Genomic DNA, 183,133 nt, shown 5'->3' with positions numbered 1-183,133 from the left:
CTGAGCTACCGCTTCATCGCTTTGGTAAAGGATTAACCACCAACATCAAAAGCCAACCAAGAGGGAATCCCCATGGCTATCTACATGAACTTCAATAACAAAGCCACCAAAGGCAACGTCACCGCCAAAGGTTACGAAGACTGGATCGAAGTTGACAGCTTCAACTTTGGTGTTGGCCGTGGTATCACCATGGAAGCTGGTGCTACCTCCAACCGTGAAGCCTCTCGCCCCAGCCTGAGCGAAGTCACTTTCACCAAGCGTATTGACGCTTCTTCCGGTGGTTTGTTCAAGTCTTCTGTCACTGGCGACGAAGGTGTGCCCGTAGAGATTCATGTTGTACAGACCGGCGCCAACTCTGTAGAAAAGTACGCGGTTTACAAGCTGACTGACGTAATCATCTCCTCTTACAGCATTGGTGCTTCTGCCGGCGGTGCTCCTCAGGAGTCCGTATCTCTGAGCTTTGCCAAAATCGAAGCCGAACTCGACCACGCTGATAAGACTAACAAGAACCCGAAGAACATGAAGGTTGGATACGACCTCACCACAGCGACTCCGCTGTAATTGGTTCGACTCTTTTCGGGTTGAACGGTGGCCTGCAGAGTACCTGCGGGCTACCGCCCTCCAGTTCTTTAGCTGAGTGCTTATACGAGCACTGACCTAAAGAACTGCAGATTTCTAAAATCTCATTTCTTATTTGGCACCGTAGGGATAGTTGGGGCTGCCCATGGCTACACTCAATCAAGATAAAAGAATGATTACGGTCGACAGCCCAGTCGGCTCGGATGCTTTGATCGCAACGACCTTACAAGGCGAGGAGCATGTCTCCAAGCTATTCCGCTATGAAGTACAACTTCTTTCTGATGATCACGCTATTGAGCAAAAAGATCTTGTCGGCAAACCAGTAACTGTTTCGATTCACCACTCTGAGACACCACGCCACATTAACGGCTATGTTACCCAGTTCTCCCTTCACGATGTAAACGCCGAAGGCGTGCGTAGTTATAGCGCAATTCTTCAACCTGGCCTGTGGTTCACGAGCCTCGGAGGCTCCAACAGAGTTTTCGAAAAGAAGTCCGCCAAGCAAATTCTCGAAGAAGTGCTCGGTGAATACAGCAAGGTTATCAAACTGACCTTAAAGCTAAATGCCGAATACATCACCCGTGAATACTGTGTACAGTTTGATGAAAGCGACTTTGAATTTATCAATCGCTTAATGGCTGAAGAGGGTATTTCCTACTACTTCAAGCACTCTGAAGGGCAGCATGAGCTTGTACTCTGCGATGATCCTCAAGATTTTTACGACTGTGAAAGTGAAAAAATTGAGTATGACGGAGGCGGTAGCCATCCCACAAAAAACACAGTGAGTAGCTGGAGAAGAAACTTCAACTACCATGGCGGCGGTTTTGAGCTCAAAGATTACAGTGAATTTACTGCTACCAAAGACAATAAGCAGCAAGTTAAAACCACCAGTAAGCTGAATGATGTTTCTAACTACATGCGCGGCTTATATGGCCTGAACCATTTCCAGACTGATGGTGAACACAAACACAAATTTACTGATAGCTACCATAAAGCACTGGCAGAACGTGCTATGGAAGCACAGGAAGCGCTATTTGATGTCAGCCATGGACGTAGTGACTGCCCCTCCTTTACTGCCGGCGGACGTTTTAATTTTGACCACAGCCTGTCGTCAGAAAAGGGGAAGTATCTTATTACGTCTGTGCATGTTTCAGCTGCAGACGGTAACAGTAACGAAACCCACTTCCACAATACCTTCAGCTGTATTCCTTCTGCGGTAATGCCACGCCCACAGCCGAATGTTTCTGCAAAGAAAATACACTCACCACAAGTGGCACGTGTATTGGAAGTAAAAGCAACCGCATCCGACAGTTCTCAGGACCCCTACACCCAACTGAAAGTGAAGTTCCCCTGGAACTCACAACAAAATAGTTGCTGGGTCAGAGTGATGCAGTCTTTTGCCGGAAAAAACTGGGGGGCAAACTTTGTACCCAGGGTAAACCAGGAAGTGGTTGTTACCTACATTAATGGCGACCCGGATAGACCATTGATTACCGGTGCAGTATATAACGGCGATAATCCAGGCCCCAATTACACCGCCACCCAAAGTGGCTGGAAAACCGAGTATGAGGGCAGCACCTTTAACGAGTTGCGCTTTGATGACAAAGGTGGCAACGAAGAAATCTATATGGAAGCCGGTAAGGATCACAACTTTGTTATCCATAATGACCAAACTGGCAAAATAGAAAACAAGCAAACTCTGGAAGTTAAACAGGATCGTAGCATTACCGTAACTGATGGTAGCGAAGTGGTCACCATTGCCAAAGGTGACCAAAAATTGAATGTGGATAAAGGAAACCAGACTGTCACGATTGGTTCAGGCAATCACACACTCAAGATTAGCAAAGGATCGCAAACCACAGATGCTATGGGGGCTATCAAAATATCCTCAAAAGCTTCAATTGAATTAAAGGTTGGGGGCAGTAGTATTAAGCTAACCCCAGCGGGAATCACCATCAAAGGTACAATGCTTTCCTGTAAGGGAGATGCTACAGCTGAAGTTAAAGGCGGCGGCATGCTCACCCTGAAAGGCGGCGTGACTATGATCAACTGATGGGGATTAACTAAGAATGACTGACCTGATCAAAGTACAAGCACTTACCGCAGCGGAACTGCTAAAAAATTTTGAGGTGAGTGAAGAAGCGGAAGAGCACCTGGTGCCCGATACTGCGCCCGAGGTCAGCATTAACCAACTGGTTGACGCGGGTCTTTATCCCGATGCGATCAAACTATTGGCACATGGGCTCCCCAAACGGGAAGCTGTTTGGTGGGCCTGTCTCGCAGCTCGGGATATTCAAAGCCCAGAAACTGATGAAGACAATGTAAATGCATTAGTCGCTGCGGAAAGCTGGGCCAAAAAGCCCAGCGAAGAGACTCGGTTAAAGTGCAAAACCCTGGGCGATAAAACCAAGCACAAAACCCCAGCGAGCTGGGCTGCTACAGCAGCGAGTTGGTGCCATGGAAGTCTGGCGGCGGAAGGTGAGCCTGTGGTTGAGCCGCCAGAACATCTTTATGCACACGCCGTCGCTGGTAGTGTCACTCTCGCTGCAGTTTTATCTGATCCAGTGGATCCCGGCAAAAGATTCGCAAGATACATGAATCAAGGGTTGGATCTGGCACGTGGCGGTAATGGCAGGATAGAGGACTAAATATGGGCAAGCCTGCTTCACGTATTACGGATATGCATGTCTGTCCGATGGTGACAGGTACTGTACCTCACGTCGGCGGGCCGATCCTCAGCCCAGGTGCTCCAACGGTCATTATCGGCGGAATGCCCTCAGCTACGGTTGGCAGTGCCTGTACCTGTGTAGGACCGCCCGATACCGTAGCTATGGGTAGTACTACCGTATTGCTACAAAAGAAGCCTGCTGCCCGCATGGGAGATACAACTGGCCATGGAGGCAAGATCGTAATCGGATGTCCGACAGTTTTGATTGGCGGTTAAGCTTCACGTCATCATTGCTTATCATGGTGTATATATTATGAACCGATTAAACCGTCGACCAAGAGCAAGCAGGGGTGGAAGAAATCCGAAAGAATTATTTATGGGGCAGTGAGATGATCTACTCGCTGCGTGAATGAATTGAAGTTATTAATTAAAAATAAAGGATTGTAGGTAAATAATTATGACAAATTTAATCAGTCGCAGCACCAAGTATGAGGTGAAATTTAATGTGTGGGTCAATGATAGTGAACTGCCCCAGTTTAAAACGAAAGTGAAAACAACATGTGGAAGTTGGCTGGATGACGCGCAGGAAATTTTCGATGTGGCGATACCAACGTGCACCACAGCCCTTGTTCAACCTGATAATGTTTCAGATAGATTTCGTAATTTACTTTCCTACTACTTCGGTCTTCCCTCAGATTGTTCACAAGAAAGATACAGGGCTTGTTTAAATGCGATACTTAGCCGGTTAATGAGAACTAAGTCGGGTCTGTTTAGTGGGGTGGATCTTGCGGATAGGGAACAGATGCCTTACTTGGCAAAAGCTTTGACTTATGCCTCGTGGGCAACGTGTAAGGGAGACCCCACGGAACATTATGCGGGTTTTGTGTGGGAGGACTTTTTAGAAAGTTGGCCCAAAGCTGCCAAACAAGCATATAAGATAAGGAAAACGAAATGGGATCAGAAAAACGGCTGGGTGTCGACTTTATTGGGAGGGCAACTCAATGGGGGGGGGTATGAGAAACCTCTCTATTACCCCATTCACTTGAATTTCAATAAAATTTGGCCAAAAGGTAGGCAATACTGCGTTATCACTCTGATACACGAGGCAACACATAGATTCGCGGAAACAGTGGATCATGCGTACTTCAAGGATGATGGAAGCATTTTGGGGAAATTAGATGAAGCCATCAGGAGCTGTAGTATATTGAAGAACATTTATCTGGAAGAGCTGAAAAATGATAACAATAAAGAAGCTAAAGCAAATGCGCGTGTTGTAGATCAGGCATTAAATCAACTTCGTGGACAAAATCCGGCGGCTAAAACCATGCAACAAATTGGCGAGATGGAAGCGGTTAACAATGCAGACTCGCTGGCATGGTTTGCACATGACGTAGCACTACTTACCTTGGAAATAACTTGAAAGGAAGTATTATGGGTAAGCGAAGTATATCCCCAAGCCTGCTAAGCGAATAAAGAGAAATCCGGGAGGCAGTTCACTAATTGCAAATTGTTGAGGAATTTCATTTCCTAAATTAGGTGTCTCAGTGAACTGTACCTGGTACTCCAAGCGAACCCTAGAAAGGGCGACGGGTTGTTACCAATCGAAAGCATCGATCACGATAAGCTTCCATAACTAAGCTGCTTTCCTCGCGTTATGATCGAATAGCTTTTAATCTATGTTTATCACGATGTGGGGCTAGATGTTGAGAAGAGGGCGGGCCTACAGAAGCAAAGTATTTTTGGGGCGTCAGGCAATGATGTCTTTATCTTTGTCGGTGAGATACAAAACCTCTTCCCATCTGGCCGCGAGAAGCTCAACCCAGAATGGAAGCGCTGCATCAAGCACCGTCACAACGGCCTCGATGTTATCCTCATGGGCCAACCGCCGCGACTATCACAACATGTGGCGCCGGCGCGTTAATGGGGCGATTATCTTCGTCAAGCAATCCGCTGTTGGCCGCGATCATTATTAGGGCTCGACTTGTTGCAGTTGTCTGGGGGAAGATCAAGTGATAGCGCGCGTCGACGATCAATACATCATTGTTCAAAATACTATTTTTCTATTAATTGCAATCTATTGATGCATAATTTATTTTCAAATTCGCCTCGTTCTCCCTGAAACTGCACGCTTTTTATCATCGGCGTGAACATATTCTTTATCAGTAGTACACAGTTTCCCATGTCCTAGGTCTACCGATAGGTCTTTAAGATCTCTATTTTCTGCATCCATTGAGGCACCAGTATGACGAAGCCAATGAGTCGACGTGGCCAGGAGAACTTTCGCATCATCCTCAAAACCATCTCGCGTCATCTCTTCACTAGCTAAATCAAATACCTCTTGAGTAAGTATCGCAATTGTTCGTGCCCGTAATCCTGGATAAAGACATCTGATGACTGAATGCTCAGGTAGTGAACAGTAATTCAATGGAGCTGCCGCAAATCGGTAGCTGAAAACTGTACATCTCCCTATGGATTTCAGTTTTCCGACTTGGTATAGATATTATTAGAGCACTATACATTATCAACTGGTTAGCAATCAGGAAACTGTTTAGTCTGCTAGCTGCTATCTCTGAATGTGGTTGATACACAGAGGCAAGGCTGAATGATTATAAGTTATCAATGAGCTAGTGATTTGAAATCCGTGAGCCTAACCAAAATTAAATAGAGTGAAAGGGCCCCACCCCGAAGGGTGGGAAATAGCTTAATGAGCTTGATGTTCTAAAGCGTTTAGGAAAGTTGCAATATCATCTACTTGTTGTGTGCTTAATTTCTGCCCCAATTGGTACCAAGCCATATCGTAAATTGCTTGCTCAATGGTTTCTACACGCCCGTCGTGGAAGTAAGGAGCGCTTCTGCTTACATCGCGTAGCATTGGAACTTTAAACATCATTTTATCTTTTTCAAGGCCTGTAACTTTATAACGACCTAAATCTTCTTGGTGTGGATATTGGTTGACTAGCCCCATCTTCTGGTACATGTTTCCACCCAAGGTTGCACCATTGTGGCATGTTGAACAACCAGTGTTGATAAAGGTTTGTAAGCCCTTTAACTCACTTTTTGTCATGGCCTGATCATCGCCACTCATAAAATCATCAAAACGATCATTCGTAATCAGGGTGCGCTCAAATGCAGCTATGGCCTGAGCAATATTGTCGTAAGAGATAGCATTTTCTTTACCAAAGGCGTGTTTGAAACTTTCTTGATATTCGGCAATTTTTGAAATCTTTGTCTCAACAGCCTCTTCTGAAGGCATCCCCATCTCTACAGGGTTTAAAATTGGACCTTTGGCCTGTTCCTTCAGGTCCTCTGCGCGACCATCCCAAAATTGAGCCATCTGGAATCCTGAGTTCCAGACCGTTGGAGAGTTTCGATCACCCTTGGTACCAGGTAAAGCTCCCGGTGATGTCGTTTCATTGTCAACGCCCGAACCGTTGTAGTTCCCTACTTGATGGCAGCTGTTACAGGATTGGCTATCATTGACTGAAAGCCGTTTGTCCATGAACAGTGTTTTTCCAAGCTCAACCATAGCTGGGGTGTCATTCTCACTGCCTGGCATAGTTTCTGAGAGAGTGCCGAACATAATTTTTGATTGTTGACGTAATTGATTTATATCAACTTCGGCCGTGGCCGTTGTTGATAGCAAGCTTGCTCCCGCTATCAAGCCGCAAATGATTGAAAGCTTTAGATCTCTTTTCAAAAAAATTTTCTTAATCACTTTGGTATCTCTCCCACTTCTCAAAAAACAATGAAAACTAACCTACTTTTAATCAAAGTTAGGCGGTGCCACTATATAGGGTAGCTCGTTCAGCTGATACCATGATTTAGCAAAAAATTTGTTGATTTTTAGAATATCCAGAATTGTTCACAAAATATTTTTCAAATATTATTCAGAACTTGACCTATACATTGAGTGCACTGGATTTGACGAGATTGAAGTCTTGCTATTTACCTTTAATATTGCAGGGCAATTTCTGAGGTGGCAAGGAAGTGTAGGGTTGAGGGGATACTTATCGGTACCTCCAAAGAGAAATGATTCGCATTTCTGCTAGCCGGTTGGTGGTGTGATATTTTCTCGAACGATAAATGACTCCTTAACTACCTGCGAATGGGCTACAGGGTTTATCGCAACAGTGGACGATAATATCGAGCAAGCGAAAAAAATAGTTCTCCGGAACAGTCCTAACTTAATCATTGTGTACTTTCTCCATAACCAGTAATTGGTCGGCGAGCAGATCCACTGCTTGCTAATCGCTGTTGGCCTTCGTAAGCGGGGCATAAACCCCACTACTCATAAAAGTATGTAATTTGTGTACCGCTTACGTAACAATTACATTTATTCTCGGCAACATATAGAAGAGTATTACTTTTTGTAAGTTATACGAAGTTAAAATAACTGCTCAAAAGATAAGTAGGATACTGAATAATTTTTGGATTTAATGTATGTGGTGATATCTTAAGGGGGGTGTAAAGTAACTGTTATCATTCTATACACGAGACACATAGCCTTTGATGCGGTGACTGTTGTTATAGGTTTTCACGGTGGGTAAATTTTCCGTTAAGAAGAGTCCCAACAACTTTGGCTTCTTCTATCAAGTTGTCCGGTTCAATATCCCTTAGACTCTTTTCGAAAATTGCCATATCTGCATACTTTCCTACTTCTATCGAGCCTATTTTGTCTTCCATGCGCATCTGCCAGGCTGGTGCTACCGTATAGGCATGTAATGCTTGATCAATAGTCAAAGTAGGGCGCCATGGGGGGAATGCTGTTGAACCTTCAATAGATGGCTCTTTGTTAGTCATAGACTGTTGCATCAAATAGATGGGATAAGCACGATCAATGGGGGCTGCTGGTGTATCGCCAGATAAAGAGACATTGTCATACTTATTTGCCAGCTCTTGGTAAGGGCTAAGGGCCTCTTCAATATAATCCCGTGGCATATATTGATAGATCACCTTGCCTTTTAGCCCCGCGTCAAGTTCATTAACAAACATTGGAGTGGCATTAGTGGGAATGTTATTTTTTACGACTTTCTCTCGTGTTTCTAAATCCATCATAGAGATATGGTCAAGGCGATTACGTGCATCTGGGTAGTGTTTTTTTGCTTCTATGATAATTTCCGTAAGTCGTTTGATAAGACGGGCGCCGTCGGCATGTGTAATGACATCCAACCCATTCTTATTGGCTCTGTTTATAACCTCAAAAATTCGATCAGGGGTGACACCATACTTACCCCATGTAGGTGCATCATCTTTGTTCTCCGGTAAGTAGGGAACGAGTTGAGTGGCTCCGCGTTGATTCCAAGCTAGCTCAGGATGAATTTTAACCTTATCAACACGCACCATATCATCGTTATAGAGTGACTTCATTTCTAAAGTAAAATCAACAAATTCCTGAGGATCTGCATCTGGAAGTTTAAACATTGGCATCACGTTAAGACGCATCTGGGCTTCACCGCGATCTGCTCGCCGTTTCAAAATAGCCATGATTTCACGCATGTCTTCCATTGATAGTTCTGAACTGACAGCTGCCGCAGGTGTTACCAATCCAGGGACCATGGCTGTGGTGACTCCCTGCTTGGCAAGGAAACCTTGTAGTTTATCTATAGATTCAGGAACCATTTTTTCGGGTTGCCAGGCCCCAATTTTGATAAATGCATCGAAGAAAATGACCTCAATTCCCAAGCCGGTGATATTATTTTCTTTATCTCGCTCCCAAAACATTACACCGGGCTGAATGTCCGGGGTATTGTTATCAATCCCGGCTGCTCTAAGTGCTAGTGTGTTTAGTCCAGCATCGTGAACAGCATTTCCAATAGCAATGGTTGGCCGGCCAAGGTTCCATTTATCGAGATCCTTAGCCCTTGGCCCCCTGGCACCTATATTCGCTGGCATCCACCCAAATCCAATGAGAGGACCCTTTTCGTTGGGGTTTTCTTCGACATAATCTTTCAATATCCGACCAATGTCATCTACTGAGCGGGCGGCACTTAAGTCTACTCCCATAGTGGTCCATGCAGAAGCAACAACGTGACTGTGAGACTCAATAAAGCCAGGAGTGACATACTTTCCATTGAGGGCGACTACATCCGTCTTATCACCAATGTATTTTTTGGCGCCTTTATCATTCCCTACATAAATAATTTTCCCATTAAGTATGGCGACTGCTGTTGCTTTAGGCTGATTGGGGTTCATTGTCTCTATTATACCTCCAGTTAAGACCCGATCAGCTTTCTCTGAGTCGGTTGTGAAGGAGGATAGTAAAACAACACAAAGTGTTAGGCTTAGCAGGTAAAGTATATTCATGATAAATATGTGATTGATGTGGTCAGAGATGAATTCTAATTTTTTTAGATTATCTTCAGTTGTTTTATAATAGGGTAAAAGTCTATTTTTGCCTTAGAAAACCGCTGAATAATTCCGAACCAATATGCTTTTGGATTAACTTTGAACGGCCCAATTTCCAACGAGACAAAGACAGCAATCTTTAGGGTGTCAATACTATTAAGAACACGTAGATTGTTTTACGTAATCTGTGAAGCCCTGGACGTAGACATTCCCCAGGATGAAGAGCTTATCTATATCGATACCCAGGGCAACGACAAAGCAAAACAACACCTCGCGCGCTGGTTCCACTGGACCCCCTTCGATGCGCTGCTTGTCCTGGACGAATGTCAAACCATCTACAGGGAAGGGCGGGGCGGTTTTAATCCCGACTCTGTGACCATCCACCCTAGCGATAATGTTCCGCCGGTTACCTGGACCGACTCCGACGGCAACACCAAACACATCGAGCGCCCCAGTACTTTATGGGAAGCCTTCGAACGTCACCGGCACTTTAACTGGGATGTGTTCTTGGTCTCGCCAAACATCGGCAAGATCCATAAGGAGCTGCGCCTCAATACTGAGTTTGCATTCCGTCACCGCAACATGACTGGCGTTTTGCCCTGGAAGTTCAGGCCCTGATGGAAGGAGATAAAGCATGACCCAGAGAACAACGGCAAAGCCGTTTCTCACCTCATCCAGGCGAAGGAATACAGAGCAAACCCCAAAATCTGGAAGTGCTACAAGTCCACAGAAACCGGGGATCACCGGGAATCTGCGGTTGCATTTAAAGCGCTTAAGAGCCCAAAGCTCCTCTTTATGCTCGCAGTCTGCCTACTTAGCTTCATGTACTTTGGAGCTTCTGTGGTCGATCTGCTTGAAGATCGCCAAGCCAGTAAAGAGCCTGTTCAAGTTCCTGTGGCGCAAAGTCCTGCGCCGAATCCTGATGTTCCTAGCGGTGATGGTGTGCGCAATGTTCCTAGTTCGGGGGCTCTTGTTCATAACGGTGCAATCGTCCGTCTAGCGCATCAGCTTCAGTTCGAATTAACCCGTATCACTGGCCACACAACGCGCGGCGAGCACGATGATTATCTCTTTGAAGCTACCGACGGGAGTGACGATTACACCGTGACATCGCAAGAGCTTCGAGAGCTTGGTTTTACCGTGCAGCCCATTAACAGCTGCATGGTTCGCATCATCGTTGGCACAGAGTCTTTGATTGTTCTGTGTCGCAAGGTAGAGCCCGAACCCATCACAGATCCCTTCGCGTATCCGCCACAACCTGAACAGCTATTGGCAGGAGGCTAGCGCATGAGCGTAGCGAGAGCCCGCAGCGAGCGAAGAGCTAGCCGGATGACAATAGCTGCTCGTGAGGCTTTGTAGTACATGCGCAGGGATAGGCATAGACAGGCAATGGAGACTTTGCGACGGATGTGCAGGAGCTGGAATCTTGGTTGATAACCCAGCGCCGTTTGATCTGCACTTAACCATTTTTGCTAACGAGGTTCAGCCGCTCCGCGACTTCCTCGCGAGCATAAACACTGACCTGGTTAACCTAACAACCAGGGACTTAAAACAGACAGAGAGCATCATGGGAGCACTACAGGAAATCATCGGAGAGCTTGACCAGATCACGGCTCGGTACGAACACCGCGATCAATCGTTCGGAAAACAGGGTCAGACTTGGTTATCGGAAATAGCTGCCAAGAAAAAATTGAAAACATGAGGGGGATCAATGGGTTGCGTTAATTCCGATATTTGTGAATATCGGAATATTTATATTTGAGTGTTTTCCACGTATAATTGGCCGCATTCCAACAACAATTTAAAGCTTCTATGTCTGCCACCAACCAGCCGCCTGCGCCAATCATCGACAACCTCAGCAATCTTGAGAATCCATTTCGCTACACGAGCTTTTCATCGAGCCAGTATATTAGCAAGCAGATTCCCGGCGCTGACACTGATCTGGAATTCGCGCTGAAGTTTCTCTACAGCTATAACGGCAGCCAAGCAACATTTAACAGTTACCGCCGAGAGATCGAACGATTGCTGCAATGGGCGTGGCGCGTAGAGGAAATTTCGATTATGACGCTGAAGCGTGAACACATTGAGGATTTTGTACAGTTTTGCATTGAACCGCCGATTGCTTGGATCGGTACTAAGAATGTAGCAAGGTTTAAAACCAGAAATGGTCAGCGCTTTGTGAATGCAGACTGGCGACCATTTGTGGTCAATGTTTCCAAGGTTGAGTTTCGAGCTGGCAAAACGCCTTCACCCAAAGACTTTCGTCCGTCCCAGGCTGCTATCAAGTGTATTTTTACCGCATTATCATCCTTGTTTGATTTCCTTTATCAGGAAGGCTTGGTCCCAGCCAACCCCGTAGCTCTCATCCGACAGAAAAGTAAGTTTGTGCGGCGCCAACAGCAAAACCAAGTCGTACGACGTATCAGTAATCTGCAATGGGATTATGTACTGGAAACGGCCGAAGTCATGGCTGAAATGTCACCTGGTGACCATGAACGTACATTGTTTATTATGAACGCCCTATTCGCCATGTACCTGCGAATCTCGGAATTGGTTGCCGATGAAAGGTCTGCACCTGTTATGGGCGATTTCAAGAAAGATCGCGACGGAAACTGGTGGTTCCATGTCACAGGTAAAGGTAACAAAGGGCGAGCAATCACTGTTTGCGATCAAATGTTGAATGCACTGAAACGCTATAGAATCCACTTACAACTGCCTGCTTTGCCGAGTATCAACGAGCAAACACCCTTGTTACAAAAGTCCCGCGGCAAGGGACCTGTTACCAGCACCCGACAAGTACGGATCATCGTACAGAGCTGTTTTGATGCTGCCTACCAGAGGATGGTTGAAGAAGGTTTGGGAGAAGACGCTGAGGACTTAAAAGCGGCAACAGTGCACTGGTTAAGGCATACCGGCATCTCAGAGGATGTAAAATACCGGCCCCGTGAGCATGTCCGTGATGACGCTGGCCACGCCAGTATGGCCACCACTGATCGGTATATTGATTCAGATATGCGTGAGCGGCACGAGAGTGGACGAACTAAACGAGTAAAGGAAGTGCGGTAGTAATACCGCCGCCCTACTCTACCGGCAAGCTTCCATTTTAAATGACAGTCTTAATTATCGTAACCCAAAGTTGATCTGACATTTGGTAGTTTTCAGAAGGTGTTCTGTCAGTTCAAGGTCAAGTAATGTGATTTATTCGGCAGAAGGCGTCAAGCCAATCAGTAGTAATTAGTTTAGCTTTAGGCGATAGTATCGAATTCACACCTTTCCAGCTATTAGCTACTAATACAAGCTCCTGCTATCTACAGACGGTATATCGCCAAACATTCCTTGTTCGGCGCTCCAACCACCCGCTACCAATAATAGGGTTTTGTCAGAAAATTTCTACATCTGCATTATCACTAACTAAGTGATCAGTATATTAACCATACTCTTTTTCCAAAATGGAGCAAGTTAAATAGCTGGTGTGCGGTTGAGTTGCTGAATACTGGCAAGCAGTCCAGCGGCATGAATCCCGCGGCCTCGTGCAGCATTGGCCGCATTAGGGTCAGCTCGAGGTGGAGCGTAAGTCAAATTGGTCCACCCGTATAAACGGATTACGGAAGCAACTTTTTGCATAATGGCATTTCTCAAGCAGAGTTCGAGCTCTCCATTGGAAAATCCGATGCCCATATTCAAGGATCGAGATGTCCCTGAAAAATCCGCGTTTGGCTTACCGTTGAACCTAATAGTGAAACCACAAAAATCATCTTCCGACGATGCTAAGCGATTGTTTTGAGCCATAATGACACGAGCTAACTGTTGATGGCTCGTATTACCGCTACCTCTTCCTCCATGTACAATTGGAGCGACATTATGAGTGCCGACGAATTGAGGAAAAATATCATGCTTTATAGGTGTTCTCGTGTTGTAGTGCGGGTTAGTCCCGGCTGCGCCACATAAATCAATGATTCCAGTTGTGATTTCCATCACACCCGTATATGCGTAATTCAACTGTACAATCGCTAAATTACTGAGTGCAGACGGGCTTAACCTAACTGAGAACGGGTAACTTCTCAAATAGCCTCTTGCCATAAGGCGAAAACTCCTAAGATACAAAGCAGTAGTCAACTAATAGCAGCCCAAAACTGCTATCACACACAACCTTGTAAGACAATCCTTGTGGTACTCCATTTTGTAAGTACCGTTATTATTCAATTGCAATCCATTTTTATTCAAATCCATTGCAATGAGGCGATCGTACCGCCATGAAAAAAAAAGTCAATGCGATTGTAACTTTTTGCTTTGATGGAAGTCACATATCACAAACCTTTGATACTAGAAACGTCCTCATTGTCTATAATTTACTCTATCTATTCTGTTGATGACGCTCTAGGGCGTTTAGCTATTACTAACATGTGTGAGATAGCCCTGAAGCAGAATTCACACTTCTGCCATGCTGTTGAGAAAATTTGTCTCAAACTTATACGACAGTTACCATAAAAAACAAAAACAAAAACAAAAACAAAAACAGATATAGAGCTAAATTCGTGCAAAAGAAAAAGTAATTGTAAATATATTAGTTATCGCAATGTATAGTGTCGCTAAGAGATCAACACCTGCTGTCAAGTTAGGTCATTCGGCTTTTCATGATTAAGAAAGATAATTGCTGGAACAATGCAAAATGCAAGTAAATTTTTGTTTACTTTTTGTGAGCAAAGTCAGTGGTAAGTAATATGTGGAATCTAAGTAAATCTAAGGTAAGTAATGGGTATCACTTTACTATTAATAATAATCGAGAGGCTGTTACATTTTATGAGGCGCTGAAGTACCTTCGGGATAACGCGAAATTTAGGAACTTTTTAATCTCTTCGCTTCAGGCGATTCCATATCAGGCGTATAGATGGGAGACACCAGGATTTACCAAGAAATCACTGCAAGGAATATTTGAGTTTGTCGTTTTAGATGCGCCATCTTTAGATCAAACACCCAACTCAAGCCCTTTCGAGGCATATATTCGTGATACTTCAAAGTCCGTTGTTTGGTTTCAAAATCTTGGCAAAGATGCCACTATTGTAGTGCCTTCAAATCAAGAAACCGCTGTAAATTATTGTCATTTAGCCTCCTTTACCAATACAGCACCCAGTAGGCAGCAGCATGAACTTTGGAGTACAGTTGGTGGCTTAGGTCTAAAGCTAGCTTCGAATAATCCTGTTTGGTTAAGCACAGCGGGCGGAGGTGTTGCATGGTTACACATTCGTTTCGATAGTAGGCCAAAATATTATCATTATACAGAGTTCAGAAAGCCGCCCAATAAATAGATTAGTTTAGCCTAAACCTGACGCATATCCTTGAAACGCCACAGGTTGAACATTATTAGATTGAGTGCGCTTAGCACTTAACTTCATAATTCGCGTTTTCGCTTTTGGCGTATAGCGACACTTAGTTAGCAATTACTGCGAATGCCGGTTTCATCGCTGCAGTAAACTTCTGCGTTTCTGTTACATACATTCTTTGCATAGAGCAAATACTCAGTTTGCTCAATTCTCTAATCTGCCAACGTAAATAAAATAACGTCAGATATGCAAGAAGCTGTGATCCAGCAATCAGCATCAATCGTAAATATAAAATAATTATCTTTTGCGCTATCCCCTTGAGAAAACAACATTAATTTGAACAAAAACAGGAAGCAACAGCAGACAAGGCCGGAAAATAAACAAGTCACTATATTATTCACAAAACTCAACATACTCTCTTACCAGGAGCAAAAATGATAATAATAAAGTCATACCACAAAAATATATCCAAAAAGAACTTAGAGAAAAATAATACCCCCTCAAAAAATAAAAACTTCCCCACTGAAAAGAACTCCAATGAAGACCGCAAATCAAGCAGGCAACAAAAGCCTAATAAAAGTGACAACCCGACACCAGAATAGCTATACACCTCCTACTATTTGCACCTTAAGCTATTAATTAAAATTCTGGCACGGACTAAAATTATGGCATATCGCCGCTCAAAAAATAGAATATTCTTAATCGGCAGGGTAACAATTGACTTTGAGAAGATCGCCTCAAAAAAAACTGCAATAGCATTCAATGTCACTACCAGTGAAACTTGGTCTGACCGCCAATCCGGAAAAGCACAAGAAAAGACAGAAACACATCACTGTATTGCGTATGGAAACAAGGCTGAATATCTGCTTAATTATGGGCGCAAAGGCTCGCTGATTGATCTAGAAGGAAAGCTGCAGCATCGAATGAGAAAAGATCAGCAAGGCAACGATCGTACTACTGCGGAAATTGTAATTAAGGATGTGCAAATTATTGATGATTGGAAAATTGAGAACTGTTAGTTAAATTTAACCCCTTATAACCTTCTTGATAGAGCATGCAGATATCATTCCCTTGAGTAGTTCCGGCATCAGTATGAAAAGTAGTTTCAATAAAATGACCACCCTACTCTACTGTACATCCAGGTTTTATTATAAGTCACTATAAATTTCGCCCCTTCATTAAAGCACCAAAACAGGAATATGAGAAAAACTTATGGGCAGTGGTTACTTCGCATGCTTATACTACTGAGTACATCTACTGTACTTGAGTAAGACCAATTTAGGTACTAGCCCCTTGGCACCCCACATCTTAGTTGCGACAGTCATGCCTCTACTAATTAGGTTAAATTAGATAAACCATTTGCACGAGCCCCTCGAAGTCATTTTCTCAACACAGAAGCCCACAAATATTACGAAATAGTTAACGCTATATTTCATGAGACTGTAGAAACAACTTTTAAGAGCTTCGTGAGATCAGTTTCTCACTATACGCCATCTCTGTTTGACCCGATCAACAACAAGGTCTTACATTGCTGAACGAATTTTGAAGTTCGAACAGCCAGCATCCATTATTTCTTTTAGTCAATAATAATTTAATATGCGGCATCACATGAAACTTATAGGACCCCCTAAATTATATGATTAATTTTTAACGAAATATGTTCTTCCTCCAAAGAGTTACTTCTATTTGGTCAAAAAAAATAATATAGGACTTGATCATGAAGCTCAAAAAAATAGGTGTATGTATCGCACTTATGTTTGTTCTAATCTTACCAGCATACGCCCATGCAGGATTGTGGGACAAATTTACAACCTGGGTTGTTGATACTTGGGACACTGTTGAAGTGAGAGTTGAAGAGGTTATTGAGGATATAGTTACAACGGTAGAGGATGGTGTAACGGCAGCAATTGGTTTCTTTGTAGATACCGGTGAGTGGATATACGATGGACTAACGACCGTGGTTGAAGGTTCACTTAATTTCTTCTACGGCGTTGCCGATGGTACAGTCACGGCATTAAATTACTTCGGCCTGAATCTCGATATATCGGACTGGTTCACCACGGGGGGGCAGAATTCCGAGGACGGTGCGCGGCAGTGGAGCCTTACAGACTATGATACTTCCTCGCATCCTGCATATTTAAATGCCTTCCGTGATCGGCAGGTAGCTTATATCGAACGCGTTCTTGATTCAGCCAAAGCCGAACCTAATAACGATCATTATGTACTCAGGGCTTATTTTGATTTACCACTGGATAAAGAGGCTCTGGCTCGGGGGCTGACCGATCTTTTTACACCAGGAAAGCACGCTTACAAAAACCCTGATATGCGCCTGATAGAATATATTAGGCTATTGGCGGAGAGTGATGAGTACGATGATATTATCCTGAGTGAAATTATCAAACTACCTTATTGGCAGGATGAAGATACTGAAGGAAAGCGAGTTTACACTTCTGAAAACCACGTACTTATGTGGCTATCTTCCAGCTGGTTACTATCTGAAATGGAAGGTTGGGATATAGGTGGTGGGCCCGAAAAACTAAGGGAGCGTCTCGTACGTTATCTGGAGGTTAAAAAGCAGTTTGGAGTATATGAGTCCACTTCAAATGTCTATAGCCCATTTTCCCTGACAGCATTATTAAATTTATACGACTATGCCCAGGATACAGAGATTAAAATCCTGGCTGGACAGGTTGCCCTTATTTTTCTTAATGATATCGCTATGGTCACCAACGATCTTGGTGCTGCTATAGCCGTCGATTCCAGGACCTATGAGGGTGTTCACCAAGATCTTAACTTCTTGAATAATAAGTTCGCACGATATACCGCTTTGATTACTGGCAAAGGTCCACAAGATTTTACGGGTAGTACCCATATGGATATTTTTGCCATGACTACACTTGATGTAAGCAGTGTTGCCTATAATCGCCTTGAAAAACTGAATGGTGAGATTAACATAAGCTATTCTTCAGGCCATCCTATCTCTGAAGTTGATACCGTATGGGCTGGGTTGGACCTCCAAGATAAGTTGATTTTCTCTCAATCTGCCGGCGCCTATGCCCATCCAGAACTCATTGATGAGATGCTGGAATATTACCTGAATCCACTTGCCGGTCTGAACTTCTTTTTGGAAGATTTGATTGTGGAGTCTAACCTGGCAGATGACGTAGTCGACATGTCAGGTGTTCTTCTTACTGAAACCAGTGCACCTTTCACCACAAGCTCAGTTATTTCAGAAAAAACCATGGATCTGTATCGCCATGGCAATGTGCAATTATCCTCATACCAGGATTTCCATGCGGGGAATGCAGGTTGGCAGCAGCTGCCCTGGATAGCAACAACCGGTACCCTACCGGTTTATACTCGGTCAGGTGCGGAATACGGAGGCTGGAAGGCTGGTGGCCAGGAGCAAATGAACACGCACTTACCCTATATAAAGCAAAATGAGAATGTAGCCCTGGTTTTGTATAAACCTGCGATGGAGCTGCGCTTTATGGATGGTGTTAACAGAGCAACGGACTTTTTACCTGTAGATGACTTTCTAACTGCACCAGTAAATTTGCATTGGCCAACGGAGCAATTCGATGAAACAACCAGTTTCCAGAACTGGCTGTTTGCACGTGAGGGTGATGGTTATGTGGCTGTTTATCGTCACTGCCTGGATACCAAAACCTTTATTCGTAATGAGGAGGTTGTAGAAATTTACAGCTGTAGTGCTGATGAACAAGTCTGGGCAACAGTTGTTGGTAATACCCAGACTCACGAAAGCTTTAGTAATTTCATTTTCACTGTTTCGCAAGCCAAGATCAAAAGCAAATGGTACTGGAGCTGGGCAGAGACCCGCCATGTATGGGAGACAACTTTAGAGGTCGATGGAAAGACCTTAAGTTTTGGCTGGGAAGCAAACGTAGATGATTTGACTGATAGAGAAATGTGGGAACTGGCCAGTGCTAATAACACATCTACTATCGAAATGGCTTCGGTGAGTGGATTCCAGGTCAATAATGTAACAGACACAGAAACTAATACGGGTCATGGTAACTGCGAGAGTTCATACGATGTGCTTTTACATCAAAATGTAAGCTTTAACGGTTTTGATCCAACAATATTACGTATGGCAGAGGCCGATAACGGTGAATGCTATCTGATTAACGTAGAAGACCAGTCACAAGATATGGAATTGATCCATGAAGGTGAAAAGGTCGATGTAGTGCGTTTTACTAACCGGCGCTTTGTTGGTGGTGAGGCTGATAAGGCTAACGGAATAAATCACGAATGGACCACTATAGAGTTGGACTTCAGTTATGAAAACCCTGTGGTGTTTGCTTCAGTCATTGGTATTGCCGGCACTGACCCGATAACAACTGAGATTCGCAATATCACTTCAACCAGCTTCGATGTGCGTGTTGCAGAGTTTGCCTGGAACGACGGCATCCATACATCGGAAGTGGTGCATTATGTGGTGATGGAGGCTGGTAGTTACTCAATTGCCAATGGATTGAAGCTTCATATTGGCGCTGTTGCACTGGAAGATAATTTGAGTGGCTCCCCGGACTTTGAAACTGTCGGGGTCGACTTACAGGATTACTTACTGATCAGCCAAGTACAAGGTAGTGACAGGGATGAAACACTAAGCACACGTGTCAGAAATAAGAAAACTGGCACATTTGAAATGAGCCTGATGGTACAGGAGGCAAACAGTAATAAAGAGGAAACTATAAAGGCAGTTGTAGGTTATATGGCTGTCGGAAAGCCCCCAGTTAAATCCTTAAAAGTGGCACTTAAAGGAGCCCATGGGAAGTATCTTGGCGCGGCAGGTAATGGAGGTAATGGAAAAACAGCCAACGCCAATGCCTCAGTAATTGGTAGCCATGAGACTATTGTCCTTACAGGAAATAGCCTGCAACAGGGTTGCCTGATTGACGGGGATGAAGTGTGGCTGCAAAGCACCGATGGTTATTATTACAGTGCCCAACAAAGTGGTGCTTTAGATGTCGATAGAACCGCTCGGTACAGCTGGGAAACATTTAAGTTGATCAATCACTCAGACAATTCGGGCTGTTTACAAAATGGTGACGTAATTTCCTTATACAACCCGGAACATGGTAACTATATCGTTGCGGAATCAGATGGCCGGGCTAATGCGAATCGGAAAGCATTAGGTTCCTGGGAGAAATTTGTTGTTTACGACCTAAACGGTAACTAACAAGCACCAAGCGGGCACCCACACCCACTCTTACTGGGTTTGGGTGCCCTAATCTTGGGGGATTATGCATCTAGAAAATTATTTGGTGGGCTTTTCAAGCTCCAAATTTTGGCTCCGGGAGCCCCTGAACACCAAGGCCATGAATAGCAAAAATACTACCTGGCTGCGGGTGGCGGGCCAGCTCCTCAGGAGTTACAAATGATTGCTGTGAAGTAACGTAGAGCGTTTCATAATTGTCGCCACCGAATGTGACACAGGTGGGACTCCGGATCGGTAGGTCAATCTCACGGTCAAGGCGGCCCTTAGGGTCAATCCTTAAAATCTTACCGCCAAGATTCAAAGCAAACCAATAGTACCCTTCAGCATCGACTGTTGCGCCATCTACAATCGCGGGCTTGCGATCTTCAACTGAAAAGAATGGCCTTCGATTGCTGATATGGCCCTCATCCATATCCAAGTCAAATACATAGACCATACCACCAATGGTATCGCCGAAGTACATACGAGTATCCTCCGGATCGAAGGCAATCCCATTGGAACATACAAAGGAAAAGTCCTTAGCAACCTTGCGCACGCTAAAATCAGGCTCAAGACAATATAAATGAGAGACTTTACCTTTCAATTGCGTATCCATACTACCGCACCAAAAACGCCCTCTTCGGTCAATTTTTCCATCATTTAACCGGTTTTGGGGTAAATTCGGTTCCGGATCAACAACTGTCTCAAACTCTCCTGTTTCGAGGTCAATGGTGCAAAACCCAGTATTGGCAGCACCAACTAACCCTCTTCCCTTACGGAAACCAAAGGACCCTACCTGCTCCGGCATTTCCCAGGTCTTTCTTTCACCAGTAGAGATGTTTAGCCGCCGAATCGATGGCCGCCGAGGCCCAGCCAAATCAACCGAAGGGCCGACATGATCCGCCCAGTAGATAGAAGTATCTTCTGCATGCCAGATGGGTGTTTCTCCCAATCCATCGTTACACTCCCAAAGGCATTCAATCTCCATTGTCAGAACCCTTCTTAATAGTTTCAGTAAATCTTAGACTTGAAATTTGGATGGAATAGGAACATCAATATCCTCAGTATGTAGCAATGCGGCCTCTATTCCAGCATGGACACCAAGTGCTGAGGTCTCTCTGGACATGCTGGGTGTACCAAGGTTTTCGGGCAAAGCTGCTACTTGAGGTAATTGCGGAAGGTGAATCCACCCTGCGCGTATATCCAACTGATTGCTGGCAATAAAGTGCAAAACGCCATACATCAAGTGATTACAGCAAAAAGTGGCGGCATTATCCGAAATATCTGTAGGCACTCCAGCTTCACGCATTGCCCTAACCATAGCTCTAAGAGGAAGATTACTACGATAGGCTACCGGTCCATTGGCAACCGTAGGTGCGCCCTGCATCTCTACGCCACGATTGTCCTTCAGGTTATATCGAGTAGAATCGTTAAAATTTTGAGCAATTCGCTCTACAGTAACCATCGATCGCCCACCATATTCACCCATCATGATCACTATTTGTGGACGGAGCTCATCTATAGCGCTAGTTACTACGTCAATACACTCAAAGAAGCTACTAGGAACCAGGATTCCAAATACATCTGAATTCCCAATACGGGTACCATCCAAAACACGCATTACCGACTCTGCAGGATTTATTGGCGTATGCCCGAATGGTTCAAAGCCGGTCACTAAAACCTTTTTCATGACAATACTCTTTGAGTAGTTTGAAATTGGCCTTCAGAAATGTGTTGTCTGATTCTATTTCTCAAGAATAGAAACTATTAAGGCCGCAGGCTTAAAAGAACGGCCTTGCTGATATGTTTGATTGGCACAATATGCCAATTAAGATGCTGTTTTGAACCATAGATCTTTAAAAAGACAGCAGAAGCGTTTTCAGGTAGACATGAACTGGGGCCCCATTAACTAAAGCCCTATCTGTAGGCTTATACCTGGGCATGTCGTCCAATGCCTGGCGACACGCGCCCTCACTGAAGGTGGGTGTATTTAACACCCACCTTCATATCACACCCCCTGTAATGCGCCACCAGCAAGTGTGATACGGTGCATCAGGCGGAACTGGCCTGGATAATCATTTTCCGCGGAATGCCAGGTAGAGCGGTTATCCCAGAATGCAATCGACCCAGGCTCCCAATTAAACCGACAGGTAAATCCATTGGTAAGCACATGGGCGAACAGGTAGTTAAGGAGTGGCCTGCTCTCCTCCGGGGTCCACCCCTCAAAGCAAAGGGTGAACCCTGGATTGACGTAGAGAATCTTGCGCCCAGTATCAGGGTGTTGTATCACTACCGGATGTATTGCCTCGCCCACATCATCAACGCCGCCAAGTTGCGAAGCAAGGTCTGTCGACTGGTAGTAACCGTCTTCACCATAAACATGCACATTAGAATGCACGGCTCTTAGTGTTTCCAGCGTCTTCTTAAGACCGTCGGACAAACTTTCATAAGCTTTTTGCAGATTAGCGAAGTGAGTATCGCCGCCGGTTTTGGGTAGCTCCCTGGCTACAAGGATGGAACCTAAGGCGGGTTTTTGATCATAAGAATGGTCTGTGTGCCAACCGCCGCCAATATTAGTCTCCTGATCTTTTTCCTTGCGTACTTCAGCAATGCCAGGGTATTCCTGTGTGTGTGTGAAAAACTTATTAATAACAATTTCACCCCAGCGGTGGGCGAAGGTTAGATGATCATCGGGGGAAAGGGACTGGTTACGAAAAAACAACACACCATGGTCGGCGAAGGCCCGGCGTAGATCACCAAGCTCGGCATCGGATAAATTGGCCAGCTGTACGCCTTCCACGAGTGCACCACAGCCTTTTGAATACTGGGAGATGTTCATGATAGGAATCGCTTTTTTTAGATGTCACCCGCATAATAAATTATTCAGCAAGATGATCAACCCGATATAATGAACTTCAGGCGTTCCTTAAAATAATATCAATTCATCTACAGATTCAATCATTAGCCTGTTTCAAATAGTTGCTTATGTTTTCTGACCCTTTAAGGTTGATATTAACGCCATCCTATGTACATATTTGACATATGACTACCAAGATTCCATTGTCATTTTCATCTAAATACGTGATCATTTTTGGTATAAACATTCAAATTTACAGAGTTAACCTATGATTTAGCATTGTATTTCGAGCAGTGTGAGCTTCCTATATTAAAAATTAAATAATAACTACTAAAATAAAAGCCAAAGAATAAAGATATTTACATAAATTAACAAAGTTTAAAGCTACTGAGATGAAGTGAGCAAAGACTTAAAGATTCATTTCTCCAGGATGCATATAGATACTGGCATAGGATTGGAAAAAGCTGCCCAATTCCAGCAGGTAAACTATTTTATTCAAACAAATTCTATCGAGTATCCTATTGTTATTGCTTGGGGTTTTACTCACTGATTGATAATGATGGTTGGACACAAGGTTGCAATTAGAGGGTCGTCCGTGCCTATCTATAAACACTGTGGTCTATAAGTAATCTAACGATACAAGTTACTTTTGCGAAAATCCGCAAAAGTGTGCCATTTACTGCCTGAGAGTTCAAATTTCCATCATGTTGCCGCTAAAAAATAAGCGCATTCTCTCCTTCGAAACCTGGGGAGCAGGTTCCTTCCATGGCACTCTGTTAGCCATGCTGGGCGCCGAAGTAATTAATATTGAGGATCCCAAACAAAGCGGGAACCCCTTAAGAAGAATGGGCACATTATTCCTTGATGAGAGTCAGGAAGATAATGAATCTGGCGAGTCTACTTTGCACAATAAGAAGAGCCTGGCCCTGGATATCAGGTCGGCAGAGGGGAAAAAGGTCTTTCTCAGTCTTGTTGAGAAATCAGATGCAGTAATCGATAACTTCCGCGGTTCCCTGCCGGAAGAATTAGGAGTTATTTATAGGAAGTTAAAAGTCGTCAACCAGAGAATCGTTTGTACACATCTTTCAGGGTATGGCCGGGACAATGAAAGGAAAAGTTGGCCTGGCTATGACTTCCTTATGCAGGCTGAAACAGGCTGGATGTCTGTAACCGGCGAGCCGGGATCAATACCTACCAAAGTTGGTGTATCTGTTGTTGATTTATTAGGCAGCGTGTATGCCGCCCTGTGTACAGTCTCAGGACTGCTGCGTACCGAAATTACAGGAAAAGGTGGCGACTTTGATACTAACTTGTTCGATGTTGCACTGAACTGCTTGTGCTATCAAGGCCTATGGTTTCTCAATGAGGGGATAGTTCCAGGAAAGCAGCCTCGCTCCGCACACGCATCACAAGCACCGTGCCAATTGGTAAAAACCGCCGATGGCTGGTTCTATGTAGCTTGTTTAACACAGAAGTTCTGGGAGATTCTGTGCCAAGAACTGGGGGATGATTCTCTTAAGCACGATGCACGTTTTCTAACCAACGAGAGTAGAATGAAGCACCGGGAGGAGCTAACGGCATCGCTTGACAATCATTTCCAGAAGAAAACAAATGCTAACTGGGCTGCCCAGATGGAAGGTAAGGTTCCCTGCGCACCCGTTTATGATATTGCACAAGCCCTGGACAACCCCTACGTCCGCAACAACGATAAAACTCTCTCCGTTCCCTACTCCCGTAGTACAGATCGCAAAAGTATTGAGTTCCTCTGTGCGCCTTTTTCTATACCGGGTACGCCCTCGGTGGAATTCCAGACAGCACCTCTTTATGGTGAGAATACACGAGACATTTTAATTGAAGCTGGAATAACAGAGAAAGAAATCAACAATCTCCAAAAAGCTGGAGTTATCTTTTGCCAATAAAGTAAATTCACAACAACATCGAATCTATATCAACTTGACCACTTTTACAATTAGGAGACCTGTTCCGCATATCCTTGATTACCTTAAGCACAGTTCATGTAAAAATTATTTTAAATGGTTGGCTATTTCAGGCAGTATTCCTTTCAGGTGCAGTCAAAATCAAGATTGATTTTTTAGAGCAAACTTTATTAAATACGGAAAAGATTAACTAAAATTTTTTCAACTTATACTCTGACCCGGAAGGCAATCACAATGGATATAGAAGTACTTGAAAACCCAGCACAAGAATTAATCGACTTTCTGGATAAAAAACTTGATGAATTCAACTGGAGAAACTGGGAAGTTAAAGAAAGGCTTCCCCTTGCTGTTCAGATTAGAAATGCCTCTGGTGAAGTGATAGCCGGAGCAGCCGCAAGGTCATTCGGTGATTGGCTATTACTAGACACTTTGTGGGTATCTGAAGAGCTAAGGGGGCAAAATATTGGTAGCCAACTATTGAGCAAAATTGAGATATCCGGTAAACAACGTGGTTGTAAAAAATGCTTACTAGATACTTTGAACTTCCAGGCCATGCCATTCTATAAAAATCAGGGCTATGAAGTTAAGTGGGTTCAAGAGGGATACCCTAAAGAAGGATGTAAGTACTTTATGGTCAAGGAGCTGTAGTCTGAGCAAATAAAGAGGGCTGGCATAGTGCCATCCCAGATTCACTCAAACTTGAACACAAGGATAAGTATCAAGGAGCGGTCGCCCTATTGACTGTCATTGACGGAAAATTAATCAAATGATCCCTATCTTCAGATGGAGACATCTAATTGAGATAACTTCACTGAAAGTTTCAGCTGTTTAGGCTAATTTATCTTGTGAATTTGGGCACCTACTGACAAAAAGGATAGCCTGATGCAAATTAAAGCGCCTACAACATCAGATGCCCCAATGTGGGACCTCTTAATGGGTAATTACACCTTTGCCTGCCTGATGGTCTCAGCTCAGCTTGATATAACTGGGCTTATTGACGGTGGCTTTGATACCTGCGAGAAGCTGAGCAACAAACTGCAATTAAGCCGTAAAGGAATCTACCTGTTTATCTTGCTGCTTCAACACTTAGGGTATATCAATGTTACACGCAATCAATTAAAAAATACGGAACTCGCCAAGCAGTATCTGGATAGGAATAGCCAGTACTACTGGGGAGAAGTTCTCCTGGATCCGTTCAATATTTATAATGTAAACCATCTTAATAAAAAGATTCTCACCAGCCTGAAACATGAATACGAGCTTGAATGCAGGGGTCGCTCTGTAACAGATATGTGGCGACATGATGAAATGGATGGTGATTCAGCGGCGGCTTTCACCCACCTGATGCACGCACAAGGTTTTGCCTCAGCTGTTTCAGCGGTTCAGAATGGTGCCTTTAGCAATATTCAAACCTTACTCGATGCTGGTGCTGGGTCAGGCACTATCGCATTGGCATTTTGTGATGCATATCCGGAACGCAATGCTCTTCTTTTTGATCTTGCTCCTGTCTGTATGACAGCCAAAGAATATGTAGACAAGTTTGCTAAGAAGAAGCAGATAAGCATAGTAGAGGGAGATTTCTTCAAGCAAGATTGGCCAACTGGTTGCGATGGGGTCTGTTTTAGCAATGTGCTGCACGATTGGAAACCAGACACCAGCATAGAGCTATTGAGTAAGGCTTACGCGGCCTTGCCAAAAGGCGGTAGTGTCCTTATTCATGACATGCTCTTTAATATAACCAAACTTACTCCAGTTTTATTTAGTTTTCATCTTTTCATGAATCATGGAGCGCAACTCTTCTCTTTAGAGGAACTATTCCAGTTACTTAATCAAGCAGGATTTGAGAACCCTCAATGTCATAAAGCACTTGGGTATTTTGCCGTAGTCTCAGCTATAAGGCCGTAACTTAAACAATGGGAGAGATTCTAATGTCCATTGGGCATTTAGACTGGCAAGAAGTCTTATCACAGGCTCAAAAACTTTCCCGGCTTGGCGCTTTGACTGTGCCTGATTCCGCCTCAAAAATTGAAGACCTTCACATCAGCGGCCCCGAAGAAATTCTCCAGGTATCAAAAGCGAATGCAATTACGGCCGGCGCAATCTTGATGTCTAGTGGAGGTACGACCGGAAAACCCAAACTTACTTACACTCCCTATCACCAAGCTACTGCGAGACTCCTAAGGGAATGGAGACCTCTTGGGCCAGACAGCGTAGTACTAAACCTCTTCAATCCCGGCCGCTTGTGGGGAGCCCACTATTTTATCCAGACCCTTGCCGAGAAAAGCCAGTCAGTAAGCGCACCCACGGGCCCATTTATCCCATCGGAACTCACAGCCTGGTTAGAAGTATTACAAGATGTTGGCGTAAATACACTAGCTGGCGCACCTACAGGCCTCGCCGACTTCGCCCAGGGGCTAAAAAACTCAGGCGGTAATCTCCCTATCCATACGATCATTTGGATGGCTGAACCCTGGACGAAAGCCAAATACGATACTGTACAAAGCGTGTTTCCAAACGCTGGCTTCTGGTGTGATTACGGCTCCGTGGAAACCAATAGTATTGCAATAAACACGCCAAAATGTGACTTGGAAAAGTATCATTTGCTTGAAGGACAGCTCATTGAGCCGAGCGAGCATGGTGCATTACTCACCCGGATAGGTAACGACTGGACGGTGCCATTAATACGCTATCGCTTAGGAGATTTAATACAGCAAACCACTTGTCGGTGTGGCCGCCCAAGAGCGTTACTGGTTGAGGGGCGTGCAGACGATGATGTGAGCCTATGTAGTGCACTATTAAGTGTTGGGCAAATACTTGATATCGCTACAAGGGAGCATGACGTGGAGGAGGCCCAGCTGGTTCTCACCCAAAATGGGGAAACACGTAAATCTGCAAGCGAGCTTACATTGATATTTACCGGCAGCGCCGATCCCGAAGTGATTCGTAATCGAGTGTTGACAAGGATTCACAACCTGGCATCGGTTGCACAGCAATACCCTGGAGCCTTTATCGTAAAGCAAGTTGAAAGGCTGAGGAGAGTCAAAAGGACTAACAAAGTGCCTCCCATCGTTCATATAAGTGATAGCAATAAATAGACCTCTCTGGTTTTAGTGCTCAATGTAGGGGGGTGAGTGCTGTGTTTAATTGATAAGGAGCTACCCTTAATGTAAAAGGAAAATGACCATGTCACTATCAAGCCTCCTTATACCCACATATATACAAATGTTACAGGCTTTATCGAGCTGGCTGGATAAGGCCTGTAAGCAGCTCCCTGAAAAAGAGGCTCAAGAGTTGCTGTCTGCCAGACTCACACCGGATATGTACCCTCTTTCATCCCAAATACGCTTTGCGTGCCTGCAAGCTCAAGAGGCCCAATTTCGCTTGAGAAGAGAGCTTTTTCCCGACCATTTAGACCACTTAGCACGCGAAGGTCAGAACGCAGGGGCTCAACCAGGTTCTATTTCAGAAGCTTGCACGCGAATCAACGAAGCACTAACAGTTCTGCGCAGTCTTGAACCCGGTGCGCTTGATATGTGTACTGATCAAATGATCGAATTAGAGCTTCCAAATGGAATGACTTTCGATATGACAGGCGAGCAATATGCGAGAGATTGGGCCCTTCCCCAATTCTATTTTCATCTTAATACAGCATATGCCATTTTAAGGGCGCAGAAGATTGATCTTGGAAAAGCGGACTATGTCCAGCATGCATTTACTTATCTTAGGATCTACCATCCTGAACACGATTAATATACAACTATTCAAGCATTTATCAGAAACTCCTGTATACCTCACACTTTTTCACAAAAGAATTGCTTAACTTACAGACCAAAATTAAACATCCAAATCGTCAATAGGAAAATATAAAATAGTATAACAATGAAATTTAGAATTAATTTAAATATACTATTCGCCGCCATCATATTATGCCCGGCCCTTATTGCCTGCTCTCAGAGAATTGCCAGCCTTATAGAAAACTCAGAGAGCTTTCCTTTTACTGAAATAATCACCACAGAGAAAATTGAAAATTTAGGTTTCAATAAGGAGAGGTATTGCCCAGCAAAAAAAGATGTTTGCATCAGCTATTATTATGGACCACCTTTAAACAAACAAAAACTTCAATACTCTGTCAAGTTTGAGGCAGATGGCAATGAAAGTATTGTAAACCTTAATTTAAATAGGGATTCTTTAGAAAAGACATTTTCTGGCACTGTATTTTTATTACATGGGTTTCGTGCTTCCAAAGAGTTCATGCTGAATTCAGCACTATATTTTCGCTTTCTTGGATTCCAGGTTGTTGTCCCAGATCTTCTCGGCCATGGTGACTCAAGTGGTAACAAAAAATATGGAGTTGATGATAGTAAGTATATTAACTCCCTTTTCGATAAACTGATCGAAGAAGGAGTAATCAAGGATGAAGATATATATATTGTCGGGAGTTCAATGGGTGCATTAACAGCTGCATACATCTCTAATATGAGAGTAGATATCAGTGGGGCTATTTTATTAGCGCCCATGCTCCAATTTGATCAAGCCTTATATAATTACGCGAGGGTTAGTCACCCATTGCTTAGCAGAATTATCCCAGAGAAAGACATTCGTAAAAGTGCTACCTTAGCTCTGAAAAAATCGAATATTGACCTGGATCAAACAAACATATTACCTCTTATAAAGTCCTCAAAGGTCCCTGTGCTTTTAATATCCTCAGATTCAGATCGTATTTCTCCTTACAGCAACTATAAGGGCCTAAATAAAAAAAATCTCGAGTTAATCCAAGTTCACAATAGGAATCACTTGAGTATGACTACAATAGGACAGAACGAGCATAATGCAGTTATCAAGTGGCTCAATACAAATAGCGCATATTAACTTTAGGGCCAGCATACTTTCTAAAGTCATTGAATCAACAATTGCCCCATTGAAATTTTTATCGGGAGCATAAGAATTGTACTTTAATGCAATGGATATTGGATCTCCTTAGCCATACCCCACATTTTGTAGTCTGTCGGCATTTTGGAAAGATAATTCAGTGTGCGGTAGATAAGGCTTTTTTCCATCTGATCTACTCCCAAAGATTTGCTCCACCCTTCCGCCGCCAGCCGGTAACTCATAACGATCAAGAGGAACTTTTGTTCGTTGGATAGGCCACTACCATGTCCGTTTATGAGTAAGTGCATTGATACAAGATCATAATCGAGGTCAAATTTGGATTCATTAACTTGAATATTGATTTGCGCAGAGCGCCCAGACACAGAAGTTCCGCGAGCCACTATCTGCATATTATCAAGATAAAAGGATACATAGGCATTGTTGGCTTCGGAGTTGTTTACATATCGCCCTCGTAGGGCCAATTCCCTGATCTGCCTTCTGGATATTTCACCCCTCAACCAAAGATCAGTCATTTTCGCGATTGGACTGTAGTTTTGTGGTTCGGTCACAAAGTCTTCAGATAGGGCGGGCAGTGAAAAGAGAAATGCGACAAGACAAGTTAAGATCCATCTTCCAGCCATTGTTACTACCACAAAATCAAGGCCTTGCCACATGATCAATAAGCGAGTTATCAATCATAGGTAAGTATAATCAAGAATGAAAAACCCAAGTGTCTCAATGCGGGAAGCTAGAAGCCCTGACCGGCGTTTGAAGAGTACCTAATTTTTCGCACTGCAAATCCTTTTTCCTTCATATCGTTTTGAGATTGGCTTTAACCAGTCGATATCGGCTCCTTGGGCTTTTTACAGCCCAATCGAAAGCAGTCTAAGAGGGACCTCTACAAAATTGACGAGAGTCATTACAGCTCCTTGAGCCCTCGGCAGAACCATTTACCCTAACGGGATGCGCACTACCGTTTCCTTTACTTAGTGTCATAGGCCCTAGAGTTACAAAATGGGCTCGATTATCTCGCCTTTGTCGAACAGACTGTCCTTGTTGTATGATTTATAGGTAATGAAGAGCTACCCATCCACATTCCGCGCCAAGCTAGTTGCAATGGCGGCCCTGCTCCTGCTGATGTTCCAGGTGCAGACCGTGCTCGCTTGCGAAATGATGGATAGCCCGGAGCCGGCAGCAGAATGCTGTTGTGACCACTTGGCCAAAGGCTCTCAATCAGATGAAGATTGCTGCGAGTATGATGCCCAGGTCTCCCTCAAGACCTCATTAGATGACCATGAAGTCGCTCTCACAGCCGCCTTCCTGCACCTTGAGTTACCCCAGTTAGCACCTCCGCCATCCTATCGGTGGCCCCAGATTTTGGCTCCGCCAGCGGAATCACCTGACTTCGAACCCCTTTCTTCTCATGCCTCTCCAGGTAATCGTACCTGGCTTGAAACTCTGCGCTTGCGTATCTGATCACTCCCTCTCTCTGATGTGCGGAATATCCCGCAGCCTCATTGTTGCTGACGGGCTTCAGAAAGATTGTTCCAGGAGTGAACCCTTTGATTTCCCAACAAGCCATTGCTACCCCCAGTAGCAAAGAAATGGTCGGTGCCTTTGGCGCCCAAATACTCATCACTTCCTTTTCTGGAGGTGTGTTATGAGCCGCTCAAAAATGCTGGGCTTAGTTGCTTTCGCTGTATTTCTGGCGGTCGGTACCGCTTTCTATTGGAAGAAAACAGCCGGATTGGTTGTATCCGACAGTGTGGAGTTTATTCCTGCTGGCCCTTTCCGGATTGCGGTATCCGTGGACCCACTGCAGCCTCGCGCTGGCAAGAACCAGATTCGTATTGAAGTGAGAGATATGGAAAACCGGCCAGTTGCAGGCGCCGAAGTCCGCGCAGTGGCTGAGATGCCTGCCATGGGTGCCATGCCGGCAATGCGTGCTCAAGCCGAAGTCTATGAAACCAGCCCCGGGGTATTCTCAGGGGAGATAGAGCTTGCCATGGTAGGCTCTTGGCCCATGGTGGTTGATGTGGCAACTGGCCACGATCGCCATGTAGACCTGGCCTTTGACATGAGCACCAACCGCAAAGGCTTGCGCTTAAAGTCAGCACCGGAAGCCTCCGATACTGCTTACTACACATGTGCCATGCATCCTTCTGTCCGCGCTGCAGAGCCCGGTACCTGCCCCATCTGCGGTATGGACCTGCAGCCAGTTAGCCACGATGAACTCGAAAGTGGCAGCATCGTGGTAGATAGGGGTCGGCGCCAAGCTATTGGCATCAAAACCGGTATCGTCGAACGACAGCCTTTCGCCCTACCCATCCACCTGCACGGCCAGGTGACCTATGACGAAACCCGTTTGCGGGATATCAGCCTGCGCTTCGACGGCTGGATTGGTGAGTTGGATGCGGATTTTGAAGGCAAGCAGGTTGAGCGTGGCGAAGTACTGTTCTCTGTTTACAGCCCGGAGCTACTTGCCGTCCAGGATGAATATCTGAAAGCGCGCCGCCGTGGCGATGCCTTGGAGAAAGCGGCGCGAAGGCGCCTGCTTCTGTGGGGACTATCAGAAGAGCAAATCGACTGGCTGGTTGAACAGCAAAAAGCTCAGGACTATATCCCGATCTTTGCACCTGCCGGTGGTGTCATTATTGAGAGGAACATCGTTGCGGGTTCTGCATTCAAAAAGGGGGACAACCTCCTTCGTATTGCCGACCTCAGCCAGGTTTGGATCGAAGCCCACGCCTACGAAGATCAACTGCCGCTGATAGAAAAAGGGATGCCGGCCAAGGTGCGTCTAACCAACGTCTACCATGAAGAAATCCCAGCCACTCTCACCCAGATTGACCCTTTCCTGAATCACAGCAACCGCAGTGCACGGTTACGTGTGACCCTGCCCAATACCAACGGTGAACTTCGGCCAGGGCTGTTTGCGGACATCATGTTGAGTGCCGAGCTGGGAAATCTCCTGGTGGTACCCAGGGATTCAGTGCTGATTTCCGGTAAGAAGCGTATCGTCTTTCGGGACCTGGGCCAGGGCCGTCTGGAGCCCGTACAGGTACGCACTGGTTACGGTGACAGCGAACGCATTGTGATTCGTTCTGGCCTCCAGGCTGGGGATAAAATTGTCACCTCTGGAGTATTCCTGATCGCGGCAGAAAGCCGCCTCAAATCAGGGGTACAACAATGGTAAATTCCGAACCCAAAGGGCTGATTGCCCGAATTATTGGGGCCTGTGCCGGTAAGCCCGGGATCACTCTGATGCTTGTTGCTATCGCCGCCCTGGCCGGATATCGAGCGCTAACCAGTGTCCCCCTGGATGCTATTCCGGACCTGTCCGACGCCCAGGTGATTGTGATGACAGACTGGCCAGGTCGCAGCCCGGATCTGGTGGAGGATCAAATCACCTACCCGCTTTCCACCGCAATGCTGGGGCTGCCCAAAGTCAAATATGTGCGGGGCCAGAGCTTTTTTGGTCTCAGCTTTGTCTACGCCATCTTTGAAGACGGCACCGATATTTACTGGGCCCGTTCACGGGTTCTGGAGTATCTCAACCAGGTAGCCGACCAACTCCCAGAAGATGTTCAGCCTACTCTAGGCCCCGATGCCACTGGAGTCGGCTGGGTGTTCCAGTACGCACTGGTTGATCGAAGCGGTAACAACGACCTGCAAGAGCTGCGCGCGCTGCAGGATTTCAAATTGCGCTATTGGCTCACTTCTGTCGAGGGCGTTGCCGAGGTCGCCTCCATTGGCGGCTACGAAAAGGAGTACCAGGTCCAAATCGACCCCCATCGCTTGCAGATGTTCAAGGTCCCACTTGGCAAAGTGGTCGAGGCTATTCGCCGCAGTAACAACGATACCGGAGGGCGGGTACTGGAGATCGCAGGCCACGAACACATGGTGCGAGGGCGCGGCTATATCCGCAGCATCGATGATCTCAAAGAGGTAGTGATCGGGGTCAATGCGGCAAAGATTCCGGTAACCTTGGATCAGGTAGCGGATATTACCCTGGGGCCCGCAATGCAGCGCGGCATTGCCGAACTGGACGGCGAGGGCCAGACCGTAGGTGCCATCGTAGTGATGCGCTACGGTGAAAATGCCCTAAAGGTTATTGAGAGAGTTAAAGAGCGTATCGAGCAAATCCGTGCAGGCCTACCAGAAGGCGTTGAGCTGGTAGTGACCTACGATCGCTCACAATTGATTAATAGCGCGATCGACAATCTCAAAAACACCTTGATTGAAGAGATGCTAGTGGTCGCCGCCGTGATCGCTATTTTCCTGCTCCACGCCCGCTCCGCATTGGTAGCTGTAATCACTCTACCGATTGCTGTTTTACTGGCCTTTATTCCACTGTCCCTACAAGGGCTTACCGCCAACATTATGTCTCTGGGAGGTATTGCCGTAGCCATCGGTGCCATGGTGGATGCGGCAGTGGTAATGGTGGATAACATCCACAAAAAGCTGGCAACCGATGGCGATAAGGAGTTGTCTCCGGGCGAGAAAAGAACGCTAATCGTTCGGGCAATGCAGGAAGTCGGACCGAGTATTTTCTTCTCCCTGATTATTATTACGGTTTCTTTCCTGCCGGTATTCGCACTGGAAGCTACCGAGGGCCGATTATTCAAACCCCTCGCCTATACCAAAACCTACAGCATGGCTTTCGCCGCCCTATTGGCAATCACCTTGATTCCAGCCCTCGCTGTACTGCTAATGCGCGGGAAAATTCGCACCAGGGAAAACCCAATTTCCCGCGCCTTAGTTCATACACTGCAGCCAGTGATTCACTTCTGCGTACGGCAACGCAAAGTTGTAGCCACTCTCGCAGTATTAGCTCTGGTTTCCGTGACCTACCCCATCAGCAAGTTGAGCGGTGAATTTATGCCACCGCTCAATGAAGGCAGTATCCTGTATATGCCTACCGCGCTACCCGGAATGTCCGTTACCGAAGCGGGAAAAGTTTTGCAGCAAATGGATGAAGAACTGAAAACCTTTCCGGAAGTCGAGCGTGTCTTTGGCAAAATTGGCCGCTCCAATAGTGCTACTGACTCTGCACCACTATCCATGGTGGAGACAGTGATTACCCTAAAACCCAAGAATGAATGGCGCCCCGGTATGACCTGGGACCAGCTGCTGGCGGAAATGGATGAAAAGCTGCGCTACCCCGGTATGCCCAATATTTGGTGGATGCCAATCCAAACCCGTACTGAAATGCTCGCCACAGGGATTCGCAGCCAGCTGGGGATTAAAGTCTTTGGAGATAACCTGGAGGAAATTGAGCAGACTGCTTTGGCCATCGAAGAGGCTTTGCGCAGCGACCAGCGCACCGCAGAACAAACCCGAAGCGTCTTCGCCGAGCGTCTAACCGGCGGTTACTTCCTGGACTTTGATATCGATCGCGCACGGGCTTCCCGCCACGGCTTGAATGTACAGGATATCGAAGATGTGATCGCCGCAGCAGCGGGCGGCCTGGCCGCAACCCAGACCATCGAAGGCCGCGAACGTTACGATGTATTAGTGCGCTATGCCCGCGACTACCGGGATACTCCTGAACAGCTGGAACAAATCCTGGTCCCCGCCTCTGATGGTTCCCAAGTGCCCCTGAACCAGCTGGCTGATCTGGACTTCCGCACCGGCCCGCCCATGATCCGCAATGAGGATGGGCAGTTGGTGGGCTTGGTATTTGTCGACCTGAAAAGCGATATCGGCGTTGCAGATTATGTCAATCGCGCAAAGCAGGTTGTCGCCGACCAGGTTAATCTGATTCCCGGGCAACGTATCGCCTGGGCCGGCCAATACCAATACCTGGAGCGCGCCAAGTCCCGCCTGCAATGGTTGTTACCCCTGACTTTGTTGGCTGTATGCTTCCTTTTATACCTGCATCGCGGCCGGCTGTCCGACACCCTGTTTGTGCTCACCGCCATGCCAATGGCACTGATCGGCGCCTTCTGGCTGCTGTACCTGCTCGACTACAAACTGAGCGTTGCTGTATGGGTCGGCATGATTGCCATGGCTGGTCTCGCCGCTGAGATGGGGTTATTAATGCTGCACTACTTATCTGCCGCCGGAAATAACTCTGAGCGCGGCAATACTGCGACTGTTGCCCAAGCAGCAGCCGGACGTATTCGCCCGATGCTAATGACCAGCCTGACACTGTTAATTTCATTGATACCAGTGATGATTTCCGATGGCACCGGCGCAGACGTTATGAAACGGATTGCAGCGCCCATGGTGGGCGGCACCATAACCACACTGCTATTTGTGCTGTTAGTAATGCCCGGAGTGTTCTACCAATGGAAGGCTCGCGAAGGTAAGCAAAGCCGACGCTAGTAAATTGGGGGACCGGATTTATGCGGTGCCCCAAAACTCCTCTCGTAGGAAGGTAATCTGGATGTGAGTTCCTTAGGCTGGAAAAAGGTGATTCATAGGTTTCCCCGGGGTTAACTGTTAAAATTCCTTACAAAATTTGTATTGCCCAGACTGTAAAATTGCAGCGACAACAAATGCTAAGAAAGTGAAATTCACTTTACTGGCTGCTTGTGTAATGCGCCTATTTGACATTTAACGACTCCAGGATTTACCTTGACCACACCTTTTTCCGACCTCCCCCTAAACCCCGCCCTGCTGAAAAACCTGGCGTCACTCAACTACAAATCCATGACCGAGGTTCAGGCCAAGACGCTCCCGATCATGCTGGATGGCAAAGATGTTATCGCCCAGGCAAAAACCGGTTCCGGAAAAACTGCTGCTTTCGGTTTGGGGGTGCTGCAACGGCTCAATGTCGGCCGGTTTCGGGTTCAATCGCTGATCCTGTGTCCGACACGTGAGCTGGCAGACCAGGTTGCCCATGAACTGCGCCGACTGGCGAGGGCAATTCACAACATTAAGATTCTCACTCTCTGCGGCGGCATGCCTTTCGGCCCACAGATTGGCTCCCTCACACATGGTGCCCATATCATCGTTGGTACTCCGGGGCGTATCGAAGAGCACTTGCGCAAGGGAACACTCTCCTTAGAGCATGTCGATACGCTGGTCTTTGACGAGGCTGACCGGATGCTCGATATGGGATTTCAGGAAGTTATCGATACTATTCTGGCGCAGGTGCCTACTGGACGGCAGTCGTTACTATTCAGCGCCACCTATCCCGATGAAATCGAACGGCTCAGCGCGCGTGTGATGCAAAAACCAGTGATGGTTAAAGTTGATTCTGCGCACAGTGATGAGGTAATCGAGCAACGTTTTTACCGAACTGAGAGTTTCGACGATCGGCTGGAGATGACCCGCCGTATTCTACTGAATGATCGGCCAATCAATACTCTGGTTTTCTGTAATACCAAACGTGAAACCGATGAGGTGGCCGATAACCTGAAACAGGCAGGTTTTAATGTCCTTGCCCTCCATGGTGATATGGAACAGCGCCAACGTAACGAAACGCTGATTCGTTTCGCCAATGGCAGCGCCTCAATCCTAGTAGCTACCGATGTGGCGGCACGCGGCCTGGATATCGACAAGCTGGATGCCGTTATCAACTTTCATATCGCCAAAGATCCGGAAGTGCACACCCACCGCATCGGACGAACCGGCCGTGCCGGTGAGCGCGGTTGCGCTTACTCCTTTTTTGCGGAGAAGGAGGGCCACAAACTGCTACGCATGGATCTGACACAGGATCCGCTATCCGACCCAGATACACCACCACCAGCCAGCATATTGAGTGAACCTCCTTTCCAGGCACCGATGGCTACCCTGCAGATCGATGGCGGCAAGAAACAGAAAGTTCGCCCCGGCGATATCCTGGGTGCGCTGACCGGCGGCGATCGTCCGATAAATGGAAAAGATGTTGGCAAGATAAACGTGCTGGATCAGACGGCTTATATTGCGATTAAACGCAATGTGGCAACACAAGCACTAAAGAAAATTGAAAACGGAAAGCTGAAGGGGCGTAAATTCCGGGTGCGGCGTATTCGAGGATAATTCATTTAATATAATTGAATGAGGTACTATCTAACTATTGTACCTGCTCTCCAATTGTACCTACTCTCCAAAAGCTGAGTGTGTCTGTTTGAGTAGAGATGATTGCAGTGGAGGGTCACTCGCAATAAAGGTGGCCCTACCTGGGCCACTAATGATAAAAATAATCACAAGAGTGTTTTGATCAATTAAGAGTAACTTTGATGAAAAACTTTATCACCTGGTAGTATCGCTGTCATAAACTTATAACTGTTTCTTGACAGATAGCGTGCATCCTCTTTTATAAGGCTCATAAACTCCTTATGACCATCTCGAGTGCGACCGACTAAGCAACCCGCACTTGAGGTACCTAAATCATGTTTAGGTAAATCATAACCCCAGTGTTGATTGATTCCAAAGTTACCAGTATAGATTCTATCGTTTGTTCGTTTAAAATCTTTATTAAGATCACGATAAACAGGTACTGGCCTTTCTTGAACTAATGCCTCATGCTGTGATGGCCTGTACTTTCTCGGATGCTTGCCAATCATCCAGGACTTATATTGACCAAAAGCAATCCGTGCTGCACCACGAGGATCCATCAGTTTCTTAATTGTCCAATGTACGCCTGGTTCAGTGGTCCCTTCCCAGCTAGTTACTTTTGGCTCACCATCACCATTAACAGTAAAAACAATACGTAGATCATTAAACTCGTTCGGTCTATCATCGTTCAGTGACCCGTCAGGATTTACACCTTCAAGATAAACTATATTGGTACAATCTGGATGACGACAAATCCAATATCCTTTGTCATTCATATAGGAAATAACATTATCAAACCAGCCATTAGTCGGCTTTATATCCGGAAGTGGATTTTTAGGATTGACCAACATTTTAGCTATTTCAGGTGTAAAGCCTTCATGGAGAGAAAGTAGGTTATCTTGGCAAAACTCATCTAAAGCCCAGCCTGATACGCTTCCCCACAACCCATCTGCTGGTGGGTCAAGATAACCTAAATCAGAAAGTGCTTCTTGTATTTCTTGTGCCAGACCCCTGTCTCCTCCTAGAGAATACATAGGGACAGCTGAACCTCTAAACTTCTCTAGTCTCCTATTAGAGGCTGAAGCAATAAATGGGCCTCCAGTGCCAGTAGAAGCCCTAAACTTTTCTGGCTGAATCTTTTTATCCATATAATCATTCAGCCAATTCCGATATGCAAGGGCTACGTTCCCTCTCGCCTTTCTAACAAGATCCGCAGCTCTGCGTCTACCAACTTGGGCATTAAATTTTCTAATCGAAGAACTATTATCTTGCATAAGAAATTTAAGGGCTCCAGTTGGACCCTCATGATGAGCTAAATACATCAGACGGGCCTTCTCATCATCGCTGAGAGTTTGAGGAGTTAGCCCTTTCCTATCCAAGGCTTTAAGGTTTGATAGTCCATACTCAGCTGCAGAAACAATTGAAAGCTCTGGATCAAATCGTAATTTCAATAAAGGATTTCTTTTGCCAGAAGCTACAGCATTAAGGGTTGTTATATACCCCTTATCTTTTCCAACTTTATTTAATAAAGTCCCTTCTTTCCTTGCATGCTCTATCCAAGTTGAAGAGAGGAATTGTGTAAGGCCTGCGGCATTGCTACGAGGATTAAACGCGTTACGGTTCCACTGACCTATATTCGAACCCTTTGTTATCTTGGTAGCCTCAGCATCAACAAGTGCAGCGAGAGATGACGCATCAATCCCAGTAATTTCTTGTGCTTTGATTAAATACCTTCGATATACTTCGTTAACTCCTAAGCTCAAATCTTCAATAATATTCAGCCCATCATCCTCTGACAGCTCTAATATTTTCTCAGTAGAATCAATCCATCCAGTATAATGCTTAGCACCAGCCGAAACCTGAATTTTTTGCCAGTTCGCTCGGGTTATATTCACTTCGATTGAACCTGTCACGACTTCAAATTTTTCGGAAAAAGGTTCTGGATATAATTTAACCGTTTTCCCAACAATTTCTTCGATACTACTTGCCAATATCCAACCAACCTGTATGGAACCATCAGCTTGAGAGGCTTCAACCCTTACCCAACCATTCAGCGGCTTCTGCGAAATTATTCTTTCACCTGGAGAAATAGTGCCAACTGAGGTGGATTCAGGATCAGGGTCTGGGAGCAATTTAACTAATTCACGAACAGTGTATAGGCTCATAATAAACTCGACTATTCATAGGTCATGCTGGGATAATTTTTTCATTCGAACTCAGACTAAATTTTGCATCTAAGGTGGAGACTGTCCAACTCTGGTTAACGTGGGAGGGCGATATTCAGGAACAGATTCCCAGCGTCGCCACACTGAAGGATCTACAGTTACATTAATAGCTTTGAGACCCTTTTTATTTCTAGAAAATTCTCGATGGAACCGGCCGTCCCCACCTAAATAAGTTCGCTTAACAAGTGCGTAGGCTCCTTTTAGGAAGTTCTGATATGAATCTTTTGGAGGTGTTCTCCATGCATCTTCACTTACCTGATACGGATTCAATTGAAGGCCAGCTTTCATGGCCTTTTGTTGCATCCAATAAAGCGGGATTTCCGACAAAGAGTCATAGACATAACCTCCGCCGACATTTGCATGAGCACCAATAAACCATCGTTGCTCCACCTCAGTTTGCCTTTCCTTTTTCTTACCCGATTCACCACTCCATAGCGACGTATCATATGTAGACCGATGTTCATCTAAGGCAACAGCGTGATAAGCATATTTTATATTTCCAGACAACTCCGTATCGTGCCAAGCGTATTTACCACTCTCAGACAAAGCAGAAAAACCAGGCACTCCTAACGCGCCTACTGTATCCCAAACCCCAAGGAAATAGATATCGACTTCATGACTAAACTTATTTCTAAATCTCTTACTCTCTTCATGATCTGGATGGTATCGTTTGTCCCTATAAAATTTCTCTGCATGAACAATCAACTGAGGTGCAGAATTATGCAAAAGTCCACATTTTCGTATCATACCAGCCAAGCTTCTTGCCGTATAAGCTCCTCTGCTAAAGCCAAAAATCCATATTTCATCTCCTTCCGTGAAATTCTTTATTAGCCATTCATACCCTTGAATTAAATTCTCGCTCAACCCCCAGCCAGTTACGCCTCCCAATAAACGGGAAAAGGTGGAAGTGCCTACTCCAGGATCATAAAAACACAACTGACGTCTTTCATTATCAAAGTCATGAATACTTTTCAATATTCGGAAAACGTTTGTCTCATCAACAGGATCATTCCAAGTACCATCGAATAGAAGTATGAGTCGTTTTGTAGTCAATTTTTTAATCCTGGCTCTTGATGACACATCTATGGACATTGATACAACTAATTATTTGCCTGACGTAAAAATTATTGTCTCGGTTGAAATGCCATAATGAAATATGTTTGAGAGCAATATAGCTCACCGTTCCCCCAAGGTGCTGCTGTAGCTACTGAATTGATGTAATTTATAATGTCTTTATATCGGGATCGCAGATAAAAGGGAGCCTGATGCCAATAACCTATATTCCGCACGATTACCCTATTGTAGTGGTCAAGTAAATTTGGCCACCGCCTTTTGAGCATCTCGAAATTTTTCTTCTGCCACATTTGACAGCAAGCTGCAATTGTGTAGATCTGGTCGTACCTGGCTGTAATAACTGATAATGTAATCGTTGATAGGCTATTTTGCTTCGGGGAAATTCTGGCAGCCAATCTTCGGTCCCCAGCCAGCAGTTGTCACGATGGCTCAGGCTCAGAGTTATACGGTACCTGAACCCCACGGCTGGTATATTGACAGCCTTGATCTGAGTGAAACATTACTTCTTCTGATTCTCCTCGTGATTCATAGGCCATCGTTAGCGCTTTCTTTACCAGCTCCGTATCCGGAGCCAGTGGCAATGCCCAGCCAGCCGGCTTTCGTGAGCAAAGCCAAAACTACCGCCAGGTAGGCCCAGCAGGTTCCTGTGCGGGTACCATATATATACCCCAAGTGGGTTCGTTTTCTGAATATCAAAATCTCGGTCCGGTAGGTTTAAGATATCAGCATGTGGCCGTTCCGCTTTTTTGTATACGTTTGAGGGTGGCTGAACGCTTTCCAGACCCAGTAACTTCATCCAGCGACTTGCAGGTTAGCCGCTTTGTGGAGTTCCGCCTTAGTTTCTATCTTCGCAGTAGAGCCGGCCCCGCTAAGCCGTTACTAACTGTAATGGTCTAACCCTGCAGGCGTGTTACTGGCGGAGTTTTCTAACCCAAGACCTTATAGTAGACTTGCTGACACCCACGGCCTCACATGCGGCCTTCAGTGTGAAACCCTGGTCAACTGCGAGCTGCACTACTTACAGCTTGAACTCTGGGTTAAATATACTTTTTGAGCCGGTCATTTATTCATCTGATCTTCGTTGGATGTGATAATATCACTCAAAGTCAGGTGGCCAAATTCACTGTTCTACCGCATGTTTAAGTTGCTAATGGTTGTGGTACTGTGGAAACACAAGTACCCTCAAAGGCCTGGGCTTAAAGCCTGCCCCTCTACTACCCTAGTGGCGCAGGAGTTGTATGAGAGGAATGACCTTGATTGGCGACGAGGCCCATTGCCAAGTTTTCAGATGACTTATCCGGGAACTTTGTCCATGAGTTTTCTTATTCAGTGTACCCACTGGTTTTCATTACTGGGTTGCCTTTATTTAAGCCTACGCCTGTTTCGCGACCTCGCAGATCTTAGCCAGTGGATTGTGCAAACTCCTCGTAAAGCGACAATGTGGACCTTCTATCGGAGGCACAAGATTGCTACTGCCGCAGGGATATTATGGTTGGTATCAGCACTGACGCTATGGTTTTCTGGCGCTGGCTCTGTTGTCATTTTCTGGATCATCAGTGCCCTGTCTGCTTTCGCCTTCTACTCTGGGTATATCAACCCCTCTATTATGATGCGCGCGCAACAACATAATGCGCGCTATTTTTCCATAGCTGAGGCCCAAGAGAGCCTATCCCCGGATACCAGCCTGATAGTAATTGACGCTAACGGCGAAGCTAGAGGTCACCCTGATGATCACATTCTTCGGCCACATGTGGCCGGTACAAAGGAAGGGCTAGCTGGTGAAAATGTGGTAATGACCTATTGTGGCCTGACCAATATGGGAATTGCCTACACACCCGAAATTGATGGGGAAGCCCTGGATTTAGGTGTTATGACCCAGATCGAGAATAACTTGGTGATGTGGGATAAAAAGACCGGGCAGCCAATTCAGCAGTTTTGGGGCACCCGTGAAGATGCAGGCCCTAAAGGGCCGAGGATGCCCGAATGGCCCAGCTATCGGATGCCGTTGTGGGCTTTTGAGAAAGCGTTTCCCAATGGGAAAATATTTCTGAACCCGATACCAAATTTTACCGACAACCCATTTTTAGCCATCTTCGATCGCCTGATGCATATGATCTTCACTCACGCAATCTCAGATCAAGCTAAAAAAGAGGAACCTGCGTTCCCTACCATTAAGAAATTTGATAATAGGTTGCCGAATAAAACTAAAATTTACGGTGTTAATATCGGCGAAGACTATGTAGCTTATACAAAAGATTTCATTAAGGATCATGGTGGACTATTAAACGTAGAAATCGGTGGCCGGGATATTGTTATCGTTTACCATTCAGACCTCGATAGCGTTGGTGCATATTATAATGACATTGGTAGCCAGATCTCTAATGTACAGTTCGGCGGAGAGAGTAACGTGGGGAAGTTAGAACGCGTTGAAACGATGAAATCTGAAGCTTACTGGGTTGTCTGGCAAAATTTCTTCCCTGAAACAGATGTAAATCGCATACCCACTCAAAAAGCCAGCTCCTGATAACAGTTAAACAAGAAGCGATATCCTCAAGCAACATCGGTCTAACATACTACCAGGCTTACTATTTTTAACACATGGTTACATCTGACTCCTGCAGTTTGGATTCCACAAAACTCAAAAAAATATCAATTTTCTTAGAACCCTTACGTTTCACTTTGTACAGGGCTCCTACCGTTTTATCTTTTCTTTCCAGTTCAGGGAGTAACTCTATTAATCTGCCTCTTTGAATATCTTTCTTACAGAAATAAGAGGGTAAAATAGCTATACCATTACCATTCAATGCCGCAGAGCGGGTATGGTAAGTTTCATTCGAAATTAAGTTGCCTTTGAATTGGTAATATTTCCCATCAATCAACCATCCATCCTCAAGGCCATTTAGCCTCGTCAGCAACATGTTATGTTGACTGAGTTCGCCTATTGAATACGGGCACCCATTTTTCGCTAAATATTCGGGTGATGCCACGAATACAGGATATATATTGAGTAGTGGCAGAGAAAAAAACTGACTATCTGGTAATGATTCAGATACGCGAAAGGCTATATCAATATCATCCTCAATCATATCCATGAGAAAGGGAGTAAAAATTAACTCGAGACTAAAGTCAGGGTACTCTTTTTGGAAATCATTGCAGATCTTGCTAAACACAGTTTTCCCTATGGTTTCAGGGAAAGTAATGCGTAACTTACCACGATCAAGACTACCAATCTCAGCGACCTGATCTTCCAGGTCAGTAAATGCACTGAGTATCTTCTGGCCGCTCTGGTATACAAGCCTGCCTGCTTCTGTAAGAGAAAGTGCTCTGGTAGTTCGGTTCAACAACACCTGGCCCAACACTTTCTCTAACTGTACCAATGTCTTGCTCACAGTTGGCGCTGATAATCCCAAGTGGCTAGCAGCTTTACTTAGGGAGCCATGATCCACTACGGCACAAAAGACACTAATCAAGTGGTACTTATCATATTCCCGCCGCACCGACTGTTTCCTTAAAGCTAATTATTACTTTCTGCTGATGATCTTTATCGAAACCTGCCAAATAGTAAACTCTAAACCCATACCAATCCACTCCGGAGATAAATCGATGAACAACTTAACTTGTCACTGTGGGGCCATCCATTACAAACTTTTCAATAGCTCAATCTCTCCAAAGACAGGTCGTGGAATAAGCTTTGTTGAGGCTTCAAATCCAGCAATGATTGAAGATCCATCAAAGCGGCTCACTACTTACTCTTTTGAGTCTGGGCCAGTAAAAGAATATGTTTTTTGTAATCAATGTGGTGCAGCTATTTATCAAATAGACAATAGAGGACTGGTTCAACACGCCATACATAGTCATCAAAATCACCTAGCAGACTATAATGGAATTCTGAATTTTGGCTTTTAATGAGCCATGCCAATGGCTCAATCTTCAAACCAATCTTTATCGTACAAAAAATAGTCGCCAGCGGTAACGTAGCAATATGTCACTCTAACAAGCAACCACCAATAGCAGAAGTCTAATTACTGTTAACAACTATAGATAATACCCGGTGCACTATGTATTTTGGGAATCCGTGGATTATTTGAGTGTTAAGTAAGGATGTCTGCGGTTAAACCTTATCAAATGGTTGCTTACCCAGTTCTTCAACAATATGGTTGATAAAACTGGTAATTCGTAATGAAAGCGCGGTGTTACGGTAATAAACTGCATTAATGGATTGTTTGACTTCTAAGGTTTGATCTGAGAATAGCTGCACCAATCGCCCAGCATGACGATCCCTCTGAGTCATAAAATCAGATAAGCAAACGATCCCTGCACCTGAGAGGGCTAAGTGCCGTAAAGTTTCCCCACTAGATGAAGCCATCGTTGGCTTAATCTGCAGTTTATCTCCGCTTCGTTCATAAAGCGGCCATTTGTTTAGGGATTCAGGCTTTGTGAAACCAAGTAATACGTGTTGGCCAAGTTCTTCTGCACTCTCTGGAGTACCATGCTGTTGTAAATAGCCAGGGCTAGCAAGTATTCGGACTTTGCTAGTCCCTATTGGGCGGGCATGTAATGTTGAGTCCTGAAGTTTCCCAATACGAAATGCCACATCAGTTCGCTTCTCTATCAAATCAGTTATTCCCTCATTACTGTTTAGCTCCAGCTCTATCTGGGGAAATTTAGCACGGAAGCTATTTATCAATGGTGCTATTACATGCAGCATAAATGGTGTGGCAGCGTCTATACGCAGAAGACCTGAGGGTTGCTTTTGACGAGCCGCCATTTGCTCCTCAGCCTCCTCCACTGAGATGAGAATATCCCATGCATATTTAAGGAAAGCCTGCCCTTCTTCAGTGAGTTTCAAACGCCGTGTAGTGCGCTGAAGCAATGTCGCTTCCAGTTTACTCTCCAAGCGGGCGAGTGCACGGCTTACCCCAGATACAGTCTGCTCTAGCCTTTCGGCAGCCGAAGTGATCGAAGCCGTATCTACCACAGTGGTAAATACCTGTAATTCTTGAAGGGTGATCTTCATTGTTGACTCCAAATCAATAGTCTATTGCTTATAGACGGCTTTTTCATCAAAAGCAACTAGAGCAGACTAGCCCCTCAAGCCACTGCCGTTGACTGCTGTCGCACAAGTGCTAGTAATCAGAAGCGCTTTACAGATTGCATGGTTAAGCGGAGTAGCAGGTTAGTCTGGGACTCTTAACAGGCTGGCCAATTAGTCAAAACCTTCAAAATTTATGAATTTGATCGATGGGAGTTCAAAGTGAAATTGAGAAATCTTTTACCCAGTAAACTCGGTTTTGGTACTGCACCTCTTGGCAATATGTTTCGCCAGATTCCGGATTCTGAGGCTTTGGCAACTGTAGAGACAGCCTGGGATTGCGGCATCAGATACTTTGACAATGCCCCTTTCTATGGGGCCGGACTCGCCGAGATTCGCATGGGTGAGGCGCTATCTGGATTCCCACGCGAAGACTATGTAATCAGCACCAAAGTTGGCCGCTTGATATTGGATGAAGTTGAAGATAGTGGCGGCAGAGAACTTGGAGATAAGCGTGATATTTTCAAGTATGGCCGCCCCAATAAGATAGTTAATGACTATTCATACGATGCAACAATGCGCTCGATAGAAGATAGCCTCAAGCGCTTAAAAACCGATCATATTGAGATTGCATGGGTTCACGATGTAGCCCAGGATTTCTATGGTGACGAATGGCTTGGCATATTTGAAAGCGCGAGAAAAGGTGCTTTCAGGGCTCTTGATAAACTGCGTGATGAAGGCGTACTTCAAGCCTGGGGCCTGGGAGTAAACCGAGTGGAGCCGATTGAGATACTTCTTGATCTTGAGGAACCTCGCCCCGATGGCTTCTTACTAGCTGGCCGCTACAGCCTGTTGGATCATTCTCGAGCTCTTCAGAGAGTTATACCCCAGGTTATAGAACGCGACCTCAGTATCGTGGCCGGAGGTCCTTATAGTTCAGGAGCCTTGGTTGGGGGACCAAATTTTGAGTACGCGCCAGCACCAAAGCACATAGTTCAGAAAGTTTCTAAAATCAAAGCAATTGGTGATAGGTATGGAGTCAGCACTAAGGCTATTGGATTGCAGTTTGTTCTGGCTAATCCGGCTATAGCTGCAGTTATACCAGGTGCGAGTAAACCTAGCAGGATCAAAGAGGATGTTGAGGCTCTCGAAACCAATATTCCAGAGACACTATGGCAAGAACTACGTCAAGAAAAACTTGTCGATGAATCTGCTCCTCTACCAACTTGAGAATAAGGATTAGCATAAATAGCTAAGCGAGAAGAGGCGCGTGTGGCAACTGATAGGATGACTCATCTTATAGCCTGACTGCATCTCGTATCACTATGTTGGATTAATTCAGACTTGAGCTGGCGGACCATCACATGAAAAATGATAACTGTCAGATCAAGTCTGAAGCACTAAAACCAAACCAACACAAACACCACATAATGTAACAATTACAATCTCAGTTTGATTTACACTGATAACTTTATATTTAAATTAATATTAAGCAGTCCAGTTGAAGTACTGATTTTAACCTGACCTATTCTTAAAAAAATAGAGTTAGATATACTCTCAACGAGCCCTGTCAGTCTTTCCAAGATTATTATCAATTGAAGCGTGAAGAATTGTTCATACATGAATCTTGTGCTAAGAATCATTTTGTTTTCCTAGCTGATTAATAAGGAATTTAGCACGTTCCACTGTTTCAACTAATTTTGGGGGTACAGCATTGTCTTCCCAGTCCTGCATAAAGACCACAGACATTCCACTATTGAGATCACTAAACCCATACTGCCCATAGGAACCCGCAGTGTAGATGACATTGTATTCTGGTAAATACCAGGCTTGAGAACCATATGCCACAGGCGTTCCCAGTGCATTAGCAAGCGACTTGCCACTTTCTGATTTTCCAAGAAGGTCTTTGTCAAGATTCTTTACAGAATCATAGAAACTCTTTGGAGCCTTGCCCTGGGCGATCCACTGATGAAAAAGTGCATAGTCGCGCAGGGTGGTACTGATACCATAGGAAGGACTAGCAGTTCCATCAACCGTTAAGGCAATGGAGCCAGAACTATTTGCTCCAAAGTCATTAAAGAGATCCGAAAGAAGCTTGTTGAATGGGTGCCCTGAAACTTCCTCTGCTAGTATGGCCAGTAAATCGGTATTTTTATCATTGTAAGTATATACCTCACCCGGTTTATTCTGGACCTTAGCGTTCCTGATAGCATTACGATGTCCCGTTGGTTTGCCTGGCTTTAGTCCTTGTTCGATCTCAAATAAGAAGGCTTCACCTCCGGGCACATGATAATCCGTAGCGGGCAGCAGGCCGGAGGTCATATCAAGTACTTCTTGGACTTTGGCTTTGCCAATTTTTGAACCGGCAAAATCAGGTAGATAGCTTTCAATCGACTGATTAGGGTCGATCTTACCTTCATCAATCAGCTTTGAAATAATGACCCCTGCGTAAGTTTTAGAAGAAGACTGCAAAAGCTGAGTTTGATTGTGATCTAGCCCATTATCATAAAACTCTCCAATAATTTGATTATCCTTCATAATCAGGAAACCTTTGGTTTGCGTCGCAGTTAGAGACTCAACGAAAGGCCATCCCTTACGAATATCCAAACTTATATTAAAGGGCTCTTTAACGACTTCCAGCTTGGCGGGTTTTTCTGCCTCCATGATATGTACTGTACCGAAAATACCATACTCATCCCAATGCATGGACGTATATCTATAGTAAGGCCAACTTTGCATATTATTCTGATTGATTTCAGAAAGATCGAATGGACGATAAAAATCATTGAGTGTTACCTCGGTTTTGGCAAATGAGGGAGAAACATAACCGACTACCAAGATCAGGGCTGCACTCCAGGCTATAAAATATATTCCACTGCGCCTTCTTGATTTTAGGTTTTTTGGCATAGAGATATTTCCAATTTTGTTTAAGTAAATACAGTTTCGAGAACTACAGCTACTGCAATTACTGTGAATTTCCTATATGTTTCTTCAAATACAATAAAACTGTTCTGTATAGGGTGCAGACCAAAGAAATAATCAAATCGATCAAAGAGTCTTTTAGTCATGAAGAGAAAAACGCACTCAAAAGCAACGTATTTATCGAAGCACAAAGGCACTCAGGGAATGTTTTTAAAACGAGAAACCCAGTTATATACAATCTTCAAAATTCAGAATCGCAAAGTTAATAGGTTTGAGCCCTCTTAAGGCGTTCGCACCACCATCAAGCGCTCTTCTGTCATATCGGCGATTGCCCAACGTACACCTTCACGGCCGAGGCCTGAGTCCTTTACCCCGCCATAAGGCATGTTGTCCACACGCCAGCTGGGCACATCACCAATAACAACGCCCCCTACTTCCAAGGTATCCCAGGCCTTCTGTGCTCGATATAAGTCTTTGGTGAAGATCCCCGCCTGCAAACCAAAGGCACTATCGTTGACTCGTTCAAGGACCTCATCGAAATCATCAAAGGGCTCCAGTACTGCTACAGGGCCAAAGGCTTCCTGTTGGACTATTGAGCATTCGTGAGGCACACCTTCCAATAGAGTTGGATCGAGCATGGCGCCATCACGGCTACCGCCACACAGAAGTGTGGCTCCGTCATTAATTGCTTCTTCAACCCATCCGTGCAGTCTCTTTGCCTCCCCCTCGGAGATCATCGGACCAATAAAAGTCCCTTCGTCTTTCGGATCCCCCTTCTTAAGCTTTTGCGTCTTCTCCACTAAGCGCTGTTTCAGCTCTTCATACAGGCTTTTATGCCCATAGATACGCTGTACGCCAATACAACTCTGCCCAGATTGATAGAAGGCACCAAAGATCAGACGCTGCAAAGCGTCATCTAAGTCTGTATTTTCATCGATAACACAAGCGGCATTGCCACCCAGTTCCAATACCACCTTCTTACGCCCTGCCCTGGCCTTTAGGTCCCAGCCCACAGCGGGCGAACCTGTAAAACTGAGCAGCTTGAAGCGGTCATCCACGGTAAAGAGGTCTGCACCTTCCCGGTGGCAGGGCAGCACAGAAAAAGCCCCTTTGGGCAGGTCGGTCTCGGCCAGGATTTCTGCGATTATCAGTGCGCCTATCGGTGTTCGGCTCGCCGGTTTCAATACAAAGGGGCAACCCGAGGCAATGGCCGGTGCCACCTTATGGGCCGCCAGATTGAGTGGGAAGTTAAAAGGAGAGATAAAGGAGCACGCGCCCACCGGTACACGTTTGACAAAACCACGGTAGCCCCTGGTGTTCTTGGAAATCTCCAGATTGATAATCTCACCATTGATGCGCACAGATTCTTCGGCGGCAACCCGAAAAGTGTCGATCAAGCGCGTAACTTCTCCGCGGGAGTCATGAATTGGCTTGCCAGCCTCAATGCACAATGACTCCGCCAGTTCCTCGAAACGCTCATGAAAGCGCTGAACACAGTGATTAAGTACCTCCTGGCGGCGATAGGGAGCTAGCTTTGCCATAGGCTTCTCAGCTAGAAGCGCCCAATCGATCGCACTGTCTATAGTTCTCGCATCCGCCATAGCTACACGGGTTGCCACCTCACCTGAATACTTATCGGTGACCTCTAGATCCTCATTGGCGAATACGGCTTCATTAGCTAGATAGTAAGGGTATGCCTTTTGCAGCACGATCATTTCCTTTTAAGCGGTGGCTTTGGATTGGCAGGCATTCTGAGTGCCGGCGATAAGCTTCCCGAGTGTATAGGTTACGGCCGACCATTAATCAACCAAGATATGCTTATCAGTGAGATAGCAAGTTAAGGTTAGAAGCGACAAAAGAAAGGCAATTGCAGGGGGACTAATGAGAAGTAAATATCAATGAATCACCACTCTTCTAAAGAGTGGTGATTCTGGAAAGAAGCTTTAGAGAGAAAGAGTTACTTTTCAGTCAACCACATTCCCACAGGCTCATAATTGAACTCTTTGTAAATTTTCTTTGTGGCAGCCGGGTTGTCAGACTTTTTATCAATGTCATAAACAGTCCAGTTCAGCTCACTGTGGTTGAACTCAATCACCGCATAGCCATAGATGTTACTGACGAAGTCCTTGATATGTGGGTTGTTTAGCTGCACTCCACCGTTTAGCAAGGAGGTAAACACACTACCTACATCAATGCCCTTCTCCACCGTATCGTTCATGTTTGGCGAGGAGATGGAGGGAGTCATCAACTCAACACCCACTAGGTTATCGTAATTCCAGTTATTAATATTATTGAAGTTCACTTTCAGATAAGACGTAATACTGGAATGCAGATCGCCAGTCAGCACAACAAAGTTATCGATGCTGCTGTCTTTGATGCTGGAGAGAATTTTCTCGCGCTCCCACTGATACCCATCCCAGGCATCGTAATTGGCAAACACCAGGGGACGACCCAATGCAGTACCGGCAAGTTGCGCCAGCAAGGTCTGGTTGCCCCAAACTTTCCAGCGTGCAGATGAATTCACTATGCCATCAATAAGCCAATCGCGCTGTGTCTTGCCAAGCATGGTTTGGGATTCATTTTCATAGTCGGTGCACCAGTAGTTTTCCCAGGCGGTGCCATCTTTACAAGGCTCCTTGGTTCGGTAAGTACGGCTGTCGGTCATATAGAGATCGACCAGATCACCAAACTGGAAAGAGCGGTAAATCTGCAGGTAATCAAAAGCGTGGCTGGCTGCCTCATTCACTTTTACCCGCGCAGGCACATACTCAATCCAGGCCTGTTGGGCATCGCGGCGAAGTTGGCGCAACTGATCCGGGTTATTATTCCCGGTTTGGTATGGGTGAGATGGTACGCCCAGGGTATCGCGGTCGTAGTCCCAGTAGGCATTATCCGCAGTTTCGTGATCATCCCAGGTGATGATGAACGAGTGCATTTCCATTGCGCGCTGCAGGTTCTTGTCTTTACGGTATTCCTTATAGATATGGCGGTAATCTTCCAGGTTCATCGCCACTGATCCACCGGAAGGCAAGGCTAAGGAGTGAACAATAGAATCTTCGAAGCCTTCATACTCCGCATACTCATAGATAAAGTCACCCAGGTGCAACACGCAGTGGACATCCTCATCCGCCAGGTGGCTGTAGGCGTTGTAATAACCGGTGGTGTAATCCTGGCAGGTCACCACTGCCATCTTGATACTTTCCAGGCTGCCAGTTGGCAACGTGTGGCAACGACCAGTACGGCTGCAAAGGTTGCCGTACTTAAAGCGGTAGTAGTATCTCTGGTTGGGTGATAAGTAACCTTCCAGGTCAATATTCACCGTGTAATCACGATCGGCGGTGATGTCATCGGCACTGACCTCAGCACTTAGAATCGGCTGGGTAAAGCCTTCATCTAATGCCACATCAATATAGAGAGTTTGGCCAGATATGTACGCTGCCGGATTGATATGAGTCCAAAGTACAACACCAGTTTGGCTAGGATCTCCAGAGGCAACGGATAGATCAAAGACAAGGCCGTCATTATCAATTTCAGAGTTGAATGGGCTACTACCGAGATTAAAACGCGCATAGGTTTCACTGCTGCTGGCAGCCAAAGAACGAACGGTAAACGGTGTTAACAGTGCAAGCCCCATAGCTTGGACAAACGTACGACGAGAGACAGTCATAAACCCCACTTCCTGTTAGTTATGAGTTGCAAAATGTGAAAGGGGGCGGATTCTATAGAAGAACGTACCAACAAAGAAGATTTGACGGCCTATAAAGTCCGGGCAAACGGATTATTGAAGATAAAAATAATAAAATGACAGTAATGTCAATTTGTTTGCCTTAATTGAAAATCGCTTACAGATACTAAACCTCTGAAACAGTCACTAACATTAGTTATGCGGTAACGACAGGTATTCCCAGAAAGGAAACAAGTACTTTAATCCGTGGAGAAAACAAATAGTTTTCTTAAAAAACACCAGGAAAATCGATCAATATTATTAGATTTGAGTTACTTCCTTGAAGAGTATGCTCATAAATTTTAAGCGTGTTATCACTCAGAAGGCCGTATCTCCAAAGCCAATCAAATGCTTTCTATCGACATAAGGAAACAGTTTCAAGCCGCTGTATTACTGATGTTTTCTCTATTGAGCTCAAGCCTGGGAGCTAGAAAAAAGAGTCAATTTAGCCCGCAATTTTTAGAGGGAAATAAAATTAACTCTAAACGACAGCGCAACAAATATAGGCGCGGAAATTATCTTATTGGATTTTATTAAGATTGTTTTAATGTCAAAGCTCCGTAGAATTGGTAGAGATTTATCGGTATTTGGGTCGCAATTAAGTTGAGCTGTATAAGTCAACACTCAAGAGATCCAAGAGTTTTTTAAAAGCCCAATCCCTCAAAGGAGAATGGTAGCGTGACATAAGAGTAAGTAAAAGGCGCTGACCCAAGGTGCGGACACACCAGGGGCCAGCTAACCAAATTGATAACCAAACTATCAAAATGGCTCAATGGATAATACGCTAGAAACCCGCTCGTCTTCAATAAAGTCGAGTAGATTCAGCAGCTTGGAGTGTGTCCTCAAGCTCTGGGAGCGTTGCGCCCGCCTTTTCTTCTTCTACGCCTACCGTTCTCGTGCACCTCCTCTCATTTCCTTCAGACGTTACTTCCCAATCTTTCCCACCGCAGAAAGACCACCCCTTGTTTAAGTATCAATAGGAAATGAGCATGTTGATTTTAAAGCGCCGCACTGGAGAAAACTTAAGGATTGGAACGAATGTCTCGGTCACAGTCTTGGAAGTTAAGGGGAATCAAGTAAAGATAGGAATAAACGCCCCAAAATCCCTGCCTGTTCATCGTGAAGAGATTTATAGGCGCATTAAAAAGGGACAGGAGACGGACTACTGAATATGCCAAAAGGGTAGCCCTTTCAGCTGGGTCACCATTTGGAGTTAGTCGATTGGAGTGGTCGACACTTTGACCCCAGGAAGCGAGGGTGTATTGCCGAAAACACACCTCCTATCCTCGAACGGCTGGGTATTTCACCCAAACACTGACTCTATCTCAACCGAAATTTTGAAAGCCGCTTTAAAGGCTTGGTGAGATCAGTGGAAGCAGTACTACAAGCCTGTACCCGGCTTAATAAATGCTGGGTACACGGCATCGGCGATTGCCGGCGTTTCCTTTCTGCCACGCCCTGCTGATTCTGCCCCCCTTCCTAGCTACCTGCATTCCTCTTGGTTTTTACCTCAAACCCCAATTTTCAATTCCAAAACCTAATTCTTGCCCCTTTCATTACGTCTTAGTATCAATCTAAGAAGAAATAGCCGCCAAGGTGGCATCTGCGCCTCAGCTAGCACCTTCCCCCTCAATTTATGGGTTTTCTGAATTTAATTTATGAGAGTCCTGAATTTACCATCTCCAAAACCATTTTAATCTTCCCTTCTCCATCTCTTAATAAATAAACCTAACGCATATAGCCAATAGAGAATCAAGACAATTAACGGTATCCAGCCAAGTCCTCCCAAATCGCGCTTAAAGAAGTAAGCGGAATAAATTATCAACCCTCAAAAACTCGTTAAGAAAAGTCCATTTTTAAATAAATCCCGAATAAAACAAAACATAGCTTTGCTCACCAAAAGGCTGGCCCTCCCTCCTGATGAGAAATAACCACCCGCTCGCTATTTTTACCGTAACAGAAATACTAACATTGGCCGTCCCACTTTCAGAATGAAAAGCATTAACCGCATCTGCGGTCACGATTGTAGTTATCGTGTCGCCTATTTGGGGAACATAAGAAATTTTAGCATCCAAAAAAATCTCCTTAAAGCTATCTATAGTTATCCTGAATTTACCAGCTTTGTTGAGCTAGAAAAAAAAATCGCCAAGGCAGTAGGTAATAGTACCGAAAAAGCCACATACTTTACAAAAACCTTGTTTTTATCACCTAACTCAACAGAGGCCGCCCTTAAACTCTCTTGGATATCATTTCTTAAAAAACGTATACACACAAAGTTAAACAGCATTACAGTAAACACTATCACTATTGCAGGAGCAGTCCAACTCGAATATATACTAGCTACGTTTATTTCAAATAACATAGACATGAGCGCTGGTATACACGAAATATTTAGACTCAATAAAAATGACATAAAGCAAATAGCGTTTACTTTATTATGCTCATCGTGTGGACTCTTTTTAGCGATTGATATATAGCACGCCAAAAATAAATCGATGTATATTTTCTTTAAAAAAATCATGGAAACCTAACAGTTACCGGAGGTTGAGCACATTGCATCAGTTAGAGGCTTACTTAAAGACTCAATACCGACTATTGTATCAAAAATAAAGTAACTAGCACCGCCAATCCACCCTGGAGGACTACCCATAAACGCAATAGTTCCAATAGCTGTATCAGCAAAAGCTTTCCCTACTCCAGGAATATCGCCACTGATACCCACATTGACATCACCCCGAGGCCAGTCGTACCTTAACTTTCCATTTTCCCTAGCGCAATCAACGAGTTAACAACCATTTTTCCCGGCGCCATTAGCTCTTCAACATTTTTTTGCCCTGACGCGGGTTTTACCTTAGCCGGATGTTTTTCCTGAGGCAACGGCCCCTTCTGTTTAGGCGCACCAGCGCCTGACCGCCGACAGGCGGCTAAAGCCGAGGGGCGCTTGCCCCTCTTCAAGCTACTGGAGACTTTTGATGATCAAGACAAGGACACGGTGATTCGGGTGATTCGGGTGATTCGGGTGATTCGGGTGATTCGGGTGATTCGGGTGATTCGGGTGATTGATGCGATTATCGCTCTCAGCGTCAGGGGGAACATGCTATGCGGCCATTAGAGCGCTAACCATTAACAGCTAGCGCCCACTACTGGGTTAGCCACGATATTTACTTGATAATTCCATGCCACTTTTGTGAGGATTGAGAATAACCCAAAACAGAGCTTTAACAATGCCGCCTTTAGCAATAAATGGAATTTTGCATTTTCGACCGTTCACAGTGGTTTCAACAAATGAAAAGCAAAGCCCAAAGTACACAAAGTCATCGAAGAAACGAACCGAACTACTTGGGAAGGAATTCCCATTAATAATAAAGACATCTTTATTCAGGTCAAGATAAATAGACCTTGAAAAAACAAGAAAATAATAATAGGGCAAAAAAATAGCAACTAGAATCATCAATGGAATCATGAAATATGTGGGCGATGAAAAGTCCCGAATAAAAGCTTCTTTATTAACCACAATAGATAACGCAAAATCTTTGAAAATAAAGACAAAGACCAAAAAAGATACTATTGCAACAAAAGATAAAACTCCGAGAGATGCACAAAAATAGTGCAACTTCACATGGTTTCTTTTATCAATTCTAATCATTGTTCACCATGAAAGAAATTCGACCGTCTCAACCTCACCATAATGGACACCCCCTCCAACGCCTGCATCTAGCGAAAATGTCATGTTCGACAAGGTTTGTAAAAAGCTACCATTTGGATTAGTAGTGTTTATTTCCGGGATCTTAAAGGTTCCCGACCCTTTAAACCCTACATTCACCTGATAACCTTTGCCAAAAAAGTTATGAGCATTAGCATTCCCTATTTCAAGTCCTGCTCCTAAATCAACCCCACCCAAATCCCCTCTACTTACCGTATAAAAGATTGAAGTCTTATCTGAAAAACCATCCCCATCTAGATCACTAAATGCAATACCTAGATCAAACACAAAGTTGGTTTCCGGAATAATAGGTATCTGGCCGAAAAATAATGAAAAGCCCGGTTGAACTAAGTCAATTGTGAAATTCGCAAATGATGTTCTATTCCTCCTAATAGAATTCATCAATCCCTTTTGCGCAAAGACATCACCCCGAGGCCAGTCGTACCTTAACTTTCCATTTTCCCTAGCGCAATCAGCGAGTTAACAACCATTTTTCTCGGCGCCGCCGGCTCTTCACCCTTTTTTTGCCCCGACGCGGGTTTTACCTTAGCCGGATGTTTTTCCAGAGGCAACGGTCCCTTCTGTTTGGCGCAGGCGCGCCAGCGCCTGGCCGCCGACAGGCGGCTAACGCCGAGGGGCGTTTGCCCCTCCTGGTGGCTGGCTAGAACGGTGGTGCCGCTTCTTCGATGGCTTCGATCAGGTGCCGGCATTCCTGTTGCAGCAGCTTCACGTAGTACTGCCATTCGGTATCAAGCCGCTCCCAGGCTTCGATAACACTCCAGCCTTGCGGCAAGTATTCCATACGCTCCAGCACGAACGCAGCGGCGATCTGTTCGCCGGTGCTGGCTCCGGTGGTGCCGGTTTTGAGCAGACTGTTGGCGGTGTTAAGGATTTTGTCGAGCGGATACGACAGTTGGTTTATTTGTTCTTGGATCTCTTTTTGCGATGGCATGGCTTAGACAGCGGCCGCTAAGGGAAGATGGTGGCTGGCGGCTTGCTTGCGCTTTTTCTGCAAGCGGGGTGACAGACGGGAGCTTGCCTTTGCAGCCACCTTTTTTCCTGTGCAGTGCGCAAGCGCTGCCCGGAGCCACGTTGTTTGTGGCGGAGGTGGAACGGACGCTGGATATTTTCCGCTGGCAGGGGGCGAGCCTGGCGCTTTGGCTTGCTGCCGTTTTTCGCAAGCCATGTGACAGGCGGTTGAGTGCCTTGGTGTCGGGTCTTGGTTTGTACCACAGGCCACGTATCTTGCCCCAAGCCCTTCCCTGCTTTCGTCCGTAAAAATTTCTACGTAGAAACTGTTTTCGTAAAGCCTACCACGCTATTCGTCATCGGCTTCGCACTCGCTTTCCAGTGCGTCCAACAATGCAGCCCTTTCGTTTTCTATTGGCAGGCAGTCGGCTCGCTGCTTTTTTTGCGCTCGCTTGGCCGGGTGAGTTACTGCGTAAATCTGTTTCAGTTTAACGATCGAGACATGGGTATATATCTCGGTGGTTTGCAGGTGTGCGTGGCCAAGCATTTGCTGGATAAAACGGATGTCGGCGCCGTTGTCCAGCATCAGGGTGGCGACGGTGTGGCGGAACAGGTGGCAGGAGCCGGTTTTGCCGATGTCGGCTTGCTTGATGTACTTGCTCACCAGGCGGCTGAGGCGGTCGGGGGTTAACGGAAGTCCGTTTGCTTCGATAAAGATTTGCTGGCTGTCCGGTTCCACCACAAAGCCGGGGCGGATGTCTTCGAGGTAGTGTTGCAGCCATTCGATGGCCCTTTCGCCAATCTGGACGAAGCGGTCTTTTTTGCCTTTGCCCTGCCGCACAGCCAGTACACCCTGGCTGGCATTGAGGTCGGCTTTTTGCAGGTTGACGCATTCCATACGGCGGATGCCGGTGCTGTAGAGCACTTCCAGGATAGTTCTGTCTCTGAGCCCTTCCGGGGTTGTGGTGTTTGGTTGGGCGAGGATGGTTTCGGCTTCTTCGGCGCTTAAGGTGGCCTTGGGTAGGCGCCGTTCCATCTTCGGCAGCTCCAGTTCACTGGCGGGGTTGTAGAGTAAATAATTTTGCCGGGTGGCCCATTTAAAGAAGCCGCGGATGGGGATCAGCCGGGCGGCTTGGTTTCTGGCGCTGTAAGGTTTGCCGCTGCGGTCTCTGGAGTGGTGCAGGTGGCGGCGGTAGCGCTCCAGGATTGGTTTGGTCACTTCGTTAGCGCGGCTGATGCCCCGCTCTTCGCACCAGTTGGCGAACTGATCCAGTGCGGTGATTTGCTGGCCCACAGTGCGCGGGGAGTAGTGCATCACTTGCAGGTGTTCCAGATACAGGCGGCTAAGGAAGCGGAGGCTTTTATTGTCCATTACGATCAGGCGAGTACGACAGATTCAGAAGTATTTTTTTCAGTGAGAGAAGTGCTTTTTGGGTTTTTCGGGCCACTTCTTCGTAAAGCCTTGTCAGCATTGGGCTGTGGCGTTTTTTCGCTACCTGACTGCCCCCTGACTAGGCCCTGACTGCACCCTGACTGATTTTCCTTTTGCTCTGACCAAGTTTCTTTTTGCCCTGACCGATTGCTGTCATAGGTAAGTTTTTCTACATCGATCAAGCCCATTAAGTGCAGCTCTGTTCCGTTACCATCGAACAACAGCTCGTAGTCATAACGCCCGCCGCGACCTTGATGCACCAACAGGTAGTCCATTTCCACCAACCTGGCGACGTGGACCTTTAAGGCGGTATCACTCCATTGCACATACTCCCGAACATCCCGGCGGCTAAAGCGATAGTCCTTTTGTTCCAGGCTTTGCTGTTTACACGCTTTGGTGACCATCTGTTGGATCAGCTTCAACAGCTTGCGCGTTTGTGGCGGTAATTCGTCGAGGGTGCGGCCCAGCATTTCATGGGCCAGCCGGTTGGCGATCTCGATATCACCGAGTTGCACTTCCAGGTATTCAATGGTCTTGCCATTGCTGTTCACCGTTTTCACTTCACGCTGGTACTGATGCAACAGGGCAATACTGTCGATCAGGGTCAGGTATTTTTCGTGGTCTCTGCGGGTGCGGGTTTTGTCGTCGAGGAAGGTGAGTTGATCGGCGTAGGGATTGATCACGGCCAGGGGTTTGAGTAGCCGTTGAGCGTTGCGGTGTAGTTTTACCAGGTATTCTTTTTCCAGGCTGGCGGTGAGGCCGGCCAGGGTGCGGCGCTGGCGTTGGGCGGCGTGGATTAACTGGGTTTGTTCCCTCGATTCGTTCACCGTGAGTACCACACAGCGGTTTAACAGCTCTTCGTCGATATCGATGGCGGTGGTGGTTAAGAACAACATCACCGGGCCTTCCACTTTGTATTCACGGGTTACCAGGTTGCCGGTGCTGTCGTCTTTGCCGGTGCTGGCGATGGTGATCTGCCCTTCGCTCTGCAACAGTTTTAGGGCGTAGCTGGCCTGGCTTGCGCCTTCCTCTTCGGCAATGGCGAGGATTTTATGTTTGAGGTTGGTTTCCCCCATATAGAACAGGCTTTGCCCGGTCATGGCGGAGTACTGTACCCGCTCTTCCTCCGGCACCAGGTTTAATACGGCTTCCATCAATGAGCTTTTGCCGGCGGCGCTGGTGCTTTGGATCATTACCGCCAGGGGCCGGGTTAGTTTGCGGCTGCCGGCGGCGAGGTAACCCACCAGTTTGTTGGTTTCTTCTCCCACCACGCCACAGCGTTCGAAGTCGGACAGGATGCGCTGCAACAGGTCGGGATCACGCAGCAGTTCCAGGGCTTGCTGCTGTTCTTGATCGCTTAAGCGGTTCGGTTGTTCTGCTTCCGCCTTGTCACCGTCCAGCTGTTGTTCCTGTAGCTGTTCCAGTTTGAGCAACACCTTGCCCAGGTCTTTTTTGAGGGTGTTTTCTTCCTGCGTCAGTTCCAGCGCGGCCAGCTTGATAAACTGCTGCCGGTGCTTGGCGTTGTACAGGTCGAAGGTATCCACGTGCAGGCCGTTGTCACAGCTGGCCAGTAGATTTACCTTGAGTACTTCGTAACTTTTGTTTTTTTCCAGGCCGCGGATGCGGTAACGGCGGGGTCCGAAGTTCAGGGTAATTTCCTGCTCGGTCACTTCGGCGGCGATATCATTTTGCGGGGATTCGGGGACGGCCTCCGCTGGTGGTGCTGATGTTAGTGCTGGTAATGCTGATGCTTGCGGCTCCATGGATTGGGCGGCTAAAGCAGGATTGATACTGTCTTTGTTTTCAGCTGCAACGCTATCCGCTTCGACAGCAACCGGTTGGCCGGTTTGCGATTCGATCTCCAACTGTCGCTCCGGTGCTTTGCCATTGCCCAGCCAGACGGCTTTTCTGATCACTATTCCTAAACTTTTTTGCGCAGGCGTTACCTGTAAAGCGTATTCGTTAACATCCATGCCCTTGGGTAATTCGATACGGAAGCCATCGATGCCGGCCTCACTCAAGCGTTTGGCCAGTTGTTCTGCGGCTTTGTTGCCGGCTTCATCCCGGTCATAGGCAATCAATACCCGCTCAACACCGCAGTGTTTAAAGTGCTGCAAATGGTCATCGGTAAAACCGGAGGTGCCATAACTGGCGGTGACATTGCGGTAGCCATTGACCCAGAAGGTCATGGCATCGATCAGCGCTTCACACAGAATCACTTCCCGCTGGCCCTCCAGCCCTTCGCTTTTCCAGACCCCGCGGGCAGGTACAGGTGTTTGGGGGTCCCTTTGCGCAGATCATCGCGGATCTTGCGGCCATAGATTTCCACCAGATCGCCGTCACGATTGAAGATCGGTACTACCACCGAACCGTTAAAGTGCTCGTGGCCAGAGGCCCGCAGTAAACCGACAGCCTGTAACTTGCCTCTAATTTCTTTACCGGCTTTATAGGCTTTTTCCGGCAAGCGGTAACCCAGGGTGCGGTTGGCAAAGCCCAGCTTAAAACGCTCGATCAATTCCCTATCGCCCAACCCTCGGTTTTCCAGATAAGTCAACGCTTCCGGGCTTTGTTTCAGTGTTGCATGGTAATAATCCATGACCTGCGCCAACGCCATTTGGTGATCGGCATCCGCGTTCAGGGGCATATCCAGTTTGATGGTGGTGTTTTGCTTCACCGTCCTGGTGCCGGTTTCGGTAATCAGGCCCAGGTCCTTTTGCAATAACTCGCAGGCAAAGCGGAAGCTCACACCCCGGGTTTTCATCACCCAGTCGATCACGCTGCCGGCGGCACCGCAGCCGAAGCAGTTAAACAGGTTGGATTTGGGGCTGATAATCAGGCTCGGGGTTTTTTCCTCATGGAACGGGCAAGAGACCACATAGTCCTTCCCCTGCCTCTCGGACTGGTAGCCCTGACTCTCGACCAGACGCAATAGGGAGATCTCAGACTTGATCCGCTCGATCTCCTGGCCTGCGATGCGCGCCATGGCTCTCCCCCTGCAAATCCCTGTCAAGGGTCCGTTTGATTCGTTTTGCGGGATGTCATATATTCGTTTTTCGGCAGTCAAGAGATTCGCTTTACGAACCCACCCGTACACTAGGAGGCCTCTATGGTTTATGAGCTTATGCAAGTCATGCAGGATCAGGACATCAGGCAAGCCTTCGGGAAACGACTCAAGGAACTGCGCAAACAGAAGGGTTGGCCCCAGAAGGAACTGGCCAGCAAGCTGGATATCCGCTACTCCCACCTCAACAAGTACGAGAGCGGCATGCATGCGCCGCCGCTCGAGAAGTTGATCCAGCTAGCGGATATTTTCGAGGTATCATTGGACTATCTGGTGATGGGCCAGCCGATGGAGGAAAGCCCCATCCGCAATGAAGTGCTATTTAAGCGCTTCAAGCTGCTGGAGACTTTTGATGATCAAGACAAGGACACGGTGATTCGGGTGATTGATGCGATTATCGCTCAGCGTCAGGTCGAACATGCTATGCGGCCGCTGGAGCGCTAACTACTGATAGTTAGCGCTCTACTTTTCTTACTGCATAGGTGATTAAGGTTGGCTCTGACCACAATCATGAACCGCCGCAACCTTCTTCACTCGTGAGCATTAAGAGACAGCAGAATGAAACAAGCTCTCTTTATCTTAATTCTAGCCTTAGCTAGCTACATTCCCGCCGTCCGCTTAATCAGAGAGTACAAAAAAAGAAGATGCCCCCTCTGCGGGGGCCGATTAGCGCTCTCTAGAATTAGTGATCCTACAGGGAAAAACTTATCAAAAAGAATCACCCTCTCACTATATCAGGGACCTAAAAAGGTCAGCGAGCAATGGAGCTGCACAAAATGTAATCACAACCAGCAAATAAAATATTGGTCAAACTAGGCATTACGGTTATTTTTGGGCAAAAAATACTTGAAGAAATAAATAAGCGAAGCCACCCAGGAGAAGAATATCAAACAAAAACCCCAAACAAATTTATGCTTTATCTCTGTATTGTCAAAAAAGTCAGCAAGAATTAAAAACCAAAAAGAAAACGCACCTAAAATCCCAGCAACCAATAGAAGTTGATCAAACAACATCAAATTAGAGAACTGAAAAGACACATACCCAGAAAAGGAAAATCTTAATAGCGTAAAAACAAACAACGCCAATGAAACAATTGCAAAATTCTTTTTCATTACAAATCCAGAATTATCACTATTCAAAGTCTAAAGTTCCTTCAAGCCCAAGTACTGCTGAAGCCCCAAACTCTAACTTCCAAAACTCTTTTGAAGACACATTCCAAGGCGTAGAGAACACCGGTTTAAACTCAAAAGGTTTACCTGACAAAATGCTCATCACACTGTCTTTTCCGTAAACGAACGTTGAAAATTCTTGATTTCTAGACGCATCGAGCCCCAGTGAAAATCCAGCAATATCTACTGAGATAGCAAAACTCTGATTTGCATACTCTTTACCTGTAATTAAACTAATTTCCTTTGAGGCAACATCAAGATCAATCTTGGCCCCCAACAATTTCGTAAGGCCAACCTTTGCTCCGGCTTGCAGCCCATAAGTAAATTTCAGGTCAGAGTCATCCTTATTCCCCTTTTGTGCACCCTTCCCGCCACTACCAGAAATTAACGAGTGAGAGTTTACCCCCAAAATCGTAGCACCACTGACATCTGAGTCGCCATCCAACTCAACACCATCTAATTTGATGCCCTCCAAGATGGACGCTAGCTTAGACTTCCCTCCATAATTCAAAGTCTCCGCAAAAACATGGTATCTATTGCCATTAATCTTCATAAAGCTCGAAAAGGTTCCTGGAGAGAGGACCCTCCCTCGCGGTGACCTCCACCCAGTAACAACGACCTCCGGTAGAGAGCCACTCTCTCCTGAAGAATCATTTGGCTCATCAACTACTTTTGGCCTCTCATTCTGCTCGCTTGCCGCATAGCCACTGGGATCAGTAAAACTCAATGGATTATTAAACACATAGCTGTAGCGGTTCCAGCTCTGGCTGTAGGTCGGTGCCTGCACAATCGGATCGGGACTCAGAAAGCGGCCCAGTGTGGGGTCGTAGATACGCCCATTCATATGGATCAGGCCGGTTCTGTCCAGGTGCTCGTGGCCGGTGTAGCCGCGCTTGGTGGTGAGGCCCTGTGTTGCCAGCAGCTCCTGGAGTTGCTGCTGATCCAGGTCCCCACTCCAGTCTCCCTGGCGGCGGCTGCCGTCCGGGTTAAAGGCGAGATTTAATATCTCCAGGCCAGCTTCATCGGTGATTTTCTCAATGGAGCCTAGGTGGTCCCGGTGCAGGTATTGATATTCTCCACTGGTGCCGGTGAGATCCGTAATGGCGATATGTTGAACACTGCCAGCCAGTGTGGTTTTTTCAATGGCGAGAATGCTGGCATCTGCGGGGATTTGCTCCTCATAGCTGCCCACAATAAAGGCCTTCTCGGTTTTGAGCTGGCCATCTTCCATCCAGCTGCTTTCGCGATAGAAGCGTTGGCCATTAGGGCCATATTGGAAACGGTCCCTGGCAGTCGGTGTACTATCGCCTTGACTGCTGCCCAGTACAATTTCCGTGGGCAGTTGCCGTGCGTTCCAGCTAATCCATTTGTCGTCGCCGCTGGCGGCGTCGTAGCGTTCGATTGCGCCGTTGGCATCGTAGTGCAGGCTGTGGGAGACGTCATTAATGGTGACACTACTGACCGCATTGGGACCGGCATTGCCGAACTCGCCGTATTGGTAGCCGCTTACCTGGGTGTCGTTGCTGACACTGGAGGTCTTGGACAGAATATTGCCCAGCTTATCGTACTGGGTACTGAGCTGGCGATCGCCACCGACTTGCATCGTGGCGTAGCGCAGGCGATTGAGGCCGTCGTAGCTAAAGTCTTCCTGCTTCTGCAGTGCCTGGGAGGCACTGTAACTGAGGCGACTTTCCAGGGTGCCATTGGTGCGCCAGCGGTACTCGTTGTTTTGAACCTGTCCGCCACCGGTTTTAATGGTTTCCAAGCGCCCAGTATTAGGATTGTAAGTGCGGTTAGTAACCAGACCGTTGCCGTAGCTCTCCCGCTCTACCTGTCCCCAGGCGTTGATGCTGTCAAAGGTTTGCAGGGGGTTGTTGCCGGCAGCATCTCTACTGAGGCTCTGTACATAGCCGCGATCATTATAATGGTAATGGGCTTCAACCCCGCCGGGGTATACCATTTTATTCATACGGCCATAACTATCGTAGCCGTATTGATGCTGGTAGCTGCGGCTTACTCCCCCAGCCAACAGTTGAGTATTAATAGTATCCAGCTCGCCATCTGAATACCTGTAGGTGTAGGACTCAAAAAACACCTGAGAGCCATTTTCGGTATAACTGCGGCTCGCCAAACTACCTACCGAATTAGTAGCATCGTATTCCCACTTAGCAAGACCATCATCATCTCGCTGTTCCAGCAAGCGACCGAGCTTATCGTACAAATAGGTAATACTCTGATTCTTATTATCTGATTGCTGGTCAAGCTCACCAAAGGCATTATATTGACTGGTTACTGTGCCCATGTTGGGATCGGTGAGACTGGTACGGAAGCCAGCATAGTCAAATACAAAGCTAGACTCGATATCGTGGGTATCTCCGCTAACCAGCACAGTTTTTGGTAGACCGCTGCCATAGTAGGTGTAGTCGGTGGTTACGGCAGTGCCGGTGGCATCGTCTACAGTACGGGCCAGATCGCCGGTGAGGTCATAATAGCTCTCTTGCACCTGCGTATTTGTACCGCTATTTCCAACCACTGATTCAGTGACTTCAACTTTAACCTCTTTGCCACTGCTGCCATTAACCACGCTGTAGTTTATATCTACGCTGCCGCCACCGGCCTTGTGTATATAATCGAGGCGATTACGCAGGTCGTACTCGTAACGAGTGATCGGCTTACTTCCACTAAAGCCTCCCTCAGCTGGAGCCAAGAAAGGGGCTGTTTCAGTATCCATACGCCCTAGGGGGTCATACGTAATTGCACGGCGAGATACGAAGTCACCGGAAAATGCCTTGGTATCCTGCTGTATCAAGCGGCCCAGTTGATCATAGTAATATTTTGTTACAGGGGTAATGTCCGAAGTTGTCTCCACGTAGTAAGACGCTTGCACTTCGCTCACTACGGGACAGTTGCCATGGCAAAAGTCGTATTTGCTGTCGAACTTAACCTTGTCTGTATTTAGCCTATCAGTATTGGTGCGCGAAGACTCACGACCAAAGGGGTCGTACTGAATCCTTGTAGACTGGTCATTGTGGTCTGTTATCTTGCTTACGCTGCCAAAACGTGGGTCATACTTCAATTCAATCGTGTGCTGCAGTGCATTGGTCAGTTTGGTGGCATAGCGACCATCAAGGAAGTCGCCAACTACTGAAGTACTGCGGGTTTGTGTGCCCACATTGTTAGTAGATGCATCTACATTACCTTTGGCGCTTTCACTGGCCACATTGCCGTAAGTATCGTAGGTATAAGTCACCTCCATCTGATATTTAGCATCGCCGGGGTATTGGACTGCCGTTTTCACCCTATTGGTATTACCATAGGGTGTCATACTGCTGCTGGATTGCTGGTCGGGAGTACCAGAGGTATCCCCACTAAAATAACGTTGCTCTTTGGCACTGGGGAAACCTATCAACCAACTTCCGTTAACACGGTTATCCAGTACGGTAGTGCTCTCTACACTGCGGCGGACATTGCCGTATTGCGAAATCGGCAGAGCCTCTCCCCAAATACTCTGGCTATCATTGATTTGGGTAGTTTCGATCACCCGAGTCGTATTTACAGCTCCGCTCAACAAGTCGCCAGCATTACCATAAGACATGGCTTGTGGAACGCTGTCACTCACCACATATCCAAGCGGTGGCTGATCACCTTCCAGCAGGGTATCGATTCTCTGTGCGATATAAGGGAAGTAAGTAGTATTACCCCCAGAATTCAACTCCAGTGCATCGTAACTAAAGCGCTGATTGGTCAGCATCTCACCAAACTGATAGTCCGTCTTATACTGGATTTGGCGTGCAATTTTTCCAAAGAAAGGGAAGTCCTGTCGGTACTGACGGTAAGTAACAATATCAGCCGCAGTGTCGTAAATTCGTTGAGCCCTATAACCAAGAAAACCCCAACCTTTGTCACTACTCAGACCGTAGCCTTGGTAAGCATACTCAGTAGTATGCCAACCCCCGTTATGACCATTAGAGCGCTTTACCTCGGTAACGACGGTACGGTAGTTTTCATCCTCATTAGGTGTAACTGGACTTACATCAGGAATAGAGCCGTCAGGGCCAAATAGGGCTGAACCTTCGTTAAAAGGAGCCACTGTTCTTTCCCCTGCACTAGAGGAAATTCTTTTTAGGGTAAACTCAGTTTGAGCGTCAAGGCCGTTAGTAATGCGTTCAATACCAGTTTCAAAATCTTCATAGTGGGCCAAGTCATCAAAGGCCCATTTGAAATCCAGTGGTTTTAAACACTGACGATCACCATCTTCACTATAGGCGCATAACTGCACTTGCTTTAAGCGACGGAAATGCTCTCCAGCAAGCTCTTCTTCTGAAATCAGCTTGTATTCCCGCTGCAGTACACCATCCAGATGCACACGGATATGGTGTAACAGCACCAGCTGTTTTTGAGGAATCTCCTGTAATGGAACTGGTGGTGCATCTGTTCGGGTTCCGTACTGGAACTCTATTTTTGCATCGCCCTGGTTACCGTAGGTAATTTCTAATGGGTAGTTAATGCCTTCAATAATATCGCGATGGTATTTGTACTCCATCGTATTGCCGAACGCATCAGTAATCTTGTTTAAAGTCCAGCCAAAATGTGTCGTTTCCTCACCTCTGAGGCGACTATCTTGTGTAGCTCCGTACTCGCTAGTGGAGCCATTAGGACTCTTGACCGTAAACCAGACTTTCCCATTATCAGTCTTTTGCAATTCAATTAAGCGGAAGCCATCGCGTAATGTGCGATACTGTGCTCCCTCTTGCCAGTGATTACCGCTGACAAGTACCAGAGGCTCCCCATCCAGGCACAGTGAGTCCGTATCATCAAGAAGAATCTTGGTGTACTTTGGCCTATTCACTGTACAACGACGAATTTTACTTAAACCACCCAGGCGCCAGCCATAGCCGAGAAAATCCTCCGGTAGAGCTTCAGTCATCCGCTTCTGGAAGCGGGCACTGGTGTAATGTAGAGACAGGTTTGGCTGTAATCCATTAACACCGGGGGCGGCTTGCAGGGGAACCTTAACTATCGCATTACCCGTTGCACTGACATCTGCACTGTAGGCCAAGCTTCCCGGAGTATCCACAACTTCAGTGGTCACCGCCGGATCTCCATCTACATTTGCGAGGTTATGGACCTTAATCCAGGTACTAGATACAGAACTACACTTTCCAAACTCATTACAAGCCTCTAGCTCATAAAGATAGGTGCCCGGTGTTCCTCCTCCGACGAAATACTCAAAAACGGAAGTTGTGTAATATACAATTTCCCAACAGCTATTTCCGGGCTCACTCTCAACACATCCCTTCTTCATACGTCTGAGCCGATAGCTTTTAGCCCCAACGTCCTCCCAGGTAATGGTTTGATCAGTCTTGAAAAATTCGTCGGGAAGATCTGATGAGAATTGGGGTTCTGGTGCTGCAGGCACAGACAACTGCTTTGTTGACCAATTTCCGCAACCTACAGTATTGCAACCCCTTACCTGGAACCAGTAGGAATCCAAGTATTCTACATCCCTACTTTTTGGAACAAAAACTGTAATATCATCCACAAGGATGGGTACTAAAGTATCAGGGGTCTCAGGCACTGTTGGATTTATAAGATTGGCAAGATCAACTTCCGTGGAGGTTAATTTAGCCGGGTTTCCGCTATTCAATCCATTATTGAGAGGAATCTCCCAATAATTGATACCATCCCCACTCCACCGTAATTCATAGTGATCAATGGAGTCTGGGTCTTCCATACCCCAGCCTAAAGCAAAGTTAGTACTGGGAAGAGTATTACCGCCAGGCTCTTGCCAATAAGGTTCGTCAGGGTAATGTTTAACCTCAAGTGAATCGGAAACTATCCAATCACTATATTGGTAATAAGGGCCAACACTTACAAATGCTCGGACTTTGTATCTATAGTTGCCAGATGGCATTGCACCCGTAGTGGTTGGAAAATCTATTGAGAGCTGATTATTCTCGACAGTAAGGCAAGAACTTTCTGCCTGCCACACACCATCTTTCTCTTGACACCACTGATAACCACTTACATAGGGGTCTTGGGAGTCTTGTTTGGATGTGCCCCAGACCAAAGTATATTTACCATCAGTATCAATGAAACCCGTTGGCCCGGAAAGATCAGACTGAAAGCCGATACTTGCAGGCTTATTTGGGGTTATGGTGACATATACAGTATGGCTGCCATATACAAGTGGTTCACCATACTCTTCACAGCGACGGGTCGTTGGGTCATACAAGAGACAAGGCCCATCAGCTTGGGCGCTGTAGGTATACATCCCACTATCATTGGTATAGATATCCGTCGAGCCATTTCCAACAGGAATAGACCCGTAACTAGACCCTCCGCCAGCAAAAAATATTCCAGTTTTCAGGTATTCGGCTTTGGTTGTGTGAGTTAATGTGTATCTACCAGTAGCGCTAGTTGTAGGACCCGAGATATTGGCGGCTGCATCCGATGCATAGCCAGATACACTCACAAGAAATATTAGGAAGAAATATAAAGCAACCCCGAAGCGCATCCGTTTACCTGCCAAGTAGCAACATTAAAAGTAGCTCTATTCACATCAAGTCGAATAGAAAATCATGCGAGAGTTTAAAGGAAATCGAATAAAGGGCAACTAGAAGTAAAACAAAAGAGATCGATGCAACCTGTCAAGTGTGACTATCTTTGAGTTGGGGAAATACACTGTCTGAGTTTTTTGTATCCTAAAAAGTAGGAGGTTAACGAGAAACCCCCTACTTATTACGGAGAGGTATTGCAAGCGACGTGAGAGCCCATGTCATTTATTACAGTTCACGTTGGATACATACAATAATAAGATTGGATTTGAGAAATCTGCTTACCTCTGTATCCGGTTAGGCTTGGTTGCAACATGCTGTGATACAGACTTAACTACTACATCTATTATTTATTTTCTAAGGTCAATGCCTGCCGCATGACAAGCATCATCATTTAGGTCCTTATCAATGACAATACCGACCGTCTCACCTGTATGATATGCTGACAGCGCCACTGATAGAGAACTTTTAAGCATTTCAGGGTGAAGGTCCGCTGAAGTAAAATAAGCGTAATTATGCCTACAATCACTAAGCCCGGTATTTCCGACAAAAGTGACGATAAAATCTCCTTGGCCATACGTCCATATCCTATTAATTTCGCCACGATACCATGTCGGCTCTGAGGCAGCATTTGAACCAACAACCAGCAAACAGATTAAAGTGAAAATTTTATTCATGAATCCCCCTTTGAATATTTAATGTCTCAATCAAGCTTTAAATATACTTCTCTTAAACTGCATATCAGTCAATTTAAAAGAAACTTAAACTCTACCAGCTAATACCAGACACTTGGACGGGCTTGGTATGATTTGGGTCCACATTCTCTCCGCTATGCCCTTCATTGAAAAGTCCTCATACTCAATTAAGCTGGATTTTCACTAATTGATGGAAAAGTTAACTCTGGAAGTTGGCTCTAGATTCACACAATATCGCAACTAGTGGAGTAGCTTCCTGTCAGTGCCCGTGATAGAGCTCGCTATACTGATCTCAATCAAACAGGATGAGCAAAACTCCACCAAATCGATTGAGAAAGGGTAGGACTAAAATCCATATGACGACCTATAGTCGTGTAATCACACATAGGCGGAATGATCACTCGTGGGATTCCCGCAAGCATAAATAACAAAACTGCCCTCTTTTCATTGTCTAATCTACTTTAAATACAACTCATCCCACTACCCCGAGGCTTCTTATGAAAGATGTCGCCGTCGTCGCCTATTGCAGAACTGCTATCGCCAAAGCAAGACGTGGTGCACTCAATCAGACTCACGGTATTCCGATGGCGGCCCATGTAATAAGGGAAGCCATTGATAGAGCACAGTTAGATCCTCACGAGATTGAAGATGTAGTGCTGGGATGCGGTTTACCTGAGGGGGCCACCGGGCACAATATCGCACGCAATGCCGCACTATTTGCCGGCTGTGGGACCCAGGCACCGGGGATTACGATCAACCGCTATTGTGGTTCCGGGCTGAATGCAGCCTCGGTTGTAGCAAACCGAATAGCTGCTGGAGAGATGCAAATTGGTATTGCTGGTGGCGTAGAAAGCATTAGTCTGGTTCAGTTTCACTTAAACCTTGATCATTTCGTTTACGAACCCCTACAGAAGAAAATTCCCGCTGTCTGGTGGACCATGATTCAAACAGCGGACTTTGTTGCCGATAAGTTTTCAATTAGCCGTGAGACCCAGGACCGCTACGTTGTGGACTCTCAAAAGCGGGTGGCTACGGCACTCAAGGAAGGGAAATTTGCCGCGGAAATTGTTCCTTTCAAGACGGTAATGTCGGTAAAAAGCAAGGAAACCGGTGAAACAAGTAATAAACACGTTACCTTGAGTGAAGATGAAGGCCCTCGCCCTGATACCACACTGGAAGGCCTGACGGCATTAGAGCCCGTGAACACAGGCGGCACAATTACAGCAGGCAACGCTTCCCAGCTCTCCGATGGCGCAGCGGCTGTGGTAATGATGGATGCAGAATTAGCCGCACAGAGAAATCTACCAATCCTTGGTCTGTTCCGCGGTATGCAACTATCTGCAGTTGCACCAAAGGAAATGAGTATTGCTGTGGCACCCGCTATCAAAAAGCTAATGAAGCATCACAGCCTGGCTATGGCAGATATCGACTTATGGGAGCTCCATGAAGCCTTTGCCGTAACTACACTCTATAACCAGGCTGAACTGGATACTCCTTGGGAAATAACCAATGTCAACGGAGGAGCCATTGCCCTTGGCCACCCCTATGGAATGTCGGGAATCCGTTATCTGGGTTCCACCCTATTGGAGTTAGGAAGAAGGGATAAGCATAAAGCAGTTATTGGTGTCTGTACTGCAGGAGGTATGGCAACTGCGGCCTACCTGGAGCGCTAGTGAAGTTAATAGAAATCTCCACTGATTACTCAGACTACCACCCTCGCCTTCAATGAGATTACCCTTTTAGATTGAAACCCCTGGGTGAGGCTAAGGCTTATGCCGAGGTAACTGACAAGTGGCACTATGGGCGCAATGAAGGCAATGGGCCTGCTAACCTTATTATCGTCTACTCAGGGGTAAAGGGAGTTCCCACTACGGTTATTAAGAATGGCCAGGAGAAAAACTAAAAAACACCACGATAAAGTAAGTTCTCAATCAGGCTTAGTACATCCCTCTCTCAAATTTCACCTAGTTGAGAGTTTGTTCTCATCCATGGGAGTATGTTCTTGTAAGAATATGGTTCTTTAAAAAACCAATCTTTACAAATTTTACTCATAAGGTCTTTTCTTTTACTTAGGGTTATCTATGTCTTGCAAATACAATAGCCAGCTATGCCCAGGCCCATCCCTAAGTGGCCCTTTAATAAATACATGCACACTTTGTCTTGCAGATTTTTTAGACGGGCAAAGATCTGACATCAAAGATATGCTTGACAACGAAAAAACAGCATGGCAAATGATGTCATCATGGACAAAGAAATTAGTTGGCTTTATCGAAAGGCTATATAAGGATCAATTTACAATTCATAGCCGCCCTTCCGATTTTTCTTTCTGCATAACTGGCTCCGGTGCGAGAGGCGAGGCTTGCCCTCAATCAGACTTAGATGCTTTTATCGTAGTACCCAAGATTACCCAAAATCAAAGGGAAACATGGAGGAAGATTAATCTCGCCGTTCAAAAGCGACTAGATAATATCAATGACAGTCGTATAAAAACACTGCGCCCGGGAAAAGGTTTTGTTTTCTGTACTGGAGGGTTAAATCCACTGGGAATGGTGACAAAGAAATGGATGGAAAGGAATAACAAAGATGGCCTAATTAAAAAAGATCGAGTTATTTTTGACCTAACCAATACCGCAGCTGCTCTAACGGGGCTTCTTGAAGAGTACTACCAATACCCAAGTGATCCTAAACGTTACCTCCGGAAACATATTGTTAGCGGACTTCAAGAATGTGCTCACGCTTTTGGCAACCCGAAGCTGCATAGAGAACTAGTGGATGAAGTTAAATTTGTTTTAGGTAAGCAAGCTATTGAGTTTGGCTCTAATTCGCTTCTAACAAGGAAGAGAAAGCAGGGGCTGCAAGCTATGGAAGTTGCGATTAATGATAAAAATTTCCAACCGCCAGCCCCCTATTCTGACATTAAGCGAGTTAAAAGAGAGTTTTATCGAGCTCCTCAGTTCATATTGAAAGGCCTCGCGTGGTTCTATGATATAGATGAAGTCAGTTCCCTAGCTCAACTTTCCAAACTGGAAGAAATGGGAAAGCTGCACCCAACCAGAGCTGTCCATTTCCGCAAAGCAATGTCAGAAGCACTGAGGGTCAGGGTTGCCTCACATATTGTTACTGGTGCGGAGTTTGACAAAGTTCTCTCAGCCTACGTAACACCCAATAGAGATCAAAGTGCCTGGCTAAGGCTGAACCCGGAACAGTCAGAGCTTCTGGAGGATGCCGCGAATAGCGTCAGGCTAATTATTGGCTGGGCTGATGAATTTACCACCTCACAAGGGCGGGCGCATGGCATTCGCTACAATCCCTTTTCGGAGCCGTTCTTAATTAAATAATTAGAATTCTCGATGTTTTTTTTCAATTCAAAATCACATGCAATTTAAAACCACTCAAACTTCATGGATATTGATCATCAGTCGCTTACACATCAAAATATTACCAATAAAATTACGAATTGAGTGTATTCATTTTAATTACCCTAATAGAAATTTTTTTTATAATTAGAAAGTTTAAATTCTTCAATTAACTTTTCAGCACCCAGGCTATGTGTTATCTCACGTCGATACACCAGGCATATTTCATCTTTAAAACCTGGTTGGTCTTCACTCACCCATTCAAGCTGGTTTCTTCCGAGTGTCTGCGCAACACGACCAGGAATAATACCAACGCCAGCTCCTTCTAATGTCATTTTTGTGATCAGCTCGTGACTAGAAGACCTTATATATTGTTTATATTTATTTCTTTCAGCAATGGTTTTCAGTAGCCAATCCGTCTGCATCAGTGCTGGATCATATATCAGTACGTCTCTAGATTGAATTTTCTCAGGATTATGCCAAAAACTCACCACATCATGACAAAGATGCTTGATCACCAGATCAGGATGAGATACAGGGTTTACGACAATACCGATATCAATTTTCCAACTGATCACTGCTTCTACAATCTCACGAGAAAGTGCATGCTGAAAGCTTAATTCAATACCTGGGTTTTGTGCGATAAAAGCAGGCAGACCATCAGGCAGCATATGTAGTGAAATGGAGCTGTGACAACCGATAGTGAAGTGGCCAACGGCCTCTTTATTTTCTCGCAGCGCAGAGTATTTAACCTCATCCCAATCATCTAGTAGCTGCTGAGCGCTTTTTAATAGCCTGAGACCCGCACGTGAAAGTTGAACGCCGGTTTTTTCCCGTATTATTACTTCAGTACCCAGCTGTCTTTCCAGCCTTTTGATAGCAGCACTCAAACTAGGCTGCCGAATCCCCAATCTTTCTGCTGCCCTGGATATATTTTTTGTTTTTGCAACCTCAATAAAATAATTAAGTTCATCAGCGTGTGGGAACATAGAGCGCAACTTATTTAGCTACTTAACTTAAAAAACAGTTGTCGAGTCTACATCGACATACTCTTGGTTGCCATAGATATTGGCTATGGCAACCAGCGCCGACTTCTATTTTTCATGTTTTTATACTCATGTTAATTTCTTTGCTTCCTATTTATTCAAAAAAATTTCCGGAGCCAGAGTGTCTACATCATCTCTCAGCTATCCCTCAGCAGCGAATAGTAATGCAGTATCCTCTGAAACTAATTTCAGTATGGCTTTAACTTTTCCTTTGCAGACTTGGTATGAATGGGGATACCTACACAACCCAATCATCGCGAGTGATAAAGACATTTCCAGAGTTAAACACTCCTATGCATTACTACAAGATCAGATCGGCGATACTAACAACCCTATCTATGGACTACACACCAGCTATGGTGAGAATGAGCGAAATCGCCTAGACCCAGACCAATGGAAAAATACCCAAGTCAACCTCTTGGAATATTTACAAGTTGGTATCGGTGCTCCGCTACCCAAATCGGTCGTCAGGCGCGCGTTAAAACTACAAGCTCGAAAAACAGCTCACGGCCTGTCAGGTATCCACCCTTCCACTTACCAAGCACTTCTTAAGCTGGCAAACAGTGAAACTCTTCCCAGAGTCCCCCGAAAAGGCAGCCTGGGTGCCAGTGGTGACTTAATTTCTATGGCCCATGCCATATCTCCACTATTTGAGCATGGGCCAAAAGGCCCCCGCGACGTAATTGGCCTGGTAAATACCAATGCCATGATGGCTTCATGGGCTATCGAGCATGATTATCAATTAAGGAAGTTATTAAGGGACTGTTTTAAATCTGTAGCGCTGATGTCCTTGGCCATAGGTGCTGGAGATGAACATTTCTCGGAAGGTTTACACTATGGAGAGGTACATACCAGCTACGCTCGAGCAGGCAACTTGCTAACACAACTCCGACATGACTATTTACAATCGCCGAATATTGTCGAAGGTGAGAAAAGTCTATTACAAGCTCGTTATTCAGTTCGCTGCGCTCCCCAGATACTGGGACACTGTCTTGACTTATTGGATTACTCCGAAGCCAAAATTCGTTCCGAAGCGCTTGCCGTTGCCGACAACCCCCTAATTCTTGAGTCTGGCCCCTGGCATGGCGGACTCTTTTATGCGATTGGGCTGGCGGCTTCTGCTGAATTTATGCAGGAAATTATTCATCGCCTGGCCGAGATGCTTGATCGACAAATATTGATTTTAATGGACCATCGCTTAAATGGAGGACTGCCGGACAATTTGAGTGTTGAATCGTTCAACCACTGTAAAGGAATTCACCAGCTGACGTCAGCTCTGTTCCAGGAAATAAAAGCCAGGTCAACACCCGTGCGTCAGATGAGTTTCTCGTGTGAAGGTAACAATCAGGACCTCGTACCCTGTGGAATGGCCGCACTTAACAATGTCAACGACCAGCTGGATACGTTAAGAGAAATTGTCCGCGCAGCAACTTTTTGCTCAGCTAGAGCCGCAATGATGCGCTCAACAGGTGGTTTACCCGAAGCATTAAAATTGGCGAACTGGTCACAATTTACAACAGCCCAGGTAGAGAGCATTTTATGAATTTTAACTATTTAACAGGCAATTTCGGCATTGAGATTCCAGCGAATGAACTAGCCGATATGGACCAAAGCACAGGGCTAACACTGCAAAACTTATGGCATGAGCACGAGCTATTGGTTATCAGGGATATGGACCTGGATACTCAAGCATTTGTCAACTTCTGCAGTTTATTTGGGGAACTTCAAAAAAATTATTTCTTTTTTCAGGGTCACTCAGAGGAGTATCCACAAGTTGCTAGAATCATTAAAGAGGCCGGTGAAAAGAAAAATACTGGGGGAATCTGGCATCATGACCAGGGCTATTATTCGAATCCGGTAAAAGGTATCGCTTTGTATGGTATAGATATTCCCCCCAGGGGGGGTGATACCCTCTTTACTAGCTCAACACTTGCTTATGAGAGTCTTTCAACTGCAATGCAGCAAGTAGTTAACTCTCTCAATGTGATACACACCACAGAACTAATGCTCAAAAAGCAACCATTAACAAAATTAATGGAAAGTTCGGATGAGGATGGGTCCGGTATAGAGCGGGCGCTAAAATTAATGCCGTTGAAATCTGCAATACACCCAGCAGTTTGTAAAAACCCTGTAACTGGTAAGCCTTTTCTCTACCTGAACCGAACTACTACCTCGCAGTTTGAGGGTATGACAGCTGATGAAAGCTTGGGCCTGCTAAATTATCTGTTTCAGCACGTCGAAAAACCGGAATTTAATTGCCGAGTGCAATGGCGCCCTGGCACCCTGGTGCTTTGGAACAATCACCAGGTCTTACACTATGCGGTAAATGACTACAATCAACGGCGGGAATTACACCGTGTGCATTTCTCTGCAGAACGACCAGTTAAATATCTATAAATAGATAGTTAGTGTATTTATGAACTATAACGAACTACTGACAGATTTTCTGCACATTAATAGCCGGTCTAGAAATGAACAGCAGGCATTTAAAGATAATCAAATCAAGAAGCTGCTCAGTGAGGCTGTTGCAAAGTCCAACTACTATCGTGAATTACTTGCGCAAAACAATGTTGATATAGAGGCAATACAAACCTGTACAGATTTACACCAACTGCCGATTATAAGCTCTGAAGTATTTTTAAAGCCTATGCCGACAGTGAGTATGGCTTTTAACGATATTGTTCGCTATTGCCACACCTCAGGCAGCACCGGCACTCCCAAGCGAGTGCCCTATACCCGCAAAGATATTGAGAACGCGGTAATCTCTCAAGCGCGCAGCTACTTATTTGCAGGTGTTGAACCATTCGATAAATGTTTGTGTGCAATGACCTATGGCCCCTGGCCCAGTGGTATGATTTGTCATGCTGCCGCTGAAGTATTTGGCCTCACCATTCCCGCAGATTCATTTCTGGGGATTGACCATCAGCTTCAGAGCCTGCAAAGGGATCAGCTGGATTATATGGTCTGCCTTCCCTCTTTATTACCTCGGCTGGAACGCCACTGCCTGGAGAAAGATAAATCACCGGCATCCTTAAACATACGCAATATATTTATGGTGGGTGAACTGTTCTCTGAAGACTTTCGGGCTCGCTATGAGCAGTTGTTCAACTCCAAGCTGATTAATATGTATGCGAATACTGAGCTTGGGCTAATAGCGAGTGAATGCCAGCATCATAACTTACATGTGTGGGAAGATTTCTTTCATGCAGAAGTTATTGACCCCGATACAGGAGAACCATGTAAAGATGGTGTCACTGGGGAATTAGTGATAACCGCTCTGCAGCGTGAAGCCCTTCCGCTGATTCGCTATAACACACATGATCTGGTGGAGATGCACAGAGGCCCTTGCGAGTGTGGCCATCCCGGAACCTATTTGGGGCCCATCAAGGGGCGTCTCGATAATATGTTCACAATCAATGGCGGCAATATCTATCCGATTACGCTGGAAAACGCCATCACTGCTATCGCTGGTCTCAGCTCCTTTTATCACTGCATTATCGAAAAAGTCGATGGGCATGATCATTTGACCTTCGAAATTGAAGCAAGAGAAGCTGTCAATCAGCAGGAGAAAGAGCGTTTAGCACGACTATTTTATAGCAACCTCACCAGTTCAGATGTAACCCTTCGTATGATTTTCCTGGGGCTCGAAACGGCCTCAAGAATCAATATAGAAATTTTACAACCTGGGGAAATCAGTAAAAAAGCTGGCAAGGTTAAAAAAATCATTGATCGCAGATAGCCTTCCCCACTGAACTGGAGCATACACCTAGCTACCCCTTCACTATGTGAAGGGGTAGCTAGCAAATAGGCTATTGATATTGCGAAAGGTGCTTACCAAGGTTGCTCTTCACCGAGGTGGACAAATTGTCCGTTGGGGCCATCGCTATCGATCAGGGCCAGGTCTACAACCGTTGAAGCTCCGTCGGTAACTTCCATTGGCGCCGCGCTGGTGCCCAGGTCGGTTTTAACCCAACCGGGGTGCGCACTATTGACCTTGATATTGGTCTCTGCAAGGCTCTGGCTCAGGGAAACTGTAAACATATTTAATGCAGCTTTAGATGCGTTGTAAGCAAACGGTTTTACCGCACTCCAGCCGGATTCAACATCGGCATTTACTGCCAGGGAACCCAAGATGCTACTAACGTTTACAATACGTCCAGCCTTACTCTTCTTGAGTAGTGGCAGTAGTTCCTGCGTAAGGCCAATTTGAGCAAACAAGTTGATATCGAAGGTGGTTTGCAGATCAGCTTGGGAAACAGTCTCACTGTTATTCTGCGCCCATTCTCCTTCCACAATCACACCGGCATTGTTTACTAGAATATCCAGTCGGCCATACTGCTCAGCAATTTTTTGAGCTGCTTGCGCCCTGTCGTTTGCCTTGGTGATATCCAATTCTATGGTGTCCAGTGGGGCCACCTTGCCTGCCCAGGCCGCTTTCACCTCTTGAAGCTTCTCCTGGTTGCGGCCAGACAGAATTACCTTGACCCCCTGGTCAGAGAGCTGCTTGGCAACTTCGAGACCAATACCGCGATTAGAGCCAGTAACTAGTGCAATTCGTTCATTCGACATGGTTGAATCTCCTGTGAATCATGTTGTTTCGAAGACGAAGCCATTCTATTATCCACTCATAAATGAACAATTACCCAATTTGAAAATGAATGTTCGTGATTTAGAAACAGTAAGCTTGAGAACCCTATCGGTATTTGTCCAGGTCAGTAAAACTCTGAATCTCACACTTGTGGCTGAGCAGTTGGGCCTGCCAAAATCCACAGTCAGCAAGGAAATATCCCGGTTGGAGTCCCATCTGAAAGCAAAGTTACTGGACCGCTCAACCCGTCGGGTTGAGTTAACTGAAGTCGGTGCTATTGCTTATGAGCGAGCACTTCAATTGGTGGAAGATTTTAAAGCCCTTCAGCACGATGTGCTGGTTATGGAGCAACAGGTACAAGGGCTCCTTAAAGTTTCTGCCCCACCCGCTCTTGGCGAGTTTCTCTCACAAAAGGTCTTGCCCCCATTTTTGAAACGCTGGCCCAAAATTACGGTTTCTCTCAACCTTACCTATGACTTCGAGGATCTATTTGCCCAGGGTATCGACTTGGCTTTCCGAGTAGGAGAAATTCAGGACGACCGCCTAATAAGCCGCAAGCTCGGCTACTCCACCAGGGTTCTTGTGGCCAATCCAGAATATCTGGCAGTGCATGGGGCGCCCCAACTTCCTGAAGAGCTGGCGGGTCACAACTGCCTTCGATTTCAATTCAATCCGGGGGAATCGGAATGGACACTGACATCTGCTAACTCAACCATCAACTTATCCGTAAGCGGAAATTTCTTTTGCGCTAACATCCAGGCATTAAAAAATGCAACGTTGAATGGGCTCGGCATCGCCCAATTGCCAATTAACAATATTGTTGAGGAATTGGCTGGCGGGCAGTTGGTAAAAGTGCTTCCAGAATGGCATGTACCACCAATGAACATTCATGCCGTATACCGAACTGGATTGAACAAACCGAAGAAACTCGCGGCCTTGCTCGATTTCCTTAACGAGGAGAAGGGCCTCTTCGAGTGGAGTGTGTAGTTGCAGATTTCATCGCCACCTACCACCTTTATAGTTCATTTACTTTATGGTGCATTTGCTTGGTTCGCTTGAGCCAAAGTATCCCTAAGGTGACCTGGCAGAGGGATTTTGACCCTGTCGGAGGCAGATAAAGTGACATAGGTAATGTTCGCCGTAAAAGCCGGTGCCCCACTCTCCAGATAAGCCTCAAGCTGGAAGCTAAAAGAGTGGTTGCCAATATCTGAGATAGAAACCTGAATTTTTAACTCCTGATCCCAAGTCACAGGGGTCAGGAATTCCAAGTTGAATGCTCTTACCGGAGTTATAAAGCCCAGCTGCTTCATCCTTCTAATGGCTGGGCCGTCAAACAGGACAGACATCGCTTCGTGAGTTGCCTCCAGGGCAAAGTCGGAAAATCTTGGGGTATATACAATACCCGCAGGGTCACAATCACCGAACAATACCTTGCGTTTAACGGTTATCATCTGGCCAATCCTGAAAGTCCAAAGCAGCATTGCTATTGTATGGCAAGGTACCTGCTCTATTCCGATCAAACAGAATTACCAAATCCATCATCCTGCACGCCCCACTTGCTTACGCTTAGTTACTAGAGATAGCCAAGAGCGTTACTTCCGGCGGAACTAGGAATCGCACAGGTAAAATACTGGTCCCTACTCCAGGGCTTACATACAGGTTTTTTCCACCTTCCTCGATATGACCTATCGCATAACGTTGCCCGTAACGAGAGGGAACTATCGGGCGCCCAATAAATGGCAGGTAAACCTGTCCTCCGTGGGTGTGCCCAGCAATAGTCAGTGAGATTTGCTTCGGTAATTCTGGAAATATATCGGGATTGTGCGTGAAAGCCAAAATGCTCTCAGCGGTATCAATGCCATCCATCGCTTGTGCGATATCATGTGGCCCCTCCCAAAAATCACTGAGACCCACCAGGCGTAACTTACAAGCGCCACTATTCAGCTTTGCTGATCGGTCTTCAAGTACCGTAATCCCTCGATCAGCGAATGCCTTCTCTACCCGCTTGGCATCAAGCCACCAGTCGTGATTTCCCAACACTGCGAAAACGCCCATGGGCGCTTTCAGTTCCTCCAGTATCTCGGCAACCTCTTCGGGAGAAACAAAAGAGCCACCTGCAACGCCCTGGATAACAAAATCACCTGGTAACAAAATCAAATCAGGCAAACTCGCATTTACTTCATCAACTAACCACCGAAGGCTATCAACCCCTTTATACGGAGAGCCCACATGTAAATCAGCAAGGATGGCCACCTTCTTGTTATTACAGGCTTCTGGCCAGGAATCAATCGTTATCGTCTGCTCTCGGATTCTGAAACTATTTGGCTCTGCAAAGAAAGCCCAAATAGAGATGGTTAGACCAATGATAAAAAGTATTGCGGAAATGTTACGACATTTGCTCAAGAAATATACTCACTCAATGACCCAAACCTAGAACACTTCAGGCTACAGTACGGTATCTACTATTTAGGGATACTCTGAAAAACCAGCCTTTAGCGTTACATCACGCTTCACATAACTAAAAATAGCTACTTTTTACTCGAAATCGTGCTTTCTATATACAGTTATCTCCATTTTTACTGCCCTAGATCCGCATTTAGCGGACTTGTCGAAGTTGGAGCGGAGATAGTAGTGGCATCTATAATGGTGCCTTCACGCAGCGCCATACCATTCTCAGCAAGATGGATATTGCTTTCCCTAAATAGAGTTGTACTCAGCTGATTCGCTCCATCATTACCCTTGTCATACTGAATCAAAATGGAAAAGAAAAGACAAATTCGATCGGGCTTGAGATTAAACTGCTCAATCGCACTAAGTCTATAGGTCAAAGGCTAACCAGCCCAGGTTCAGCTTGCTGCAACTGCTCACTACTCTCGATATCCAGCAACCATTCACAGCCGCTTCAACAATAACAGATCCCGGTTATTAAAATAGTTATACAGGGTTTTGCTAGAAACTTGACTGACCTTGACGATCTTCTCCATGATCAGCTCTGAAGGGTCATGGCTTTCCAGTGCAGCGCTAGCAACGGATAAAATCCTTTGTCGACGCTTCTACTGACGAATGGACGAGAAAGGGCCTCATTTATTTGTCAAATCAACAACACCTGAGAATTACAGCACCTGAGAGCGCCTAATTATTATAGTTTTCCCGAGTTTTACACATGACTGTAAAACCAGGCAATACACTCTCTAAAACGCTATATAACCCTACTATTTCTCCGTTAACAGGTCGTCAATAAAACCATTCATCCGCTTTAGGGCCCATTCGTTCCTCCCGTAATTGATACGATCCAGCGCACCGTTATTCATGGAGCGCTGAACACCCTCCCCTAGCTCAAAGTCCTCATTCAACACCGCTACAGTAATATCATGGTTACGCTGCCAATGATCCCGCATGGTATCCCGCAACTCAGTCGGAACCAGTGTGGTAACAGCGATGGCCGTTTTATCGAGGGCCAGGGGCCTGAACTGCACCCAGTCAATATGCTGATGCTGAATCAGCAAGGCCGAGGTAGGAAACAATGAATACAATGTATGACTGCATTCTCGCAGGGATTGTTGCTCGACGGGTTTCTCCACCACCGTAGCTAAAGCCTTGGTCGGCATTACTACCCGTAGATGGGGTCCCAGGGCATCGATGACCGCGGTGTTGTTATAAAAATAAGGGCCAATACTCTCGCTGTGGGCATAGGAAAAGTGGTAGGTTTCAATACCGCCCTCTGCCACGATTTTCCAGTTCGTGTTCCAAACCTTGCGATGTTGCGCAAAAACAGAGAGCTGATCGAGCTGCAGGGCCGCTAGCGACTGCGACATACCCTCCAGAGCTTCATCCAGGTCTGGAGCCGAAGCCCCATCAGGGCAAAGCCAAATGAATCCATGCTTTTCTTTAACAGGCAGTTCGAGTAGGCCATTGTCTGACTTATCAAGATCAGGAAAGCACTGTTGCTTACCAGGAACCGAGGCCAACGCGCCATCTGTAGTATATGACCAGGCATGATAGGGGCAGTGAATGCGTTTTGACTGCCGGCATTCTCCCTCCCCTAGTAGTGTGGCACCGCGATGACGACAGCTGTTGTGAAAGGCATGCCATTGGCCTGAAGCATCGCGACTGACAATCAAAGAGCCGAGTGGCGTCTCGACCGCTTTGAGGCTATTCGCTTCAATCAGTTCAGAAGTATGTACCAGAGGCCATGGCCAACGACGATGAATATGCTCCATCTCAAGCTCGAACACCTCTTTGCTGCGGTATCGTCGTGTATCAGCGTTGGCCGTCTCATCCGCCAGGGTTGTGGTTTTATCTTGTACCAGTCCCCAGCATCGCTGGATAAGATCGAGCTCTGTTTGTCTGTCCATACTCCATCCCTTGCGTTATGGCAATCAGAACCTACCAACCGGTAAGTTTATTGACAGGCTACCTACCAATCGGTAAGGTGTCAAGCTGTCTAGCCAGACCATATTGAAGCTCAATGAAGACACGAGAAAAGTTACTTCTCAAGGCCGAAATTCTCTTTTCTGAGAGAGGTTTTTACGGAACCAGCATCAATGATGTCGCCGCCGAACTGACTATCAGCAAACAAGGGCTGCTGCACCACTTCCCCAGCAAAGAAAAACTCTATGCTGCGGTACTTGAGTCCGCTGTTACCCATCTGGTTGAGAACCTGAAACCCAACATTGAGCATGAGCTAGCTCCCAGAGAACAGCTGTTGAACTTATTAAACGTACTGGCAGCACCCGACAAAAGAACCCACCGCGTTATTCTTCTTCTGATGCGAGAGCTGTTAGATAATAAAGAGCGCTCCGAACACGCCCATCAGTGGTTTCTAAAGCCCGTTCTCGATCATCTAGAAGGACTGGTGAAAGCGAGCCAGAAACAGGGACACTTTCAAGAGATAAAGCCGCTTGCCTTTATCTACCAATTACTTGGGGCCGTGCAATATTTTTTGATATCTGAACCCACCTTGAAAAAGCTCTACTCTGCAAAAACCTTCAAGACACTAAAAAAACAGCACCTGCTCGAACTGGAAAGATTGATCACGAGCGCTTACTAATCACGACAAAAGGCTATACTGCCTCTATGTAGGGTAAAGGCAAGAGAAGCAGCAGACTAGGCTAGGCTAGGCTAGGCGGTAACGCTGAGCTTTCCTCATTGCGATACCATTCTGAAGCGCTATCAGCATCTGATTAATAAGGGCTTTAACGGTTTTTCCATCATCTAGACGTATGCAGAACCATGCACCTTCTAAACCTGTAGGCATCGATATTATCGAAGAAAAGCCCATCTATTCGCTGGGTAAATTTGTGATTAACTGGAACGGTCTCATTGCCCTTAGCCCCACCTTATAACCTGGTTAATATCACTGGCCTCCCTAAAAAAATCAGGAGCACTTGGAGCACCTTAGGGAATTTTAATTAAGAGATCTTAGTCATGAACCTCTGTAGCTTAGTTTTCCGAAATTAAACCCTTCAAACTTGGGAATCTGTTTTAGCATAGAATTCGAGATCGCTAAGCATACGCATGACTTTACAGGTGCCTGCAGCTTCCAGGTCGATACATTGATCTCGTAGTTACTACAAACTTTGCCGAAGTTGTACCTACAGATCCATTTGATCCTCAATATGGCGGATAGGTTTTATCAACCAGCTCATTGATTTCCAGGCAATTCTCAATTGGCTGCACTTTGAGTTCGAGCAGATTTCGAGTATCTTCCAATGGCATGCCCAATGAACGGCAGTGGCGAATGCAGTGAAATTGCTTTAAATGAGCTCCAGAATAAAGTTATAAATTATCCCTGGTCCGCACAGGTTCCGGTAACGAGTCCACCTGATCGTAGTAACGCACTGCCTCCACTTCACAGCTGGCTTCGCCAATCATATCGGGCATGCAGGTGTCCCCTTGACTCTATAGTTACTAGAGGGATAGTAATAATGGCTCACCTTTTGAGCTATCCGAGAGTTGACTATGGAAAAGCGCGATACTGGCTGCGGTTGTGAAAAGCCCACAGAGCCACTCGAAAGACCCGGCAATAGTACAGTCAATAAAGAAGGAGAATCTTCCCTGTTCTCCATTGGCAAGATGGACTGCCCAACCGAGGAAAGCCTGATACGCGCCAAGCTTTCCAGTATTCAGGGGATCTACAGCCTCGACTTCAATCTGGTACAGCGAATCCTGACGGTCGGCCATGCACCTGGCATGGAGCAGACGATCCTGGATGTATTAACGCCACTCGACCTGGATGCCAGGCTGGCTACCGAGGAAGATACCGAGGGTGCCCCTCCAGCCGCTAAGGCCAATTGGTGGTTGCTTGGTGCCGCAGCCGTTGCAGCTCTGGCATCAGAATTGGCGTATTGGCTGCAAGGCGGTAATACCTGGTTAGTATTTGTATTGGCTCTGGCTGCCATTGCTGGCGGTGGCCTCTCCACCTACAAAAAAGGATGGATAGCGCTTAAGAACCTCAATCTGAACATGAATGCGCTCATGTCAATTGCGGTCACTGGCGCCATATTAATTGGACACTGGCCAGAAGCGGCCATGGTAATGGTGTTATTTACCCTGGCAGAACTGATTGAAGCAAAATCTTTGGACCGCGCTCGAAATGCCATCCGGGAGCTACTGAGCCTAACCCCGGAAACAGCCACTGTACGGCAGGATGATGGAAGTTGGCGTGAGATCGGCGCAAAAGAGGTACCTTTAGGAGCCATTGTCAGGGTAAGACCTGGTGAGCGTATCGCCCTTGATGGGAAGGTTGTAAAAGGCAACTCCGCAGTTAACCAGGCCCCAATTACCGGGGAAAGCTTGCCTGTAGACAAGACGGCCGGCAATGAACTTTTTGCGGGGACCATTAATGAATCTGGCGCGCTCGAATACAAAGTAACCGCTGCCGCTAATGATGCTGTCCTGGCCCGGATTATTCATGCGGTAGAGGAGGCCCAAGGAAGCCGCGCGCCGACGCAGCGCTTTGTCGACCAATTTGCCCGCTGGTACACACCCCTCGTGTTTGCCGTAGCCTTAGCCACAGCGTTAATACCCCCACTCTTTTTCGGCGGCGCTTGGATGGAGTGGATATACAGGTCTCTGGTATTGCTGGTAATCGCCTGCCCCTGTGCTCTGGTAATTGCGACACCGGTCACCATTGTCAGCGGCCTAGCGGCAGCAACCCGTCACGGCACCCTGATTAAGGGCGGTGCCTATCTCGAGCAGGGTCGTCGCCTGCGCTGGATTGCACTAGATAAGACCGGCACCATTACCCATGGCAAGCCCGAAGTAACCGACTTCGAACCCTGGTCAGGTGCTGAACCTGACGAAATCAGAACTATAGCTGCCAGCCTGGCCTCACGTTCTGATCATCCTGTCTCAAAAGCCGTCGCAGAATATCTCAGCGCAGAAAACGCAGAGCTACATGAAGTTGAGGCTTTTGAAGCCCTGGCCGGCCGGGGTGTTCGCGGCGAAATAGCTAATATGGGGTACTATCTGGGGAATCACCGCTTGGTAGAAGAGCTTGGGGCCTGTAGTCCGGATCTTGAACAGCTGCTTAGCAAACTTGAATCCCAGGGCAAAACAGTCGTTATGCTGGTGGGAGAATCCGGAGTAATGGCTTTGTTCGCAGTTGCGGACACCGTCAAAGAGTCCAGTCGGAAAGCCATTGAAGAACTCCACGAATTAGGGGTGAAAACCCTAATGTTAACCGGTGATAATCAACATACTGCCGACGCCATCGCCCGCGAAGTAGGCATCGATCGAGCCGAAGGCAACCTTCTTCCAGAGGATAAACTGCAGCAGGTGGAGTCCCTGGCCGGTCATGGCAGAGTTGGTATGGTTGGGGACGGAATCAATGATGCACCAGCACTGGCGCGAGCCGATATCGGCTTTGCAATGGGAGCTACAGGTACAGATACCGCTATAGAAACCGCCGATGTTGCCTTAATGGATGACAATCTTGGCAAAATTGCTGGTTTTATCCGCTTGTCACGCACCACGGCCCATATACTTTGGCAAAATATTGTCCTTGCTCTCGGCATCAAAGCGATATTTCTTATCCTCGCCTTTGCTGGAGAAGCTACCATGTGGATGGCAGTGTTTGCGGATATGGGTACCAGTCTGCTGGTGGTATTCAATGGATTGCGATTGATGCGGAAGTGACCTGCTGTAGAATCCGATATACAAACTCGGCTTAGTAATATGCTTTAAACTTCATCCATCCCAAAAGCTTAGGGACGGATGAAGTTTACCCTTCAGGAGTTAGTTTATGACTCAACGTCAATAAACCTTACCTCCCCATTCTCTGTTGCTGTGGATGTAATAAATACCTGGCTTCCACTTATCCTTCCTACAGAAAGACATTGTCCAGAGATATTGGTATAAATGCCCGGGTCACCTTCCGGAGGATTATTATCAGACCATTCACAACCGTTAGTGCTTAATATATAGATAAATCTCTCGCCATATAGGTTTAAATTTGAATTATCAAAAGAGAACAGTTGAACCTGCTCACCCTCCGCGTAGTCTGCTCCAAAGATATAGATTGACGCATTCTGGTAGGACAATAGAGATCTTGTGGGTGAGTTACTAGTGCTATAAATCGTTGAGCTATCATATGCATGAGCAATTGATGCCTGTCCGCCATCTAATACTACGCGACTGGTATTCCTAGCATTGACCGATACTATCTCTCCACCCAGCAGAAATAATTCTGAATTGTTAAATACCTGAATAGAGCTGGTAATCTGGCCTCCTCCCATGGTCACAACTGTTGTTTGCCCAGAGAGGCGAACTTCATGCAAATAAGCTCCCTCTTCAATTACATACTCGACAGTTGGAAAGTTACCATTCAGGTCCAGTATACAAGGCTTACTTTCATCACCGGGAACACAAATATAATCAATATATATAATTTCTTGACCAGATACTGAATGCCCCAATTTATATGAAGCCAGGATACCCTCAGAACTTTGACCAAAATCAAACTTTGAATAAAACGATTTAGCTTCGCCTGATAAGACATCAAAGGATAGCAATAAGACAAACAATAAAATAAATATATTAGCGCCACCTCTATATTTCTTACTCATCGAATATTCTCCAGAACAGTAGGCATATAATTGACAGTATGAATATAGAGAAGTAAGGCCGCATTTCAATAATGGACTCAAAAATTTTTATTTACATCAAAAAATACAGCGCTTATGCCTCTAAGAATTAGGGAGCACTCAAAACAAGACAGCTTTGACTTCAAGATAGTAAAATTTGGATCACCGCTCAGGATAACCAAAATATAATCGTGTATCTTTTTACCAAGGATTCAAATCACTGAAGCTTAGTATAAGCATCTCGATTACTTAACAACTGCCCCCTTATCAATTTTTATTCCCAGTGGTTTTACTAATGTATTAAATATCGCCCGTTGAAATTATCGTGCCATTAAAATCACTATAACAGACAATAAAATTTTTGGAGGATATCGATACTGGCTGTCTAGAGATAGCTCGGCATTCGACAATTAAATAAAGCAAGCCCAAAGTTCTTATTTAGCTAAACCGGTATTCGTTGTTAGTAGCCTAACGCCAGCAATTTGTAATAAGATTAAGCACGCCGTCGATCTCGGCAAGATCATCTTCTGTGTTGAAGTGTACGGCCAGTACCATTACCCATGGCAATCTCGAAGTAACCGACTTACAACCTTGCTATGGAGCTGAATATCAACAAATCAGAACTATACAGCTATCAGCCTGCCGCTCAGAGCATCCGTTGTATCAGCAGGCGGGACGCTAATGGAACCTATAAATTTGGACCGCGAATGGTAACTTCGCACTAGTCCAAAAGCTATACTGAGTATTCTCTCGCAGTGACAGAAAAACCTGGAGTACATATAAAAAAGCCTGATCAGCAAAGCTCACTGATCAGGCCATTTTACCATGAAATAAATCTTATAGATAATCTAACAGATAACATTTAATTAATTTTAACTGCCTTAATATTCTCTATTCTCTGTGGAAACAATTGAATTGATCTCATCAATGATAAAGAAAACCCTGGCCCTTCTTTATCCAGCTCACTTGCCGGCAAATAAAAATGCCGAACTGCATTAGAGCGGTATAAGGCTGAATCAAGAATATGCCATTGGCCTTTATGCCATACTTCCGCCCAGGCATGGCCAAAAGACGTTACCTGTTCTTTATCTTCAAGTATTACGGTGCCTAAAACAACTCTTGCAGGAAGATTTAATGATCGAGCAAGTGCAGTAGTAAGCACCGCATACTCCGTACAGTCGCCGCTACGTTGGGTAGCCACCACTGAAGCTATATTAAAGCCATGGATATATGTAGGATATTCAATATAATCATCTACATATGATTCTAGCTCTGTTAATGTCCAATTTTCACTGACTCCACTTGTAAAGCCGGAAGTAAATTCCTTTGTACTCTCCTCATCCAGGTCAATTACAAAACTATTCTCTCTATGTTTTGCATGAACTTCACCAAAAAAATTCGGCTTAGTTCTCATGGTAATAAACAAGGACTCACCTTTAATGTGCTCAACAGTGATGCCCTTCCAATCCAACAAAGCTGTAGCAATCCTTTGTGCCTCTGGTGAAACTAGCTCAAAGTGAATAGTATCAGCAAGAGGCAGAGGCTGATCAGTTGCAAGCTCTGTGCTCAATTCAGCAAAGAATGGAACACTCTGTGCATTTACATCAAGTGCCAACAAAGTTAATAGGAGCGGAAAAAACTGCTTCATGGCAGTTTAGGCTCACCTTTTACATGCAATAATTCCATATCCAGCACAAGCGGCCCTTGCTTCATAGTTCCCTGCTTGAAAATCCCACTGTCTTCAGCGGTAAATTTCATAACAATCGGGCCTATATCCATTTTAAAGTTTGCACTGGGGTTATCAGCCAGCTTGCTTACCAGGACTTTTTGTGCTGATGTAGGGTCCGCATCAGATAGCCACATATAAAATTCAGCAGAATCCTGATCTGACACGTTTAAGTGGGCTGTTTGAAGATAACTACCAAAGTTTGACAATAACATACCGGTATAATCCAGTTCAGAATTGATCTTTTTGCCCTGGAATTCACCTCCTACCAGCCACTTATCATTTTGGTTCTTAATTGAATAATGTGAAGTCAGCTCACCATTATCAATTGAATATTCTGAAGCATTAATTAAATAACCATCCGGCCTACTCCAGGAAGAAGATACAAAGTCTGAAGCGGATATAGAGCTGGCATCAACTGGGAAAATAAAGGCGGCTCTGCTTTGAATATTGATATCACCTTCATCATCTGTAGTATATTTTTCATAGCTATATCCAACAGATATATCATTAAGCTTCATCTGATGAACAGACTCAAAGAACTCCGCACTTTGATTGTTTCCTGTGGATACGCCTATAAATGATTCAAAAACATCAACAAAAGCCTGGTGGTATCCCATTTGATTATGCAGACAGACCTGTAGGTTCCCATCAACTTCCGTTGACAAGCCCTTCATTAACCCTGCTACAGCTTCACTTTTTTCGCCAAGAAAATAAAGGGTATCTAGTGATAGATAAGGTGTATTCTCGGTAATGCCGACATCAACAGCATAGTTAAAACGGGCTGAAAGTGATTTATTATTAAGCTCTTCAGCCTGAGCCAAACTGCTATCAATCAACCCATAAAGAGAATTTGCTGGGCCATCATATTCATTAAAAATATAACACTCAATTGGGACAGAGGTATCAATATCAATTAGGTAATACCAGGTTCCATCACTATTTTTTGAAGCCGCAACCTTACCTAAAATTTCTCTTTTGAAATTAAGACCTTCAACTTCAAGTGAAGACTTATTATCAACAATTTTATCTTTCAGCATCTCATCTTGAATCCAAGATGGAAGATTATCTAAACTTAAAATTCCCCATGAACTACCCGTTTTATCATTCCCATTAGGCTTTGAATCCTCTGTATTTTGTGTAGCAGAGCAGCCAGCCAGCAAAATAGCAGCAGTAATAGCTGGCATTAATTTGATGTTCATACTTAGTTCTCTATTTTAGTTGTATTTAACTAGTTGTTACTCAAGTAGTAGAAATCACTTATGAGTGAAATTCGTACAAACATTGAGTGCGGCTATACAATGTATTGCAAGCAATCTTACCATCTCGCAGGATAAAATTGTATTTGAAGTTCAGGAATTACAAGGTTGAGGGTACATTCAAAGGATGCCTAGCAAGAAAGGGGGTCGCCAATAGTTTATATTGTTAGCAGAAAATATCAATCCGACTCTCCCAGCCCAACTTTGTTAGGCTAGAATTCCAGGGTAGTAATGTTTCATAGCTCTCTACAGACTGATTGCGTGGAACTTTCCAAGTACCTCCACATAATACTTATATGTAGCAATACCGTAGATCTTGGCTATTTGCAAAATAGCTAAAGTGTAAGTACAGTGAATCAACCCCTTCGAGTGAAGATGCTTACAGGTAGTTTTTTCGATACCTTACGAAGGGTTTGATTTTTTATTCAGTCGAAATTGGTTTCGATTTCGATGCGGCCACCCTTCAAAAGCTCATAAAGTCCTTTCCAGTGCTTTAGGCCGTATTCTATGGCCTTACTGAGTGGAGACTTGGGTAGCAGCTTTGATTACTTTTCATCTAGCCTGTTTTACGGATAGCCGCAATCGGCCTGGACTCCTCTTGCCGTAAATCACATCACTGCTTTGCAGTTAGCTATCACCTTCGGCTTTTGAATCTATCCGATATAGTTTCCTATAAAAGTACATAACCTGCTTGGCCAGTCCGCCTGTTCTGTGTAGACTTGGAAATTGGTGCAAATTTGCGTCTAGTGTGTGCACTACAATGACTTGGGTTAATCGTCTCTTCGCGGAGCAAAAGCTCTACAGCATTGCAGCCATTCATCCTCATTAAAAATGTAATTGTCTTTTTAACTTGAGCGCATAGGAGTATATCTTTAAAAGAATTCACAAAATATTTAATTTGTCATGCCCAGATACGCTTTCCTCAAGAAATACCCGCTTTTTGAAAGCCAACAATACCATCTAGCTTAATAAAAGATGTAGAGACCAACCCCTTTCCATCTTTTGATTTAGCTGGCACTTATTTGATATATTGTGTGTCGCCGAATAGGATTGATTTATAATTACTCGCAAAAGGTGAGTAACTTACTTGCTCTCACCCAACCCTATTAGACAATAAAGATTCTGTTAAAATTCAAACCGTTATTTAATTAGCAGCACTAACAACTCAACTTTAAAAAAAGCTTATGAGCACTCTATTAGCTGACGACCTCCTTCAAAGCCCGCCTCGCCAAGTAAGCAACAGAAAAAATTACTGAAAACTGGCCACTCATTTGTAAAGCAAACTTTGGCCAAAAATCTATTTCTTCTGTGAACAGAGATAAGATTAGATTCCCTGGAAATAGGAAGACTCCAAAATACTCCCAACCACCACCGACAATAAGCCAGTTATACATGAAGGTCACCACGCCAACTAATAAAGCTAGCAATCCAATAGCCATTGAAAACGTAATATCCTTATTCATGCCTTTCTCTTAACTGTAAAAAAGTGAGATTTATATTACGCAATCATAACATCACTTTCCGCCCACAACCTCTTTCTTAATATAGACGCCTAATCGTTTTGCAAGACGAACCAAATTTCCTCTATCCATAGAAAGCAATTTTGCAGCTCGACTCCAATTCCCATCACAGTTAGTCAGCGTATGCTTTATAAGATCGCGCTGATAATCCTCGGTCGCAGACCTGAGATTCACAACTTCCAGCGGTGGTTGAGCCGGTTTCTCAAACTCTGGCTGTGCCATGATATCGTCAGGAATCTCTATATGCGCAGCGGTTAACGATACAATCTCTGACGGAGAGGAGCCCTTTCTGGCCTTCAAGGCTGCACGACTAATGATATGCTCCAACTCCCTTACATTCCCCGGCCAACCATAACGCTTTAATTTACGTGAGGCCTCTGCCGACAATCTGAGTTGACGAAAGCCCAGCTTTCTACGGGACTTTTCCAGGAAGTAATCCGCCAGTAACAGAACATCATTCTCTCTTTGTGATAAGGGTGGAACTTCCAGTGGATATACAGAAAGACGGTGATACAAGTCGGCCCTGAAACCTCCGTCTTCTATTTCCTTCAACAGCTCCCGGTTTGTTGCGGCAACTATCCTGACATCGACATGCTGGACTGTATCTTTACCAACCGGCTGGATTTCACCGCTTTGCAGCACCCTCAGCAATTTACTCTGTACAGCTAAAGGTAGCTCGCCCACCTCATCAAGGAAAATAGTTCCACCGTTCGCCAGAAGGAATTTACCTGGCCGCTCGCGATCCGCCCCCGTGAAAGCGCCCTTTGCATGTCCAAAAAGCTCTGCCTCAGCCAGAGTCTCCGTTAAGGATGCGCAATTGAGGTAAACAAGTGGTTTTTCCCTGCGAGAAGAGAGCCTATGTACAGTGCGAGCCACTAACTCCTTGCCGACACCTGTCTCTCCAAGGATCAGGACGTTGTAGTCAGAACCTGCTACCAGCTCAATATCACTGCGCAGGGCTTTCATGACTTGGCTCTCTCCAATGAGCTCCCCACCATCTCGTAGAAAAGCCTCCTGTGTCAGTTCTTTTACCAACTGTTCTGCATGTTCTGCAGAAAGGGAAAGCTCTTTTAACTCCAAAGCTGTTTTTAGTGTTGCTGCAGAAAGGGCTGCTATCAACTCAAGGGTTCTGTCACTAATTTGGCCATAAGCATCTGAAGCCATGCTATCGAGAGTTAGCAAGCCCACCAAGTGGTTATCAGAATACAGGGGCAAACCCATGCAAGAGTGCACCGGCAAGTCCCCTTCCCTATCCAGTAGTAAGCCATCAAAAGGGTCTGGCAAATCACAATCTGATGGGAAGCGAACTGGATTTTCTGAGGCACAGATCTGGGCAAGGCGCGGATGTTCATTGACTACAAAACGGCGGCCAAGCGTTCTTCTGGCAAGCCCTTGTACCGCCAGGGGGGTAAGTACATTCTCATTTAACCCCAATAGGGCCACGGCATCACACTTGATGGCTTTGCGGATAGTAGAGAGCAGGCGTTCAAAGCGGTCGCTGTTGTTCAGGCTATTAGCCAGATCCAATGCTACTTCCAACAGGAGATTGGCGTTGATATCTGTCATACATGCATAGGTCCATATGATCTATTGAGGTCATTATGACACATAAAGTTATCAAGTCATAATGACATGTTAAAACCGAAAAAAATCTTCAAATTATTGATTTATAAGCATTTTTATTTTTGGCATGGGGCTTGCTAGTTATATAGCGAAACCAAAATTGCCATAGAGGTTAAAAATGCTCGACACTGAAAACCCTGTCCTGCGCAGACGCTTCGAACTTCTGCTCAAAGCTGGCAATCTGACCCTTCTACTGTCAGTTCCTTTTTTGATAGTAACTGTCGTTATCTGCTACCCCATGTCCCACCATTTCTCCCTTCCGGCACAAGTCGCTGGCCATATCTTTATGGTGATCAGCGCGACACTAATAAAAATCGGATACATAAGCCGCTGCGTCGCACAATATAGCCTCTCTTTAGAGGTGAAATAAGTAGCCGCTTTCTCACTTATTGGCTGAACGCAACTATCAGCAATTTTTACAGGCATTGGACTAATGCCTCTGTTTCGGATTGTCCACGATAAATTTTCCGTTAGATGTATATAGGAGCAAATCATGTTGACATCTAGAGAAATCAAAATTGTTAAAGCCACAAGTCCAGTACTCGATAGTGCAGGCGTAGATATCACAAAGTATTTCTACAATAGAATGTTCTCCTGCAATCCTGAGTTAAAAAATATATTCAATATGAGCAATCAGGAAAGTGGTAAACAGCCATTTGCCCTCTTCAGTGCCATATCAACTTTCTCAAGGAATATTGACAACCTCCCAGTCCTGGATCCGTTAATTGAGAGGGTTGCTCAAAAGCATACCAGCTATTTTATTCAGCCTGAGCAATACGAAATCGTAGGAGACCATCTGCTTGCCACTCTCGTGGAGGTTATGCCGGATACATTCACCTCAGAAGTTATTGATGCTTGGCAAAGAGCTTATAACCTATTTGCGAAGTTATTAATAGAGCGAGAATATGAACTCTATGACTTCTCAAGAAATACCTTCGGAGGCTGGCATGGCCCCAGGCAGTTTATTGTAGAGGATAAAACCGTAGAGTCTGAGCTGGTTACCAGCTTTCTCTTAAGACCAGAGGATGGAAATGGTGTAATTGATTATCAACCTGGCCAATACCTGGGAATTCGGGTAAAACCTCCAAAACATGAATACCTTGAGATCCGTCAATATTCACTCTCCGATAAACCCAATAGTGCAACCTATAGAATCAGCGTAAAAAGAGAAAGCCAGCCTAGAGATGGTATTGTCTCCTCTTACTTACATGAAACTGTGGAGGTTGGGGATATCCTGGAGGCCTACCCACCAAGCGGCGCATTTTTTCTAAAAGATTCAATAAAGCCAATTGTATTGATTTCTGCAGGTGTTGGCCTAACTCCTTTGCTCTCCATGCTGGAATCCATACATGAAAAAGAGCCAGGCAGGAAAATTACGTTCTTGCATGCCTGCGAGAAAGAAGAGCAACACTCGTTCAAGGAACGACTTGCGGAACTATCTTCAGTCAATTCAAACATAAAACACTACTACTGGTATGCTTCAGGCGCTAAAGGAGACAGCTTTTCCGGACTTATGCATCTGGATTTTATCCGGGAACAGCTGCCCATTACCCAGGGCGATTTCTATTTATGCGGCCCAACAGGTTTCATGAAGAATATTAAGGAACAACTTATGGAACTAGGAGTTGATTCCGGTAGGATATTTTATGAAGTGTTTGGTCCGCATAGTGATATATAGAAAATAAAAGTAAAGTATAAAATCACTTTTGCATTCTAAACTATACGATTGCTTACAATGGCTTCATCTGTTGGGACCCGCTAACCAGGCAGGCTACCGCCAGGTGAAGTCTTGAAAAGCCGACGTCATTAGAGCGGACAGACTAAAGCTTAAAAACTCTCTCAGCATTCTTATACAAAAAAAACTCCGATACCTCTTCATCCAGCTCCAACAGATGCATCTCTTTCATGCAGGCTTCCGGTGTCAGCATCGGGTAGTTAGTGCCAAACATCACTTTATTCCTGCCATGGGCCTTCATAAATGAAACCAACTCTTTGGGGTATCGCTTAGGTTTATATGCAGAAGTATCTATATACACATTTGGAAACTTGGTGGCGAAAGCGATCATCTCGTTATGCCAAGGATAACCTATATGACCACAAACTATCTTCAAATCTGGGAAGTCAAGCGCTACTCTTTCGATATGAATAGGGCGACCGGATTCAGAACTGCGTAAGGGGCCTGTGAGCCCAACTTGCAAACAAACAGGTACATCCAGCTCAACGCAAGCGGCATACAGTGGATAATAAAGGGGATGCGTACATGGAAGCTCCCACAGCCACTGCACGATGCGCAAGCCCTTAAAGTCATGCTCACAGACATATTTACGTAACTCTTGAACTGCCTCTATGGGGTTTCTCAAATCAACTGAGGCAAGCCCAGAAAATTTGTCTGGGTGAGTCGAGGTTATTGCAAGAACTTCTTCATTACTAATCAATGCTCCGCTAGGACCATACCAAGCAGAGATAAGCGCCTTGGAGACATTCGCTGATTCCATCGCCAGCAATGTCCACTCCAGAGGCAACTCTTCAAAGTCTTGTCGTGTCCACCTCTTCAATGTATCTAAAAAGGGCTCAGAAAGAAAACGCTTTGTTGGATGCTGAGCCCATACATCAATTACTGTCGTCATAGTAGCAGCTCCCTTATATTAGGTTTGCTATTAAGTATTCTATGGAGTCCAATGCTTCCTTGCATAATCCTACAAAGTTTGTAGTGCGGTAAAAGTACTAAACCACATCATTCATAGTTACAATATCTGCCTACTTATAGTCGTTAACTAATTGGCCATTTGATGACTGTTGAAACTGAGGATGTTTATCCTCAATATCGTAAAAATCAGACTTTTCGCTGACAAATATATGCCCCATGGTTTTCAACCCGGTCGGGCCATCCAGTGATCCAGCAATAATTCCAGTTGCATCAAGCTCATACGGCTCCCAAAAAAGCCCTGAGCCACACTCCCGGCAAAACCCCCTGCGAGCAATGTCTGATGTTTTATACCAAGCTAACCCGTCATCTTTTGTTATCTTAATATTAACTTTGCGAGCTTTTGTGTGGGGACCAAAGTTTCCATGTAGCTTTTGACACATATTACAATGACAGTTTACTACGTTTCGCAGCGGCCCTTTCACCTCGTATCGTACAGCTCCACATAAACAACCACCGACTGAAATTGCATTATCATCGATCATATAATTTACCTGTATATATTTAGCACCACAGTTAACCGGAAAAATTCAATTAAGTATATCCTTTGACACTATTTACCACTTCATTGGTTAAAATGGTTTATCCAAAGTGTAAGCACAACCCAAATAGATCGTTTTATATACAACCAGAAAAAATAATGACCTAACGGAAGCGGCAAACGGCTTTAGTAAAAGGGTTGTTCAAATCACCTATTTTTCTTTTCCCTTTAGAATGCTATTTTTGCCGCGCTGAAAGCTAAAATGAATAACGGAATATTGGATAAAAAGAAAATAACAAAACGAATTTCAATCTTATTCCACAAGACCTGGACAAGACTATGAAGTATCCGCAATCCAACATACAGCCAAGAAGCAATAACATTCACCTCTGTAACTCCATCAAGGAAAGTTAGAGAAAGCACAATGGCATAGAAGACAGTAGGCTGCTCCAGTAGATGATTGTAATTATCCGCTTTCCAGCGAACTCTTGGCGGAAGTTTCGACATTTGAGTGCCAACTGGTGCCTCGGGATCTAACTTCATTTTCATAGCGGCAATAGCTGGCAATCTCGTAGCGTACATCCATAGCCACATTACCAGAGACCAAATCACTAGCGCTATTATCGGCTGAATTAACTGAATATTTGCTTCCATGATCTCTCCGGCCATCCTCTAATTCACAAATTTATCATTTACTTAATAACAACATTACTAAACAAACACCAAAATTGTATGGCACTATTCCAACCAGAACAATTACTAGTTATCCGCATCTCCAGCTTGCTGGTCTATTTATCCATTGAAGACCAACTCTCTTATATTGCTAATCCTTTAATCATTAATATACTGAGCTATACCAAGTGTTGCGAGGTAAAATTAATTATTTTGCTCTTTTAAATATGCTTCTCATAACCGGCTATAATCGTAGTGCTCTGCACTGATAACTCGAAGTACTTTTCCTTTATAGTTCGGTATTCAGGGTCGGAGAAGAATTTGCTCATCATCTCTTCAGCTGGAAACCTGATCGTAAATACGCGATTAATCTCCAAACTGCTTTCAGACTTCAACACCTCTGACACCCTGAAATCATATCCAAATGAGCCATCATACGCTTCTAATATAGGCGTCATCGCATCGCGATACGCTTGGTAAATATCATCATTACTTACTTCCAGGCCTACTAACATCTCATACATTATACTTACTCCAAATCTAACCTCAGATCACCGTCAGGCCTTTTCCCATTATCATAGGAACCAATCATTTATCTTCGGCCGACTCTAAACTCCGCTCCTGCTCATCGGCAGATATAGTACTATCGATCCAGTCTATATAGTGAGAGATGCGAACGTTATTTCCTCTATCGCCATAACGCCCACCGTGATACGTGCGCAAATCCCTGTTGCTGGAAACCCAAGCAACAAGACCAGCAAGCTGCCATCCTTGTTCTTCCTCGATAAGAACCGGGCTGCCACTATCGCCATTGCCAGCCATACCCTCAAGTGAAACAGCAGATGCTGGCGAATCAAATGTGTAGGAAATCCAGCGCATATCAACACTGGAGATAACATTGAAGGCTCTACGCAAAGAAGTTCGATGTGGGCTATTGGGTTTTGGCCCCTCTTTACCATTACCCGTGCTTCCCTTGCCGATTAACTGGATAGTCTTACCAAGTTCGTCATTGCCACGATAGAGAGGGATTGGCTCCACATCATTGATTGGCTCTTCCAACTTGATTAACGCAATATCATCTGACATTGCGAGGAATTCCTGTAACTTAATGCCTTCACCTGTAGCTAATGCCTCTTTGATAAGGGCTTCGGGTAGCATTTTGTGCCCAGAATGAACGAATACGGACGCAATTTTACGCGGCCGGCTATTAATATTGATCTCCTTAGGGTGTTTCGAACAGGTCACATGTGCCGCGGTAACAACCCACTGAGGAAAAATCAGGACCCCGTGCCCTTCTCCTGGAAAGTCGGCCAATGCTGGCAGTATTGAGGTGGGTACTTGGTAATTCTCATCTTCAATATCATCACGGATAACAATGGCACTGACAGTGGATGACAGGGAAAACAAAACTAAAAAAATGTATTCCTGTACGTACTTCATTTTTTTCACATCCATATTTTCTACTTCGTCTCTATCAAGGCGGCTATTAAGCTTACTCGAAGACTCACTCTTTTCCCTAAATTTTTATAACCAACTCCACTTGACTGGGAACCCACCATACTTAGTACAAATTGTTCACAAGTTGATATATAAAAATAACTATCTATTTAGTATCTTCTAAGCTATTCATAGCCTTGGGAACTTCGAATTTTTATACTCGAAGAATATTTTCTTCTACAGATGAATAACATACCCACGAATAATATTGGCTTCTAAGTTAAAAATTAAATATTTATTTATCGATACATATTGCCTGGCTGACTCCAGATTGAATTTTCATACGGTGCACAAGTACCATCCAGGTCAGGTTATAGTTAAACCCTCTAAGCTTAAACGCTTCTTAGGAAGGAGTTGCTGCAGGTGAACAATGCGCGAACAGACTAAGCTCCTTGACATCATTGTTTACGCATCTCGTAAGGCTCAAAGCCCTTTCCAGGATCTACAGCTTGAAGTAGCCCCAAGCACCTTCACCTGCACGAGGATCTTCGGAGAACCATAGATAGAGGCTGCCCCGACTTTTAATTATGAACATAGGTATCGAGATCGATTTTACCCCTGGCATTGACCTTTACCCTGAATAAAAGCCGCTTTTCCACCTATAATTTAATTTTAAGCTAGTTAAAAGGTGGATTTTTAACTACTAATAGCATATAACTTTAACTTGTGTTAATAGATCAAAAAGCAGCTATTAAACAGCTGATTAGTAACTTACAGATGGAATAACAGCTACAATGGCCTTCCACGGACAGTCTGATAAACAGATACTCTATACGCTGGGCAACAGGCTCAGAGGGTACCGCTTGCGGATGAACCTCACCCAGGATGATATGGCTGAGCGTGCCGGCTTATCTACCTCCACCATCAAAGGGTTAGAGGCTGGTCGCGGCAGGCTCGACAGCCTGGTTGCGGCACTGAGAGTGCTTCGACGGCTGGATGCACTGGAAGCTTTCCTCCCAGCTCCAACTGTTAGTCCCATGCAACTTGCTATGCATGGCAAGCAGCGGCAAAGAGCCAGAGCCTCTGGCGCCACTAAAGCCCTTAAAGAGGGGGCTGATGAAGGCACCCCCAAGACCCCGGCAAGAAACATTAAAAAGAGGGATAAGCCAGAATGGTAAATCGAACAAATACTGCAGTAGTGCATCTGTGGGGGGAAATAGTTGGCGCTGTCCATTGGGACGACAGCGGGTATGGTGCTTTTGAATATGCCCCAGAGTTTTTACAGCGCAGGCTGGATATTGCCCCTATTACCATGCCTATCGAGTCTCCATTAGAACCCTATATGTTCCGCACACTCAATCGGGACACCTTTAAGGGACTGCCGGGGCTACTTGCAGACTGTCTGCCCGACAAATTCGGTAATGCCGTTATTGATGCCTGGCTCGCTCGGCAGGGGCGGACTCCGGAAAGCTTTAACCCCATTGAGCGGCTTTGCTATACCGGTACCCGTGGTATGGGAGCGCTGGAATTTCAGCCCGCGGTGGATGGCAGCTTTAAGGATTCTGTCGATCTCAATATTGAGGAGCTGGTAAAACTAGCTGCAGCCATTACCCACAGGCAAACTGACCTGAACGCCCAACTTGGAAAGAGTGATACCGAGAAATCCGGGGCATTGCTGGACATATTAAGAGTGGGTACCAGCGCTGGAGGCGCCAGAGCAAAAGCGGTGATTGCTATGAATAGCGAGGGGGATATACGTTCGGGCCAAGTTCCCGCGCCGAAAGATTACGACTACTGGCTGCTGAAATTTGATGGTGCCGGGGATCTGGAACTCGGCGCCACCGATGGGTACGGGAGGATTGAGTACGCATACCATCTTATGGCCTTGGAAGCCGGTATTAACATGACAGACTGCCAGCTTCTCGAAGAAAACGGCCGGGCACATTTCATGACGCGGCGCTTCGATCGCGTGAATGGCAAGAAGCTACATATGCAATCTCTCTGCGGCATCGCGCACCTGGATTTCAATATGGCTGGCGCCCACTCTTACGAGCAGGCCTTCAGCGTTATGCGTGAACTCTACTTGCCCAAGAATGAAGCAATTCAGCAATATCGCCGAATGGTATTCAATGTTTTAGCCAGGAACCAAGATGATCACACAAAGAACATTGCATTCCTGATGGGCCCCGAAGGCGAATGGTCTCTGTCGCCCGCATTCGATGTAACCTACGCCCACAATCCGGGGGGCGCGTGGACCAGTCAACATCAGATGAGTATCAATGGTAAGCGCGACAATTTCCAATTAGAAGATTTGCTTGCCGTAGGGAGGGCAATCAGCATCAAGCGGCCAATGGATATTGTTGAAGAGGTAGCAGCAGCCGTGAATAAATGGGAGGGCTTCGCTGAAAGCGCTGGTGTATCCGAAAGCTGGATGATCGAAATCCGCCAAAACCAGCGACAACTCTGCTGATCGATAATCCAGACAGTAAAATACGCAAGGAAGCGCAATTCCACCATACCAACACCCGAAAAAAGCAAAGTAGCAATCGCCCTACCGCTCCAGTAGATACTCCTGTCAAAGCACCCCAACTGCTATCTTGATTCAGTTATTGGAATTGATAACCGAACAAGAAGCGAGGCCCCCATCATGTCTTCAATGTGCCGCTTAGCCCTGCTGGCTGTGGTATTTGTTGACCTAATGGGCCAGGGACTCCTTTTTCCAATTATCAATGAACTGGTTATGTCGACAAAATTCCAGTTCTTACCTACAGATACGCCCCAGGCGACACGGCATCTATATTATGGCGTCGTTATCTGTAGTTTCTTTCTGGCTTGGTTTGTCGGCTCTGTGTATATCGCAAAGCTATCCGATAGTATTGGGCGCAAGAATGCTATGGTGCTATGCCTGATAGGTGCTCTTGTTGGTTATGCAATAACTATCCTCTCTCTGGTTAACAGCAGCCTCTGGCTCCTGATCCTGGGGCGAGTGGTCAGCGGATTCACTGCAGGCAACCAGCCTATAGCGCAGGCGGCAATGATTGATGCCAGCAAGACAGAACTGGAAGCCTCCAGGAACCTGGGTCTTCTAGTGGCCGGCATGAGTGCCGGCGCGGTTGCCGGCCCTATCATGGCTGGCTTGTTGGCAGATAGAGAACTACTGGGGAATATCGCCAGCATTCAACTGCCCTTCTACTTTGCGCAAGTGCTTGTCGCCGTCACCCTATGCCTAATCTTGCTCTTCTTCCATGACAGCCGAAAGGCGCCGATGCAGCTCAAGCTGCGATTCCTGGATCTCTTTACACAGTTCATACATTTAAAAGACCGCCCAGGGGTAATCAGGCTTTGCCCCGCCTACCTCTGCTTTATGCTGGTACATCTCAGCTTTTATATCTTTATCGCCAATTACTTGAGTAGCCGGTTCCAGGCAGGCTTGCTGGTGACCAGCATGGCCATGCTGACTATGGGCATTGCTGTGGCGATATCCAGCCTGTTTATGGTTAAGCCAGTCTTATCACGCTGGAGCAAGCCATTGGTTATCAAATTATCTGCCTTGGTTATGGGAGGCAGCGCTTTAGTCTTTGCATTCAGTAATCAAATTTGGCTTTGTTACTTGAGCATTTTCTTTGCCTATCTCTGCTTTGGGCTCGCCTACCCCGCCCTCTTGAAGACATTTGCCAATAGCGTCGATGAAACTGAACAGGGCTGGGTAATGGGAATAGCCACCGCGGGCTTTACGCTGGTAGCAAGTCTGATTTCCCTGGTCGGTGGGGGAGCGATGGAATTGAATATTCGATTGCCATTTTTTATCACTGCTGCCGCAGCAATATTGGTCCTGTTACTAATTCAGCTGGGTTGGCAAAACTTAGCCAGAGTGGAGAAGTGAGAAATCAGTAACTTACGTCTCATGAAAGCTTCCTCAAGAGTGAGATGTCAAAGCTACAACTGCACCTGGAGCCATATGGGGCATGGATGCCAATAACGCATCCAAAAGAGGCCCCGCAGTATTTGCTAGGGCCAATCATCCAGATTAATTTTCGACTCAACTAGCAGACAACTTGCTCATGAGGCAGCCGGCTAGCTGCTGACTCGTTTGAGCCCCGCCGCAGATCAACCATGCGCGCGATAAACCAAATAAATGCCTCCACCTGACCATTTAAAACACAACTCCCTGCACAGATGCTTTTCAGTAACCCTTGTACATCGGAGGAGTGCAAGGCGGAAACTGCATCACTACTTTTTAGGAGCATTGAGCAGGAAGGAAGACCGGATATTTTATGATCACTTAAGGTCACATTTCCGTCGTAGTACAAAATCCTTACCGGCTCAGACTGGTCAGTGACACTTACAGACATAGCCAGGTTTGGAGTTGGGGCTGAGCCTCCTGCTAATGATCGTTTAAGATAGCTGGAGAAATTATTCGCCCAATCTTCCACTTCGGACTGCGCTATGCTCGGGTCCATAGCTTTTTCTTTTGTGGCAACCAATAAGTTATCAACTTCCCGCTCCGCCTCGATCAGGGCTTCAACGGTCTTGTCCACATCCCCTTTCGTATGGGCTGCTGAGCAAATAAGCCTGAGCCGGCCACGCCCGCTCTCCACTATGGGATAGGTAACCGCCGATGTCTGGACACCGCGTTTATATAACTCCTGCACTATTGCAAACAGCTTATCTTTGTTACTAAAGTGCGGCGTAACAATAGGCCCATCTCCTGTCCCCAGATCATAGCCGGCTTGTTCGAACCGCTGCCGCATATAGCGTGTCGTATCCCAGAGCCGCTCCCGTAAGCCATCATCGGTGCTAAGCCTCCGCAAAGCCGTCAGTGCCGCGGCAATATCTGCAGGGCTGATCGAAGCCTGGAAAATATAAGCTCTTGATGATGACCTCAAAAGATCTACATACTCTTCCTTCGCGGCAATAACGCCACCAAGACTGCCCAGCGCCTTACTGAGCGTCGTCATAATGAAATCCACCTGGTCGGTAACTCCCTGCGCGGCACAAATGCCCGCTCCACGTTCACCATAGAATCCGAAGGAATGCGCCTCATCCACCAAAACGAGCGCATCATATTTCTTTGCTGTACGAACAATTTTGGCTACCGGTGCGGCGCCCTCCCCCATGCTGTATACGCCTTCCAAAACAACGAGGACCGTACGGTATGGGGATACTTCTGACTCAAGCACAGACTCCAGGTCGGCGGCATCATTATGCTTGAATGTCCGGATTGTTGCGCCACAGAGACGGGCACCATCAACAATAGATGCGTGGCAAAGCTGGTCTATAACCACCACATCGTCTTCACCAAGAAGACCTGCAACCACTCCAACATTGGCGGTATACCCTGTAGGGAACAAGCATGCACTCGGTTTTCCTACCAGCTCTGCAAACTCAGTCTCGAACTCCAGGTGGAGATCTGTGAGACCTGACGCAGCGGCAGAAGTACCCATCCCAGTGCCAAACTTCGCTACCGCGGAAGCGGCTTCCTCCATAACTTCCTTATCCCGGTTCAGACCAAGATATAGATTGGTTGTCCAGATTATTGCTTCCTGCTCTTCATCATTGTAAACATCACTCACTGTGCCCCGAGTGGCACTACCTGTGCGCAGCACTTTACTGTAAGGGTTTCGGCGCTGGTCGTTCACCATATACATGACTTCTTGCACCAGCTTACTCTTATCCAGCGCAGACCAGGACGGTGCTTTTGCAGCCTGGAAAGTCGGATGGCTAGACTGAATATGCGATTGGAAGCTGGCAAGTGAATCCGATGCTGCACGATTCACTTTTTCATTCGAATCCTTAGCTGAATTATCACTCAAACTACCAAGGATGTGGTTTGCCAGGGCATTTGGGGTTGCGTAAGTCATAATCGCCTGGGAAGCAACCGAACGGCCCAGGTTATTGCTCAAACGCCGAGCCAATTCCAGGGTTGTGAGAGAGTCGAGACCGAGGCCAGAAAAAGATTGTTCCGGTAATACTTCTTCTGGATCTGCAAAATTAAGGAGTATGGCCACCTCTCTTTGAATAATCGACAGTAAAATTGCTTGCTGTTCTGAGCTGGAACCGATCAGGCGTTGCATCAAGTCACTGGAACTGTTCTCAGTATCAACACTTGATCCCAACCCAGCATAGCTCTCCTCTAGTTTCATCAGCTTTTTGCGATCGAGCTTATCGTTGGGTAACGCAGGTAATGCTTCTAAGTGCCTCACGATTTGGGGAACCATATATTTCGGAAGCCGCTGCGCCAGGAACTCTTTAACGGCTGTATCTGTTATCGTTTTGTCCCGGCTAACAATGTAGACTGCAAGCATTTTCTGACCAATGCCACCATCTACGGCGGCCGCTGCAGCAGATTCAATACCCGGCATAGTCTCAAGCGTCGACTCTATCTCCTCAAGCTCAATACGGAACCCCCTGACCTTAACCTGCTGATCAACTCTACCAAGAAATTCTATCTCACCATTTTCCGTCCACTGACACAGGTCTCCCGTTCTGTACAAGCGGCGATCCGGGATAAGGTCACTAGATTCCCTCTCGATAAAACGCTCCTTAGTGAGAATTTCATCATATAAGTACCCTCTTGCCAGTTTGCTTCCAGCCAGATACAACTCACCGGCTTCACCCGAAGAAACCGGTTGCATGGACTCATTCAAAATATACGCACGGGAACCTGGCACTGATTTTCCAATCGTAATCGCCTTGATGCCTGGTTCAACTTCGGTAATTGTTGAGTAAACCGTATCCTCAGTAGGGCCATAGGCATTGAATACACGCAGCCCAGGTTTCAATGAATAAACCTGTTCAACCAGGGATCGCTTTAACGCCTCACCACCAAATACCAGGCACTGAAGCCCCTCGGGTAACTTTTCAGTGGCTAGTAATGTCTGCATTGCCGATGCCACAGATACACAGGTTCTTACTTGATCCGCTGCCGGATGGTTTGGCAAATCAAGTATATTCTTACCCAGTATTACCGTGCCCCCGAGTGACAAGGTGCCAAATATTTCCATTACAGAAGTATCGAAACAGACTGAGGCCCCTGCGAATACTCCCTGGAGTTCCTTCTCACTGAACAACTCACCCATAGAGTGACACATTGCCACAATACACCGATGCTCAACTGCAACACCTTTTGGTTTGCCAGTAGAACCAGAGGTATAGATAACATAGGCCAAGTCATTTGCTGATGGCCTGGCATGACTATCTAAAATCTCCTCCCCTTGGTCGCTCACTTTGTCGAGCCAGATTAACTCACCCACTTCGCGACATAGGTCAGCAGAGCTATCATTATCCACGATAGCCGCCAAAGCACGTGAGTGTTCCAGCATGTAACGAATGCGACCTTGAGGGTAGGCGGGGTCTAAAGGTACATAGGCACACCCCGCTCGCATTACGCCAATTAAAGTTGCCACAAGCTCCCAGGAGCGGCTCATGCATACCCCAACCAAAGATCCGGGCTTAATACCACGAATCTCAAGTTCAGCTGAGATCGCACTGGCCCGTTGAAGCAGACGCTTAAAACTCACACTGGCTCTCCCATCGATAATGGCTAATCGATCAGGGGCTTCCAGCATTTGCTGTGTGATCAAGCTGCAGACTGAAATATCGGTTTGGGGCTGTATTTTGGAATTTTTAACTGGACTACTCACAGAATCTTACCTTTATATCTTTATTAAATATCTGGAAATTAACTTTCAATTCAATTTAATGTCTTTCAAATTTGGTCATAAATTTCCTAATTTTTAGAAACACCTCCTCTAAACCCAAATCCACAAACCAAAGGGTAATATTTAATTAAAAATCACGAATGACGTATCGCACAAAGTGATACAAACACCATTATTAAGTGAAATCTACTGTTCTTGCACCATAGTTTTATCTTTTAATCAAGCAAGCTGGAATAACTCTGCAGTGAAAATAAGGAATATATAGGCAAAAGGGCTTTAGGCTAAATTTCTGATTGATCATTGAACTAAATATTACAAGCTCAACCATTTACAATACCTTCTTCACACAGCCTAACTGTAATAATTTTCTATTTATTTTTTATGTCGATATGAAAAAACTTACACGGTTCCTACTGCTATGGAAAGATCCCTTTACAATTTTTCACGATCCACTTGGCCATACCTCAAGCCTAATTAGCCATATTACCCAGGGAACTTATTTAAAAAAATGCAACTAATGATGCGATATAGGAAAGGAAAACCTGCAACAGTTAGATAAGCAAGTCACCTGGTAAAGCAAGTAAAAATACTGCTGCAAAGCGGCTGCCGGTCCAGGATATTTTACAAGAGGATTATTTAAAAAAATCTGGGCATTGGGCTAACTAACCCGCTTTAAACGTTTTTTCGCTTTTTCTCGCCACTCCTGAGAAAGGGATTGTAATTGATAAGCAGTTTCAAGAATCTGCTTGCTACGCGTATACTCTTTGTCAAATAGAGCCCTAAACACAGACTTTACGCTAATAGAGCCTGTTAACTCCTTTACTTTCCTGAGTTCATCTCCCTGCCCAATATAGCCTTCTTTAAGTACCCTGAAGTATACACCTGTGTTGAAGTACTCTTTGAATAGTTTAACGGCCTTATCACTGTCTAATGCTATATTGAGCTTAAAGCAAGGGATTCTTGGCTGGCTCACCTCCAGAAGGCAATCTCCCACACGAAACCGGTCACCAATAAAAATCTTTTCTTCGATAAGCCCGGTCACCGTTAAATTTTCACCGAAAGCTCCATAAGGTAATTCGCTTCTGTCCAGAATTCCTTTCCAATATTCATAGTGGTCACTGGCAAATGCATAAACGGCCATATCAACGCCGCCGTGATGCTTTAGGTCGGCCTGTTCATCCCCTTCCAGATTGCCTTTACTAACAAGCACTTTACCTTTCACCGGTTTCTTAAAAATACCGGTGGTGACCGGCTCACCTTTGTATTCAACAACCCTCTTCTTGGAAACATTGATGGAAACAATTTTCATAACTTTATTACTGATCGCTCGATTTCATCACCCTAAGGAGCTTCTTCTATCATAATTCTCGGAAACTTGACACTTGGTTTTTTGAAGGTGATTACTTTCCCACTATAACTTCTCTCATATCGAGCTGATGGCAAAGCTCCAGCAATCAGTGGACACCCACTTTTAATCTTGATCAAAAAAGTGGGGTAGGAATAACAGGAAAAAGACCAATAGATAGAACGCAAAAGCGGTATAAGAGTGTAAGAAGAGGCTAAAAGTCAACTAGCCCCTCCTGGCGCCCCCATATTACAGCTTGCTGGATAAATCACGAATCTCATGGTTAAGGATGCGATCGTTATGGCTGTAGTCCATAGGAACATCAATCAGATGTACCCCACCCTCTTTACAGCACTTCTCGATCATTGGTTTTAGTTCTCCTGTTGCCTCGATACGATGACCATGAGCACCATAGGAGTGCGCATAGGCAACAAAATCCGGGTTGCCAAAGTCCAGACCGAAATCGCTGAACTCCATCATAGCCTGCTTCCACTTGATCATTCCGTAGGCGTCATCCCGCAAAATCAGTACGATCAGGTCCATCTTTAAACGAACTGCCGTCTCTATTTCCTGGGAGTTCATCATAAAGCCACCGTCACCACAAATTGCGACTACACGACGATCAGGGTTAACCAGTTTGGCTGCCATAGCCGAGGGCAACCCAGCCCCCATAGTGGCCAGCGCATTATCCAGAAGTACCGTGTTTGGGCATCGTGCTGGGTAATTACGAGCAAACCAGATTTTGAACATGCCATTATCAAGGGCAATGATGCCCTTCTCTGGCATTACTTCCCGCACATCCCTGACCAATCGCTGCGGGCGGATTGGGAAGGTGTCAATCTTGGAAGCTTCATCAATCTGTTTTAACAATGCAGCGCGAATACGGTGGGCATCGGTAAAGCTCCAGTGTTCCTGTGGCTTCAGATGCTCAGTTAATTGCCAAAGGCTGTTGGCAATGTCCCCTATAACCTCGATTTGGGGGAAGTAAACCGGATCTACCTGGGCAGAGTTGAAGTTGATATGTACAACTTCCGCTCCCCCAGGACGCATAAAGAATGGCGGTTTTTCTACTACATCGTGACCTACGTTGATAATCAAGTCTGCCTGCTCAATCGCCCGATGTACAAAATCTCCATCAGATAACGCCGTATTACCAATAAAGTGTGGGCCGGATTCATCAATGACCCCCTTACCCATTTGTGTTGTTACCGCGGGAATTCCCAGCTTATCGACGAACTTACGCAACATCTTTGCCGTGAGCTTTCGATTTGCACCGGCACCAATTAACAATAACGGCTTGCGTGATCCTGAGATAGCTTCTGCAGCATGGCGTATAGCTTTCTCTTCAGCGATGGGCCTGCGGGTATAGCTTGCTTCCAGCACTGGCATTGTGGAGTGCTCACGAGCTATATCTTCAGGAATTTCAAGGTGTGTTGCTCCTGGACGCTCTTCTTCTGAACGCCTGAATGCCTCCCTGACATAAGATGGCACATAGTCCCCACCAACGATCGTTTTGGTGTACTTGGTGAGCGGACGCATCATATCCACGATATTGATAATCTGGAATTGGCCCTGCTTGGAGCTCTTAATGGGTTTTTGGCCAGTGACAAGTACCATTGGCATGCCACCCAACTGGGCATAGGCCGCTGCCGTCACCAAGTTTGTAGCGCCTGGCCCTAAAGTCGCCAAACACACGCCCGATCTACCGGTCAGACGACCATATGTAGCAGCCATAAATCCGGCACCCTGCTCGTGACGGGTTAGAACCAACTTGATCTTGGAGCCACGTAAAGACTCGAGTACATCCAGGTTCTCCTCCCCGGGGATACCGAAAATATATTCGACGCCTTCAGCCTCCAGGGCATGAATAAATAGATCGGATGCTTTCATTGATACGGTTCCTATGATCGCTGGCACTTTTGCCAGCACTTACTTGGATGACGCCAAAGGATGTGGGGCACCAGATGCTCCTGACCTACAACATGACTGCCAGTATTTTTCTAAATCAGAACTGCCAGTGAGCGACGAAAATCTCCAAATTAAATTGGCTTCAAAATAATCATCTTCTTAGGATCCCAGTAGCGGACCAGGCCGCTCGGTCTACATGGTTGCTAACATCAGGGCAAAGGAATGAACTATTAATAACGGGAGTCCTTTCCATCAATACATTGTTGATCCCTGCCTCTGTATGACACCGGATTGTAAGAGTTGCAAATGAAAAAACGCTCGGAAGGCGTAAAAAAGCACTGGGTGCTTTCCCTTGCTGCTCTTGGCGTAGTTTTCGGTGATATTGGCACTAGCCCTCTTTATGCCTTTAAGCTGATCTTCCACCAAAGACATGGTATTCCACTTACCCATGAGAATATCATTGGAGGCGTTTCGGCAGTTTTTTGGGCTCTAGTGATTATTGTCACTGTCAAGTACGTCATCCTGGTGATGCGCCTGGACAATCGTGGTGAAGGCGGGATTATGGCGCTTTTGACGCTTGCTCTTTCCTCAATACAAGATCGGAGGTATCTACGGAAGTTCGTTATTTTGGCTGGCCTTTGTGGCGCTGCACTATTCTTTGGTGACGCCGTTTTAACTCCAGCGATCTCCGTCCTTTCTGCAATAGAGGGCCTTGAGATTGGTGGAGATATTTTTAAGCCGATGGTTTTACCTATTGCGATTGGAATTCTACTGGGACTCTTCTTTCTACAGCGATTTGGAACAGAGACCGTCGGAAAACTATTTGGCCCCATTACCGCTCTTTGGTTTCTGTCTTTATTAACTATCGGTATCACCTGGGTCGTGCAAAAACCCGAAATAATTCATGCGTTAAACCCAATCCATGCTTTCAAATTCCTTACCGGGCACGGTATAGCCTCATTTTGGATTCTTGGAGCTGTACTGCTGGTATTCACCGGTGGTGAGGCACTCTACACCGATATGGGGCACTTTGGTCGCACCCCAGTACGTATCGCGTGGCTAGGGCTGGTCTTCCCGGCTCTGACACTGAACTATATGGGGCAAGGCGCCCTTCTGATGGTAGACCCCTCTTCTTCCGACAACCCATTCTTTCGTATGTACCCGGTCTGGGCGCTTTTCCCGATGATCGCCTTAGCCACTGCAGCCACATGTATCGCATCACAAGCCTGTATTTCCGGTACATTTTCTCTTACCAAGCAGGCAATCCAACTTGGCTTTCTGCCTCGCTTGGCAATACGTTATACATCCTCGGATCTTGCTGGCCAATTTTATATGCCCGGCGTAAATTTTATATTGATGGTTCTGGTAATTATTGTGGTCCTGGGGTTTGGATCTTCGACTAACCTGGCAGGAGCCTATGGTGTCTCTGTCAGTGGTACAATGCTGACTACAACCTGTATTGCGGCCATTGTCTATCGACACCACCTGAAGTACAGCCTGCCTATCTGTATCCTTGGTGCAATTTTCTTTATCCTCATTGATCTATCTTTCTTCACCTCCAATATTGCCAAAATCAGCCATGGCGGATGGTTTTCAATAACCTTAGGAGCCGTAATTGGACTACTGATGACGACATGGCGGGAAGGCAAAAAGGCTATAGAGCGCTATCAAAAAAGCAAAGACTATGAACTCGAGCCATTTTTAACTTCCCTATTTAAAGATCCACCAACCCGTGTTCCTGGTACAGCAGTATTTGTGACCACGAACAAAATTTATACTCCCCATGCCCTAATTTACAATCTTAAGCACAATAAGGTCCTTCACGAAAAATTATTATTTCTCATCGTAACAGTTGCCAACACACCCCTTGTTGCACCACGGAACCGGTTTATCATTAGCAAGCTGAGGGAGGGGTGCTACCGCTTAATTCTTCGGTATGGCTATATGGAGCATCCGGATGTTGAGCGAGCCCTACGGCGATTATACAACACCCATTTATTGGATATCGATCCAAGTAAAGCATCGTTCTTCCTTTGTAGAACAAATATAATCCCAGTAAAACATGGTTACAGTAATATGCCTCCCTGGCGGGAAAGACTATTTTCAGCCATGGTACGTAACTCAAGTAGTGCGATAGCATACTTCCGAATACCGGCAAACCGCACAGTAGAAATGGGGGAGCATATTATGATCTAGATTCGCTATTTTTTCTGTGAGGCTAACAATGCGACCACCTTGTTTCGGCATTTCATTTCACACTTGAACATTAAATCTTAGCCCTCTCTGGAGTACCCATTAAGTAAAACCCTTTTACCGTCAAGTCACTTAGAAATATTATACATATTCCACAACTGGCATCAGTCACCTAACAATAAGAATGCACGATAAATTATTTTTATTATTAATTACCAGAAAATGACGACCCGACCCTTAAATTAGGATTCCCTTGATTGTAATATTACCCCTAAACTAATCCATACAACTAGGCACTATTATGAAAACACGCTGTAGCCATGTTTTACTCTGGGTTAAGGATATTCATCAAGCTGTACAGGATTTTCGCCAGCTTGGTTTTACCGTGGATTACGCCACAAAAGAAAAAAATGCCCAGCACGCCCATATTTGGTTCAGTGAAGGGGCAATTATTGAGTTGTTGACATCTCCATCTAATGCTCGCTATTTCAAATGGCTGATTGATGTCTTTGCTGGCCGGGGCGCGGGACGTAGAATGATACGTTGGTCGCAAGAGGGGGAAGGTTTTTGTGATGTTGCCTTAGTCAGTGACGATTTTGATAATGATCTTTCAGTAATGAACCGTGAAGGGGTTCAAACCGGGCGAGTAATTCCCTGGCGACGCACCAAACCAAACGGACAAAAAACCAGTTTTCGCTTTGTTTACCCTCGCTCTGAGCGACTGCCATTTTTAGTGAGTCCGTACAACCCACCTCAATACCCCCAAAAAACAGATCATAAAAATGGTGCTACTGGCCTGAGTAAAGTGTATATGGAAGTCAGTGAGCAGGACTGGCAGTCTGTGCGACGTTTAACCGATCAAGATTCCATATTTAATATCAAACCTGGTCCCACAACCAAAGTCACAGGCATAGAAGTTAGCGGGCTGAAAGAAAATTTGGACCCTACTCTATTGCATGGAAGTAAAATCAACCCTGCAAATTAAACAAATTAGTGGATCAATCTTGTAAAGAGATTGATCCACTAACCATCGAGCTATACAAAACAGCTATTAACTAAGCTGTCATAACCTCATTACAGACGATAAAGTGCTCCAATTCCCGCGCGACGCCCTTTTGCCGGCGCCCCTATTCTGGCGTCAGGAGCATATATCGCATTGGTGTAACCGTATAGTTGATACTGCTCATCCAGCAAGTTATCGGCAAACAGGTAGAGTTCCATAGAATCTGTTTGCAGTGCTAGGCGCAGATCCGCTTTACTATAAGCATTCAGGCTAAAATGATTTTGTGCATCTGCCGGACGCTCATCCACATGGCGAACTGTTAGATTGGTATTGAGAGCTGGTGCACTTAAACCCATAAAGTCTGGTAGTGGCTGGTAGTAATTTAATGCCAGACTTGCACTCCAGCTAGGCACATCGGGTACTTCATTACCCGCCATAACATCACCACCGGAAACACCGTAAACATCTTTGGTAATTTCCGTATCAAGGAAGCTCAAGCCTCCGGCAATACTGAACCTCTCGGTAATAAACCAATCGGCTTCAAACTCCGCTCCAAAGGTTTCCGTATCCGCATTCACCGCAGCCGATGAGTAGGAAGCGAAATCAAAGCCGAGCAAATGATCATCTTCCACAGAGTTAAAGAATATCGCACCGCTGATATTCAAGCTGTCTGATTCTCTCTTGAAACCAACTTCGATACTATCAACGGTTGCCGGCTTGTACGCCACGCTATCAGCGGACTGTAACGCAAAATCATTGAAGCCACCGGATTTATGGCCTCGTGCGGCCATTGTGTATAGGTTAGTGTACTCAGTCAGCGAGTAGCTCAGAGCCAATCGCCCGGTAGTATAGTTATCATCCAAATCTCTCTGGTCTTGCGAGATGTAGTAATTGCCATCCATACCATAGCTGGCATACTCACCGGCGTAATCCTTACTCTCTTGGGTGTAACGCAGTCCAGCTGTAAATTTTATGGCTTCAGTTAAAGGAACCGTAGTCTCACCATAAATAGCCTGGCTATCCGTTTCATAATCCCGGTATTGGTTGGCGTAGGACACTAAATCAATCGAATCGAAGCTTCTTTCACTATCCTGCAAGTTAAGCCCAACTACCCAGAAAGTAGATGCATCAGGCAGTGAGGACAGGCGCAGATCCTGGCTGATAGTTTGTTCATCCTGACTGTCACCACGAAGATACTCCACAGGGAAATTAAAAACAGCTGCGGCTGTCTCCTGATCAAATCCGGTTAGGTAACTAAAATCTGTGTCGACCAATGCGGTGATTGAAGTCAATTGACTATTACCCAGTTGATGGTTGATTTCTGTAGAAAAACGCTCAACTGTTTTCTCGTTATCGTCAAATGCCCCCAAGGTATGTTCACTGCTCGGATCATCGCCAAAAGGTTGCAACAACTGCAAGTTCAGGAAGCCTTCCTGATGCTGCCTCTCTGCGATAAATAAAGCAGAGGTCTCCGGGCCCAAATCCCATAGTAAGCTCCCCCGGAAAGCCAGATCTTCAGGTTCGGTCATGGGCTCACCGTTAGTGGTATTTTCAACCCAGTGATCCTCACTGGTATGACGCACTGCTAAGCGACCTCGGAGTGATTCAGAAAATGGGCCGCTGATTACAGTTTCAAAGAGGCTCTGGTTGTCTTCACCCAGCTCAATGCGCCCATAAGTTTCAAACTCTTCAGTCGGTTTCCGGGTGGTAATATTGATCGCCCCAGCTTCACTGTTACGCCCAAACAACGTCCCTTGCGGGCCTTTTAAAATTTCCAGGCGTTCAATATCCAGGGTCCCGAGGGATACATTCCCTGCCGGCATAGAAACACCGTCAAGGTTAACCACCACAGAGCCATCATCTTTGTTTACCTGGTTGAGAGAGCCAACACCACGGATGCGGATATTCGCATCCACCGCACCGCTGGAAGAGTAGACATCCACTCCAGGTGCACTGCGTAAAGCATCCTCAACGTTGAGATGCAGCCGGTTTTTTATCTCCTCTTCACCAATAACACTTAAACTGAAGGGAATATCCTTGGCTTTCTCTTTTGTATGCCGTGCAGTGACTTCAACAACTTCCATCGCGTTCTCAGAGGCACTCTCTTTATCTGCGTTTTCCACAGCAGAATAGGCTCCAGAGGCGTACATTAAAGTTGCGGATAGCAATGAAATCTGTTTGCTGAGTTCTTTTTTATCTCGGATTAAGCTGAGCATGAATTAATATCCTTTCTACCTATAATTAATCGTTATTCAAAACTTCAGAACTCTCAGCCAGTAAATTCTGTGCAGGGTCCCGCTGATAAGATGGCCAGATATCCAGCGCCAATACTTTTTCGGAAGGCAAGCGATCGATCAGTGCATTTCCATTGATGACCTTTGCATCCAGCTCGTTGATATCGGCTAACAAACGGTAAGTGGCAGTTTCGGTAACCGGCTGCCACCCGCCTTTCTCCCAGCGCCAACGCTGCCCATCCAGGCGTATCTGGCCTGTTTCCAAGTATTCGACCGTCAAAGCTGACGAGAGAGGAGCCCCGAGCATATTTTGTGTGCGTGTCACGCCCACATAGGCGTGCAGCACACTCTCGATGTTTTTCTGCTGCTGAATATCATCGAGTAATGCAGACAGGGATTCCGGGGTTTGATGAAGTGTCCAATCCAGTGCGGCGACCGGCGCGTAATACCGAGCCCAACCAGAAATCGGCGCTGTGCTTAAACGCTCAACAGGGATCTCGCTGCCAGCCAAATCTCTAGTCGTTTTGTCGGAGTAGCGGACCAGTACATCATCAAGTACTTCGATGCCGTCGATTTCTGCAACACACAGCAGGCCAATCGCTCCAGAAACCCCATCGCTGAGCCATACGGAACCGGCAATACGTCGCAAATCCGACCTGGCAACTAGATGCTGCCTGGCCAAGGCACGGGCAATATCAACCCGCCTCAGCCAGCGTCCTGTACCCTCATCGGCGATATCCCAGTGAGGCCCTTCGGACAATTGCAACAAGGTACCGCTGGCCCGAGTCTCGCCGAGTCCTCTCGGCCACTGGGCAATCCGCTTAATTTCGATATCTGTACCCAGCCGATCATTAACGCAGGCCTGCATCTGTCCTACATCTTTTGCAATGGCGGAGACCATAGTAGAGCGGTTGGAATCATGGGGGATTTCAAAACCATCGAATACCGCAAGTTTCGTATACGGTGCCCAATGAATGGCGAAATCCAAGGGGCCAGTAGTACTGCCCTGTTCGCTGAAGACAGGCTTGTCAGCGCTTTTAATACGAACTTGCCAACGCCAATCTCCCGAAGGGGCCGCGCCCTCAAGGGTTGCAGCCAGCTGTGCGGTTGGCAGCGTAAACTCACGGCTTAAACCCAGAGCTTCGCGCTCTGCTGGCACCCGCAAAATACGCTCGGGATCAATGCCCAGACGCGGAACAATATCACTGGCTTGTAACCAGACTCCGCTGGGTGTCAGCCCCGAGGGCTCTCCCTCAGCAGACCAGCCGGGCGCAGTCAGTTGCCACGATAGTTTGATATTACAACCTGGCTCAGGGCAGCCTGAGATTGGCAGGGACATATGGTCGTAACGCTGTTCATGCGTTACTTCACGCCCATTCACCAAAGCGTTCACCAGGACAAATCCCTGAGGCAATTCAAAATGCAGGCCCTGTCCATCAACCTGGACTTGGAGCAATTGCCACTCAGCTTCCACTGTCTGATTATCCGGGTTGATGCTGATATTCAGATTACCGCCAGATACTTGAAACTCACTGGCTTTCGGCAACCAGTATGCTTCCCAGGCTGCATCTTCCCGCTTCAGTTGATCCGGTGATTGATAACCTCCCTGCACTACCAACTTGTCTTCCAGTACAGAACCCAGACCGAGAAGAAATAGAGCGGAACAAGCCACCAAGGCACCCTGAGGAGCTATTAGGCGAGAGCGTATCAGGGCAAAACCCCGGGACATGCGGCTATCTAATCCCCTTGGAACCCATAGAGCAGCCAGGCCGACCATCAATACGGCGAGTGCAACTTTGAATCCATCCAGGGCTAACAAATAACCGATCCAAGGTTCCCAACCACTGAGGGCCGACAGTTGAATATGTGCAGTGATACCCACTTCATAGGGAGGGTAATGCACCAGCTCCAACTCATGATTCAGTACCAAGATAAAGGTCACGAACATTGACATGGAGTAGGCAAAGCCCGCATGACGGAATAGCGCATGCACCAGGAGCACCATCATCGACAACTCCAATAACGGCGCTGTCACTATCAACAACTGGTAAGTAAATGCCTGGCCAATATCGACAGAGGCCGGTGCAGAAAGAAGCACGGCAAAGATGCCCGATAACCCCGGTAGCAATGCCAACAGCACCGTCATGGCAAATACCGTAAGGGCAACACCAAACAGGCGCATATAGTCCGGCGCTGGGGTAGCAGCCAGCATATCCTCAAACCCTGGCACCTGATCCCTGCGGCATACCAAGCCGGTCAGCGCCGCGATCACAAATGCAATCACAAGAAAAATAACGTCCTTGAGAAGCGGCAACAGCATTTCCAAACGCGGTGCCATCGGCCCTTCGGCATGCCAGATAATCTGAGTAAAAGAGCTGACGACCCCCATCACAACGAGTATTGCCACACCAACCCACCAGGCCCGACTACTCCATACATGGAGCAGTCTCCAACGGGCTTCCAGCATTAATTGACGCAGGCTGCGGCCAAGCGATGCGCTATCCGGCTTGGATGGAGAGAGATCTACTACTTTACTGGCAGCTGTCATTTTCCTGGCTTTAGTACGAGAAGGTTTGGCAGCCCCTTCCAGAACCAGGGCTTCCCTTCGCAGGTATTTCAAGTAGACAGCTAAAGCAAGCAGCGGTAAGAGACACCAAAAAATCCGGTTTAATACCGAGCCCAAGGTAAAGGGCAATAAAGAAGAGGATTTTTGCAAAGGTGTCCAGGAGGTGACTTCCGTATAAACGAAAGTAAACAGCGAAGGGTCCATTACCGCAGCCAGCTGCGGATTAATGCTTGCACCCTGAAGCACGATTACAGCAAACATCCACAACATCATCAAAGCCGCAGCGAGCCCAAAGGGACCTGCCAGGCTTCGAGTGCGCAGTGTCATAATAAAATACAGAGCACCGATACCGACGCTGGCAGGGATCTGTAACCAGATCCATGCAAAGCCGAGGGCTTTCCAGGGGGCTGGGCCAATCGCCGCTTCAGGCAGTAAGCCCATCCAGACCAATACCGGCGAGAATAAAAAGCCCACCAGTGCCGATGCACTTAATATGGCCCCTATCACCGCTGCACCGATAAACCGCCCCCAAAGCATTACGCTCAGGGAATTCGGGGTTGTATAAATGACTTCGTGCAAACTGGCTTTGCGATCACGCAGAATCGGTTGTGAGAATACCCAGGCCCAGGCAAAAAACTGGAAGAACATACACCCAGCACCCATCAGGTAAATGAGCGATGGCGAGTTCCGGGGGATATCCGTAGCCCCCATTTTTTGCATATAGTCTGCGTTTACCAAATTCAAAAGCAGGTAGATCACCAGCCCCCAAAAGGCCAATGCCACAATGCCGCTGCTAAAACCGGCCCTTATCTCCAGTTTTGCCTCGTGGGCAATAAGCGCCAGCTTATTCATGCTGCCTCCCTCTGGTCTTTTACCTGCTCAATCGCCAGGTGATAGATATCTTCCAGGCGCGGGGTATGGGCCGTAAAGCGAGGGTCTTCAGGTTTCTCACCGTGCACAATTACCTGGGTGCCATCGGGCTTGGCGATGTTGTGCAGGGATTCCGGTAACTTTTCGCCGCGAGGAATCAGTGCTTGCCACATCTTGTCTTTATGGGGAGCAGTCACTTCCGGGGCTGTCCCCTCAACGACAATGCGCCCTGAGGCCAGTATCGCCAGTCGCTGACACAGGTTTTCGATATCTTCAACGATATGGGTGGACAGCAATACAATCGCATCTGCCGCGACATCCGCCAAAACACAGTGAAAACGGTTGCGCTCAGCGGGGTCCAGGCCTGCTGTGGGTTCGTCGACAATAATTAGGCGCGGCTCACCGATAAGTGCAATGGCAATACCAAAGCGGCGCAACATGCCGCCGGAATAAGTTGATACAGCTCGATCGGCCACATCGGCCAAATTGACCTGCTCCAAAAGCCTGTCCACTTCGCGGCGCCTTGCACTCGTTTGGGTAAAACCTTTAAGCCAGGCGAAACGATCCAGTAATGTCCGCGCGGCAATCCCGGGGTAAGCACCAATATGTTGCGGTAAATAACCCAATTTACTGCGCATAAAATCCGGATTTGCCAGAACATCCACACCATCGAGAATAATCCGGCCACTATCTGGCGTTTGCAGGGTTGCCAAAGTGCGCATCAAACTACTTTTCCCCGCGCCATTCGGCCCGAGCAACCCATACATTCCGGGGCCAACTTCCAAATCAACACCGTTTAGCGCTTTCACCCCGTTTTTATAAGTCTTAAAGAGCCCTTCAACGATCAACCCTGATTGCTTTTGCATCTCTCCTCCTAACCCCGTTTATAAGTAAAAATTCCGTAATCACTTTTTGTGCTATTTGCGTATTCTTTTAGTCGCAAACCTGGCTAACAATATCGGTAAGCGCCTGCACTGATACTGGCTCCGGTTCCCCGGGCTGGATTAATGCCGGCATACCGATACGCGCAGTTAAATCACTCCATACCATCGACACACTCAAAGCCCACTGGCCGCTCTGCTTGCGTCTTTCGGGTTGCGCGATATCGGCGCAAAGGGAATGCAGAGCCTGGATAACGGCCTCAGGCCAAGTGAGGGCAAAAATATCGTGGTAACTGCGCATGTCCGTATCACCCAGGGTTACCATGCTGGGAACCGCCAATCGCTCGGTACCCTCACCGCTAAGTATCAGCCTGCCTGTTTGATCCCGTGGTGAATGCAGCCTTGGATTCCACAGCACGGGGCCGTGGGTATCGGCCAAAGTTAGAACACCCCCCTCACTACCTATGGCAAGTCGATGCAGTAACAGGGAGTGATTGTCCGGGTCTTGTGGGTGCACCTGATTTTGTATGCGCAACGTCAAAGGCACCCCGCCAAGAGTGGCCGATAAACTTTGAAAAGGGTGCCCTTCCGCTTGCACCGGCTCGCTAAAAGACCAGGGGCGAAGGCCGCCTACCGCGCGGCCAATTACATCCAGCAGCGGATAGGCCATTTGGCTGTTGCAGATAGCATCGATCATTTCCAGGCGCTGGTGCCGACGTAAATATTCGGCCGCCGCCAAAAATTGCCTGGTGGGACGCAAATTCGGATATAGTGTATTAACCGCATAAGCCGCATTTCCCTGTTTTGCAGCCAGCAGATTTGCAGTAATTTCCTTGGTGTGGACCGGGTGCTCCTGCAATACATGAATACCCCGCTTGAGTAGCGACTGGGCCAATTCAGAACCCTCGCCCCCCGTTGCCCCAGAGCGAACAACAACACAGACTATGTCGACATCATCGGGGATTTGCTCGGCCTCTGTGTAAAGCGGCACCCCATATTGCTCGGCACAATTTCTGGAATAATCACTACCCCGAGCCAATAAACCGGCCAATTCAAAAGAATCCCGACCGGGTAATCTGGAGGAAGTCAGGGCTTCGAGATAAATACGGCCAAAGCCTGTCCCTGCAACGACAACTCGCTTGCGCTTATCAATTCCCATAGAACGAATCTCCCTGATGACAGCCCATGGACTGAGCCCATTCCTGCAACTGGGCATGGTCTACCTGTCCCTCAAGCGTCAGAGGCAACTGGTCCAAAACCTGGATAAAAATTTCTGAATCAAAATGATCGATATATTCGGCCAGGCAATCTGCCGTCAGTCGCATTTGATTTTGTTTGGCTGTACAGGCAAAGAAGCGGTGCCCCTGCCTGGATAGGGGGTGTTCAGAGACAGGCAAATCCATAGCCAACTGTAAGCCGGCAGCCTCCAGGGCATTGTGCCACTGGGAAAGTGACAGAAATGTCGCGCCGGAATCCGTGCGCTCGTCGACGGCATCGACCAACATAAATGCCTGTGAAGCCATCACCCAGAACTCCTCACTGGTTGGCTCAGTCATAATGAACCAACCTCCCGGGCGCAATAACTCAGCCACTCTTCGCAGTGAGGCATCTGTGTTATGGGCGGCATTAAAAACACCACCGGCAATAATTACGTCGAAGCTATTGGGAGAAAATCCCTGTCTGCGCAGCGGACGGTCAATATCAAATAAACCACGGTGCAACCAGGGGCGTTGCTCCTGATCACCATGTTGTGCAAAAAAGCTGTCGAGAAAAGCCGCAGAGATATCCGTGAACTGGTAATCAAACTGAATATGGCCACTGGCACCGTCCAGCACGGGCAAGAGGGCCTGGGTTGTCGCGCCAGTGCCTGCACCAACCTCTAAAATTTTCAGGGGCTGTGGCTGCCCTTCCCAGTTATTTAAAATGGACTTCAATAAAGCACTGACTGCACGCTGTTGGTACCTGGCAGCGATACCCTCCCGGTAGAGCGCACTCGCCAATTCAGTGCCACCACGGGGGAACAACAGATGCACAGCCTGGACTTTGCCTCGAATCAAATCTGGTAATTGCTCCGCATTAGCGCGGGCGTAATCGATCGTTTTGCTTGCTCCCGAGAGTGCTCGCCAATCCTGTTCCAATTGACCCCAGGCCTGGGCAAGAGCGGTATCACTGTAGCTATCTGGATCAACTTCGACACGCCAGCTGTCACCGTCAGCACTAAGTAACTGTTGCTCTTGCAAAACCCTGATCCAACGTTTAATCAAGGCTTGGTGCTGTTGGGCAACCGGTGGGGTTTCGAGTATCTCTGCCAAAGTGTGTGCTGAGTGCTGATCACAAAACAGTCCCAGGTGACTAAAGGCATTCAGCATGGAGAGCAAAGCGGTAGCGTTAAGCTGTTCGGTAACCTTTACCGCATATTCCAAGTCAATATGGGCAAATTCTGTATCCAGCTCGGTATTAATTCCTTCAAATAACCCAGCCATATCGGGCATGCCAGGCTTGTCCTGTATCTTCTCCTGTACCTTAGCTTGTGCAAACACAGCCCAGCGGTCACCCCCGGTAAGGGGCACAGTGGCAGAGTTGGCGACAGCGGGGTGTTTCGCAACACTCTCGGTGATGGCCGCAAGTTTATGGGTCAACGCCTGCTCCGCCTTTGCAACAGGTTCTATACCCACCTTGGAAGAGATCCAACCGGCTATATCACTGGTTAATAAGCGGCGAGCATCCTGCAACAAGGGCTGTGGCAACAAAACTTCGGTTTCATAGAGCAGACATTGCAGATTTTTCAGGTTTGTCAGGGCAATTGCGGGATGTGCGACCAATCCCTTCAATAAAGTTGCCGGCAGTGTTACTCCGCTAAACCCCGAGCGCTCCAAAACGACCAGTGCTTTTGCGGGATTGATTTCAGGCGACTGCAAATAGACCGCAAGCCCACAACTCCATGCTGCAAAAATGGCAAATCGAGAAAATTTATTGAGATCGGAAAATACCCCTACACTGCCCTGAAGAACCCTTAGCGACTCTTGTTGGGATTTATACAGTGTGAAATATGCTTCAGCGGTGTCAGCCTCTATCATCCCCTTGTCTGTTAACAATAGGGAAAGTTCTTCTAGATCAATTTTCAATAAATCTGGGGTTTGTACTTTAATTGCCAGGGGCTCACTCTCTGCATTAGTCAGGGCTTCATTTTCAAACCCGATCCCCAACCTTAGCGCCACCAAGTGCAAAAGCAGTCGAACTTCTTCTTTGCAACTATTGGCAGGTAACAGCAGAGCGTTACCTTGCAAAATATCCAGCTGCTCACTCAGGTTTTCTGCTACAGCTTTTGTCCAGGCCAGTACCTGGTTGCCACTCCACTCATGGCCATCAAGGGATAATGCAGGCGCTTCTCCCAACTGCTCTAATCCACTTAAGAGTTCTGCTGTTATTACCTCGATTTTCATCACAGCCCCTTAAACAGCTTTTGCAAAAAATAGAGTCTGACCCGCGACCGATAATGGCGATGTCGATGAAGGTAAGAAGCACTTAACTTCAAAGCCGGCCACAACCAGTTCTTCCTGCCATGCTGTGTTGTCGATAAACACCTGGTCGGTTCCTCCTCTCCGGTCTTCACTCCCCAGCAGAGGCTCCGATTCTGCGGGGGAAAGAAGAAACTGCATTGCCGTTAACATGGCATGGTTTTCCCGAGTGGATTCGCTAAACAACAGCCAGCCACCAATGACCAGAGAACGACGAATACGCTGTAGGGTCTGACCAATATGAGCGGCGTTGTGCAAAACATTGCCAGCCACAACAATGTCGGTGCTGGCTGCTGGAATTGACTGCGCGGTGAAATCCGCATTGATATCGAGCAGGCTGCAACGCAAACCGATGTGATTGCGGAATTTCTTCTGGGCAGCGGTGGTGAATAGAGGTGATATATCCGTAAAGCGATAATTAATCGGCCTGCCAGCCAGAGTATCTAAAATTGCAGCAGTAGTTAGACCCGCTCCACCGCCTAATTCGAGCACTCTTAACATAGGACCGGGTTTAACAGCCTGTTTTACAATGCTTGCCGCCGCATAATTGAGATAAGTCGTAAACCAGTTGTTCTGGTAGGCGGCCAATGCGGTTAGTATTTCTCCATTCTCGAACAGCAGTTGATTAATGGAGACCTGATCCCGCACCAGTTCCGCCAAATGCGTGAGGAGCTTTTGGTGAGACTGAGCCATTTCGGGAGGAAATCCCAACGCATCGTAGGCCTCCGGTAATTTATCTGCCCCAGCTGCACTCTCGGGAATTTGCTCCCAGGAGTAGTAGCCATTACTGAGCTTCAAAAACTCTCGCTCAACCAGGGCCACCAGCCAGCGGCGAACCAGCCAGTGGTGTCGGCAGGCGGCACCCAGCGTATCAATAATTTCGTCACTGCTGCGCCCGGCATTTTCGGCGGTCAATGCACCGCTGGAAGAAAGCAACTCCATAATCGCCCGTAGGCTGACGAATTCCAGCCTCTGCATTGCAGCAGGCAGTTGCGCCAAACCACTGTCTACCGTCAGCTCAGCGGGTAGAGCTGCCAGCCCAGCCTCATGGGCGGTATTGGCAGTTGGAGGTGTTAGGTTTTTCAAATGGCTCCCTCCTCAAGGCACACCATATCTTCAATACTTGTTTCCAGGTTGGTTAAAAAACTCAATGCCCCAATCTCCGACATTCGCTCCATCGCTGATGCCGGCGGCAATACTTGGGCGCAGTAGTGACAACCCGCTGGGATTTCATCGCGAAGTACAGCCATAGTGGTAACCGCGGCTACCGCTGCTGTTAGATCTGCATTGCCAGTGCCACGCAACGCCGCCGTGCGAGTGCGCTCTTGCCCGTTGTATTTACCGTTAAGCTGCAAAAGCATGACCACATAAGGGTGGCGCCCCGCCAGATCCAGCGCACTGGCCCGACACAGCGCTGCCCGCGCTTCGTCGCGGCTCAAACCATGGGCGCTATTAAATGCCGACAAGATATGAGAGCCGGTAATCGCGTTATACCAATCGCCTTCAGAGAGGGATAAGTCCCGGGCCAAACGCTCGCTTTCACTGTTTAAATAGGGGAGAACAGTGGCTGTGTCTGGGAAAAACGGCAGCTCCACATCGGAGCGGCGCTTCAGCAAACCATTCACCCTGCGACCTTTACGCCAGGCCGCTAAGGGCTTGCTGTGCTGTTCGTTGGCACCTTGCAAATAATCATCGGCGGCGACATCGGTAAACCGATCGCGCAGGCCGAAATAACTGGTCAGCCTCTCTACTTGTGAAAATTCCTGCTCCGCCAGCCAGCGCGGCAGCAGGCTACTGAGCCCCGGCTGTAGGCCAGCAGATAAGACTGCGACCAATCCACGGCTCTGGTAATAGGATGAATCGAGTTGCTCATAGAGAGCCTCATCGCCAGCAACATCGATATAGGCTGCCCCCACTTGTGCCGCAGCCCTGGCAACCCTGTCGCCAATTAAATGTGAAGGTCCTGCGCAATTAATCAGAACATTACAACCGGACACAAACTGATCCAGTGAGGCTGCATCCAGGTAGTCCACGGTCTGATATGAAATAACTGAATTACTGGGTAGCGGCTGTTTATGTGCATTGCGACCACCGATACGCAAAGGGCCCAATTCCAGTGACTGTAAATAACCGGTCACGGCTGCGCCCACATCGCCGTAGCCACCTAAAATCGCAATTGTCACAAGCTTACCTCCGTATCGGTCTCAACCAGTTGCCAGCCAGTTGCACGGCTGCGCTGGCGCCAAAAATGTGCGTAAAGGCTTTGCAGGGATAATAGTTCCCGGTGATTTCCAGTCTCGGCCACAGTACCTGCATCAAGTACGATAATTTGGTCCGCATTCATCACGGTGGACAATTGATGGGCAATCACAATAAGAGTGGAACCCTGTTGTAGCTGCCCCAGGGAGCTGTTCAGGTATTTTTCATTACGCGGGTCCAGCGCCGCTGTCGCTTCATCCAGCACAACGATCGGTGCGGCTTTTAATAGGGCTCGGGCGATGGAAACCCGCTGGCGTTCGCCACCGGAAAGTGCAGCGCCCCCCTCCCCTACCTGGGTCTGCCACCCCTGCGGCAAGCGCTCGATAATCTCATCCACTCCAGCCAGTTTCGCCACACGTTCCAGCTCTTCCTGACTGGCTTCGGGACGGCTCAAACGAATATTCGCTTCCAGGGTGTCGCTGAACAGATACACATCCTGCATAACGATAGAGATCTGCCGCATCAGGTCTTCTGTGCGTAGTTGCCGCACATCCACCCCGCCCACTTTTACCTGGCCCTGATCGGTATCAAAAAAACGCAGCAACAAACGGGTGATGGTGGTTTTACCCGAACCTGATGCACCGACTATCGCTGTAGTTGTACCCGGAGAAACCCTAAAGGAAAGATCCTTCAATACCGGTTGCCCCGGCTCATAGCTAAAATTCACATTTGAAAATTCAACCAACCCACCCTGCTCGATAAAAGGCTGAGATCTGGGTGGCTCAGGTAGCGTCTGCTCAAAAAAGATAGCGGCCAGTCTGCGTAAATCATTACCGGCCATGCGCAGCAGACCACTGCGCCCGGCGAGTTCCGCCAGAGGACCGGTAAATCGGGCCGCCAAAGCTAGCAAAGCCACCAATTCAATAGGGGGAAGTTGTTGATTGAGCGTGAGCCAAATACCCACGGCAATCACTGCGGCAAAGGCGAGTTGCACCATAAATCCACCGGCAAACAAGCGGGGGAAGGTCTGCCGCAACATGGAACCCGCCGCTCTGTTTTGCCCGGCAATCGCCTCTTCCAGTGGGGGATAACCGCTGACATTTTTGCCAAAAGACCTGAGTACCGCTTGATTGCGGGCAAACTCCACCACCCGGCTACTTGCGCGAGCACCGGCAGCATCCACTTCTGTTTCCATGGCGCCTATCCACTGGGCGGACCAGCGATGGCCGATATAAATCAGGGGCACAAACAACAAAGCGGTCAGCCCCAAGCGCCAGTCAAACCACAACATCGCCACCCCCACGGTAAGCGGAGTGACAACGCCGCTGACAACAGGGGGTAGCAGATGTGCAAAGATATTGGTCACCATCAAGGTGCCCCCGGTTGCACTGCGGGATACACGACCCACTTTTTCGGGGTTGAACCAACCAAGGGGAAGTCGAGAGAGGTGTTCACCCAAGCGATTGTGCAGGGTTTTCAATACCAGAATGGCCAGTGCCGCCCCTTTAACGGTTTGCTGGTAGCGGGCTATACAGGCAATTGCGACAACCGAAAACAGGGCAATCAACCAGAACCCAACCGCCTGCATCTCAGAGGCCAACAGTGAGCTGAGCAGAGGCACCAGAAGTGTCACCGCGATTCCCTGCAAAACCCCATAGGCGAGAAGCCATACCGCATAAATGCCAACTTCACGGCGATGCGCAGGTCCGAGAATGGCAAGCAAACTGCGAATCATGATGAGACCCCGCTAGTAACGTGAGCCTCATCACTCATTGCTTTTTCACTCTGTTCGGCACTGTTGTACAAACGCCATAATTCCGCGTAGTGCTTGCCCTCAGCCAACAGTTGCCGGTGACTCCCGCATTCAACCAAGCGGCCGCCGTCCAGGACCGCAATCTGGTCAACTCCGGTGATGGTGTGCAGCTTATGGGCAATCACCAGTACCGTGCGATTGCGCACCAGGCAGGATAACGCCTGCTGAATTTGCGCTTCGGACTCCGGATCGGCATGGGCAGTGGCTTCATCCAAAATCAACACAGGGGCATCTGCTAAAAGCGTACGCGCGATACTTAGGCGCTGCGCTTCTCCACCAGAAAAAAAGGCATCCTTGCCAATAACCGCCTGGTATCCTTGGGGGAAACTTAAAATATGTTCATGAATGCAGGCACTGCGCGCCGCATCCTCCATCTCCTGGTCACTGGCATCCGGGCGCCCAAGGCACAGGTTGTCTGCCACAGTGCCAGCCAACAGCTGGATCTCCTGAAGTACAAAACCCACATGTCGATATAAATTGTCTGGAGCAATATCACGGACATCGACGCCCCCCAGGAGTACAGCACCCTGAGTCACGTCATAAAAACGGGGCACCAGCTTGGCCAGTGTGGATTTCCCGGCACCGGAACTCCCCACCAAAGCCGTGATCGAGCCGGGGTGACAGCGCAAAGTAATATCGCTTAATACCGGCCGATCCTGGGTATAGGCAAAACTGACCTGCTTAAAGAGCAGCCCTGCATCTTTGGGCTCTTTGGGTTTAGAGGTAACAGCCAGGGGCGCAACCTCCAATAATTGATCGATCCTGCCTGCGGCCGCTTTGGCTTTTTGCTGGGCCGTCAGCCCCTGGCTCAAGGTCAGGATAGTCTGGGGAATCATCACGGCGATCAGCGTTGTTGCGAGAACATCAATCGGCTGAATGCCTGTATTCACCACCAGCCAGGCACCCCCAGACAAACTCACCAACATAATGACTGGCACAGACAAGGCCAAAGAGGTCACAGCCTCCAAACGAACAAGCGGTGTCACCCAGCCCGTGTAACGGCGACTGAAATCCTCGACGGCCTGTTGGTAATTTTTGTGGGCACGGCCGGTTTGCGAGAAAACCTTGACCACCGCAATACCGTGAACAAATTCGACAATCGCAGCACTGACCCGAGCAAAGTCCTTATCCAGCTGCTGCATTTTTTCCCCGAAACCACGCATCATCCAGACGTAGGACACCAGATAAACTGGCAGGGTGAGTACCGCCAACAGGGCCAAGCGCCAGTCGAGCCAGGTTAAATAACCCAGGCCCGCCAGTGGCAGGACAAACGCTTCAGCCAACTCCACCTGGTGATGCGCAACCATATGGTGAAGATCATCGAGGTCGTCTTGCACCGCTTTGCGCACCGCGCCGGAGGTGTGTTCGCTGTACCAACCCAGGGGCACCTGTCCCAATTTTCGCACCAGGGCCCGTCGCAATTCCGCCTGCATACGCTGGTCCGCAATATGGGTTAACCACAAACCGATCACGGTGCAGATCCACCCCATCGCCAGCCCGGCAACTATCGCGAATACAACGGGAATAATCGCATCGGCGATATCACTGATATCGGGCGCCAGGAACAGGCGAGCCAGCTCAACAATACCGATAAAAGGAATCAGTGAAGTGAGCGCGCCACAGGCACCGAGCGCCACCCCCAGCCACACGAGGCCACGAAATGGACGCATCAGTTCCCGCAGGTTGGACTTTGGCGAAATGTGCTCAGCCATCTATTTGCCCGCTTTACCGCGCTGTAAGGGTTTTGCCAAGTGCTCAACGACAGTGGCAACCTGCGGCGGCTCCATCACGCTGAAGTGATTGCCCGGAACATCGATTAATTCAAAATCACCCAGACAAACATCCTGCCAATAAGGCGCAGCCATATGCCCTACGCCGGCAGTGACACCGAAGGATTGCTCTTCCTGGCAGCGCAAGTAGGTCATATCGCCAATATAGGGGGGCAGATCAAAACAGGCAGCGCGCATACTGTGTCGGCACACCCTGAAAAGCCCTGGTATCATCGCGGCTTCAACCGGCACACCCGCCTGGGCAGAGGCCATCTCGGTATAACCAGCAAGGCGCTGTTCCTGGGTGAGTTGAGAACGTTGCCGCACGGCTTCCGCTACCGCTTTAAGCCCGGCATCACCATCGAGTTCTGCCATTGCACCGGCAGGAACACGACCGTTGTGTTTCTGCATTAAGGTCTCGATCGCGCGGGAAATATCTTCACTCTCGATATGCTCACCAAATACCGCTTTTACCGGGTCGAGATTCAGGTTGGGGGCGAAAATTGCTTCGAAAGCCAGCTCTTCATCGGTATCGACAAACATTGGGATACTGTCGATCAGGCTCAGGTCAATCACATCGACACCGCGCTCCAGCAATCTCCGCGAAACTTCCGTTGCCAGCAGACCGCCCAGGCAGTAGCCAATTAACTGGCAACGCTGATAGCCCTCATCGATGATTCTTTGGGCGTAATCATCGGCGGTGCGCTCGATTAATTCTTTGGCATCAATGGACAGATACGTTTCTGTATTGGCGACAGCAATTCCAATGACCGGGCCCAGATCCTGGGCTGCAAGCGCTTTGCCCAGGTGCTGGAAATAATCCAGGGTACCCAGGGCCGCATGGAACATAATCCGCACCGGCGCCTCTTCTTTAGATGCCCTTTTACCCTCGCTTTTATAGCTGAAAGGCACCATCAAGGAGTTGCTGCCCTCGCGGGTAGTTGCCACCAGGTTGTCGCTATCAGCGTCTGCCTGCTCGTCGGCAACGGCACCCGGCTCAACTCTCAGTGCTCTGGCCAATGCAGCAACCGTTGGTCCATTGAGCATGTGACGCAACAAGGCGTCGTAAGTGAACGATTTTGCCTCGGGAATCTCTTCCAACAAGCGCCCTGCAACCCGCGCCATAATCAGCGAGTCACCACCGAGATCAAAAAAGCTGTCCTGTCGGCCCACATTATCGAGGCCCAGTGCATTAGCCCAGAGTTTGCAAAGCGCCGTTTCCAGAGGGTCCATCTGTTCTGAGTGCGCAGCCTCTTGAGCGTCTCCGTTCGCAGGACGCCAACTGGCCAGCATTTTGCGATCGACTTTGCCATTGGCGGTGAGCGGCAGCTGATCGAGAACTTGTAAATGGGTGGGTACCATATGCGCGGGCAATCTATTCGCTAAAAAGTCCCGCAGTTTCCCGGCACTCAAATATTGCCGATCAGTTTTCATCTGCGCGGCCAATAAGTTCATACCAAAAGCCGACAAAGGATGCTCATCTTCCGGCAGGCAGAGCACTTGGCCGGCACCATGGGCTTTTAACAGCGATTGCCATTTTTCGATAGACAGGAACTTGGTCACACCACAAGCGCGATCATCACCAGCGGGGTCCATCATAAAACCCTGAGTGAGTAAGATATGGGCGTGATCCACCGTTGGCTCAGTCAGGATTAACCAGCCCCCGGGCGCCAGCAATTCGACAGCACTGGCAATAGCCGCCTCTGGATCTCGGGTACTATTGAGCATCCCAGCACATAAAATGACATCTGCACTATTGGGTGCCAAACCCTGGACGCGATAGTCTGTATTGAGATCCATTAATCCAAACCGCACCCAAGGCCATTCTTTAAATTGACGGCGAGCCTCAGTCAGGAAAAATGCGGTCATGTCGGTAAATAGATAGTCAACGTCATATCCATCCAACATGGGAATAACCGACGCACTGGTAGCCCCTGTGCCAGCACCCAACTCAAGAACCGTCAACCCTCTATCGCTCTGGGCGGCAATGCGGTTAATTAATGCGGCAACGGCGGCATTGTTATAGCGGGCAATAAGATCGTCCCGATAGAGGGACAAAGCCACCTGCTGGTCGCCCTGGGGGAACAACAATTCAAACGGGTTTTGTTGATTCGCTAGTAACTGGGGTAATAGCTCGACATGATCCCGGTGATATTGCAGGAATTCCCGATTACAAAAACCGCTTTCAATTCCCTGTTCAACGCGCTTCCACGCTTCATCAACAGCAGAGATGTCGACAGCCTGGGTACGCGTATATTTTTCCTCAGCGCCGGCGCTGATAGTGGATAAACTGAGCAGTTTTGCCTGAACGAGAAGCTCCAACCAACGACGCACCAGCCAGTGATGCTTTTCGTGGACTTCCGCTAGTGAAAGAATTTCTTCTGCACTGTATCCCCGCTCACAATCTGTAAATACCCCCAGGCCCATCAAACCGTGAAGCATCGACAACAGGGCCGCTTGTTCAAGCACCTGCACATAATCGCCGACACTGACAGCTTCTGGCTCACCGGCCTGGTAGTGCGCAAACTGACGCACTGAATTTACCAGCTCGGGATCGATAACCGCCGGCTCGGCATCATCCATGCGACGACTTTCTACAAAGCCCAACAGATTTAAATCCGCTCTCGAGCCTCCCTCTTTCTTCTCAATTACCGCCGCTGCTGTTGATACTGCGGGGTGGGCCAATAATGCAGACTCCACTTCTCCCAGTTCGATACGGTGTCCGCGAATTTTTACCTGCCCGTCTTCACGGCCCAGGAATTCGAGTTCGCCACCGGGCAAATAGCGGCCCAAATCGCCAGTGCGGTAAAGGCGCTGGCCATCCACCGGGTGAGAGAAAAACTTCTGTTCAGATAGGGCCGCATCACCGAGATAACCATCGGCCAATCCCAGGCCAGTAATCATCAGCTCACCCGCCACCCACACAGGGGCATCGCGCAACTGGCTATCCAACACCCTGAAACCCTGGTTCGTCAGCGGCACGCCATAGGGAATACTGCTCCAGGCAGGATCGACTCGCTCAATACGGTGGTAGTTGGACCAGATTGCTGCTTCTGTAGCCCCACCCATGCCGATCAGGTCCAGTGCTGGCACATGGCGCCTGATATGTTCCGGTAAAGTAACCGGAATCCAGTCTCCCGATAGCATTGCCAATCGCCATTCGGGCAGCGGCCGAGGCTCTGTATCCAGATAGGTGGCCAGCATTTGCAACTGCGCGGGGACAGAGTTCCACAATGTCACTCGGTGCTCATCCATGACCTCCGCCCAATGTGAAGGGTCTGCACCACGGGCCGGATCAGGCAACACCAAAATTGCACCGGCTGCCAAGGGGCCAAAAATATCGTAGACCGACAAATCAAAACTGAGTTGGGCCAAGCCCAAAATACGATCGCCCGGGCTCACTTCGAAGCGGCGATTAATATCCATCACCGTATTTAAAGCGGCCCGATGATTAATCATCACACCTTTTGGCTCGCCGGTAGAACCGGAGGTGTAGATAACATAAGCCAGCTGCTCCGGGTCACCATCACTGGCTAGCGGGATCTCGGCTTCAGGTGCCAGGGTATCTACACTGATCACCTGCACTTCTGATGGCCACTTAATTTGGCTGGCGAGGTTGCTGAGTGTCAGGACATATTCCACCTCTGCACTCAGCAACAATTTATTAAGCCGTATTTCTGGTTGTGCCGCGTCCAATGGCAAATAGATACCACCAGCCAGGAGCACACCGAGGGTCGCCGCTATTTGCTCTCGCCCTTTCGGCATTGCAATGGCTACGCGGCTACCTAGCTGGAAACCTTCTTTGGTCAGCGATTTGGCGATACCCGCCGCTTTTTTCGCCAGGTCGCCATAACTCACACTGCCATTGCTATCAATAATGGCGGTAGCTTCCGGCGTTGCCGCAGCCTGTGCAAATACGCCCTGATGCAATAACTTTGAAGGAACAGGTCCATCGGTTTGATTAACCTGATGCCTTTCCTGTTGCTGCCACTCGGGTAAAGAAACCGGAGACTTGCCAAGCCATTGCCCGTCGCCGCCAGCGGCAAGCTCATTCAACAAGCCGGTAAAGGCCGCGAACATATCCTCTACCAAGCCCGATGGAAAAACGCCCTGGCGCACGTCCCAGTTAATTTCCAGACCTTCGGCATCATCTCTCACCTGGCAATCCAGGGTGACTTGCGGTGTCTGGGTAATTCCTCTGCCGGACTTTCTACCGCTAGCGGGTTTTTCGGTATCTCCCAGGCCAATAGCACTGGTAAATACCACCGGCATCAATGCGGCCTCGGGTCCTCGCGCACGGGACATTTCCCGCAGTACTTCCACACCGGAGAACAAGCGGTGATCAATATCACTGAACAGCTGCTCGCCAATGCCAGCCGCCCAATCTCGAAAGGTTTTTCCATTGGAATCACCAATCGCCAACACACTGACCGAAGTAAAATCACCGATCAGCTGATTAACCTGAGGATGTAAAGGCAGTCGATTCAATAAGGTAAGACTTAGGCTAAAGCATGGCTGGCGGCTCCACCGCTGCAATACCGCTCCGTAGGCAGCCAGCACGGCAACCGACGCGGTTAAGCCGGCAGTACCGGCTCGCTGCCTCAGTGTCTGCCAATGCGTCGTGTCCAGGCGGTAGTAGTGGCGATTAAAACGTACAGATTCCGCTTCTGAAGCAGACGGCAAAACCGGTAACTCAGGTGCGGGTGGCAATTGCTCAAGGCGATCCAACCAATAGCGACGATCATTTTGGTAGCCCTGGCTGTCCAATAGACTTCGTTCGGCCAGTAGATAATCGCGAAAATCAATCTCCAGTGGCGGCAGGGCTGCACCGGGGTGAGACAGCAGGAGATCGAGCTCATTAAATAAAATGCCCGCACTGGCCCAGTCTGCGATCAGTGCATCCATAGAGAAATGCACTATATGGCCCTTATCTGTGCGGCTATGGCGCAGCTCGAACATCGGCCACTCACCAATGGTGTAGTTGCGGTGGCCCAGTTCATCCCTCACCGATTCCAAGGCAAGTTCCAGGGCGTCCTCGTCCAAACCGGTGAGGTCCTGGCTTTTCATTTCGTAGTACGGCACTTGGGGGAGAACCCGCTGGTATCCCTCCTGCTCGATAACCGCCCGCAACATCGGGTGACGTTCAATGAGTTGGTTCCAGGCTTCCTGCAAACCTTTTGGATTTAATCCCGGGTATTCCAGCTCCAGGTAACCGTGGCAAGCAACGCCCCCATAGCCAAATGCATTTTGTCGACCCAACAGGTAGGCGGTCTGCACATCGCTTAAAGGGAAAGGTTCATGCCGATTTTCCCTATCGGCCTCAACCACCACTCCCAAGTCCTGGTCGTTAACAGCGGCCGTTTGAGCAGCGCTCAGTATTTCGATAATTTGTAACTTGTGTTCCCGCAGCCTCTGCTTGTGCTGCTCCGACAGCAGGCCTTTGGCCGCGCGAAAGCGCAGTTGTTCAGACTCGGTCCAGAGTTCCACCCCAAGCCCTTGTAATTCGTCGATCAGTTCCATAGCCGTCATGGGGTTAAAACTCCGTCCAATCGCTGAAAAATAAAATTGCCAACAAGCTCATATCACGCCCTCTTCCACCATATTGGGATCAACATCCACTAGCGGTTCCATTGCACTTAGGGCACCGGCAACATCTGCCAGTCTCGGAGAGGCAAATAAACGTCTGAGGGGAAGCAGCAAACGGTGTTGCTGTTTTAGGCGGTCGATAAACCGGGTTGCCAATAAACTATCGCCACCCAATTCAAAGAAATTTTGATCGCGGTTTATCACTGGCAAGTTGAGAAGTTCCTGCCAAATCTGGGCTACCAGGTGCTCGTTATCTGTCGCCAGCTCGCCCACTTTATCCTGTTGCGGTTTTTCCACTGCATTCACGAGTTTTAATACTGAAGCGCGATCCAATTTGCCGTTTGCACTCAAAGGCATTTCCGGCAAAGTCACAATGAAGTCCGGGATCATATAAGACGGCAGGTGGTGGCGAAGGTACTCGCGCAATTCATCAGTATTAAACGTTGGTGGGCATTCGGGTGCGAACACAACAGCTGCGACCAGCTGTTGTTCTGTGGCCAGCACCAGTGCGCGCTGCACAAACATCTGACGATTAAATACGGTTTCAATTTCACCCAGCTCTATGCGATGGCCACGGACCTTGACCTGGCTATCGACGCGCCCCAAAAATTCCAGGCATCCATTGGGCCAGTAGCGTCCAAGATCCCCTGTGCGATACCAGCGCTCACCATCGACCGTAACAAAGCGCGCCTCGGTCAATTCGGGCGCCCCGCGATATCCCATGGCGACACCATCACCACCGATCCACAGCTCTCCCGTTGTCCAGTCAGGGCAGTCGCGCCCCTGGGTATCCATCACCCTGAATTTCTGGTTGGCCAGGGGGTATCCGTACGGGATCGAGTGCCAGCTTGGATCGACTTCTACAACTTCAAAACTGTTAGACCAAATAGCAGCTTCAGTGGCGCCACCCAGTGCGATAAAACGGCATTCGGGCTGTACTTGTTTTAATCGCTGGGGTAAATCCAGGCCAATCCAATCGCCGGAATTTAATACCAAACGCAAATTGCCAGGCGGTGTACCGGCACCGACAGTGAGTAACATATCCAGTAGTGCCGGTACCGTATTCCAGATAGTGATGCCGTAGTGACATACCCATTGATACCAGCGCTCAGCATCCCGCCGGTCCTCCTCATCAATCAATACCAGCGCACCACCGACCGATAGCAGTCCGAAAATATCGTAAACAGAGAGGTCAAAATCCAGGGCTGAAATGGCCAGTACACGATCATTTTCATCAACAGAGAAACGTTCGTTGATATCCGCAATGGTATTCCAGGCGGCACCGTGACTGATCTCGACGCCCTTGGGTTCGCCAGTAGAGCCGGAAGTGAAAATGATATAAGCCAGTTGCTCAGGTTCTGTTGCAATAGGCTCATCTATAGGAGCGAACTGTTCGGCCTGTTGAATTGCACTTTGGTCGAGCACCACTTTTACATCAGCACGGCGCAACATTGACTCACGCCTTGCCTGCGGTTGATCGATACCAATAGGCAAGTAAGCAGCTCCCGCTGCGAGCACCCCCAAAACAGCGGCAATCTGGTCGGGCCCTTTCGGCAGATTAACGGCCACCACCTCGGCAGGTGAAACCTGGCTTTCCAATAACCAGGCAGCGATGCGCAAAGCACGCTCTGCCAGGACACCATAACTCAGGGAATTATCACCTCCCCAATATAAGGCAATATTGTCGGGATTCGCTTTTGCCTGTTGGAAAAATCGCTGTGACAAATTATCCGTTGGGTCAATTGCGATACGCTTTTCAAGCTGAGTTCTAAGCTCCCGTTGAGCACTGGGTAATAAATCAGGCGGTGTGGAATCCCATTCAGCGTCACCCGCCCATTGGAGCAAGCCGATATAGGCCTGGAACATTTCCGCGCACATCCCCTCTGGGAAAAGCGCTTCGACAACATCCCAATTTAAGAAAACGCCACCCTCGACTTCGACCACCTGGTGATCCAGCCAGACTTGCGGTGTTTGTGTCAGGGCCCAGATAGGTTCTCGCAGAGGCCCATTTTCCGGTGCCGCTGTGCCACCGGGAATACCCAGTGCGCTGGTGAAGACCACGGGCATTGTGGCTTCCGCGTCGCTCTGCCGGCGGGCTAATTCCCGCATCAGGCTAACACTGGAAATATCGCGATGTTCCAGGGCCGCGCCAACTTCCCCTTGTATTTTTTTCGCTCGCACCAACCAGCTGTCACCGGCCTCTGGCCGGTAACCCACCAGGGTCAGGGAGGTGAAATCCCCCATCACTCGATAGATATCCGGGTGAACTTCACGGCGATCAAACAGGGTAAGGTTCAAGCTCAGGTCAGGGCGACTGCTCCAACGACTAAGCACTTCGGCAAAAGCGGTTAGAAGCAGGCTCGAAGGCGTGATTCCCTGCTCAGCCGCGCGCGCAACCAGGTTTTGCCAGGTCCGCTTATCAATATGCTGTTGATGACGCACAAAGTGCGGGCGCTCAATGGATGCCGGCTCCCGTACAATGGGCAGCTGGGGCGCGGGAGGCAGCTCCGATAATTTGTGCTGCCAAAATGTTTTTGCGGCAGCCAGGGGACCTTCGTCAAGATCACTATCAAATACGGCGGTAGTTTGCGGCAATACATTGCGCACATAGTCGCGGAAAGAGAGTTCGATAGAACGTAGATGAGTTTCAGGGCTCTGATAAAGAATATTTAACTCACGATAAAACAGCAGAATACTGAAGGCATCGAGAATCAAATTATCCAAACCGATAGCCAACCGGGTATTGCGGCCACAGCGCACCGCACGGACATCAAACAGTGGCCACCTGCTGGGCTCAAACACCTGCTCCGCGCACTCCTGTCGCAGTTGCGCAAAAGCAGAAGCTGGATCGCGGTCTACCTCTGTAACATCGATGGAAAATCTCGGCACATCGGCAAGGATGCGCTGTCGACCTTCACTATCGAATACAGCCCGCAGCATTTCATGGCGGTCAATCATCGCATTTAGCGCAGATTCCAAGCGCTCCAGATCGAGATCAACAACGTCATATTCACGATAAAAATGACAACCAATACCACCCAAAACAAATTCTGGGTCCCTTCCCAGCCAATAGGCTCGCTGAACATCGGTAGGTTCAAAAGCGGCGTACCGATTGGCCTTATCCGATTGCCAGGGTGTAGCAACAATTTCGGTAGTGCCTTTGTTTGGCTGTGGGTTCTCAGTTGGATCTTGAACTAATGTCGCAGCAAAGTCGGCCAGGCTGGGCTGGCTAAACAATTCCGACAGTGTGACACCTACAAAGCCAGACTCGCGCAGGTCTCGCACAACACGGGTTGCTAACAGGGAGTCACCCCCAAGTGCGAAGAAGTTATCATCCCGTGCTATATCATCAACATCGAGGAATTTGCACCAAACGGCAGCCACCTGCTGCTCCAATTTACCTTGCGGTGGGTTCTGCTTTGCCTGGTGTTGCGCTATGGATTCATCGGCAAACTGCTGTAAACCGCCGCGATCAATTTTGCCATTGGCGGTAAGAGGTATTTCAGCGAGACAGCAAAGCTCACTGGGCAGCATGGCGCTGGTCAATCGTTGGGTCAGGAACTCCCGCAGGTCGTTCAAGGGTGCCTGCAACTGCTGCAAATCAACAAAGCACTTTTCTGGATTGATATTCCCTTGCGATAATTTGGATTCCAGAACGACAACCGCAACCACACCTCGCTGAGTCAGCAGTGCCACCGCCTGCGCAATCCCTTTGTGCGCGGTTAGTGCCGCTTCAATCTCGCCGAGTTCAATGCGGTGTCCGCGCACCTTGACCTGGTTATCGGCGCGGCCCAAAAACTCCAGGCACCCGTTCAGCCAGTAGCGACCCAAGTCTCCAGTGCGGTACCAGCGCTCGCCTTCGTCTGTCACAAAACGGGCTGAGGTGATACCGGGAGCACCGCGATACCCCAAAGCAACGCCAGCACCACCGATCCACAATTCCCCTGTCACCCAGTTGGGGCAATCGCGCCCCAAGGCATCCACCACTCTGAATTGCTGGTTGGCTAAGGGGTAACCATAGGGAATAGATCGCCAAGAGGAATCAACTTCTTTGACTTCAAAACTGTTCGACCAGATAGAAGCTTCAGTGGCGCCACCCAAAGCGATAAAGCGGCAACCGGGGTTCACTCGTTTTAACCGTTCCGGCAGGTCGAGGCTGATCCAGTCGCCAGAATTTAATACCAGGCGCAGCTCTCCAGCTGGGGTATTACCACCCGTGGTCAGCAGCATATCCAACAGCGCCGGCACCGTATTCCAAACCGTTACGCCATGCTGGCACACCAGCTGATGCCAGCGCTCAGCATCCCGCCGGGATTCCTCTTCAACCAATACCAATGCTCCGCCGGCGGACAAGAGCCCAAAAATATCGTAAACGGAAAGGTCAAAATCCAATGCCGATACGGCCAGCACGCGATCATTTTCGTTAACCGAAAAGCGCTCATTAATATCCGCTATGGTGTTCCAGGCACTCCCGTGACTTATTTCGACGCCCTTGGGTTCACCGGTGGAGCCAGAGGTAAAAATGGTATAGGCGAGATCTTTTGCCTCTCCCACGACAGGCTGGGATAAAGGCGCGACACCGGAGAGCACAGACAAGTTATCTATAACCAGCTTGGCTCCGGCAAGCTTGAGTACGCGCTCTCTACGCAGCGGTGGCTGGTCTATACCCAGCGGCAGATAAGCCGCTCCTGCCGCTAATACGCCCAAGGCTGCAATAATCTGCTCCGGCCCCTTGGGTAATAAAATACCGACCAAATCACCGGGCTCAACACCTTGAAGCTGTAAATACGCGGCCATCGCCAAAGCACTGTGGGCCAACTCACCGTAACGGATTTGATCACCGTTCCAATAGAGAGCCACTGCTCCAGGGCAGTTTTTAGCATTGCTAAAAAAATGTTCATGTAATTGGTGAAGCTGGTATGGCTTGGCTGTGGAATTAACCTGCTGGCGCTGCTGCTTTTGCTCCGCTGGCAGCAGCGATGGTATCGGCTGGGCCCAGAATTCCGGGCTGCCGATCAGGCATTCCAGTAACTGCGTAAAGGCGGCAAACATGCCATCCAGGACGCCGGGAGCAAAAGCAGCTTCCCGCGCATCCCAGTTTACGGACAGGCCACCTTTGAGTTCCATAACCTGTACGTCCAGCCACACTTGTGGCCCCTGGGAGATAATCCAATTGACATCTCCAAAGGCACTGCGAACTGACTCGCCAAATAATTCTCCCAACCCAAGCGCACTGGTAAAGACAACCGGCGCAAACACCGTTTGTCCCTGTTGCCTGCTGAGGTCACGCAGCACCTCTACGCCGGAATAACTCCCGTGCGCTACATCCTGACGGAAGTTGTGTTGTAAACGCTGTGCACGCTCAACAAAGGTTCCACTCTGGCTGCCCTGCCAGGCAAGCAAGATCGAAGAAGTAAAGTCTCCTACCAGGGAGTTGACATCCCGGTGCAGGGATTCCCGGTCGAACAGGGGGAGATTCAGCAGGAAATCTGACTCTTCGCTATAGACCGTAAGCACTTCGGCAAGCGCCGCTGCCAGGGTCATGGACAAAGTAATACCGTGACGGCTCGCAAATTCCGCTAGCTGGTTTTTCTGGTCAGCAGACAGACTATAGTGGCGACGAACAACTCGACGAGTGTCTTTAGACTCAGTACCTATCGCAGTGGGTAATTGAGGAGCGCCGGGCAAATCTGCCAGGCGATCCTGCCAGTGTTCTTTGGCCTGCTGCTTCTCAGCTCGGCGCTCTTCCTTTGAGTGAAGAGCGCTGCGGTCAGCCTGGTATCGCGGATAACTGTAATTCAACGGAACCAGAGACTGCTCTGGTTCCAGGTAGAGCTTGGCCAGGTCATTCAGTAACACGCGCAGGCTAAAGGCATCTGCGGCTACCATATCCAGATTAATATGCAGGCGTGTGCCGCCAGCTTTTAATTCCGCAGGTAACAATGAGAGCTGAACATCAAAAACCTCGCCCTGCGATATATTCAGCTGCCGATGGGAGAGTTGCTCCCTAACAGCGATAAGACTCTGCTCCGCTTCTGCGGCAGCCTGATGCCTGAAATCATGAACCTTTAAACCGGGCCAGCTCACTTCAGCAGGAATCTGCTGTCGACCATCATCGTGGATTTGAACACGCAGCATCCCATGTCGCTCGAACAGGGAACACACAGCCTGTTCCAATCGATCAGGTACTACATCCTGGCCATCAAACTCATGATAAAAGTGTGCGGCAACACCTCCTAAATATTGATTCGGGTCTCGCCCAATCCAATAGGCATGTTGCATCGGTGCCAAATCAAAGGGAGCACCTTCATCAAAAGCGCCCGGCACAGATAAATGTTCACTGGTACTTTCTTCAGTTCCAATAGCCAACTGAGGTAGAAAAAGCCAGGCTTCCAATCGAGGCACCGCGATAAGATCAGCAAATTTTACCTTGATCTTTTTCTGCCTTAATTGGCCAACAATCCTCATGATTTGTACTGAGTTGAGCCCCAACGCAATTAAGTCATCCTGCGGATTAATGTCATTAATATCGGCATCAATAGCCTGACAAACTAAATCCTTTAACAAACTGGCCGGGCTGATTGGCTCTGATTTATTCTGCGGCTTCGGCGACAAGAGATACGCTCCTTATTGCGTCTCGGATAACACGCATTTTGATGCAACTTTCACGATATTCGTGGGTAGGAAGGGAAGCCTCAACCAGGCCGCAACCGGCAAATAGTGTCACCCTGCCCGGGGTGAAAAGTGCAGAACGCAGCGCAACAGCAAACTCCCCTTCCCCCTCGGCATTGAGCCAACCAACAGGTCCGGTATACCAACCGCGATCCAGTCCTTCATTTTCACGGATATACTTCAGTGCTTTTTTCCTCGGCAGGCCTCCCACCGCAGCACTTGGGTGTAAATCCGATAAGATATCCAATAGAGTTACGCCATCTTTCACAAAGCCTTCCAGCGGCGTAAGCAAATGCTGAATTTGCTTTAATTTGCAGAGTTGGGGCGGTTCTGGTTCCGCTACGTTGTGGCAGTATTTGCGTAAGATAGAAAGGAGATGTTGGACAACCAGGTCGTGTTCAAATCGGTCCTTCTCGCTGTCAAGCAGAGATATCCCCAATTTATAATCAGTTGCCGGGTCTTTTCCCCGAGGTGCGCTACCGGCCAAAGCAACGGTACTGATACGCCCGTCTTTACCAGCCGCTAAGCGCTCAGGCGAAGCCCCAAGAAAGCAACTTTTTCCGCGGGAAAAGGCAAACAAATAGGCATCGGGGTAAGATTCTTGCAAATATCCGAGAATACTTCCCGGGCAGCAATCCGCGCTCAGTGATTCAGAGCGAGCGAGAACTACTTTTTGAAACTCGTTGCGCTTGATTGATTCGACCGCACCAACTACACGCTGCTGCCAAGCCATCTGGCCTGCATAGTTTTGGCTAAAATCAGACTCCATCGAAAACAAATTGTCATTCGCTGAAAGGTCAGAGCTACGGGACAAAATATGCTGCCACCGCGCCTTCACCCGCTCCGCAGTCTGATTGCAGTCTGTTTGATCGGTAACGATAAAATTCATTACCAGATAACTGCGATCCCCTTCACAGTAAAGGGCCAACTCGGGCAACGTAAGCACCCCTGAGGGAAAGTCTTGCCACAGCGATGAGGGATCTTTTTGGCAATCAAAAGCAAACCCACCGCACAAAACCGGCCGATGCCCCCCGCTTACCACAGCGGAGGACAGTAATTTTTGCCAATTGGCTTGGATTTCAGACCAAGATTCCCGAGGTGCACAACTAAATTCACAGGCAGAGCCAAAGCTCACAGAATATTCATCTCTAGAGGGCACACCCCATAGGGATGCGAGCCTTTCATGCTGATAACCGGTGGCAAACAACCCTATTGGGTTGCGTCTATGACATGGAGATGAAAACGATGCCAGAACCTCTGGCTGTCCCTGGCTTACCCTGGACTTGGCTTCCTGCAAACAGGCTTCCAGGCCAGCATATTTAGATCGGCCCTTCATACACCTTCCTCAACGGGCAAGCCGCGCTCAGCGCGCCAATGCAGCTTTTGCTGATTGATAAACCAGTGAATAATCCCGGTAAAAAGCTGCTCTATATAATCTGCGGAAAGTTGTTCTTTCTCAGCCCAACGACGGCGGTCAATCAACATATCCGCAACCCGGTCTGGAGCAGGAATACTCGTTTCATCCGGCTTGAACTGGGCTGCTGACAAAACATACCCCATACGCCGCTGCAACAGCCTGATGATCTCGCGATCAATGGAATCGATACCTTGGCGGATCTCATTCAGATTTTCACACTCCATTGGTAGCTTCGTTGCTTGCATAGAAACTCCATCACCTAAGCTGTTCTTCTTCCCATCAATAATGAAACGTTATAACATATCATTTACGAAATCAACGGGATGTTTGTTTTGGATTTGCGCGTCAGGGTGGAGAGAGTGTGTGCTACTTGTTACTAAAGAGAAATAATTCGATCATCATCAAAAGTAACAATCTTGGATTAAGCGAGGTACAGATTCGCAATCTATCGAACGATGGAGAATATAGAGCCGCTCAACAGCCCTATTCCCCCACCAATTGATTTCGACAGCGTTACACGAAACAGAAAAATTTTATACAGCCAACTTAACTTCACATGAAGTTAGGCCAGGTGGAGTTTGCGAACAATATGGCCAACTACCAGATCAGGACAGTCTGACAAGTAAAAGTGATTGCCTGCATATTCGTTAAGTTGAAACTCACAATTTGTCCATTGCTGCCAGCCTCGAGCCTCATCGGTGCTCAACTCAGGGTCATCCCGCCCTACCATCGCGGTAATCGGGCAGTTTAAAAGTTGATCCGAGGACATCTTGCTGGTTTCGATCAAGCGATAGTCTTGGCGTATAGCGGGAAGCAGCAGGGCTCTTAACTCAGGAATCTCTAATAATTCAGGGGCGGTACCACCAAGTTCAATAAGTTGTTGGCACAGAGATTCATCACTCAACTGGTGTACGTTTCCACTCTTTTGAAATTGTGGCGCTTCGCGCGCAGAGACAAATATGTGTTCAGGACCGCGCAATTTTTCGCGATACAAGGAGAGAGCCAACTCATGAGCAACTGTAGCCCCCATACTGTGCCCAAATACAGCCCAGGGTTTATCGATGACAGGTTTGATAGCCCTACTTAACAAAGCAATTAAAGTTTGCATATCTGCGGGCATGGCTTCATTACAGCGTTGTTCCCTACCCGGTAAACACACGAGAACCAATTCTATGGAATCAGGCAATAATTTCGCCCAGGGCCGGTAAAGTGATGCTGTACCACCAGCATGAGGCAAGCACAAAAGTCGGATGGCCGCTTTAGGTTTAGGGCGAGGAATCTGTAGCCAAGCGCCGGACATAAATTTATCTCAATAAGAAATTTGAAGCCGTGAATACTAACTGTTAATTCTTAATTTAGAAATCCAAAGAAGATTCAAAAAATCACTCGCCTGCTCCACTCAAAAATTTCAGGAGACCAGCATGGAAAATAATTTACTTAATGGTTACACGCCTCATCCCAAGGAACTAGAGGCTTTCTATCAGCAACAAGGAATTTGGGATAACCAACCTATTTGGGAGCTGATCACACGTAATGCAAAAAATTCTCCCAACCGATGCGCAGTTCGGGATCTATCAGATCAATTAACTTACGCTGAACTGGTTAACGAAGCCGACAGTATTGCCGCAGGCCTGGTGGAACAAGGCTACAAAGCTGGGGAGCGGGCAATACTCCAGTGGAGCAACCAGGTCAGTTTTATTACAGTCCTGCTCGGTTTATTTCGAGCGGGAATGGTTCCTGTATTAGCTTTGCCTGCGCATCGCCAAAATGAAATATACCATTTTGCACAGGTCTCGGGTGCCAGTATCTATATCACTTCAGGAGCTGAAGGTGATGAAAGCCGTCACAGCATGATAGAACAAATTGCTTCGCAATCTCCGACCTTGCAAGGCATATACAGCTCTGATGAAAATGACACATTGCCTCCCCTGCCCAGAAGAGAGTGCCAAGGCTTCACCCCAGTTCCCGTAGACCCCAAGGCCCCAGCTCTATTCCTCGTTTCGGGAGGCACTACAGGACTTCCGAAACTTATACCACGCACCCACAATGACTATCGTTACAACATTACCTGTGCTACGGCTGCTTGTAATTTAGGAAAAGATGAAGTCTACCTGGCAGTACTCCCCGCCGCCCATAATTTTCCACTGGGTTGCCCCGGCATTCTGGGCACGCTATCCATGGGTGGGCAGGTAATATTCACCAAAGATGCAAGCCCGGACTACTGCTTCGAGCTGATAGAGCGCTACGGCGTAACCGCCACAGCCCTGGTCCCAGCACTGGCTCAGGTCTGGACTGCAGCGACAGAATGGGAAGATGCTGATTTAAGCTCTCTCCGCTTGCTGCAAGTCGGTGGATCAAAGCTGAGTCCAACCGACGCCAAGGCTGCGATAGCTGCTTTTCCCGGTGCACTACAGCAGGTATTCGGTATGGCAGAAGGGTTGATTTGTTACACCCATCACGAAGATAACGATGAAACCATCACCAATACTCAAGGCAGACCTATGAGTTCCCTCGATACTCTAAAAGTGGTCGATGAGTACGGACAGGAAGTGAAAGCCGGAGAAGAAGGAGAGCTGCTCACTCGCGGCCCCTATACACTAAGAGGCTATTACCGTGCAGAAGAACACAACCGACGCGCTTTTACCCCAGATGGCTTCTATCGCAGCGGCGATCGTGTACGCATTCTGGACAATGGCAATATTGTAGTTACCGGACGACTCAAAGATGTTGTGAATCGGGGCGGGGAAACTTTTGCATGTGACGAAATTGAAGAGCATCTACTCGCCCATCCCAGCATTCAACAAGCAGCTGTTATGCCCTTGCCGGATAAAGTGCTAGGAGAGCAAGTTGGAGCAGCTATTGTATGTGCAGATAATGCGCCCACCCTAAAAATGTTACGCAACTTCCTGACCGAAAGAGGCCTGGCCACCTTTAAGCTACCAGAACATCTTAAAGTATTATCTCGCCTTCCAGTTACCCCTGTAGGTAAAATTGATAAGAAGAAGCTTTTGGAGCAAGAAAATCAGTAGGGAGTAGATTAGCCCTAATGCATCACTGAACAATCAATTTCGATTAGTTTAGTGATGCTACTGGCCAAAAAAGGACGTACTTTTTAAATAAACACGAGGGCAAATACTCCATACCGCGCCTAATTATCCGCTCAACCTACCCAGTGGCTATCTCTTAAACCCTGCCGACATGCACTAATAGCGGGTATTGCAGCTACTATCAAAGTACTAACAAGCACTGCCCCCAAAAGCATGATTGTATGTTCGCCCATACTAAATCCATCAAGATAAACTCCAAACTGATCTGCCAACAGCGGCTCAACCAGCCAGACTCCTAATATAAGCCCTGCAACTGCGATTACAGCACCTAAAAGCAAAACCAATAGTGCCTCAGCCTGGATCAATAAAAATAGAAACAATGGGCCCGATCCTATAGTCCTCAGCAATGCTATCTCTGATCTTCGCTCACGCATCGTAGAAAGTAGCAAGATACACAAGCCAAGTAATGCAGCTAAAACAACCATCGCAGAGACAAAAAATAATATCTTTTCAATACCTCCCAGTATCTGCCAGAGCTCCGATAATGCAATGCCCGGCAATATTGCCAATAGAGGCTCCTTGGAATATTCGTTAATTTTTCTCTGCACCTGGAATGTAGCCATTGGGGAATTAAGCCCCAGCAAAAAGGCAGTAATGTTATCTGGCACCAGATCATCATGCTCCACATCAGCGCCGTGGACCGCTTCCAACCCTGCCAAGCTTACGTACAGAACTCGATCTACTGGAGTACCTGTGGGTTTGAGTATCCCCCTAACAACAAATGAATTTTCATCGTGCTCAGTAAAATGAGTTCCAACCAAGCCGTGCGCTAATGTTAGGGAGTCATCGAGTTGGTAGTCTAGCTCACGAGCAACCTCCGCCCCCAATATCACACTAAAAGCATCGACAAAATTCTGGCCACTTGAAAGCTCCAATGGCCTCTTATTCCGATACCGATAGTGATCGAGAAATCCAGTTGAGGTTCCCACCACTCTATAACCTTGATGTGAATCTCCTAAGGATAGGGGAATAGCCCAATTAACTTGCGTGAGCTTAGCAAATTCCTGGTAACTCTCCCATGAAATACGGTTACTGGCATTCCCGATATGGAATATGCTGTACAGTAATAGATTTAACTGTCCAGTGGGCGCTCCAACAATAAGATCTACCCCTGACACCGTACGACCAAAGCTGCTTTTAGTATGGCTTCGCAACTGCTCGATACCCAACACTAATATCAAACTCACTGCCACAGACAAAACGGCCAGGGATACACTTCCCTTACGCTGCATCAGGCTATGCCAGGCAAGCTTAATAAACATCGGCCAACGCCTCCGGTGCAGTATCCCAATCGGGCCTGAGTTTCCAGGCAATATTTATTTCGCGCATATCCGCAACCAAAGGGAAGTGTCGTTCCAGGGAGCTATCGTGACTGACAAAAACCAGTGTGCATTTCTTTTGCTCACAAGCATTCATCAACAGCTGCACAAATGCATCTCTCGCTTCGGGGTCTAAAGCTGATGTAGGCTCATCAACCAGTAACAATTCCGGTTCATTGATCAATGCCCGCACAATTGCCACTCTCTGTTGCTGCCCGACACTCAAGTGGACCACTTTCTTGGGTAAAACCTCTTCTCCCAAACACAGCCCCCCTAGCAACTCCCTAACCCTGCCTCGAAAATCGCCCCGGAAACCAGCGAAGTGGGTGGCGACACGAATGTTGTCCTCCACACTCAAATAGGGAATCAAGTTAAATCGCTGAAATACAACTCCAATGTGTTTTGCCCTGAAACGGTCCCGCTTGCGCTCACTCAGTTCACCCAACGATTGGCCTAGAACCTTTTGGCTCCCCGATTTTGTAACCAGAATGCCTGCCAGGAGGTTCAGCAGCGTTGACTTGCCACTACCGGAGCGGCCGCGTAAAAACACCTGCTCCCCCACTGGTAGCGACCAATAGGGGACTTCTAAAACCGCCGGGCCTTTACGATAAGCGAAGCGCAACTGCTCCACCTCAATAGCAAGTTGAGGTCTTGTAGTGAAGGCATTCATCTTGCACCTCATTTGCAGCATGGATTTTTGCAAACAGATATATAATGATATATCACATCATTTTATATAGTAAATAAATCCGAGCCATGAACAGAACTCCCCTTTCGGCAGCCTGCACCCTGACCACCGCACTACTCGCTGCTGCCTGTGACAGTCGAATTGAAACTCGTCCAGTTTCGCCCCCAGTTGCAGAACATACTCAAGTCAAACAAGTAAGTATCAATTATCGCGAAGTCAGCTGGGAAGAGTTAATCCCGAAAGATGACCTGGATGCGTTACTCAACCCACCAGAATACATAGATGATATTGTTGAAGGCTCGGCTGCCGACTCAATGCCTAACACATCAGCTATTACCACTACGACTGAAAATGAAAGCCGTTACCAAGCCGCTTTGACTTCCACTCGAATAAAACCAGAGTTCGACAATCAACAGATACGTATTGCTGGATTTATCGTCCCGATTGAATTTAATGACGAATTAACGATTTCCCGTTTCCTTTTTGTGCCCTATTTCGGAGCCTGTATTCATCTGCCACCCCCACCGCCAAACCAGGTTATCCATGGCCGTTTTCCTGAGGGAGTTCAAATTGAGGCTCTGTACGAGCCTTTCTCTATAGAAGGGAAACTAAGAACACTAAAAATGGAGAGTGAGTTCGGTACTGCGGCTTACAGTATGGAAGTGGATAACATTCAACCCTACAAAGAATAACGCCCTCAGTGAGCATTGCTCACTTGAGGACGTTAACTCAACTATAGTCGGCTACTGGCCCATCTCCCGAACCAAGTATCCGGCCCCGTCAATATTCTCCATTACCCAGAGAATATAAGCGATATCGACATGAATCGCCCGGGTACTATCAGTGAAGTCCCAATCAGCATTGATGCTATCGTAGGTTCCGTCAAATACGACTCCCACCAACTCACCGCGACCATTCATTGTCGGAGATCCTGAGTTACCGCCCGTAATATCTACGGTACTTAGGAAATTAACCGGTACTGAATCCAGCTGCTTTTCATAGTAACGGCCATAGTTCTTCTTATCGATCGCTTCCATCAAAGCTTTGGGGGCATCAAAGGGGTCCTCGCCGGTATACTTTGCCTTAATACCACGCAATGTTGTAAAAGGTACAAAGCCTTGTTTACCGTCATTACCATCTGCTGCCTCTTTAATTGTTCCAGCTGGTGGCTCATAGCCTTTAACCAGGCCATAAGTCACGCGAAGAGAGCTATTTGCATCCGGGTAGACCGGCTTACCTAAGGAGTGGTAATAATCTATCAGCATCTCCATATACTGTGGGCGCAATTGGGCGAAACGCCCTTTCATGGATTCCTCATGTTCTTCACGGGCAAGCATATCATCGTACATTGCCACTGCCAGCTGGATAAACGGATCCTTGCTCTCTTTGAAGTCTTCAGGCTTTTTACCGATCCACGCTTCACGTACCTCGACATCGGAAAGCTCTGTTTCCTTATACATTTTGTCGAGAGTTGCCTCTAGGTCAGTATTGCCTTTGCCGATATTCAAGTAACGATCAAAGCTGGCTATACGCTGCTCCTTCGGGAGCGCCTGGTAACGGTCCAGGAAGTAAAGCCAGATCTGTTTGTCGACTGATGGGTGATAGCTGCGCTCTATACGACGCATGCCCTCTTTGAATCGGGTTAGATCCCGTTCCTGATAACCCGGCTTGCGCTCAACATCGGGTTTTTCGTTCTCTTTGGCCAATCGATACAGTTTGCTCGCGGCACCCAGCATGGCTGAACGATCCATATAATCGATGGCCAGGTCCTGTTCACGGGTTGATTCTTTTTCTACAACCAGCGCCTCAAGATCATCGATCGTCGACTGGTATTTTTTCTCGCGGGCCTTGTCTGAATCCACCCAAGCTAGCAAATCTTTTTCCAGCTTTTCTTTACGCTGCAATAGATCACTGCGCTGGTAACCCTCCATCATACCGGTAAAGTTTTTAGAGTAATTATTCAAACCTGCCACGAGGCTTGCATACTTTAACTCTGCATCTTTATTGTCGGCAGTTGCCGCACCAATCGTTTCCGACCATTCACCCAGTACCCGCTGCATGTTTGGGTAATACCAGTTGAAGTTGCTTTCCACTTCCTGGGCAGTGCGATAACGGTTGGTACGCCCCGGATAACCGGCAACCATCACGAAATCACCTTCTTTAGGCCCTTTTGCCGCTACAGGCAAATAGTGCTTGGGAACGTAAGGGACATTATCTTTGGAATAATCAGCCGGTTTACCATCTTTGCCAACATAGGCGCGGTAGAAAGCGTAATCGCCGGTATGGCGAGGCCACATCCAGTTATCGATATCGCCGCCGAATTTGCCAATCGAAGACGCCGGCGCATGAACCAAGCGCACATCGCGGATTTCCAGCTGCTTAACCAGGTAGTAGTTCAAACCGCCGTAGTAGCTATAGACCTCACAACGATGGCCCGGATCTTTTTCACACTCGGAAACCAGCGCCTTCTCCGCTTCTTCGATAGCGGCAAAACGTGCAGCACCATCCATCTCATCTGTCAGGCGTTCGTTAACCTTGTCCGTTACTTCGTTCATTGCAACGGTGACGTAGACGCGGGAGCCCGGTGCAGCAGGCAGCTCTTCAGACAAATCTCCGGCCAGGAAACCTTCAGCCAGTAAATCCTTGGATTCAGTTGAATTGTATGAAATTGAACCGTAGGCGCAGTGGTGGTTGGTAATCACCAATCCCGTGGGAGAGACAAAGGAAGCGGAACATCCCCCCAGGCTGATCACCGCGTTCATTGGAAATTCGGTAAGCTTGGTCATGCTGGCTGGGTCCAGCTCCAGGCCATGAGTCCGAAGCTCTTTGGACAGCTCAGGCAACTGGTGAGGTTGCCACATGCCTTCAGTCGAAACACTCTCTTTCTCTGCGGCGAGGCTGGCGCAACTCGCTCCAGCAAATAATGCAGCAGTTGCAACCCCGTAAACAATAGAATTATTGATTTTCATATTTACTCAGCAATATTTAAAAAATAACAGGTTAATTTTGGGTACTTCCCAACGCTAACCCTGTCTTTTCCGGTACACCGAAAATTCACTCATAAACACGGCAGGCTGACAGCTTAACACACCCTCCCCGGCTGCAGGCCGGCACGAAGCTGCACCCCTAGCTAAATCCTGCCAATCATTGCCATTATTTCCCTGGCTCCTCCACTCAAGTGGGATAAACCATAAATACACAATTGATACACTGTATCATTTTGATCCAATCAAATCTGAGCAAAATGTGAATTACGACGACAGCAAGAAAGAAATCTGCGATAAACGGTTTTGCAGCTAAAAAGAACATCGCCGAATAATCTACTTGCGCCAGGCAGTGGTCAATACGCCTCACCAAGGTTCCCTCCAGCTATCAGAACTCCCGATGAATTCGGTCTTCAAGATTGATTCACCCCAATGTTGGAGGTTGCCAAGGCCGACCATTCTCAATATGATATGTTATATCATAGCCTACATTGAGGAGTGGGTAGTCCGAGTGAGGAATTTAGGTATTGCACCGCCCGCCATAGCAGAGAGCAAAGCAATTAAAGCCTCTGAAAATAGTATTTATTAGCCGAAGTTACTTAATTGGAGATTAGCTTGAGCCTGACTGACTTTACAGAAAGAAGCCATGAGACACTTATCACACAAGCTCCAAGTGCTGAACTGGCTCCGAAAGAGGAAGGACTGTCAGTGGCAGACCTGCCAAATACCCGTCGGGCCGTATCTGCAGGTAATGGAGAAGTTTTAGCAGATATTTTCCAAGCTGATATCAATATGGCCATCTGGCAACGAGAACTGTCCAGTAGCATAGCCAGTGATTGCCGCTCCCTCTTAAATAGTGGTGTCCATCCCAACCGTAGGATTCTATTACCTACCGCCAAGATCGAGCGTCTCGGTGAAGCATTGCCAGAGCTTGGTCCCTACCCGCACTTGTGTGCTGACATCCAGTTACTGGCAGATATGTTCAGTTACCTATTTGAGCTAAGCGGAGTCGGTATTCGTTTAACAACCCTGAGCGGTGCAATGTGCCCCAAGTTTCATGTAGATCGGGTGCCCTGCCGATTGATTACGACTTATTTAGGCACGGGGACTGAGTGGCTGGCACCAGACTCTATTGACCCAAATACGCTCGACTTAAAGGCTAACCAGGAATTCCCTCCAACTTCCATCAATCACCTGGCATGCGGCTCGGTTGCCCTTCTCAAAGGCGAACTCTGGGAGGGCAATGAAGGGGCCGGTCTAATCCACCGCTCGCCGAGTGTCGAGCCCGGCCAACTGCGACTGCTACTCACATTCGATTTCGGATCCGCCGACGAATGACGAGCGCTTACTGGGACGTAAAAATTCTATTAGGAATAACTCATGAAACTTACCGCGAACCTTTTCGCACTGATGACTCTTTCAAACTTGGCCCATGGAATTTCCGGACAGGTATTAGATACTTCTGGAGAGCCCATCTATGGCGCCAGTATTGAAGTCGCGGGAAGTCGACAACAGACCCAAACAGATGCCCAGGGCCGATTTTTACTTGAGGTGAATACTTCGCAACTCCGCGAAATCCACATCAATGCCCCAGGGCACAGCCACAAGACAATAATTCTAAAGGCCGGTCAGGATGAGCCCCTCATGGTTACCCTGCAACACACCGTTATCGAGCAAATCGATGTAACAGCCACACCATTACATGCCTCCACTATTGAATCGGCACAACCTGTAACCGTAGTAGCTGGCGAAGAGCTACGTAGAAAACAAGCCTCCACTCTGGGAGAAACCCTCAAAAATGAAGTGGGAGTTCATTCCAGCTACTTTGGACCAGTAGCCAGTAGTCCAATCATCCGGGGGCTCAACGGCCCCCGTGTTCTGATTACCCAAAATGGACTCGACAGCGCTGATGCCTCCCGAGTTGGCCCAGATCATATCGTCGCCACAGAGACAATTACCGCAGAGCAGATAGAAATCCTGCGAGGCCCTGCCACCCTGTTTTATGGGTCCGGAGCCATCGGTGGTGTAGTCAATGTGGTAGACGAGAGAATACCCACCTCTGGTGAAAACAGGACTGCTTATTCGCTGGGAAGCAATACTGTTGCAAATGAGCGCGAAGCTTCACTGGCTCATACCGGCGGTAATGACCAGCTGGCATACCACGTGGACAGTTTCTGGCGCAAAGGTGACGACTATGAAATTCCCACCTCGGGCGACCATGACGAACATTCCAGAGGAGTATTAGAGAACAGCGATTCAGAAAGCAACGGGTTCAATATTGGTGGCAACTGGTTTTTAGATAATGGATCTATCGGCCTTGCCTATGGACGCCTGGAGCGAGTTAATGGTATTCCCGGGCACGGTCACTCTGATGAACACGAAGATGATGAATCAGAGCATCATGATGAACATGAAGAAGAAGTAGTTTCTGATTTGAAACAGGACCGATGGCAGCTGGTCAGTGAACTGTCTCTGGACAACATATGGTTTAGCGGTCTGGACACCAGAATTGGATACACAGACTACGAACATTCTGAAATCGAGAACGACGCTGTCGGCACAACATTCAGCAATCAGACACTTCAAGCTCGGGTCAACCTATTATTGCAAGAAAGGGCCGGATGGCGCGGCGCAATAACCCTGGAGAGCAAAACTACAGATTTTGAAGCGATAGGTGAAGAGGCCTTCACCCCGCCGAGCACAACAGGAAGCTCAGCAATTGGGCTGATACAAGAAAAGCACACGGGTGAATTCCTATGGCAATTAGGGGCCCGTATCGAAAGAGTCACGGTTGAAGCTGCCGATGATGAATGGGAAGGAGAAAATCTCGATAAACTGGCTTTCACGCCCTATAGCGTTTCTGCTGGCTTGGTCTGGGATATCGCCGCCAATTACAATGCCGGGATCTCTTTTACCCACGCACAACGGGCCCCCAGCGCCGCTGAACTTTTCTCGTATGGCCCCCATATCGGCACCAGTAGCTTCGAAGTCGGCGCGCTTTTTAAACTGAATGATGACACAGAAGAACCCTATTTTTACTATGAAAACAATGTTGATGAAGAGGTATCCAACAACATTGACCTGAGCTTTCGCAGGCATTCAGGAAATATCGGCTGGGTACTGAACTTATTCTACAACCAGATAGATAATTTCTACTACGAACGCAATACGGGCTACACCAGCGAAGACTTTGAAGAACACGATCACGAAGAAGAAGAAGAAGAGAGTCATGATCATGGCGAACTGCCGGTTTATGTTTTCGATCAAGCGGATTCGACACTCTACGGTCTAGAAGCTGAATTTGCCTGGCAATTATCCAAGCCTCTCACACTGACATTGTGGGGAGATACTGTTCGTGGAAAGCTGGATAACGGAGGTAATTTGCCTCGTATCCCACCCATGCGACTGGGCGGCATGCTAAATTATAGCTCCAATGGGTGGGATGCAGGGATTGAGATTACGCACGCGTTTAAGCAAACCAAAGTCGCAGAACTGGAAACTACCACCGCTGCTTACACACTTTTGAGTACTGAGCTTGCGTACACTTTTCTAGGAAATCCGCACAACCTTACAGTCTACCTCAAGGGTAATAACCTAACTGACGAGTTAGCCTATGTGCATTCATCCTTCCTGAAAGAACTTGCTCCACTCCCCGGGAGGAACTTTAGTCTTGGATTGCGGGGCATGTTTTAATTAAGGGAAGCTCTAGTCAGTCAAAAAAAACCATCGGCAATGATTATTACCGGTGGTTTTTCTTTTATATGAGTAGTACTCAATAAGTACTAAGAAATATTCTAGCGTTTCTATAAATTCACCCATAGGACGTGCAGTTACCAAAAGTCTAATTAGGAATTAACATGACTCAGCCAATAGTACCCGAAGATTTTAATGCTTGGCTGCATTGTATTGCGATAGAATGCGGTATTGAGCTAACACCAGGCTTTGTTGATGAACGTATCAGCGCACTCCAAGATAAGAATAACTACCATACCCGTAGCTTTGTTCTCTTATATGGGCAAGAGCACCACCAGAAAGTCCTCAACTGGTTTAAGCAAGTGCGTGAAAAAATATAATCTAGCACCTATCAACACTTTCGGCCTATCTGCGAAAAATGAAAATCTGACAAAGAATATAAAAATCAATCCAACTTATCAAAATGAAGAAAATGTAAATATTTTTTAGTCATATATCACCACCATATAAAATTTAGATATCCATCCACCTCTTTATTTAGCGACAGCCTGTGGACCATTTTTAATGCTTCGGCAGAGCCATGACGCGACTTAGCTTTCGCGCATCTAGAGTCAGGAATGTTCCTGAAGGGGTTTGTTAGTAAATAGAAGGAGCCAGGTTAATATACCTGGAAAAACTATGTTTTTGCTCCGCTTGAGCCTCTATTTAAATAATTTTCTTATTGTGCCAACCTTTGATTTGCGGGGAGAAGTGCCCTAAATAGATATGAAAGAAAAATACAATAGGACTATTCCACTTACTGACAAGCGGAGATCCCGGAATTTTCCGTTTTTCTTTAGATGTTTATGTTGCGTTAACAATCGCTCAGTAGATATTCAATCTGGTTGGCTCGGGCAATAATCTGATTGTCGAGGCAAATGGGAGTCTTTCGCAGATACGTATCCGTCTAAATGCTGATTTAGGAGGCACCAGACTTGAAGAGATACATCTGGCCATAGACATAAAACATCTATTTTCGCAGATATATACGAGTAGCAAATCAATTTAACGATCAACGGACCGTATAGAAAAAATCGAATATCATTTTTAACGATTGGCTGAAACCGTGGAAAGGCTCAAAATGATACAGGAATCACTTTGAAATCTCAGGGGGCCTTCCCACACAGTATTTAGCGGGCATTTCATCTAAATCAACTGCCTTCATAAGCTGTCTACTTGCCTCAAGATAGGACTCTGCAGTTGCGCCTGACCAATAACCCGTATCACAAGTCAGAGAAACACAATCCCCTCCAAAAGTTACAAAAGGCTTATCACGTACAATCTTGCATGTGCATATGGCCTTGAGCGGATTCATTGGGTCGACAATACAAGGCTGATCCAGGCAATCTGTCCACGGTTTACCCTCGGGACAGGAAAGTACAGGCTTAGTAGGAGCCTGAGCGAAAGAAAATGTCGACAAGGCTTTTTTAACGCCGTTTGAGTTGGTCGCAGGTATCCGGGTTTTACATTCTGATAACCCAAAGTTCAATCCTTTGTTAACATCACACCTACATATTGCATTTGAATCCGGATTCCTGGGGTCTGGAATACAGGGGGCAGATGTGCATAAGACATACTCATTACTGCAAATGATACCCTTGCCACTTTTGATGGAATTAAGATTGTCTTCTTCAGCTGACGTTTCAAATCTCACAAAGACAAGGGCAATCAAAACCACTGTGAGTAAAAATGAATGCTTCGTCATGAGTGTCTCCCTTGGAATTTAAAAGTCGAATTGAATATAAACTGATATTTCCCATTTGAAGATATACTTTTGTAGCGCTCAAAAGATAGTCTCAAGTTACATCTACAGAGACTATCAATAATGGATTTTAACGCCTACGTTTCATGGATTTTCTCGTATAAAGTAAAGACGGCCTGGCATATAGGAGAACAGAGCGAGATAGAGAACTTATTCCGCCGGCTGAGAGGGTTCAGAGGTCTTACCAGTCGTTTTGATATTTTAGATTCTTAAGAGGTTTTTCACTTATTGAAAACAGGTTGATTAGTAATAATTGGACCCAGTGGCTATTATCACTAATGGCCACAACAGTAGAACTGTATAACGGTACCAACAGCCATAATGAGTGACTGAATTTGGTTAGAGTGAGTGAGGTATGCTGAAACCCCACATATCACTCACTATTCATAGTGATTAACTAGTATATGATCAGATTACAAACTGAACTCTACCCTACTCTCACCTGACTTTAAGGTATAGCTTTGATTTTCACTGCTATTATTTACAGTAATAGTGTTCACTTGGTCCCGCTCAATCTCCATCAGCATCGATTGCTTAATGCTCAATTTTTTACTGGAAAGATCTACCAAAGGCACTTCCTGATATATCCAGATATCATGAACATCGGCTTCCATACCTACCCAATTGAGATTTAACACATCGCCATTTTTCTGGCTAACCTGGAATCTTGAATTGACATAGTTCTCCATCTGTTGTTGTGCTTCATTCAACTCTTTACCGGCACTTATTGACAAAGCTTTTTCAATATCAGCAACAAAAAATCGGTGGGAAATCTCCAGTGTTTGAGTGCGTTCATTTACTGAGAGGCTAGTCAAACCAAAATGATAGCGATGTGCATTTGCCTGGAGTGCAATTACTGAGGTCGTTACTACCAGCAAAAAGGAAAATAAAACTTTCATCAATTACTACCAATACATAATGAATGTTTCAGATGGATATTTTGCGTCAAAAACACAAATTGCAGCTCCCCAAACCAATTATCAGTGAGCTGCAATTTTCTCCAAGGTTTAACCTGCCTCTTTAAGTTCTACATCCCAATCCTTCATCAAATTACGCTGCTTTTCATCCTTAAATAGCTCCAGGCGCGACTTGATAATGCGGCGTGGGTAGAAGTTGTTCTCTACATTGACATCCGCTGTTTCCCAGTGGGGATCAAGCACTACTGACTTCAGCACCTTACTCTTATCCCTCACCAGCATCTTGGAGGTCTTCTTAGCATTGCGAGTCCAGATTTCAGCGGGGATACGCAAATCCTCAACACTTCCATCTTCATATTCCAATCGCAGGAACAGGGGCATTACCAAGCCACCAATATTGCTAAAGTCCAGCACGTAGACATTACTCTCAACCCTGAGTAAATCTTTTTCCCAGTCCTCCAGATCCTCCAGCTTACTTCGGTAGCTATTGCGATCTGCATTGGAAACATCAAACTCGTCGTGCTTGTTATAGAAGTCTTCCAATTCCGGTTTACCATCAACGATACGGGTCAACTTTCTCGCGCGGTTCTCAATAACAGTGATAGTCTCCGGTTCCCTTTCATGCTGAGCGCGCTTCCAAGGCCCTTCTACTTCAGGGTTTTGTGTACCAACGGTGTAGTGATGTACAGCATCAAGGCTGATATCAACATTATCAGTAGTGTAGAACCAGCCGCGCCAGAACCAATCCAAATCCATACCTGATGCATCCTCCATAGTACGGAAAAAATCTGCAGGCATAGGGCGCTTGAACTTCCAACGCTGGGCATACTCTCGGAAAGCGAAGTCGAACAGCTCACGTCCCATAATGGATTCACGCAGGATATTCAGTGCAGTTGCCGGCTTTCCGTAGGCATTGTTACCGAGTTGAAGTACTGATTCCGAGTTCGTCATAATCGGAACCTGGTTCTCGCTCTTCATATACTCGACAATTTTTCGCGCATCTCCGCGGCGAGATGGATACTTTTCCTCCCACTCCTGCTCAGCCAGGAACTGTACGAAGGTGTTTAGCCCCTCATCCATCCAGGTCCACTGGCGCTCATCAGAATTAATAATCATCGGGTAGTAGTTATGCCCTACCTCATGAATAATGACCGAGATAAGCCCATACTTGGTGCGGCGGGAGTAAGTACGCTTACTGCGGTCCTCCTCATCAATTTCTGGCCGCGGACCATTAAAGGTGATCATGGGGTATTCCATTCCCCCCACAGGGCCGTTGACTGAAATAGATACCGGATAGGGATAATCAAAACTGTAGCGGTTATAGACGTCTATTGTATGAATAATGGACTCTGTAGAGTACTTATCCCACAGAGGAGTGCCCTCTTCTGGATAGAAGGACATTGCCATTGTGTCGGTACCGCCCTTTTTATAACCCTGTGCATCCCACAAGAACTTACGCGAAGATGCCCAGGAAAAGTCACGGACATTTTCTGCTTCAAAAACCCAGGTTTTGCGCTCAGTTGAACGACTTTTCTCATTTTCCAGGGCCTCGTCCTTAGTGACAATCATCACGGGCTTATTCGCAATACGGGCCTTTCGCAAACGCTCACGCTGCTTGGAAGTCAGCACATCCCTCGGATTTTGAAGAACGCCGGTGGCGGCAACGATATGATCTGCCGGCACCTCGATAGCGACACGATAATTTCCAAACTCAAGCGCAAATTCGCCGCTCCCCAGGAACTGCTTGTTTTGCCAGCCGCTAACATCGTTATAGGCGGCCATACGCGGGAACCATTGGGCTATTTCGTACAGGTAGTTATCATCGCGCTTAAAATATTCAAAACCGGAGCGACCACCCAGCACTTTTTGCTCAACAACTTTGTAAGCCCAACCAATCTGGAAGCTCACACTGGAACCGGAGGCCAGTGGCTGGGGCAGGTCAATTCGCATACCAGTATCAACAATAGTATGTCTAAGCTCCCTCCCCCGTGTGTCAACCACTTTAGTAATCTGGTATCCCCCTGGAAACTCCCCAGATACCACCGCATGACGAAAACTATTAAACGGGATGGTATCCGGGGCAATGGCTTCCAGGTTAACCGGCCTCGCCAAATTACCAGAGGAGTTAGGCTTGAAGCGATTTTGATCCAGTTGCACCCACAAATAACGCAGTGTATCTGGCGAATTATTGGTGTAAGTGATGGTCTCTGAAGCGGTTATCAGTTGCTTATCATCATCCAGTGAAACCTTGATATCGTAGTCCGCTTGCTGCTGCCAATAGGCATGACCCGGAGCTCCCGACGCAGTGCGATAGCTATTAGGTGTCGGCAGCAGCTCCTCCAGCTGGCGGAACTTATCACCGGTTACATTTAGGGGGTCTGCGGCAAAGCTGCCCGAAAAGCCGGACATAGCAAGCCATGCCACTGTTAAGCGGCCGAGTAATTTTATATTCATTGGTTTACGTCAGATTACAATTTTATAGAACACGGTCCCCAAAAAATGATCAGGGTCTTTGCAAGCATTTGCGATAAGCCAGGCCAGATTTGAATATCCGGCCTAACAGCTATTTGGATTCATAAAACACTTTTGTTTCTGCATCCTGATTATCTACCAGAGCATCGATCCAGGACTTCTCCATCTCATCCCAGCCCAAGGGTACCTGGTTAATCACCTCCACCCGGCTTTCCAAAGTGTCATCCAGCTCCAATACTGTGAGCACTTTGTCAGCCTTGTTAAATCCAAATACACCTTGCTCGGTAATAAATACACCCTTGATTCTCTCAGCTTCAGCGCCGCTGAATAGTGAAAAGAGCGCATCATAGTCAAATATAAATTCAGGGCTAAAACGCCAGCCACAGCTGTAGTACCCCTCTCCACTATTCTCTGAGCGGAGATAACCACACTCCGGTAATAGCTCAACTTCATCCACCGACTGATTTACCGGATGCTGGTGATCATTCCCTGTAGAAACCTGGAAACCACTTGAAAGTAGAAGCCAGTCTAGTTCGATACGCCCCTGCTCCACCACTTGAAGAGGTTTTTCTGTGCCTTCACCTAAAAATGAGAGAAAACGCTGAAGGTTTTGCAAGTCCTCAGGACCATAGAGGTCAGACTTGTTGGCAACCACCAGGTCGGCAACTTCTAATTGCTGCCGAAAAGTCTCACTACGCAAATAGCGGTCGTCCTCTATACAGCGGGCATCCACTAAAGTAAGCGTACCACGGAGGTTCAAAACACCGCCGCGTACAGCGTCGGACAGCGCTTCGAGTACCTCTCGCGGATGCCCCAGACCCGTGGGCTCGATCAATAAACGATGGGGCCTGGCTTTGGCCAGTAACTGGTTTAAAGCAACCTGCATTGGTAAGCCCGCCGCACAGCACATACAGCCTCCGGGTACCTCCCGGATATAAATGCTGTCTTCCTGGTCCGGTTCAAAAAGTGCGCCGTCAACACCCACCTCTCCAAACTCATTGACCAGAACAGCCCAGCGTTCATCATCGGGCTTACTTTCCAGAAGGTGGCGGATTGCGGTCGTCTTGCCAACACCCAGAAAACCGGTGATAACGTTGGCGGGTACCCCGCGTATCAACTGACTAGCCGCCACTAAGCTGCTTCCCGGCTACATTCATCACAGACACAATCCAACTCTAGCTGCGACGTTTGAAGATGAAACCCAGCACTTTCAACCGTATCGCGCAGCGCGGTGATGACTTCCGGTCTGATGCCAATTTCCCTTACTTTGCTACACCGGTTGCAAATTAAAAACTGCGGGGTTTGGTGGCTGTGATCACAGGCAATATGAGCACATGCGAGATACTTGTTCTCTGAATTAAGCTTGTGAACCAAGTTCTCTGCGGCCAGGAAGTCCAGCATTCGATAGACTGACATGGCAGGAATTGAGTCGCCGACGTCACTATTGTAATGCTCCGCTATTTCGTAGGCTGAGAGCGGGGTTTTAGACCGCAGCAAAACGGTTAGGACATTCTTGCGCTTTTCAGTCAGGCGCGCCCCTGAGCTACGGCAGGCTTGTTCTGCCACGCTCAGGGTCTGTCTGATTTGGGATGCTTTCATAGCTATTTCATTTGCAGTTTGTTGTCTTTAACAGTGAGCAGTTCAGCCCCCTGTCGACCGGAGCTGACCCATTGCACTGCAATCCCATGAATACCGGGAAATCTCTCGAACAGGGTAACAATAACGCTGTTGAACTGTGCCAGATTATCACACTTGAATTCATAGCTAGCATGGAAACCGCTATGTACCGAACTATCACTGCTAACTTCCGCGCTATAAGGCACCTCAACATCCACGCTTCGGGGCTTACAATTGGTTCCAACAAACTCCAGGAAAAGATCAGGCTTAGCAAGTTCGAGGGACACCTGATCCAACAATTGTTGTTGAGCATGGCTACGTGGCGCGTGCTCAAACCCCACCAGATTGACTGAAGGTGACTCCAGCTCGATACGGATGCTATCTGCCTCGGCCACCAGGTACATTACTGCCTCACCGTGAGTATGCCCCCCCATATCTCCGGCAACTGGACCGGCAACAAACAAAGCAACCAACGGAACCCGTGCAAAATTCATTATCCTCACCTAATCAACCTAAGCCACCCGATATATCAAGCGCTGGTTTACCCCATGGGCAATGATTAACAAGCCAGCACCGAGGATACTGGCGACTAGCTCCCATACTCCCTCCAGGTAAAGCGCCCCAACCAATAGCAGTGCCCCAGAGAAGCCCACGACCATTACCGCATAGCGTTGATGACGTCGACAGGAAGCTGGGAAGCTGGCCAAAGCCAGGGTCACTACCGGCACGAGCAAAAGCAAGTGGAGAAACTGGTCATCCTGCAGTGCACCCAATATCCCCAAACCACCCAATAACGGTAATAATGGGGTCAAAAGACAGTGCACTAGGCAAACTCCAGAAGCCAAAATCCCTAAAGTATCTCTCACAACAATCCTTTTAATCTTCGAGTATTTAAGACAGATAGCCACACTTCAGCCAACGAAATGATATGTTATATCATAAATAAAATATTTCAAGTCAAACAGAGCAGTGTGACTAAAGGTTCATCAAATGCCGCGAATCAATGAGCAGGAACTGCTGGGGATGCCCACCTCAGACTATATGAATGAAAAGCAATTATCCTTACTACATGGACATCAAAGCCTTCCTTATCGCTAATAAGGCTACGAAAACAACACAAGTCTCCGAGGAAACACTAGAGATACTCAGCTTTTTTGAGGCTGATATTCTTGACGGCGACCAGGAATATCGGGAAGAGCCTGAGCTGTCAATGTTGACAGCGGGCCCTTTAGGGTACTTTAATTTCTGTAATTTATTTATTTTGTTTCGATAAATTTTGATAAAAATCAAAGTAACAAAAATTACGTAGCTACAAGCTCTAAAGCCAAAAAATTTGTTAACCAGTAACATACTATACACGTTGAGAGATTACCCCTCATTGAAAAAGTCTACAGAAGACAATCCAGAGATGGCGGAAATTCAGAACTTAGTCAACTCTACAAAAGCAGCCTAACATCACAGAGCATAGCGGGTGGAATTATAAGAGACCCAAATGTAGATCGAAACGCCTCACGTTGTTGTCCTGCCGGCCGAAGCGAAGATTACTCATATAATATACCTCAAAGATAAGGTCAGATCATGTTGGATTATGGTCCTGAGTCCGCGGGGCAAGAGAGCCAGATACCTTTTTTACTCCGCTTACGCATCCTGGGAGGGATCCATTCATAAATCACCAACGGTCTCACCTGTTTTCATTCGCCAATGAATACTACTTTTAACAAGGTAACGGACATGTAAATCCAATTTGAATCAGATCGACTAGACTGTAGACCAAGAGCGAGCAGCAGTGGAAGATCTTCGAATGAATTATTCATTCGGTATCATGATGATCTAAGCGTCGAATAAATTAATTACAGTTATCAATTAAACCAAGCATGATGACATTAAAAGAAACTTTAATTAGAACGACCATTGTCGCCTTAATATGCCTAGCCACCTCGGCTTGTTCTAAAAGAATTGCCAGATTTATAGAGGAAGCTGAAAATTTCGCCCTTGATGAAGAAACAAGCAATATTAAAGTTGAAGACTTAGGTTTCAAAAAAGATAAATACTGTCCAATCAAAAAAAACAACTGCATTAGTTATTATTACGGACCACCTTTAACCAGCAACAACCTACAGTACTCTGTGAAATTTGGAGAGGGAGACAGGAAGAATATTGTAGGGATTAACTTAAGTAGAAATTCTTTAGAAAGACATTACTCTGGCACTGTAATATTATTACACGGATTTCGAACCGCCAAAGAATTTATGCTTAATTCAGCTCTGTATTTCCGCTTTCTAGGATTTCAGGTTGTTGTTCCTGATTTACTTGGTCATGGTGGTTCGGGTGGCAGGAGGAAATATGGGGTAGAAGACAGTAAATATATCAACAATCTTATTGGCAGCCTAATTGAGGAAGGGGTTATCAACAATGGGAGAATTTATATTGTAGGAAACTCTATGGGCGCCTTAACGGCCACATACATTTCCTCTTTAAGAAAAGATATCAGTGGAATTATTCTTTTGGCTCCGATGCCGCCATTTGATGAAGCTGTATACAATTATGCAAAACGTGACCACCCCCTGCTAAGCAGAATTATTCCTGAGAAGGACTTCCGTAAGGGTGCGCTTTTAGCCTTAAAAAAAGCCAAAATCAATTTGAATGATACAAAAATACTACCTATTATTGAGTCCTCCCAGGCCCCTACACTACTAATACTCTCAGATTCGGACAAAATTTCGCCTTACGCAGATTTCGAACAGTTGAGAAATGACAATATCAAGATCATCAAAATTCATGACAGATATCATCCGAGCATGAATACAATAGGGGAAGTCGAACATAAAGCAATCATTAGTTGGCTCAACACTACCCAAAATTAATCTTATAAAACTTGACAACCAATTCTCTCCTGTTCGAACAATACAGGAGTCGTCATCTTAGAACCTAAACACAAAGATAAAGAGCAATACTTCCCTAGTATCAATTTAGATTATATCTCCACATTCAAACCGGGAAAACATTCAATTGGAATTGTGACCCCATAAAAAATTATACAATAAATTCAAACCATGCTTGATCATATTACGCCAGTTCAGTTTGTGGAGAAATTGGGATTTAGTACGATTTGGGTCAGGATCGCAAAAGCTGCTGCCTCTGTTGATCAAATCTCAGGCGGGCGCTTAATTCTAGGGATCGCCAGTGGCGATCGTCCGGAAGAATATCCTGCGATGAATGTTTCGTATCAGGAGCGAGGGAAACTGTTCCGGGAGAGCTATAAATATATTCGCCGTGTAGCAGAGCCCTCCCCCCAACTTCAAAGCTCCTTTGGGGCAATTTCTGGAGATCTGGACATATTGCCCAAACCAGAAAAAACAAAGCTGCCTTTATTGATAACGGGCTCCTCTCAGCAACCCCCAGATTGGCTCTCTAACAACGGAGATGGTTGGATCACCTATCCTCGCCCACATATCGCGAAAAAACAATTTATTGGCCAATTGAGAGATAACTCTGCCATTAACAAGCCAGTGATGGAACCTCTCTATATTGATATAACTGAAACTCCGGATGCCCTACCACACCCCATACACTTGGGATATCGACTGGGAATTAACCAATTATATCAATACCTTAAATCGCGAGAAGAGATCGGAGTTAACCATGTTGCTCTTAACCTCCGATTTAACCGGGTAAATATTGAAGAAACACTTGGAATAATTTCGGAATTAATTCTCCCACATTTTAATGAAAAGGAATAACAAGTGCGAAAGACCATTTTGTTGACAGGCGGTACTGACGGTATCGGATTAGAAACTGCAAAAATACTGGCAGCAAAGGATCCTACTTTGCTCTTACATGGCCGCAGCGATACAAAACTAGAAAGTGCAAAAGAAGCAATAAAGCAAAGCTATCCCAAGGCCCATATAGATACATTCCGAGCAGATTTATCCAATTTATCAGATGTGTTAGCACTGGCCTCAATGGTAAAAGTTCAATATTCAAATATTGATGTTCTTATCAATAATGCCGGCGTATTTAAAGTACAGAACCCAATAACCGACACGGGTTACGATGTTCGTTTTATCGTAAATGCTATTGCCCCCTACTTGTTAACGACACGGCTATTGCCGCTGTTTAGCGCCAATGGCCGCATTATTAATCTATCCTCTGCAGCGCAAGCAACTGTGAACATCGAAGCGCTCAAAGGTCACCAACAACTATCCGACAGCGACGCTTATGCCCAAAGTAAATTAGCTCTTACCATGTGGACCTTTCAACTAGCCCGCTCACTTGGCGACAAGGCCCCGCAATTTATCGCAATCAATCCCGCCTCATTTCTGGGTAGCAAAATGGTAAAAGATGCTTACGGAACTCAAGGGAAAGACTTAAGTATCGGCGCCAATATATTGGTACGGGCGGCACTCGATAATGAGTTCTCAAACGCTAGCGGTAAATACTTTGACAATGACATAGGCAATTGGTCCCAGCCGCACCCAGACGCGCTAGATGAGAAAAAGAGAAAGGTACTTATTGAAGAAATTGAGAACACTCTCGACAAACTCGGCATTAAAAATACCTAAGACGTTAACGCAATCAATTAAAAGGAATTCACCATGAAATATGAAGGTTTTACCACATTCACGGCGAAACAAGATAACGGAATCCTAACTGTGACATTTGACTTTGGTCCCGTGAATGTCCAAGGGCAGGAAATGCTGGCCGACTTAAACAGCCTGGCTATGCGCCTGGAACGGGATCGAGAAACCAAAGTCGTTGTATTTCAGTCTGCAAATCCGGAGATTTGGGTATGTCATTACGATACTGAGCTATTAAAAAACATGTCTGATGAAGCTGTATCTCGCGAAGAAGCCCAACTGTTGGATTTACAGGCTGTCTGTGAACGCATCAGTAAGGTGCCCCAGGCAACGATCGCCAAACTAGAAGGCTTCGCCAGAGGTGGTGGCCATGAACTGGCCTTGGCACTCGATATGCGTTTCGCAGCCCGAGGAAAATATAAATTCATGCAAATGGAAGTGGGTATGGGAATCCTCCCCTGCGGGGGAGGCGCATCAAGGATGGCTCGCCAGACAGGACTGGGTAAAGCGCTGGAGATTATTCTCAGCGCCCGTGATTTCGATGCTGACGAAGCGGAAAGGCTCGGCACAATCAACAAAGCACTAGACCCAGATGAAATTGGCGAGTATGTCGATAGCCTGGCGAAGAGAATCGCTCAATTTCCAGCAGAATCAATCAATGCCTGTAAACAGGCGGTCTATGAGTCAATCGATAAACCTATCGGTGAAGCGCTAAAAGCGGAAGCCTATTGGCTGTATCAAGCAACCAGTAAAACACCTGCGCTAAAACGCTTCTCTAACGCAGATGAACAAGGGTTGGAACACGATATTGAAAATCAGCGGAACTGGAACCAACTGGTTATGGATGTACAAAAAATAAACTAGCAGTAGCAATTGGGCATCCGACAATTTACAGACAGCGATGCCCTACTTACTTCGGACACTTAGACAAAACTCTACAGAAAGTACACTTTTTGGGAATCAAAATGAGAGCAATGATTGTAAATACCTTTGGCGGCCCAGACGTATTTGAAGCTGCTGAAGTACCCAAGCCGACCACCAAAGCTGGCCATGTGCTGATTAAAATATCAGCAACCAGCGTCAACACCGTAGATACCATGATTCGCCAAATGGGACCTGCATTACCCCTTTCACCGAAAGCCCCGGCAATATTGGGTATGGACTTCGCTGGTGTTGTTGAAGAGATTGGCGAAGGTGTAACCGATTATCAGGTGGGCGATGAAGTCTATGGCTGCGCAGGTGGACTGGCTGACTCACCGGGAACATTAGCCGAATATATTGTTGCAGACGCGAACTTAATTGCCCTGAAACCCGAGAACCTGACCATGCGGGAAGCAGCAGCTTTGCCCTTAGTAGGCATAACCGCCTACGAAGGGTTACAGCGTGCGGGGGTTAAGCCTGCACAAAGTGTTCTTGTTCACGGTGGCTCGGGCGGTGTGGGTCATATAGCTGTACAGCTGGCTCGTCACTTCGGTGCTGATGTTTACTCAACAGGCTCCGGAGATCCTCAACTGGCAATGATTGAAAAATTGGGGGCAGCGCCGATTAACTACCGGACTGAATCAGTTGAGTCTTATGTACTGAAGTACACCAACGGAGCAGGCTTCGATATAGTATTCGACTCAGTCGGTGGTGCAAATATAACGAACTCTTTTGAGGCAGCAAAACTCAATGGCCAAGTAGCTACTACCGTTTCCATGGTAGCACTTGATCTGACGCCTGCTCACTTTAAAGGCTTGTCTTTGCATGTCATATTTATGTTAATTCCAATGCTACACAATTACCACCGTGAGGAACACGGGCATATTTTAAAAGCACTAAAAGCCATTACTGAAGCAGGCGATCTCAAACCTGTGCTTGATGAAACTTCTTATAGTTTGCCTGATATTGGCAAGGCCCATGAACGGCTGGCAAGTGGGCAAGCTATGGGGAAAGTTGTTGTGAATATCGATCCCTAAGACTGACTAATAGAGATTTCAACTCGCAAATCTCCATTATTGATGGGAATAACGCAAAAAATGTAGATGTTCAGACCTGATATGATCAGCCTCGGTTACTCAGAAAACTTCATTTTAGGTCTGAACTGTCTCAACCCACTCACACTAATTTATCAACATATTTTGTTAAAATAGACATCTTATTTGAAGAACAATTTCCCCACTCAAATTTGTAAGGTGGGCTTAATCCCCTTATAGTTGTAAATGTATTAAAAATATACCAACCTTAAAAAGAGTCCCAAAATCTACCAGCAATTGGTCCCAAAGAGCGCTCTCTATTACGAATAATACATAGATCAAAACTGCTAAATGCTTCAATCCCCTCAACATTAATAGGTACAAGCAAACCTCGCTCCAGTTCACTCTTTATGAAGTGCCTTGGTATCCGACCCCAACCAAGTCCAGCAAGGGTCAGCTCTTTTTTTGTATGGTAGTCATTAACAAACCATCTGCGCCCAACTTCCAGCAAGTTGATATTTCCCTTATTTTCTGAGCGGCCCGTATCCCTGACGACAATTTGGGGTAGTTGTGCAGCCTCCAATTGTGAAATTTCATCGCCAGGAAAAACATCAGGAGCCACAACATTAACTAATTCGACCTGCCCTATTTTCTTCCACTCATGCTTGCTCTCAACGCCGAACAAAGTAGCAAATGCCAGATCAGCTTCATTGCCATCTATGCGCTCCATTACGCCAGACAATAGTTCAGTGCTAATACTAAAATCCGTATTAGGAAAAGACAGCACTATAGGTTTGATCTGTTCCAGAAGTGGGCTTAGCTCGACAATACCACTAATGACCACAGTAAACTTGGGTTCTATTCCCGCACCAAGCTGGTGCCCCATTACAGAGAGCTGCTCGAGGCTTTGCATAACTCTCTTAGTCTGCTGATAAAAAGCCTGCCCCTGATTTGTGAGGTTCGGTCTATAGCTATCCCTATCAAATAAGGGAAAGCCAAATTCTTCTTCAAGCCTCTTAACCGCATTACTAATCGTCGGCTGGGTTTTGAAAATCGCCTTGGCCGCTCCACGAAAGCTTCCCTGCTCCACAACAGCAATAAACATCTTGAGCTGCTCTTGGGTCATATCAATACTCGATTCATAGAATCTATCATTTTGATCCAAATATACCATTATTATTTTATCGGGAGTATGGCTAATCTGCGTCCTGTCGAAACAAGCAGAGTCAACAGAAATGACTAAAAAAGACAGTGATCTGAGCATTTTTTCCCACGGAAAGCTCGGCCATATGGAAACTGATAGCCGTATCATTATGGCTGCCTTGACACGTGCAAGGATCGGTCGAGATGGTGTACCAACAGACGTTAACGCCAAGTATTACGCCCAGCGTGCCAGTGCGGCGATGATTATCTCGGAAGCTACCGCGATCTCAGCCCAAGGGCTTGGATGGGTGAATACCCCAGGCATTTTTACAGAAGAGCAAATCGCGGGCTGGAAAAAGGTTACCGATGCTGTACATCGTCAGGGAGGAAAAATTTTTGTCCAGCTCTGGCACATGGGCCGAGAAGTACATCCAGACCTTATCGGCGGTCAAACACCTGTTGCTCCCTCGCCGATTGCAGCTGAGGGTGAAGCACATACTTATACGGGAAAGAAGCCTTATGCAGTTCCGAAGGCTCTAACATATGAGGAGATTCAAAGTATTATCGCAGATTATAAGCAGGCAGCTAAGAATGCGCTTATAGCCGGCTTTGATGGAGTTGAACTCCACGCTGCAGGGCCTTACCTTCCGGCTCAGTTTCTTCACGACAGCACCAATCATCGTACAGATGCCTACGGCGGCAGTGTAGAAAACAGAGCTCGCTTCATCTTCGAAGTAACTTCTGCATTATGTGAGGTCTGGGGATCAAATAGAGTTGGAATCAAGCTATCTCCGGAAATCAGCTTGACGGACAGTAATGCTCAAAAAACCTATCTATATGTTGTCAACCAACTGAACAGATATAACCTTGCCTATCTACAGATGATGGAACGGGCCTGGGACAGAGAGAACCAACCAAGCATTGACCACACCCAGCTACGCAAAACCTATAAAGGTCTTTACGTAGCCAATGGAATGTATGATCTTAAATCCGCAAACAATGCCATTGCCGATGGCTCTGCCGATTACATTTCATTTGGCCGTTTATTTATATCCAATCCGGACCTCGTAGAGCGCCTCGCAAATAATGGCCCCTTTAACGAAGAGGATATGTCTTCATTTTTCGCTGGCGATGAACGCGGGTATTTAGACTACCCCTCATTAGTGGCACAAAACTCTTAACTTACAAATATATCAATTTCACTTAGGTGTAATCATGGAAAAAATCTTAATTACCGGCGGCACTGGAAATAACGGCAAAGCCGTTCTGAAAAACTTTGCTAACACCAATATACCAGTCAGGGCCCTGCTTCGGGATCTTTCTAGAGCTCCAATCGTAGCTGACAATATCAGCTATGTAATAGGAGACTATGAGAATGAATCCTCACTACTGGAAGCTATGCAAGGTATCGAGACTGCCTTTTTGGTTACAGCATTCGAACCTTCATTTACTAATAAGCATGCCGCTTTTATTCGTATAGCGGAGCAAGCTGGAGTAAAGCATATTGTACAAATCTCCGGCTTAGGCGCTGATAAGGATTCACCAATTGACATAGCTAGATGGTTGGGAGAGGCAGAAGAGCATCTTATCGAATCAACGTTAAACTGGACAATTCTTCAGCCCGCCAGTTTTAACAGCAATTTCTTTGCCTCTGCAGAAGAAATTGCTCAACAAAGCACAATTAGTGCTCCATTTGGCTCTGCACCGGGGGCAGCTATTGTTACTGTTGACCATCAGGATATCGGTGATATAGCAGCCAAAATACTAGTAGAACCGGGCGAGCATATTGGTAAGAAGTATATTCTTACTGGGGCAGAAAAATTAACTTATACGGATATATCAAATATATTATCTGAAGTCCTGCAGAGGAAGATAACCTATCAACCTATTAGTGATGAAGCAGCAAGGTCAGGATTATTAAGTTTGGGGGTTTCAGAGAGAGCTGCCGATGCGTTGGCACAGCTTTGGCCTGTAACCCGCGAGTGGGGGCACACGATTGAGCTTTCCAATCACGTAGAGCAACTTCTGGACAGAAAACCAACTTTACTCAAGACATTCTTTGAAAACGCAGCTAGCCAGTTTAGTAAAAAAGAGGTCTAAATGTAGAGCTATAATTACCCTCATAGCCGCATTGGGCATATCAGAGTTATAGGTCATGTTCCTGCGCCGATGCCTACAGACAGCAGTGCAGGAACATTACTGATTTTTTAACGATCAGTCACTTTAAAAGAAAGAAAGTACCCTTCCGTTGATAAAAACACTTTCAGTATTTTATCCAGGCCCCCATCCTTACCCTGAGTGCTGACAACCCACTGTCGCTGGTTGTCAACACGCTGCATGGCGGCATTGAGCGGCTTGCCAGACCAGGACTCGTTAAGCTTACCCTCTTTGATTAGGCGAGCTACTTCCTGGCTGGCGATGCCTTTGGCTTCTACCATAGATACAGTGGCAAAATTGTCTCTCTCATGGTCACCATGGGCGAAAGCAAGATTTGCGAAGCCTAAGGTAACTGATACACAGATGACTCGAATAAGTTTGTTCATAATACTCTCTTTCTTCTCGGTTTTAGCGAATGTTGATAAAAAAGCGTTACTGTTTGAGTCCAATAACCTCGTAGAACCCCTTTGTTTTTAGAGTGATTTTCACAGATTCCTGACCGTTATTCTTCCAATACCAGCCATGGGAACCATCAAAAGGCGTGGTGAGAGAGCCACTCATTTTATTTGCGGTAGCAATAGCAAAGCTCTCAAAGTAGCCGGTAGTATCGCCTGTGGGTTCGCCGTGAAAATCAAAGTAAAGCTCACCACTCTCCGTTACCCACTCATATTCCAAATGACCGTATTTATCCAATTGAAATTTGTATTCAATTCCACGGCCAGCGGGCACTTCAATAGTTGTAGTGTCAGTCCGATAAGCAAAGGACTGCTCGCCACGCTGCACTACTTCTGGTGCAGCAATTTCCTGCTCTTGACTGTTTAATTCAGTAAGCCCCAGTGCACTGCCAATTCCAGTAGGATCTATATTGTATTCAGCTGGCAGGATTACTGTGGTCAACATAATGGCTGCAAGCACGCCAGCAGCAAGTGTGGATTTAATCAGTGTTTGTGCAGTCTGCACTGGCATTTCAGTTGTATTCATTCTGTAAGCTCTAAATCTGAGTTCTTTCTGTTCAATAAACTTGTAAAAGCCACTTTCTGGCTATCTAACCTACGAAGTAGCCTGTCATCTGGTAACCCACCAACATCAGTCCACCACTCATTAGTAAGGTATTTGTCATGGTGGAAAAGCGCAGAAAACTGTCAAAGCGACGCCAATAATTGATGGCGAGAAGAATAAACAGCAACGCAACAAACTGACCAATTTCTACTCCGACATTAAAGGCCAGGATATTCTCCACCAACCCATCGCTGGACAGCTTGAATTCTTGTAATTTGGTTGCCAAACCAAAACCGTGGAAGAGTCCAAAAATCAGTACGGCAGCCTTGGTATTAGGCTGGAAGCCAAAAACCCGTTTGAAGCCGCCGAGATTATCGAAGCCTTTATAGACAATGGATAATCCAATAATGGCATCGATCAAATAGGCATTCACATGGGTGTCGTTAAGCACTCCAAATAACAAAGTTAAGCTATGACCGAGCGTAAAGAAGCTTACATAGATAAGAACATCTTTTGATCGATATAAAAAGAAAATGACTCCCACCAGGAACAGCAGGTGGTCATAGCCAGTCACCATATGCTTGGCGCCAATATATAGAAAGGGAATAATAGATACCCCTTCGTTGCCGGCAAGAAAAGTCTTGGTCGCATCGTCCACTCCATGGGCAAATAGCGGCATAGATATCACCATACCTGCTATCAGCGTCATCAAGCCGAAAACTGTTTTTAAACTATTGAGCAACGTTACTATCTCCCGTTTTTAAAGTTCTAAATTCTTGTGAACCAAAGCGCACACAGGCCCAGTTAACTGGCTCCAGCCAGAGCCACTTCAGGGTTATCTTGTAAGCTCTCAGACTTGGCATTCCTGCCATGTAAAATTCTGTAGAGTGCCGGTAAGACTAAAAGCGTCAGGATTGTTGATGAGACAATACCGCCAATAACCACCGTAGCCAGTGGGCGCTGTACTTCAGAGCCAATACCAGTATTCAGGGCCATGGGCACAAAACCGAGTGAGGCAACCAGTGCGGTACTAATGACCGGACGTAAGCGGATCAGGGCGCCCTCAATAATGGCCTTTTCTATGCTGTAACCTTGGTCACGCAGATCCCGAATAAAGGAAACCATTACCAGGCCGTTAAGGATGGCAATCCCGGAAAGTGCGATAAAACCAACGGCTGCGGAAATGGAGAAAGGGATATCCCGCAACATTAAAGAGAGCACACCGCCGGTTAATGCGAGGGGTATACCGGTAAAAATAATTGCCGCATCTTTTATGGAGCGAAGTGCCAGCAGGAGAAGCCCCATAATCAACACAAGGGTCAGCGGCACTACAATCGATAAGCGTTCAGTAGCAGACTGTAGCGTTTGATAGGTTCCGCCGTATTCAACCCAGTAACCGGGTGGTATTTCCACTTTATCGGAAACGGACTGCTGTACATCAGCAACAAAGCTACCCAGATCCCTACCCCGCACATTGGCCGTTACCACTACCCTGCGTTTACCGTTCTCGCGGAAAACCTGATTGATACCGGCAGTGAGTTCCAAGCTGGCAATTTCCTCCAGGGGCACATAGTTGCCATTGGGTCGATGAATCGGCAGTTTCTTTAGCGCATCCAAATCCTGGCGCAATACCTCTGGCAAACGCACAACAATATCGGTGCGGCGGTCTCCTTCATAAAAGCGGCCAGCAACCGTACCTCCCAGGGCGGTTGCCAGCTGCTCCTGTACCTGATTGATAGCCAGCCCATACTGGGTTAGTGCGGCCTGGTCAGGAACAATGGCGAGAACCGGTAAACCGCTGGTTTGCTCCATCTGTATATCAGCAACGCCTTCTACACTGCCAATAGCCGCTTCAATTTCACCGCCCAAACGCTCTAATTGCTCAAAGTCATCGCCAAAGACTTTGATCGCCAATTCCGCACGCACCCCAGCTAAAAGCTCGTTAAAGCGCATCTGGATTGGCTGGAGAAATTCATAGCGGTTGCCGGGGATTGGCTCTACCAGCTTTGCCAGCTCTTCTACCAATTGCTCTTTCGGCTTATCCGGATCTGGCCACTGAGACCTGGGTTTTAGGATAATAAAGTTATCGGCAACACTTGGGGGAACGGCATCGGTAGCCACTTCCGCAGTACCAATTTTGGCGAATACACGCTCCACTTCGGGCAACTCTTTAATCCGCTCCTCCAAGGATTTTTGTAGTGCAATCGCTTGTTCCAGGGATGTGCCGGGAATACGCAAGGCGTGCATGGCAATATCGCCTTCATCCAGATTCGGCACAAATTCGCTACCCATTCTGCTTGCCGTATAACAGGAAACCAACACCAGTAGCGCAGCAATAGCGACAACCATGCCACGCTGGCGCAGTGCAAACTCCAAGGCCGGGCGATAAAAGCTATTCAGCTTCTCAAGTGCAGGGTTTTTCTTTTCGATCACCGGTTTGCGAAATAGCAGCGCTATGCCGGCTGGCACCAAAGTGATGGAAAGAAACATCGCAGAAAGCAGCGCAATCACCACGGTAATTGCCATCGGATGGAACATCTTGCCCTCCACTCCGGTCAGGGCAAAAATGGGTAAATACACGGCTGTGATAATGAAAACACCAAACATGGCCGGGCGAATCACTTCCCGCGTCGATTGAAATACCAGGGTAAGCCGCTCTTTAAGACTCAACTGGCCACGCTCGCGGGCGGATTCGCTGAGACGTCGCAGACAGTTCTCGACAATAATGATGGCCCCATCCACCAACAAGCCAAAGTCCAGCGCCCCCAGACTCATCAGGTTTGCACTTACGCGGGCCTGAACCATGCCGGTGATAGTCATTAACATGGCTACCGGAATGACCAGCGCAGTGAGAATTGCTGCGCGAACATTCCCCAGCAGCAGGAAAAGAACCGCGATAACCAGCAGCGCACCTTCCATAAGATTGGTTTGGATCGTGCGCAATGTCTGGTCAACCAGACCTGTACGATCATAAACCGCAGTCAATGTGATACCAGGCGGTAGGCTCTGTTTGATATCCTCTAGCTTTTCACCAACTGCACCTGCAACGGTGCGACTATTTTCGCCAACCAGCATGAAAACGGTGCTCATCACCACTTCCCTGCCGTTCTGAGTAGCCGCCCCGGTGCGCATTTCGCGCCCCTCTTCGATCTTGGCCAAGTCGCCAAGGCGAATAGCAACGCCATTCACTTCCGCAACCAGGAAATCCTTCAGTGTCTCTAACGAGCTTGCCTGCCCCGGAACCCGCAACAACCACTGGGCGCCACTGTGTTCAATAAAGCCTACACCGCGGTTACGATTATTCTCCTCGATCGAGCGAATCAGGTCTTCCTGCGTCAGGCCGAATGCCAGCAGTTTATCCGGCTCTATAGCAATCAGAATTTCTCTCTTGAACCCGCCGATCGGATTGACTTCCACCACACCAGGTACACGCAGTAACTGCGGGCGCACAATCCAGTCATGCACCGAACGCAAGTCTTTAGGTGTTACGGCACTGCCATCAGCATTGGTGGCTCCAGGTTCAGAGTCCACTGTGAACATAAAAATTTCACCAAGACCCGTGGCGATGGGTCCAAGCTCCGGCTCCAAACCAGCAGGCAGTGCACCACGTACACTAGTGAGCCGTTCATTCACTAACTGGCGGGCAAAATAAATATCGGTGCCATCTTCAAAAATCACCGTAACCTGGGACAACCCATACCGCGAAACGGAACGTGTATAAGCAAGGCTCGGCAATCCAGCCATTGCATTTTCCACAGGGTATGTAACCCGTTGCTCAACTTCTTTTGGGGTATACCCCGGTGCCTCCGTATTAATAACCACCTGGATATTGGTAATATCTGGTACTGCATCAATGGGCAGCCGGGTGAAATTCCAAATCCCCAAACCGCACAGTAATAGCACAAGGGCAATAACCAGTCCGCGATTTTGAATTGAGGTTCTTATCAAGTACTCAAGCATGTCGAACCCTCAGTGATCGTGGGATGCACCGGACTTTTCAATGTCCGCTTTAATGATGTAGCTGTTACCGGTGACATACTCGATTCCCGGTCGAATCCCCCCCAGCACTTCAACCCAATCACCGGCTTCACGCCCTAACTCCAACATACGCACTTCATACTGGTCGCCCACCTTGGCATAAACGACAGTAAAATCGCGGAACGCCTGTAAACCGGAACGCTTGACGGCAAGAGGCACCTCATATTCAGCAACTTGGATATCGCCGCTTACAAAAGAACCCGGTGCGAGGCCTGCGGGAATATCTTGCAGTGACACTCGAACGGCGGTGGCCTGATTGGGTTTCATCAAAGTATCAATTTGTTTCACTACCCCGAGCAGAGGAGTATCCAAGGACTTGATATTGACGGAAACGGGCGCGCCCTGGCGAATCTGGGGGCGTGTCGAGGGAAAAACATCCAGCTCTGCCAACAAAGCAGTATCATCGGCAACCGTTAATAAAACTCGACCTGCGGTCTGTTCACCAGGGTTTACATTGCGCTGGACAACTACACCGGCAATTGGTGATTGAATAGTGTAGGTGTTTAGGTTTTGATTGCTGTTAATGGCAATTAGGGGTTGCCCTTTTTTAACGCGCTCCCCCAATCCCACCTGCACAGCTTCTACATAGCCGTCGAAACGTGCACTAATTTCACGTACCTGCTCTGGGTCTACAATAAGCCTGCCGTAAGCGCGGCTGGTTTCACTCATCCTGGCTGGGCCAACGGTTTCCGTATCAATTTCCATGGATTCAGCAATAGCGGATTCAATACGGGTTCGCCCCTCAAAGTTATCATATTGCCAACGGTGTTCTTGCCCCTGGTACTTGGCTGTTAGAGTCACAACAAATGAGTGGGGCTCATAGATCACCATATCACCACGCAGATAATCCCCCTCGGGCCTGAACTCGATGTGATCCTCTCCATCTCCAAGCCTTGTAAGAACCACTTTAAGATCAACCTGCTGAGGATTAACCAGCTCTCCATCATTACTCACCCAAACCCGAAACTCCGGGGGAACACCAGTTTCATAAATACTTAGCTCAACGGCAAAATCACCTTCTCGCAACATGCGCCCACGATTGGGCCCTTTTTCCGGTTCCGCCCCTGCGACAGCTCCGGCCGCATAGACACTGCCGCTGCCACTAAGTAACAAAGAAAGTAAAGCACTGAATATCAGGCTGGAAAAAACTGCGGATCTCATATCTCGCTCTCGCTTATCTGTGCCACTGACAGGCCGGTGAGTTTTTCAATTTCAATCAGGCTAAGGTGTGCGTTGTACTGTGCCTGGAGCAGTGAAAGCTGCGCATCGGTAAGTCCCTGTTGGGCTAGTGCCAATTCCGAGTAGTTATAGCGGCCACGTCGATAGGCTTTTTGCGTAGCGGTGAGCGCCTTATCCAGACTGGGAATCATCTTTTCATTCAAGGCGGCAGCCACGTGCCGGTGATGCTGTAGCCTTTGGGTCATCACAAAGAGTTGTGTATCCAATGCAATCTCTTTCGCATTTCTTTCTGCTCGGAAACGATTCTGTTCCGCCTTCAAAGCAGATACCTTGCCGCGATTGCGATCGCCCTTTCCTAGTGGGATTGCGAAGCCGGCCACCAATCCATAATCTCCGCTCGCTTCGTTGCGACGAATTCCTGTATCAATCCGCCACTGAATGCCCGCTTCTGCACGTGCCAAATCAATTTCCGCCTGCTTCACGCGCTCGCGGCTCATGAATATTTCCAAATTTGGGTTGCTCGCAACCAAGCTTCGCAATCTAGATAAATCAACTTCTGGAATGACACTGGAAAGAGAGCCCGCCACCCCAAGAAAGCTGGGCTCTCTGGAGCCCCACTGGGCAGCTAATTGATATCTGGCAATATCCAATTCGTGTTCGACATCTTCCACAGCTAAGAGTCGACGCTGCAAATCGACTTCAGCCCGAAAAGCATCGGCTTCATTCGTTCTGCCAACACTAACCTGACGATTAATTTCAGCGGTCATATTGCGAGCCAGGTCGACAGCTGTTTTAGCAATTTTCAGGCGTTCCTGGTGCGCCAGGACCTGGAAAAAGTAACGCGCGGTATTAGCGGCAATTTCCAATTCAAGAACCTGCTTTTGGGCCTCAATCACAGGAGTCTTGCTGCGTGCAGCCAATACACGTTTTTCTGCGAGATCACCCTGTAATAGCCAACTGATGCCGACTGTTACCTGGGAACTGTCGTTGCCATCGCTGCTCTTATCCTCTCCCACCCCCTCAGCGGCAACACTAAGCTCCGGTCGTGGTCCTAGCTTGGCGTGCTCGGATAGAGCATCCACAGCTTCAAACTGATATCGGTAACCCGCCAGTTCAGGGTGATTTTGCAAGCTTTTAAGAATTGCCTGCTCATAAGTGAGGCCCGATAACTCCTCGCCCTGCTCTGCCCTAAGGGCCCCACTCAATGCGACTGAAATGAACACAGCCCCGGCCATAAAAAACCGATCTATAGTCGGTTTTTTAGTTATGACTAAACGCAAACAATTAAACACTTCGGCTTCCTTAGTGGGAGAACAGGGTTTCGACGGTGTGGTGGAGCGCATCCACCGACACAAGGCAAGTGCCAGTGAGAACTACAAACAATCCAGCTAACAATAAAGGGGATAAGTTGCGCCCCTTATTATCAGACAGCAAGTAACGTATACGGGCATCCAACTGGTCAAGAGCGAAATAACAGACCAATGCTGAACTTCTCTCTTTGGGCTGCAACCCATTGGAGATACGGGTTACCTTAAGCAGGGTTTGGGCGATAAAGGTCTCACTCCACCCCTGCCTATGGGCATAAGCGTCTGCACGCTGCTCCATACACAGCGCCATCTGCCGATTCAGATAATTCCCCAAACGCGTAGGGAAAAAGCTGGCAAACAAAGCGAATATTAATTTCTTCAGAGGATCAAATTTTTGCGCATGGGCTTCCTCATGTAGGCGCACCACCTCAAACTCTTCCGCTGTTAACTGGTCTCGCAGACCGCTGGTATAAAACCCTTGTGGACGGAGCAGACCACTGGTGAAAGCTTGGGGACCCTGGGCCTGGATAATACTCTGATCAGACTTATCCCTTTCGCAAAGTTGCATTAACAATCGGAGCTGCGCCAAATGACGATGAACTCGTTTAAAACTTTGAAACACCAAAAACCCGGTAAGGAAAAGAAACGCAATGGTAAAAACACCATGCCAACTGTAGAGATTAAAAGCGTTGATATGGTGCCAGTGCGCCAGAGATGCAACGCCCCCTAAAAGGTTTGGGAATGCCAGGATAACAGCGGCAGAGAAAGCCGCGAACCACGGCAGCAATACCGCGCTCCATAGCAGTAAACGCCGACTACTGGCAGACAAGCGAAGTGAATGCCGGGAAGCAGAAAGGCAGGCAGCTGACACCAGTATAATGCCGACAAACAGGCCAAGCGCCGCAATAGTCAGCAGGTTTAGCCAGAGTGCAACCTGCCCCAAAATCATTCGCGATCACCCTGCTGGCGTTTTACCTTCTGGCTTTCGATCAACTGCTCCAGTTGCTCTAATTGACTTTCGCTCAGTTCCGATGAGATAGAGGTAAATGCGGCTACCAGCCCGTTCTCATCATCAACAAACTCACGAGTAACGTCTTGAATCAGCTGCCCGACAAACTCATAGCGCTCCACTGCCGGGCTGTATTGGAATGCATGCCCCTGCTTCTCCCGGGACAGCAAACCTTTCTTGTAGAGGCGGTCCAGCGTGCTTTGGATGGTATTGAGAGATCCTCCACGGGCCCGGCTCAAGTCCGAGTGGACCTGTTTGGCATCCGCAGATTTTCTATCCCAGAGATATTGGAGCACCTGTTTCTCAAGATCGCCAAGTCGCATAGACCATTATTCCAACAGTGAAAATCATTCTTTGAGTGATGGTAGAACGTCAAAAACCGATCGTCAATAGGTTTTTCTGATGGTATAAACCTATATCAACTACGATTTATCATGCATCATCTCCACTCGCTCTCTCGGACTGATTATCTTGGCATCCATATCTACTTTGGGACCAAATACCCGATCCGATACTTTCCTAGGGAACTTTATCTTTTCAACAGTCCCACCTGTTTTTTTCGCCACCAACCTAAAGCCATCCCATCCAATAAAATAACCTAGTACTGCTGAAACAATATAAAGAAAAATATATGATGCAATTAATATTTCTCCATAAGATAGAAATAACAAATCACCAACATCGCTTACTCCCACTGCAGTTCTTGCTCCTCTGGCAAAAAATGCAATATATGCGAATAAAGCAAATGTAGGAGGGATAAAACCAAGCATTATGCCTCTCATTATTTTATCCAGCTGGCTTGGCTTATACATTAATTACTGACTCAATTTACCTGAAAGTGGAAATAAAAAAAATCCAATCATAGTTAAGTTACTCAGATGATGGCCCAAGGGGTTTAGCGGCACGTAACTAAGGATTTACACCATCGATTTTAACCTAGAGATATACCAAATAAAACACATCAAATTTTTGACAATTGATGACTTAAATGAGCTCAAGTCTTGTTGACCTTTACTTAACCATTACCGCTGTACAGAATAGTTAACAGGTCATATATAGAAAGACATAATGAATGTCGTGCCTAAGAGAAGAAAGTCTTTTAATTACGCTACACTTATTGATTGTTCCACTTAAAGTACCCATCTACAGAAAGTGCCCGCGCTAATTTGTGCTATCAATCATAAAATGTGAAAAGTTACCATGAAAGACGAGAAAATATTAGTTCTTGGAGCAGGTTCAGTTGGCTCATATCTAGCTACAAAACTTTACAATGCGCAGTACCATGTAGACGTCATAGGCCGAAAAGCTGAAAAAGTTGGAAGACAACTTTACATCAATAACAAAAAGTATAATTTCCCTCCAGTTTCTAAAGCATTAAAAAACGGCATCACTTATGACATTGTACTGTTAACTTCCAAGCTTTTTGATGTAAAAGAAAATCTGGACCTTTTAGCCAAAAGCAAGATCAAGTCAAAAATCAATATTTTGCTGCAAAATTGTATTTTTGACACATCCGAATTTATAGGCTCAAGTGAAAGGAATACTTTCATCGCTGTTGTTAATGACGGATTTAATTTGCGTGGCAATCAGCTCACTTACATTAGAGGTAAAGGCTTTCTTATAGAAAAAAGTGAGCACACATGTAAAATATATTCCGTATTTAAGGATGCAGAAATTGAGATAGCTACAACCAAACAGATCTCTCAGCAGAGAGCTATAAAAGCCATCTTTAACTGCTCAACCAATATATTCTCTGCGATTTATTTAAAGAACTATAAAGGTTTATTCGAAGACGAAAAAATAACTAAAAGGATAAGAAATACATACTTTGAGTCATATGATATTTTATCAAGAAAGATTGAATTTGATCAAAGTAAAGAGACTCTTTGGGACAACATTTATCATAGAGTAAAGGATATGAATCATTACCCATCCACTTACCAGGATATCAAAGAGAATAAAAAAACTGAAATTGCCTCCTTAAATGGCCATATCGTTGAACTCGGAAGGAAGATGAATATCCCCACTCCTTACAATTTCAAAGCGATAAAGGAGTTCAACTCAAGATATCCAAACCTATATTAAAGTTATATTCTAATATATTTTATCACTAACATATAATTATTTTTAATGGTTGACCTACCGAAATCCATAACCTGTAGCACAAACTCTTCACAAAGGAAATACAATGAGTCCGTTAGCATATTGACTCATTGTATGCAAATGAAGTATTAGGGGTTATTTAAAGGATCCCAAGCTTTATTAACTGCTGCTTAGCCATTTTAACTCTATTCTTTTGAACCTCGCCAAACGTATCCCCGTCCATATTAAGCGCAAAGTAATGCACATTATCCTTGGATTCCACAATACCAATATACCAGCCTAATGCGTATCCTTTTGAGGTTTGCCCTCCACCCGTTTTTGCATAGAATTTATATTTGTCAGTTTCCTCAACCAGCATGATTTTTTTAAAAGAAACCAATGTATCTGAGGATACCGGCAGTTGCCCACTAAATAACTTATGTAGGAAGTTAACCTGTTCTCGAGCAGAAATCTTTAAACTACCATCTAACCAGAAACGATCCACTCCAGAGGAAATATCCATATTTCCGTAGTTAAATCTTGTCAAATACTGATTCATTCTTTCCACACCAACCTGAAAGGCGATTTGCTGGTATATAGGAACTGC

General features: G+C 46.9%; 141 protein-coding genes and 1 pseudogene (1 of these 142 only partly in view). 58 read left to right on the top strand and 84 right to left on the bottom strand.

Features of this window, described 5'->3' with window-relative positions:
* The first annotated feature begins 72 nt into the window (after positions 1–72).
* The 6 genes from G367_RS0122640 to G367_RS26355 all read left to right on the top strand — a co-directional run bounded on the left by G367_RS0122640 (position 73) and on the right by G367_RS26355 (position 5,168).
* Positions 73–561: an Hcp family type VI secretion system effector gene (locus G367_RS0122640; RefSeq protein WP_020413589.1), complete on the top strand. Its 489-nt coding sequence runs from the start codon at positions 73–75 to the stop codon at positions 559–561.
* A gap of 163 nt (positions 562–724) precedes the next feature.
* Positions 725–2,632: a type VI secretion system Vgr family protein gene (locus G367_RS0122635; RefSeq protein WP_020413590.1), complete on the top strand. Its 1,908-nt coding sequence runs from the start codon at positions 725–727 to the stop codon at positions 2,630–2,632.
* Between the two features lie 16 nt (positions 2,633–2,648).
* Positions 2,649–3,227 carry a DUF6931 family protein gene (locus G367_RS0122630; protein WP_020413591.1) on the top strand — a complete coding sequence of 193 codons (579 nt, stop codon included), beginning with the start codon at positions 2,649–2,651 and terminating at the stop codon, positions 3,225–3,227.
* A gap of 2 nt (positions 3,228–3,229) precedes the next feature.
* Positions 3,230–3,523 carry a PAAR domain-containing contractile injection system baseplate protein gene (locus G367_RS0122625; protein WP_020413592.1) on the top strand — a complete coding sequence of 98 codons (294 nt, stop codon included), beginning with the start codon at positions 3,230–3,232 and terminating at the stop codon, positions 3,521–3,523.
* Positions 3,524–3,704: 181 nt separating this feature from the next.
* Positions 3,705–4,667 (top strand): hypothetical protein, encoded by a 963-nt coding sequence (locus G367_RS0122620; protein ID WP_020415458.1) that lies wholly within the window; start codon positions 3,705–3,707, stop codon positions 4,665–4,667.
* 270 nt (positions 4,668–4,937) lie between these two features.
* The gene (locus G367_RS26355; RefSeq protein WP_169337151.1) at positions 4,938–5,168 is read left to right on the top strand and encodes a zonular occludens toxin domain-containing protein; all 231 of its coding nucleotides are present in this window, start codon (positions 4,938–4,940) and stop codon (positions 5,166–5,168) included.
* Positions 5,169–5,948: 780 nt separating this feature from the next.
* Here G367_RS26355 and G367_RS0122605 read toward each other — a convergent pair.
* Both G367_RS0122605 and G367_RS0122600 read right to left on the bottom strand, forming a co-directional pair.
* A complete protein-coding gene (locus tag G367_RS0122605; protein ID WP_020415455.1) occupies positions 5,949–6,962 on the bottom strand; it encodes a cytochrome-c peroxidase in 1,014 nt (337 codons plus the stop codon).
* Positions 6,963–7,771: 809 nt separating this feature from the next.
* A complete protein-coding gene (locus G367_RS0122600; protein WP_020415454.1) occupies positions 7,772–9,439 on the bottom strand; it encodes an amidohydrolase in 1,668 nt (555 codons plus the stop codon).
* Positions 9,440–9,763: 324 nt separating this feature from the next.
* On the opposite strand from G367_RS0122600, the gene G367_RS0122595 reads away from it, so the two are divergent.
* From G367_RS0122595 to G367_RS0122580, 4 genes are all read left to right on the top strand, one after another.
* Complete coding sequence (locus tag G367_RS0122595) at positions 9,764–10,210, top strand: zonular occludens toxin domain-containing protein (protein WP_020415453.1); 447 nt, start codon at positions 9,764–9,766, stop codon at positions 10,208–10,210.
* A 222-nt stretch (positions 10,211–10,432) separates the two neighbouring features.
* Positions 10,433–10,876 (top strand): P-loop NTPase family protein, encoded by a 444-nt coding sequence (locus G367_RS0122590; RefSeq protein ID WP_157533738.1) that lies wholly within the window; start codon positions 10,433–10,435, stop codon positions 10,874–10,876.
* A gap of 142 nt (positions 10,877–11,018) precedes the next feature.
* Positions 11,019–11,294, top strand: coding sequence for a class I SAM-dependent methyltransferase (locus tag G367_RS0122585; RefSeq protein WP_020415451.1), 276 nt, complete (start codon positions 11,019–11,021; stop codon positions 11,292–11,294).
* A 110-nt stretch (positions 11,295–11,404) separates the two neighbouring features.
* Positions 11,405–12,658 carry a tyrosine-type recombinase/integrase gene (locus G367_RS0122580; RefSeq protein WP_020415450.1) on the top strand — a complete coding sequence of 418 codons (1,254 nt, stop codon included), beginning with the start codon at positions 11,405–11,407 and terminating at the stop codon, positions 12,656–12,658.
* Positions 12,659–13,051: 393 nt separating this feature from the next.
* Here G367_RS0122580 and G367_RS24715 read toward each other — a convergent pair whose 3' ends face one another.
* On the bottom strand, positions 13,052–13,672 hold the full coding sequence (locus G367_RS24715; RefSeq protein WP_020415449.1) for a hypothetical protein: 621 nt from the start codon (positions 13,670–13,672) through the stop codon (positions 13,052–13,054).
* Between the two features lie 641 nt (positions 13,673–14,313).
* Between G367_RS24715 and G367_RS0122570 the strand changes: the two genes are divergently transcribed.
* The 3 genes from G367_RS0122570 to G367_RS0122560 all read left to right on the top strand — a co-directional run bounded on the left by G367_RS0122570 (position 14,314) and on the right by G367_RS0122560 (position 20,116).
* Positions 14,314–14,898 carry a DUF6940 family protein gene (locus G367_RS0122570; RefSeq protein ID WP_020415448.1) on the top strand — a complete coding sequence of 195 codons (585 nt, stop codon included), beginning with the start codon at positions 14,314–14,316 and terminating at the stop codon, positions 14,896–14,898.
* A 680-nt stretch (positions 14,899–15,578) separates the two neighbouring features.
* A complete protein-coding gene (gene ssb / locus G367_RS24710) occupies positions 15,579–15,932 on the top strand; it encodes a single-stranded DNA-binding protein (protein ID WP_020415446.1) in 354 nt (117 codons plus the stop codon).
* 698 nt (positions 15,933–16,630) lie between these two features.
* Positions 16,631–20,116 (top strand): fascin domain-containing protein, encoded by a 3,486-nt coding sequence (locus tag G367_RS0122560; RefSeq protein WP_020415445.1) that lies wholly within the window; start codon positions 16,631–16,633, stop codon positions 20,114–20,116.
* A gap of 94 nt (positions 20,117–20,210) precedes the next feature.
* Here the strand turns inward: G367_RS0122560 and G367_RS0122555 are convergent, their stop codons facing one another.
* From G367_RS0122555 to G367_RS0122545, 3 genes are all read right to left on the bottom strand, one after another.
* Positions 20,211–21,122 (bottom strand): SMP-30/gluconolactonase/LRE family protein, encoded by a 912-nt coding sequence (locus G367_RS0122555; RefSeq protein ID WP_020415444.1) that lies wholly within the window; start codon positions 21,120–21,122, stop codon positions 20,211–20,213.
* A 33-nt stretch (positions 21,123–21,155) separates the two neighbouring features.
* Complete coding sequence (gene pcp, locus G367_RS0122550; protein WP_020415443.1) at positions 21,156–21,824, bottom strand: pyroglutamyl-peptidase I; 669 nt, start codon at positions 21,822–21,824, stop codon at positions 21,156–21,158.
* A gap of 318 nt (positions 21,825–22,142) precedes the next feature.
* Positions 22,143–22,973, bottom strand: coding sequence for a TauD/TfdA dioxygenase family protein (locus G367_RS0122545; RefSeq protein ID WP_020415442.1), 831 nt, complete (start codon positions 22,971–22,973; stop codon positions 22,143–22,145).
* Positions 22,974–23,695: 722 nt separating this feature from the next.
* On the opposite strand from G367_RS0122545, the gene G367_RS0122535 reads away from it, so the two are divergent.
* From G367_RS0122535 to G367_RS0122505, 6 genes are all read left to right on the top strand, one after another.
* Positions 23,696–24,910, top strand: a complete 1,215-nt coding sequence (locus G367_RS0122535) for a CaiB/BaiF CoA transferase family protein (RefSeq protein ID WP_020415440.1) — start codon at positions 23,696–23,698, stop codon at positions 24,908–24,910.
* A 252-nt stretch (positions 24,911–25,162) separates the two neighbouring features.
* Entirely contained in the window at positions 25,163–25,576 is a 414-nt protein-coding gene (locus tag G367_RS0122525) for a GNAT family N-acetyltransferase (RefSeq protein WP_020415438.1), read from the top strand.
* A gap of 234 nt (positions 25,577–25,810) precedes the next feature.
* A complete protein-coding gene (locus G367_RS0122520) occupies positions 25,811–26,833 on the top strand; it encodes a methyltransferase (protein WP_020415437.1) in 1,023 nt (340 codons plus the stop codon).
* Positions 26,834–26,856: 23 nt separating this feature from the next.
* A complete protein-coding gene (locus G367_RS0122515; protein WP_020415436.1) occupies positions 26,857–28,023 on the top strand; it encodes an AMP-binding protein in 1,167 nt (388 codons plus the stop codon).
* Between the two features lie 88 nt (positions 28,024–28,111).
* Positions 28,112–28,678, top strand: a complete 567-nt coding sequence (locus tag G367_RS0122510; protein WP_020415435.1) for a DUF1993 domain-containing protein — start codon at positions 28,112–28,114, stop codon at positions 28,676–28,678.
* A 129-nt stretch (positions 28,679–28,807) separates the two neighbouring features.
* Positions 28,808–29,797 (top strand): alpha/beta hydrolase, encoded by a 990-nt coding sequence (locus G367_RS0122505; RefSeq protein WP_020415434.1) that lies wholly within the window; start codon positions 28,808–28,810, stop codon positions 29,795–29,797.
* Between the two features lie 83 nt (positions 29,798–29,880).
* Here G367_RS0122505 and G367_RS0122500 read toward each other — a convergent pair whose 3' ends face one another.
* Positions 29,881–30,438: a hypothetical protein gene (locus G367_RS0122500; protein WP_020415433.1), complete on the bottom strand. Its 558-nt coding sequence runs from the start codon at positions 30,436–30,438 to the stop codon at positions 29,881–29,883.
* A gap of 433 nt (positions 30,439–30,871) precedes the next feature.
* Between G367_RS0122500 and G367_RS0122495 the strand changes: the two genes are divergently transcribed.
* From G367_RS0122495 to dbpA, 4 genes are all read left to right on the top strand, one after another.
* Positions 30,872–31,273, top strand: coding sequence for a hypothetical protein (locus G367_RS0122495; RefSeq protein WP_020415432.1), 402 nt, complete (start codon positions 30,872–30,874; stop codon positions 31,271–31,273).
* A 184-nt stretch (positions 31,274–31,457) separates the two neighbouring features.
* Positions 31,458–32,993: an efflux RND transporter periplasmic adaptor subunit gene (locus tag G367_RS24705; protein ID WP_020415430.1), complete on the top strand. Its 1,536-nt coding sequence runs from the start codon at positions 31,458–31,460 to the stop codon at positions 32,991–32,993.
* A complete protein-coding gene (locus G367_RS0122480) occupies positions 32,987–36,127 on the top strand; it encodes an efflux RND transporter permease subunit (protein ID WP_020415429.1) in 3,141 nt (1,046 codons plus the stop codon). The genes G367_RS24705 and G367_RS0122480 overlap by 7 nt, the downstream gene beginning before the upstream one ends.
* Positions 36,128–36,379: 252 nt before the next feature.
* Positions 36,380–37,768, top strand: coding sequence for an ATP-dependent RNA helicase DbpA (gene dbpA / locus G367_RS0122475; protein ID WP_020415428.1), 1,389 nt, complete (start codon positions 36,380–36,382; stop codon positions 37,766–37,768).
* A 185-nt stretch (positions 37,769–37,953) separates the two neighbouring features.
* Here the strand turns inward: dbpA and G367_RS25420 are convergent, their stop codons facing one another.
* From G367_RS25420 to G367_RS27230, 4 genes and pseudogenes are all read right to left on the bottom strand, one after another.
* On the bottom strand, positions 37,954–39,951 hold the full coding sequence (locus G367_RS25420; RefSeq protein ID WP_020415427.1) for a lysozyme family protein: 1,998 nt from the start codon (positions 39,949–39,951) through the stop codon (positions 37,954–37,956).
* Between the two features lie 69 nt (positions 39,952–40,020).
* Entirely contained in the window at positions 40,021–41,064 is a 1,044-nt protein-coding gene (locus tag G367_RS0122465) for a T6SS phospholipase effector Tle1-like catalytic domain-containing protein (protein WP_211214972.1), read from the bottom strand.
* A 440-nt stretch (positions 41,065–41,504) separates the two neighbouring features.
* Positions 41,505–41,681, bottom strand: a pseudogene (locus tag G367_RS27235) (hypothetical protein); the annotation flags it as partial.
* A 314-nt stretch (positions 41,682–41,995) separates the two neighbouring features.
* Positions 41,996–42,100, bottom strand: a complete 105-nt coding sequence (locus G367_RS27230) for a helix-turn-helix domain-containing protein (RefSeq protein WP_083922861.1) — start codon at positions 42,098–42,100, stop codon at positions 41,996–41,998.
* Positions 42,101–42,397: 297 nt separating this feature from the next.
* Here G367_RS27230 and G367_RS0122455 point away from each other — a divergent pair, with 297 nt between their 5' ends.
* Positions 42,398–43,609, top strand: a complete 1,212-nt coding sequence (locus G367_RS0122455) for a DUF3179 domain-containing (seleno)protein (protein WP_020415424.1) — start codon at positions 42,398–42,400, stop codon at positions 43,607–43,609.
* 67 nt (positions 43,610–43,676) lie between these two features.
* Here G367_RS0122455 and G367_RS0122450 read toward each other — a convergent pair whose 3' ends face one another.
* Positions 43,677–44,582: a LysR family transcriptional regulator gene (locus G367_RS0122450; protein WP_020415423.1), complete on the bottom strand. Its 906-nt coding sequence runs from the start codon at positions 44,580–44,582 to the stop codon at positions 43,677–43,679.
* 106 nt (positions 44,583–44,688) lie between these two features.
* Here G367_RS0122450 and G367_RS26345 point away from each other — a divergent pair, with 106 nt between their 5' ends.
* Positions 44,689–44,991, top strand: coding sequence for a hypothetical protein (locus G367_RS26345; RefSeq protein ID WP_157533731.1), 303 nt, complete (start codon positions 44,689–44,691; stop codon positions 44,989–44,991).
* 205 nt (positions 44,992–45,196) lie between these two features.
* On the opposite strand, the gene G367_RS0122445 is transcribed toward G367_RS26345, so the two are convergent.
* The gene (locus tag G367_RS0122445) at positions 45,197–46,102 is read right to left on the bottom strand and encodes a LysR family transcriptional regulator (protein WP_020415422.1); all 906 of its coding nucleotides are present in this window, start codon (positions 46,100–46,102) and stop codon (positions 45,197–45,199) included.
* A gap of 237 nt (positions 46,103–46,339) precedes the next feature.
* On the opposite strand from G367_RS0122445, the gene G367_RS0122440 reads away from it, so the two are divergent.
* Entirely contained in the window at positions 46,340–47,347 is a 1,008-nt protein-coding gene (locus G367_RS0122440) for an aldo/keto reductase (protein ID WP_020415421.1), read from the top strand.
* 402 nt (positions 47,348–47,749) lie between these two features.
* On the opposite strand, the gene G367_RS0122430 is transcribed toward G367_RS0122440, so the two are convergent.
* The 3 genes from G367_RS0122430 to G367_RS0122420 all read right to left on the bottom strand — a co-directional run bounded on the left by G367_RS0122430 (position 47,750) and on the right by G367_RS0122420 (position 52,706).
* A complete protein-coding gene (locus G367_RS0122430; RefSeq protein WP_020415419.1) occupies positions 47,750–49,024 on the bottom strand; it encodes a serine hydrolase domain-containing protein in 1,275 nt (424 codons plus the stop codon).
* A gap of 296 nt (positions 49,025–49,320) precedes the next feature.
* Complete coding sequence (locus G367_RS0122425) at positions 49,321–50,754, bottom strand: aldehyde dehydrogenase family protein (protein WP_425411212.1); 1,434 nt, start codon at positions 50,752–50,754, stop codon at positions 49,321–49,323.
* Between the two features lie 242 nt (positions 50,755–50,996).
* A complete protein-coding gene (locus tag G367_RS0122420) occupies positions 50,997–52,706 on the bottom strand; it encodes an alkaline phosphatase D family protein (protein ID WP_020415417.1) in 1,710 nt (569 codons plus the stop codon).
* 1,046 nt (positions 52,707–53,752) lie between these two features.
* Between G367_RS0122420 and csrA the strand changes: the two genes are divergently transcribed.
* Positions 53,753–53,932 (top strand): carbon storage regulator CsrA, encoded by a 180-nt coding sequence (gene csrA, locus G367_RS0122415; protein ID WP_020415416.1) that lies wholly within the window; start codon positions 53,753–53,755, stop codon positions 53,930–53,932.
* A 687-nt stretch (positions 53,933–54,619) separates the two neighbouring features.
* On the opposite strand, the gene G367_RS26340 is transcribed toward csrA, so the two are convergent.
* Positions 54,620–54,838, bottom strand: a complete 219-nt coding sequence (locus tag G367_RS26340) for a hypothetical protein (protein ID WP_157533729.1) — start codon at positions 54,836–54,838, stop codon at positions 54,620–54,622.
* An 866-nt stretch (positions 54,839–55,704) separates the two neighbouring features.
* On the opposite strand from G367_RS26340, the gene G367_RS26335 reads away from it, so the two are divergent.
* Positions 55,705–55,875, top strand: coding sequence for a hypothetical protein (locus G367_RS26335; protein ID WP_157533727.1), 171 nt, complete (start codon positions 55,705–55,707; stop codon positions 55,873–55,875).
* 36 nt (positions 55,876–55,911) lie between these two features.
* Here the strand turns inward: G367_RS26335 and G367_RS0122395 are convergent, their stop codons facing one another.
* Genes G367_RS0122395 through G367_RS0122380 form a run of 4 tightly spaced genes read right to left on the bottom strand, consistent with a single transcriptional unit; the run spans position 55,912 to position 57,418 of the window.
* Entirely contained in the window at positions 55,912–56,382 is a 471-nt protein-coding gene (locus tag G367_RS0122395; protein WP_020415413.1) for a hypothetical protein, read from the bottom strand.
* A 30-nt stretch (positions 56,383–56,412) separates the two neighbouring features.
* Positions 56,413–56,868, bottom strand: coding sequence for a hypothetical protein (locus tag G367_RS0122390; RefSeq protein WP_020415412.1), 456 nt, complete (start codon positions 56,866–56,868; stop codon positions 56,413–56,415).
* 44 nt (positions 56,869–56,912) lie between these two features.
* Positions 56,913–57,209, bottom strand: a complete 297-nt coding sequence (locus tag G367_RS26330; protein WP_157533725.1) for a hypothetical protein — start codon at positions 57,207–57,209, stop codon at positions 56,913–56,915.
* A complete protein-coding gene (locus G367_RS0122380; RefSeq protein ID WP_020415410.1) occupies positions 57,128–57,418 on the bottom strand; it encodes a hypothetical protein in 291 nt (96 codons plus the stop codon). Before G367_RS0122380 ends, G367_RS26330 begins: the two co-directional genes overlap by 82 nt.
* On the opposite strand from G367_RS0122380, the gene G367_RS26325 reads away from it, so the two are divergent.
* The gene (locus G367_RS26325) at positions 57,412–57,744 is read left to right on the top strand and encodes a hypothetical protein (protein WP_157533723.1); all 333 of its coding nucleotides are present in this window, start codon (positions 57,412–57,414) and stop codon (positions 57,742–57,744) included. The genes G367_RS0122380 and G367_RS26325 overlap by 7 nt on opposite strands.
* 40 nt (positions 57,745–57,784) lie before the next feature.
* On the opposite strand, the gene xerC is transcribed toward G367_RS26325, so the two are convergent.
* From xerC to G367_RS26690, 3 genes are read right to left on the bottom strand one after another with little or no spacing between them, the layout of a single operon-like run.
* Positions 57,785–58,807 (bottom strand): site-specific tyrosine recombinase XerC, encoded by a 1,023-nt coding sequence (xerC, locus tag G367_RS0122370; protein WP_020415408.1) that lies wholly within the window; start codon positions 58,805–58,807, stop codon positions 57,785–57,787.
* A gap of 5 nt (positions 58,808–58,812) precedes the next feature.
* Positions 58,813–61,086 carry a toprim domain-containing protein gene (locus G367_RS24700; protein WP_020415407.1) on the bottom strand — a complete coding sequence of 758 codons (2,274 nt, stop codon included), beginning with the start codon at positions 61,084–61,086 and terminating at the stop codon, positions 58,813–58,815.
* On the bottom strand, positions 61,083–61,850 hold the full coding sequence (locus G367_RS26690; protein ID WP_211214971.1) for a CHC2 zinc finger domain-containing protein: 768 nt from the start codon (positions 61,848–61,850) through the stop codon (positions 61,083–61,085). Before G367_RS26690 ends, G367_RS24700 begins: the two co-directional genes overlap by 4 nt.
* A 123-nt stretch (positions 61,851–61,973) precedes the next feature.
* Between G367_RS26690 and G367_RS0122360 the strand changes: the two genes are divergently transcribed.
* Positions 61,974–62,372 (top strand): helix-turn-helix domain-containing protein, encoded by a 399-nt coding sequence (locus tag G367_RS0122360; RefSeq protein WP_020415406.1) that lies wholly within the window; start codon positions 61,974–61,976, stop codon positions 62,370–62,372.
* A gap of 368 nt (positions 62,373–62,740) precedes the next feature.
* Here the strand turns inward: G367_RS0122360 and G367_RS0122355 are convergent, their stop codons facing one another.
* The 3 genes from G367_RS0122355 to G367_RS0122345 form a co-directional block, all read right to left on the bottom strand.
* On the bottom strand, positions 62,741–63,040 hold the full coding sequence (locus G367_RS0122355; RefSeq protein ID WP_157533722.1) for a hypothetical protein: 300 nt from the start codon (positions 63,038–63,040) through the stop codon (positions 62,741–62,743).
* Positions 63,041–63,059: 19 nt separating this feature from the next.
* Positions 63,060–69,614, bottom strand: coding sequence for an RHS repeat-associated core domain-containing protein (locus G367_RS0122350; RefSeq protein WP_020415404.1), 6,555 nt, complete (start codon positions 69,612–69,614; stop codon positions 63,060–63,062).
* A gap of 390 nt (positions 69,615–70,004) precedes the next feature.
* Positions 70,005–70,331: a hypothetical protein gene (locus tag G367_RS0122345; RefSeq protein ID WP_020415403.1), complete on the bottom strand. Its 327-nt coding sequence runs from the start codon at positions 70,329–70,331 to the stop codon at positions 70,005–70,007.
* A gap of 515 nt (positions 70,332–70,846) precedes the next feature.
* Here G367_RS0122345 and G367_RS0122340 point away from each other — a divergent pair.
* The 3 genes from G367_RS0122340 (at position 70,847) to G367_RS0122330 (ending at position 73,687) form a co-directional block, all read left to right on the top strand.
* On the top strand, positions 70,847–72,022 hold the full coding sequence (locus tag G367_RS0122340; protein WP_026305332.1) for a thiolase family protein: 1,176 nt from the start codon (positions 70,847–70,849) through the stop codon (positions 72,020–72,022).
* A 71-nt stretch (positions 72,023–72,093) separates the two neighbouring features.
* On the top strand, positions 72,094–72,252 hold the full coding sequence (locus G367_RS26320) for a cupin domain-containing protein (protein ID WP_020415401.1): 159 nt from the start codon (positions 72,094–72,096) through the stop codon (positions 72,250–72,252).
* 298 nt (positions 72,253–72,550) lie between these two features.
* Complete coding sequence (locus G367_RS0122330) at positions 72,551–73,687, top strand: DUF294 nucleotidyltransferase-like domain-containing protein (protein ID WP_020415400.1); 1,137 nt, start codon at positions 72,551–72,553, stop codon at positions 73,685–73,687.
* 143 nt (positions 73,688–73,830) lie between these two features.
* Here the strand turns inward: G367_RS0122330 and G367_RS0122325 are convergent, their stop codons facing one another.
* Complete coding sequence (locus G367_RS0122325) at positions 73,831–74,694, bottom strand: LysR family transcriptional regulator (protein ID WP_020415399.1); 864 nt, start codon at positions 74,692–74,694, stop codon at positions 73,831–73,833.
* A 178-nt stretch (positions 74,695–74,872) separates the two neighbouring features.
* Between G367_RS0122325 and G367_RS0122320 the strand changes: the two genes are divergently transcribed.
* Genes G367_RS0122320 through G367_RS0122310 form a run of 3 tightly spaced genes read left to right on the top strand, consistent with a single transcriptional unit; the run spans position 74,873 to position 78,490 of the window.
* On the top strand, positions 74,873–76,294 hold the full coding sequence (locus tag G367_RS0122320; protein ID WP_169337150.1) for an aromatic amino acid ammonia-lyase: 1,422 nt from the start codon (positions 74,873–74,875) through the stop codon (positions 76,292–76,294).
* Positions 76,291–77,148, top strand: a complete 858-nt coding sequence (locus G367_RS0122315) for a TauD/TfdA dioxygenase family protein (RefSeq protein WP_020415397.1) — start codon at positions 76,291–76,293, stop codon at positions 77,146–77,148. Before G367_RS0122320 ends, G367_RS0122315 begins: the two co-directional genes overlap by 4 nt.
* Before the next feature lie 19 nt (positions 77,149–77,167).
* Positions 77,168–78,490, top strand: a complete 1,323-nt coding sequence (locus G367_RS0122310) for a phenylacetate--CoA ligase family protein (RefSeq protein ID WP_020415396.1) — start codon at positions 77,168–77,170, stop codon at positions 78,488–78,490.
* A 92-nt stretch (positions 78,491–78,582) separates the two neighbouring features.
* On the opposite strand, the gene G367_RS0122305 is transcribed toward G367_RS0122310, so the two are convergent.
* Positions 78,583–79,320, bottom strand: coding sequence for an SDR family oxidoreductase (locus tag G367_RS0122305; RefSeq protein WP_020415395.1), 738 nt, complete (start codon positions 79,318–79,320; stop codon positions 78,583–78,585).
* 115 nt (positions 79,321–79,435) lie between these two features.
* Here G367_RS0122305 and G367_RS0122300 point away from each other — a divergent pair, with 115 nt between their 5' ends.
* On the top strand, positions 79,436–80,326 hold the full coding sequence (locus tag G367_RS0122300) for a LysR family transcriptional regulator (protein WP_169337149.1): 891 nt from the start codon (positions 79,436–79,438) through the stop codon (positions 80,324–80,326).
* Between the two features lie 44 nt (positions 80,327–80,370).
* On the opposite strand, the gene G367_RS0122295 is transcribed toward G367_RS0122300, so the two are convergent.
* The 5 genes from G367_RS0122295 to G367_RS0122280 form a co-directional block, all read right to left on the bottom strand.
* Positions 80,371–80,790 (bottom strand): acyl-CoA thioesterase, encoded by a 420-nt coding sequence (locus G367_RS0122295; protein ID WP_040629508.1) that lies wholly within the window; start codon positions 80,788–80,790, stop codon positions 80,371–80,373.
* Between the two features lie 115 nt (positions 80,791–80,905).
* Positions 80,906–81,742: a metallophosphoesterase gene (locus tag G367_RS0122290; RefSeq protein ID WP_020415392.1), complete on the bottom strand. Its 837-nt coding sequence runs from the start codon at positions 81,740–81,742 to the stop codon at positions 80,906–80,908.
* A 173-nt stretch (positions 81,743–81,915) separates the two neighbouring features.
* Positions 81,916–82,167, bottom strand: a complete 252-nt coding sequence (locus tag G367_RS0122285; RefSeq protein ID WP_020415391.1) for a hypothetical protein — start codon at positions 82,165–82,167, stop codon at positions 81,916–81,918.
* Between the two features lie 63 nt (positions 82,168–82,230).
* Positions 82,231–82,377: a TetR family transcriptional regulator gene (locus G367_RS27225; protein WP_083922857.1), complete on the bottom strand. Its 147-nt coding sequence runs from the start codon at positions 82,375–82,377 to the stop codon at positions 82,231–82,233.
* Between the two features lie 174 nt (positions 82,378–82,551).
* Positions 82,552–83,694 carry an aromatic ring-hydroxylating oxygenase subunit alpha gene (locus G367_RS0122280; protein WP_020415390.1) on the bottom strand — a complete coding sequence of 381 codons (1,143 nt, stop codon included), beginning with the start codon at positions 83,692–83,694 and terminating at the stop codon, positions 82,552–82,554.
* Between the two features lie 113 nt (positions 83,695–83,807).
* Here G367_RS0122280 and G367_RS0122275 point away from each other — a divergent pair, with 113 nt between their 5' ends.
* Positions 83,808–84,389 (top strand): TetR/AcrR family transcriptional regulator, encoded by a 582-nt coding sequence (locus tag G367_RS0122275; protein WP_020415389.1) that lies wholly within the window; start codon positions 83,808–83,810, stop codon positions 84,387–84,389.
* Positions 84,390–84,952: 563 nt separating this feature from the next.
* Here G367_RS0122275 and G367_RS27220 read toward each other — a convergent pair.
* Positions 84,953–85,081, bottom strand: coding sequence for a MerR family transcriptional regulator (locus G367_RS27220; RefSeq protein ID WP_353056927.1), 129 nt, complete (start codon positions 85,079–85,081; stop codon positions 84,953–84,955).
* 219 nt (positions 85,082–85,300) lie between these two features.
* On the opposite strand from G367_RS27220, the gene G367_RS0122255 reads away from it, so the two are divergent.
* Positions 85,301–87,478: a heavy metal translocating P-type ATPase gene (locus G367_RS0122255; RefSeq protein WP_020415385.1), complete on the top strand. Its 2,178-nt coding sequence runs from the start codon at positions 85,301–85,303 to the stop codon at positions 87,476–87,478.
* Between the two features lie 104 nt (positions 87,479–87,582).
* On the opposite strand, the gene G367_RS0122250 is transcribed toward G367_RS0122255, so the two are convergent.
* The 6 genes from G367_RS0122250 to norR form a co-directional block, all read right to left on the bottom strand.
* Positions 87,583–88,407, bottom strand: a complete 825-nt coding sequence (locus G367_RS0122250; RefSeq protein WP_020415384.1) for a hypothetical protein — start codon at positions 88,405–88,407, stop codon at positions 87,583–87,585.
* Between the two features lie 880 nt (positions 88,408–89,287).
* Positions 89,288–90,073, bottom strand: coding sequence for a transglutaminase-like domain-containing protein (locus G367_RS0122245; RefSeq protein ID WP_020415383.1), 786 nt, complete (start codon positions 90,071–90,073; stop codon positions 89,288–89,290).
* Entirely contained in the window at positions 90,070–91,353 is a 1,284-nt protein-coding gene (locus G367_RS0122240; RefSeq protein WP_020415382.1) for a hypothetical protein, read from the bottom strand. Before G367_RS0122240 ends, G367_RS0122245 begins: the two co-directional genes overlap by 4 nt.
* Before the next feature lie 482 nt (positions 91,354–91,835).
* Complete coding sequence (locus G367_RS27215) at positions 91,836–91,949, bottom strand: IS66 family transposase (RefSeq protein WP_157533780.1); 114 nt, start codon at positions 91,947–91,949, stop codon at positions 91,836–91,838.
* Between the two features lie 657 nt (positions 91,950–92,606).
* On the bottom strand, positions 92,607–92,873 hold the full coding sequence (locus G367_RS0122235; protein ID WP_020415381.1) for a hypothetical protein: 267 nt from the start codon (positions 92,871–92,873) through the stop codon (positions 92,607–92,609).
* Between the two features lie 51 nt (positions 92,874–92,924).
* Entirely contained in the window at positions 92,925–94,496 is a 1,572-nt protein-coding gene (norR, locus tag G367_RS0122230; RefSeq protein ID WP_020415380.1) for a nitric oxide reductase transcriptional regulator NorR, read from the bottom strand.
* Positions 94,497–95,046: 550 nt separating this feature from the next.
* Here norR and hmpA point away from each other — a divergent pair.
* Positions 95,047–96,231, top strand: coding sequence for an NO-inducible flavohemoprotein (hmpA, locus tag G367_RS0122220; RefSeq protein ID WP_020415378.1), 1,185 nt, complete (start codon positions 95,047–95,049; stop codon positions 96,229–96,231).
* Between the two features lie 142 nt (positions 96,232–96,373).
* On the opposite strand, the gene G367_RS0122215 is transcribed toward hmpA, so the two are convergent.
* The 5 genes from G367_RS0122215 to G367_RS0122190 form a co-directional block, all read right to left on the bottom strand.
* Positions 96,374–97,180 carry an amidohydrolase family protein gene (locus tag G367_RS0122215; RefSeq protein WP_020415377.1) on the bottom strand — a complete coding sequence of 269 codons (807 nt, stop codon included), beginning with the start codon at positions 97,178–97,180 and terminating at the stop codon, positions 96,374–96,376.
* Between the two features lie 130 nt (positions 97,181–97,310).
* Complete coding sequence (locus tag G367_RS0122210) at positions 97,311–97,742, bottom strand: GFA family protein (RefSeq protein WP_020415376.1); 432 nt, start codon at positions 97,740–97,742, stop codon at positions 97,311–97,313.
* Between the two features lie 224 nt (positions 97,743–97,966).
* Positions 97,967–98,392, bottom strand: a complete 426-nt coding sequence (locus G367_RS0122205) for an MAPEG family protein (RefSeq protein WP_020415375.1) — start codon at positions 98,390–98,392, stop codon at positions 97,967–97,969.
* Between the two features lie 239 nt (positions 98,393–98,631).
* Positions 98,632–98,934 carry a DUF1330 domain-containing protein gene (locus G367_RS0122195; protein WP_020415373.1) on the bottom strand — a complete coding sequence of 101 codons (303 nt, stop codon included), beginning with the start codon at positions 98,932–98,934 and terminating at the stop codon, positions 98,632–98,634.
* Between the two features lie 64 nt (positions 98,935–98,998).
* Positions 98,999–99,850 (bottom strand): S1 family peptidase, encoded by an 852-nt coding sequence (locus G367_RS0122190; protein ID WP_040629505.1) that lies wholly within the window; start codon positions 99,848–99,850, stop codon positions 98,999–99,001.
* Positions 99,851–100,641: 791 nt separating this feature from the next.
* Here G367_RS0122190 and G367_RS24695 point away from each other — a divergent pair.
* The 3 genes from G367_RS24695 (at position 100,642) to G367_RS0122175 (ending at position 103,730) form a co-directional block, all read left to right on the top strand.
* Positions 100,642–101,025, top strand: coding sequence for a helix-turn-helix transcriptional regulator (locus tag G367_RS24695; RefSeq protein WP_020415371.1), 384 nt, complete (start codon positions 100,642–100,644; stop codon positions 101,023–101,025).
* Positions 101,019–102,317, top strand: coding sequence for a type II toxin-antitoxin system HipA family toxin (locus G367_RS0122180; RefSeq protein ID WP_020415370.1), 1,299 nt, complete (start codon positions 101,019–101,021; stop codon positions 102,315–102,317). Before G367_RS24695 ends, G367_RS0122180 begins: the two co-directional genes overlap by 7 nt.
* Before the next feature lie 177 nt (positions 102,318–102,494).
* The gene (locus tag G367_RS0122175; protein WP_040629231.1) at positions 102,495–103,730 is read left to right on the top strand and encodes an MFS transporter; all 1,236 of its coding nucleotides are present in this window, start codon (positions 102,495–102,497) and stop codon (positions 103,728–103,730) included.
* Between the two features lie 160 nt (positions 103,731–103,890).
* On the opposite strand, the gene G367_RS0122170 is transcribed toward G367_RS0122175, so the two are convergent.
* The 3 genes from G367_RS0122170 to G367_RS0122160 all read right to left on the bottom strand — a co-directional run bounded on the left by G367_RS0122170 (position 103,891) and on the right by G367_RS0122160 (position 110,743).
* Positions 103,891–107,490 carry an amino acid adenylation domain-containing protein gene (locus G367_RS0122170; protein WP_020415368.1) on the bottom strand — a complete coding sequence of 1,200 codons (3,600 nt, stop codon included), beginning with the start codon at positions 107,488–107,490 and terminating at the stop codon, positions 103,891–103,893.
* Between the two features lie 676 nt (positions 107,491–108,166).
* Entirely contained in the window at positions 108,167–108,817 is a 651-nt protein-coding gene (locus G367_RS0122165; RefSeq protein ID WP_020415367.1) for an MOSC domain-containing protein, read from the bottom strand.
* Between the two features lie 285 nt (positions 108,818–109,102).
* Positions 109,103–110,743 (bottom strand): acetolactate synthase large subunit, encoded by a 1,641-nt coding sequence (locus G367_RS0122160; protein WP_020415366.1) that lies wholly within the window; start codon positions 110,741–110,743, stop codon positions 109,103–109,105.
* A gap of 324 nt (positions 110,744–111,067) precedes the next feature.
* Here G367_RS0122160 and G367_RS0122150 point away from each other — a divergent pair, with 324 nt between their 5' ends.
* Both G367_RS0122150 and G367_RS0122145 read left to right on the top strand, forming a co-directional pair.
* Positions 111,068–112,957 (top strand): potassium transporter Kup, encoded by a 1,890-nt coding sequence (locus tag G367_RS0122150; RefSeq protein WP_020415364.1) that lies wholly within the window; start codon positions 111,068–111,070, stop codon positions 112,955–112,957.
* Positions 112,958–113,255: 298 nt separating this feature from the next.
* Positions 113,256–113,939, top strand: a complete 684-nt coding sequence (locus tag G367_RS0122145; RefSeq protein WP_020415363.1) for a VOC family protein — start codon at positions 113,256–113,258, stop codon at positions 113,937–113,939.
* Positions 113,940–114,028: 89 nt separating this feature from the next.
* Here G367_RS0122145 and G367_RS0122140 read toward each other — a convergent pair whose 3' ends face one another.
* The 14 genes from G367_RS0122140 to G367_RS24675 form a co-directional block, all read right to left on the bottom strand.
* Positions 114,029–116,173, bottom strand: coding sequence for a TonB-dependent receptor (locus G367_RS0122140; protein ID WP_020415362.1), 2,145 nt, complete (start codon positions 116,171–116,173; stop codon positions 114,029–114,031).
* 25 nt (positions 116,174–116,198) lie between these two features.
* On the bottom strand, positions 116,199–119,609 hold the full coding sequence (locus G367_RS24690) for an ABC transporter permease (RefSeq protein ID WP_020415361.1): 3,411 nt from the start codon (positions 119,607–119,609) through the stop codon (positions 116,199–116,201).
* Positions 119,606–120,493 (bottom strand): ABC transporter ATP-binding protein, encoded by an 888-nt coding sequence (locus tag G367_RS0122130; protein WP_020415360.1) that lies wholly within the window; start codon positions 120,491–120,493, stop codon positions 119,606–119,608. Before G367_RS0122130 ends, G367_RS24690 begins: the two co-directional genes overlap by 4 nt.
* 67 nt (positions 120,494–120,560) lie before the next feature.
* A complete protein-coding gene (locus tag G367_RS24685; protein WP_020415359.1) occupies positions 120,561–121,667 on the bottom strand; it encodes a Gfo/Idh/MocA family oxidoreductase in 1,107 nt (368 codons plus the stop codon).
* Entirely contained in the window at positions 121,657–123,951 is a 2,295-nt protein-coding gene (locus G367_RS25415) for a class I SAM-dependent methyltransferase (protein WP_020415358.1), read from the bottom strand. Before G367_RS25415 ends, G367_RS24685 begins: the two co-directional genes overlap by 11 nt.
* Positions 123,952–123,960: 9 nt before the next feature.
* Positions 123,961–125,112, bottom strand: coding sequence for a class I SAM-dependent methyltransferase (locus G367_RS0122115; protein WP_020415357.1), 1,152 nt, complete (start codon positions 125,110–125,112; stop codon positions 123,961–123,963).
* Positions 125,109–126,209 carry a saccharopine dehydrogenase NADP-binding domain-containing protein gene (locus G367_RS0122110; RefSeq protein ID WP_020415356.1) on the bottom strand — a complete coding sequence of 367 codons (1,101 nt, stop codon included), beginning with the start codon at positions 126,207–126,209 and terminating at the stop codon, positions 125,109–125,111. The genes G367_RS0122115 and G367_RS0122110 overlap by 4 nt, the downstream gene beginning before the upstream one ends.
* Positions 126,206–127,960, bottom strand: coding sequence for an ABC transporter ATP-binding protein (locus G367_RS0122105; RefSeq protein ID WP_020415355.1), 1,755 nt, complete (start codon positions 127,958–127,960; stop codon positions 126,206–126,208). Before G367_RS0122105 ends, G367_RS0122110 begins: the two co-directional genes overlap by 4 nt.
* The gene (locus G367_RS0122100) at positions 127,957–129,750 is read right to left on the bottom strand and encodes an ABC transporter ATP-binding protein (RefSeq protein ID WP_020415354.1); all 1,794 of its coding nucleotides are present in this window, start codon (positions 129,748–129,750) and stop codon (positions 127,957–127,959) included. Before G367_RS0122100 ends, G367_RS0122105 begins: the two co-directional genes overlap by 4 nt.
* Positions 129,751–135,336 carry a non-ribosomal peptide synthetase gene (locus G367_RS0122095; RefSeq protein WP_020415353.1) on the bottom strand — a complete coding sequence of 1,862 codons (5,586 nt, stop codon included), beginning with the start codon at positions 135,334–135,336 and terminating at the stop codon, positions 129,751–129,753.
* Between the two features lie 48 nt (positions 135,337–135,384).
* Positions 135,385–142,008, bottom strand: coding sequence for a non-ribosomal peptide synthetase (locus tag G367_RS0122090; RefSeq protein ID WP_020415352.1), 6,624 nt, complete (start codon positions 142,006–142,008; stop codon positions 135,385–135,387).
* Positions 141,986–143,401, bottom strand: a complete 1,416-nt coding sequence (locus G367_RS0122085; protein WP_020415351.1) for an isochorismate synthase — start codon at positions 143,399–143,401, stop codon at positions 141,986–141,988. The genes G367_RS0122090 and G367_RS0122085 overlap by 23 nt, the downstream gene beginning before the upstream one ends.
* The gene (locus tag G367_RS0122080; protein ID WP_020415350.1) at positions 143,398–143,727 is read right to left on the bottom strand and encodes an isochorismate lyase; all 330 of its coding nucleotides are present in this window, start codon (positions 143,725–143,727) and stop codon (positions 143,398–143,400) included. The genes G367_RS0122085 and G367_RS0122080 overlap by 4 nt, the downstream gene beginning before the upstream one ends.
* Positions 143,728–144,044: 317 nt before the next feature.
* Positions 144,045–144,782 carry a thioesterase II family protein gene (locus tag G367_RS24675; protein WP_040629229.1) on the bottom strand — a complete coding sequence of 246 codons (738 nt, stop codon included), beginning with the start codon at positions 144,780–144,782 and terminating at the stop codon, positions 144,045–144,047.
* Between the two features lie 121 nt (positions 144,783–144,903).
* On the opposite strand from G367_RS24675, the gene G367_RS0122070 reads away from it, so the two are divergent.
* Complete coding sequence (locus tag G367_RS0122070) at positions 144,904–146,511, top strand: (2,3-dihydroxybenzoyl)adenylate synthase (protein ID WP_020415348.1); 1,608 nt, start codon at positions 144,904–144,906, stop codon at positions 146,509–146,511.
* Between the two features lie 131 nt (positions 146,512–146,642).
* Here G367_RS0122070 and G367_RS0122065 read toward each other — a convergent pair whose 3' ends face one another.
* Entirely contained in the window at positions 146,643–147,851 is a 1,209-nt protein-coding gene (locus G367_RS0122065; protein WP_020415347.1) for an ABC transporter permease, read from the bottom strand.
* On the bottom strand, positions 147,841–148,578 hold the full coding sequence (locus G367_RS24670) for an ABC transporter ATP-binding protein (RefSeq protein ID WP_020415346.1): 738 nt from the start codon (positions 148,576–148,578) through the stop codon (positions 147,841–147,843). The genes G367_RS0122065 and G367_RS24670 overlap by 11 nt, the downstream gene beginning before the upstream one ends.
* Before the next feature lie 86 nt (positions 148,579–148,664).
* On the opposite strand from G367_RS24670, the gene G367_RS24665 reads away from it, so the two are divergent.
* Entirely contained in the window at positions 148,665–149,288 is a 624-nt protein-coding gene (locus G367_RS24665; protein ID WP_020415345.1) for a DUF3299 domain-containing protein, read from the top strand.
* Between the two features lie 51 nt (positions 149,289–149,339).
* Here the strand turns inward: G367_RS24665 and G367_RS24660 are convergent, their stop codons facing one another.
* Complete coding sequence (locus G367_RS24660; RefSeq protein WP_020415344.1) at positions 149,340–151,565, bottom strand: S46 family peptidase; 2,226 nt, start codon at positions 151,563–151,565, stop codon at positions 149,340–149,342.
* A 630-nt stretch (positions 151,566–152,195) separates the two neighbouring features.
* Here G367_RS24660 and G367_RS0122040 point away from each other — a divergent pair.
* The 3 genes from G367_RS0122040 to G367_RS0122030 all read left to right on the top strand — a co-directional run bounded on the left by G367_RS0122040 (position 152,196) and on the right by G367_RS0122030 (position 155,653).
* Positions 152,196–152,918, top strand: coding sequence for a DUF1826 domain-containing protein (locus G367_RS0122040; protein ID WP_020415342.1), 723 nt, complete (start codon positions 152,196–152,198; stop codon positions 152,916–152,918).
* A 42-nt stretch (positions 152,919–152,960) separates the two neighbouring features.
* A complete protein-coding gene (locus G367_RS0122035; protein ID WP_020415341.1) occupies positions 152,961–155,273 on the top strand; it encodes a TonB-dependent receptor in 2,313 nt (770 codons plus the stop codon).
* 164 nt (positions 155,274–155,437) lie between these two features.
* Positions 155,438–155,653 carry a PD-(D/E)XK nuclease superfamily protein gene (locus G367_RS0122030; RefSeq protein ID WP_020415340.1) on the top strand — a complete coding sequence of 72 codons (216 nt, stop codon included), beginning with the start codon at positions 155,438–155,440 and terminating at the stop codon, positions 155,651–155,653.
* Positions 155,654–156,405: 752 nt separating this feature from the next.
* On the opposite strand, the gene G367_RS0122020 is transcribed toward G367_RS0122030, so the two are convergent.
* From G367_RS0122020 to G367_RS0121990, 7 genes are all read right to left on the bottom strand, one after another.
* Positions 156,406–157,017 carry a hypothetical protein gene (locus G367_RS0122020; RefSeq protein WP_020415338.1) on the bottom strand — a complete coding sequence of 204 codons (612 nt, stop codon included), beginning with the start codon at positions 157,015–157,017 and terminating at the stop codon, positions 156,406–156,408.
* Between the two features lie 470 nt (positions 157,018–157,487).
* A complete protein-coding gene (locus G367_RS0122015) occupies positions 157,488–157,973 on the bottom strand; it encodes a DUF6702 family protein (protein ID WP_020415337.1) in 486 nt (161 codons plus the stop codon).
* A 108-nt stretch (positions 157,974–158,081) separates the two neighbouring features.
* Complete coding sequence (locus tag G367_RS0122010) at positions 158,082–160,445, bottom strand: M1 family metallopeptidase (RefSeq protein WP_026305325.1); 2,364 nt, start codon at positions 160,443–160,445, stop codon at positions 158,082–158,084.
* Positions 160,446–160,554: 109 nt separating this feature from the next.
* The gene (locus tag G367_RS24655) at positions 160,555–161,595 is read right to left on the bottom strand and encodes a CobW family GTP-binding protein (protein ID WP_020415335.1); all 1,041 of its coding nucleotides are present in this window, start codon (positions 161,593–161,595) and stop codon (positions 160,555–160,557) included.
* Positions 161,595–162,062: a Fur family transcriptional regulator gene (locus G367_RS0122000; RefSeq protein ID WP_020415334.1), complete on the bottom strand. Its 468-nt coding sequence runs from the start codon at positions 162,060–162,062 to the stop codon at positions 161,595–161,597. Before G367_RS0122000 ends, G367_RS24655 begins: the two co-directional genes overlap by 1 nt.
* A 2-nt stretch (positions 162,063–162,064) precedes the next feature.
* The gene (locus tag G367_RS0121995; RefSeq protein ID WP_020415333.1) at positions 162,065–162,574 is read right to left on the bottom strand and encodes a ZrgA family zinc uptake protein; all 510 of its coding nucleotides are present in this window, start codon (positions 162,572–162,574) and stop codon (positions 162,065–162,067) included.
* 18 nt (positions 162,575–162,592) lie between these two features.
* The gene (locus tag G367_RS0121990; RefSeq protein ID WP_026305324.1) at positions 162,593–162,946 is read right to left on the bottom strand and encodes a MerC domain-containing protein; all 354 of its coding nucleotides are present in this window, start codon (positions 162,944–162,946) and stop codon (positions 162,593–162,595) included.
* 1,008 nt (positions 162,947–163,954) lie between these two features.
* Between G367_RS0121990 and G367_RS0121980 the strand changes: the two genes are divergently transcribed.
* From G367_RS0121980 to G367_RS0121960, 5 genes are all read left to right on the top strand, one after another.
* Positions 163,955–164,944 carry an alpha/beta hydrolase gene (locus tag G367_RS0121980; RefSeq protein ID WP_245556729.1) on the top strand — a complete coding sequence of 330 codons (990 nt, stop codon included), beginning with the start codon at positions 163,955–163,957 and terminating at the stop codon, positions 164,942–164,944.
* A gap of 189 nt (positions 164,945–165,133) precedes the next feature.
* Positions 165,134–165,820, top strand: a complete 687-nt coding sequence (locus tag G367_RS24650; RefSeq protein WP_020415329.1) for an LLM class flavin-dependent oxidoreductase — start codon at positions 165,134–165,136, stop codon at positions 165,818–165,820.
* Positions 165,821–165,823: 3 nt separating this feature from the next.
* Positions 165,824–166,642, top strand: a complete 819-nt coding sequence (locus tag G367_RS0121970) for an SDR family NAD(P)-dependent oxidoreductase (protein WP_020415328.1) — start codon at positions 165,824–165,826, stop codon at positions 166,640–166,642.
* Between the two features lie 33 nt (positions 166,643–166,675).
* On the top strand, positions 166,676–167,521 hold the full coding sequence (locus G367_RS0121965) for an enoyl-CoA hydratase/isomerase family protein (protein WP_020415327.1): 846 nt from the start codon (positions 166,676–166,678) through the stop codon (positions 167,519–167,521).
* A 101-nt stretch (positions 167,522–167,622) separates the two neighbouring features.
* Positions 167,623–168,615, top strand: coding sequence for a zinc-dependent alcohol dehydrogenase family protein (locus G367_RS0121960; protein WP_020415326.1), 993 nt, complete (start codon positions 167,623–167,625; stop codon positions 168,613–168,615).
* A 265-nt stretch (positions 168,616–168,880) separates the two neighbouring features.
* On the opposite strand, the gene G367_RS0121955 is transcribed toward G367_RS0121960, so the two are convergent.
* Positions 168,881–169,738: a LysR family transcriptional regulator gene (locus tag G367_RS0121955; RefSeq protein ID WP_026305323.1), complete on the bottom strand. Its 858-nt coding sequence runs from the start codon at positions 169,736–169,738 to the stop codon at positions 168,881–168,883.
* A gap of 109 nt (positions 169,739–169,847) precedes the next feature.
* On the opposite strand from G367_RS0121955, the gene G367_RS0121950 reads away from it, so the two are divergent.
* The gene (locus G367_RS0121950; protein WP_020415324.1) at positions 169,848–170,936 is read left to right on the top strand and encodes an alkene reductase; all 1,089 of its coding nucleotides are present in this window, start codon (positions 169,848–169,850) and stop codon (positions 170,934–170,936) included.
* A 34-nt stretch (positions 170,937–170,970) separates the two neighbouring features.
* Entirely contained in the window at positions 170,971–171,855 is an 885-nt protein-coding gene (locus tag G367_RS0121945) for an SDR family oxidoreductase (protein ID WP_020415323.1), read from the top strand.
* A gap of 107 nt (positions 171,856–171,962) precedes the next feature.
* Here the strand turns inward: G367_RS0121945 and G367_RS0121940 are convergent, their stop codons facing one another.
* The 9 genes from G367_RS0121940 to G367_RS0121900 all read right to left on the bottom strand — a co-directional run bounded on the left by G367_RS0121940 (position 171,963) and on the right by G367_RS0121900 (position 181,214).
* Entirely contained in the window at positions 171,963–172,298 is a 336-nt protein-coding gene (locus tag G367_RS0121940) for a DUF6488 family protein (RefSeq protein ID WP_020415322.1), read from the bottom strand.
* A 46-nt stretch (positions 172,299–172,344) separates the two neighbouring features.
* Positions 172,345–172,893 (bottom strand): hypothetical protein, encoded by a 549-nt coding sequence (locus G367_RS0121935; RefSeq protein ID WP_020415321.1) that lies wholly within the window; start codon positions 172,891–172,893, stop codon positions 172,345–172,347.
* A 64-nt stretch (positions 172,894–172,957) separates the two neighbouring features.
* A complete protein-coding gene (locus G367_RS0121930; RefSeq protein WP_425411211.1) occupies positions 172,958–173,653 on the bottom strand; it encodes a HupE/UreJ family protein in 696 nt (231 codons plus the stop codon).
* 62 nt (positions 173,654–173,715) lie between these two features.
* Positions 173,716–176,871 carry an efflux RND transporter permease subunit gene (locus tag G367_RS0121925; RefSeq protein WP_020415319.1) on the bottom strand — a complete coding sequence of 1,052 codons (3,156 nt, stop codon included), beginning with the start codon at positions 176,869–176,871 and terminating at the stop codon, positions 173,716–173,718.
* 9 nt (positions 176,872–176,880) lie between these two features.
* Positions 176,881–178,110 carry an efflux RND transporter periplasmic adaptor subunit gene (locus tag G367_RS0121920; RefSeq protein WP_020415318.1) on the bottom strand — a complete coding sequence of 410 codons (1,230 nt, stop codon included), beginning with the start codon at positions 178,108–178,110 and terminating at the stop codon, positions 176,881–176,883.
* Positions 178,107–179,351 carry a TolC family protein gene (locus G367_RS0121915; protein ID WP_169337148.1) on the bottom strand — a complete coding sequence of 415 codons (1,245 nt, stop codon included), beginning with the start codon at positions 179,349–179,351 and terminating at the stop codon, positions 178,107–178,109. The genes G367_RS0121920 and G367_RS0121915 overlap by 4 nt, the downstream gene beginning before the upstream one ends.
* A gap of 79 nt (positions 179,352–179,430) precedes the next feature.
* Positions 179,431–180,384, bottom strand: coding sequence for a M56 family metallopeptidase (locus G367_RS0121910; RefSeq protein WP_020415316.1), 954 nt, complete (start codon positions 180,382–180,384; stop codon positions 179,431–179,433).
* Complete coding sequence (locus tag G367_RS0121905; RefSeq protein WP_020415315.1) at positions 180,381–180,767, bottom strand: BlaI/MecI/CopY family transcriptional regulator; 387 nt, start codon at positions 180,765–180,767, stop codon at positions 180,381–180,383. The genes G367_RS0121910 and G367_RS0121905 overlap by 4 nt, the downstream gene beginning before the upstream one ends.
* A gap of 99 nt (positions 180,768–180,866) precedes the next feature.
* Positions 180,867–181,214: a hypothetical protein gene (locus G367_RS0121900; RefSeq protein ID WP_040629226.1), complete on the bottom strand. Its 348-nt coding sequence runs from the start codon at positions 181,212–181,214 to the stop codon at positions 180,867–180,869.
* Positions 181,215–181,644: 430 nt separating this feature from the next.
* Between G367_RS0121900 and G367_RS0121895 the strand changes: the two genes are divergently transcribed.
* The gene (locus G367_RS0121895) at positions 181,645–182,529 is read left to right on the top strand and encodes a ketopantoate reductase family protein (RefSeq protein ID WP_020415313.1); all 885 of its coding nucleotides are present in this window, start codon (positions 181,645–181,647) and stop codon (positions 182,527–182,529) included.
* A 157-nt stretch (positions 182,530–182,686) separates the two neighbouring features.
* Here the strand turns inward: G367_RS0121895 and G367_RS24645 are convergent, their stop codons facing one another.
* Positions 182,687–183,133, bottom strand: partial view of a penicillin-binding transpeptidase domain-containing protein gene (locus G367_RS24645; protein WP_020415312.1) — the 3' portion only. 348 nt of this gene lie beyond the right edge of the window; 447 of the gene's 795 nt are visible here — the last part of the coding sequence; the start codon falls outside the window, past its right edge — the gene reads right to left on this strand; the stop codon is at positions 182,687–182,689.

The sequence above is a fragment of the Microbulbifer variabilis ATCC 700307 genome (genome assembly GCF_000380565.1).
Classification (GTDB): domain Bacteria; phylum Pseudomonadota; class Gammaproteobacteria; order Pseudomonadales; family Cellvibrionaceae; genus Microbulbifer; species Microbulbifer variabilis.
Note: the sequence above shows the minus strand (reverse complement) of the source record. Positions and strands in the feature narration are given on the sequence as shown.

Bases quoted from the DNA above. Each gene is read 5' to 3' on its own strand.
- G367_RS24715 (WP_020415449.1), bottom strand. From the start codon at position 13,672: ATGGCAAGAGGCTATTTGAGAAGTTACCCGTTCTCAGTTAGGTTAAGC.
- G367_RS0122545 (WP_020415442.1), bottom strand. From the start codon at position 22,973: ATGAACATCTCCCAGTATTCAAAAGGCTGTGGTGCACTCGTGGAAGGC.
- G367_RS0122255 (WP_020415385.1), top strand. From the start codon at position 85,301: ATGGAAAAGCGCGATACTGGCTGCGGTTGTGAAAAGCCCACAGAGCCA.
- pcp (WP_020415443.1), bottom strand. From the start codon at position 21,824: ATGAAAAAGGTTTTAGTGACCGGCTTTGAACCATTCGGGCATACGCCA.
- G367_RS0121935 (WP_020415321.1), bottom strand. From the start codon at position 172,893: ATGAATACAACTGAAATGCCAGTGCAGACTGCACAAACACTGATTAAA.
- G367_RS0122345 (WP_020415403.1), bottom strand. From the start codon at position 70,331: ATGAATAAAATTTTCACTTTAATCTGTTTGCTGGTTGTTGGTTCAAAT.
- G367_RS0122020 (WP_020415338.1), bottom strand. From the start codon at position 157,017: ATGACGAAGCATTCATTTTTACTCACAGTGGTTTTGATTGCCCTTGTC.
- G367_RS0122600 (WP_020415454.1), bottom strand. From the start codon at position 9,439: ATGAACCCCAATCAGCCTAAAGCAACAGCAGTCGCCATACTTAATGGG.
- G367_RS0122620 (WP_020415458.1), top strand. From the start codon at position 3,705: ATGACAAATTTAATCAGTCGCAGCACCAAGTATGAGGTGAAATTTAAT.
- G367_RS0122570 (WP_020415448.1), top strand. From the start codon at position 14,314: ATGTGGAATCTAAGTAAATCTAAGGTAAGTAATGGGTATCACTTTACT.
- G367_RS0122630 (WP_020413591.1), top strand. From the start codon at position 2,649: ATGACTGACCTGATCAAAGTACAAGCACTTACCGCAGCGGAACTGCTA.
- G367_RS0122235 (WP_020415381.1), bottom strand. From the start codon at position 92,873: ATGAATAAGGATATTACGTTTTCAATGGCTATTGGATTGCTAGCTTTA.
- G367_RS0122355 (WP_157533722.1), bottom strand. From the start codon at position 63,040: ATGAAAAAGAATTTTGCAATTGTTTCATTGGCGTTGTTTGTTTTTACG.
- G367_RS0122505 (WP_020415434.1), top strand. From the start codon at position 28,808: ATGAAATTTAGAATTAATTTAAATATACTATTCGCCGCCATCATATTA.
- G367_RS24650 (WP_020415329.1), top strand. From the start codon at position 165,134: ATGCTTGATCATATTACGCCAGTTCAGTTTGTGGAGAAATTGGGATTT.
- G367_RS0121900 (WP_040629226.1), bottom strand. From the start codon at position 181,214: ATGCTTGGTTTTATCCCTCCTACATTTGCTTTATTCGCATATATTGCA.
- csrA (WP_020415416.1), top strand. From the start codon at position 53,753: ATGTTGATTTTAAAGCGCCGCACTGGAGAAAACTTAAGGATTGGAACG.
- G367_RS0122145 (WP_020415363.1), top strand. From the start codon at position 113,256: ATGAAAACACGCTGTAGCCATGTTTTACTCTGGGTTAAGGATATTCAT.
- G367_RS0122095 (WP_020415353.1), bottom strand. From the start codon at position 135,336: ATGACGGCTATGGAACTGATCGACGAATTACAAGGGCTTGGGGTGGAA.
- G367_RS0122380 (WP_020415410.1), bottom strand. From the start codon at position 57,418: ATGCCATCGCAAAAAGAGATCCAAGAACAAATAAACCAACTGTCGTAT.
- hmpA (WP_020415378.1), top strand. From the start codon at position 95,047: ATGTTGACATCTAGAGAAATCAAAATTGTTAAAGCCACAAGTCCAGTA.
- G367_RS0122640 (WP_020413589.1), top strand. From the start codon at position 73: ATGGCTATCTACATGAACTTCAATAACAAAGCCACCAAAGGCAACGTC.
- G367_RS0122420 (WP_020415417.1), bottom strand. From the start codon at position 52,706: ATGACTGTCTCTCGTCGTACGTTTGTCCAAGCTATGGGGCTTGCACTG.
- G367_RS0122360 (WP_020415406.1), top strand. From the start codon at position 61,974: ATGGTTTATGAGCTTATGCAAGTCATGCAGGATCAGGACATCAGGCAA.
- G367_RS25415 (WP_020415358.1), bottom strand. From the start codon at position 123,951: ATGAAAATCGAGGTAATAACAGCAGAACTCTTAAGTGGATTAGAGCAG.
- G367_RS0122625 (WP_020413592.1), top strand. From the start codon at position 3,230: ATGGGCAAGCCTGCTTCACGTATTACGGATATGCATGTCTGTCCGATG.
- G367_RS24660 (WP_020415344.1), bottom strand. From the start codon at position 151,565: ATGAAAATCAATAATTCTATTGTTTACGGGGTTGCAACTGCTGCATTA.
- norR (WP_020415380.1), bottom strand. From the start codon at position 94,496: ATGACAGATATCAACGCCAATCTCCTGTTGGAAGTAGCATTGGATCTG.
- G367_RS0122030 (WP_020415340.1), top strand. From the start codon at position 155,438: ATGACTCAGCCAATAGTACCCGAAGATTTTAATGCTTGGCTGCATTGT.
- G367_RS0122195 (WP_020415373.1), bottom strand. From the start codon at position 98,934: ATGTATGAGATGTTAGTAGGCCTGGAAGTAAGTAATGATGATATTTAC.
- G367_RS0122430 (WP_020415419.1), bottom strand. From the start codon at position 49,024: ATGCCAAAAAACCTAAAATCAAGAAGGCGCAGTGGAATATATTTTATA.
- G367_RS0121980 (WP_245556729.1), top strand. From the start codon at position 163,955: ATGATGACATTAAAAGAAACTTTAATTAGAACGACCATTGTCGCCTTA.
- G367_RS0122500 (WP_020415433.1), bottom strand. From the start codon at position 30,438: ATGGCTGGAAGATGGATCTTAACTTGTCTTGTCGCATTTCTCTTTTCA.
- G367_RS0121910 (WP_020415316.1), bottom strand. From the start codon at position 180,384: ATGATTTTGGGGCAGGTTGCACTCTGGCTAAACCTGCTGACTATTGCG.
- G367_RS0122080 (WP_020415350.1), bottom strand. From the start codon at position 143,727: ATGCAAGCAACGAAGCTACCAATGGAGTGTGAAAATCTGAATGAGATC.
- G367_RS0121945 (WP_020415323.1), top strand. From the start codon at position 170,971: ATGGAAAAAATCTTAATTACCGGCGGCACTGGAAATAACGGCAAAGCC.
- G367_RS0122160 (WP_020415366.1), bottom strand. From the start codon at position 110,743: ATGAAAGCATCCGATCTATTTATTCATGCCCTGGAGGCTGAAGGCGTC.
- G367_RS26325 (WP_157533723.1), top strand. From the start codon at position 57,412: ATGGCATGGCTTAGACAGCGGCCGCTAAGGGAAGATGGTGGCTGGCGG.
- G367_RS24685 (WP_020415359.1), bottom strand. From the start codon at position 121,667: ATGGGAATTGATAAGCGCAAGCGAGTTGTCGTTGCAGGGACAGGCTTT.
- G367_RS0122275 (WP_020415389.1), top strand. From the start codon at position 83,808: ATGAAGACACGAGAAAAGTTACTTCTCAAGGCCGAAATTCTCTTTTCT.
- G367_RS0122130 (WP_020415360.1), bottom strand. From the start codon at position 120,493: ATGCAAAAGCAATCAGGGTTGATCGTTGAAGGGCTCTTTAAGACTTAT.
- G367_RS0121960 (WP_020415326.1), top strand. From the start codon at position 167,623: ATGAGAGCAATGATTGTAAATACCTTTGGCGGCCCAGACGTATTTGAA.
- G367_RS0122340 (WP_026305332.1), top strand. From the start codon at position 70,847: ATGAAAGATGTCGCCGTCGTCGCCTATTGCAGAACTGCTATCGCCAAA.
- G367_RS0122510 (WP_020415435.1), top strand. From the start codon at position 28,112: ATGTCACTATCAAGCCTCCTTATACCCACATATATACAAATGTTACAG.
- G367_RS0122205 (WP_020415375.1), bottom strand. From the start codon at position 98,392: ATGGAAGCAAATATTCAGTTAATTCAGCCGATAATAGCGCTAGTGATT.
- G367_RS0122525 (WP_020415438.1), top strand. From the start codon at position 25,163: ATGGATATAGAAGTACTTGAAAACCCAGCACAAGAATTAATCGACTTT.
- G367_RS24675 (WP_040629229.1), bottom strand. From the start codon at position 144,782: ATGTCCGGCGCTTGGCTACAGATTCCTCGCCCTAAACCTAAAGCGGCC.
- G367_RS0122515 (WP_020415436.1), top strand. From the start codon at position 26,857: ATGTCCATTGGGCATTTAGACTGGCAAGAAGTCTTATCACAGGCTCAA.
- G367_RS0121895 (WP_020415313.1), top strand. From the start codon at position 181,645: ATGAAAGACGAGAAAATATTAGTTCTTGGAGCAGGTTCAGTTGGCTCA.
- G367_RS26345 (WP_157533731.1), top strand. From the start codon at position 44,689: ATGAACAACTTAACTTGTCACTGTGGGGCCATCCATTACAAACTTTTC.
- G367_RS24670 (WP_020415346.1), bottom strand. From the start codon at position 148,578: ATGAATGCCTTCACTACAAGACCTCAACTTGCTATTGAGGTGGAGCAG.
- G367_RS0122350 (WP_020415404.1), bottom strand. From the start codon at position 69,614: ATGCGCTTCGGGGTTGCTTTATATTTCTTCCTAATATTTCTTGTGAGT.
- G367_RS0122495 (WP_020415432.1), top strand. From the start codon at position 30,872: ATGAAGAGCTACCCATCCACATTCCGCGCCAAGCTAGTTGCAATGGCG.
- G367_RS0122480 (WP_020415429.1), top strand. From the start codon at position 32,987: ATGGTAAATTCCGAACCCAAAGGGCTGATTGCCCGAATTATTGGGGCC.
- G367_RS0122035 (WP_020415341.1), top strand. From the start codon at position 152,961: ATGAAACTTACCGCGAACCTTTTCGCACTGATGACTCTTTCAAACTTG.
- G367_RS0122240 (WP_020415382.1), bottom strand. From the start codon at position 91,353: ATGAACATCAAATTAATGCCAGCTATTACTGCTGCTATTTTGCTGGCT.
- G367_RS0122305 (WP_020415395.1), bottom strand. From the start codon at position 79,320: ATGTCGAATGAACGAATTGCACTAGTTACTGGCTCTAATCGCGGTATT.
- G367_RS0122250 (WP_020415384.1), bottom strand. From the start codon at position 88,407: ATGAGTAAGAAATATAGAGGTGGCGCTAATATATTTATTTTATTGTTT.
- G367_RS0122190 (WP_040629505.1), bottom strand. From the start codon at position 99,850: ATGAAGTACGTACAGGAATACATTTTTTTAGTTTTGTTTTCCCTGTCA.
- G367_RS24705 (WP_020415430.1), top strand. From the start codon at position 31,458: ATGAGCCGCTCAAAAATGCTGGGCTTAGTTGCTTTCGCTGTATTTCTG.
- G367_RS0121925 (WP_020415319.1), bottom strand. From the start codon at position 176,871: ATGCTTGAGTACTTGATAAGAACCTCAATTCAAAATCGCGGACTGGTT.
- G367_RS0122000 (WP_020415334.1), bottom strand. From the start codon at position 162,062: ATGAAAGCATCCCAAATCAGACAGACCCTGAGCGTGGCAGAACAAGCC.
- G367_RS0121995 (WP_020415333.1), bottom strand. From the start codon at position 162,574: ATGAATTTTGCACGGGTTCCGTTGGTTGCTTTGTTTGTTGCCGGTCCA.
- G367_RS0122580 (WP_020415450.1), top strand. From the start codon at position 11,405: ATGTCTGCCACCAACCAGCCGCCTGCGCCAATCATCGACAACCTCAGC.
- G367_RS0122455 (WP_020415424.1), top strand. From the start codon at position 42,398: ATGAGTTTTCTTATTCAGTGTACCCACTGGTTTTCATTACTGGGTTGC.
- G367_RS0122140 (WP_020415362.1), bottom strand. From the start codon at position 116,173: ATGCTCAGCTTAATCCGAGATAAAAAAGAACTCAGCAAACAGATTTCA.
- G367_RS0121940 (WP_020415322.1), bottom strand. From the start codon at position 172,298: ATGAACAAACTTATTCGAGTCATCTGTGTATCAGTTACCTTAGGCTTC.
- G367_RS0122175 (WP_040629231.1), top strand. From the start codon at position 102,495: ATGTCTTCAATGTGCCGCTTAGCCCTGCTGGCTGTGGTATTTGTTGAC.
- G367_RS0121920 (WP_020415318.1), bottom strand. From the start codon at position 178,110: ATGAGATCCGCAGTTTTTTCCAGCCTGATATTCAGTGCTTTACTTTCT.
- G367_RS0122535 (WP_020415440.1), top strand. From the start codon at position 23,696: ATGTTGCCGCTAAAAAATAAGCGCATTCTCTCCTTCGAAACCTGGGGA.
- G367_RS0122010 (WP_026305325.1), bottom strand. From the start codon at position 160,445: ATGAATATAAAATTACTCGGCCGCTTAACAGTGGCATGGCTTGCTATG.
- G367_RS0122065 (WP_020415347.1), bottom strand. From the start codon at position 147,851: ATGTTTATTAAGCTTGCCTGGCATAGCCTGATGCAGCGTAAGGGAAGT.
- G367_RS0122105 (WP_020415355.1), bottom strand. From the start codon at position 127,960: ATGATTCGCAGTTTGCTTGCCATTCTCGGACCTGCGCATCGCCGTGAA.
- G367_RS0122295 (WP_040629508.1), bottom strand. From the start codon at position 80,790: ATGATAACCGTTAAACGCAAGGTATTGTTCGGTGATTGTGACCCTGCG.
- G367_RS0122100 (WP_020415354.1), bottom strand. From the start codon at position 129,750: ATGGCTGAGCACATTTCGCCAAAGTCCAACCTGCGGGAACTGATGCGT.
- G367_RS0122015 (WP_020415337.1), bottom strand. From the start codon at position 157,973: ATGAAAGTTTTATTTTCCTTTTTGCTGGTAGTAACGACCTCAGTAATT.
- G367_RS0122150 (WP_020415364.1), top strand. From the start codon at position 111,068: ATGAAAAAACGCTCGGAAGGCGTAAAAAAGCACTGGGTGCTTTCCCTT.
- G367_RS24665 (WP_020415345.1), top strand. From the start codon at position 148,665: ATGAACAGAACTCCCCTTTCGGCAGCCTGCACCCTGACCACCGCACTA.
- G367_RS0121950 (WP_020415324.1), top strand. From the start codon at position 169,848: ATGACTAAAAAAGACAGTGATCTGAGCATTTTTTCCCACGGAAAGCTC.
- G367_RS0122210 (WP_020415376.1), bottom strand. From the start codon at position 97,742: ATGATCGATGATAATGCAATTTCAGTCGGTGGTTGTTTATGTGGAGCT.
- G367_RS0122180 (WP_020415370.1), top strand. From the start codon at position 101,019: ATGGTAAATCGAACAAATACTGCAGTAGTGCATCTGTGGGGGGAAATA.
- G367_RS0122425 (WP_425411212.1), bottom strand. From the start codon at position 50,754: ATGATCGTGCTGCAAAAGGCATACCCTTACTATCTAGCTAATGAAGCC.
- G367_RS25420 (WP_020415427.1), bottom strand. From the start codon at position 39,951: ATGAGCCTATACACTGTTCGTGAATTAGTTAAATTGCTCCCAGACCCT.
- G367_RS0122085 (WP_020415351.1), bottom strand. From the start codon at position 143,401: ATGAAGGGCCGATCTAAATATGCTGGCCTGGAAGCCTGTTTGCAGGAA.
- G367_RS0122070 (WP_020415348.1), top strand. From the start codon at position 144,904: ATGGAAAATAATTTACTTAATGGTTACACGCCTCATCCCAAGGAACTA.
- G367_RS0122520 (WP_020415437.1), top strand. From the start codon at position 25,811: ATGCAAATTAAAGCGCCTACAACATCAGATGCCCCAATGTGGGACCTC.
- ssb (WP_020415446.1), top strand. From the start codon at position 15,579: ATGGCATATCGCCGCTCAAAAAATAGAATATTCTTAATCGGCAGGGTA.
- G367_RS26330 (WP_157533725.1), bottom strand. From the start codon at position 57,209: ATGGCAGTACTACGTGAAGCTGCTGCAACAGGAATGCCGGCACCTGAT.
- G367_RS0122245 (WP_020415383.1), bottom strand. From the start codon at position 90,073: ATGAAGCAGTTTTTTCCGCTCCTATTAACTTTGTTGGCACTTGATGTA.
- G367_RS0122310 (WP_020415396.1), top strand. From the start codon at position 77,168: ATGAACTATAACGAACTACTGACAGATTTTCTGCACATTAATAGCCGG.
- G367_RS24695 (WP_020415371.1), top strand. From the start codon at position 100,642: ATGGCCTTCCACGGACAGTCTGATAAACAGATACTCTATACGCTGGGC.
- G367_RS0121955 (WP_026305323.1), bottom strand. From the start codon at position 169,738: ATGACCCAAGAGCAGCTCAAGATGTTTATTGCTGTTGTGGAGCAGGGA.
- G367_RS0122315 (WP_020415397.1), top strand. From the start codon at position 76,291: ATGAATTTTAACTATTTAACAGGCAATTTCGGCATTGAGATTCCAGCG.
- G367_RS0121965 (WP_020415327.1), top strand. From the start codon at position 166,676: ATGAAATATGAAGGTTTTACCACATTCACGGCGAAACAAGATAACGGA.
- G367_RS0122635 (WP_020413590.1), top strand. From the start codon at position 725: ATGGCTACACTCAATCAAGATAAAAGAATGATTACGGTCGACAGCCCA.
- G367_RS0122390 (WP_020415412.1), bottom strand. From the start codon at position 56,868: ATGAATTCTATTAGGAGGAATAGAACATCATTTGCGAATTTCACAATT.
- G367_RS0122560 (WP_020415445.1), top strand. From the start codon at position 16,631: ATGAAGCTCAAAAAAATAGGTGTATGTATCGCACTTATGTTTGTTCTA.
- G367_RS24690 (WP_020415361.1), bottom strand. From the start codon at position 119,609: ATGAATAAGCTGGCGCTTATTGCCCACGAGGCAAAACTGGAGATAAGG.
- G367_RS0122555 (WP_020415444.1), bottom strand. From the start codon at position 21,122: ATGGAGATTGAATGCCTTTGGGAGTGTAACGATGGATTGGGAGAAACA.
- G367_RS0122280 (WP_020415390.1), bottom strand. From the start codon at position 83,694: ATGGACAGACAAACAGAGCTCGATCTTATCCAGCGATGCTGGGGACTG.
- G367_RS0122165 (WP_020415367.1), bottom strand. From the start codon at position 108,817: ATGAAAATTGTTTCCATCAATGTTTCCAAGAAGAGGGTTGTTGAATAC.
- G367_RS26690 (WP_211214971.1), bottom strand. From the start codon at position 61,850: ATGGCGCGCATCGCAGGCCAGGAGATCGAGCGGATCAAGTCTGAGATC.
- G367_RS0121905 (WP_020415315.1), bottom strand. From the start codon at position 180,767: ATGCGACTTGGCGATCTTGAGAAACAGGTGCTCCAATATCTCTGGGAT.
- G367_RS0122215 (WP_020415377.1), bottom strand. From the start codon at position 97,180: ATGACGACAGTAATTGATGTATGGGCTCAGCATCCAACAAAGCGTTTT.
- xerC (WP_020415408.1), bottom strand. From the start codon at position 58,807: ATGGACAATAAAAGCCTCCGCTTCCTTAGCCGCCTGTATCTGGAACAC.
- G367_RS0122445 (WP_020415422.1), bottom strand. From the start codon at position 46,102: ATGAAGATCACCCTTCAAGAATTACAGGTATTTACCACTGTGGTAGAT.
- G367_RS0122325 (WP_020415399.1), bottom strand. From the start codon at position 74,694: ATGTTCCCACACGCTGATGAACTTAATTATTTTATTGAGGTTGCAAAA.
- G367_RS0122330 (WP_020415400.1), top strand. From the start codon at position 72,551: ATGCTTGACAACGAAAAAACAGCATGGCAAATGATGTCATCATGGACA.